Consider the following 230,686-nt stretch of genomic DNA (forward strand, 5'->3'; position numbering starts at 1 on the left):
TTTCGTTCCTAATAGTTGAACATTCCAATCAGAAATACCGCCAACTAAACGAACACGATTTAATAAATCCCATGGTAGAAAAACATCTATATCAGTAAAGTTATCAAAACAGACTATTGCAATTCTCATTTTCTAATCCACCCCCTTACTGTTGTTACCAGTGCCAATTAACTTTTCTAATAAAACGATTGCTTTAACATTTGATTCTAATTCCATAAGTAAGTCCCCTTATTTACAAGATGAACTTCTCCTGTTTTATGTTCTATATTAAGTTATAAATCCCTGTATATTCCATGCATTTAAAAGAGTTGTTAGCAATTTTTTAACTCACCCAAACATATAAATCAATTAAAATTCCTGCTTGGTTTCTACCGATTCGTTCTACAGAACCCACATTTTTAGCAATAACTCGTAAGGTATTTGGAAATGAGACTCTTTAACTTTCTCAAGCAAGTTGGTGTAATTCATCACATACAGAAATAGAAATAAAAGCGTCATCAGAACAGTAGTCCTGCTCCACTGGTTAAATAGAGGAGAGGTGATAATATCCGTTTACATGTATATTTTATTAAATAAAAGATTATACACTTATAAAATATGTGGCATTGAAATATCCTATACATGCCTTAAATTCTGTTGTATAGAGAGATAAAAGGATTTTTTAAGATAAAAATAGAAATCTATATAAAAATATATACAAATGGTAGGGATATTATGAAAATTGGTAAGTTTGGAGAAGTAAATAACATAAGTATTGATACAATTAGACATTATATGGATCTCGGCCTCCTTATTCCTGAAAGAAAGGGAGGGCATTATTTTTTTGATGAGTATTGTCAAACAGATTTAGAACTTATATTACATTACAAAGATCTAGGATTTAGCTTGAATGAAATTAAAGAACTATTTTTTTATAAAAATTTAGCGAAATCTATGAATTACGAAAATGATACTTTTTACCAATCTTTATTTAAATTGAAATATGACAAGATGGAACAGGAAATAGAGCTTTTGGAGAAGAGACGTGATAAATTAAAGGAAGTGTTACAAGATTTATTATTAACAAATGAAACTTCAAATTCAATTATAGGGATAGATTTAAGCGTACTTCAGTTACTTACATGTTCTAAGTGTAGCAAAAAACTAATACTTCAAGATGGAATTATTACTAACAATCAAATTACTGAAGGGAAGCTAATTTGTAATTGCGGTGAAGAATATATTATTACTTCGGGAATTATAACTGCGGGTAAATCATTTAAAGCAAATGAGCGAACGTCACTTGAAGATACTATTTCGGATTATATTCATGAAACTGATAATGCGTATTTGGAAAATATGCATAGAGAAGGACAATGGGCGAAAAAAAAACTAATACATTTAAATTTAAATAATAAATTAATAATGGATATAGGATCGGGACTTGGGTTCTTTTTGAGAAACATTTATGAAGAACTACCCGAAGATTGCCTATATATTGCAGTGGATCGAGATTTAAATAAACTTTTATTTTTAAAAGATGTATTAGCGAGAAGAAATCCGAAAAGAAACATTCTCTTTATCTGTGCTGATTTTTTGAATATCCCTATTCAGAATCAATCAGTTGATATTGTAATTGATCATTCTGGTACGAGCAATTATAGTTTTGAGCATGAGAATTTTTTACTTCAAGAATTAAATCCGCTTTTTAAAACGGATTGTTATTTATTAAGTTTATTTATTTTATTTAAAAATTTCAGCTCAAATAGCCAAATTACAAATAACTTTCGAGCAAATTTTACACTTTCAAAAGTAACGAAAGAAATCCAAAATCTACAGTTTCAATCCATTGATGAAAGTACTTCAATTTATTTGAAACGAGGAGGAAAGTACGAGGATTTCTTTGTTCAAGGAGAAGAAATTTATACATATTCATTTTTCGGAAAAAGATGGGGTTAACCCCATCTTTTATTTATTTTCCCTTAAAACTTTTCAAATAGTACATATTGCTATTGGGTTGACCCAAGAACTTACAATGTACGTAACACAAAATTAGGCAGGGGGAAAAGTGATGGAAAGTTTACGATTACATATAGAAAATAAAAAAAGAAACCAAGAACTAAGAAATATTTGTTTATATTCAATTGCAAAAACAGTATCAATATTCGGTAGCTCTATGTATAGTTTCGCATTAGGATTATATGTTTTACAAATAACTGGGTCTGCGTTGAATTTCGCGATTACGCTCATATTAGGAACGATTCCAATGATTGTTATGAATCCATTTGCCGGTGTCATTGCTGATAAGGTTGATAAAAAGAAACTGGTTGTTTGTATGGATTTACTAAGTGGATGCTTATTAATAACTGTTTATATATTAAGCAACTATTATGGATTAAACTTATTCATTATTTATACTACAACATTTCTTATAACGGTATTTACAACCTTTTTTGGAATTGGATTAGAAGCCGCAAAACCAAATATCGTCTCTAAAGAGAGGCTTATGAGTATTAATTCTTTAAGTAAAATTATCGATTCTGTATCTCTAATTCTTGGCCCCATGTTAGGTGGTATCGTTTTTTCAGTATTTGATATTAAAACTTTTATAATTATAAACGGTATTTCATTTATTCTTTCAGGGGTAGCATTACTATTTATTCAATTTAAACTGTTCGAATACAATATAAATGAGGAAATTTCAAAAAGAGGAGTTAATTTTATTAAAGATATAAAAGAGGGGTTTTCTTACTTACTTGAAAAGGAAAGCTTAAAGAATACGTTTCATATTTTAATTTCGTTTAATTTCTTCTTAGGATTTGCTGTAACGGTTCCATTGCCATACATTATTAACACAGTACTCAATCTAAGTTCTAAGCAATTTGGTATCATTCAAGGGACTTTTCCGGTAGGGATGATACTTGGTGCAATTGTAGTAAAAAAGATAACTGATTGTTTTTCTTACTCCTATCTTTTGAAAAAGCTAAGTACTATGTTGTCAGTTATTATGATTCTTTCAGGGATTCCAGTGTTATTCAAAAGTATTGAAGTGAATGATTTTGTATTCGTTATTACGTATTGTGTTGTTATGATCTTTTTAGGGCTTATTATAGCGCTGATTGATATTCCTTTAATTTATTTTATGCAAAAAGAGATTCCTGATGAATATAGGGGAAGAGTGCTTAGTATTGGATTAAGCTTAGGGAAAATGATGCAACCAATAGCACTCGCAATATCAGGTCTATTATTAAATTATATCCCAGCTTGCATCATTCCAATTGTAGGTGGAATCTTATATTTAATAGTAATTAAAGTTTCATCAAATCGTTTCATATTAGAAGTCCATTCGAAAGATTATAGTGCTTAGTAGATTCTTAGATTATTTATAGAATAGATACTGCTACATCTTGCAAGCTAAGAAAAGCAAATACTATAAAATGAAAAAATGGACTGATTTCCTATGGACAATGTTGAAGAGATTACATATTCGCTTTAGGGGGCCAAATATAATAAGAAAATTTAGCTTTATGGATTGACCTTCCACTTACAGGAAGCAGTATATTTAAAATAATTAATAAGAGGAGGTGAGTGGTATGCTTTCAATTGGGGAGTTCTCAAAAATATCGCATCTTACAATGAAGACGCTGCGCTACTATGATGAAATTGAGCTTTTAAAACCTGATTTCATAGATGCTAAGAATGGCTATCGCTACTATAATATTTCCCAATTAGAAAAAGCTTTATTGATTACACGCTTGAAAACTTATTTATTTTCGCTGGAAGAAATTAAGGATATTTTAGCAAATTGGGAGAATACTGAGTTGCTTAATTCTAAAATGAAAGCCAAACAAGAAATACTAACACAACAGATTACATTTTATTCTTCTTTATTAAAAAAATTAAAGTTTGATATTCAACAATTAGATGAAGAGGAAAGTATCATGGATTACTTAAATCATATTGAGATTAATCTTGTAAATCACTTAACCTATCATATAGTATCTCAGCGAAAACGAATAAATATCGCGGATTTCCTAACACACTTTAATGGGTTGTTTAGTAAAATTTTATTTGAAAATTTATCGCCTATTGCAAAACCACTTGCTATATTCCATAGTTCGGAATATACACCTGAAAATTATGATGTAGAAATTGCGATTCCTCTTGCCGAGGCCACAAATAAAACAAAAGTGTTTCATCCCGGCCTTTGCGCAATGGCTATGCTTAATGGATCTTACAATGAATTGCCTTCTATTCATACAAAGCTACATGTTTGGGTTAAAGAAAATAACTATAAACTGAATGGCGCTCCGTTTGAAGTTTATAAAACGAATCCTTATAGCACATCAGAGGAGAATAATCTCATAGAAGTATATTTCCCTATAAAATGAGTAAAGGAAGGGGCGTATAACAATGTATGGTATAAACCGGCCGACGATAAAAGAAAAGATTTTAATTGTAGTTGCTGAGATTATATACTTATTCATTGCATATTATTTACTTTTCATTATTTATTTCAAACCAGGTATTTCAATAGGGCTTTTTATCGCTTTAATTATTACCGCTTTACGATTAACAGCTATGATGTTTATATGGTTGCCTAGAGGTATTGCATGGCAAGAAGCCATTATGAACAGTATTGCTTTTGGAATATATTATTTAGGTTTTCCAATCTTAATGATTACTAGTAATCAGGATCCAAACTTAACATTACTTATAATAGGCTGGATATTGTTTTTAGGAGGAAGTATGTTAAACACAGTTTCGGAATTACTTAGAAAACCTTTTAAAGACGACCCTATAAATCAAGGTAAGCTGTACACAGGGGGGTTATTTAAATATGCGATTCATATTAATTACCTCGGGGATTGTGTTTGGGTGTTAGGCTTAGCGTTAATCTCTAGTAATATGTATAGTTTATTTATCCCGCTAGGCCTATTTTTAGTATTTGTTTTTAATTATATTCCAAAATCTGATGATTACTTACAAAACAAGTACAGAGAACAATTTACATTGTATAAACGGAAAACAAAAAAACTAATACCGTTTATTTGGTAAATCAGTTTCATAAATTATAAAAAGCGCAGGATGTGGATCCTGCGCTTTTCTATCGTATTTCAGCTGTTTTTCTAATAACAATCTTATCGATATCATCTTCTTCATCACCGATAAATAAACCGCGTTCTTTTAAATACGCCTCAAAATATAAATCTGCTTCTGCACGTTCATCATATGGTTTTACAGATAGAACGAAACCTAATTTATTTTGTTCCTCTAAATGAGAAGTGGAGATGTAGGCCGGTACATTGTGGCGTAAAAAGAGTTCTTTAACCGGAATAATCATATCTTTCATTAATTTCGTTAACATACCCATTTCAAACTCGAAATTAAAGCGATCTATGCTACATAAATCAGCGAATACTACACCGATAAAACCTGTATTAAATACTTCTTGATATTCTACTTCTTCGTTACCGTAAAAATTCTTTTCGATTAAATAATTTATAAAGTAAGCAACACCGTCACTTTGTTCAAATGGTTTCGTTGAAAGAACAAAGCCGATTTTCTTTTGTTTATGTAAATACACACATGACATATATGCTGAAATGTTATGTTCTTTAAATAGAGAACTTGTTGCTCCAGAAAGGCCATCAAGTACGTGATGAACAATTTGAAGTTTTTTACGAGCGAAATAATAGGATTTCTTTTGTAACTCCAATGTATCAATAAAGACAGAGCCGATAAAGCCTGTATTTGAAATGATAGGTGTTTGCTTTTTTCTTCCTCTGCGCTTTGCTTGAGCCATTGTAAAAATCATCCCTTCATGTACAATTAAAATAAAAAAGAACGTTTGTTCGTATATTTATATTTTACTATTAAAACGCTCTAAAGTAAAGGGTTTTTGACGAAAAAACAACAAAAAAGACACCTGTAAAAGGTGTCTTAAACGCTGTAGGGAAGAGGATTCGTCCATACAATTTATATTATGATACAGAAACAATCTCTTCTGTATCTTCTACATCTAAATGACAGTCCATAGTACGAACATCTTGATCTTCATGACTTCCGAAATAAATAGTAATTTTCATATGTATCGCTCCTTTATTCTAGGAATACCTAAAATAATTACTAGTAATGTTAATATTTATTATATACCACTTTTTTCATTCCGACAACGTTATATCGTTTTTAATTCTATTAGGGCAAAAAGAGTGATGTATAGAGCTATTTTTATAGAAATAGGTACATTTCTTATATGTTATATTTAATATTGAAGGAATCGAATACGAATTTTTATGAAAGGAGCAAAATGAATGAGTTATAAACAGTTATTAATAGATAATTTTACATATAAAACGTCATATATTGCGCGGGAGTTACATGGAATGCATGTAAAAGAAACGAAGGACTATATTGCTATCGACTGTGGTTTACCTGCAGATACGTTTAATATCATTACTTTACTAAACAATGATTTAACGGAAGGCATTGAGAAACTATATAAAGTGGTAAACAACTATAATCAAAAGAAACTTCCAATGAGTGTTTGGTTTTGGAATGATAGGCATGAGCAGACTATAAAAAGCGAATTAATAAAACTTGGCTTAAAAGAAGCAGAACAAAATATCGCGATGGTAGCAGACTTAAAAACAATTCATCCAACAATAAACATGCCAGTAGGTTTTACGATACAAATAGCATCTTCGGCAGGACAAATCAAAAAGTTTGGGGAAACATTAGCTAATCTATTTGGTACATCAGAGGAAGGTAGACATGTACAAGCATTCTACTATCAAACTGCTTCTTTCGACTTATGGAATAGTGAAAATATGAAATTGTACATAGGACTTTATAAAGGTGAAGTTGTATCGGTTGGTTCACTCGTATGTACAAAAGAAAGTATTGGTATTTATGATATAGCAACTAAAGAAGAAATGAGAGGAAAAGGATTTGGCTCGACTATGTTTAATTACTTACTGCAAGAAGCAAAAGAATTGAAAGTTGCTCAATGCGTATTACAGGCTTCACCTGATGGGATTAATATTTATAAAAAGGCTGGTTTCCAATCTGTTGGAAAAATGTCTGTTTATGAAAATCGACATTTAATTGAATAAATCATCCAAATTAAACTACTTTCATGTAGGAGTTAATACATCATTATGAAAAAGATATATATCGTTACAATCATTTGCACTTTTATCGTAATAGGTACTTTCGTTTTTCATAAAGTAAATGAACTTAAGTACACGAAAGCTATTAATCAATCCAATCATATAAAAAACATTGCACATAGAGGCGCTTCTGCGTATGCGCCAGAACATACATTACCAGCTTATACATTAGGACAACAATTAAAAGGAGATTATATAGAAATTGATCTTCAAATGACAAAAGACGGACATTTAGTAGCTATGCATGATGAAACAGTAAATCGCACTACAAATGGTACGGGGCTAGTTAAGGAACATACATTAGAAGAAATAAAGCAACTAAATGCAGGTTCTTTTTTCAATGAAAAGCATCCAAATTTAGCAAAGAAAGAATTTGAAGATGTTAACGTTCCAACACTAGAAGAAATTATTGAAACGTTCGGGCATAATGCTAATTATTACATTGAAACAAAATCGCCAGATGAATATCCCGGTATGGAAGAAAAGCTATTAGAAATTATAAAGCACTACGAAATAAGTGATAACGTTATTATTCAATCATTTAGTGAAGAAAGTCTGCAAAAAATTCATAGTTTAGATGTTAATATACCTCTAGTACAATTACTACCTTACAAAAAGGCAGTTCAATTAACTGAATTAGAGATAAAAAAGTATAAAACATACTGCATCGGTCTTGGGATGAACTATAAATATATTGATTCAGCTTATGTAAAGAGAATAAAGAAACACGGATTAGAAGTTCATCCATTTACTGTAGATAATGAAAAAGATATGAAAAAGTTACTTTTATGGGGCGTTGACGGGATGTTTACGAATTATCCGGATCGTTTACATTCGTTATTACAATCTTAAACTATAATGGTGTAATTATCACTGAACCAATAAAACAAGTACCCATAAGAATACAAAGATAGTTCGTGATCCAAATGGTAACATCATTGAATACATAGAGCCGATATTGAAATGAAATCCGAAAAAGAATCCAATATTTTTATTGGATTCTTTTTATTTAGCTCTAAGTGACTAACTTAAAGCAATTCGATTTTGAATTTATTAATAAAATATTACATTGAGTATGATTTTTCGTAATAATCATCAGAAAGTAACCAAATTGTAATGAATTTTAACTACGCTTTTTATATTTTTTTGATACACTGGCTACGAGAGGAATACCGATTAATGTAGGCAAAAACCAAAACCATATAGGTGGCAGTAAATTAATTAAGGGGATATGAATACCGACGTTTACTAAAAGTGCGGTTACCGCACCTATATAAGAACCTAACATACCTCTAATATGATGATGGAGCCAATTTTTCCAACGTTTTTTTCGTGCCAGGTAGCCATAAATCGCAAATGCATAAGATAAAATTGCTACATAAAATAAATATGCGATTTTATCCCAGTTAATAATGGATAATATAATTGCAGTAAGGGTGATCACAACATAGGATGCATGATATATTTCGCCCCATTCCGTATGTTTTCCTTTCTTTTTTTGAGCAATCATTGCTACAATACCGGTGATTAAGCATATTGTTCCAAATAATATGTGGATGGTTAAAAGAACGTTGAAAATGCTCATAATAATTCCTCCTTTTTTATTTTTATAGTATTGCAGTATAGGAGAAAAGTTGAAACATATTGTTTATTCGCCTTAATATATTGAATTAAAGGTATTTCTAGAACAAATTTAAACGGACAAATTTTTCTTGAATTTTGTGAGTCACGTATTACGTGAAATGAAGGAGAGACTACCATGTTTACATCTATTACATATTTACAATCTGGGAATGAGAAGCAACAAAAAGTATATGATGTTTTGAATAAACTAAACATTATGGAGGATTTAGCTTTGTATAGTCCGGTTCTTTGCGGGACAATTCCTATTAGAATTGATACTCTTCAATCTGACTTAGATATAGTAATGGAAGTACATAACTTTAATGTTTTTGAACAGGAAATGAGATCTTTATATGGCTCTTATGAAGGATTCAATATAAAAAAGAAAAAAATTAAAAATACCGAAACGATAAAAGTAAAATTTGAATTTGAAGGTTTTGAATTTGAATTATTTGCTCAGCCTAAGCCAGTACGTAACCAAAATGCATATAGACATATGATCGTAGAGCACATGTTATTAATGCAGCACCCCCATATAAGGGAAGAAATTCTTCGCTTAAAAGAGAACGGTTTAAAAACAGAACCTGCTTTTGCTCAAGTATTAAATATGGACGGAGATCCTTATGACGAACTTATTTTGTTAGGGCAGGAAATGAGATTGTGGTAAATGCGATACACAAAAACTCCTCTATAAAAAATGAGGAGTTTTTGTTATGTCATTAACTTACGGATTAATTCACTCAACAATTTAACCCCAGTAGTGATTTGTTCTGGAGAAGCATATCCATATGATAATCGAATGTGTCGATCTGATTCTTCTTCATAAATACGTCCTGGGTTTAAAAGAATTCCTTTTGAAAGTGCCTCTGAAAATAATTTCTTCATCGGAATGCTAGGTACAAGCTTTAGCCATATAAAGAATCCGCCGTTAGGAATATCCCAAGTGGCAATATCTGCGCAATACTGATTTAAAGCTTGTATCATGATTTGTCTTCGTTCTTTTAATTGAATTCTTACGTTTGCAACATGCTCTTCATAAAAACCTTTATTTATCCATTCAGCAGCAACTCTCTGGGATAACGAACTCGATCCATAGTCTGTTTGCATTTTTATATCTGACAATCTATCAATTACAGGTTCTGGTCCAATAATCCATCCAATTCTAAGTCCAGGAGTAAGTGTTTTAGAGAGATTACCAACATATAATACATGTCCATGTTTATCTATCGACTTTAAAGGAGCTGGAGGTTGTTTATCAATCCATAACTCGCGGTAAATATCATCTTCAATAATAGGTAACTGTTCCTTTTCACATATTTTTAATATTTCTTTTCTTCGTTCTTGAGACAGTAATATCCCTGTTGGATTTTGAAAACAAGGGATAGAATATAAAATATTTTTCTTTTGACTGTATTTAATGCGTTTTAATAATTCGTTAGGTAAAATCCCGTGATGATCCATGGATATACCAGATAGATTTATATTTGCTGATTGAAATACATGAAGTGAATATAAATAAGAAGGCTGTTCAAGTAAAACGGTTGATTCTCTATGCAATAGACCAATTGATATTAATTGGAGTGCTTGTAATGCACCAGAGACGATTAATATAGAACTGGCTGATGTATGTATTCCAAATGATTTTACGTAGTTACTTATTGCTTCACGTAACGGTAAAAAACCTTTTTGTTCTTCGTATCCAAAATACTCTAAATCCTCACATACGTTTTTCATAATGGACTGCATAGTTTCTAGTGGGAAAAGTTGAGGCGCAAGTTCACCTTTACTAAGATGGATAAGTTTTTTATTTGCTTCTGCTTCATTGATTTCTCGTACCATTAATTTGCTTGGTTTATGAATACCAGCCTTTACATACTCACTCCAATCAGGCGGGGGATTCGTCGCTAATAATGACCATGTATTATTCGTTACAATTGTTCCTGCTCCAATTTTCCCTTGAATCAATCCATCTGCCATAAGTTCATCTAGCGCAGTTATTACAGTACTTCGATTTACATGAAATAATTTGGCTAGCTGCCGTTGACTAGGAATCTTACTTCCAATAGGCCATTCTCCATTTTCAATTTTTTCTTTCATATAGTCTACTATCTGCCGATATTTGGGCAGTTTTTTATTCGTTGTCATAAAAAAACTCCCTCGTTCACTTTAAAAATGCCAAGTGGTTGGTTTTTACGATAAATAACTGGTTGAAGACATTGTATCAACTATTAAATATGATGAAAAGAAATAATTGGTAATTTGAAAGTGGTTGGTTTATTAGGGAGGGAGAGATAACATGCATAATAAAAAATGGGATTTACGCATCATATGTGCTCACGCTTTTACGATTCTAATATGGGGAACCGCTTTTCCGGCAATTCGTATGGGGCTCGAATCGTATACACCTGAGCATCTTACTTTACTACGTTTATTACTTGCTTCATTTATACTTCTGTTGTTTTCTTTTATTTACAAGTTACGGCTACCGGATTTAAAGGATATCCCAGCAATTTTTATATTTGGTGCTTTAGGATTTACTTTTTATCATATTGCATTAAACTATGGCGAAAAAACAGTCAATGCTGGATCTGCAAGTTTAATTGTTTCAGTCACACCTATAGTAACGGCTATTTTTGCATCTGTTTTTTTGAATGAAAAAATGAAATTAAATGGTTGGATCGGTGGTGTAATTAGTTTTATAGGAATTTCTTTCATATCATTCAGTCAAGGAGATGCTATTCAATTGAATAGTGGAGGATTATTTATATTAGTAGCAGCCGTTTCAGAAAGTCTATTTTTCGTTTTCCAAACTTCTTACTTAAAAAAGTACGGCTTCTTGCCATTTACCATATATACAATTTTATCTAGTACTGTATGCATGCTTATTTTCTTACCCGGAGTTTATCAAAAAATACTAGCAGCTCCTCTTGAAGTTAACTTGAGCGTTATATATTTAGGTGTCTTTCCAACAGTACTCCCGTATATAGCATTGGCCTATATTATATCTCGTGCTGGTGCTTCTGAAGCAACAAGTTCTCTATATTTAACACCAATAACTGCGTGTTTCATTGCTTGGATATGGTTAGGAGAAGTGCCAACTTTAGTTTCGATAATTGGCGGAGGAATTACTATACTTGGAATTGTGATTGCTCATATACCAATATTAAGAAAAGAAAAACATAGGAATTTAGCAAATAATCAATCCGTATAATGTAATTCAATAATGATTTTATGATACTTTTTTATATAGTTTCTTTCTTATGTTGATAAATATAATATTTTGTATTTCAGTTAAATATTGTATGTTACATTTTATGTAGTAAGCATTTTAAAAGGAGCTGACAACATAATGAATGGAAAAAGAAAAATTTTCACATGTATTTCTATTGTAGGAATCGGACTAGCTAGTTTTTAATTCTAGTTTCGCAGCAAGTGTAACGGACAATTCAATACAAAATTCTATTCCTGTAGTTAATCAACAAGTAGCTGCTGCAAAGGAAATGAAACCATTTCCCCAGCAAGTTAATTATGCAGGTGTTATAAAACCGAATCATGTTACACAGGAAAGTTTAAATGCTTCTGTAAGAAGTTACTACGATAATTGGAAAAAGAAATATTTGAAAAATGATTTATCTTCTTTACCTGGTGGTTATTACGTAAAAGGAGAGATTACAGGTGATGCGGATGGGTTTAAGCCACTTGGAACTTCAGAAGGTCAAGGGTATGGGATGATAATTACAGTATTAATGGCTGGTTATGATTCGAATGCTCAAAAAATCTATGACGGTTTATTTAAAACAGCAAGAACTTTTAAAAGCTCTCAAAATCCTAATTTAATGGGATGGGTTGTCGCAGATAGTAAAAAAGCACAAGGTCATTTTGATTCTGCTACTGATGGGGATTTAGATATTGCGTATTCTCTTCTTCTTGCTCATAAGCAGTGGGGATCTAATGGAACAGTTAATTATTTGAAAGAAGCACAAGACATGATTACAAAAGGTATTAAAGCTAGTAATGTTACAAATAATAACCGACTAAATTTAGGAGATTGGGATTCTAAAAGTTCACTTGATACGAGACCATCTGATTGGATGATGTCACATCTTAGAGCTTTTTATGAATTTACAGGTGATAAAACTTGGCTTACTGTTATTAATAATTTGTACGATGTTTATACGCAATTTAGTAATAAGTACTCTCCAAATACAGGGCTTATTTCAGATTTTGTTGTAAAAAACCCACCACAACCCGCACCTAAAGATTTCTTAGATGAGTCAGAATACACAAATGCATATTATTACAATGCAAGTCGGGTACCATTGAGAATTGTAATGGACTATGCGATGTACGGCGAGAAAAGAAGTAAAGTCATTTCTGATAAAGTCTCTTCATGGATTCAAAATAAAACGAATGGAAATCCTTCAAAAATTGTGGATGGTTATCAATTAAACGGATCCAATATTGGTAGTTATCCAACTGCTGTATTTGTTTCACCGTTTATTGCTGCAAGTATAACGAGTAGCAATAATCAAAAGTGGGTAAATAGCGGTTGGGATTGGATGAGGAATAAGAGAGAAAGCTATTTTAGTGATAGTTATAATTTATTAACTATGTTATTTATTACAGGAAATTGGTGGAAACCTGTACCTGATGATAAAAAAATACAAAATCAAATAAATGATGCAATTTATGAAGGAAACGATAATTAATTAAATTTGAGAATGGTTACTTAAGAAAGGAATTAGCATACGCTAGTTCCTTTTTAATGTTTTGTAAAACATTATCCATTCTAAAATTCGCATAGATATACCTGCTTTTTTCATATACATAGTTATTGATGACTCTATGTTTTTATGAGGGGAGAGTATTTCTTGGAAAAAGTATTATTTTTCGGAGACCCAGGTATTGATGACTCATTTGCCATTATGTATGGTTTACTGCATCCCGAAATTGAAATTGTAGGTATTGTAACTGGATACGGAAATGTTGAGCATATACATGCTGCACATAATGCAGCGTATATTTTACAGTTAGCAAATAGACAAGACATTCCTGTCATTAGTGGTGCAACAAAACCACTTACAGAAGAAATTACTACGTACTACCCTGAAATTCACGGGGCAGAAGGATTAGGGCCCATCCATGTTCCAGAAAGCGTATTATCTATTCCAATATACAATTTTGGTAGTATCGCTGCGATTCTTGTAAAGTACGGAAAAGATTTAACGATTGTCGATGTAGGAAGATCTACCTCGTTAGCAATTGCTTTTAATTTATGGAGTGACTTAATGCTAAATGTAAAAGGAATCTATTTCATGGGTGGCGTCTTTTTAGAAGTAGGAAATGTAACACCATTAGCGGAGGCAAACGTGTATGGAGATCCGATAGCAAGTAAAATTGTTTTCCATCAAGCAAAGAATTTATTAATATTCCCTTTAAATGTAACAAACAAAGCTGTGTTAACACCAAATGTATTTAACTATATTCAAGCTAATACAAAGAATCCATTTCATATGATAATGAAACCCATGTATGATTACTATCTATCCGCATACCAAAAGCTTAATCCATCTATCGAAGGACCTTTGCTACATGATGTGGTTGCAATAAGTGGATTAGTAAATCCAAGTTTTTTTGAATTTGTGCATCGTACAGTGAATGTAGATACATACGGAGATACGAAAGGACAAACATTTGCTGATTTTCGCCCTAACTCTAAATCTGAAGGAGCCCGTATAGCTTTAGAAATAGATGCAGAAAAATTCATTCAAGATTTTATAAAAATTATGTTATAAGTTGCTTTCGAAAAAGGGAATTATTTCAATGCGTTGAATATAAAAATACATCCTCTAGATAAGGGAGCTTACAATATTGAATGTCCAGTTAAAGGTTGTTACGAGAGACAATTGGGAAGATGCATTAAAGTTACAAGTTAAAGAAGATCAAAGAAAATTTGTCCCCGCTGTAGCAGTTTCACTTGCTAAAGTATATATAAAACCAGATGGTGACAATGTAGAGTACATACCATTTGCTATATACGATGGTGAGCTTATGGTTGGTTTTGTTATGCATGCTGTTGTAATAGAGACATCGGATATGTATTGGATTAACGGATTTATTATTGATCAATCGCAGCAAGGTAATGGTTATGGAAAAGCAGCATTACAAGAAAGTATTGATATAATAAAAAATACTTTTAAATCGTGTAAAGAAATAAGATTAACCGTACATAAAGATAATCTCTCTGCAAAGAAATTATATGAACGATATGGTTTCCAATCATTAGGACAGGAGTATGATGGTGAGCAAGTGTATCGTTTATTTGTTTAACTATTATGAAGTATAGGCGTGAAATTTGAACAAGTATAGATTGAATGACTAGGAGGAATATCAATTGAAAAGTAAATTCCACCATATTGTACGAGCAGTCGTGATAAAAGATGAAAAAGTATTAGTCGCTGAATATATTGGCCATCATTATTTCTTGCCAGGGGGGCATGTTGAAATTGGTGAATCAGCAGAGAATGCATTAATACGAGAACTAAAAGAAGAACTTGGAGTAAACTGCAGTATAAAACGATTTTTAGGAGTTATAGAAAATCAGTGGCAAGACCGAGAAGTTCTTCATTATGAAATCAATCACATTTTTGAAGTAGATTCGCAGGAGTTACATATTGATTTCATACCAAAATCTAAAGAATCTCATTTAGCGTTTCATTGGATAGATTACAATCAAGAAGTTTTAAATACGTATAAAATTATGCCAGTGCCTTCAGTTAAAGAATTACTAGAAAGAAAATTAAGTGAAGAACTAGTAAACTGTTGGATTAGCAATTTTTAAACGCCTCTATCAATTGTAAATACGTCCACCGAAAGGAAAGGAAGAAAATAGGCTAAAAAACAAGGTACATCACCTAGTGTAAGTTCATATTTTGTTGATGTACGCATTTAGTCTATAGTCTTATTTCTACTTTGTTTGCAAAAATATATAAACTGTAACATTTGGACGGAATTTATTTTTATAAATGGAGGGTTTCGTAATGAATGAGTTTCAACATGAACTACAATCATTAAATCTTAATGATTATCAATCTGGTAATGTTGTGTATTGGGATCAACTGCAACAAAATCAATATCCATACTATTACATTCAAGACGATGCGCGTCGTTGTGGCGGGTGCGGAGGTTGTGGTGGACGCTGTGGTGGATGTGGCGGCGGAAGATGTGGAGGTTGTGGTGGACGTTGTGTAGGCTGCGCTGGATGTTTCGGTTGTTTTAACTGCTGGAACTGGTGGATCATTTAAGTATAATAAACCAATAATATTTTACATGAAAGAAAGGTGTAGATATTATTTTATACTTTTCTTTCATGTTGTAATTTTTTATTCGTGTTAAGGGGGATTTATTTGTATACATACGATAAACTGATTTCTTGGGTAGAGAATATAAAGGAAGAAAATCATAGTTCTGCAACAGCAATGTGCATAATGAAAGATAACAAAATCGTACTAGAGCATTATAGTGGTTATCATTCAAATACATCTACAAGTAACAAAGTAACAGCATCCTCACAATTCAACGTTGCTTCTGCGAGAAAAAGCTATTTAGGTTTAATGGTAGCATATGCGCTTTACGAGGGGAAAATAAATTCTATTGATGATGAAGCGATAAAATATTTTAAAGACTTTGACCCTGTATTACTTGGTAAAACAACGATAAGACATTTAGTAACTCATTCGCATGGTTTAACAGAAACTGATGACGGGACAATTTTTCGTGAATTTGAACCTGGACAAGCTTGGGCTTATAGAGATATTAATGTAAGAATGATGACAAGTCTTATTTATCAGCTATATAACAAAAGTTTCCCTGAATTGTTAAAGAAGCGTGTATTTGATCTAGCTAACTTCAAAGAAACAGGTTGGAGAATTCAGCAAGATGAAAATTTAGTTAAAGTTGTTAATAATCCAAGTGAAGACGCGATTAGTGAAATTGGTACAGTAGATGACGGTACTGAAAAAAATCTCTTTGTCTCAGCTAGAGAATTTGCGCAGTGGGGCAATTTGCATTTAAATCAAGGTATGATAAACGAAAAACAAATTGTTCCAAAAGAAGTTATAAGAATTGCTACGAATTTGCAAAGTCCAATATTTGTAAACAAAGAACTACCACAAAATGGGTTGTTTTGGTTCGTCCAAAATGAACCTGCGCTTTTAAGTGAACTTGGTGAACGAGTTCCAATAGGATCTTATCAAATATTAGGAATTACTGGACCGACTCTTTTAGTCATACCCGAATATAATGTAGTTGTTGCGAAAATGTACAATAAAAGATACAACTACGGCGGTGATAATTATTTATATTATTTACGTGAATTTAGCAATTTAGTCGCTGATACATTTCGTAACAGTAATAGGGCATAATTACTCCTATAATGAAAAGGAGTGAAAGAAAATGAAAGATAAAATAAATAAAAACAAAAAGCAAAACATTAAAGATGTAAATACAGAACAAAATGCAATTTATAGCGATCCAAAGGACGCAGCTAATATGCAGACGGTACCTCAGCCGAAGGATTTTGATGAAATCGAATATTAATTTTTGTCCATCCGACTATATGATGAATGAAAAATACATCTTAAGTCCCATCACATGACAGAAGTCTTTTGATATCCTATATACATAAGCATTTGAAAATGTCTTATCTTAACAAAGCTTTCTTTAAGTAAATCTAATATAACCTGCAAAAAGGCACTTCATTATGAAGTGTCTTTTTGTGTGCATGAACTTAATTTCCATTTTCCGCACAGTATCTTGCATTTCATGATGGTTATACTAACTGTGAAAATTCATGTCAAGATAAAAGAAGGGGACAGTTAGTATGAAACAAACTTCTATAAATCCGTTACTAATTGTTCTAGGTACAATCATTGTTCAAATTGGCCTTGGAACAATTTATACATGGAGTTTATTTAATCAGCCCCTTGTTAGTAAGTTTGGATGGAACCTCAATTCCGTAGCGATAACTTTCTCTATAACAAGCTTTTCTTTATCATTTTCAACCCTATTTGCCGGAAAGTTGCAGCGGAAATTAGGCCTTCGAAAACTCATTGCTACTGCAGGGATTGTTCTGGGGCTCGGCTTAATACTTAGTTCACAAGTTTCTTCCTTACCATTACTATACTTATTAGCTGGTGTCGTTGTTGGTTATGCAGATGGAACTGCTTATATTACATCATTATCTAATTTAATAAAATGGTTTCCAAATCGGAAAGGCCTTATTTCTGGTATATCTGTTTCTGCATACGGAATGGGTAGCTTAATCTTTAGATATATAAACGGAAGTCTTATCGATAGTCTTGGCGTATCACAGGCATTTTTATATTGGGGTATCATTGTTTTACTTTTAGTATTAACCGGATCGTTCTTCTTACGTGAAGCAATAGTAAATAACACCCTAACAGAGACATTACACAATGACTACACGCCACGTGAAATGATACGAACGAAACAAGTATATCTCTTATTTTTCATGTTATTTACATCGTGTATGGGTGGTCTGTATTTAATCGGTATGGTAAAAGATATTGGAGTACAGCTCGTTGGACTTAGCGCAGCAACTGCTGCTAACGCCGTTGCAATGATTGCAATTTTTAATACAGTAGGTAGAATCGTTCTTGGAACGTTATCAGATAAAATTGGTCGAATGAAAATTGTCTCTGCAACGTTTATTATTATTGGATTGTCAGTCTTTACATTAAGTTTCATTCCACTAAATTACGGAATTTATTTCGCTTGTGTAGCCAGCGTAGCCTTTTGTTTTGGTGGTAATATTACAATATTCCCAGCCATTGTTGGGGACTACTTCGGTTTAAAAAACCATAGTACAAATTACGGGATTGTATATCAAGGATTCGGATTTGGTGCGCTTGCAGGATCATTCATTGGGGCGATACTTGGGGGATTTCAACCGACCTTTATTACAATCGGTGTTCTATCTGTTATCTCTTTCGTTATTTCAATATTAATTCGTCCTCCAAAAGCAGAGAAGAAAAAAGACACACAACATGTATATCGGAAAGTAGCTTAATTCTAAAAAGAGTCCTCATGCTAGGGCTCTTTTTTTGTTATGAATTAGAAGGACTGCTAATGCAAGAAAAGATAGAATTGGAATAGCAGTGACGGGAAAATATTTTTTTATAGCGAATATATCTAAAATAGGAATCTAAATGTAGGCATTCAGATGAAGGGGGAATTCTTATGAATTCATTTGTAAATAACACGTTTTATGAAATAAGAGAAAATCTATTCGAGGAAATTGTGATATTGAATGATGCTCAATTCAATAGTAAACCAGACAAGAATAAATGGAGTATAGCGCAAGTATGTCATCACTTAGTTTTATTGGATGGAGTGGTTATAAAGGTCATTACATCTGGATTGAAAAAGATTGATAGCACTCTAAAAGAGCGTCGGGAAATTCATTCTATATTACAAGATAGATCGATAAAATTTACAGCACCAGAAATGATTGAACCAAGTTCAGAACCGTTTAAAGTGCAGCAAATGATCGATATGTTAAACGAATCAAGGAAAGAATTGATGCGTTTCCTTAGTACAATAGAAGATGAATCTATATTAACGAATAAATCGGTGATGCATCCAGCTCTTGGAGAATTACTTCTTGATCAGTGGATAGAACTAATCTATTTGCATGAACAGCGCCATATAGAACAAATCAAAGAAATAAAATCACTTTGTGAAATCGGGAAGTAAAATCTTTTGTTCATTAACAAAAAATACTGGTCTCATATGTATGTATTTGAAATGAGTGGTAAAGCACAAAATAAAATACAAAAACAATTGATCTAAAGGAAGATTAATTTGGAATCCGATTTGTTGTATATGTTTAACCCCGTCTCAAAATAAGGGCGGGGATTTTATTAGTTTTGGGGTTATTCTGCCATTTTCATTCTAAAAGTTCCAAAACGTGCTTTGCGTCATTTTCCTGTAATATATTCTTCTTTAATACATGTGAATTCATTTTTTATTAACTCTCAAATAGTGGTAAAAGCAAAACTCAATTAATTTATATATATTAAAACGGGTAAATGGTAGAATGAACAGAAGACAGAAAATTCCTTTTATTAAAACGGAGGAGATAAGCATGAAAAAAGTAAATGTTACTTATGCACTTTTATACGATACAACAAACGAAAAGATCTTAATGGTAAAAAACAAAGGTAAAAACGGTTCTTATTACACGCTACCAGGTGGCGCAGTTAAATTTGGGGAAACGTTAGAAGAGGCAGTAATTCGGGAAGTGAAAGAAGAAACCGGACTACATATATGTGTAAAGGGTATTTGTTCTATTAGCGAAGCTTTCTTTGAAGAGAGAGGTCATCATGCAATTTTCTTTAATTTTTTAGGTGAAATAATCGGGGGAGAGACATATATATCAAGACCAAAAGAAATCGAAGAGATTACTTGGATGGAATTACATATAGCAGCACCGTATTTACGTATACCAGAAGATTTGCTAAATATGTTAAAAAAGAAAGAAACGGTACCTTACGTTTTTAACGGAACTATCGTTCATCAATCTTCATAAACATATCATTTCTTTTTAGGCGGGGGAAAAAATGGAGTTCATCGTTAATCACAAACATTTCACACAAGCACTTTCAGAAGTAAGTAAAGCTATATCTACCAAATCTATAATTCCTATATTATCTGGTATAAAAATAATTGCAGATCAATCTGGAATTACTTTAATCGCAAGTAACTCGAATATTTTCATCGAAAAATTTATACCAAGTTCCATAGAAGACGAACAAATTACGACTATCTTAAAAGCAGGAACTATTGTTGTACCTGCAAAATACTTTATTGAAATTATAAAGAAAATGCCAAGTGATATAGTAATAAAAAGTAAGAATGAGCAAACAATTACCATACAATCAGAAGAAATTACTTTAAACTTAAATGGCTTTCCAGCAAATGAATTTCCTAACGTACCACTAATAGACGATCACGCAGAAATAAAAATAGAAACAAATCAATTGATGGATGCGTTTAAACAAACAGTCTTTGCAGTAGCTAAAAATGAATCTCGACCCGTTCTTACTGGCGTACATATAGAGTTAGATCACAACAAATTAATTTGCGCTGCAACTGATTCAAATAGACTTGCTATACGTGAAACTACTATTTCTACAGATATGAAAGCAAATTGTATCGTACCAAGTGCAACTATTAGTGAACTTCTAAAATTAATGGGTAGTAATTCAGAATTCGTATACATCTATCTTTCAGAAAGTCACATTATTTTTACATTCGGTACAACTACATTATATTCAAGATTAATTGAAGGGAAATATCCTAATATATCTAGCTTAATTCCAAATGACTTTCAAACAGTCATTAACATAGATAGACAAAGGATTTTACAAGGGATAGATCGATCAAGCTTATTAGCAAGCGAATGGGCAAATAACAATGTCAACTTAGAAATCATAAACGAATCCACAATTAAAATTTATTCTAACGCTTCTCAAATTGGAAAAATATCCGAGAAGCAACAAATTGATGCGATTCAAGGTGAAAAACAATTAAATATATCTTTCGATGGACGATTTATGATAGACGCTTTAAGGGCAATAAAAGAAGAAACGGTTACTTTAAGTTTCAGCGGTTCTATGAGACCGATATTAATTGAAGCAGGGACGCAATCTGCAGCATTACATCTTATATCTCCAGTAAGAGCTTATTAATAACAAAGGAAGGAATTACATTATGTACAAGCACACTTTATGTTTTATAAAGCGAAATGAAGAGATACTTATGTTAAATAGAGAATATGACCCTGTAAAAGGATTATGGAATGGGGTAGGAGGAAAGATAGAAAAGGGAGAAACACCTTTAGAAAATGCAATTCGTGAAATAAAAGAAGAAACTAATATAAAAGTTTCGCATGATCAAATTCAATTTAAAGGCATTATTAAGTGGGATGATTCTTCATATTCTGGCGGTATGTATGTTTATCTAATAGAGCTATTTAATGAATTTACATATCACACTCCCAAAAAAGTCACAGAAGGAATTCTAGATTGGAAAGAGATTTCTTGGATTCTAAGTGACTATAATTACGGCGTAGGAGAGATGATACCTAATTTTTTATCTGAAATACTTCACAATGAATTAATATTAGAGCACAACTTTGTCTTATCTAATCATAAATTAATAGATTATAGGAATAAAGAATTAGCTATGCAGGACAGTTCTATAGATAATATAATTCGATTGTAAAGAGCAGGAATGCACCTCTGTACGAACAAGTAAAGTTTCAGATAGTAAGAAGGCAAACATAGTGAAATAAACATAAATACAGAAAAAGAGCGAATCACTTATAAGAAGGTTCGCTCTTTTTTATTTATAATTAAATTTCTTTCCACCAAGCTGATGATGGATAGTCTGTAGATTTTAACGTAATCGATTCACCAATTTGCGGCGTTGCGATTTTAACTCCTAAACGCTTAGCTTCTTTCGTAACTCGTTCAATTGGATCACTCCAGTCATGTAATGCTAATGTAAAAGCACCCCAATGAATTGGAAGACTCCTTTCACGTCAATATGAGCTTGTACCGTCTCTTCTGGTAACATATGAATAGCAGACCACCTCGAATCATATTGTCCGCATTCCATTAACGTAAGATCGAATGGACCGTATTTATCACCAATCTCCTTAAAGTGAGGAGCATAACCGCTATCACCACTAAAGAAAACTTTAGTCTCTTGACCAAGAATAAGCCATGAACACCATAACGAACAATCTCTATCTGTCATACTTCGTCCAGAGAAATGCCTTGCAGGAGCACATACTAACTTAATATTATCAAATATAATTTCATCCCACCAATTATGCTCACTAATTTTACTAGGTGAAACACCCCATTTAATAAGATATTGTGCAACGCCAGTCGGAACATAGAAGTGCTTTGCACGATTTTTTAACAGCATAATACTCTTGTAATTCAAATGGTCGTAGTGATTATGAGAAATGATAATCGCATCTATTTCTTGAAAATCTTCACGTTCTAAAGAAAAAGCACCACTATAACGTTTACTATTAAACACAGGAAATGGGGAAGAGGCATCTCCAAACATAGGGTCTAATAACAATTTTTTACCTGCTATTTTTAAAAGAGAAGCAGAGTGCCCAAACCATGTCACACTCTCTAAAGTCTCATTATTTTTATCTGATAAAACAATAGGTAAATTCTTTAATGGACGCAGCTTTGATTTCATTTTAAAGTAATCAGTCATTAAACCTATAATATCTTTCGGTTTAAAACTTACATCAGTATGAATTTGATTTATATATTTCTTTTTCATTTGTTCTCCTTTTTACGTTTAACAATATACGTATGTTGTTATTGTAGCTAATTGTAGTTTAAACGAAATCATTTTACCTTTCACCTTAAATGCAGTACATTTCATAAATTCGTCAAATTATTTTTTATATATAAAATATAAACCATACAGCAGCAGATAAAACCAATATAAAGTAAATGTAAATTGTTTTATTTTAGTAAATTCCTTCTTATACGCAACAAAGAACGTACGTTTCGTTGTATGTTATTGAAGTAAATACGACTTAAAAGGAAGGAGAGTTAATAAATGCATGCAGATAGAAGTTACGTCAAGTATGAAACTTATACAGTAAGCTTTGTAGGAGGATCATATAATTTTATGAATTCTTTAAATCAGGTACTACAAAATCACAATTTACCAACCGATTTACTAAATCTAAATAAACATTATCGTGTCATTTTAACCGGGAGAAAATCAATACAACTATTTTCAAATTGGATTTATAATGACAAAGATATTTATTTGCATAGAAAATATGAAGAATTTCAGAAAGAAAGTCTAAGTCTAGATCAATTAAAAGATCGAAAACTAAAAAGAACTCGAGCTGCTGTTAAGCAGAGAAAACAAAATTTCCTTAAGGAATATATGAAAAATAAATGTATCGCTAAAACTTGTTCCAATTTAAAAATAAAGGAACCAGCTTTTAAAAGTTGGTTAAAAAATGATAATCAATTTAAAAAAGACTACGAAAGGATTCATTCATTATAAAAATGCAAGAAACCTTAGTATATCTATGCTAAGGTTTTTAATTTGAGATTCTTAGAAGATAATTATTTTCGCTTATAGAACTTAATAAATACATAGATTTTACAATAAATTTACTAGTAAGGGAGGGAATATGAAATGCTCACTAATAATAGTCCAGAGAATATATTACATACAGCTTATGAAGCAAAAATGATTTCGTCTGGAGATAATTCGCCATCTATAAAAATAAAAAGGACGAAACTTCAATATTTATTTATAATGTTTCATCTTGGTTTTGATTCAAATGTTATAAAAACGATGCTAAGTTGGACGAATGGGGAATTTGAAGAGCACGTTAATTCATTAGAATTAGAGGGGCTGTTGAAAAAAACAGGAGGGAGGTACTATCCAACATGTATGGTTATAACAGCTTGTGAAGGAAAAAACCTTTATAACCTTTGTGAACCTCTAATTAAACCAACACTTAAGATCATTGAAAATTATTCAAGTCAAATTGAAGCTATTTCAAAAAGAATCGATACATTTAATCATGTATCTAAAGAATCGTATAGTCTTTTACTGTATAGTGGTGTGTTATTAGATTTTGGACAAATAAATTACATTGAAGAAAACTATTTAAAAAAGAAACGACCTTTAAGAAATAAGAAACGATATTATTATGCAATTCAAGAACAAGAACTAACAGATAAAGAAGCTTTCGGGATGTATGGTAATACGTATTTAAATTTAGGAGAAGTTCAAATTGGTCTTTATGGAAATTCTCGATATTCAACATTAAATTTAATAACAGCAGATAACGAAACATTTGAAGAATATTTTCAAAACACTAATACTGATATTCATTATAAGAAAAAGCAATTAGTAAAAGGTTTCGTAGCAGCAGATAGACAAATAGATTTACATTTAAACATAGTTTACGAAAAATTAGGCTTATATCAAAATTCACAACCTGTTATCCCTGTATTTAAATCAACAGACTTATCTATACTTAACGAAATTGCAAACACAATCAGTAAAGATTTAGTCTTATTGTTTAAAGAAAACGATAAGCCTTTAAAAGAATACTTTGTGAGCAGCAGATACTCAAAAGAAATAACTTATGAAGAGTTTTTTATCTGGTGGTATCACTTTTTCTATACAAAAGTAACTGAAGAATTAATAAAACAAGGTGTAATTATAACAAGCGCACAAGAAAATCAAACGTACATAATTCATTAATAACTTTAAATTAAAGTATTAATATACTTTTACAAATGTAGCAGCTAAATGGATACATAATTATTAGTAAATAGAGGATAATCTGAAATTAAAATCTAATATAAAGAAAATGAAATATTTAAAGGGGAGAAGAGCCGTGCAAAAGAAATTTATCAATCCAGAAACGATGCCACCAACTTTTGGATACTCACATGTAGTCGAAGTTACAAACGCTAAACGAACAATTTACATATCTGGACAAGTAGCGATTAACACTGATGGTCAAATAGTTGGCGTTGGTGATTTAGCTACACAAACGCGACTAGTTTTCGAAAATATTAAAAGTGCATTAGAAACTTCGGAGTTGAAATTTAATGATATAGTAAAATTAACATTTTTCTTAACAGATATTTCTCAAATGGCCATTGTCAGAGATATTCGAGATCAATACATTGATACTAACAATCCACCAGCAAGTTCAGCTGTAGAAGTTAGAAAGTTAATTAACGATAACTTATTAATTGAAATCGAAGCAATTGCTGTAGCAAACTAAATTTAAAAGTTTATTCGAAATTAATATCAATACAATTCGTTTAATGTGTTCATTTCAAACGAATTGTATTTTTTATTGTCTTAAATATAATTATCAATACAATCCGTCACACAGTATTAATTCAAAGAGAAAGGGGAAGCATAACAACCTATACTAATATTTAATAAGTTTATTATTTTTAATTAGTTAACATAATATATATTATAGGTAGTTATAGAAACAAAGCAATCTCAGGTATCAAAAACCAAGTAAACTATACTTAATGAGACGAAACAGAGATTTTTAGTGAGATTTACACAAAATCTTATCTAAATGAATTTCTACAGTTTTTATCGTTTATTTTGTTATAAATCCATTACAGCAAATCTTAATCGTTTATTGATTGAGATTTAACGAATCAAAAACATTTTTTTGATCAACAAGAAATTTTTATGAGGAAAAAATATTTTTTATACAAAACATAAAGTAATAATTTTATTTTATGTTTTACTGTATGAATTTATTGCTATTTACACACGTTTTACAACTTTACATTATTTGTTGTCATTTCTGTTATTTACGCTTGACTTTCATTGCACTCATCGTTCTTCATTCTAGTTAACATAACGTTTATTTTTAACATAAAAAAATCTCCCTCACCTTCAGGAAGATTTTTTAGCTTGCTAGTAGTTTATTTATATATTTTTAATAACAATCCCAATTGTAAATAACATTGGAAAAATCTAGATTTAATAAATCGTCTTTCTTTATAAAGAAATTAGCAACACCAGAATCTCCCCACATAATATTTAATGAATCGTCTGTATCGATTTGCAGTAATAATATGTTATGTTGCTGGTATTTTTCTTCCCATTCCCTTGGATCTGTCTGTGTGAAAAATGGATAACCACCAATTTTATGTCCTTGATCTTTACATAAATCATCATACAGTTCGCCTAATGCTGTATTATTTTCTTCATCAACAATTTCTTCCCAATCAATCTCCTCACTAAAAATCTTTTCAAATCGATAATCCCTTGATGTTACTGGTTGATAATCCAATTCAAACTTTAATTTTGCTGCTTCGGGTATGATAAAGTCCTCTAATTCTAAAGTGTTTAAATAACTAAAATCAGTAATTACCTTATTTAAATCTTCTATAATTGTAGAATGATAAATAATTCGAAAGTCTTTTTGGATTGTTGGATGATCAAAATCTGCTCCGAAAAGCTCATTGTCAGCACTTACGAAAAACTGTAACATTCCCTTTTGAGGCATATATTCAACATGCGGCATTTCTTCAAAGTTTAGCTGTGCAAGTAACATCATAGGTTGTCTATTTGAATCTTTAGGATGCTCTTGATCTATAGGTAAATACGGATAACCACCAAACTTACTCTCAAAAAGCGTTGTCTCTGCTTTCGCTCCAGACACGTTAATATACGGTTTCACACTTTCTTCTAAAATACTACGATACTGCTCTAGTTCTTTCGGAATTTGGAGTTGATATGTATTCTTCATTACATTTGCCTCCCTTTAATAATGAATTAAAAATGCCTTACTTAATTATATAGCAAGAGATAGCTTCATTGAAAATTGTTAAAAGTCCGTTTTTACCCTCGTTTTTTGCGCACTTGGTGGACAAAGTAGATTATGTTCTAATACCTTTTTATTAATAGTTCGAATTAAATCCGCTGCTTCTGCAGTATTTGTATTTTCTTTTAGCTTTTCTTTTAAATCATCAATTTCCGTTGAAAGCTCAATCCACCTAGGTAACACATGATTATTCTTTAACGTTCTATACAATTGCTTTTCAGGATTGTACGAAAGATCTTTATCAAGATTAAGAGGTTTCCCTTTACCAGGCAAATTATCAAATGACCCTTTCTTTTCTGCCTCTTTAACAATAGAACTAATATGATCCTCATACGTATAGGACCAAACTTTCTCATCTTTTACTAAAATCTCTTGCTTTTTTAGTTTTTTATCTAGTTCTTCTTGATTCATAGAATTTCTCTCCTTTTTATTTTATAGTGTTGTTTTTGTAAGTTTTAATGCTTTCAACCCATCAAATAACTTTTCTCGCCACCAAACACCGTCATGACCGCCTTGGAACTCTTCATAAGTAATTTGGTATTCCTTTTCTTTTAAAGCCTTATACAGGCGTCTATTAGCCGTTAAAAGAGGTTTGTTTTCAAGTTCTCCTGCTGCTATATAAAAATGATGTTGAGTCGCATTTGAATCTATAGATGAAATTTGATTTTCAATCCAAGGAATTTCATTTTCATATCCATCCTTTTTCCAATGAACGGATCCAGACATTGACAACACATTCCCGAAAATATGTGGATTTTGAACTGCTGCATAACAAGCCGCTAAGCCACCAAGACTGAATCCAGCAATAGTTGTATGTTTCGCTTCTTGATGCACACGATACTTCGCCTGAATCCATGGAAGTAATTCCTCCTTTAAAAATGAATTCATTTTATCGTTATAAGTTAGCTCTTCTAGCCGATCAACTGGTTCTATAGCAACAGCAATACAAGATGGGATTTCTTTTTTGTACATTAAATAATTAAGTGTTTTTGCGATTGAAAGGTTATTAATGAATGAATTCCCATCAAATACAATGAGAAGCTCTTGAAGGTGTGAAGTGTGAGAATAATCATGAGGCGTATAAATGTGAATTTTACGTGTGTTATTTAAAATCGAACTATGAAAAGAATATGTTTTAATTCTCCCAGATGGATAATGATTTGAAGGAAAACGACTGCTATACTGCACGTCCATACCTATTTTTAACACAGACGCTTTATTGGCACCTTCTCCAAATGTATTTTCATTAAATTGGTCTAGTCGATACTGTTCACTACGCTTTATCCAATCATTTTCGAAAAAATCATTTACTGTAAAATAATAAGTTGAAATAAAACTCTTATTCGTCCTAAACGTAACATACCAAATATCTGTCTGTAACAATCGTTGTAATTGATTTACAGACAGATCCCAGAATACATAAACGTTTTCAGTATTTTGATCTCCTAACCATATATACGTTATAAGCTTATACTGATCATCTATAGGACATTGTTCTATTAGTGGCGTAGCATTTAACTTTATCTCATACAAAAAAGTATACAAAGCTTTCTCGTTTCTATTCTTTAATTGATTAGTAAGCTCCTCTAACTTAGGACTAATTATTGAAGTCACCCATCTTCCTCCCTTGTATTTCTTTCTTTTTACTAAACTGCTTTTATAAAATTAGGATTCGGATGTTATGTATTTAGATAAGTTATTTATTAGAAAGTTTATCAATTGCTTGAATAGAAAGTTCCAACGCTTTTATTCTTCTTGTTAAAAGTGTTCTTTGCGGACTACCAGCTTTAGACTTATCATAGGCTCTCTCAATTGATGGAAGCAAACCAGCAAGGATGTAACGAGCTTCTGCTAGCTCTTCTTGGCTATACTGATGACTTTCTTGATTCCAAACGTTTTCTAGCACTGCTAACCCTACACAAACAGCTTTAAGTCGTTTTTTCACTAATGTAGTATTTGCACCTTTTTGAGTCATCTGTAATCGTGCATTTTCAAGTTTACGGATTGTTGACTGTAAAGACTTTATTGATTCTACTTTATCTACATTTGATACGTTTTCCATATTAAGCCTGTCCCTTCTTCGTTTCTAAATTAGTTTTCTTGATATTTGATAATACCATTAAGAAGCGAATTTTACTCAAAATTTTTGAGTTGGACATGAATTGAAAGGAAAACAGCTAACAAACTTCTATCTCCTCCCTCACACATATTCTATATGTACTTCTTTTTTCTCGTTAAAATACCTACATGGACAAGTTGTTAATATTGTATATTTTATGAACAAAAAACGTACAAGCAGCATAGCTTGTACGTTTTTATTTTTATTCAGTAAGATAATATAGTAATGTTTTCGGGTTTTCTCATAATTCATGAAATCTCTATACAAAACGGAATACTTCACAATTTCTGTTTCTATAGAACGATATTGCGGAAACCATTCAAAAAACGATTTCCTTAACCATTTTATTTGCTGAAACGTAATGTTTTGTTCGTTTCCATTTAGTACAGAGCTTAAAGTGCCTGCTGTATGCATCCGATAATGATTAAAATCAGCGTTTATACAGTCATCTTCGGTAAATTTAGTTTTTAAATCTCGCTGCAATTTTCCACCCCTTTATTTCCCTATCCAATTTAATAAGTTTTCATAATGATATTGAGCATCTGTATAGCCAAGATTATATAAATTAACGAGCTTTTCTTTATTTCTCTCTATACCGCTTATAGGAAGTTGTACACTTGGTTGAATGACATAAAAGTTATCTTTTTGTTCTAAATGATTCATATAAGATATCGTCTCATTATAAAAACGATAATGTTCTACTAAAGATTCTGCGATATTCGGATATTTTCTATATAGAATTTTAGCCAGTCCAGAAAATTTATTCCGCTGCTTTTCGTATCCTTCTGGCTTTGTCATAATTACAACGTTCTTTTGGTAACCATCAGCTTGAGCTTTTAAAACCGGTATAGGATCTATAATTCCTCCATCTAGCAATTTTCGATTATCGTATTCTACAGCAGGTGCTATAAACGGTACAGAACTTGAGGCACGAATGATTTTTAAAATATCATTTCTGTGTTCTGTTTTATTATAATAAATAGCCTGTCCTGATTCGCAATCAGTCGTCCCTATGACAAACTGTTCATTTGAGTTTAAGAAAGTTTGAAAATCAAATGGTACAATTTTATTAGGTACTTCATCAAATAAAAAATCCATTCCGAATAATTCACGTTTTCGAATCAAATTTCGATAAGATATATAACGGTGATCTGCTACTAGCTCTGTATTTACTTTTTTATTTCTCCCTTTTTGACGTGATAAATAAGTTGCTCCCATACAAGCTCCCGCCGATACGCCGACTACATAAGGAAAGAATAAGTTCTTTTCCATAAAATATTCGAGTACGCCTGCAGTATACAAACCTTTCATTCCTCCACCTTCTAATACTAAACCGATATTCTTCATGCTATATCCCTCTGCTTCTTTTTTCTTAATTACATATTAGCACAAGATTTTAAGACTAGATAATATAAATGAATTGCAGAAATAACCAGAAACTACTAAAGTAATGTCATAATATCTTTGTGAGTAACATGTTACAATATAAGTAATTCGTTCCACATATATTAAAGGAGGAATTTAATATGGGTTTATTTAGCGGTATTTTAGGAAATGCATCAAATACGAGTTCTGAAAGTGTAGAACGTGATTTAGAGAAGATTATGCTAGACGATGAAAAAGTAGAGCATGCTTATAAATTAATTCGTGATCTAATCGTATTTACCAATCGTCGTCTTATTTTAGTAGATAAACAAGGAGTAACTGGAAAAAAAACAGAATACCATTCTATTCCTTATAAAAGTATTACACAATATAGCATCGAAACGGCAGGGCATTTTGATTTAGATGCAGAACTTAAAATTTGGGTGTCTAGTATGGAGGATCCAATTACGAAAGAATTTAAAGGTGACGATAGTATTTTAAGCATTCAAAAAGCGTTAGTGACATATACGACAAAGTAGTGGGTTATTGTATTTTTATTCATTTTAGAAATTACTAACCCGAGTATTTTGGAAGAAAATACATTATTTTTGTATATTTAATCTAAAATAACATAAAAAGGTAAAGCGTATTTCAAATGCTTTACCTTTCTTTTTTGTAAAAAACAAGTGTAGTTTTATCATTTAATTTCTTTATTACTTCTGTTCTTTTATACCCCATTTTTTCGTATAGAAAACAATTTTTTTCTTCTTCTAAAATCGTAGCAAGTTCAAAAGTCCGTGCTTCTGGATACTTCTCTTCAATTAAAATAAGTACCTTCTGAGCGATTCCTTTCCCTTGATAGATTGGATGAATGAACATTGGACTAATCCAAAATTTATTAGGTATTTCTTTTTTGGATATGCATATCGCTCCAACAAGGTTCGAATCAAATATAATCTTATAAAAGGTATTACTAGGATTCTTTATCCTTAAAATGGTTTTTTCAATAGATTCATTTGCTGGGTTTGTTTCATAGTCTTTATATTTATTTAATAAAGGGCTAAATGAGTCTATTTGTATTTGAAATACAGCTGCTGCATCATTTGTTGTCGCCTTCTCTAAAGTGATCTCCATGTTACCAATTTAGTCGATTTCTTAATGAAGTTATATGAGCTGTATGATGACGTCCGTGCCATGCATATAGTCCTATTGCAGGAGCAAGTTTTGTTTCGCCAGTATCTGGATGGTTAAATGTCTTTTCTAGATCTTCAAGTTCTAGAGAATATAAAAGGTTAGCCCATCTTTTATGTAATGAATCTAACATTACTAGTGAAACATCTACTGGTAATTTAGAATCAGGTAGTTCTGCCCACTTCTCTTCTTTATATGGTTTAATCGTTGGATTCTTTTCTGTTAGTGCTAATTTAAAGCGTATGTAGCTGTTCATATGGCTATCAACAACGTGATGGACTACTTGACGAACTGTCCATCCACCAACTCGATATGGTGTGTCTAACTGCTTCTGATCTAAATCTTTAATTGCCTTTGTTAGTTCATTAGGTAAATCTTCAATTTCTTGAATCCATGTATCAATCATATCTTCAGTTATAGGACGTTTGTATGTAAATTGGCCAATTGGATAACGTAAATCATTCATGTATAAGTCCCCCTTATTATAAGCGCGAAGTATTTCTCCATATATAATGTACAAACTTCACATGTTCCCCGTTTAATTCTACAGAATTTGTATCTGCTTCGTTTTGATAAGAAAATCCGCTTTTTTCTAGTACAATTTGTGATGCGAGATTATTAGTAGTTGTTTTAGCAAGAACCTCATTAATTTCATTATTTTTCGCCACATCTAAAACTAATTTTACAGCTGCTGTTGCAACTCCTTTTTTAGTAAACTTTTCTCCGACTCGATAACCTAACGAACTGCTTCGATTTTCCGTATCTATATCTACTAAATTTATTCGTCCTACAATTTCATTTTCTTCATTACGAATTAAATAAAAATAAGAATCTCCATCCGCTTGTTCTATTAATAAATCGTCTAGTAGCTTTTGGAAATATTCAAAATTGAAATATTGCGATCCACGATTTGGTACCATTGTTTCAAAAAAAGATTTATTCGTAAGTTCAAACGTAAATAAATCTTTAGCATCGTGTTTCTTTAATTGTTCTATGTATATTTTCATCTCGCTTACTCCTTCTATATCTACTAACTGTTATATATTCTTTTTTAATCAACTATTTTCCTGCTATTTCATTCGCTTCAGTAACACAGCGAGTAGCACTTTCGGATGAAATAGGTGTAATGGACTGCGAATTAAATTCATCACTCTTACTAATCGAATATAAACGTCAGAATCAGTTGCAGATAGTTGATATATTTGTTTCGTATACCATAGCTGAAATTTTTGCTTTATCGATAATTCTCTTTTTAGCTGAGGATGACGTGATATTTCCGTTGTAGTCATTTCCCAAGGAGTTTGTATGATATGAGCAGTCCTTTTATAAAACTGCTGAGTAAATGCTTTATCAAGTTTTTGTCTCCGTTGTAAAAGCAAATGTAATTGGTGAGCTTCCATAGCAGCAACTGAAACACCTTGCCCGAATACAGGATCAAAACGACAATGTGCATCCCCAACTACTAACAGTCTTTCGGGTAGATCATTCACTAAATCAAATCGCCGACGTACTTGATAAGGAATTTTGTACGTTTTGATATCTGAAATGGCTTCTGCTTTATTTAGAAAATCTGTAACATTAGAGATTGATAGGTTTTCAGCAAAATTATAAAAATCTTCATCAGTTTGTGGTGCTTTCTCATTTGCATACCCGCTGAAAGTAACAAAATAACGATGATCCTCGATTGTTTGAATAAGAACACCATACGGATTTCCAGGAAAACTTGGAGACATTAGCATATTACAACAGTCAAATTTCTCATTTTCTTTGAGTTTAAACATTCTAGTTGCGTAAAATAAATCAATACGCACTTTCTCTTCTTGCACTTCGATATTGTGTTCGCGTAACCACGCTATACTTTTTGAACCAAATCCACTCGCATCAACGACAAAATCTGCTTGGATTTCTTCTTGCGAGCTAGTTTCTAAACATTTAACTTTTACTCCACATACTTTGTTGAGTTTTCTATCTACTAATAACCCTTCAACCAATGTTCTATATTTAGTGGTAACATTTGAAATATCATCAATTCTTTTTTGGATATGCCATTCAAGCAAAAACCTACTTTGTTGAATCATATGTACTTTTCCTATGAATTGCTGTTTCCATAAACCAAATTGATGCCATTTTATATCACGAGTAAAGTTATTTACGATACTACCTGCTTCAATTAGTTCATTAGTGATAGCAGGAAACAATTCCTCAATTGCTTTTTCTCCACCTTTTAATAACACATGAGGATGACTACTTTGCGGAACTCTTTTTCTCGAAGCCTTTCCATCCCATCTTTCACCAGCTTCTATAATGATTACTTCTTTAAAAGTAGTTGATAATGCTTTTGCTGCGAGCTTTCCTGCTATACTTCCGCCAATAACGATAGCCTTATTAAACATAGTTTCCTCCTTAATGAAAAAAGATCCTGCTTTGTATGAATGAAACAGGATCTAAACGAAGAATTACGAAATTAAAACACATGAGTAAATTGCAATGTTAAAATTAAAATACCTACCCCCCATACGTAATACGCGAAAACTTTTAGGGAGTGACGTTTTAAATATTGAATCATCCACGAAACAGCTATGTAACCAAAAAACGCTGCTGATAACGTGCCGACAATTAAAGATGTACTGGAAATAGATTCTGCTTTCCCTTGATAAACATCTGCTAATTGCAAAATGATAGCTCCGACAATGGCTGGAGTTGATAATAAAAAAGAAAAGTAAGCAGCCGTTTCACGGTCTAGCTTCCTCCATAATGCAGCGACGATTGTCATACCGGAACGGGAAATTGCCGGAAAAATAGCAGCCGCTTGAAATGAACCGATGATAAACGCATCTTTATATGTAATGTCATCCATTTTTTTACGACCATTTTTTTGTTTATCGGCCATGTAGAGAAAGAAACCTGTCACTAAAAACTCCCATCCAATCGTAATACCTGTTTTTGAAATATCCTCAAAGAAGTCTTTAAATAACAATCCGATTACAACTGCGGGTATCGTCCCAACAATAAGTAGTAGCATTAGTTTCGAAAATGGATTTTTAATTAAGTATATAAATTCTTTTTTGTAATAAATAAACACTGCAAGTAAAGTCCCGATATGCAGCATCGTATCTAAAAACAATCCAGCTTCATCTAATTGAAACAAATGTCTTCCTAAATAAAGATGTCCTGTACTACTAATCGGTAAAAACTCTGTTAAACCTTGTATGATCCCTAATATAAAAGCTTCTAACCAATTCATGATGGTCCCCTTTCTCGTTTGCTTGTACCAATATATGAAGGTTCAATTTTCGATATGAAAAAAACTATTTTTCTCTATGAATTTACTTCTATTTCATGGATATATATGTAAAAAGGAGTAAGGAGGGTTACTATGTGGCAACATACGAAATTGGGTAATGTATTACTGTGGGCAGGGCCTATCCTTGTGTTTATAGGGTTATGTATGACAAATGTTATTTCAGATATTCCTTTTTTTGAAGGAAAACATAAAACGCTTGGAATTATAATTTTATTTATAGGGCTTTTCTGTTTAATTGCTGCTAATCATTTTAAAAAAGGAGAAAGAAACGAGGAATGAAACACAAAAAAACAATCCCAGTATATGTGCTAGGATTGTTTTTTTGTTACTTATTTATAGAACACTTTATCAACGTTATATTTTGCTTTATATTCATTAATAATGTATGTTTCGTAAATTTCTCTTTCTGTTGGATCTTCTACGATACATGCATCAATGCGGTATACTTCATCACGGTGATTTTTAATTGGTGAAACATTGTCTTCAAAATGCTTTTTAATACGTTGTCTAATTTTACGAGCTTTACCAACGAAAAGAAGTTCGTCATTAATATTGTAAAACATAAAAATGCCGCCTTTATCTCTAGGGAACAAGTGGAAATCGATAAAACCGTTAATTGGAGTAATTATTGGCTCGTCTCCTTTAATAACTTGTTTACGTTCAGTAATTGAAACATCAGCTTCAGGAATATTAATTTTAATCAAGTTCATTCACGTCCTCTTTTATTATAAAGATAAATAATAGCATACAAATGTAAGAAAAGCTACGTTCAGAGGCATATTTCATTTTATAATTCAAATATTATAGGTGTATCATGTAAACTCTTCTTCCAAATCATATGATCACTTGATTCTCCCCAATACTCCTTCAGTACATAACTAGGTTCTCCAAACTTCTTCGTCCATATACTTTGCGCTTTTTTATATCCACTATCTAAACAGTATTCTGTTATTCCTCTGCTAAGTAATGTAATATACATTGCGTTTAGTAATACATTTCCTATACCCTTTCGTTGATATTCAGGTAGTACAAATACGGTTCCTATTTCATATAAATCTTTAAGAACACCACCTGTGCAACTATGAATCAATGTACTTGCTGGACCGATTTCAATTGTTCCAATGATTTTATCGTTACTTGTATCAATCGCTAATAAAAAGTAACGACTTTCTCCATTACTCTCCAAATCGTTTTTCAAATATTGATTTTTCGTATGTATTTCATTTTCTATGTCATCCAATAATTGTGATAACCCTTCATTTTTAAATGTATGAGTAATAACAAGACGAAAAAATAAATTTAGTTCATCTAAATCATCTGAATTTGGCCTTCTAATTTTAACGTTATACACGACTTAAATCTCCAATCTTTGAAAATATATGAGAAATTGTTATGACCATGCTTTATATACTCTATTCAATATTATTCTACACAGGCCTGCATAGATCCAACAATATAGAAAGCTCAGTATAAATATCGATAAAATAACTTTTATATCCAAAGTTGTATGAATAGTAGGACCTAATATAGGGAATCGAAAGACATCAAGTACAATCATAATACCTAGAAGTAGACATATTGCTGAAAAGGAAACAATCAAAATCCTCCTCTTGAATTGTATAAAAGAAACCCCTAGCGCTATACCTAATAAACCTGTAGTAAAAGGAAAGACAATTAATTCACTTGGCTCAATAATAAATAATAGGAGGATAGTAAGAATATAAGAAAGTAGTCCCGCACGAATAGAATAACAAATAGCTAGAAAAATCGGTAACGTCGCAAAAGGACTAATAAATAACCCGATACCAGGGATTAAGTTCCCCGCAGATTGAAAAATAGCAGCAAGTGAACCGAGTAATGCTGTAATGACTAACCTCTTTGCCGGAGTCATCTTACTTTTGTGAACAAAATCCGTATCATGCGTAATCATCGGTTGATACCAATAGTTTCTAAAGTGATTCATCAAAATCCCCCTAAAGATATATAATTTATCACTTTCTATTTTTATTCATACGCTTTTTGTTTATTTGTTACCTTCTTCAAGGAATCCATTACTATACAATAGATTATTGTATTAAGAATAAATTTGAGAGCGTACATCATATTAAGGAACGATTTCAAAAATAGTACCTTTGTTAAAGTCAGTTACTTTCATAGAACCATACACCCCTAAATATAATTTAGTTTGATCTAAGTTTGTTCCTAAACTCATAAAATAAGCTGCTTGCTCACCAAAATCATAATGAGTTTCAATAACTTGAAAATCATTACGTGTCCCATCTATACGAGCTTTAGAATAAGCTAATGCACCCTTTACCGGAGACTGAGATTCCTCTTTCTTAGCAAGATCAGTAAACACGATACTACCCGTTAAACTAGGTATTGTAGTTCCCATATATGGCTGGACTCCTGTAAGTGAAGTTCCTCCAAATTTATCTGGTCTGGAATCTTTATGAAAATAACTAATTAGAGGTTGTATGCGATTCACTGATGTTTCTATAGTTTCATTATAATAAGCCATTGTTCTCTCATCTAAAGTAGGATTCTCAGAACAGTGCCTTATAAAAGAAGTAGGTAATTCTCCTTCCCATCCTCTCCAACCAAAATTAATAAATCCATATTGATCGGGAGTATCTCTCATTAAATGGCTTTGAACAAGTTCGGTAACTGGTATTGGTTTATATTGAACAAAAGAAAAAATAGACTCTACAATATCCTGTCCGACATTTCCGGCATATTTGATATATTGATTATAAAACCTTTGAAATGAAATACCTGTAATATTACGAACGCCTTTTGCCATTACAGTAAGTGTTTCTTGTATAGATAAAGGAAGTTCATTAAAGCGTGTAACTACTGGAGGATTGTTTATGGACGTATTTCTACTTACATCGATTTCAATTATTTTACCAGCTATTTCTAAATCATCTTGGCTTAAATTAAATGGATCATAGCCTGAACCGCCATCTCCATTTGTAAAAACAAGTTTTCCTGTCTCTGGAGAAAAATTTAAAGTATTTACTCCATTATGATTAAAAAATGGACGTTTTATATGGAGTAATGTTCTACGTTTTTGAGGTTGAGCGTTTGCGTGTAAAATCCATTCTTCAATTGTATCAATATGATCATATTGAGTATCTCTATTTAGCCACTGTAAGTTTAAAGTTTTCAGGTCACAAGGATTCGGTTTAAATTGTTCAGAAAGCGCACCTGGACCTTGGGTTCCAGCTACTGAATAATGAAGATAAAATAAACCGTTTTGATAAAATTGTGGATGAAACGCAAATCCTAGCAATCCCCGCTCATCATAGCCACTACTAGAAACACCTTCTTCAGATGTGCCTAATGTAATTATCAGATGACGAATATTTAAAAATGTTTTTATGACTCCATCTCCTATGTAGAAAATCTCTCCTAATTGGGTTGCAATAAATAGCCTTTCAGTCGATTCGCCTGGAAGAATGGCTGTTTTTATTACAGTAGGTAAATTTAAGTTATGAACGATGGGCCGTAAACGAACCTTAACTTTTGTCAATTCACTGTACACCCCTTTTTATTCTTTTTAATAGAAGAATATGATTAGAGTAGTTCAATTAGTATCAAAACTATAGACATGAAAGCGTGATATCTCTGTTCGTGCAAGTCCGTTTACTATTTAGCGTAAATTAACTTACATTCCTTTTTATTACATTTTTTGATATAATATAAGTATAAAATATAAATTAGGGGGACAATTCATGGCAATCTTACTACAAATCTTCGTACCACTTATATGTGCAATATACTTATTTACCCTCTATCGTAATGGAACGTATGGATCAGCTTCATTTCTTTTGGCAGTCCTGATAGGGATTTTCGGTTTAGAAAATATCTTTCAATATGCTAGTTTAACAGATGCTGTTTATCCGTATTGGGGCAGTTTAAAGGCTGTAATCTTAATTTTATCAGTTGTGTTTTTATTCAAAAGAACCCCCACTCCATATAACAATTAACTATAAGGGAAATCGACAGCATTTCGGAGAAAAAACACGTTTAGCAAACTCCGACAAGAAAAAGCAGTTTTTCCCCGTTATGAGTAAACATGTCTATGAACAATAAATTTGTTCTTTAAAAATAAAGAGCCGACATAAAAAACCCTGCATTATTAATGTAGAATAGTGATGTCGGCTCTTTATTCATATTTATTTAAAGCTTTTTTTCGGGAGGGTTATACAATGAGAGCGCCCTATCAAGCATTGATATTTCCTTATATAATAATTGAAGATTCTATTCAATACGCTATTTTTAACCGAAGTGATTATGGTTATTGGCAAGGAATTGCTGGTGGTGGAGAAGATAGTGAGTCTCCTATTGAATCAGCAAAACGAGAAGCGTTTGAAGAGGCTGGTATTTTAAGAGAATATCCCTATATAAAATTAGATTCTGTGTCTTCACTACCAGTAGAGGATGTAGTTGGAGGATTTCTTTGGGGAGAAGATGTTTATGTAATAAAAGAATTTTCTTTTGGAGTTAAAGTTCCTACAAAAAATATTTCCTTATCCAAAGAACACCTCAATTATAAATGGTTATGCTTTGAGCAAGCAATAATGCTTTTGAAATGGGATAGTAACAAAACAGCATTGTGGGAATTAAACAAAAGGTTATTAAAACAATTAAAGTATTAACTAAGAAAATTAGCTATAAATAAAAAAGACTAGGAGTGAATCCTAATCTTTTTTTGTTATTCAATTGCACCAGCAACGTCATAATCGTTTAAATCTAATTCAATTGTTTGGCCAAGTGCTAATTTAGCAAGTTCTGCTCCTAAATATGGACCAGCAGTTAAACCAGAAGCACCTAATCCGTTTGCAACGAGAATGCCTTCAAAGTTAGGTAGTGGTCCGATAACAGGTAAGAATCCTGGAGTAAATGGTCTAAATCCAACTCTCGTTTCAAGCATAGTACTATCTTCTAAACCTGGCGCAACTGTTAATGCTTTATGGAATACTTCATGCAAACCACCTGCTGTTACACGGTGATCAAAACCAATGTCATTCTCATGTGTTGCACCAATTACGACGTGACCATTGTCAAATGTTAAAATGTATTGATCGTTTGGCGGCATAACAACTGGCATATTTTCTGTTGCTGTATTTTCAATTTGCAGGTGAACAATTTGTCCTTTTTGGAATGTAACTAAGAAATTAATTCCTAATGGATTCAAGATTTCATTTGCCCATGCGCCTGCAGTTACAATTACCTTTTCTGCTACAATTGTTTCATCGTTTACTGTAACTCCGGTAATACGATTACCTTCACGAACTAATACAGCATCTCCTTTTATAAAAGTAGCACCATGTTTTTTCGCAGCACTTATTAATGCGTTACGTAATGATCTTCCATTTACTCGTGCAGCACCACTAATGTGAACAGAACTATATTCTTCTGATAATGCTGGGAATAATTTTTTCGTTTCTTCAGCTGATAAGCGAGTGATTTCACCAATCTCTGGTGCATCTTCACGTCGTTTATAAGCTCGTTCTTCCATTTGATCTAGTTTTTTCTCGTCAGTATGTAAACTAATTGCACCTACACGGTTGTAACCTGTATCCGTTTCACCGTCTTCTTCTAATTGTTGGATTAACGAAGAATAGTAACATGCACCGCCTTTAACGATTTTATACCACGCTTTATTACGACGCTGTGAAAGCCAAGGACATACAATACCTGCTGCTGCATCAGTTGCTTGACCTAATTGTTGGCGATCAACGATAATAACATTCGCACCTGCTTTAGCAAGATGATAAGCAGTAGACGCTCCTAAAATTCCAGCTCCAACTACAATATACGATTTCATTTCAAACACCTTTTCTCTTTTGCTAGTTATTTATATATAAGAACAAACTTTAGTATACTGAAGTTTGTTCTTTTTTCAATGTGCTCAATGTAATTAATTGTTGCATCATTGTGACGTTCCTAACCATTATTTTTTCTTCTTACGGAATAATTCGATTGTTTTATAACCTTGTGAAAGGATCTCAATCATTTTCTCCAGACGTTTATCACGTGTTTTTTCTTGTTTTACAGAAAATAAATTACGTGCCCAATCTTTTTGATATCCAGGTGTTAAATTTTGATAAAACTTAAGTTCATTTGGATGATTCGCCAATAGTGCTTCAACATCTTGAATACGATCTGCATAATCTGCAACACATTGACTCATAGCAGGCGTTTTCTTCTCTTTTTTCTTTTCACGCTTTAAACCTACAACAGTAAAGACGTCGTCCATACTAACCATTCGTGCAAATTTAATATCACTCTGTCCTACATACCCATCTTCGCCAACGCTTAATGCAGGAAACATCTCATCACGGTGAATAAACGTACTGTAACGAGAATTACCTTTTTTCGGATATGCGAAGAATATGTAGCCTTTTTCAGTTAGTAATTCTTCATTACTAATAATATAATTCGTTTGTTTCACCATTTCATCAAGTGTTTCTACAAAAACAAAAATGGCATCGTGTGCTTTTGAAAATGCAGTTTCTTTCCCTGTAAAAATAGCATAATCACTAGGTTCATTAATTACGACCATATTTGTATACTTATTAAGTTTCAATTTATCAATAATTGACATAAAAATCTTCCTTTACATTCAAAATTCATTGTTTATACTTTTTCATACTGTTCTAGTGTATTATATCTATTAAGAAAATCAAACTTTAATAGTTGTTTTCAAATTAAAATGTCACTTCATTAGCTTCTACTATTTCTTTATTATTTTCTAAATATAAAAAAGAGACTAGACTCAATTTTAAGCCCAGTCAATATCACTGTGTTTCCCTCTATTCAAAATTGCATTCCTATTTATTAATCCTCTACAATTTCATCACCTCTAACATAAAATTTATACATTCAAAAAGCATATTAGAAGAAAAATTTTTAAATCAAAATTAATAAAATAGCCGATTCTAAATAAGAACCGACTATTTGTTTCATCACAACTCAATAGCAAATAAAGTATTTAAAAGCTCTCTATATTGCTCTTCTGTAATTTCACGTTTCGCTTTTTCACCGTGAATCATTTCAGTTAAACTAGTATTTGTTATAGAGACATGGCCAGAGTCCGACAATTTGACTGCAATTGGTCCTTTATTGAAAATAGATTTCTCATCTTCTATTACTCTTCTTTGAACCTCATTCACTACTGCCTCATCAATGATACGATTATAAAAAGCATGACAAACTTTCCATTCTCCATCAGCATCTATTCTTTCTAAAACGTAATTCCCTTTACTCGTATCTTTTCGTCTCACTCGATACGTACCATTTTTAGAAGAAATAGACTCACCAGTAAAAGGTACAGGGACTAGAGGTACTAATGAAGCAATACCTACATCAATTACGTATCGTACGTTATCATAATTTAGAATAATCGTTATATGTCCATCCTCAAGTGCCCATGTGTTTATATCATTTTTATATACGGTACCTAATGCGAGTTGTACATCATAACCACAATCTTGTAAAAAGTAGTAAAAAAGAGTATTTAATTCATAACAAAGTCCGCCGCGGTATCTAGTTAAAATTTTATCTTGTAAATTTTCCATAGTAATTGCATTCGTATTACGTGATATAACATCTAAATTCTCAAATGGTATAGTGTGTGCAAATGCAAAGAGAATTGTATTTAATTCTTCAAACTTTACTTCAGTACGCTCTGCAAGATTCAATCTTGTAAAAAGCTTATGTTGTAGACTTGTCATAGTCAGCACCCCTTAACATGTATAAGTTAAAATAGTATATGCTGATTGTAAATTTGATGGGGTACTGAAACAATGTACATTTCGTTTAACTGTACCGGTACAAAAAGTCTAGCCCACAAGATTACTTAAGATAAGAAGCTACGAATACAAATTTAATAGTTTGTCTATGGGTAAATTATTATGATCGCTTAAATCAACAAAATACTGAAGCTGCCACATTTGGCTCTTTTTAGCTTGGTTGCTAACAGGGGTTTCCCAGATCGGATAAATCCTCATAGCCATCTTGCCTTTTTGATTTTGTGTTCTCAAGATTTTTTCCTTAAGAAGAATCTCTTTAGGGAAGATAAATTGTCCTAGTTTATTATCATCTATACAAGTGATAACTAATAAGTCAGGAGCAGCGTCATAAGAAAATGCTTGATTTTGCATATTATCATCTTTCTCCCAAAAAGAAACAAATTGCCCAATTTTATTAGGAGTAATTTTTGATACTCTAAAACGGATAGTCTTGCTATTTAAGTGAAACAAACATCCTGCATATTCTGCGTTTTGCTTTTCTTCTTTTAGATTCGTAATCATTAAATTATTTGGTTTGTAAACTATATTGTTTAAATTTCGGATCGTATCATTAAAATTGTTCAAAAAAACTCCCCCTTTATTCATTTCTTAGTTTACCACAAACATCAGTTCTTCTATATCGTATATAATCATGAACTAAGTGAAATGGGGGAATTTAGCAGAATATAATTATTACTTTAATGTACTTAGTTTTTCAATTGCTTGTTGTTCAGTTGGTAAATAAAAAATGTCTTTCCCTTTATTACATTCATAAATAAAATCTTTTAAGCTTTTACTAGTATACATAGAGAAATCTCCAATGATAGCAATCTTTACCTTGTAGTTTATAAACTTTTGAAGGATATCGCCCGCCAGACATGTTTTTAGATCAAAGAAATCTTCACTTATTAAAGATTTATGGATAATAATATGTTTCGCATCTACCTCATATTGAACTGTTGCCATAGTATCTAATGCAGATTGAACATCGGATATTAATACCTTATCATTTCTAATGACCGCAATATTGATTCCATCGATTACTACTTTTTTTATTTCCATAGTCCCACCCCTTTATAATGTACACGGTATGAGTAAAATTATTTTACAAAACTTCATATTAATCATAGATTAAATTAGCCGCAGCTATTAAAATTGCATCTTTTTTTATTGTAAATATAAATTTTCATCTTTCTAATACGGTCAATGAAATTTTTGAATATATATGAAATCGATTTTACTTGTTATAAAAATATTGTGGCGTAACATAACTTAACAAACTATCCAAAGTGTTAATCTCGGCATATGGTTGTATTTTGGTAGTATTCTTGATTTTCTGAGGGTTAAACCACACACCTTTTATATTTGCATTTTGAGGACCAGCAATATCCTTTTCTAAGTCATCTCCAATAAATAATACATCTTTTGGTTGCACATTAAGCTTATTTAATGCTAGTTCAAATATACGTTTATCCGGTTTGCTAAATCCTACTTCTTCAGAAATAATGATCGTATCAAAGTAATCGTTTAAATTCGTGTTAATTATTTTAGCCCTTTGCCTCTGAGTTGAGCCATTTGTTATAATTCCAACTTCAAAGTGCTTCTTTATATGATGTAAGAAATGAATAGTATTTTTGTCTACTGAAAAACATTTAGGGAAATTATTATTCCAAAAATCTTGGATATAATTGCGTGGCAATCTATACTTCGGCGGAAATTCATCAAACAATGATTCTAAAACTATTGTTTTATCACTCGTGCCGTATTCCCTTTTATCATATTCTTTGAATTTCTGTAACATATTGTTTTTAACTACATCATTAACATCCCCATAACACTTCTCTAAAACAAATAAAAACAATTTATCTACTGCCTTATCCCTATCAAGTAACGTGTCATCTAAATCAAACAGCATAGCTTTATAACCCCTCAAATCATTTCACAACCTTTCTAGTATTATGTACATCTCTCCAAGTTCGTACCTTTAAACTTTTGGTTTAGCAAGAGCACTGTTATGTAGTGATTAAAAATTAAACAGAAACTAGACAAAAAATCCAAAGTTTGTGGCACATACTCTAGTGTTACGGTAACTTCTTCTATATTGAAACCCTTTTCCCTCTTCTGGTAAAGAAGCAAAAGTATATTTTCACATAGTTTAAGAAACTATATATATTTCACATTATTATACATTAGCTTTTCGTAAATATTGATCGTTCAGCTTTTTATACGATAAGTTTTTTCAAGCATACAATTATTTCTCCATAACAAAGTAAATGGAGCTAATACGTTAAACATCCTATGAAGTTTCCTACTGTATCTCCACATAAACTCCAGATAGTATGGCTATAATGACTATCAGAGGTGATATTATGAAAAACTATCATATTCTCGTGGTAGAGGACGATCAAGAAATCCAGGAATTAATTAAACAATTTTTAATGACACAACAGTATACAGTGGTAGTCGCTTCAGATGGCCTAGAGGGTATGACACAATTTAATAAGCAATCATTTGATTTAATTCTTCTAGATGTCATGATGCCTAATCTTAATGGGTTTGAAGTTTCTAAAATGATTCGAAGCCAGTCAAACGTACCAATCATTATGCTAACTGCGTTGGAAGAAGAGGAAGATCAAATGAAAGGATTCGATCTTGGGATCGATGATTATATAACAAAACCCTTTTCATTTCATGTTTTGATTAGACGAGTCGAAGCTGTACTTAGAAGAAGTTATGATAAAAATGGCAATAATCATTTAATATTTAAAGAAGTGCGCATTGATGTTGATGCTTATAGAGTATATGTAAATGACGTTGAAGTTTTGTTAACGACAAAAGAGTTTGAAATTCTACAACTACTATTTCAAAATGAGAGAAAAGTACTTACAAGAGAAAATATCGTAGAAAAAGTTTGGGGATACGATTATTTTGGAGAAACACGAATAATTGATACACATATTAAAAACCTTCGTAAAAAACTAGCTATCCCCTACATTAAAACAATAAAGGGTATTGGTTATAAAGTTGATGAATAAAATTTTAAAAATCATGAAGATGAAGCAAATAACTTATAAACTCTTTATGACTACATCTCTCATTTTGTTATCCTTTGCAGTATTGATTTATTTAACTCTATACTTCTTTCTCCCTACGTTTTATGAACAATACAAAACAGATCAACTTCAAACAGGGATAAAAGAAATAATTGATAAATCTAAAGATCTTACGTTTCAAGATGCTATCCCACTTTTTGATGAATACGCAAAAAAAAATAATGCGATGCTTTCGCTTCAAAATAAAGAAGGAGTAATTATTTACTCGCCTTCATTTTCTTTTATTCAAAGTGGTACACAAACGACAGTAGTTACTAAAGCCACACGATTTGAGAATGCAGGTACCATTAGTAATTCATATAACGTTACGGAACCAATTCAATTCCAAGATGGTAGTTTAACCCTTGTAGTGTTCGCAACATTTCAACCGATTGATGAGGCTTCGCAGGTATTAGTGCGCTTTCTCCCCTATATTAGTATCATTGTGCTCGTTATTGGTATAGGGAGTGCTTATTTCTATTCCAGGTTTATTACAAAGCCACTTATTTATATTAATGAGGGTGCACAAAAGATGGCAAATTTAGATTTCTCCGAAAAAATTGAGGTTCGCTCTACAGATGAGTTAGGAGAGTTATCTAATAGTTTGAACGACATGTCTATTAACTTACAACAAGCTATGTTCGATTTAAAAAAAGCAAATGAACAATTAAAAAATGATATTGAAAAAGAAAGAGAAATAGAAACAAAACGCAGAGAGTTTTTTGCGATTGTAGCACATGAATTAAAGTCCCCTCTTACTGTAATGAAAGGGTACTTAGAAGGGATGATATACAATATTGGCCCTTATCAAAATCGTGATCAATATTTAAAGAAAAATCATCAAATTATTGAAAGTATGGAACAATTAGTTCGTGAAATTTTAAGCATGTCTAAGTTAGAACAACACACTTTCAAACTAAAAATAGAAGAAGTTAATCTTTCAAAGTCATTAGGTACAATCACAAAAGATCTCGAATTTTTCGCTTCTCAAAAAAGCATCCAAATAATAAAAGAAATTGACTCTGACTTTTCTATTTATACAGATCGTGTTCTTTTTGAAAAAGCATGTAAAAATATTATCCATAATGCGGTTATGTATTCACCACATAATGAAAAGGTCTATATAAAATTAAGTGAGGATACTAAACAAGGTCAATTCAAAATGCAAATTATAAATACAGGTGTCAATATTAAAAATGAAGATATACAACAAATTTTCAAACCATTTTATCGAATTGAAAAATCAAGGAATCGAAATACTGGAGGAAGTGGTTTGGGGTTATATATTGTTAAACAAATTCTTGAAACACTAGATATAAAATATTCTATAAAAAATACGGAACATAGCGTGGAATTTTGTATGAAAATTCCATTATCAAAACAAAAAACAAACAAACTCCCCTCTTAGTGGGACGAGTTTGTTTGTTTTTTGTAGTAAGTATAAACTTATTAGGAACTATTAGACTAGCTTTTCGTTTTATGACGTATGCTATTTTCTAAATGGCGATCGTGGATAAGGAGCGAACGGAAAAATGAAACGATATCTTCGTTTACGTTTCTCTAATATACAATCATCATAGGCACTCTTCGCAGCCTGAACTTGCTCTTCTTTTGTATTATGGAACAAATGTGTTACTTAGATTGTCTATTACCTATAAAAAGGTATTGTTGGTAGTTCACTCATTTTGTAATGTAAGAAATACAAAATGAATGCTATCCAGTACATTTGTTAATTATATCGGTATGTAAAATACCTAAACAAAATCCATATATTCTTGAAAGAGGTTGAAAATGTATGATAGTTTCAAGGGGATTTTTTCACATCGCACATTATAAAAAGATGCTACCTGTAGTATTACTTTCATGTGCAACGCTTATAGGTTGTTCCAATAGTAATATTCAATCCGAACCACCGAAACAAACAAAACAAGAAAATACAAGTAATCATTCTTTTGTAAATCTGGAAAAAGAATATGATGCTAAACTTGGTATTTATGCATTGAACACAGGTACGAATCAAACTGTTACTTATCGTTCAGATGAACGGTTTGCATACGCATCTACTCACAAAGCCCTTGCTGTGGGAGTACTGTTACAAAAGAACTCAATAGAAGATTTAAATCAAAGAATTAAGTATACTAGCAAAGATCTTGTTAATTACAATCCAATTACAGAAAAATATGTAGATTCAGGTATGACTCTGAAGGAGCTTGCAGATGCTTCCATTCGATATAGTGATAATACTGCGCTAAATCTTATTCTTAAACAATTAGGTGGGCCCAGTGAATTCAAAAAATCACTGAGAGAAATAGGAGATACGGTTACAAATCCTGAACGTTTTGAACCAGAATTAAACGAAGTGCAGCCAGGAGACACTCGTGATACTAGTAGCCCAAAGGCATTAGCTACTAGTCTTCAAACTTACGCGCTAGGTGATATCCTTCCAATTGAGAAAAGGGATTTTTTAATAGATTTGATGAAAAGAAATACTACGGGGGACAACTTAATTCGTGCTGGGGTTCCAAAAGAATGGGAAGTAGCCGATAAAACCGGCTCTGGCTCTTATGGAACTCGAAATGATATCGCGATCATTTGGCCACCAAATAAAAAACCGATTATTCTTACGATACTTTCTAATCATGCTGAAGAGGATGCGAAATATGATGATAAACTTATTGCAGATGCAACTAAAATAGTGTTAGATTCTTTACAAGTAACGAATAAATCAAAGGAATGAGTTTAAACTGTGCCTATTTTATGGCACATATAGGTTGAAAGATTTGTACGTATCTAAACGCCAAGAAGTGTAAGCGTGTTTTTAGGAAACGAAGGAGGCAAAAGCCTCCTTCTAATCTAATCGAACCCTCATCCCGCCACATCGGAGTGGTCTTTCACGTTCAAATCTCCTATTTAGAGTTAATATTATACGTTTCCTCTCACCTTCAACCATTCTACTGCTCAATCATATTGCGCGAATTTTTAGACTTTCCGTTTGTAGCTATATTAATCGAGACATTTAAATCTAATTCTTTATTTTGAAGGGATATCCCCCCTTTTTTTGTGTGTTTTTTCCATAATTTATAATTTTGCCGATATAAGGAATGTGATAACTGATACGTGTCAATCCCTCTTTCAATTCCTTTTCGGTACGTTTTTTTTACTTCTTTCTCAACTTGGTTCTCTGCAATTTTCTTAATATCATTTACAGGCATAGAGTTTATTAATTGAAAAATATCAGCATCGAAATGGATGTTCATAAGCATGCGCAACTTTCCATTTTTCACAAAATGTTTTGTATCTATCTTCGGATTTTTCAATACTATATGTCCAATAATTTTCTCATTAAATTTTAATAGTAATGGAGCTCGTTTCGTATTTTCATCCGTCCAGCGAATCCCAGCAATATCATGGCTGTTTAAATCATTTATATAGGATTCATCACTTATAAAACCATAACCACTAAATTTTAACATCGGAAATGATGTATGTCCTTTTTTCCAATATGTTTTAGTCGTAGCTAAGAATGGAATGCGCGTTGTCATCCCCGGTTCATAATAATTTCTCTGGAATTTATATAAAGGTAAAGGATCTATTATTGTATATTGCTTAGTTATCTCTTGTGGTAAATTAATGATTGTATATAATTGAGAAATATTTAAAATATTATTGTTCGCTAATATATTTTCTAAAGGTTCCTTAGTCCCAAATACCCACATTGTATCTCGAAATTGAAAAAAACGAGAGAAAAAATCATTAAATTGATTTAGGTCACCATGTTTTAGAAATCTTTCCGTTACAACAATTGTTTTGAGGTGCTCCCATGAAATTTCTTGTTGAGCACCTTTATAAAAATCAAATGCTGCCTCATCTAAAATGGGTCCTTTTCCCTTTCCAATATAAGCCTGGCTATAATTACGGGTAGTACTCCCTTCTTGTTTAGCTATGTTAGAAAAATTAATAAATTGCGGACGGATGATATAATTATTATCTTTAAAATCGATACCTAGACTATTTATATATAAAACATGATGCAATTCTCTTTGATCCCAACACCCTGTTAGAAACGTACACATTATAAAAAGAAATATCACTATTCTTTTATTTTTCTTCATTGGTACTCTCTCTTTTCCTTGTATTATCTTGCGTATGCAACTCTTTAGGTCTTTTTTTCATATACGTAAAAGGAATTCTAAATGTGGCTGCTAGCATACTTTTAAATACAGGGGGTGAATATGGTGTAAAGAATGGAACTCCAAAAGAGCGTAAATTTACTACATGTATCACCATTACAAGGACACAAAAGATAAATCCTACTATGCCTAATAAAGAAGAAACTACGAATACTGTATATCGTAATATACTTATTATTCCTGTGACTGACTGATTAGTTAAGGCAAATGTCGAAACAACTGAAATTGCTATTATAATGACCATAGATGCTGAAACAATTCCAGCACTAATGGCGGCTTGTCCAATAATCAATCCCCCTACCACAGATAATGTTTGACCAAATACCGCAGGAACACGCAATCCTGCTTGCCTCAAAACTTCAAATAAGGTCATCATTATTAGCCCTTCTAAAGGAGCAGGAAAAGGAATCCCTTCTCTTGATAAGCTTAATGTAGCTAACAACGTATAGGGAATCTGATCTGGATGATATGTAATTAATGCTATCCAAATTCCTGGAAGAAATATAGAAATTGCTATCCCCAAAAGACTTACAAGCCGTACAAAGCTACCGAATATATAGAAAAAATCTTGATCTTCAGATGTATTCACAAAAAAAGGAAATGTAACTGGAGCAATAGTGGCTGTCGGTGACCCTTCGACTAATAAAATAAAACGCCCATACAACAAACAATTCACAGCATAATCAGGACGTCCTGTATATTCAACTAAAGGAAATACACTAAATTGATTGTTTGTAATTAATTCTTCAATCTGTGCACTTGAAACAATCCCATCTATTTTAATTTGCCTTAATTTTAATCGAACTTGATTAATGATATCTCGGGATGCAATATCTTTTAAATACAAGAGGGCTACTTTAGTTTGTGTTCTTTCGCCAATAATAAATTCTTCATAACTAAGAGAACTCGTTTTTAGTCTTTTTCTAATTAATCCTATATTTATATTTAATTCTTCAACAAATCCATCACGCCCACCACGAATGGTCATCTCTGTATTTGTTTGTTCAACTGATCTTGTAGGTATTTGAGAAATATCAATTATATATCCTTGTTTAAATTCTTCAAAAATAATGAGGAGGTTACCTTCAAAAATAATCTGAGAGATAGTTTCATTCGAATTTACTATATCTAATTTCTTTACTGATAACTGGGGAATTAATGATGAAAGGTTAAATTTCTACCGATACTATTACTTAAAAGCCCTTTGCAAACCTGAGACGATGTGGCTTGTTTTAATTTTGTATTGTCAATTAAGGTTTGACAATACAAAAACAATACTGACCTCGTTTTTTCTTCCTCATCCAATTCACGCTTTATTATTTTTACATCGTTGCATGCTTCAAACCACTCTAGTATTACCTTCTCGTTTAATTCTACTCGTTTGTTCATCTACGTTGTCTCCTTCAAACTCAGCAACCTTATGTAAAATATATTCTCATACTCTTTCAAGAGCTTTTTTTAAATTTAACAACCCATACAAACACTATTAGTAATATAGAAAACAAAAATAATCCTAATGCTGAAACTGGCAAAACAATTTGAGATACAAACCAATAGAAACTAGAGTCACTGATGGGTAGTATACTTATTAATAAAATACATGAAAGTGTTGCAAACATAACCCCATTTCTTGTTTTCCGATTTGTAATTGATAACAAATCTGGAATAAGAAAAATAACAAGTGATAGACGAATAAAGATTCCTACAAGCCACTGATACACGGAGAGAAAGTCTAAATTTTCAATATACCTTCCAATTGACACAAGTCTCCATTCTTCAAATGCTGGATATCGTTGATTTGCTGCTACGAAAGGACCAAATTCTATTATAGCTGCCATAACTGGTCCTATTGTGATACCAATAATAACAATACCCAAAGCAATCAATTGATATAATTTTACTTTTGAACAAATATGATGTTGTAAAAAAAGAATAAAAATTAACTCTAGAAATCCTGCTGCAGGATAAATCATCCCTTTAAATACTGGCTTCATTCCATTTTCCATCATTGGCTGAAGTAAAGAATAATCTTTATGTGGTGCATTTGCAAACATTACAAAAAAACCAAGTAAAAATACAATAGGCAACAAAACACCTGTTGTAAGTGCAATAGATTGAATTCCTCTTGTAGCATTATAAAGACAAATCATTGAAAAAAGTATTCCTAAGACAAAGTGAGGTGTTTCTGGTAAATAAAAAGAGAAAAAGGTTAATGTTTCTTTTAGTGCAACAACACCAATTGTTATTAAATAAAGTGCAACTATGAATACGATTGGATATACACTGAATTTCCCGAAATTATTTTTTAGCCATAAAAACAAATGTTCATTTTTTATGTTTTTATAAATGATGAATATTATTGAAATCCAAAGCAAGTATAGGATACTTACTAATATGATAGAAATCCATGAATCTCTACCTGATGTATCTAATAACATAGGAATCATAATGACATGATTAATTATCCCAATACTGCCAATGAGTATCATAGAAACTTGAAATAAAGTAATTGTTTGCTTAGTCATACTTACCACCATATTTTGTAATGAAGAAATATTACATAGTATAACTGATACATTACTTCTTTATTCCAAATAGTTAGCGCTTAGAGACATGGACAATTAAACTTCTTTATTTATAAAATCTTTCACATTAGATGTAAGGTAGTTCCTTCTATTCTGTACATAATTTCTTCAGGCAGATATACTATAAACACAATAGTTCTAGAAAGGTGATGATGTTATGTATGAACAACAAAATAATAGGGATAGAGATCAAAAAATGATGTTGTCTATGCAAGGAGTTCCCACAAATAAAATTAACATGAATCAATTACCTAAATGGATTAGAATTTTTGGCTATTGTGCGTTTGGTTGGATGATAGTATTTAGTTTAATTATGATTGTAGGTTTAATTCTGCAATAACTATACAGATACACAGTAAAACGGAACAGTATTTAGATCATATATCTAGGTACTGTCCCGTTTTTTATATGTAATTCATCAATGATATAGGTAACCAATTATAACAAAAAGAACCTGTAGAATATTCTACAAGTTCTTTTTCAAATATTGTTAAAAAAGGAACAACAAACTATCTTAACATTCAATACAGGGAGACCATTTTGATTATGGCTTGATTTTATTATAAATCAAATATAAGCTTTTGAAAGAAGTTGTTTTTGAAAATTATGTGAATTGGAAAACTACGATGTTTATATTAGATTTCATTTACGACCAACTTTTTCTTATTTAAATAGACTGCACGATCTGATTTTTTAGCAACTTCCTGTGAATGCGTCACAACAATAATACATTTATTCTCTTTATGTGCAAGTTCTTGAAACAGTTCTATAATATCCATTGCCGTTTCTTCGTCAAGGTTTCCTGTCGGCTCATCAGCAATTAGTAAATCAACATTACAAGATAACGCTCGAGCAATTGCTACACGCTGTTGTTGTCCGCCACTTAGTTGCAGAACATTACGTTTCGCTTCTACTTCTGTAAGCCCTACCTTCTTTAATAATTCTAAAGCCCTTGCCGTTTTATTTTGTACTTTAACACCTGTAATTTCCATTGCGGTTAAGACATTTTGAAGAGCAGTCATATAGGTAATCAAGTTATAAGACTGGAAAATGACAGATACATATTGATTACGATATCGATCCAAACCAATTTTTCTAATATCCTTGCCATTATACAGTACATAACCATTTTTGGGGACATCTAGTCCACAACCTAAGCTTAGAGTTGTGGTTTTACCAGATCCAGATGGCCCTAAAATCGTATAGAAATGCCCTTTTTGAAAAGAAAAATTAACATTATCTAGTATCGCTACATTTTTCCCATTACTTTCATAATAATAATCCAAATTTTTAAACTGTAAAATCGTTTCCATATTAAGCCTCCTTATTCATCTTTTAAAAGAATTTGTTTTGGGTTTAAGCGTAGAATAGATAATGCCGGAAGAAGCGTTGCTATTATAGCAATAGCTAGTCCAATTCCACCCATTTTCCCTACATCTTCTCCTGTTACACTTACATCAATTTTATCAATTGGATCTTCTTTTTGATTTTGTAGAGTACCACCAGGTCCAGCCATCATTACAGTACCATTTTGCGAGGTGTCTGTTTCTTCGCTTGCAGTAGCAATTTCACTCGAAAGTAAATTATCCCCTATATATTGAGAAACTTTAGCTCCAGTTGTTATGGATAATCCAAATGCTAAAATAGCGACACAGACTACTTCTACTACGAATTGCGCCATCAGTTTCCACTTTTTCTCTCCAATGGACAACAGAATCCCCATTTCCTTACGACGCCCTTTAATTGATAGCATAATGATTAATCCTAAAATGATCGCACCTGCAATCGATACAATATAAATAATCATTTGAGAAGTCGAAGAGATATTTTCGATAGGACCAATCAATTGCTTGTACAATGAATCATGCGCATCTAATTTATAATAATTAAAATCAATATTAGATTTTTTTGCTTCTTTTTTAAATGCATCAATGTATTGTGGATCATTCAAGAAATACACGACTTGAACACTACTTATACCTTGATCTATTTCTAATTTTTTCATAGTTGAATGCGGCATATATAGTTTATTAGCTGGGTCCATTATAGGCGGAGCCTGTTGCCCCATTGCTTGCTCATTCGTTTCGTAAATACCGATAATCTCAACATCAAGGGTTTCCTTCTTATCCCCGGATTGCACTTTAATTTTGTCTCCTACTTTCAAATTGTTTAATTCCGCTAATCGTTTTTCCATTAAAGCTACATTCTGATCTTTCATCTGTTCTGTAATTGGTTTTCCATCAATGATTTTACTTTTTCCGTTTTTAAAGCTTTCTTGTAATGCTGTCTTGCGAACTCCTTCAATCATAAAAGAAGCATTCATATCTATTTCTGTACCAGAGCTTGAACCGCCTCGTACAGCTGCCATTCCCACTTTACCTTTTCCTTCTTCTTCTCCTTCTTCTTCTCCTTCTGAAGCTCCTACTAGTTTAAGCCCATCAGAAATTCCGAAAGTACTGCCTATGTAATTATAGTCTTTTACATATTTTGACTTTGCTAATTGATCTGTTTCTTTTGTATCGAGTTGCGGCGGACTTGGCATTTCTCCAGTTTCACGAGCTCGCTGACCTAGTTTGTCAAAATCAAGACCTAAAGTAACATCTGCGCCCAGTTTTTTTCTTGCAGCATCCGCTGCTTTTTTTGATGCATTTTGGATTGTGAATCCTGAAAGAACCAAATTTGTAACAATTAGAAAAACTGCCATCAAAATTAATGATGTTCCTATCCTTTTTTTCATACTGAGAATTGCTCGTTTCATAAAATTCATTTTCTCTTACCTCCTTGATAACTTGTATTCTATATAGGTTATCTAGAGTCTATATGGAGCTAATCGGTAGTTTATCTAGAGATATAAGGAGTTTATGTGTAGTTATTCATTTACCTGTTCAAGAAAAGCTAGAACACAAATTCAAAAACGCAATCGTTCTTGAATATTGGTAAGGAATTATTCCGTTTAAGGAATTTATAGAGTGAAGGTTATAGTTAAGATTAATTTCATGTATGTAACATAAAAATATATTTAATGTATAATTTTTATGCAATAAATATAGAGAACTTATTTAAATATCTATATGGGAGATTGTTAAAGCATGGAAATCACGTCGTATTAAAAGGTGCACCTTTTAATACGAAAATAAGCAAGTTGATGTTCTCTTATATCGGGTAGTACCACATCGCTATCAAGCTAAGGGAATCAATAGGGGGCAATTGATTCATGAGTTCTTCCATATCTAATTGAATATAGAGTGTTCCTTTCTTCACGGTCCCGTTTCGAAAATACTCTGGCTCATCATTCTTACGATAAATTCGAGAATTTAATTTCAAACGTGATACATAGTAAGCTCCTTTATCATGGATCTTCTGTAAGTCATGTAAGTCAAAATAGCCTAAATCTCTTATATACAAGTCTTTTGGTTGAATGATTTTCAGGCTGTTTGAACCAAAGGTTTTATCATTTTCTCTTCTTTCTCCTACATAAACGTACAGGAACTTCCCACTCAATAAGTCATACTCCAATTGAATTTTGACACCGGCCGTATGACTACTACCATCTGAACCTTGATAATATGAAGAAAACTTATCTGGAAGCTGAAATGTTGTAGAATCTAGAATTCGAATGCGCTTAAATATCGTGGTATATTGATGGGTTATGTCTTGTGTTGAATGAATTCTTTGGGTTAGAAGGTTAGCTAGAACTTGTTCAAGAAACTTTACTGCGGAAGCATTAAATCGTTGGTTAGCGTGAGTGATGTACTCTTGCTAAAGCTCTCAGAAAAATTTCAGCTTGAGGTTTTTAATCCCTTCTTGTTCTGACATTAAAATGATATCCATGTACTTATCAATTCCTAGAGCGCGGATATTCAGCAGTTGGAATTCATAAATTCAAAGGATTTAGTGTGCAATTTTAATTATGCTTATTAAACTAACGGGGGCTTTAATTGAGCAGGAAACTAAAAACTTTTGACTTTCGCTTTCGATAGTTATGTAAATAAGCTGTCCAGATGGGCAGCTTATTGTATGCTTTTACTTAGCGTGATTTTTTCCGAAATGCTGGCGGTACCCAAATATTATTTAACATGGTAAAATAATATTTGGATGGGAGTCCAATACATATTATTAAAATTAAAGTGGTTCAAGTCGGAGGAAGGCACCTTTGGGTGTCTTTTTTTATAGAACGAAAAAAAGAGATTCCCTTATGAGATTAAGGTTCCTCCTTTTTCCTAGCTACCAATAATAGGACTTTATGTTAACCTTACATGAATATCTGTACATCACTATTTTTTATGATTTTACTTTTTGATTTAAAGATACCACCATTTTTTTCTCACCTACATACCAATAAACATATTTTTACTATTAGGACCCCAATTCTCTCCCATAAAACCTGACATTCCCTCTAAGTTAACGAAGCACGGAAGCACAGTATACATTACCCCCTGCATTGCATTAACTCTAAATGTTATAACAAATCTCATTTTTGAATTATCAACGGTTGTTATCATTCCCATATCTGGACGTATAGCATTTTCTGCCGTAAGTGCCTCTTTCATTCCTACACTAGCAATACTGGCAGGACCCATATTACTCCTAATCCAATAATTCGAGACATTTGTAGCAGATGCCAAATCCGTTGGTTTATCATAAGTCATTAAAATTTGAGTAGGAGAAATTTGTCTAGCCTCAAGAAGTATTGGGTGAGCCACCATTTGGCGAGGATAGTAAGTAAACATATTATTCCTCCATTGTTTTTTGTAATAGATAAATTACCTAGATAATATATGCAGCATTCTGACGCTGGTGCATTATGCGATAGCATCTATTCGCTATCAATCTAAGGTTTTGAAGTCCCTCCTAAACGAAAATTTTCTTCCTCTACAGGTAGTTACTTTGAGTAAGTTAACTCATTTTTTGTGTTGAGGAAATTCAATTTCTTAATTTTATCTTGATAGTAATATGTGCATTATCGCGTATAGAACGGTACCTTTTATAAATCTTCTATCGTAATATTAGCTCCATATTCTTTATAAAAATTTAAAATTGCAGATGAATTCACCCCAAAATCTAATAGATTTTCTGGAAAGTAAATTTCAGAATTCAGAGCCACAATATCAGATGGTTGTAAAATATGCTCTGCTTGGACAGCTGCTCCTAAAGCAGTAAGATGTGTCTGTCCTAACGGATCTGATATGTTCACACATCGTCTATGTAATACACCGGTATCATCATAACCATTAAGGTGGATAACTATGTTATGTGCACTTCCCTTTCCGGGTTTATATAGAATATTTTTCCGTAATCTGGTAAATTTTTCTCCGCTAATTATTTTCCAAATTCCTGTATTCACCAGAGAAACCAATCCATATGTTGATAGTTTACTATCAAAAGCAATACGAAAGTTAACTGAAACAGCATGAATTGATCCTGGCAGAGTTACATGATCAGGAGTATCCAAACGATAACATTTTGTTATATAACCGTTGGAAAAGCGGATTTTGATAGGATCTGTCATCGGATAAGCCTGCCGCATTCCCTCACGAGTTTTGACTTCAAACGGAATAGTTAACCGATCCATATATGCTGTTGAATTTGGTCCTGCTTTGTCTTGAAGAGAATATAGTGCGTTAATATCAACTGTAATCTCTTGAAGATCTTTTGAATAAATTTTAGAAAAAAGGGCTGCTGTCCCCCCCATCCACCCCGAAGCTAATACAACAGGAGATTGAACTTCAACATTTTTCAATCGAGCAATAGAACTTTGAAAACGTTCAGTCCAACGAGTAATGTCAACCAATGGAATTCTTTTTTGGACTGCGGATAGAAGTAATCTATCTTGAGGGTCATTAACCGCATTAACAATTAATGTGGGATGATCATCCAAATTTCTTAAAGGATCATCTGTTGTATTGTCCACCTTAACTATTTTTACTCTTTCAGATTCAAAAGGTAGCGCCTTCCCTAAAGTTCTTCCTCCTAATCTAATTTCCAAATCAGGATGTCGGTTATGTAAAATTTGAGCAATTTGGCTACCAACAACCCCATATCCACCAACAATTAATACGGTTTTCTTGTTCATTTGAAACCTCCATTTTAATTAGCATTAACTCATAAGTTTAAATGATTAAAAACTTAAACATTTGAACATAAAAGACATTAAAAAAGGGACAAAACGTGCCCCTAAACTATAAATGTGTATCTAATTCTTACATTCATCTTCGACTAAAGAAACAAGTTCTTTTAAAAGTTTTATTGTTTCATTAAATTCAAGACAATAATACATTTCAGTGCCTTTTTTCTGAACTTGAAGCAACCCTGATTGTTTCAAGATTTTTAGATGATGCGATACAGTAGGTCTTGACATAGGAATATGATCTGCAATTTGCGTTACATTCAAGCTATCTTTATCAATTAAAAGTGATACAATTTGCTGACGTGTTGGATCTCCTAGCCCTTGAAAACATGGTCTTAAACTTTCTAAAAGATGCATTACTTTATCATTACAGTTCATTTTACTCACATTTCCTTTTGTTGAAGAATTTAATCATTTAAACACATTATAAATCACACTATTATCTAATGCAATAAATTCATCAATAAACCTTAATTGCTAGTAGAAGTCCACCCCCGTCACTATCAAGCTAATATTTTAAAATGTCCCAAAATGAAAATTTTATTATTTTATGGTTATTTATAAGAATTCAACTCATTTTCTTCTTTTTGAGGAACTAGCAATTTTTTAATTTGATGGGCATGGGGTAGTACCAACAAAACGCGAATTTCGTACGCTAAGATTTTTTACCATAAAGATTGTTGATAACTTGTACGTATCAGTAATTAAATAAAAAGAGCATGTATTAAAAAGATGATAATAACATGCTCTAAACTTATCTATTTATTTTAATTTCTTAAAGATGTCTACAAGTAATATTGAAATATCTTATGTGTTAAAAAGTGTTACCTGTGGTAATTCAAAAGACTCGCCCGACCAAAAAATTATTTTGTCACTTGAATGTACTACCCATTCCTTTTCGTCTTCATGGATGCAAATAAGTGCATTGAATGTCTCGGCCCATTCAGCTTCTGGAAAATAGTAATGAGGATGAAAAAGAGCTATACTCAAAATCCCTTTGATTTGTTTTTCGATGGTAAAACATGTTCCTCTATTCTTTCATATTGAGTAAGTAATTGCCTAATAAAAGATAATTTCGGTACTAACCAATACGAAAATACCGTTGAAATACATCCTATTAAAGCCCCTACTGCAACATCAAAAGGATAATGAACCCCTACCAAAATACGAGAGACCGCTACACAAAATGCAAGTATAAGCCATAACTATCCCGTTTTTTTACGAACAAGCCAAAACGAAAAGCAAATCGAAAAAAAGAGAATCGTATGGTTACTAGGAAATGAATTATCTACAGTATGGTCGACAAGTTTATTCACATCAGGCAATACTGCAAACGGTTGATAATTCAAATGAAATTTCCCTGCTATTTTTCCAATCACCTCAGCAATCGCAAAAGCAACCATCGCTTGAATAACCATCATTCTAATTTTTCTGGACCCAGTAAACCAATAAGCTACAATAATTAAAGCAAAAATATATACCATATATTCTGCCAAACATACCATGGTTGAGTTTAGGAATGAATATTGTTTACCTAAATCATTAATTGCTCGAAAAATATCAATATTGAATTGAGAAAAAGACATTTCAAATCCCTCCCCTTTTTAGTAAGGTGTTTTACTGATTGCTATATACTTTCATTACATGAATAGTGTTGGTTATAGTATCCATGTAAAAATATCAACCTCTTATGACACCGTTTTCTTCTTTTTCACTTTAATAAAAAAAGAAAAAGGAAAACATCGAACTTTCTTACAAACATTCATGCATTCTTACAGTTTTGTCATTTTCTTGTCATTTTTTAAATAGATTCATTATCTTGCCCGTTGCTATTTTCAAAAGCTCTTATATCTACAATTATGGAAACTATAATTTCACACAAAAAAGAGAAGAACCTTGGTAAGTTCTTCTCTTTTTTGTTTATTAAATTGTAATATAATTACAGTATGTGAAATTATATTATTTAAATTGTAAAAGCGAAGTGAAAATAACCTTCTCTCCACTTTTGGCATTTATTTAATTGGTTTCTCTGTTTTTAAAACGAATGAACTTAACGCAGGAACTTTAATTTTATTATCATGGACAACGTATAGTGGTTTACTACCTGACTGTTTACCATCTACTAACACTTTCCAAGGACCTTTCGATGGAAGTGTTATGTCAACCGCTTCTCTATTTGCATTGTGAGCCACCATAAAGTATTCGTTTTTATTCCCCTCTATTGTATAAGCTACCGTGTTTTTCGGGGCATCAATAAATGATACATGTGTTTTTATTTGCTCTGCAGTTGTCATTCGAAAAGCTGAGTACTTCTTCCGTAAATCTATTAATCCCTTCATATAATTTACTTCATTATTAAATGACGCACGGCGCAACCAGTCCATTTGATTAATTGAATCGGGAGATTTGTAACTGTTATGATCACCATACTTCGTGCGCATAAACTCTTGCCCTGCATGTATGAATGGAATACCTTGTGATGTTAATAAAATTGAAGAAGACAATTTGTGCATTTGTTTTCGCACTTCTTCACTGTCACCCGGATTAGTCAACTCAAGTTTATCCCATAATGTATGATTATCATGTGCTTCCACATAAGTTAGCACCTGCTCCGGATCTTGATAAGTAGACGAATTTGTATCGTAGTCAATGCCTGCTGTAATGCCTTTTTTAATACGGTCTTCTATGTTTTCCTTTCCATTTACAAAACCATTTTCTTTCTCTTCAAATACACTACCTTTCAATCCATCACGTATATTATCGTTAAAATGAGCAATCCCTTTCATTTTCTCCGCGTTTTTTTGATTGGCTTTCAACTCAGCTGCAAGAGGTGTATTTAAATCCCAACCTTCTCCATGCAGTATAATAGAAGGGTCAATTTGATTAACAGCTTTACGTATTTCATTCATCGTTTCATAATCATGAATGCCCATTAAATCAAAACGGAATCCATCTAAATTGTATTCTTTTGCCCAGTATGTGACAGAATCAACCATAAACTTCCTCATCATTTTTCGTTCTGAGGCAGTATCATTTCCTACTCCAGTTCCATTTGCAAATGTTCCGTCTTCATTATAACGATAATAATAACCTGGAACTAACTTATGAAAATTAGATTCAGTAGCACTATACATATGGTTATAAACTACATCCATAACAACACGAAGATTATTATCGTGTAGTGTTTGAATCATTTGCTTTAATTCAGTTATTCGAACAGTTGGCTCATAAGGGTTTGTAGAATAGGATCCCTCTGGAACGTTGAAGTTTTTCGGGTCATATCCCCAGTTATATTGTGGTTCGTTTAAATTCTCTTCATTTACTGAAGCATAATCAAATATCGGTAAAAGCTGAACGTGCGTAACACCAAGATCTTTCATATGATCAAGTCCTGTTTTCACACCTTCAGGTCCTCTTGTTCCTTTTTCTGTTACTCCTAAATATTTCCCTTTTTGCTTAATACCACTTTCAGGTTGGATGGAAAGGTCGCGTACATGCAATTCATAAATAATAGCATCTTCCGGATTTTTAAATTTTGGCTTTTTATTTGCTTTCCATTTTTTCGGATTTGTTTCTTCTAAATCAACAACTGCACCTTTATCTCCATTTACAGAAGCAGCACGTGCATACGGATCAACGGCTTCAGTCCACTTATCACCAATTTTTACCTTATACGTATAAAAGAGCCCTTTTTGGTTCCCTTTAAGTTCTGCTTTCCAAGTGCCCTTTTCACCTTGTTGCATGTTTATTTCAGTCCCTATTTTATCGTTCCATTTTTTATATGTAACTAACTTTGCTTCACTCGCAGTAGGAGCCCATACACGGAACTTTGTTTGTTGCGGGGTATAAATATTACCTAAATCGTTACCACTATAATAAAATAATTTATCAAACTCTTCGCTACGAATGACTTTACCGATTTCAGTATTCGCATAAGCTAAGTTTTCTATTTTAACTTTGTATGTCTGTTTTAAATCAATTTTCTGCTCCGTAATTATTTTCACCCTATTAGTAATATCTCCACCATTTTTATCAAAAGGATTAATTTCTTTAATTTTAATGCCCTCAATTTCAATTTTCTGTTCCTTACTGTTAAACGGAACATTAGTCGTTACTGTTATTTCATTAAAACTATCAATAGTAGCTTTTTGAATTGCGAGATCCGAAGAAGGCTTAGAGTCATATACTTTTTCATCACCCGAAAGAATCCACACTTCAGAACGACCGTCCTTTATATTTTCAATCCAACGATCTCCACCATCTTTTTCCCTCATTCGTACGAATGATAAATCCTACACGATTATAGTCACCATCTACTTTAATCTTAGCGTACTTTCCAAATTCATCTTCACCAGTAAATTCATATGATTTACCATTTGCATTTTCTCCCCACATCCAAAGGTTCCAGTCTTTTGTATTTCCAGATTGCTCTTTGTAATGAATGATAACTTCAGTTGTTTTCGAATTTGAAACTGCCTTTACACTTTGAAAAGAGAAAACAGATGTTAACATAACGATTATAGTAAGTAATAAAACTGATTTGTTAATTAATCTTTTTGTCATTTGCACCACATACACCCTTTCTTTAAATAGTATGAGCGATTTATTATGCTCGTCTAAATTACACTGCTTAAATTAATCTAGAAATCTCTTTTACTTCACCCCCATATTGGCTATTTTTATGTATGTATTTCAATGATCTTTTAATACGAAAACGTTTGCATTAATGTTTAAAAAAATAGATTTGATTATGTCTTCATATATTTGTAATTAGTAAAAGATCAGGGAAATCATTTTAAAGCAATCGTTTGTTATCGCTTTCATTCTATAGTACTTCCCATTAAGAGGTCAATATATTATTAATTTTCTGTTTTTATATGCTGTAAACCTTATTTATTTGTCGCAACTTCTTAAAGATAAAGCGCCTAATTATTGCTAAGTAAGTTTATTTTCAGCAATACATTGCTATGTAAAAAAACAGCTAATATCCTTAAAATGATATTAGCTGTTTTTCATAATGTAATAATATATGAATGATAACTATATTTCTAACTTACTTAATTTTTGCTGCATCAAATGCTTTTTGTACTGCTTGAACCTCAGCTGTATTCGCACCATATTTATTAGTTGCCACTCGAATACATGCTGATCTCAATTCTTTGAAATTAGAAGTCATGTTTAACTCATCTGTATTTGCGTAATAGAAGATATCAAACATTTTATCTTCACCAATTCCTTTAACAGTTACACCGTTATGAGTTCCGCCTTTTGCAATAAGATACGCGACTTTATTAATAATGCTTGAATTAAAATGAACCCCACCTTGATCCCATCCATTAAAATCGTTAAATTCACTGTAATCATCTGGATAAGGTACTCCAAGTGAAGATGGAACAGAAGCTGGGTTTTCCATATCACGGAAGACAGATCCAGTTTGTTCTCCCATCGTCCAGTTAAAGCTTCCATTATTTACGTATTTCTCAATAGATGTTCCCATAATATCAGATAGTGCCTCATTAATCGCACCAGATTCACCGTAATATTCAAGATTAGATTCACTAGAAGTAACAGCATGTGTAAATTCATGCCCAGCTACGTCATATGCTTTGACGATAGGATCTCCATATACAAGCATACTACCATTATTAGCACTTAACGCATTCTGCCAATTCTTCGGATCATTCGTATCTCCAGAATCCCAAGCATGTACAACTGAAACTACCTTTTGTCCCTTATTATCAAAGCTATTACGATTGTATTTATCTTTATAAAAATCAAAAACTTTTGTTGCTAAGTAATGAGCACTTACTGCTTTTGGATCGTTAAATGTTGTTGAAGTACTAGTTGCTAATGTACCAGGATAATAGCTTTCTTCTTTAGTAATATCTCTGTAATTCACATCATATGTTTCAATTCCTTGCCCTCTTGTATAATCAGCAAGAGCATATTTACCATTACTTTGTTTAGAAATACCAAATGAACGAGAGATCCCTAAATCATCTTTTCCAGTGCCCGTTAATGATGTCAGACTGCTTTTTTTACTTTTCTTTAAGGCTCCAACTAGTTTATCGCTTGCTTTCAAGTTAGACTCTTGCACCATATTTTTTAACATATCACCATTTTGTGCATTTACTAAATATGTTCCAGACACATAGTTTGGTGTTGCAGCTTCAAATGTAACCTGGTATGCATTACTAGCTTGTCCATTATTTTCATCAACAAAAATAACTTCCTTAACTTCTGGCTCAGAAATAAACTTGATATCGTTTCCATATTTCGTATAAATATATTGTTTTGCTTCATCTTTTGATAGATTAATAGGTTTTTTCAATTCTTCTTGTTTTAAGTTTTGCGCGCTATCGCCTGAAACACTTTTAATAACACCCTTATTATCTACGTGTGCAGTTAATTGATGTCCATATACTTCTTTTCCTTCGTATGTTTGCTGCATACGTATAAGTGTAGTTCCATCATACGAACCACGTTTTTGAAGGACTTTATAATCTACTCCTGCTTCTCCATTGACTTGTTTTTGGGACAGAGCTTGTTCTGCTTTCTCCTTAAGGGCATCCTTTACTACATTTTCTGGTTCTTTTTGTGACGGTTGTGTAAGTTCACCCGAACGGAACGATTCCTCCTGAATTTGAACTTGTAGTTGATCTGTTTCCTCTGCATGACCTACCCCATATGGTGCCACAACTGTTAAAGCTAATCCTGTTGTTAATGCTACTTTAGTTAATGTCTTTTTGTTTTTCATTATTTCACCTCGTATAATTTTTGAAATAGAAAGCTTGTACAAAGTAAACTGTCTATTACTGTCGAAAAAAAGAGAAAATACACAATTTATGTAACATTATGCAAAATTACATAAATTAAGGATGATGCTATAAATAAAGAACAACTCATATAAATGCATTAATTTCAATAAAAAAAGAGCTCCCTAAGGCGCTCATCCAATTGATTAGTTGCCAATTATCTATATTTCATTCTAATAAAAGTACACTTACATCTAAATAACAACATAAAAACCCACTCTTTACTTTTTTAAGAGTGGGTTTCATGCTATTAAAATAACAATTACTATAAGAAACTTTATAATTTATATTTTTCTAGTAATCCTACTAAGTTTTTTGTAGAATTCACCTTTTGTCTTTATATGATTAAACTGATTTGGATTAATATTTGCTTTTTGTGAGAGTAATATAATCTCTTCTTTTGAAATTGAGTCTTTAGTATTTATAGATGCTATATTTGTGTATTTTCCGTCTTCTGTTTTTGGAATTTCTAAAATCCCTTTATTCACAAGATCAACTACCGCCTTATGCTCTGAAGAATGTATATCTACACCAGTAATTTTCCAATTACGCATAACTTTTGGCGTGTATACACCGTTCTTTACCTCTTTTAAATATGTAATAGCGAGGTTACGAATGGTTCCACCTGTTTCTCCGAATGCATTCTCTTGTTTAGATGACCAAGTTTGTTCAAATTTACGTCCCTCTAAAGCTCCCCCTTTTGCCTGAAGAGCCTCCATTCTATATGCATTCATTCCCAGCGTCATAACATCGCTCATTTTGATTGGTTTGTTTGTACGAATAGAACGTAAATTTGTTATTCTACTTCCATATGGTTTTGTTAAGTCAATTTCGTATTTTACGCCTCCAAAGAAATCGTTCGTACTGTATTTAGACGCACGACGGGTTTTATCAAAGCTAACTGTTACATCTCCAGGACGAGATGAGTTAAAGTACCCCGCTGCCCATTCCATATAGTCTTTTAAGTCTTTCCCAGTTACCTTATATACCGTAATTTCACCCAAAGCATATTGATAATTATATGCAATATCTTTTTTCTTAATAGGACCTACATCCAAACGGGCATTATCATTATCAATTTGATGGGCTACTACATCTGCTTTGCTGTAGTAGAGCATGACTTCATGAAAGAAATCTGATAAAGGTGTCTCTTGAATCTGCACACTCGGAATACCCTTTATTTCATTTTCAGGAACAAGGTTTCTACCCTTTAATTGAGCGACTACAACATTTGCATCTCCCCTCGCATACTCATGAAAAGGTGTCAGTGTGTCTTCAAGTGTAGGATCAGATACTACTGTAGTTCCATCAGTATTCTTTACAGGTATAGCGGTAGCAGTTTTATCTTTTAGAACAAGCTTTCCATCTTGCTTTGTAAAATTAAGATCAATACGTGAGATATGTGTTCCATATTTATCTGGTTCTGTAATAATGACACCATTTACAACTTCTTTTTTAACAAGCTTATGCATATGAGCTGCAAAAATAGCGCTTAGTTCCGGACAAGCATTCGCAATATCTTGAACCCCAGTACCAGGGATTCCATTCTCATTTTCTAGTCCCATATGCATAACCCCTACCATTACATCTACTTTACCTTCTAACTCTTTAATGGCCTTCTTTGTCTCTTCTACTGGATTTTTCACCACTAAACCATCCAAATGATCTGTCCCTTTTTCAAAATCACTAATCATTGGTGTATTCATACCAATAATCCCGACTTTAATTCCACCTTTTTCAACAATTGTATATGCAGGAAGAAAACGCTCTCCATTTTCCTTGTAAATATTTCCTGCTAACGTCTTTCCCTTATATTGCTCACTTACTTTTTTCAATGTATCTAATCCAAAGTTAAATTCATGATTTCCAAATGCCCAAGCATCATATCCCATTGCATTCATCGCTACCATCATTGGCGATTGCGGTTGATCATTGAATAATTCTACTGAGTTTCCTTGAATTGTATCCCCGGCATCTACTAATATGGTATTTGGATTTTCTTGACGTACCTTCTTTATAACCGTATAAAGCTGCGTTAAACTTCCACTCATATTTGCTCCATCAAGCGCATAATCCCAAGGCATAAATCTACCATGAATATCTGCCGTACCTAACAATGTAATATTAACATCAGATTCTTCAGCCTTAGCAAGAGCTGGTTTGACCGTTACTGTTGTTACAAAAAGCATAAAAATAATAAAATAGCATACATAGTTCTTCCATTTCATTTTTTGCATAATATCAATATTTCTCCCCTTTTGCACTGTCTTAAAGTTGCTTGAACTTTAAAAATGTAACTTATTATTCGGAAAAATTCAACTACACAAGATAATTTTGGAGGTGGTTCTGCTGCTGCAAAAATAAAGGGAATAAAATGCATGCACTTTTGACTTGCTGTTTAACACCTTCTATATACTGCAACAACTGCTTTCTTAGATTTCTATAATCTTCTGATTCCAAATGTCAACGGACCAAATCAACCTGTCAAACATCATTAAACGATGCATTCGTAGTAACACTATATATTTTTAAAAATCATGTTATTAAGCGTTGTCGCATTCAATCGAACATTACATAAATGTAAAAAATCATCCTATTCATCCATTTTTCATGCATATGTATGTACATTTGTTAATTTATTCGATATATTATGTGTATTGAATGATTATGAAAAGTTTATTGGTCGCTAAAAAAACCTTATATTTTTATATCCGAGAAAACTACAAAATGTATGTAAATCCATTTGTCAAATGAATTTAATGCGGAAGGAGGTTTGTGGTTACTTCATCGGGATATAATAATCAGTTTTAAACTGATAAAAATATAGGAGGCGACAAAATGTTTCGTACGATTTCAAATTTCATGAGAGTAGCTGAGATAAGAAGGAAAATCCTTTTTACATTAGCGATGTTAATCGTTTTTCGAATTGGCACGTTTATTCCAGTTCCTCATACTAACGCAGAGGTATTAAAAGTACAAGATCAAGCTAACGTTTTAGGTATGCTAAACGTATTTGGCGGAGGAGCACTGCAACACTTCTCAATCTTTGCTGTAGGTATTACACCTTATATTACCGCTTCCATCATAGTACAATTACTACAAATGGATGTTATACCTAAATTTTCGGAATGGGCAAAGCAAGGAGAAATGGGCCGTAAGAAATCAGCTCAATTCACTCGATACTTTACAATCATTCTCGCATTCATACAGGCCATTGGGATGTCTTATGGCTTTAATAATATAGCAGGTGGACAATTAATAACAGATCAAAGCTGGACTACATACTTATTTATTGCGACAGTTTTAACTGCAGGTACTGCATTTTTACTTTGGTTAGGTGAACAAATTACTGCTAACGGAGTAGGTAATGGTATTTCGATGATTATCTTCGCAGGACTTGTTGCAGCGATCCCAAATGTTGCAAACCAAATTTATTTGCAACAATTTCAAAATGCAGGCGATCAATTATTCATGCACATCATAAAGATGGTTTTAATTGGTCTCGTAATTTTAGCGATAGTTGTTGGTGTTATTTACATTCAACAAGCTGTGCGTAAAATACCGATTCAATATGCAAAAGCTGTTTCAGGAAACAATCAATATCAAGGAGCAAAAAACACTCATTTACCTCTTAAAGTAAATAGTGCTGGTGTAATTCCAGTCATCTTTGCTTCCGCATTTTTAATGACGCCGCGTACAATTGCGCAGCTCTTCCCTGATTCAAGTGTATCAAAATGGTTAGTTGCAAATCTTGATTTTGCACATCCAATTGGAATGACCCTTTATGTCGGTCTTATCGTTGCTTTCACATACTTCTACGCATTTATTCAAGTAAATCCAGAACAAATGGCTGAGAATTTGAAAAAGCAAAATGGATATGTGCCTGGTATTCGTCCTGGTAAATCAACAGAACAATATGTAACTAAAATTTTATATCGTTTAACATTTATCGGTGCAATTTTCTTAGGTGCAATTTCAATTTTACCGCTCGTATTCACGAAAATTGCTACATTACCACCTTCTGCACAAATTGGTGGTACAAGCTTACTTATCATCGTCGGTGTAGCACTTGAAACGATGAAGACATTAGAAAGTCAGCTCGTGAAACGTCATTATAAAGGGTTTATAAAAAAAGTAAATTAAGTAAAAAAACACAGTTGGTTATTTTTCCAACTGTGTTTTTGATTCTTCTACCTCTAATTTTCCCACTAATGTATCAATCACTTTTTCTAAGTTCACTATTTTTTCTTCTAATGCTTGAATGCGTTTTTCGCTATCTTCTACATTATTATATTTTAACTCATCATTGGACGATTTGAACTGCTCCCATAATTCGAAAATAGTATTTTCGGTAGGTGATTTTGATTTTTCATCATTACTGGTTGCATCTTTATTTGCTTCTAATTCAAATTGAAGTTCATATGTATTTCCAGTTAACTCTTTAGCTATTTGTGAAATTAAATTTTTATAAGACTTTTCAACCCATTCTTGTTGAAATTCGTTTTCAAAATAAATGGTCAATAAATTTTCATTTATTCTGGCTGTCGTTCCTTTCATCCACGTTTCATAGGAAGGTCTTGAAATTGTTAATTGGATTTTATCTTTTATTTCATCCCAAATCGTGTTGGATTCCTCTTGGCCAGAAGTGAGTGGATTATTTTGCATGTTATGAATCTGTGCTATAGAAGTGGCTTTTGATTCTATTTCGAACCAAATTTGATATTCTTCATTAGTAAGATTCTGTACGGTACTTGAAATTATATTTTTATACTCCCCTTCAAGCAAATCACGATGAAACGCATCCTCACAAAAGATTATTAATGTATTATCTTCTATAGTAGCATTTGTATTTCTAATCCGTTTCATAAATGTTTTCTCAGCTACTTTTGGCCTTAATGCTTTCTTTACTTCATCCCAGCTATTAAGCCTTTCTTTTTGAACATCTTTCAACTTAGATGGTTCGCCATTACATAAATCAAACTGAATTTCAAATGTCGTATTAAACATTTCTCTTAATGTATGAAATACTAATTCTTTGTAATGAGATTCTAACCAGTCACGTGCAAATTCATTCGGACAATAAATTGTTAATATATCATCATCTAAATTAACAGTAGTATTAGTAAACCAAGTTTCATATGATGGTTTTGAAATTTGTGGTCGAATTTTTTCCTTTACTTCAGTCCAATTCATTTTCATAATAACTCCCCTCTTTTTACCGTTATCTTTCATATAGCTTAATAATATTACGCCTTTCCAATAAATAAAGTCAATCCGTATCGTTAATAAAATTCAAGCAGCCCTGTATATAACAGGGCTGCTTCTTTATACAACTACATTTCCTTCTCAAATAATCTTCCTTGTTTGAAATAAGTCCGGAGTGTGGAGCGATTAGCTAAAAATACACCAGCCAAAATGAAACAAGCACCTATTCCCATTGTAGGGTTTAAAGGTTCTCCTAATATGATGTATCCTACTATAATAGCAATTAACGGCGATACATATAACCACGTTGATGGGAATACAGGATTCGTTTTTGATAAGAGCCAGTAATATAATCCATGCCCACCAATTGATCCGATAAAGATGAGATATAAAATAGGCCACTGTACACTCCATGAAGCTAATACAGTTACATTCGGTTGTTCTACTATGACGGATACAATTAGTAATAAAACTCCTCCGTAAAACATTTGAATACCATTAATGAGAAATGGTGATACACTTTGTAAATCCGAAAGTATTTCTTTTGAGCGAATAGAGCCTATTCCGTAAAATAACTCTCCTATTATTAAAACAACACAAGCGATACTCCATACGAAACTTATTTCTTGATGCATTCCTGGTAAAGAAACAAAAACAACACCTATTAGTGCAATAATTAAAGCGAAAAGTTGCTCCTTTTGTAATTTTGTCTTATTTCTCTTTGCTTGTAATAACAAGATCATCATCGGTCCTGTAGCAGAAAGCACAGCAGCTAATCCCGAAGAAATATATTGTTCTGCCCAGTACAGTGATGCGAATGTCATAAACGTTAAACAAAAACCAGCATACATAATACGTTTCGAAAATACATGTGGCATAATTTCTTTTCGCTTTAACTTAAATATAATCATCAGAATTACGCCTGCTAAAAAGAAACGAATGCCTGCTGAAAATAACGGGGGCGCTCCTGCTTCAATTCCAATTTTTATCGTTAAAAATGTTGTTCCGAAAATAATACATACTAAAATATAATTGAAAATGACCATTTTTCTTCCTCCTTTTTACTCTTACCATGAGTATAGAAGGTATAGTGTATAACAGTGTATCTATGTATATAACAGTTGCCTAAAATCGTAGTTGATTCTCTTTACATTTTTCGCTTTAATTAAATAAAAACGAAAAAGGTGAAACCATGAAAATTGTCCTTCGTAAAGAATCCAACATACCGTATTACAAGCAAATATATATGCAGATCGTTGAAAGAGTACAAAGTGGCATGCTTTCACATGGTGACTCACTTCCATCTTTACGTTCTATGGCCGAAGATTTACAGATTAGCCTATTAACTGTTCGTAAGGCATATAAGCAATTAGAAAAGAAAGAATATATACGCATTGAGCAAGGAAAAGGTGCTTATATACATAAACATGGAAGGAAAGATTTCAAACCAATTCCGTATAAATGGCAACAAACGAAAACGATTAATGTTATACGATCTCAATATGCAATGAATCAGCACCGAAAATATTACGATTTTTCACAAGCGATTTTGTATCCTCGCTTATTGCCAAATCCATTCTTAGCAGATGAAATGCATAAAATACTGAATAAAGACCAGATGATCTTAGCAACTTATGGACCAGTACAGGGTGATTATGAACTGCGAGTTGAAATAGCAAATTACTTACATGAACACCAGAAATTAGTGACAGACCCATCTCAATTATTAATTACAAGCGGTGCACAACAAGGAATTGATTTAATTGCTCAAACATTATTAAAACCTGGTGATATTGTATTAGTGGAAAGTCCGTGTTACAGTGCCGCACTTGATATTTTCATCAATAAAGGCGTTCAAATTATACCAGTTTCTCTTGATAATCATGGAATTCGATCCGATTTAGTGGATGATATTTGTCAAAGTAAAAATCCCGTATTATTGTATACGAATCCAACTTTTCAGAACCCAACAGGTACAGTAATGAGTAAAGAACGGAGAATGGAACTTATAGAACTAGCGGAACTGTATGAGTTTTTCATAATTGAAGATGATTCTTTCGGAGAGATATATTTTGAGGATGCTATTGTGCCCCCTCCAATCAAAAACTTTGATATAAATGGTCATGTAATATATATAAAAGGATTTAGTAAAACGTTAGCACCAGGATTGCGTATCGCAGCACTTATTGCAGATGGTCCTATTTTTGAATGGTTATTTGCTGTAAAAGGTTCAATGGATATCGGTAGCCCTTTATTAACACAAAAAGCACTTCTACCGTTTTTACGTGCAGAACGTATGAAAAACCATTTAGAAAAATTACGTACGGCTTTACAAATTAGACGTGATATAACGATTGATATGTTATCACCACTTAAAGAAATTAGATTTCAAATACCAAATGGTGGCTTTAATTTATGGATTACACTTCCTGATTCGATAGATCCCTTTACCTTATTACAAAAAGCAAATGAAGTAGATGTCTCTTTTTTACCAGGAACAGCTTGTCTATTAAATCCCGAAATAAATAATCACCAATTAAGGATTAGCTATTCTATGTTAAATGAAAAAGAGATGTTAATTGGTTTAGAGAAATTACATGATACAATACAAAACTATAAACTATAAACTATAGAAGCATGTGTCCACTATCTGTAAGCTAAAAAGTAAATACCCCAAAATATTTTTATTTTGGGGTATTTACTTTTTAAAGGCTACTTAATCATTGTTATTCCACTTTCATTACAATCTTACCTCTAACATGTTGACCTTCACTCAAAATATGAGCTTCTCTAACCCCTGCTTCATTAAACGGAACAACTTTATTTATGATTGGTTTTATTTTTTCATGTACAATTAAATCTGATAATTCTTCTAGTTGCTTTCCATTTGGTTTTAGCCATAAGAAACCTGATTTTATCCCTTTTACTTTTTGGAGTGGTTCATGAACAATCGAAACGAAAACACCACCAGATTTTATAATTTGAAAACTTTTTTCCTGTACTTCGCCACCTATTGTATCTAACACAATATCAAAATTTGATAGTAATTCTTCAAATTTATCCTTTTTATAATCAATAACGAGATCCGCTCCTAGAGACTTTAAAAACTCTTCATTCTTACTACTTGCAGTTGTCGCAACAAAAGCTCCAAATGATTTTGCGATTTGGATTGCTAAACTACCAACTCCGCCAGCTCCAGCATGAATAAGTACTCGGTCATGTTCTTTTATTTTTGCGTAATCTACAAGGCTTTGCCACGCTGTAAGTCCTGCAAGAGGAATCGAAGCTGCCTCTTCGAAACTTAGATTTGTAGGCATATAGGATACTAAATCCGATTTTACTGTAATGAATTCAGCATAAGAGCCCTGTCCTATATTTTCAGGTTTCGTATACACCTTATCTCCTATTTTGAAACACTCTACCTCTTCACCAACTTCTTCAATAATTCCAGCTACATCTAACCCTAAAATGATTGGAAATGAAAATCTTAACTGTTGTTGTAAGTCTCCTTTTCTTATTTTCCAATCAACAGGGTTAATAGATGTTGCGAGAATGCGTATTAATACCTCGTTATCTTTAACAACCGGTTTTAAAACTTGTCTTTCTTTTAATTCTTCAACACTACCATATTGATCTATAACAATTGCTTTCATTTCCATTCCTCCTTGCTATTTATTTTAATAACATACAAATATTTCTCAAAATTTTTTGCCTTGAATTATCATAAGCTTATTTTTGGGGGTAATTATGTAAGAAGCAATATGAATTCCAAAAGAAACGTACACTCACCTTAGAATCATTCAAAACTGTATTTTCAATTACATTCAAAAGAAATGGGGAGAACTTATGACTGAAAAGATATTTAAAATAAACGGGATTGATATATGTACAGAAAGCTTTGGAAATCCTAAAAACCCTGCTATTTTATTAATTATGGGTGCTACTTGTTCAATGGTTTATTGGGATGAAGAGTTTTGTGAACAGTTGGCTAACACGGGGAAATTTGTTATTCGTTTTGATAACCGGGATGTGGGACGCTCTGTTACATATGAACCTGGAACTTCCAATTATACAGTTACAAATATGGCTGAAGATGCAATTGGGGTACTAGATGCTTATCAAATTGATAAAGCGCATCTATTTGGTATGTCATTAGGTGGTATGATCGCTCAAATTGCTGCTGTAAAACATCCCGAAAGAATTTTAACGTTAACATTACTGGCTACAAGTGTAATAGGATCTGACGATAACACGCGTGATTTACCTCCGATGGATGAAAGAATTTTAACGCATCACGCAAATGGCACGCATTTAGATTGGACAAATGAAAATGTTGTAGCAGAATATTTAGTTTCAGGATCTCGCTTATTATGTGGATCCAAACGAACATTTGATGAAAAAAGGGTCTTTAAACAAGTAAAACAAGAAATAGAACGAGCTAGCAATTTATTAAGTATGTTTAATCACGCTTTACTTCAAGGTGATGATGCATATGAATGTGTGCTTCACTCCATACAAGCACCTACATTAGTCATTCACGGAACAGACGATACAGCACTCCCTTTTGAACATGCTCTCGCACTTATTGATGAAATTCCTAACTCAGTCCTATTAAAACTTGAAGGCGCAGGACATGAAAATCATCCCGATGACTGGGTAGACATAATTCATGCTGTTACTAAACATACATCTAAAATATAGATAAATAACGAAAAGAAGGGCACACAACAATTTGTGCCCTTCTTTTCGTTATATTAAAAAAAGCCCATCACTGTATCCGTATGTATAGTGATGGGCAATACTTATTTTTTCTATGTTTAAAAAAATGGACAATCTAATTGATCAACAGACTCCCATGATTTTTTTTTTATATTGTCAGTGGATTTATTAGCTTCAAGTGGCACGTTTTTAAAAGGGTTTACTTCAACCTTTAATATGGAAGATGGCTCTACGTACAATGAGAAAACATGACTACTAGGTATAGCTTTTGACACATCAATATCTCCTACTTGTTTAAAGAGCTGCTGCGCTGCAAAGAAAAAGAAATTGGTTGGGTTTGATTGTTTATTTAGCCATGCAAGCATTTCAGGTGATACTGACTTATGAATATTGATTTTTACTCGATCACCACGTTTATATCGCCTAGATCGCATGCTTCCACCAACTAACTTATCGTTAAGTTTGTAAACCCTAACTCTTTTTGCTTATGCTCTCTATATTTTGGCGAACAAGTGTAAACTAATAATCCGCGTGCATTTGTAAATAATGGATTATCTACAAAGATTACATTTTTTAGTCGTCCTTTTTGTTTTAAAATCATTTTTAAACTGTTTTTTATAATTACTGCGCCCCCGCCATATATAAATACGTATGGATCGTCTTTCATATCATCAATTTTGTTTATGATATCCGTTGCGACACGCGCTGCTAAACCTAATAATGCTGGTTGTGATTCCTCAACTAATAACGCATTTCTTGGGTGCTTTTCACTTAAATAAATTTGGTTAAACTCTGTAATGCTATCAATCGTTTTTGTTGGATACTTTCGGTTCCATCTCGTAATAATTTGTAGCAACGTTTCTTTCACACCATATGATAAACCTTTACTTAGTTGTGGTCTAAAGTTTACGCCTAGTGAAACTACTTCTTCTGTCGTCCCAGCACCAATATCAAAAGATAATAATGTTTTATCAACAAAATCAATTTCTGAAACTTGATTTTGTTCACATTCTATTTTATGTTTCACAACATTTCCTTCTTCATCGTATACAATACCCCACGTCCCAGAAGCGCCTTCAGGTAGGCATTTACAAAACTCGATAGATACATTAATCGTAACATCACGTCCGTTTGGATAATGGAACACAACTTTATGATTGCCCATATAACGTTTCGCATTTTCCGCAGCTATTTCTTGTGTAATAAGCTGCATAGGAAGAGCAACAGATAAATCGTAACGAATATTAATATGACTAGAAGTTGGGCTTTGACGCATAGCACTTACCGCTAAACCAGATAGAATTGTAATAACCATTAACTCATCAGTTGACTTATTTGATTTCTTCTCAACCTCAGTACCTTTTAATTGATCTTGAATGACTTTTTCTCCAACGATATACCGCACGTTATTTAACATTAGTGATGGAGAACTAATGGTCACATCAATGTGATTTTCTAACTCAGATAATGAAACATCACTCTCATCTAACAATCCTGTAGGCTCTCCTATATATAAAGAATATATACTCGGAATAAAAATAGGGTCTTGCCCTTTCACCATTAACTTCAAACCGTTATTTCCTGCATCAGCACCAGCTTTTAAAAGAATAGACATAACTACCCCCTAAATTAATCTGACATCCCTTCCAAATATATGCGAGCCCATTCTTTTACATTCAAATGTAATGTAATTTTTTATTAATCTTAAAAACAAAATCTCATATTCTAGCCTATATGTAAAAAGTATTTGACATGCAAGTTTTCCAATTTTATACTATGAATGTAAAGAGTTTTTTACAAATATGGAGGTGTCATTTCTAAATTGAAGCATAAAAAATTTATTTTCATGATTATCGTTTTATCATTAATTGGAGTCCTCATACATGGTGCATATAAATATGTAACAGAAGGTTCGATTCTAGGAGGAACAATATTCGCTTTTTCGTTAATGCTTGGTAATTTAATTAATCAAATTACTTGGGGAGATCCAAATGGAGTATCGGAAGAAAGCCAAGACGAAATGGGACAGCAAATCAAATATAAAAGCTTTAAAATTGCTTATTTTGCACTTATTTGTTTTATGTTTCTAATTTTAATATTTTCAGAAGGATTTGCATTCCTATTACTTGATGAAATAAAGAATCTTCCTCTCTTTATCGCACTTTGTTCTTCATTCTTTATTTATCCTATTGTCGAATTTATAGTCGGAAAACAATATAAATAAAAAGATGAGATTTTCTATATACAGAAAATCTCATCTTTTTATATTTACATACCCTCAATTATCGCTTTTAATTTATTCACAGTCCGCCAATTCCTGACTGTAGCTGGTGTATGTAACTTCTGAAACTGGTTCATTAATTTAGAATTCCGAATGCTATTTTTGAAAAACAAATAAACCACCTTCTCATCTATATAACAATCCTCCATTTCACTTTTATACATAAGTAATTGCTTACTTTCATCTGCAGTAAGTGAATTAGCTAAAAAAGCAACATGTATATTTTCTCTTTCTAGTAATGCATCCGTCTCATAAGGAACATTGTTTATAATATTTATAAACTCTTCATTTGTCTTTAGAATAACTGGAACATCAAAATCGAAAACGTTTTTAATTTCAGATTGTATTCGTTCCTTTAGAAATGTTATATCTTCCTCAGATTTGAACACGATATTACCGCTTTGAATATATGTTTTTACTTGTTTTAACCCTATGGATTCAAACATTTCTTTTAAATCGGCCATTTTAATTATCTTATGCCCGCCTACATTGATTCCTCTTAGTAATGCAATATAAATTGCCATATCAATCCTCCACATTTAAATGAACCGAACAATTGAGTTGATTTTCACCCTCATATTTCTCGGATATTTGTTTTAATTCCTCTAACATATCATGTATAGATAATACCTCAAATATTATTATAGATTCGCTTGAAAAGTGATGATGATATTGATTTGGTTTACAATGTCCTCCATCATTTTTATAATCCCAAAATTTTTTGTCTAATTCATCAATCAGTTTAAAATGTTCTTCATCTATTTCATTACAATGATTTCTTAATATAGAAATTATAGAATGAATCGTTCGCTGTAATATCTCTTTTTCATTTTGTGACCAGTTACATGTTTCAATTGATGCTCGAGCTAAATTATCTATATGATAAATAATTTGCTGTAATAACTGAAGTTGCTTTTGTACAAGTAAAAAGCTTCTCATTTCTTTTTTTGTATGTCGATGATATTTCCAATCTTTTTGCTCATATTGAACAAATTGTACCGCTTTATGTAATGATAAATTCAATTTAGATAGATTATGAGTTGTCTCTTTCGTTATAACCTTCCCTTCAATTAATGCATTAAGCCATTCCTCCATAATATTTGCCGTTTTAACAAATAGTTCCTCTGTACATCCCGAAATGGTTTTAACGTAGTGTGGTGGCAAAATGAAAAAATTCACTAAAGTAGATACTATAATACCAGTAGATGTAGTAGCTAATCGAATTAAAAATGCAGTGAAATAATGATCTGCCGTAATAGGGATCATTGCAACAGCAGTTAATGTTGCGACTAACGTTCCCGCATGTAAATTTAGTTTTTGACATGTAACGATTGTAAACATCGCTGCTAACGCATAAGAAAGAGCCTGATGACCTAGGAAAAATGTGAAAGTCATTGCATACGCCGATCCAATTGTTGAAGCTGGAAAACGAACTAGGCCTTTTTTTATAGAATCCGTTGCAGTTGGCTCAATCGTTACAATAGCCGTGATGACAGCAAAAATAGTGGGTATATTGAAAAATTCGCAAACTAGAACTGTAAGAAAAACTGCTATTCCGGTTTTTATCACCCTTCCTCCAACAATATTCCATTTTCTAACTTGTTTCATTTTGTATTTCCTTCATTTCTATTTCATTTATATATACTCTACATTATATATCGTACTAAATAAAAAAACTTACTACTTTGTTATGCAAGAGTAAGTTTTTCTTATCGTTATTTCATGATAGGTAAATGCATTATAATTTGTTGACCAATTGGTCCCATTCTTCTAAAGCCTTTATCTTGGAAGCCGACTTTTTCATATAAATTTTGTGCAGGAATATTTTTTTCATTCACAGCAAGTACAACTTCATTTTTTATCGGAAAATAACGTTGTACAAACTCTTGTAATAGTGCCAATGACTTTTTAGCATATCCTTTTCTTTGTCTATCGTGATTTATAGAAAAAGATGTTAAAAGTAAAGCATCCTGATTGTCTGTGAACTCCTGTACTCTATCTCCTGTTTGCAATGCAAAAAGGCCAACAGGTACCCCATTATAATCTAAAATAACAATGACATTTTTTGTACGATCACTTTTTGCCTTCTCCAATAATTCACCTGGATCCGATGTGAATTGAACTTGTTCACTTGGTAAAGTAAATGTTTGTATAACTTCTTTATATTTTTCCCTATACGGAACTAATTGAATTTCCCCTGTATGTATGTTCATGCTAAACTCTCCCATTTTTAACTTATTAACTTAGCCCTTGCTGAGCTTTTGAATGCACTTTTCCATCTAAAAAGGTAATTTCAACTAATGAAGTTGGATTGCTTCCCTTCCATGAAAAAATTTGCTTAATTTGTGTAGAATCTTCTACACCTTCTTCTATAAGTAAATTACCATCAAAACCAATTAAATCTTTCACTTCGGTATAAGTCATTCCTTCATTTATATTGGAGAAATGATTTATATTTATAGACTCTAGCTGCTGTCTTTCCATCACAGTAGAAGAAGTTGCCGTTTGTTTTTTCACTTCTTTCTTCTGTTCACACGCTGTCATACTGAAACCTAAGCATAAACTACATACTATTAATGCGCTTTTTTTCATCATAACAGTTGTCCCTCCCATCATAATTAAACCATATATTCCCTTAAAAATAAACTGAATATTAAATATTATATTGAAAAATCCCCGTACAATTAAGCACGGGGTTAATTTTATTTATTCAAATGATTATTTGATTGGTCATTCTGTTCTTTTCTTAGTTCTTGTTCTTCATCTTTTGGTAATTGTTTATCATTATCTTTAATTGGATTCGTTTCTCGATTTTCAATCATGTCGTTTGGAACCTGTGGCATTACTCGGCCAACAATTGCTGCTAACTCATCAAGTATACCTTCACCTGTTTTTCCTTTTTTAATTTGCTTTCCAATTTGTTTGAGTCGTTCATACGTATCAACATCCGCTACAACGACTGCATTAGCACCATCCGGATCGTTTTTTAAACTTTCTGCTACAGAGTATTTAATGGACTCCACGCGAGTTCGATCGAGTTTCGCTTTTACATCAATACCTACAATAGCATATTTCCCCACAACTACCGCTGTTGCATCATTTACACCTGGCACACTTGCGGCTAAAGATGCTAAATGGTCCGCCGCTTTTTCATTTGGCTTATTTGGTTTGTTTGTATAATTAACATTTTTCGTCGAAACATTTTTTTGCTCTGGTTTTTCGTTTGGATTGTCCTTTTTTCCAATACTGCATCCTGTTATAAAAAAGCAAAGCATCAACATATATATTAGGATCTTCATTATTCTCACCACTTTACTATTAAAGTTTAATCATAAATTTTTTCAACAGCTTGCATTTTCTTCACTTTTTCCTCTGCCCCGCTATTTGCATTAATGAAAATTTGGTACGTATCTTTCCCTAAAGTACCTACAAATTCATAGCAAAGTACTTCATTATGCAAATCATTTACTACGACAGCTTTACGTTCTTCCATAACTTTAACATCTGGATTGATTTTCTTTCTTGCTTCTGCTGCAGTTAGCTTTGCTGAGGGAACTGTTCGTTTTTGGTGTGATGCTAAATATTCTTTTGCGGAAAACCCAACGATGGAACCGTCATCTAAAGCAATTTTCATTTGGATTGCTTCTGGATAAATTCGTATGCCATTCTCATTTACTACATACGTAAATACACCAACATTATCATATTGCGAGCTATCATAAAGCTCCATATTATTAAACTTATGGTCCTTTAAAAATGTCAAACCTTTACTTCCAGCATCGTTTAAACTAATTTTCTGCTCTTTAATTTCTCGATTATTCATTACCCAAATTGGATATCCACCTTTTCCAGTAATATCCATATGAAACTCGTTATTCGTTGCTTTATCTTTAATTTTCACACTATAGAAAGATTCTTTCGCACCTTTTCCGCTTTTCTCAACATCTACTTTTTCATTTCCTTTTAAGTTCAAAAACGATTTTGCAATTTTCGCTGCTTCATCTTTAGAGATTGCTTTCCCTTCTGCTTCAAATCCGCCTTTTTTATTTTTTTGTGCACTAGTAAAGGTCGGTCCGAAGTTTGTAGATGAATACGATGTTACGTTTTTCTCTACTGTTTTTAATCCGTCAATAATTGTATTGTCTGCAGGATCACGATTTGATGCGAGTGCCATCTCAACATCCATCCATCGTAAATTATTTTTCAAAACAAGATGTTGTACTTTTCGTAACTCATCTTGTATATTTCCTGCATTTGAATATAAAGTTTCCAACGTTTTGTATTCTTGATCATTTAACGGTTCTTTTTCTAAATCACGAATGGCTGCACGATAACTAAAATCGCCGATATTTGCTAAAAATTCTTCTGTTTTATTAAATGGCATTAATGTTAAAGGCAATTGTCCTACATCCGAACGCGCTTCAGATGTTAAACGCCATACGTCTGCTAATGCTGGTGATAAAGATGCACGTGAATTCATCGCAAGCGTTGTTCCAATTTTATCGTGCAACAAATCAACCTCGTACGCCAAATCATGAAATGCACGTTGATAGCTATTTTCTGCTCGAATTAATACTGCATTCTTCTCTTGATGCTCTTTATAGCCCCAGTATCCTGTTCCAACTACTCCGACTGTTAATAATACGATTATAATACCTCGTAACATAGTTCCACCTCCGCTCTATTTACAGAAAATATGTTTCCCGATTTTTTTAATTTGTGGACGAGTCCAAATCCATTTACTTGTTGCGGTATCCGGATTGAAATAATACAATGCGTTTCCTGTTGGGTCCCATCCATTAATTGCATCTAATACAGCTTTTTTCGCTGTTTCATTTGGTGTTAAATATATTTGTCCGTCTGCTACTGCTGTAAATGCTCTTGGCTCAAAGATTACACCCGAAACGGTATTTGGGAACGATGCACTTGTAACACGATTCAAAATAACCGCAGCTACTGCAACTTGCCCTAAGTACGGCTCACCACGAGATTCTCCATATACTGCGTTTGCCATGAGCTGAATATCATTTTGAGAATAACCATTTGGAACATTTGTCCCTTTATTTTGAGGTGGTTTATTTTCTTGTGCAGTACCACCACTATTTCCTTTATTTGTTGTCGTTCCTTTATTAGCAGTTGACTTATCATATTTCGTTGCCTTCACGAGCATTTGCTTCGTTTTAGTTCCAGCTAAACCATCAACAGGTAATCCGAATTTCTCTTGAAAATTTCGAAGTGCCCAGTATGTACCCCATCCGAAAACACCATCCACTTTTCCCGTATAAAATCCGTTATATTTCAAACGAGATTGCAGTTCAATGACATCTTCGCCAGATGCTCCTCTTTGAATGACTTGATTAGAAAAAGCTTCAACATTTTTTAGTTGTATACTACTTACCATCAAAGATAGTCCTATGAATGCAAGTAAAACTGCTATTTTAAAAATAGCTTTTTGACGCATATTGTTCCCTCCTTAATTACGGAAATGATTTCTTGGTTATGTTTTGTAAAAGCCTCGCTTTTATGTAAAGAAGACAAAAAAATCCAAACTCATATCGTTGAAAAAATATGTAAACAATATATAAAAAGAATAAAAGGAGTTCATCATGAAGAAATTGTTAAAGCGTATCGCAATCGTCGTTATGTTCATAACAACATGTTCAAATGTATATACTGGCCCATCAATTGTTCATGCGCAACCTCCGTATGCCAAATGGGGGAAACTTGCTGTAGAAAAGACGAAAGAACAATATCCAAAAGCTGAGATTATTGATTATCTTCATATCGGTAGAAAACCAAAAACTGTTCAAATAACAGTCGAAAAATTTAAATTGTGGCTTCGTGAAGATGGAAAAGAATATGGTGTTTTTGTTGATGTAGAATTTGAAACGAAGACGGAGAAATTTATAAAGTTGTCGTTTCAGAAGACGAGTAGATAAAATGAAACCCCCACTGTTTAACATATGAACAGTGGGGGTTTCTTTCATTTTTAAAATTCTTCCCTAAATTTTCGATTCCCTAAAAATCTTACCAATATACAAATAGCGCCAATTACAACCGCTATCCCTATACTGTATAAAAGTACGCTACCATATTCCCCTATTCTCGGATCTAAAAACGGATAAGGATACCAATTCACAATCGGGCCACGTATTAAGCTGTACACAACGTAAAAAAACGGGAATAAGAGCCAACTCACAGCTTGTTTCCAAGTGATTTTCTTACTAGGTGGATTTAAAATCCAATCTAAAAGCATTGCAATTGGCATGATATAATGTAGCACCGTATTTACCCATGGTATTGCGGTTTGAAGTGATTCTTCTAATCCTCTTAATAACAAAAAATAAATGAGTCCTGTCGTAAGTATATATACAGTTGCCGCGCCACGAAGTATACCAAACTGCTCTGATCGACCAAATGTAGCAGTTCCTATACTACTAAGAAGGAGAATAACTGCTACTAAGATGTTACTTTCAATCGTGAAAAAGCTAAAAAAATTAACTGGATTGAATGGTTTCACTTGTGATCGTATTATAAATTGCGTAATAATCGCGCTACATGCTAAAAGACTTAAACATAGTCTAAATAAAGATAATGTTTTTACACCTTTCATACATTCTCTCCTCTTCTTATTTAAACTTATCATTCTCCTGTACATGCTCAATAAATAATTTCAATGGAACGAGTCCGCGTTTTGGCATATGACTACTTATTACAGCAACAAGCTCTAACTGCGGAATGATAACGATGTATTGTCCGCCGTATCCCATAGCGAAATATATATAATACGGTATGTGAAATCTTTCGTTATTCAATACCCACCAGTGATATCCATACGCCCCAACATGTTCATACGTTTCAAATAGAGCTGTACTTGATTCTTCTAACCATTTCGAGGATACAATTTCATTACCCTGCCAATATCCATTCTGCAAACATAATATTCCGAGCTTTAATAAATCTTTAGACTTCATTTTCATACCGAATCCGCCGACATGTATTCCTTGGGGATCTTGTTGCCACTCATACTCGGTAATTTCTAACGGATCAAATAAGTAGTTTTTCGCAAACTGCTCTGTCGACATTCCAGTAGCCTTTTGGATAATGTAGCTAAGCAAATGCGAAGAACCTGAGTTATAATTCATTTTTGTAGCCGGTTCTTCAATTATTGGTTTTTCTGATATGTACTGCACCCAGTTTTCCGATTCTACAAAATCATTTGGGAACACTACTCCATTTCCAAACTCTTTCCAATCCTCACCTGTAGTCATCGTTAATAAATGATACAGAGTCAAATCCTGCTTTTCCTCAGATACATTTTCAATCCACTCTGTAATCGGTGTATGTATATCATTTATATAGTCTTTATCGATTGCAATACCAATTAATATAGATACAATGCTTTTTGTAATCGAATTTACTTTAAATAGATTATTTTTACATTCTAACGTTTTATAATACTCAGTTGTTAACTCACCTTTTTGATAAACAAGAAATGTATTTACTTTTTTCTTTTCAAATTTATTTTCTAGTTGCTTGAAATCCAAAACTTTACCTCCAAATTAAATCATTACTTGATTTATTATATCTTGTAACTTCAATTAAAACATACTTGTGTTCAAATAAAAAACAAACCTGCCAGTAATGAACTGACAGGTTTGTTTTTATAATTTCGTGCGAACATTCCAAAGCTCTGGGAAGAATCGTTGATCAAGTACTCGCTTTAAATAAGATACACCAGAAGAGCCGCCTGTTCCCATTTTATGTCCGATAATGCGTTCTACTGTTTTCATATGACGGAAACGCCATTGTTGCAACCAATCTTCAATATCGATTAATTTTTCAGCGAGTTGATATAAATTCCAATATTTTTTCACATCCGCATACACTTCAATCCAAGCTGCTTCTACTGTTGCATCTTCTTCATAAGGCTGCGTAATATCACGATTTAATACATCTTTATGTATCGGGAATCCTTCTTTTACAAGAGCTTGAATTGCGACATCATACAAACTTGGTGTATGTAGCGCTGTATGAAGGCGACCGTGTAATTCTGGATCTTTTTCATAAATTTTTAATGCGTGAGGCGTTTTATAGCCAAGTGCATACTCAATCATACGATATTGATACGATTGAAAACCAGAAGCTTGACCGAGTGAATCACGAAACTCAATGTACTCTGATGGCGTTAATGTCGCAAGAATATCCCAAGATTGAATAATTTGCGACTGAATTTTTGATACACGTGCTAACATTTTAAAAGCTGGTTGTAGTTTATCTTGTTTAATAGATTCGATTGCTGCGTTTAACTCATGTAAAATAAGCTTCATCCAAAGTTCACTTGCTTGGTGAATCACGATGAATAACATTTCATCATGATGGTCTGATAATCTCTTTTGAGAAGAGAGTAAACTATCTAATTGTAAATACTCCCCGTATGTCATATTCTCTTTAAAGTCCGTATGAATCCCTTTTTCCATAATTACCTTTTCGTTTTCTTTCATATTAACCAAACGCCCCTTTTATATAATTCTACTTATATTGGTCTAATAACTGCTCGAACTGGACTTCCATCTGCTTCTGTTAAGGCAAGTGGTAATGCGATTAATTCATAATCACCGTCTGCTACATGATCTAGTACGACATTTTCTAAAATGTGTATGCCATGTTTAAACAATTGATGATGCGCTGCTAATTCTTTATCATCTAATGGATCTACTGATGGTACATCTACCCCGATTAAACGAATACCTTTCTCTGAAAGAAATGGTGCGATATCAGCACGTAAATGCGGTATTATATCTGGGAATTCATTCGTTTTACTATGTGAAGATGTGCGTAACAATAATCTTTCTACGCCTTCTAAATGAAAGTTTTCTAATTCCTTTTTCCCAATGCTTTCAAGATTAGAAACATCTATGATGCGCGCTGGACCAACATAAACTTGAACATCTAAATCTATTACTTTCTTTCCATCATTATCAAAATGAAACGGTGCGTCAATATGAGTACCTGTATGAATACTCATCGTTAACTTTCCGACATTTACTGACCCACTTTCTTCTTTTGACCATGAAACTTCATACGAAAATGGTGTATCCCCTGGCCAAGTGGCAATATCATTATTTAGCGGTTGTGAAATATCAATCCACTCTGATGATTTCATGTTTATGCCACAACCTCTCGCTTATTTTCAAACTGCTTATATTCTTCATCTTTCATAATTCTCTTTAAAATTTGAACAGAATTCCATACTTCCTCGTATGTGTTATATAAAGCAACTGGCGCGAGTCTTACTCCATTAGGTGCACGGAAATCAGGGATAACTCCATTCGCTTTTAACGCTTTACATATGCGTGCTGCTTCTGCATGCTCTAAATAAATGTGTCCACCTCGTTTTTCATCCTCTAATGGATTGCCAATTGTAAATCCAAAATCTTTTAATTCATGATCAATTAAATCTAGCATGTATCTTGTAATATGTAGCGATTTTTCACGTAAACGTTCTATACCAGCATCTTTAAATATTTCAAGAGAACCAATTAACGGCGCAGTACTTAATACGTGCGGTGTACCAATTTGATAAGCACCTGCATGATCAGCAGCTGTTAATGTATGTTCCATATCAAACTGTTTATCTTTTCTAGAACTAAACCAACCTGATAATCCTGGAAGTCTATTAAAATGCTTTTTATGTACATAAAGCCCCGCAACACCACCAGGTCCTGCATTTAAATATTTATAATTACACCAAATAGCGAAATCAACATCCCATTCTTTGAAATAATGCGGAATAGAACCGATTGAATGACATAAATCGAATCCGATATGAATACCACGCTTATGCGCTTCCGCTGTTAAACGTTTCATATCAAGAATTTGGCCGCTTCTATATAGTACAGAAGGCAATAAAATTAACGAGATATCATCTGTCATTGCGTGAATAATATCATCTTCAGAAAGTGTCCTACCATCCCGGCTCTTTACTCGTACTAAATGCTCTTCTGGATCTAATCCTTTTAAACGAATTTGACTTTGAAGTGCATATATATCTGACGGGAATGTTAATTCATCAGCAAGAATTTTTGTACGTATTCCTTTCGGCTCATAAAATGTCGCAATCACTTGGTGTATATTTGTCGTAGTGGAACCGGTTACAATAGTTTCTTCTGGTAAAGCTCCAATAAGAGGTGCAGTCAACTCACCTAATTTCTCCGAGAGGAAAAACCACGGATGCTCTCCTTCAGTCCAGCCGTCAATGCCATACTCCTTCCATGAATCTAGTAAAGTAAGTAATGACTTCTCTGCCCTTTTTGAAAGCAGACCTAATGAGTTTCCATCTAAATATATCGTTCCTTGTTTTTTATAGAATTCAGTTTGAAAATCTTTCAGTTCATCATGTTTATCACATTCAAGCGCATATTCATAAGTTGGTTGAAATGGTTCTTTATACATGGTGTCACCTTCTTTTAATTTTCTTTTTATTCTAACTAATTGAAATATATCACCTTAGTTGATATGACGTCAATGATATTATGTCAGTTGACTTTATATGTGAATTTCTTTTACAATACAGTTATATTTTCAGATATTTCAGTATAAAGAGGTGATTCTTTGAAAAATAGTACTCTTTCAACAAGAAAACACCGCTCCTTAGAAACTAAGAAGAAACTATTACACGCTGGTTACACGATTTTTATACATAACGGATTTCAAAAAACGACAATTACACAAATTATTAAACACGCAGAAACTGGTTATGGAACGGCATATGTATACTTTAAAAACAAAGATGATCTCCTCATTGTTTTAATGGAAGATGTCATGATTCAATTTTATGATATTGCTGAGCGCTCCTTTTCGCCTCAAACGAAAGAAGAAGCACGTATAATGATTCAAAATCAAGTTAGAGCATTCCTACAATTAGCAGAGAAAGAACGAGCTATATTGCAAGTTGTACAAGAAGCAATTGGATTATCAAAAGAGATACGTCAAAAATGGAATGAGATACGGGAACGCTTTATAAACAATATTACGCAAGATATTACATACTCTCAAGAAAATGGATTAGCACAGCCTGAATTGAATGAAGAAATTGTAGCGCGTGCTTGGTTCGCGATGAATGAGATGTTTCTTTGGACGATTGTGAAAAATAATAATAATTTAGAGTTAGAAGAAATAGTACATACATTGACCGAAATGTATACGACGGGATTATATAAATAGCACACCTTCAATAAATAAGGTGTGCTATTTTACATCTATAAAAATATTTTATCTGGGTACGGTAACGCTAGTGGTGGCTTTTCAGATAAAGAGAAATATTGTAGTTTTAAAGATTCACCATCTATCAATTTTAGATCGCCGCTTATCCACTTCATGAATCATTTCAAGTAAGTAATGTAAGAGAAACTTTTACTTATGAAGTCTCAAATAATAGTATTGAAATTACTAGAGATCCAGGTCCAGCAAAAATTCTAAATACAGAGCCAATACATTTATTAAGTATGAAAAAACTCATTACTAATTCTAATGATTGGCGTACATCTCCTGTATTAAAGAAAATTCAAATCTTCGGTTATATCGATGGCATTCCAACTTCTATTCATGATAATGTTTTAAAACGATATTTCCAAGGTAAGAAAAGAGAACGTAACCTTACCTCTTCTGAACTTGCTTATTGGATGACAGAAAGATTTTGTATTGATAGAAAGATGTACCAAACAGCTATTACAATTTTTAATGAGCGAACTTCAAAAAAATAACCTGTTACTCAACATATTAAGTAACAGGTTATTTTAAATATTTTATTACCGATACAATGATACAAATTAGCGATGTAAGTAAAAGCAATAGTCCCATATTCTTATTCTCTTTTTCATCTTTCTTAATGTTTTGTATCCCCATACCAGCAAGCATAAAGTCTAATAATAATTGCAAAATAAGCATACTTTGCTTCGAATCATCATTCCAACTGTAAATAGAATAGCCCATTACAATAATAGCGAGTATGAATGTGGTAATTCTAATCATAAAAACACCCCCTATTTAATTCAATTGTTTTAACCTACTTACAATTCCAACAATAAACTTATACTCAGCTCTACTTTTCCTTACTTTTTTAAAGCCTTCTTTCGTATCAAAAATTAAACACGTTTTCCGAAACCACATTCGTACATATAAAGACTCAAAATAAATAGGTTTTATAATTCCTCTTTCTTCAAATTCAGTTCCATCTTTATTTTCGGTTTCTGTTCGAACAAACCACTTATTTCCGATGCCAATTTCAATATACTTCACATAAGTCCTCCTTCCGGAAATTAATTTCTAACTATTCTATTATTTCCCCGGTAAGCGCATATTCCGACAGAACATGAGCCCACAAAGAAAAAGTAGATTACAAAAATCTACTTTATAGCTTATATTTTTGCATTCGTTTATAAAATGTACTTCGAGGTACATCTAAAAGTTTTGCAGCTAACGAAACATTTCCATTCGTCTTTTCTAGCGCTTCAATCATACTATCACGCTGTATTTTTTCACGGAAATTTAATGTATGCTCCGTTTTGTTTTCTACTTGCAATGCAAGTTGCTGTTGATTTCCCATCATAGTTTGTAATAAAAAAGAGATTTGTTTTTCGCATATTTCCCGTCCTTGCGACAAAATGTAAATACGTTCTAATACATTTAATAATTCCCGAATATTTCCGGGCCATGCATGTTGTGAAAATTGATTACAAATGCTCTTTGGAAATACAACATTCCAATCTTTTTGTTCACAAAAATGTTGTATGAAGTACGGAATATCCTCTTTTCTTTCCATTAACGATGGAACATATAGCGGATAAACATGTAAACGATAATATAAATCTTGACGGAAATTCCCTTCTTCTACTAATCGCAGTAAATCTTTATGTGTCGCAGTAATAATACGAATATTTACTGGTACCTCTTTTGAACTGCCAATTGGAGTTACTGTTCGCTCTTGTAAAACACGCAATAATGCTACTTGCATCTTTGGCGGCACTTCACCAATTTCATCTAAAAATATTGTTCCTCCGTCTGCTTGTTCGAATTTCCCTTTATACCCTTGGCGCCGCGCACCTGTAAACGCACCTTCAGCATAACCGAATAATTCACTTTCCATTAATTCTTTTGGTAATGAACCGCAGTTAACAGCTATAAAAGGGCCATTTTTTCTTGGACTATTTTCATGAATCGCTCTCGCAACATATTCTTTCCCTACACCTGTTTCACCACAAACATATACACTAGCATCAGTTGGTGATACAAGCTTAATTTCTTCTAAAGTATGTTGAAATGCACTGCTCGTCCCAATAACTCCAGGGAAAGTAATTCCGTTTATAAATGAGGAAGTATAGAGTGCATTTTCTTGTTTATTTTCCTTTAAATAAATACATTTCCCAATCATTCTGTTATTACTGTATACTGGTACTTCTAACTTAGATTTCAATCCATTGTGCATTAAATCTTCAAGTTTCATTCGTGACCAATTACATACTCGTTCACGAATTCTCTTGCTCGCAGAAACGATAATATCACGATGATTACAAATAACAACTTGTTCATCACTGTCAATTACATCTAAAAAACGATGGATTAAATGAAGTTCATTTTGATGCACTCGAATACTACATTCACGTTCAATCGCATGTGCAATCGAAGTTACCATCCCGAGCATATATGGATGAGAAAACTCAATCGGACAGGAGAAATCTAGAACCCCTATTAATTTCCCATCATCATTATGAATGGGAGCGGCCGCACAACTCCAGCTATGAGATGCGACAGAATAATGCTCTGTACCACTTATCATAATAGCCTCTTCAATCTGTAACGCGGTTCCTATCGCATTTGTACCAACAGCTGCTTCCGTCCATTTCACACCTTCAATGAAGTTAATATGTTTCGCTCGTTTTAACGTTTGTTGATTTCCACTTAGCGATAGAACGTAACCGTCTGGATCAATTAATAATGCCATCATTTGCAGTTCGTCAATAGTTTTCCTCATATTTTGTAATTGAGGTATTGCTATATCAAGGAAGATTTCACTCTTTTTCTTTTGATCGTGAAAAATATTAGAAGACAAAATTTTCTGACCTTTATTCATATGAGGGTTCACATTTGCTTGTTTACATCGATGCCATGACTCTGAAATTCTTTCGTTTATACGGTTCGAATCAAGGACACCTTCATCAACAAACTTTTTCCATGTATGTAAGTAAAACGGTGAAGCTAACATCGTATCATCTCCCTATTCATTGTTTTGGAGATCTGTAAAAACATACTTTTATTATAAAACTGAATAAAAGCGTTTTCAACAAAACTAGAAAGACGACACAAATATGTTAATAATTAGAATATATTAATGAACTTCTTTATTCTTTTTTAGTAGAACTATATTTTGTATAATGGACGCAAAGAAAATACATAACCAAAACCACTTTTGTGGAGTGCCGTTTATAAAGAAAACTGTCACCGCTATTGCAAATAAAATGGTAGACGCTAAACTAAAATATAATTTTGTTTTAATTCTCATAATCTCTCACTCCTCTATCACTTTACAGTACATACTAACTCTTCATTTTTTAACTCTACTATGTACTTCTGTAAAACATATTCTTTCCCGCCATGTTTTTCATACCAATCCTGTATTCTTTTAACATGCATCTCGTCACTTCTAATTTTTGATTCAATTTCTTTATACTGTTCATAACTATCATATTCCCATATTGCGAATATTTCTGTTGTACCATCATTATTATCTTTCATCCAGCGTCCTATTAGTCTGGAACCATGCTTTAACTGATTAGGTAAGTTCGTGTTAGTAAAATGCTCATTAAATATTTCTACAAATTTATTCTCTACTATATAGTACTTTCTTCTGTAAAACATTCCACTACACCTCTTTTATGAAATGTATGAATAAATCTTCCCATTACTACCGTATTATAATACTTCCCATCACAGCCTTTTATCATTTTTCAAAACACCTTCTACTTCAAAACCTAATCTTTTATAAAGTTGAATGGCTTTTTCGTTTGTCCCTAACACTTGTAATGATATCTTTTTTACTTCATTTTCATCAGCCCACTGAATACATTGTTGCAAAAGACTCTTGCCCATTCCATATCCCCAAAACTCTCTTAAAATACAAACGCCAAACTCTACTTTATGGGATAATCTTTTCAAATTTGACCCTTCACATCTTGAAAATCCAACGATTCGATTGTGCACTTCTGCAACTAAAAACAGATTCTTTGTCTCTTCACTATCTGTTTTTATTATTTTTTGAAACCCTATCTTATCTATAAATCCCTCTCCAGCTTCTCTATCCATATTTTCAGTTTCGCCATCGATCTGAACTCTAATCTTCGATAATTGCTCAGCATCCGTTTCAGCTGCAGAACGAATTGTATAAGCTAATCCATTTATATGAAACTCTTGTCCTTTTATAATCATTTCAAACTCCTTTTAAATGCAGTCTATTGATGCGATTACAATTTCTTTACCTTGTTTCTCAAATTCTTGAATCGTTTCTTTACTAGCCTCTTCATCTGTTATTATAAGATCAATTTCTCTCAGTGACTCTCCTTTTATAAAGCAGTCTATTCCGAGTTTAGTATGAGGCGCTAAACAAATGTTTCTTCTAGCAATCTTACTTACTGTTTTACTAAAATAAGCAACTTCCGGCGTTGCAGTACTTATACCATTCAATGAAATGCCGCCACTTGTAGAAAAATACAGATCAATTGAGAATTGACTTATCAATTCTGAGGCAAGTGTATCTGTCATATTTCCTGATGGTTTCACCTTTCCTCCAATTAAATACGTATCAATATTCTTATATTCCCGTAACGTACTAGCAATTTCTATAGAATTTGTAACAACTGTAAATGATGTTTCAGGTAAATACTTTAACATCGTATAATGAATAGATGCCCCGCCAATAAAAACGGAATCTCCTTCTTGTATGAATGATGCAGCAACTTTCGCAATCGCTCCTTCATCTAGTGAACTATCACGATAACGTTTTGATGGTTCGGCAGCTAAATTCCTTACTCTAGCAAGTTCGATTGCACCTCCATGTGTTCTTTTTAACAAGCCATCCTTCTCCATAATAGACAAATCTCTTCTTATAGAATCAATAGACATATCGAAACTTTCCGCAAGATCTTTAGCAATTACCCTTCCATCTTTCTTAAGTAACTCTAAAATTTTCTCTCTACGCTCTTCAGTAAACATGTTCACACCACCGTTATTGAAGATTCAAAAAATTAATCTGTATTTTTATTATATGCATGCTTTTTCTGTTTTACAATATTTTCAATTCTTATTCTTTCAGCTTTGTACAGGTTTTCTCCTTCTTTCTATCCCATTACATTCAACACCGAATAAATATATATTTGTATATTCTATTAAAATACTTTCATTTACCTCCTTGTTGTTGTAAAATTATTCCTATGTTTTACTTTTTAACACAGAAAGGAATTACTATGAAATCTATAATTAAAGTAACTTGTACAGCATTATTATTTACAGGGCTGATGGCAGGATGTAATGGGAATACTGCACCAAAACAAGAAAAGAGCGCTCTTGAAAAGAATGCAATGCACTATGGGGAAATATTTAAAAACGAATACTATAGAGCAACTGTTGAAAATGCTAAATTCGAAAAAATAGACAAAGAGTGGCGCCTCACAGCTCGCGTTACTATAAATAACGCTCGTGTTGACGGACAAACGATAGATCTTTCAGAAATAAAATATTTCATAAAAGATGACAAAACGGGTGAAAAATACGAAGGTGAAGTTATACAAAATGAAAATGCTAAAAAGGTTCCATCTGAATTCTCTTTAACTACCGACATTGAATTTAATATGAAAACTTCACCAAAAGATTTAAATAATATGTATTTATATATAGATAGCAAAGCTGCGCCGTTAACAGATACATATTGGAAACTTGATAATTTAGCATCTAAATAAAAAACAGTCATATAAGACTGTTTTTTATTTATAAAGTTATAAAGTTTACTAGTTACTTTTCTCAAGAAATACATCTTTTGCACAAATCGTCACTTCTTCAAATGGGCAATCAAATAAAACACCCAATTCAAAACCTTCATTAGTAAGATCTATTTCATGACATAACCACCAAGCACCTTCAAAATTTTCTGGGATAGAACATTTCGAAACTCCTGTAAAAGTTACTTGAAGTTTATCAAATCCACTAAAAGTACCACTGCAATCTAAAGTTATAATTAGCGTATCTTTTGATCTTCTCTCTACTGATTCGACTACACTGTCATGTAGTGAGTATTCATGTAACTGAATAACATGTGTTGGGAGTTTTTTCTTAATCGAATGGAAGTGCTCTAAGTAGAATCGTTCTAAATGAGCCCTTCTTTTCTCACAATCCTCTATCCATTCTTTCATAAGCTTTTTCAATTCACTAGAAGGATATTCTGAATTAATTGTGGTGCTATGAATAAATGGATGTATGGATTCAGGAAGGAATTTTAATAAATCTGTTTTCCTTTCCTTTATTTCATCTATTAAACTTTGTATATCCATTTCTAACCATTCTTTTATAGACTCTATAAAACTTACAAATTCTATAATTTGTATTTCTTTATACCAATCTTTATTGAAATACTTCAATGGCTTTCCTCCTAAAACATTTTAACATCCAGCAAAAGCGATATATCTATTTATTATATCATTCCAATAACTATTTTTTCTAAAGAAAAAATGCAAAACTGTAAATATTCCGCCTTTTATTTCTAAAACTTCAGAATATTTACAATAATGAGTAATTAGAATACATTTTACTAGTACAAAGATTCACCTGTACAAAAATCTAAACAAAAAGGGATGGTTATATGTTGAAGAAATTAGTAGCAGGTACATTAGTAGCGGGATTTGCATTAACTGGAGGACTAGGAGTAGCAAGTGCTGAAGAAAAAGGTAACACAATTAAGTCTTTTGATTATTTAAAAGTGGATGAACAGAATGTTAATTCATTTACAAAATTAAGTGATCAGGATAAGAAAGACATCCAAATTACTATGGTATTACCAGAGCAAAATGAAAATGGAGATTGGCTAGCTTATGGTTTTACTAGCCGTGATACATTAGATGCTTATATTGAAAAGGATAAAAAAGTAATTAAAAATAAAATTAATCCTTTAGGTAGCGGCGCTGGTAGTACTGATTTTTATGAACATAAAGATAAAGGTGGTCAATATATTTACTGGAGTAGCGGTTTTAAAAATTTACCATCTAGCTGGAACGACAGAATTTCCTCTGTAAGTACAGCATCACCTTCTGCAAGTTATTCGACGACACTTTGGGAGCATACTTCTACACAAGGATATGGAAAAGGTGTTGTATTTAAACACGCTGATTGGTACGGTAAAACTGCTAATTTAGCTGCTGATTGGAACGATATTACTTCAGCGATTGACGTAAAAAAATAATAGGATATTCAATTTCTTCTGTAAAAATTCAAACCACTATTCTCTCATTCATTTAGAGAATAGTGGTTTATTATAATTCCATTTAAGCATGTACAGCATGTCCTACCGCTTGCAATAACGCTTCGTGAATTGCTTCAGATAAAGTTGGATGCGCTGCAATATAATCTCTCATAATATCAGCGGTAACTTCCGTATGAATCATTACAGTTCCTTGTCCGATTAGTTCGGTTGCATGAGGACCGATAATAGAAATCCCTACAATTTCTTGATATTTAGGTTCAACAATGACTTTTACTTTACCCGTTTGTTCTCCCATAATAAGCGCTTTTCCGTTTGCTGTAAAAGGAAATTCTCCAATTTGTATGTCACCGTACTGCTCTCTTGCATCTTTTTCGTTTAAACCAACGCTTGCAATTTCTGGTGCTGTATAAATACAGCGCGGTACAGCATGGTAGTTTACTTTTACAGCTTCTCCACTCGTGTGTAATGCTGCTGTCGTTCCTTCGTGGAAGGCTACGTGAGCAAGCTGGATTCCACCAATCACATCACCTGCTGCGTAAATATGTGATACATTGGTTTGCATATGTTCATTCACAGAAATCCCTTTATTTGAATATTGAATGCCTGCTTTTTCTAAATCTAATTGTTGTACACGTGGTTTTCGGCCGACAGAAACGAGAACAAATTCTGGATTAACTTCTTGGATACTTCCTTCATATTCAAATGAAGCTTGCTTTTTATAATTATTTAATCCTTTTAAAGCTGCTCCTGTAAATATTTCTACACCATCTTTTTCTAGTTTCTCTCTTAAAATATGTGCGATATCTTCGTCTTCACCAGGTAATAATTGCGGTGCCATTTCAACAATCATAACCTTTGTTCCAAGACGACTATAAATACTAGCAAACTCGCAACCTATTACACCACCGCCAACAATTAATAATGATTTTGGTATTTCTTCTAGAGACATCGCATGGCTACTATTTAAAATCCACTTCCCATCAAATGGAGCAAAAGATAATGCAGTCGGTTCTGAACCTGCCGCAATAATGAACTGTTCTCCATCTACTACAGTCTCTTTATCACCGTGTGTAACTCTCACTCGGTGATCCGTTTCAAATCTCGCTTTACCTTGTATAACTTTTATTTTATTTTTCTTCATTAAATATTGAATTCCTTGGACGAGCTGCGTTACGATTTGTGATTTCCGCACCTGTATTTGCTTCCAATCAACTGAAATACTTCCTTCGTTAAGCGTAACTCCATAATGATTCGCTTTTCTCACAATATCATGCACTTCTGCACTTTCTAACAATGATTTCGTAGGCATACAACCGACATTTAAACAAGTACCGCCAAGATCAGCTTCATCAATAAGAGTGACATCTTTTCCATTTTGAGCCGCGGTAATTGCCGCTACATAACCAGCTGGGCCGCCTCCAATAACAACTAATTTACTCATTCTCTCACCTTCTCTTTATAAAAGAATTGTTACAGGTTCTTCTAAATAACGTTTAATTGTCTGTAAAAATGCAGCTGCTGGTGCACCATCTAATACACGATGATCAAATGTTAAACTTAAAGGTAACATACTTCCTTTTCTTAATTTTTTTCCTTTATATACAGGAACATGTTCAATAGCACCTATGCCTAAAATACCAGCTTCAGGTGTATTTAGTACCGGTGTAAAATATTCAATCCCAAAGCTACCTAAATTACTAATTGTAAATGTTGTCCCTTGCATATCATCACTATTTAAACTGCCTGTTCGTGCCTTTTGAGCCGCATTCTTAATTTCTTTAGACAACTCTACTAAAGATAGATTATTAGCAAAGCGAATAGCTGGAACGACTAACCCTTTTTCTAATGCGACTGCCATGCCTAAATGAACATGTTCAAATTGATGAATTGCATCATCTATATAAGCGCTGTTCATTTCTTTATGCTCCCCAAGCGCCAATACAACAGCACGAGAAACAAAATCCGTAATGGTTAGTTTGTTATCGTATCGTTTTTGTACAACTTCCGCTATTTCTTTATGTAAAGCAACTAAATCTGTAACATCTACTTTCATCGTTAATGTCAATTGCGCACTATTTTGTAAGCTTGCATGCATACGGTTTGCGATTGCTTTCCGAATACCAGTAACAGGAATTACTTTACTGTTTTCTTTTTCTTGTTCAAGTACTTCTGGAACGTTCACTCTTATTTCAAGTGCTTTTAATACATCTGCCTTGGTAATTCTTCCACCAGGACCTGTACCAACTAATGCCTTGATATCAAGATTTTCAGTTATTGCAATTTTTTTCGCTACCGGAGATATTTTGATTCTTTGCTTCGCCACTTCTTTCGCGTAGGGTTCTGGATGTTGTACATTTTGTACTTCTATATTAGATGTTTTTTCTTCTACAACATGTATACTTTCATGAACGTCTACTTTTTCATTCGGTTTACCGATGTAGCAAATTACAGTGCCAGGTGGAACTCCTTCATCTTCACTTACAGCTATATCAAGTACAGTTCCATCAGCTGGTGCTTCTATTTCCGTTTCAATTTTTTCTGAGTTAATACTAGCAATTAGTTCACCTTTTGCTACATTATCGCCTGTTTTAATATTCCAGTTTGTAATAATACCTTCTTTCATCGCCATCCCTAACTTCGGCATTACAACTTCTACAGCCATATTTCTCTCTCCCTTCTCATCGTTTCATTACACATGTAATAAAGATTGGTTTCCGATCATTTCTGATACAGTTTCAATTACTTTCTCTGGCGTTGGTAAATATAACTTTTCGAGTGGTGGTGAGAATGGAACTGGTGTATGTGGTGCTGTTATTCGTTTAATAGGTGCATCTAATAAATCAAATCCTTTATCCGCTACGATTGCTGCGATATCAGTTGCTATGCTACATCTTGGGTTTGCTTCATCAATAACGATAAGACGATTTGTTTTCTCAACAGATGATAAAATTGTATCTTCATCTAGTGGTGATAAAGAACGCGGATCAATAACTTCTACTTCAAGTCCCTTTTTTGATAATTGTTCAGCAGCTGCAAGAGCGGTATGAACCTGTTTTCCAATTGCGACAATTGTTACATCAGAACCTTCACGTTTCATATCTGCTTTACCTAAAGGAATTGTATAATACCCTTCTGGCACTTCACCTTTCATGTTGTATAGTGTTTTATCTTCAAAGAAAATTACTGGGTCGTCATCTTCAATTGCCGCTAACAATAAGCCTTTTGCGTCATACGGAGTAGAAGGAACGACAACTTTTATACCTGGAATGCTCGTAAATAATGCGTATAAACTTTGTGAATGCTGAGCTGCTGCGCTAAAACCAGCGCCATGCATTGTACGTACTGTAACGGGTACTTTCGCTTTACCACCGAACATATAGCGGAACTTTGCACCTTGGTTTAATACTTGATCAAGACAACTACCGATAAAATCATTAAACATTAATTCAGCTATTGGACGTAAACCTGTTGCCGCCGCTGCCATCGCCGCTCCCATATAACCCGCTTCTGAAATTGGCGTATCTAAAATACGATTTCGGCCAAATTCTTGTACAAGTCCTTTCGTCACGCCAAGTACACCGCCCCATGCTTCATCATCTTGCAAATGATCAACTTGCGCACCACCTGCAACATCTTCTCCGATTAAAATTACATTTTCATCACGACGCATTGATATTTTCATCGCTTCATTAATTGCAGTTGACATACTTACTGTTCTAGTCATTATTTTTCACCCTCCTCTTATTTGTAAGAAACGTATACATCTTTTAATAATTCTGCATCCTCTGGATATGGACTATTTTCACTAAATTCAATTGATTTTTGTACTGCTTCATCTACTGCCTTTTCCATATCTACAAGTTCAGTTTCTGTTAATAATCCTTCATGAATTAAATGCTTACGGAAATGCACAATTGCATCTTTTTCATTTAAATGCTCTTCTTTTTCTTCTGAAGTTTTATATGTTTGCGCTTCACCTTCAAAATGACCGTAGTTACGATATGTCATGCATTCAATAATCGTTGGCCCACCGCCATTACGCGCACGTTCTATCGCTTCTTCCGCGGCTTTATATACTACAAGTAGATCTTTCCCATCCACTTGAACACCTGGAATATTGTAAGCTTTCGCTCGATCTGCAATGGAATCACAACTTGAAGCATATTCAAATGTCGTTGCTTCACCGTAACCGTTATTTTCAGCGATAAAAATAACTGGTAACTTCCAAATCGCCGCTAAGTTAAGCCCTTCATGAAAGGTCCCTTCATTATTCGCACCGTCACCGAAGAAGCAAACACTTACATCTTTTGTTCCTTTATATTTAGCTGTTAATGCTGAACCGCAAGCAAGTGGGAAACCGCCGCCTACAATTCCATTCGCACCAAGCATTCCTTTATCTAAATCGGCAATATGCATGGATCCGCCTTTACCTTTACATAAACCTGTCGCTTTCCCGAAAAGTTCAGCCATCATACCATTTAAATCACAACCTTTTGCGATACAATGCCCATGACCTCTATGTGTACTTGTAATACTGTCACTATCTGTTAAGTGGGCACATACACCAACTGCTACCGCTTCCTCACCTGCGTATAAATGAACGAAACCTGGCAGAACGCCTTGCGCGAATAATTCATGTACCTTATCTTCAAACTTACGAATCTCTAACATTTTTTCATACATCCAATGAGCTTGTTCTTTCGTAATTTCATTCCCTTTACTTTCAGTTGTTTTTAACATGTCCAGCCCTCCTATTTTCTTGTTCATCTTTTATATTGCAAATACTGTGCCAAATTCTAAACCTTGATTTCATCGATTTTCTCTTTTCTTTCAAAATAAAAAAGTGGACAAAATGAGACATATGTCTCGTTTTGTCCACTTTTGTTCACCTAATTTGAGAATTATTATGTTATTCATTATCAAAACTCTTCTGTAACTTCCGGATGTAAATAATTTGACCAATATGATACGCATTATGAGTTGTTACATTTGCTAGCACTTCCCACCACTTTGCAGAAACAGGAAATCCAACTACATCACTTTCAACCTTTTCTTCATTTATAAGCTTTTGCCATTGTAATAGTTTCTCTAGTAGTTTTTCTCTTAACTCATCGAAAGATTGATTATCTGAAAGCATAAAACTTTTGTTATTATCACCAATAGCGGGCACGGCATTCACATTCGATTCTTTGTACCTAGTTTGCCACGTTGAGTTCCAATACAATAAATGTTGTACAATTTCAGCTATACTATTACTCTCTTCATTCGGTTTCCAGAAAGCTTCTCTCTCAGATAGATCTTTCACTGCATCTGAAAATGGAATATACCAACTCGGATCATTCGCATTTGCTAATAACTGATCTGCTAATACGTCTTTAACATGGAACACGTTGCTTCCCCCCGTTAAAAAGATTCATTTCATGACAATACTCACTTCTCTATATACGCTGAGTTTGCAACATTCCCTCTTTTTAGTGTCAATGCCATACAAATACACATAAAGAAACCGAAAGCACCTAATCCATACGCTGCTGTATAACCAATTTCCCCAATAATCCATCCCGCAAGTCCTGGTCCAATCATTTGTCCAACTGCATAAAAAACAGATATAAAACTAATTGCCATTGATACATACTTTTGGGATACTTGCTTTGATGCTGCAACTTGTATTAATAAAAGGATACCACCGAGGCTAGAACCCCAAATAATTGCTGATATAATAAATCCAGTTATATTTCCAAATATAATTGGAATCATATCACCTATTACAGCTAATAAAAGTGCAATACTTAATGCCTTCTTTATACCAATCCGATCCGAAATCAATCCCCAGACAGGAGCTCCTGCGATTGAAAACATACCAGCAATTGCATAAATGCTTCCTGACATTGATGCCGAGATACCACTATCAATCATAAAACTAGTTTGATATAAATTCGGAATTAAGTAAACAATGCCCACAATAAAATACATCCATGCAATAACATATAGTTCTTTTGTTTTCCATAAAAACGATTTATGATTCCTTTTTTCCTCATCTTCGGTTACATCAGGATTTTTCAAAATAATTGAAGCGATACATACTACGATACATGTAATAACCCCAAACAAAAACCATACACCACGCCAACTATACTCAGGAAATGCACGTACTATATAAGGAACAATTATTCCACTAAATAGCATACCTATTCCAGCACCGCTTAATAACAGCCCCATTACAGTTCCTCTTTTGCCTGGAAACCACCCTACCGTTATTGACATGAGTGGCGTATATACTAAAGCACTACCAGCTCCAGCACATAGCATACAAATAGCGACTAGCCAAATTGAATAAACAAAAGATAATCCCAATAAGCTTACAACAACAAGCCAACTCCCTATTAATAAAACGGATTTTGCGCCAAAACGGATAGTAAATATTCCAGATGTTCCTACAGTTAATAAATAGCCTAAAAAAAGTATAGTTCCTAACATACCTGATTGAGATGTAGATAAGTGAAGTCCCTCTTGCATAAATGGCAATATAATTCCATATGTCATACGTGCAAAACCGGTTGTTGTTATAATAAGGAACATTCCTATTAATACAAATACCCAAAAGTGATGTTCATTCCGTTCATTCATTTAAATTCCTCCATAAATAGTTAATTACAATTGGATGTTGATTGTAATTATACTGACCGTTACAAAATACAACTACCAAATAACGGAGGAGTTTACGGTATAGCGGATTTTTAATATATACGTAAAATTTCAGAAGGTTTTATCCCATATTTCTTTTTAAAGGACTCTGAAAAGTGACTAATATTTTTGTACCCAACGGCGATTGCCGTTTCAGTTACATTACTAGTTCCAGAACGTAATAAAAACATTGCCCGTTCCATTCGCTGTTCCCTTAAATATGCAAATGCAGATGTACCAAATAACTCTTTAAATCCCAGTTTTAATTTATAATCATTTAACTCTACTAACTTAGCTAGTTCTAATAATGATGGTGGTAATTCCATCCGCTGCACTAATATTTCTTCAGCATGTTTTATTTTATTTATATCACTTTTTGATAAAACTCTTCTTTTTATTTCATTACGATTTTTTAACAAAAACCTACCAAAATGTATGGAGAGTAATTCAAGCACTTTACTTTCCATTTCTAGTTGATATATACGATCTTGATGTGGAAAATCTATCATTTTTGAAATAATATTAGCTGATAGAGAATCAATTGGACTTTGCAACTTTTTAAATGAGTTATTACCTAATATAGCGTGAAAATTAAGCATTCCTTCATCCGTATAATCCAACATAAAATGATTAAATAATGGTACAGGGATTCCAATAGCTAATGAATATAGAGGCTTCTCTTTTTCATATTCAAATAACACTTCAAAATCATTCATAAAATATAAATAGCTATTTCCAGTCTTTAATTCATACGAAGAATGACCTACTTGCACCTCCGCAAAACCTTGCAAACAAAAATTAAGTTCCACCATTGCTGCATCTGATGCAAACTGAATATGGTGATTATTATGGAATTGAAAGTTTGATAATACAATTTCCATTCCAGAAAACGACGTCCATCTTCGTACCTCTCCTTTACCTAATATATTTGGTACATACATATGTTTCTCATCTTCCATGTGTAATCCATGAAAATATTTATGAAAAATATCATGAAAACCGTTAGTCCTCATGAAATCCACACTCCTTTTATAAATAAACCATTAATTAATTGATAATGTTTTTCAATTATAACAAATAGCTTTAATAAATAGCTATTCGCTATACAATTCGTTATGATAAAAGAAAAAGAAAGCGAGTAAAAAATGAATAAAAAAATCGCTGTTATTACTGGGGCTTCAAGTGGATTCGGACTTTTAACAACACTTGAGCTTGCGAAAAAAGACTATTTAGTTATCGCTACAATGCGAAACATTAATAAGCAAAAAGATTTAATATCTCAAGCTACTAAACTCAACTTACAACAAAATATAAAAATTCAACAATTAGATGTAACCGATCGAAACTCTATACATAACTTTCAATTATTTTTAAAAGGAATAAACAAAGTAGACCTTCTCATTAATAATGCAGGATATGCAACTGGAGGCTTTGTAGAAGAAATCCCAGTGGAGGAATACCGTAAACAATTTGAAACGAATTTTTTTGGCGCCATATCAATCACTCAACTTGTCTTACCATATATGAGAAAGCAGAAAGGTGGAAAAATCATTAATATAAGCAGTATTAGTGGCCAAGTTGGATTTCCTGGTTTATCCCCTTATGTATCTTCAAAATATGCATTAGAAGGCTGGAGTGAATCGCTTCGCTTAGAAGTAAAACCTTTCGGAATAGACGTTGCCTTACTTGAACCTGGTTCTTATAACACGAACATATGGGAAGTTGGTAAACAATTAGCTGAAAACCAATCTGATACAACCTCTCCTTACAAAGAATATATGGATAAAATTCAAAAACATATTAATAGCGGAAGCGATACATTAGGAAACCCGATAGATGTTGCTAATAAAATTGTAGAAATTGCTGAATCTAAGCGTACGAATTTACGATATCCAATTGGAAAAGGTGTAAAATTTATGATCTTTGCGAAGAAGATTCTTCCTTCGAGATTGTGGGAATATCTTGTTTTGAGAAGCTTTAAGAAGATGTAATAGACTTTTTTAAACCATTTTGAAAGAGGTGCTAAACAAATGCTAGGTTTCCCGTACAGGAAAGTGTTTTTAGTTCCGTGGACTGAAGGATGGCGAATTGAGTTTATAAAAGAGAAACAATTCATTGAGGAACAAATTGGCGAACATATTTTAGCGATACACCATATTGGTAGTACTTCTATTCCACATTTAAGCGCAAAGCCAATTATTGATATTGCAATCGAACTAAAAGATTATAAGGACGGTTTAAAATGTATTAAAGAGTTAGAACTACTAAATTATAAATATAGAAAAGATGTACTGCCTGAAAGATACTATTTTAATAAAGGCGAGCCAAGAACTCATCAAATTCATATGTATGAACAAGGGAATACATATTTAATAGAACAATTACAATTCAGAGATTACTTAATAGAAAATAAAACTTCTCGTCTACAATATGAACAGTTAAAAATTCAACTTTCACAAGCTAATCCTAATGATAAACATCAATATGCAGAGGATAAAACAAATTTCGTTACATCCATATTAGCCAAAATAAATGATGAATTTAAATAAGAAACCATTTAGTAGGAAATGGTTTCTTATTTATTAGTTATCTCATGATTTTCATCTCCGTATATCTCTTGCATTTTATGTAGCAGTTGGAACGAAATAAAATAGTATTGAGAGCATCAATATAAAAGCAACCATTCCCATTATCGAAAGTATATATTCTTTTGATTCTCTATCATATTTCCATTCCATCCATGCTCTTAAAGTACATGATATCCCTAAATAAGTGAACATGACATAAGCCATGTTAGAGTTTTCAAATTTAAACATATAATAACAACTGCCTATTACATAAATAATAATAAGTCCTATTTCTAATTTTACATGTAAACTATTCACATGCTTATATCCAAAGAAACCTCTTTTCTCCATATTCAATTTTCTTCTTAAAAACTGTTCTAAAAAGTAACCACCTATACCCAGTCCAATAATAATAATCAAGATTGTAGAGGTACCCATTGTTATCCCCCTCCCATTGCTTTATTTGTTTTTAGAAATAAAGTGGACTATATTTCGGTTATTCTCTTCTAAATAACTTACAATTCCTTCAGGATATGTTGGTTTCTCCTTCAATTCGTCTAGACTTTTCCAAATTAATATAATATCTTCATGTTCTTTATGTCTTATTTCATTTGTAATTATCTCTTCAACCGTTCCCCAATGTATTAATGTGCAATGATGTCCTTTTTCGTTGTTTCACTCAAAAATATGCTCATTTACAACGGCTAATTCTTGAACATCAATCTTCAAATCGTATTCTTCCATTAATTCTCGTATTATTGCTTCTTTTGCTGTTTCTCCAAATTCAATAGAACCGCCTGGAAAACGATAAAATGATTCATTTTCATCGCATTGAACGAGCACTTTAGAGTTATCCCCATCATAAATAATGAATCCTACACGCAATACAGTTCTTTTTATTACATTCCTCTTTTACATTTTTTATTAACAACATATTAATCAAAGGAAGAAATATATTATTATCCCCGTTATTAGTAACGCTGCAACTGCAAATAATGAAATCAAGAACTCCCGCGATTCCTTATCATACTTCCACTCCATATATGATTGAAATCCATATAACGTAATAAGAAATAAAAGTGGTACATACCCCATAAGTATACGGCTTGGAAGAAAAGCGCTAATAGCAATAACAACTATATAAGAGAAAATAATAATTCTACTTCCCCATTTATGTGTTTTATTCACATATTGATTATCCCATCCCTTTTGTTTCGGGATGTTTAACCTTTTTCTTGCTATTTTTTCAAAAACGAATATAGATATTATCCATAAAATTAATAGAGTTACTTTGGTAATTGACAGAAAACCCTCTCCTTTTATTTTTTTACTTTCATTTTCTCCGGCTGATCACTTGGGTACGTAGCGTGCATTTTGTTTTCAACGTCCCAACTAATAATTGTCGCACTATCGCGTCCGAATTGATGATGAACATGCTCTAATACATGATGAACAATTTCTTCAAGTTTTATATTATTTCTATTCATATCATTATAAAGATTTGATGGAGTTTCATATCGACGTTCCCCACATTCTAATACCCCATCTGTCACCATTACAATTCGATTATTGCCACTACGCAATTCACGAACTCCTGACGAATAGCACGGAACGGGTAAATCAAATGTGTTAACATTACCAATCCACTCATAAAAATGACGTTGATTCAAAGTATATTGTCCTAGTTTATATAACTCATCATGAAATACATAAACTAAACAATCGCCAATAGATAGCCACCATATGTAATTTTCTTTTCTTACACATAGTAAGCAAGCTGTTTCACCTTTTACTCTTTTGCACTTTTCTTTAAATGATTGTGATTGAAAAATTGTGAGTATATGATTTTCAACAGATCGAAAAACTGTTTCAATTGGTTCTTTCATAATCGTGTTGATATTTTCATATTCTTTTTCGATTGTATTTACTACTAAATCAACACTTTCTGCACTATTATGTCCGTCTAATATAACCGCAAATTCCCAATCACCATTCGACCAAACTAACGCACCATCTTCGTTCTTTTTTGCTCCGGCGCTTATATTCCCGCCATATTTACCGAGCATGATGTCACCATATTGTTTTACTGAAATTTCGTCTAAACACATTTCCCTATTTCCAATCCATGAATTATGTCTATTATTTGTTTTATGCATACTCATTCACCATATACTTTCGTATTCTTTCGCATAGTTTTTTGATTTTCTCTGCGTCTCCATATGGCGCACCAGTCCATTTCGCTACTTCAGTTGGTGACCAAAACTCTTTAGGTGTATTTGGATACCGCGGTATGATGTGCATATGCATATGTGGTACACCATTCCCTGAAACAAAAGTGTAAATATGCTCTGCACCTTCATTTTCCTTTAGTGCTTTACTTACTCTACTTGTTATTAGCCCGAACGCTTTCGCTTCTTCATCTGTTAGTTCAGCAAGGCCAGGTACATGTCTTTTTATATCTATCATTACATAACCAAGGTATGTTTCTTCGCTATCCCAATGGACATGTCCAACGTAAACGAGTTCATCTTCATAAATAGCTCCACCTGGAACTGTAATGTTTCCTTTATGTTTTTTGCAAATAAAGCAGTTTCGTTCTACTTGATTGTTTGTTGACATATTTATCACCATCCTTTTTATATATAATATCATAAAAAAAGGAAAAACAGGATTTATATTCCGAAAATTCATTCTTTTAACGAGGCGATTTTTTAAATAAATTTACAACTCATTATTTCTTCAAAAACGCAATCCCAATTACAATTCCTATCACAATTCCGATTACTAAATTATTAGTAAAATACCATTGAAACACACCGATTACAATCCCTATACCGATACCTATTGCCAAGGCATCATTTCTTTTATTATTTTTAGCCAAAATTGCATCTCCTCCCATCTTTTCTCCCTAAATAACATACATTTACTTGAATGTATTAATATATTCACTATCTCACTTGAATATTTCAAAAAATGTACTTTAACTTCACATATAATATTTTTCATTTTCTGTACATACTCCTTTTATAATGAAAAAATTCAAGTAACCATTGAATATATATAGGCATTTACTATAAGAAAGCTTCTTAATTTATTAAAGGAGGAATGATTTAAATGCATCCTCATTGGAATCCAAATATAAATCAACAATATGTGTATTCCCCCCATCCAGTAAGAAATACAATGCATCCTGATTCACAATATATGATGCAGCGTATTGCAAGTCTTGAAAGTCAGTTAGCGAAACTAATCTCATTAATAGAAGAAAATAATCAATTAATAAAATCAATGGAACAACAGCAAAACCAAGTTTGTGCACCAGCTGGCGGTTCTGTTATTGTTCGTATGTAATCTTTTCAAACAAAAAAACACACTTTGTATAATAAAGTGTGTTTTCTTTTTATCTTCTTTTTTGATGAAATCCTTGTGTAATACGGTCTAATATAATCGCAATGACAACAATAGCTAGTCCGGCTTCAAATCCCATTCCGATATTTACTTGTGTTACAGAGCGGTATACATCAACCCCAAGACCTGGTGCTCCTACAAGAGATGCTGTTACTACCATAGATAAAGAAAGCATAATACTTTGGTTCACTCCAGCCATGATCGTTCCAGTTGCGAGTGGTAATTGTACTTTAAATAGTTTTTGTGATGCTGTGGATCCAAATGCATTCGCTGCTTCAATTAAATCTTCTGGAACTTGTCTAATCCCTAGGTCTGTAAAGCGAATTGTCGGCGGCATTGCAAAGATTACCGATGCAATAATCCCAGGCACTACACCTACTCCAAAAAATGTAATCGCAGGAATAAGATATACAAAAGCCGGCATTGTTTGCATAAAATCTAATGTCGGTTTTAAAAATTTTGAAAAACGTTCATTTTGAGAAGCTAAAATTCCGATTGGGATTCCTACAATGATTGAAATAATAACAGATGTAAGGACGAGTGCTAATGTTTGCATCGTTTGTGCCCAGTAGTTAATATTTAAAATAAATAATAATCCGATGAGCGTAAAAATGACTAAAGATACTTTCCTCGTTGTGTACCAAATGAGGAAACATAAGATAATAATCATCAATACGGCAGGTATTATTGTTAAAAAATTAGTGAGTAAATCAACGAATCCGCCAATAATATAAGAGAATCCTCGGAATAAGCCTTCAAAGTGCTCATATAAACTTGCAACAAATGAATCGACCCATTCGCCTAATGGGATACGTGGTATACTACTCATCGTCTTTCACCTCTTCCTCAATATTACCTGCAAGAGCTTGAATGACACTTTCGCGTTTAATAATTCCTCTTAGCCTTTTCTTCTCATCAATTACTGGTAACGGATATTTCATCTCCGCCATTTTTGCATACGTTTCTTCCAGTAAAGTATCTAAATACACGTGTGGAATATCATTAAGTAATAAATCGGCAATTGGCCACTGTTTTTGAACGGCTTTACTTGCATCATCCGCAGTTAATATACCTAAAAACTCATACTTTTTATTAACAACATATACAGTTGAAACGCCGGCGTTCCTCATAATTTGAAGTGCTACACGAGGTCCACGATCAATTAATAATGTCTCTGGTCGTTTTAATATAGATTCCGCCGTAATTACTTTTCCTAAATTTACGTCCGCCACGAATTTCTCTACAAATTCATTCGCAGGACTCATCATAATTTCTTCCGGCGTTCCAATTTGGACAACCTCTCCATCTTTCATTAATGCAATTCGATCGCCAATTCGAAGCGCTTCATCTAAATCATGCGTAATAAAAATAATTGTTTTTTCCATTTTATCTTGTAACTCTAACAGCTCATCTTGCATTTCTTTTCGTATCAGTGGATCTAACGCACTAAATGACTCATCCATCAATAAAACATCTGGGTCATTCGTTAGTGCCCTTGCGATTCCAACGCGCTGCTGCATACCACCACTAAGTTGACTTGGATAATTATCTTTATGATGATCGAGTCCTACTAACTGTAGCGATTCTAACGCTTTTTTCTCTCGCTCTTCAACTGGAACTCCCTGAATTTCTAACCCGTACGCAACGTTTTGTATCACTGTACGGTGAGGAAATAAAGCGAACTTCTGAAATACCATACTCATTTTCGTTCTTCTTACTCTCCGTAACTCTTCTTTTCCCATCGTTGCGATATCTTCACCATCTATGTATATATGACCTGCGGTTGGTTTAATCAGTTGATTTAACATACGAACTAGTGTAGATTTCCCGCTACCAGACAAACCCATAATAACGAAAATTTCTCCAGAGTATACTTCAAACGTTGCTTTTTTTACACCAACGTTCATTCCTGTCTCTTTTAAAATTTCCGATTTACTTTTTCCTTCTTTTAATAAGGTAAGCGCTTTTTGCGGATGTTTCCCGAATACTTTTGTTACGTTTTCAACACGCACCTTTGTATTATCCATGTCACTACTCCTTTTCTACCCATCTATTCACATAGTGTTGCGATTTTGCAAAGAAATATTACATAAAAATGACATTCATAAGATTTCTTTAAAATTCTCGTTTCCGTTCATAATAAGAATGCTTACTTATACATTTATTTAAAAAGGCAAACGTTCCTTAGGAGGTTTTCAATGAGAAAGAAAATATGGCTTATATGCCTTGCATTATTTATTACTATGATTTTTACCTCGTGTAATGCAACAAATGCAAATTCGAAAGGAAAAATTAAACTAGGTGTAACAAGTTGGAAAGAAAATATTGCAACGGCAAACATGTGGAAAGTTTTATTAGAACAAAAAGGTTACAAAGTTGAGCTTATGTACTTAGAAAAAGCGGCAATTTGGACTGGTGTCGCTCGTGGTGATGTTGATGCTAATTTAGAAGTGTGGCTACCCGTTACGGATAAACCACTAAATAATCGTTATAAAGATGATATTGTCTTAAAATCAAAATGGTATGAAGGAACTGGACTTGGCCTCGTCGTCCCTTCTTATATGAAAAATATTAACAGTATTGAGGATTTAAATGCGCATAAAGATGAGCTAGATAACAAAATTGTCGGAATCGAACCTGGCAGCAGTCTTATGAATTTAACAAATAAAGCAATGAAGGAATATGATATTAAACTAAAACTTGTCCAGTCTTCTGAAGCTGCGATGATGAGTGAACTAAAGAAAGCATATACGAAAAAGAAACCAATCGCTGTCACGCTTTGGAATCCGCATTGGGGCTTTTCGGAATTTGACTTAAAATATTTAAAAGACCCTAAGAAAGTATATGGTGAAAAAGATGACATTTATTACTCTGTTCGTAAAGATTTCGAAAAAGATCATCCGGATATCATAAAATATTTTGACAAATGGAAAATGAATGATGAACAACTTGGTACATTAATGATCGAGTTAAATAAAACGAAAGATCCCGAAGAAGCGGCGCGAAAATGGATTAAAAAGAATCAATCGTTAGTTGATGAATGGATTAAAGATTAAAAAAAAACAGGCCAGAGAATTAGCATATTCTCTAGCCTGTTTTATGTTATTTTTTCTCAACGACCCCATCAACAATCCCATATTCTTTAGCTTCCTCTGCTGTCATAAAATAATCTCTTTCCGTATCATGTGCTATTTTTTCGATTGGCTGTCCTGTTCTGTCAGCAATAATTTTATTAATGTCATGCTTTAATTTCAATATTCTTTTTGCTGTAATTTCGATTTCTGTTGCTTGCCCTTTTACACCGCCAAGTGGCTGATGAATCATGATTTCACTATTAGGAAGCGCAAATCTTTTTCCTTTTGCGCCAGCTAATAGTAAAAGGGCACCAAATGATGCTGCTAAGCCCATACAAAGCGTTTGCACATCCGGTTTAATAAGATTCATTGTATCTAATATTGCAAATCCCGCTGTCGTTGAGCCGCCAGGACTATTAATATACAGGAATATATCTTTCTCCGCGTCTTCCGCTTCTAAAAATAATAATTGCGCTACTACACTGCTCGCAACCTGATCATTAATCTCTGAACCGATTATAATAATACGGTCTTTTAATAACCTTGAATATATATCATAGGAACGCTCTCCTAATTTCGTTTGTTCTACTACATATGGAATTGCATTCATTTTAAATCCCTCCAATAATTGTTATGCCGCGCAAAGCATACAACTGTAGGAAGAAGGGTTTTTCGCATTAAATAATAAGACTGGCTGTTTAGATGGTAACTTAGTAAAATCTATTGTTGGAAGAAGCTTAGTTAACAATTCCGGCCTTTCTTCACGAATAGACGTTACTACAACTTCAATATCCTCTGTGAATTCGACTATCTCAATCCCTTCTTCACTTACAGTTTTCAGCCTATTTCTACTCCGAAATAAAGAAGCTTTCACTGCACCTTCCGATACGGAACATACTTTAGCAATATCAGCGATACTATACTGAAAAACATCCTTTAATAATAAAATTGTGGATTGTTGTACATTTAGTGACGCTAATACTTTCCCTACCATTTCATGCAAATCTGCAATGTTTTCTTGTGGTTCTTCAAAAGTAATTTGTTCCTTTATTTTTTCATGAACTGATTTTGATTTCATCTGATCTATCCAACGGTTTCGAGCTATTTTATATACAAGCGTCATACAAATATCTTTATTACTATATTTTTGAAGAACTTTGCAAATTGTTTCTTGGGCAAGATCTTCGCCGTCCCATTTATTTTTCGTTAAAAATGTACAATACCTTTTCAACTCACCATATTGCTCAATTAAAAAGTTTATATTTGAATGATTCATATCGATATGATTTTTAAAAATACGAGTTACTTTTGTGCACAAAATAACCACTCCTTTTCAGCGCTTACTTAATAAACGATTGATGAAACGAAAAAGTTACGGGGCATTAAAAAAATAATGTTTATGTTCAAGAATTCGCGGTCATAAATATGTTATGTACAATTTTACGTGAGGAGGAACAAATTTGCCAAAATTAACAATTGAAGGTGCAGGAACTTTTGATGTAAAAGAAGGCACAAAGTTAGTATTAGCGATTGAAGACAACGGTATAAACATACTCCATCGTTGCGGCGGAAAAGCACGTTGCACAACTTGTAGAGTAGAAATTATAGCGGGTGATTTTTGTGAAGCGAGTGCGAATGAAAAAAATGCGATGACGGAAAAAGGGATTGAGGATCATTTACGATTATCTTGTCAAATGCGTGTACATAAAGATTTAGTCGTTCGTCCGGTACTTACAGTTGAGAATTCAGGTCTTGATGCTGGACCACGTCCGGCGGAATAAAGCGATGAATCTAAAACAACTCGCAGGTGAATATGCTGCCAACTTTGTAAAAGATGGCATGACAGTTGGGCTTGGCACAGGTTCTACTGTATATTGGACGATACAAAAATTAGGTAAGCGTGTAAAAGAAGGATTATCATTTCAAGCTGTACCGACATCAAAAGAAACGGAAGCTTTAGCTAAACAACTATCAATTCCATTAATCTCCTTAAATGAAATTGATATACTCGATCTCACAATTGATGGAGCAGATGAAATTGATTCAAATTTACAACTTATAAAAGGTGGTGGTGGCGCATTACTTCGCGAGAAAATTGTTGCCACTTCATCCAAGGAACTAATTATAATTGCTGATGAATCGAAGCTAGTAACACATTTAGGTACTTTTCCATTACCTGTTGAAATCATACCTTTTTCATGGAAACAAACCGAAAGTAAAATCCAATCTTTAGGATGGCAAACAACATTACGCTTAAAAAATAATGAAACGTTTATAACCGATAATAATAACATGATTGTCGATTGTATATTCCCTAATCATATACTTACTCCTTCCGATTTACACAAACAATTAAAAATGATTACCGGTGTAGTTGAAACCGGATTGTTTGTTAATATGACTAGTAAGGCGATTATTGGAACAAAAAATGGTATTAAGGAATTATAATGAAAGCTGACTCTTACAGTCAGCTTTTTATATTTTCTCTTTATTACGTAACATTATGATATACTATGAAAACAAAAGCACTTCACACTAGAAAGGACTGAACAAATTGCAATCCAAACTTATAACAGAACTTACAGATTTAGAAACTGCCTTTCACATTCGAAAAGAAGTATTTGTAAAAGAACAAAATGTCCCTCTTGAAGATGAATTCGATATGTTTGATGAAATCGGAGAGAACTGTATACATATTTTAGTTTATTATAATGAAATTCCTGTAGGTACAGGTCGTATACGATTTGTTGACAGCGCAGGAAAATTAGAACGCATTTGTATTTTAAAAGACTATCGAAAATATGGATTAGGAAAAGTAATCATTCAAGCCTTGGAAGAAATTGCTCGCAACAAAGATGCTACAAAAGTAAAATTACATGGTCAAACACAAGCTGAGGGATTTTATAAAAAACTAGGTTATCAAACTTCTTCTGATGTATTTATGGAAGATGGTATTCCACACATACTTATGACGAAAATGTTATCATTATAAAAAGGGCGGTATATGAAACTACTTTCTGTATTCATATACTACCCTTTTTTATTAATAGAAAAGTGAATTTTCAAGATTTCCTTTTGCATCAAAGCCCATTATCTATTAGTTCATACCTGGGTAAAGCTTATACTGTTTTCCATAATGATAAGGCATAAATCCAGTTTGGATCCCCATTTCCTTTATAACTCTGGACTGCTTCATAAATTTTTCCCTCGTGTAGAACTCTATCGCCCTTTTCATATGCTTTCTTTGCATCCCACGCTTCATATGAAACGCTTTCAGTTTTTGTAGTAATTGTGAATATATCACTCTGTACAGATTCATTTTCAGCTACATCAACAGCTTTCACTACATATTTATAAGTAGTATTAGGGAGTAAATTTTTATCCATATAAGAAGTCGTATTGGATGTTGCAATCTTTTTCATTAATCCTTCTGTTTCTCTATAAATATCGTAATGGTCTACACCAATATTATCGTCAGAAGGACTCCACATTAGATCCACACTTGACGCTGTTGTTCCCATACTATGTAATCCTTTTGGTTGTGTTGGTGCTTCTGTATCAGGAGCCTCAACTGTTGTTTTCACTGTAAGCGCTGTACTTTCTTTCGATACATTGCCAGCTACATCAATTGCTTTTACAGTATAAGAATATTCTGTACTTGGTTGTAATTTCTTATCAATAAAATGAGTGCCTGGTACTGTATCAATCATCTCTCCGTTACGGAAGATTTGATATCCTTTTACCCCTACATTATCCGTAGAAGCATTCCATGCTAGTTCTATACTATTCGCTGTTACTTTTTGTGCCTGAATTCCATTTGGAATACTTGGAGCTTCTGTATCTGGTTTTACATCATTGATGAGATTAACATCAATGACATTATAGAATGCATTTGCTGTATCAGCTACATCCCATACTGCTAAAATCACATGATACCCACTTCTATCAGTAGGTACATTAATTTTGTGAGTTAAATGATTTGAGGCTGCAGAGCCATCATGTTGTACAGTTCCAATTGGTTCAAAATCTGCTCTTGTGAGCGCTTTATTTGGATTCCATCCTTTTTTGGTAATATAGTAATGCCATTTGCTCGTTAAGTGAGGCGCTGTATACTTCCAAGTAAATGTATTTTCTCCACCAGTGATTGTATTTTTAAACCAACGATTGGCTGTTTGTTGATCTAAAATACCACCAAATTTACCACCTGCAGAAGCAATTTGCCCATCAACTGGGCCACCTTGCGGGAAACCTTTTGGAGCTTCTAAACTTTGTGGTTCATACATAACGCTTCCGCAGTTTACATTTAGTGCACCATAGGTTGGACTACATAAAGCAGATCGGCTGCCAGGCTTTTCAACAAAACCGTGCGCGTATGCGTTTTGAGGAATAAGTGTCGTGCCAATAATTCCAGCTGTTAATGCAACAGCTCCTAGACTTTTTTTGTTCATTTTCATGTTTTGTAGTTGTTTTATAAATCGATTATTCATGTTCCTGTCCCCTTCTTGTTATACTTCGTAGTGTAATGTGGGCTTTGATGTAAAAGAATAACAAGAGACAATCTTATTTCGTGTATGCGTAAATATGCATACACCGTCGTAAAGAAACATTTCATTTCTTGTGATATATTTCACTTACCGAATATATCATGACATAGAAATCACCTAAACGTGTGCAGAAGTTGTGCAGAAACAGTGAAATTACTACTAAAACGTAAAACTACATCCTAAATTTATAAAGTAAAAGTAAGCAATAGAAATTGCAGTACTTGTAATGGAAAATTTTAGGTATATATATATATATATATATATATGAATTGCACCAAGTCGTCTTGAAACCCTTCATCGTTAACTTAAAACGCATGGCAATGTGAAATCACATTATTTTAAAACAACGTGCCATCTCCATTTTCCATATATCTTTCTATCAATACTTTGAAATTACTTATCAGTTGTAAACATTTCCGAATCCGTCAATATAGTTTCATAAAACTTATCATATTCTTCACAGTATTGGATTTTTAATTTTTCTATTAAACTTGTATCTGGTGAAATAATGTCAATAACGTCTGTACTTATATACAATAAATAAGTATCGTTATAAAAAGAAATATACGCTTGCTGACCACCATTAACGGCATACTTGCAATACTTATATACTTCATCTTCATGTACACCTTTAATCGTAGTAAATATGATTGTACTTTCAAGATCATCAACGTCTACTTTCGTTTCTGCCCAATTCTTAATCTTCATGAACCTTCCAATTTTTGTTTTCTCATTTATTCTCTTACTTTTACCATATGTTATGTAACCGGAAATAAATGAAACATCAATTGTATCAGGACTTTTAAAAAGTTCAGTCAAAATCCCTCTTAACCCTCTCAAATTACCCTCAAATAATTCTATATCGAATCTAATTCTATTTTTCGCCTCCACTTGAAAAAATGGTGTAGCTGTCATGTCAGAAAAATTTACATCTAGTATTTTCATTCTTTCCATTTCATCAATTCCTCGCTTCATATAACATAAAAGTGTCTATATCATTTAATATAGACACCCTTTCACATGTATAGTTTTAATAACAGCCTGTAAATTTAAAAATTTCATCAACTGCTTGCTTATACCCACCTGATTTTCGAAAAGACTCCTTCAAATTCAAAGCAGCTTCTTTATATGAAGATTTATTTAATACAAGTTCTACACTTTCACGAAGTTGTTCCTCAGTTAATTCTTTCATCGACAACTTAACCCCAGCTCCGAGATTCTCTACTTGCTTGGCGATAACTGGCTGATCTGCACTTTGCGGAATTACAATAAGCGGAATCCCGTTATATAGTCCTTCATGTGTACTGTTCATCCCGCCGTGTGTAATAAATAACTTTGTATATGTAAGTAGTTTTGTTTGTGGTACATAATTTTTCACAATGAAGTTTTTAGGAATATTACCTAAATCACTTATTTTCGTTTTATTACCAATTGACATAACAATAGTATGATCACTATTCTCGAACGCCTTCATACATAGTTTATAAAAATCAAGCGCTTCATTAAAAACAGTACCTAGTGAAATGTAAATCGCGCTGTTTTCTTCAATTGAAGTGTAATCAAAACCTTCATTTTTCACTTGTGTAGAGATAGATGGACCCACAAATTTGAATGTTTCATTAAATGTACCCCCAAAAGGTTGGAACTCCTTAATTGTATACACAATAGTGAGTGGTGCTGGGTTACAAAAAACTTCGTACGGTGAGTTTATTTCAACACTATATTTTTCTGCAATTCCTTTTGTTAAGGTTTGAAAATCATTATGTATTCTATCTTGAATTTCCAGTGGGATATTTTTAGACATGTGGTCTAACATTTGTTCAAATGATTTTTCATCCTGTGCAAAGGATGTACAAGAATTTATTGCTGGAAGCTTTAAAATTTGAGCAATTATACGACCGCAGCCAAACATCGAATCGTGAATGATGTAATCAAAATGTTCGCCTTCAATTTGATCAAGAACACCTGGTATAATAACATCTGCTGTATATAAAAGACCATTTATTCTTTCTGGTAAATAATTTCGGCCACCAGAGAGAAAAGCTTTTATAAATTTTTGATCATCAATTGTCCGTACCGTCGCACCTGTCTTCTCAATTCGCTCTCTGAAAGCTTCTATTGAAAAATAAACGATCTCTTCACCGCGTGAAACTAATTCTTCTACAACTTGCAACGTTGGATTTATATGACCTTCTGATCCTGTATTAATGAATAACACACGTGCCACTTTAAACACTCCTTACGTCAAATCTTTTCTATACTGTTAAGAATATGGTTACTCTCCAAAATCTTTGTTATATATAACATGCTTTTATTAAATTGATCTTGCAAGCCTAAACCCAAGATCATCTATATGAAATGTTGGATGGCTACGCCGGCGACAAGTCGCACCGCAACCTCTAGCTGCTTCAGCCCAGCTACCACCTCGAAAAATTCGGTATGATCCATATACCTTTTCATCATACAAATCATAGCACCATTCCCAAACGTTTCCTAACATATCATACAGTCCCCATGCATTCGGTTCTTTTTTTCCGACCTCATGAATATGTCCATCTGAATTTTCATTATACCAGGCAATCTCTTTCAGTTCTCCATATATGTATCCAGTAGTTCCTGCTTTACATGCATACTGCCACTCTGCTTCTGAAGGTAATCGGTAGCCAGTTGAATCTAAATTACAACTAACAATTTGACCACCGTCACTAATAGAATAATATTCTTTTAATCCCGCTTTTTTTGAAAGTAAATTACAAATCATAATGGCATCATTCCATGAGATATTTACAGCTGGTTTATTTTTATCTTTCAATAAACTTGGTTTATTATCCACAATAGCATCATATAATTCCATCGTTACAACATACTTTGCAAGAAGAAACGGTTTAACTTGAACTTGCCATTGTTTTTTTATTCGATCATCTCTTAATTCTACTTTTCCTGCTGGAATTTTCACCATATTAGAATCAACCGGGCCAATGAATCTATTCAATCCTATCCCCCCATGTTACTTCTTTTTATAATTTAACTATCTATGGTATCGTACTTCTCTAAAAATTGTCTTACTTCATTTGAAGATTTTAAAATAATAACCTCTTTTTCCTTACTCAATTGATTTAGCCTTTTTAAAATTGAAGGCCGTTTTGTTTTAGGATATTCCCATATCCATTTAAAAAATTGCAAATCAAATCTTTCTTCACATCCAGCACCCATATCCGGTCTTGTTTTATTCCGATATTGTACAATCCTTTTAAAAGCACGATAAACACATATTGTTCTATGAATATCAAGTAAGATAATTGTATCAGCTGCGTTCATTCTTATGTCCATTGTCCCGCCATAATTCCCATCAATAATCCACTCATCTTCTTTAACTAATTCATTTTGAACCTTTCTTTGCTCTTCTTTCGGTACACCTTCCCAATTCGGTTTCCAAAAAAGTGCATCAAGATGATGCACTTTAATATTTAGTTTATTTCCTAGCTGTTTTGCTAATGTAGATTTTCCTGAACCACCAGAACCTATTAATATAATTTTTTTCATAAATACCCCTTTTTACATCTTTTATTCCTTCCTTAACATAAACTCACAAAACATTCCAATTCCAACACCAATTGTATAAGCAACTAAATCACTCCACAAAAACCCGTAACCTAATACGAGTCCACCTAAAGTCGTTGCACGAATGCTATCTATCCATTCAGCATGATACAATTGGCTCACTTCAATCCCGTAGCAAAATAGCAAACTAATAAAAGCTAATTTCTTCGTTTCTGTTTTAGGAAATAAAAATCCAAATCCAGTAAAAATCATCAATGCCCATAAAGCGTCGCCTAAGTACTCGTTTAATAAATGAGGTAACGCAAAAGCTAACTTTCTTGAGCTAAGACCTAAAATAATTACAACGATAGTAAACAGTGCATATAATAATCTATTTCGTTTCGTATTCATATCAAAATCTCCTAATATGTAATTTAAAACTGTAAATAGCTAGTAAAATATAATTATTTTACTAGCTATTTTTTAATGGCTTTCATAATAAGAAAATGTGGATTTGTATTTAAATAATGATATGACTTTTCGTTTACTTCTTTCATCTTTTCAACAGGCCTCGGTTCTACCATTTTATCTAGCACAAAATAATTTGTTGTTTCATTAATTACATCTTGGAGTGACCTTCTAAAAAAGCTAACTTCTATTGTAATAGTTGGTTTAACCCAAGTATCTACTAATAATTGTTTTTCGAAATAATTTTCACTAGTAAACTTTGTAAAATCCATAAAGGGATGATGAATGGAGTATATAAATTCTCCACCCGGCTTCAATACGCGACGAAACTCCTGAAATACTATATTCCAATTTTCCAAGTAATGAAGCGTTAACGAACTTACAATAACATCAAAAGTATTATCTTCAAATGGCAATACTTCTTGCAAGTCATGACAAAGAAACGTTGCTTTATCGCCTGTACTTTCCTTTGCAGCTTTTACCATTTCAGAACTTACGTCAATTGCAGTAACATATGCTCCACTTTTTACAAATTGAGAAGTATACCATCCAGCTGCACATCCAGCATCTAGTATACTCTTTCCTCCTAATTTCTTTGGAATTATCTCCATCATCGCTGGTCTTTCATAATAGCTATTATATGGATTTGCCACATCTACATTTTCTTTATATGTACTTGCTAATTTATCATATGTATCTTTGATCGTGTCTTTCAATATATCCACCCCTCATACATATTAATCTAATAATTCTTGCTGTTTTTTCTTTGTAAATGACTGTAGAACTAAATCATATGACCAATCAATCATCTTATGAATTTGCTCCTGCTCTACATCCTTATGTATATAAACTGTATTCCAATGTTTTTTATTCATATGATAGCCTGGAATGATTGCATCTGGATAATCGTCTCTTATTCTTATTGCAAGTTCTGGATCACATTTTAATGTAATTGCCGCTTTTTCTCCTTCTTCATGGCTTACTATCGCAAATATTTTATTGTTGAGCCTCATACATGTTGCATTCCAACCATCTGGTGAATCTTCTGTCGCTTTTCTTTTCGATAAACAATATATTCTTGTTGCATTCATTCTAATTCACACCTCTTATTCTTTCCCTATTTGATTACGATGCATCACAATTTGCTTCGTCGTTTGAAATTGCTGTTCACCGTCAACTACCCCACTGAGATAAAGCATTTCAGTGGGGGCTTGAGTTAGAACGCTAGGTCTTTTCGTCTATCACTAGACAGTTGACTCTCTAGCATTCATGCCACCTTATGGTAACACCCCAATTATGTTTTTGGTTGGTACTAGCAACGAACGATTGTTTTCCCACTCGCACCACTCTTTCGAAAAAGAGCAGTTCTTCCTTTTGGAAGAAGCCACCACTCAGATGAATCCGGCGTGTGCTACAAGCCCCGACAAGTCGAGTACACATGGATGGTTGACGCACCCACTAAGCTATGCACGAAGCAACAGCCTTACGTTTTTGTACTTCTAATAGAATCGGCGTTTTCACTTTGAGATTGACATCCAATTCTACAACTTTTGATTTTTCCAATGTATTCAGCGCACCATTAATATCAGCGTGAATACATTTCCCTGATTTACTTTGGTACAGACCACGAGTGATTCGTTTGCCACTAAAGCGATAATGGGTCCTATCATCCTTAGACCAAACCGGAACCGGATCTTTATCCAGAAAACTAGCTTTAGAAGTATAGCTTTCTTCTTGTTTTAAAAATCGGATGCCTTCTTTTACACATTTATTCTCAATTGCCGCGATCAGTTTATGAAATGGGATTTGAACAAATTGTTGATTATTCTTTTTGCCCATATCAGATTTTTGTTTCCAACCAGCGTTATACCCTACGACAACCGTATCTATGTTACATGCTTTCACTTTTTTAAATAACAGGCCTACAGTTTGTGAAATATAACCGTTTATTTGTCTTTCCCGTTTATGCCAAAGTGCAGCCATTTGATTCGTTACAACACGTTTTGAAATTCCATTTTCTACATTTTTCCGCCCTAGATTACGTATCATTTTGTTGAAGTACTGGTTAATGGATTTTAATTTTTTTCCATCAATTAAGAATGTATCACCTGTATTTGTTGCACAACTTACTAATCTATCTACACCTAAATCGCAACTCAAAGCGTTACTAGTAGTCGTGGGTTGTTTCTTCATTTGAGAAACGTGCATTTCATATGTGTAATGCACCTCAAAGAACCGACCTTTTTGCTTCGGTACAATCTCAATGTAGGAGATTTTTTTATTTCTCAAGTTTTTAGGCATACGTATTTGAATGGAACCGAATTTTTTCCTGAATGCAACACTCATCGGAATCATCCAATACCCGTTATCATCCACTTTTGGAACTTGATAGATTTCAATGATTCGTTTGTCCGTTGAGCGAGAATAATTTGGAAACTTAGGACGACCTGTGAACTTCTCAGGATTTTCCTTCCACTGTTCCATTGCTTTAAAAAAGCTTTTTACTTCTGCATTTAAGGCTCTACGAATCGCTTGAGCAGAGTTTGATTGAATGCCCGAGTAGTTTATATCGGTTTGCATGGCAGTGTCCACTTCTTTTACAGTAGCCATCTTGTTATGATTCAAATAACTTTGTTTAATCGTGTACAATCCAATATTTCGCAATGCTTTTGAACTATGTGACATGCGTTGCAGTAAACGAAATTCTTTTGCAGTAAGGCAAGCTCGTCCAATATTTTGTTTCTGCGTGAATCGTTGTATGGTTTCTCTTTTCTTTTGTTTACGTAATACTTTCACTGCTTTCTTTCTAGTCATTGTTTTCACCACCTTTCTTAAAGAATTAACTTATTAATTCCTTTTGGTGCAAGTAACCGAATGATTATGATTATCCAATTTCGTTATCTTATGATATATTCCCTCCTTATCTAATGGCAGATTGTATCGTAAGACAAAAAGAAACAAATATTTCCCCTGGGAACATTGTTATGAACGCAATTCATCACCACCTGAATTGTTGGGTTTCACCCGTAGCACAAATCATATGGAATCTTCTTGCCGAAAAGGATAAAACGATAGAATCCAGCTTGTTATGAAAACCTACATAAGATTAATTTATAATATCGATTTTACAATTGCAATCGTTACTCTTCTTTTCACATTCTTTATATTAAATATACAGAATAAAAGAAAACCAGTGAATAAAATAACAAAAGCATTTCTCACATACTATTTAACTATTAAAGCTTGAATTTATTTCAAGAACTGGTAAAGTTAATTAGGTAAAAAATACATAAAGTGAGGCGATTTTTTGAAAAAGTTTAGTTTTTTACTAACAGCATTTGTCATAATCTTATCGTTATGCATCCCTAGTTTTACAAGTGCTAAAGCTTTTCCAGATGTCCAATCTAATCATTGGGCAATTAAAGAAATTAACTATTTATCGGATAAAGGTATTATTAATGGTACTCCAGAAGGATATTTTAAGCCAGGCGATCATGTAACGCGTGGGCAAATGGCTTTAATGCTAGATTTATCCTTAAAATTAGAAAAACCATCTAGTTATAATCATATTTTTTCTGATGTAACTAAAGGTATCTATTATTACGATTCTGTACATAAGTTAGCACACAACAATATTGTACAACGTGAAAAAAATTACTTCCCGGATCGTTCATTATCTCGTGCAGAAATGGCAGTAGTTCTTGTTAAAACTTTTGATTTGAAACCTACAGGTGCCGATGTCAATTTCCCTGATGTTCCATCTAATCACTGGGGATACAATTATGTCAAAATTTTAGCTCAAAATAATATCACTGCTGGATTTCCTGATGGTACATTTGGCCCCGATGTCAAAGTAACTCGTGAGCAATTCGCTGCATTCTTAGCTCGTGTATTAGAACCAAATTTCCGTCCAGCTCTTCCTAAACCTAAAGGTAACGTAGAGATTCATTATATTGATGTCGGACAAGGTGATGCTACTTTTATTAAGTCCCCAAGTGGAGAAACTATCCTTATTGACGCTGGTAATAACGGAAAAGGTAAAGTAGTAGCAAACTATCTAAAAGGATTAGGATATCAAACTATTGATTATATGATCGCTACTCATCCTGATGCTGATCATGTAGGTGGATTAGATGAAGTCCTATATTCTATGAATGTAAAAAACGTTTACGCCCCTAAAGTAAGTCATACGACACAAACGTTTAAAGACTTCCTAACTGCAGTAGCTAACAAAGGATTAACAATTAAAGAGGCGAAATCTGGAGTAACTTTACCAATCAACGGTTTAAACTCACAATTTTTAGCTCCCGTTAAAGAATATAGTAACGATCTAAATGAGTGGAGTGCGGTATTAAAAATAACACACGGTAGCAAATCCTTCTTATTCACAGGTGATGCTGAATCTAAAAGTGAGAAAGATATGGTTGCAACACATGGTTCTAACCTAAAATCAGATGTATTAAAACCAGGTCATCACGGAAGTAAGACTTCTTCTTCTCAGCCATTTTTAGATGCAGTGAAACCAAGTATCGCTGTGATTAGTGCAGGTGCAGGTAACCGCTATGGCCATCCTACGCAGGAAACTTTAGCAAAGTTAAATGCAATGTCTGTTAAGGTATATAGAACAGATTTAAATGGTACTGTAGTTATTAATAGTGATGGTTCAAATATTTCTGTAAGAACGGAGAGATAATTATGAAAAAGGGTATTATTGACCGTTTTGAAGGCGAACTAGCAGTTATTGAAGTGAATAACGTAACAATTGATGTACCTAAATCCAAACTCCCTTCCACTGCAAAAGAAGGTGATGTTCTTATAATCAAGGATGATAAGTATACAATTGATAAGGACGAAACAGATAAAAGAAGACGTGAAATCCAAGATTTAATGAATAAGCTATTTGAATAGAAAAAAAGAGCCCTCCAACAGGACGGCTCTTTTTTTGCACAAATAGTAGCTTTTTATTATTTAACTTCATACCACCAACCTTTCCGATCAAGCCAACCTTTCATACCGTTTAATTGCGCATCGCTAGTTGGATCAGAAATAAAATACGTTAAGCCATCTGATTGTAAAATGAAAGTCGCAGTCATTTTTACTGATGTTAAAGCCGTCATAGCTTCAGGAGCCTCATATGGTGAAAAGGCACCCGATTGGATAACATTTTGTTTAGAGACTTGAGCTTGTACATTTTCTTGTTTAGGTACTGCTCCAGTAAACCAGGAAAGTGGCTTATTTCCTATCAATTGGTTTAAATCACATTTACCGATACCAGGTACATTACCAGTCTCAGTGTATTGCCAAATATCACAAGGATATGCTGGTTTATTGCCGCCATATCGAGGAATCCATACAAAATCACTTTTTACGTTCGCCATACCGAAAGGCTCATATACATGATGACCAACATATAAACCAACTTTCTTAGCACCTAATCGACGTAATTCATCAATAAAAGTTTGTGCACCGGCCCTCATATCATCCATTGTTTTTACTTCTACATCAGCCACCCAAACTGTAGCGCTCTTATCACCACGATTCCAAAAATCTTGTGCTTCCTTCTTCGCATCAGCAATTGAAATAAAGCGACAGAATGCATAGTTACCAAATGGAATATTTCTAGTTTTCATTGCTTGGACATAATTTTTATATAAAGGATCTACATAATTTGATCCATCTTGTACCCTAGCGATTACGAAATCTAGTTGTGGACCGGCTACATCCCAGTTAATGTTACCGTTCCATTTTGAAATATCTACAATATAACCCATTGCTTAACACCTCCTTTATTAGTATTATATTCAGAGCTCGTCTTATTGCTCTTCTGCTCCTATGAATTCAACAGCTCTTGTTAGAAAGAAAACTATACTACAAGTGTCTTCTACAAAGACAGTAACTCATTTTCAATAAAAAAGAAAATCATAGTTATACGAATCGTACTATTTGTTCCCAACAGTGCATCAGCTTGAGTAGTTGCTATAAACAAAAAAATAGCATCACCTTGTTTGGTGATGCCTTTAACATCCAATTTCCTTCTAGAACACGGAAACTAACTATAACCTCTTCTCTAAAAAGTGTTGACTATGTCCTTTAGGATGATCTTCAACAACACCATATTCTCGGTAGCCATGCTTTTTATAAAAATCTGGCGCTTGAAAACTAAATGAATCTAATAATATTAATCTACACCCTTTTTCCTTCGCAATGTCTTCGATTTTATGTAACAATTGACTGCCATAACCATCATGACGAACTGTTTCATCAACCCATAAAAAATCTATATGAAGATGATAAAAATACATCGTTCCTGTTACTCCACCAAATATTTTTCCATCCTCACCTTTTACTACGAAACTTACTTGCTCCATCGGCTGTTTTGCTTCATCTGTTAAAATCGACATGTTATATTGAATTACTTTATTTTTTATGTATTCTCCTTCAGCTCTAGTACCATTCTCTATGCGTTTCATATATTTCTTCCTTTCAACTTAGTAAGCTACCTTTAATTTTTACTTTTCCTTTTTAAAATACTAATAAACACGAATCCACCATAAGTAACAAAGCATGAAAAACCAATTATCCCTGGCACAGAGACATAACCTGTTCTTATATAACTAATAACGGCAAAACAAGCGATAGATAATAAAATAGATGGCCAAAATATAAGAGCTGTTTTTCTTCGTCTCTCTTTCGATGTACTTTCTTTCTCTTCAGAAACACGTGTGCCAAAAAGCAATACAATACAAATAAGTATCGCTGCAAAGTAAATCGTATCTATTGACAGAGTATGATCGTAAATCGCGATTCCAACTTCCAAAGCGATAATTGTTAAAATTAATATAATGATTGTTGATGTCTTTAAGTTTCTTTTCAACCTCTCACCCCTTGCCACTTTTACTGCTGATGCTAAAGGAACATGCAGTTCATTATTATAGGAGTAATTATATTATCATATTTTTTTGAGTACACAACCACTCCAAGTTGACCACATTGTATTTCTTTCATTTTTTTATATCATCGTTTGCATATTCATACCTGTTTTTATATTGTTTTATCGTCTTCTCAAAATTCGATATAGAATATAAAAAACCTTTTTTGTTACATGATATTTATGCATACAATAAAAAAGATAGCATGAAATTTCCTCATGCTACCTTTATAAAATAAATATTACGCATAACGCAAACACCTACTCTTCCGTAGGCTTTTTAGGACCATTAAGCTCCAATTGATAAAAAGCTAAATCTAACCACCTATTAAACTTATAACCGGCCTTCTTTATTGTCCCCGCATGAACAAATCCATAGTTTTCATGTAAGGCAATGCTTTTCTCATTTTCTGCATCAATTCCAGCAATTAAGGTCATATATTCCCTTTCTTTTGCAACTGTGATTAATGCCTTCATTAAAGAAGTTCCTATCTTATTTTTTCTATATTCCTTATGAACATACACAGAATGCTCAATTGAATATTTATAGGCAGGCCAAGCTCTAAACGGCCCGAATGTCGCAAATCCTACTACTTTATTATCTAGTTCGTATACAAAAATCGGATAGCCATCAGCCTTTTTTTGTTCATACCAATCTATTCTATTTTCAAGGGTTACAGGTTTATACGTATATACGGCTGTTGTATACAGTATGGCATCATTATAAATATCTAAAATATATGTTATATCTTTTTCCGTTGCTTCCCTTATCATAGTTTTCTTCCTTTCATATACGTTATCTTTTTTTACTACCTATTCGTTACACGAACACTAGCTTTTCGGAAGCCATCATAAATGTTTAATGCAGCAGATACTATATAAATAAGAATACCTCCACCAATTAACCACTTTTTAATTTCCTCTGGAGAAGTAGTAAACACATTTGCCATATACGAAATAAATCCTTCGTTAAATAAATGCGGATTTACTACAATTACAATGAATACTATTGTTCCAGCTATTTGGAGTATAGCATTCCCAATTGCCAACTTTTTCGTCCATTGTCCTTGTACTAACTTATAAAGAGATATACCTACTTCAAACACGATCATAATTACAACGATTGGCCAATACTGAAGTAACACATCTTGATTAAAAGTTGGCGCGACAAACTTCAATCCGCTTTCTGTACCATGATATACACCTACAAGATGATTCGCATAAAAGTACAGTGTGGCCCATATTGCAGTCCACATCAAACCTCCAAAAACTTCAAACTTTGAGATTGATTTTTTCTTTGGAATATACGAAGTATTTTTCAGATCATCAGGCGTCCATTTTTTTAAACTTGTCGTCAACGGTTGGGTTCCTTTGTCTTTATCTGTTCTTTCTAAAATTGCAAATACAAGTGTCAACCAGAAAAATACATGGAGGCCTACTTCGACAATTTCCCCAATTCCTTTACCTATCAAATTTAAAATAACATTTAATACCGCTTGCTCACCATTATATCCTACAAAATTTTCTGCAACCATTGCAATGAGTGCGATTACAGCTGCAATTGGTATAATCATTTTTAATAACGTCGTATATACATCAAAATAACGTGGTCCAATTAAATGCATCGGTCTATCCAAATACCCATTAGCCAATGAAACTGGGCTTCCCAATTTTTCAAGGACACTCTTTACATCTTCCTCATTATACTCATCAGGTAACATATCCTCGATAGTTGACCGTAGTTCAAGAATAATATCTTCACGATTTTTTTCAGGTAATCTCTTCGCTACTTCCTCGACATACATATCAATCAAGTTCATTCTTGTCCTCCTCCTTTAATAGGTTATAAAGTTCTTTCGAATCCTTTATCCATTCCTTTTTTAACTGCAAAAATATCTCTAATCCATATTCACTTAAAACGTAATACTTACGAGGTCTACTCTCCGTTTTATCCCAACTACTCGTCACTAGCTCTTGCTTTTCTAATCGGCGAAGTAGTGGATATAAAGTACTTTGATCGATTGTGATCCCTGATTGCTCCAATAATTGGACAAGTGAATACCCATACTGCGGTGTTCTTAACTGGCTTAAAACCGCTAATGTTAATGTACCTCTTCTTAATTCAGTAATTAACGAATTTAATAAAGCATCCATTCACTCACCTCATTTCCATTACTATGTGTCATACAGTATATGTTTTATACTATGTATCGTACAGTATTAGTGTGATAAAAACAATGCGTATTTACAAAAAATAGATAATAAAAAAGCACAAACTATAGAATTTGTGCTTTTTTTGTTAATTTAAACGGCTATTACAATCTTAATTTTGTACCTCTAATAATATAAACTCTCCTTTTTCTTTAGTAAATGGGGTAACATCTACAATTGCCGCAATATGAATTACTCCATATACATGCGGATATTCTTGACCGTTAGAAGCAAGTTCATATTTTATTTCTGCTTTTATTAAGGATGTATCGATTGTCAGTAATAAAACATCTTCTTCATGATTAAAATGTTTTTCAGCAACTTTTAAAGCTTGCTGTAAAAATGAACAATGAATAAATCCCTCTTCTTTAAGTGAAGCTTCATTAATTCCTCCATCAACCTTTGCGATTTCCCAATTTCTTTTTGTTATTACTTTTGTTATCATAGTTACCCTCTCTCCATGTCTTTATATAGAAAAACAAGAGGTTCTTCTTTTTGTTACTAGAAAATCCTCTTGCATGTAATATTTATTTTAATCCGTTAATTAAAGGTGATACTTCTCCGCTATGGAAAATCCATAAATCATGAAGTGACCTTGTACATCCGACATATAGTAACTTCGCATCATGTTTCGTATTTTTATAGTGTTCTTCATCAACATCGATTAATAGAACAGCATCAAATTCTAACCCTTTTGCCAAGTATACAGGTACTACTGAAATACCACCTTCATATTTACTTTGATCTGCTTCAATGACGTTTACAGCTAATCCTGCATTTGTTAATTTCTCATATAAATCGCGGCATTCATCGTCTGTTCTTCCTATTACCGCAATTGTTTTCACATCTTCATTTTGTAGATGTTTTAACGTCTTCATAATCTCATTAAATTGATCTTCTGCATGGATTACTTTAACATCTTCACCGCTACGAAAAACTGGTGTTGCAAGCCCCACTGGAATCTCTGCATTTTTAATTATCTCGTTCGCAAATTCTATAATTTCTTTTGTAGAACGATAACTTCTCGTCAGTTCATAATAACCTGTTTCTTGGAACACTTCCTTAAAAGCACCCCAATCTTCAATCCCTTGATAATCATAAATTGCTTGAGATAAATCACCTAATATAGTGAAAGAATTACCTAGTGTAATTTCTTTTAATACATACACTTGGAATGGTGAGAAATCTTGTGCTTCATCAATAACGACGTGATGGAATTTCTGTCCGATTTCAATACCTGTTATGCGGTGATGTATGTAAATTAAAGCTGGTAAATCTTCTACATACACTTCTTTTTTACGACAACTCTTTTCAGTTTCTTTCACAAGTTCTTCAGGCAATACTTCGAGTATTTCTTTACTTTTCAATATTGAACTATATAGTGAAAGTGGGCTCATTTTCGGCCAAAACTTCATATAAGTGTTCAATCTCTTTGTCGCTTCTTTTTTTAATAATTTCTTCTCGTTTGTTTCTCCATACTTTTTCAGCTCAATTTCAATCCAGCGCTTCATTCGGCCGACTAATCTTTCTCTTCTTTTCTTTAATGGATAATGTTTATATTCCACTTGCATCCATTTTTTTATGTCTTCCACTGGAATAATACCTTTTTCCCATGCCTCAAAATCACTTGTTGGTACTAATTCTTTTTCAAATTGAACCATTCTCTCTTCAATGAACGACTTAAATTCCAGCGTACCTTTCAATTTACCGAGCATAACCTTTCTTTCATCGCGATTAATTGAAAAGGCTTCTTTCAACTTTTCTTCTGTCTGCTTCAGTTTCACCGAATCATCTAACATACGTAATGCCCAATCTGGAAATGTTGTTTGACTAATATTCCCTACACCTAATTCAGGTAGTACACTCGAAATATAGTCTAAAAACAGACTATTCGGAGCGAATACAATCATTCTCTCAGCTTCTAGCTGTTCACGATATTCATAAATTAAAAAAGCAAGGCGATGTAAAGCGATCGTTGTTTTTCCGCTTCCTGCAACCCCTTGAATAAGTAATGGTAAGTTTCTTTCCGCACGAATAATATCATTTTGTTCCGATTGTATCGTTGAAACAATATCTTTCAATTTGTTATCTTTATTCTCACCTAATCGATATAGAAGAAAATCATCGGCATGCGATACATCTTCATTTCCTTTCACGTATGTATCAACAACACGTTCTAGTTCTCTTTTTCGGATAGAAATGTTTCGCTTTAAATACACATCACCTTCTACTAATCCGTCTGGCGATTGATAAAACGCTAATTCGTCACCACCGGTAAACGAATAAAACATACTTGCGACAGGTGCCCGCCAATCTATTACAATTGGTTTCATCGTATCTTTATGTGAAACACCTACTTTACCGATGTAGATCGGCATAACTTCTTCCTTGCCATCCTCTTGAAAGTCTAGTCTCCCAAAGTATGGCTCATGCACTCCAATACGTAAGTTTTGTCTATTAGATTCTCTCATACTTTCTAGAATTTGTTCTTTAAAATCTTCCCCATAATAAACTGGAATTTTTTCAAGTTTTTCTAATTGATCATCCATCGTACATAATGTATCTTTCATTTTTTGTAACTCTTCTTCAAAAATGCTGTTCATTTGATGATTCCCTCCTGTCCGTTCTAATTTTTCAGTCGAGATACAATTGTATTAAAAATCCATTCGTAAAGTCAATAGTTTGTTTTAGAATTTTCCGAAATAAGAAAAAATATACCTTTTTATCTAAAATTTTGAATAATCCTTAAAACAATGTGTTCTCTCTCTTTATTTTCTTCACTTCATAGATTGCTTACAAAATACCTAAATGGCACTGTATATAAAAATAATCATTCTAGTTATCTGAATCATTCCACTGACGACTTATTTCTAGGCCATAATCCATATCGTAAACTTCTTTTATAGCTTTAACTTTTTCAAGACTTGCATCGCTAAACACAGGTTTATTTTCAAAAGAATGTAGAACGATTCTTTCAAGAAGAACGCCTAGCGAAATGTCATGATATTCTGCCATTGCTTTCAAAACCTTTACCATTCTTTTTTCCATCCTAATACCAGTTTGCACACGTTCAACTTTAATTTTTGTATTTTTTTCATTTATTTGTTCATTATTTTGTTTCATAATTCCACACCCTTAACGCAAGTATTACATTGTTACCTTGATAACAATGTATCATTATAACACCGATACTAGTATTGTCAATTGTGACATTTTATTATTGGTTACACATAGTATTCTCGTCCTAATACTATTATCAAGATAATGTAAATTTGTATCCACATAACAATAAAACGCTATCCTTTTTATAGAAATATATATAAAGGATAGCGTTTTTAATATAAATTTATCGATTTTTAATGAACTAGTATTAGTTTCCAAATAAATCACAACCGTATGTGCCGCCTAATAATTTGAAGTGATTAGTTAAAAAGATTTGATCCGTTTTACAAACAAGTAAACCTATGTGTTTGGTTTTGCCAAAACATAGCTCATAGTTCATTCATCCAACCTTTCAGTCGATTAGAAGCTAACAAATATATTTATATGAGTACGGAAGCACTCAACCAACAATGAACACCAAATATTCCCCTCATACACATAAACTTAGCTTAATGTGTATGAGGGATAAGCTCTATCTTTTCTTTAATTTTTTTTTACTTTTATACGATACGATAAGCACTCATGCAAAGAAGCTTGCTCTTTATATAGCGATTTTTCAAAATCATATGCTCCGCCTGAGAAGAACCCTACAATACTTAATCCAGCTTCAGCACATAGATTGCTAATCTCATCTACCGTATAACATCGTAAAGACTGTGTAACTATATCGTTGGGATTATTCGGATGCCACCAATGATCTAACATTCTTTCATTTATACTATCATATTCGTATTTTCGCATAGCTGCACTTAAGGTCATTTCTTGTCCACTTGCTTTTTTCCAATACAATGGTTGATACATATCAATAAGTGCACATCCATCATCCTTCATCCAATTTTTAATGCGTTTTAATAGAATCAATTGTTCATCATCTGTTCCTACACCAAATCCATCTAAATAACTAACAACATCAAACTTTTCTTCAAAATTAATTTTATAAAAATCAGCGCAATGAATATCTATATCATTAGTAGAATGTTTTTTTGCAAACATAACTAACTCTGGTACAAGCTCAACAGTAGTCATTTTTACATCTAACTTAGCCATCGCCCTTGCGAATCCACCATTTCCTGCACCTAGTTCCAACATCGACTGAAATGGATATCCAACTTGTTCTTTAACTTCTTTAGCAACTTGCTCTAACCAGCTTTCTGTATTGATATCGTAATTGGATAGTTTGAATTGTTTTTCGTAAAATTCTCTCACATCTAATTCGTTCATTATTATTCTCCTCCTGCAATAGATTTTTCTTCTACAGGTGAAAAACTAAATCTCTGACACCCATGAAAAAATCCATTCTAATTTACCTATATTTACAATTTATCAAAATAATAAGAATTTTGAAAGTACCAATATAAAAAGCAGATAATGGATGATTCCACTATCTGCTCTTCCGCTACTTTTATTTACCTTTTTGATACATCACCCAATCACCAGAAATGATAACTTTTTTTAGCATCTCTTTATCTTGAGCAACATACACAAATGCACGTATTTCTCTATCACCTAAATAAATCGTTTCGGTGATTCGGTCATATAAATCACTTTCTGCATTACCTGTATATTCTTCAAGTTCATCTAATTTTTGCAGAACAACCTCATTTACTTCATAAACTTCTCCGTATACTTTGTCCTCATTTGAACAAATCATTGCCGGATACCCCTCGTTTGTATCAAATAATTTACCATACGTCCATGCTCCGTCTGCGATGCATATTGCACCTTGCATAAAATGAGCATTCATTTGCTCTTTTCTTAACGTGCCATACACGAAAACGTGATGCATATATCCATATCCCCTTTATATGTCTCTACTTTCTAATTTGTAAATAAGCACGAATCATAAAGTAACTCACTTCATTTGGAAGTTGTTCCTTTATCGATTTCAAACCACCTTCTGCATTTTGCACAGCAGTTTCAATCAGTTGTTCGTATTCTGCAGGAACAAAACTGTTCCAGTCTACTTCCATTCCATCTTCAAAGCAACGAATTAAATGATTTTCAATCGTTTGTCTTGATAAGCCACGTTCTTTCGCAATTTCATCTAGGTCAATAGCTTGTTTATACATTTCATACGTTTCTAAATGAGAATTCGCTGAAGCTTTCCCAGACTTTTTCCGCTCTGTCACTACTTCTGTTTTAATGGTTTCAGCATAGTTTGGATTTTCCTCAATAAAGTGCTGAACTGCTTGTAAGAAGTGCGAACCATACTTCACAAGTTTATGTTCGCCAATCCCTTTTACAGTTAAAAGTTCAGAGTCACTTTGCGGCATTTTCGCACACATGTCTTTCAACGTTTGGTCAGAGAAAATAACGAATGGAGGGACACCTTCTCCTTGCGCAATTTCTTTACGTACTTCACGAAGTACTTCAAATAAAGGATGATCTTGAACAATTTGTCTTGTCTCTACTCGTTCTTTACGTAAAACCTTCTCTTTACCAATTAACACTTCTTTCCCTTTTTCCGTTACTTTTAGTGTCGGATACGTACCGTGTTCAACTGCGATTAACTCATCTGAAATTAAAAACTCAATAAATTCACTGACTTCTTTTAAGCTACGATTTGATAGTAATCCGTATGTTGGTAAAGTATGAAAATTAAATTCAATAACTTTCTTATTTTTCGAACCAGTTAAAACTTGTGCAATCATTTGTTTTCCAAATCGCTGGTTCGTTCGAATCATGCAAGATAGAACCATTTGTGATTCTCTCGTCACATCGATACTTTCGCGGTCGTCCGTACAATTACCGCAACGGCCACAATCTTCTTTCGGCTCTTCTCCAAAGTATTGCAAAATAAATGATTGTAAACATTGTTCTGTATGACAATAGTCAGTCATATTTTGCAGCTTTTCAAGTTCATTTGAAAAACGAGACTCCCCTGTCGATTGATCAATTAAAAAGCGCTGTACTTGCACATCTTGAGAAGAATATAGCAATATACATGCACTATCTAATCCATCACGTCCGGCACGTCCTGCTTCTTGGTAATAACTTTCCATATTTTTTGGCAGTTGATAATGGATAACGTATCGGATATTCGATTTATCAATCCCCATCCCGAATGCAGATGTCGCTACCATTACACTCACTTCATCACGTAAAAAGAGTTCTTGCTGCTCATTTCGATCGTTATCACTCATACCAGCATGGTATTTTGAAACAGAAACTCCCGCTTTTATTAAATCTTCATACAACTGATCAACTACTTTTCTTGTAGCTGCATATATAATCCCAGATTCCTTTTGATTTTGACGAATATAATCCGCTAAATATACATTACGATCTTGTCCTTTAATAACAGAAAATGATAAGTTCTCACGCTCAAACGTTGTCATAATCGTATTTTCTTGATTAATTCCAAGCGTGTTGCAAATATCTTCACGAACTTGTGGTGTTGCCGTAGCAGTTAACGCTAATACGAGCGGCTTTTCTGGAAGATAATCTAATATGCGATGTATATGTAAATAACTTGGACGGAAATCATGTCCCCACTGCGAAATACAGTGTGCCTCATCAATTGCAATCATCGGGATTTTCATATCGATAAGTTGATCAACAAACTCCATTGAATCAAGTCGCTCCGGCGCCACATAAAGTAACTTATAGTGTCCTTGTTTCGCTAATTGAATTCGTTGATTCGCTTCTGTAATAGAAATAGAACTATTAATATAAGTAGCTGAAATACCGTTTTGTACTAATGTATCTACTTGGTCTTTCATAAGTGAAATCAAAGGTGAAATAACTAACGTCGTTCCTTCGAATACTAATGCGGGAATTTGATAACAAATTGACTTACCACCGCCCGTAGGCATAATACACACTGTATCTTTCCCATCTAATACATTTTTAATTGTTTCATCTTGTCCTCTTCGGAATGACGAATAACCGAAATAAGACGCTAAAAGTTCTTGTGCTTTTGTAAACAAAAAAGAGTCACCTGCTTTTCTATATCTTTCATCTATTCCTATTATATCATCACTTAAGCGTCTTGAAAGTGATGAATACATGACTAACAGCTTGCTTTTTCATTATTTTATGCTTCTCTACGTTTTAAAGGTTGTTTAGCAATAGTGTTTTAATGGCTATTTATGTTGATAAATTTTAAAACATAAATAAAGCACATATAAAATAAATATACATTTTATTACTCTTCCTTGAATACTACTAATCTTATACATATGAATTCAGGAGGTTACTATATGAAGCAGCAAAATATTAGTTCCATCAAGCAGAAAATACTACCGAACCAACTCCAATTCTCAAATAATGATGCGTGGAAATATGAATCGTATTATAAATGCCAGCCATTATTTTCTTATAGAAAACTTTTTCATTTTCTTTCTCAACTTTTTAAACGTTAATACGTGTGCGAAATGTATCATTCATAATAAATTTCTCAATATATACCTTATAGACTTACTATACTACAGCTGTTATCATATGAAATATTCTGCTTTTATAAACCCCTTTAGTTGACCTGTTTATAAAAGCAAGTCTTTTTTGATTATTATATAATTCAGTGCACTTATATATATGTTTGCATATTTTTTCTCCATTTTATAACCATACTCGACTCACAACAAATGATGATAATAACAAGAAATGAAATATAAGTTCTTAACATTTATTAAAGTAATTCTTTTTTTCTCAATACACAAAACGATTTTCACTTGTTACTATAAAGGTACTCCAGATGAGTTTTTGCTCATCAACATTATCTAGTTAATGGGATCTGCCGCGGGAAGCAGATCCCATTGACTTTATTAAAGGTCTACTTTCATTTGGACACATTTACCAGGTTTTTTTAATAGCATTTTATGATAACATTACGTAGTCGAGTCCGACATCTCGGCAATACCCTTTCGAGGCTCTGCAACTTCCCTTGCAGAGCCTCGTTTACTTTATATTCATTTTATTTATATATACCACAATAAAATTCTTCATCATTTTCCATATCAATTTCTGAAATTAATCTAGGACACGTAACTAAAAATAATTTTCCATCATACTTTGAGTTATACATGTTCAAAGGAGTGTTACCGTTTATGTATACTTATTGGCAATCGTATTACTCCCCCTATCATAACCCTTATGTACACTTTGATGCATCTGTACGTTATTACCGAATTAGTAAAAACGAGAACTTTTTAAAAGGTTATATGCGTTCTTTATGGGAACAACATGTCGCTTGGACGAGATTAGCTATTATAAGCATTGTCTTTAATTTACCAGACGTTAACGTTACAGTTGGGCGTCTTCTTCAAAATGCAACACATATGGGACTATCACTCGAACCATTCTATGGTGAGGATGCTGTAAAAAAATATAGTGCATTAATTAAAGACCACTTAGTCATTGCAGCGGATCTTGTTAAAGCCGCAAAAGCTGGTGATCAAAATGCAGCTGCCGCTATAGAGAAAAAATGGTACGCTAACGGTGATGAAATTGTAGCATTTCTTACTAGCATCAACCCATATATAGAAAAAGAAGAATTTAGAAAAATGTTTTATGAACATTTAGCATTAACAAAAGCAGAAGCACTTGCCTTTTTAAATAAAGATTATGAAGCAGGAGTAAAATTGTACGATAAAATTGAAAAAGAAGCATTAGAAATGGCCGATATGATAACAAACGCAATCGTAAAACAATTCCCGCAAGTTTTTCAATAACAATAAGCCGATTTGAAAAAACAAATCGGCTTATTAAGCTTTCTATCAATGATATTTCACGCCCCCTCTTTACATTTAACGTATATCGATATATTTTATTAATATCCGTTTTTTATAGGAGGAAATAGTTTGATTAACGCCATTGGTCTCGTATTTATCCTTACAAATAAGCACGAGAAAAAGAAGAAGGTATATCTGAATGAAAAATTTGCATTAATAGACATTATTGATTCTAAGGAAGTAATTGATGATGAAGGAAACTCATTAGTAGAACTAACATGTAAATATAGTATATATTTAGATGAAAAATACTACTGTAAATCTCTTGATGATTATACTGGACAAGTATTCCCATTCTTAAGCGCTAAAATAGGAAAAGGACTTCTCAGAAACTTGAATTACTACTTCTCTTACGTAGATGCCTATGATAAAAAACCACCCGTTAAAGAAATTAGACCACTTATGAAACAAGTAACGAACAGATAGTGAAAAATACGCAAAAAGAAAGCATCTAACTTCAGATGCTTTCTTTTTTGAATCAAGGAGTCGTTAAGTTCTATCTTTCTTCTAAAAATATGTATCTAGGCATAACTTAAATTAAAAACAATGGAGGATTAAATTGAATGAAATACTCAGAAACAATTGTTAGTAAACGACTTCGAACACTTAAAATATGTAGTATGTTTATCATGCTAGTTTTAATTGCATGGCTTGGATATACAAAATTACTTTACGAGAATGGATTTCTTCAAGAAAAGAAAAATTCAGTTGAAGTAATGAATACTAGTATTACAGGTGAAATTGAACAGAATTTCCATGTAAACTTACAAGGTTATCGTAAAACAGACATTGATACTATTATAGATACAAGTAAAACCGATCCGAGCGAACTATCATTAATCGAGCTAATTAATACATCTTGTTCACGAGATTGCATAGGTGAACCATTGACATATGTGAACGCAAACAATGGATATATTTTTTATAAGGAGTCTACTGGAACTTATGTAGCTATAAAAATTAAAAAGCGAGATTCTTGGAAAATTGAAAGAAAATTAGTTCAGGATGGAATGTAAAAGGCTCATATAAAAAAGAGTACTTACTTTTAAGTACTCTTTCAAAAAAATTACCACTTCCGGCATTTATCGTCATCATTGTCACGTTTATGATTGCAACGGCAATCATCACAATCACAATGACGTTTTCGTTTACAACCACAATCATCACAATCTCTACGTCTGCATCTTCCAAACATTAGATCATCCCAAAATCTATTACAATCCCGGAACTGTCTACAACGACAATTGTTTCCCATGAATATGACTCTCCCTTCAATAGTATTCATCATATTCTATGTTTAAAAGTATAAAAAGGCTTGTTTACTTGTCTATATTCTACGTATTATAAGTAGTATTTTAGTATCCTTAATAATTCTTCCTTACATATTCAACCGATATACAACATAGAAAAAAGCCCAATATTTGGGCTTTACATTCCTGTATATTTTCTTTCTTCTCTCTCACAATAGTATGTAACTGCTATGTTCACTAAAAATGCAACAAAAGCAAGGGTGCTCGTTGTTAAGAATATGTATTCTAATATTGATAAATTATTAAAATCAATAAATAATAACACTAGACCAATACAAACAAAACTAGATACATTACTTTTGAAAACCTTCTTCACTCTTAATCGCCTCCATCTTCATACCTTAATTATACATTCGTTACCTATATGCAAAGCTGGCTATAATAAATTCCCTATAATTCCTTCCCTTCTCCCACAGCCCCTTTCAATCTCTGCAACATATACCCAATTCCTTTACACCCAGCTAATGGGTACGTAATGATTTCTTCTGGATATAATTGTGTCACTACTTTCTTATGCTTCTTGCCTGCAAGTAAAACAATTTCATCAAACTGAAGCAAATCTTTTTCAATCAATTGTTGTTTTAATTGTTCCATACTAATAATTTCATCGCTCTTTGAATCAAAGGCAAGATCATAGTTTTCTAGTACAATATCATTTGGTCTTAAAAATCCATGCTTCGCTGATAATATAACCCAATTCTCGAAAAACATAGTTGCATACGCCTGACATGCTCTTCCGAACGGGCTAATGTATACATCTTTCGCCTCCATCGGTCCGTAATCCGGATACTTATCCCAAATCTTCTTTTTTCCACATGGAATTATGCATAACCTTTTCATTTATATTTCTTACCTCACTTCTAACTTTTTAAATATAAAAATATAGAACCCTCTACTTCTTCATACTCAGCTTCTATATCTCCAATTCCCACTACGTTCCAACCATTATTTGTTTCTATCGGCTTTTCATTCATTATAATATGGACTTGTGTTATATTTTTAAAATCTTCTTCAAAAGATGATAAAACAGGCTGATTTATCATATATGTTTTATTACGTATACTTACACTTAAAAAAGTCTTATGTAATGCTTTATTTCCGTTTAAATTTACATTCATGGGATTAAACGAATTTAATTTTATATTGCCTATAATATATAGATGATACCCTTTCCACTCATAAAAGTGGTTGAAATCCTTGTTTTTTTCGTTTTGTACAAAATGAAAGATTTGCTTCGTTTCTTTACTTATTGCAATTTCATTATTTAAACTTAAATCCACATTTACATTTTGTTTTAAAAAAACATATAACGATTTATCACCATTAAAGAAGCTTGTTTTCCATTCAGGGAGGATTTCATCTAATAATAAGCATAAAAGCATTCCTGAGCTATAGCAGCTCTTCCTAATGTTATAATTAGCTTCATATGCATCTAAAATAAGTCCGCTATATTTTCGTAATGTTTTACTTTCATCATTTTTACATACTGCAATATAAGCATTCATTTCAACATACCAAGCAGGTCCCTCTATACTTTCAACCATACATTCATAAGTTATAAACTCTTCTTTTATAAAACGAGCTCTTTGCTCCCTTAGTTCAATAAATTGTTTAATATAATTATTTCTCTCAGCTTGTGAATTACAATGAACAGCATCATATAAACAAATTCGCTCTCTATTTCGTAATTCTATATTTTCTTCTGTTATAGGATATTGAAATCCTAAAGACTCATTTGGAAATCTTCTTTCTTTATTTAAATATTGATAGCAATGATAAAGTTCATGCACCACAATCGCAAGTAAACTTTCATAGTCTTTATACCTATCCATATTCACGATTGCAGTTGGATAATCTTTGAATAAAATACATGTATCACCTTTAAATTGTTCATCCCACTTTAATACGGTATACTCATCTTTCAAAAATAGAGGATGATGAAATACATACACATGCTCATCATTATATAATGCAAATGCAGTCCCCATAAAACCAGGCCATAGTTCATACAATAAATCCATATGTATATCTTGCTTTATTTTATTTAATACATTGTCCATTATATCCCCACCTATATCATTCTACATATATCACTTCTACTCCATTTAAAAATAACCCTTTTATTTAAATAATTGTAAAAAACATATCCCTTATCCCAAAGTATAATGTATTATATAAATATATGTGTATTGATGTTATTAAAAGGAGGTGAACATATGAAGAATCTTCTCCCTGCACTAGTGCTCTATATTATTGTTTGCATAATCGCTATGCTTGCTCCAGCGTCTCAAGGCTATAATCATGTTGGCTGGACGTTGTTTGTTGCACAAGCATATGCCATACCTATCTTCCTAATTACAGCTATTATTACATTTTATATAAACAAGAAAAAATCTACGAATAAACAGTTATAAGGATAGCTAATGCTATCCTTTATTTTAATTCATTAATCAGATCAAAAATTACACTTGCAGTATTTTCTATCCTTTCTTCCGAAAAATCAAACGTGACACCTGTTTTTTCATATATTACTTGTATAGGTAAATTCCAATCTGCACTCGCACCTTCTTTAAAGAAAACAATCGCTTTTTCTGGATTTTCCTGATAAATTTGAAACACTTGCATTGCTCCTATTTGTGCAATTGCGTATTCAATTTGATAAAAAGGAAACTGAACATAGTGAAATGACTCTAACCAGCTTACACCGATTTCATTCTCTAATCCCGTAATATCGACTGATGAATATTGATACCTTTTGCATATTTCAGCGTATTTCTTATCACGTTCTTCTGGTGTATGGTTTGGATTCGTATAGAGCCAGTGCTGGAATACATCTCCTGCAACTGACGACATTAACAAAGACAAAGCGCGATATAATTGTACTCGCTGCACTTCTTTATATTCATCCTCGTGCTTATAAAAGATATTCAGCTTATCCATTACTAGCAACTCAAGACTGAGGGAATAAAGCTCAGCCACTTCTTCACGAAGATATCTTTCCTGCATGCTACTATCATTGTTAAATTGTTTATAAAAATGAAATGCATGTCCCACTTCATGTATGAGTGCATTAATTGCATAAAATGATGGACTGAAATTAGAATACACAAAAACCTCTTTACTATGAGGCAAGGTAAAACAAGCAGCTCCTGGTGCTTTATTTTCACGTTCTTCTACGTCAATGAATTCCGCTTTCCTTAAATGTATAAATTTCTCATGAAAATATAAATCTGTCTTCCGAAACATTTCTTCCACCCCATCCAATAAATCAATGACATTTTGAAACGGGGCTTTTGGTAAATTACATGGAGTAAGGTCCCAAGGGCGATACGTTTTTACACCGAGATTCTTTTTAGAAAGACTTCCTAACTGTTTCCAAATCGGTACAACATACTTTTCTATAGATTCATGAAGCTTATAACACTCTTCAATATTGTAATCTCTGTTTTTTTGTTTAAAAGCATATTCACTATAATTATGAAATCCTGCATGTAATGCGATCTCATTCCGCAATTGTACGAGTTCATTCATAATACAATCTATTTTTATTTTCACTACACTTCTTGCTTCACATAAAGCATACCAAGCTTTTTTGCGAATAGCTCTATTAGGGTTATCTAGCTTTGCTTTTACGTATGCATATGTCTTTTGCTCTCCTTCCCAATTAATAGATATGTTTGACATTATTTCTCTATATTTCGTAATAAGCTCTTGCTCTTTAACGGAAAGAGTAATGTTCTTTTCATTAAACATTTTACTCTTCACAAATCTTACTTTTTTCATAAATCCATATTTCTGCTCATCTAATAAGTCTGAAAACGGACACTCTCTAAATTTCTGGTCAAATTTTGCATTGTATCTTTTTAAAAGTGGTTGAATTGTATTTTGATTATACATATGTAAATCACGTATATTTCTGTCATTTGTATCTCTATACATGGCGATTAAACTACTGGTTATCTCCTCTTCTACTTCAGCGTTTACACGCAATTCCTCCAAAAGCCAACGCTCTAACTCTGAAACAGAAGTAATATTTCGCTCTAAAAGTGACTGTAATTTACTTTCCAAATCATTAAACATACACAATCCTCCCGTTTTTAAATTTCAATTTTCTGTTTTTTAGAGATAAAAAAGGACAAGTAGCCAATCTGACTACTTGTCCTTTTTGTTTATCTGTACTCAATACAATTAAGCTTGAAATGTTTCTGTTAATACTGGTACGATTTGTTTTTTACGAGATACAACACCTTTTAAAGTAGCAGTGTTGTTTTGTAGAGATACGTTGTATGCTTTCTCAACAATGTTTGATGCTTTACCGATCGCAAGACCGACAGAATCGTTAGTTAAGATATCAGTTACAACGAATAAGAATAGGTCTAAACCTTTTTCTTCTACTACTGCAGAAATAACTTTTTCAAGTTCCGCTTGGTGTACAAGAACGTCGTTTGTATCAACAGCGTTTACTTGTGCGATTTCAACTTTCGCATTACCCATTTGGAATTCTTTAGCGTCAAGAGAGATTAATTGCTCCATTGTTTTTCCGCTTAAGTCAGCACCAGCTTTTAACATTTCTAAGCCGTAGCTATCAGCATCTACACCAGCGATTTCTGCTAATTCACGAGCTGCTGCTACGTCTTGCTCTGTGCAAGTTGGAGATTTGAATAGTAAAGAATCTGAAATGATTGCAGATAACATTAAACCTGCAACTTCTTTACGAATTGTTACGCCGTTTTCTTTGTACATTTTGTTTAAGATTGTAGCTGTACAACCAACTGGCTCACAACGGTAGTAAATAGGATCGCTTGTTTCAAAGTTAGCAATACGGTGATGGTCAATAACTTCTAACACACGAACAGATTCGATATCGTTAGCACTTTGTTGACGCTCGTTATGATCAACTAAAATAACGTTGTCCACTTCGCTTGCAACTGTCTCAACAAAACGCGGTCCTTCTACTTTAAAATAGTCTAACGCAAATTGAGTTTCACCGCTGATTTCGCCTAAACGTACAGGCTCAGCATTCATTCCTAATTCTTTTTTCAATTCTGCATATGCAATTGCAGAACAAATTGCATCTGTATCTGGGTTTTTATGCCCGAAAACTAGTACTTTTTCCATGTTTTCCACCTCTTCATGAAAAGGATATCTTAAAGAAGCAAATATGACAATATTTAAAGCCCATTTTTTTATAAATAATTGCACTTTCTACTATATTTTTCATCGTTTTTCGTAAAAAAGATCATCTAAAATGAATTAGATGATCAAAATGTATTTTTTATTTAAAATAGTGTAGGAACTTGCACTACATGATTTAGCGCAAAATTCGATGCGAAACCGTTATTTACAAGGTTAACATCTATAACTTGATAAAACGCATTCCCCGTATCTGCAATTTCCCATACAGCTAAAATAAGGTGATAGCCATTTCTATCAGTAGGCACATTTGCTTCATGTGTTACGGAAGTTCCTGGTCTTGTTCCCCCATCATTTTTCACATAAAACGGTACTAAATCTAAATCAGACCTTGTTAAAGGCTTATTTGGATTCCAATCTTTTTTCGTAATATAGTATTTCCATTCTTTCGTACTATGAGGTGCGGTTAGTTTCCACTTAAATGTATTCGTCCCGCCGTTTAACGTAACTTTCTTCCACCTATCAACTGTTTGAACGTCTAAAGCAGGAAAATGGCCAGCTCCTGCAATTTGTCCATCAGAAGGTCCTAATTGTGGGAATCCACCTATTCCTTCTACACTTTGCGGCTCGTATTGAATCGGACCGCAATTTACATTTACCCCTTGCTTACATAAATAAGAGCGGCTCGCTGGTGATTCAACATATCCATGAGCGGAAGCTTTTTCTGAAAAACCGAAAGTTAACAATCCCGTAAGTAATATACCACCACTTAATATAACTTTCTTCACCTTCTGTAAACCTTTCGTTTTCATCCCGTCATCCCCTTTCCCATAATAAAACGAAAATAACTATAGTTGCCTAGTCATCTTCTCTACATTCATTATAAGTCGAGGTACGTAACTAAAAGAACCCTTTAAAAACTTTCTCAAATTCATTGAGTACATTAAATAAATATTATTGATACATTCAAATAACACCGCTATAAAAATATAGGCGGTGTTAAAAATCGGAGTTTATTATTTTTAGCATAATAGCTTTTTATCATAACTTATAAAACTTTATAATAAAGAACTGTGGCGTCTAAATCACCACTCGGAGAAATTGCGTATTCTGGTATTTTTCCAGCTTCTTTATAGTCTAAAGATTTATACAATCTATTGGAAGGGTCTCCTTCTCTCGTATCTAGTACTAAAAGAGACCTATTTTCTTGTTTTGCTCGCTCCTCTGCTTTTTGCATAAGTAAACGTCCAATACCATTACGTCTAAATTTTGGCTGAGTCATTAACTTACAAATTTCAGCTCTATGAACCCCATTAGGCTTTGTAACTAAATGTAATTGAATACTCCCTGCGATTTCATTATTTATTTTAGCAACATACAAGATCACTTCTGGTGCTAATACAGTTTCCCAATACTGCGCTGATTCTTTTTGTTCTAGTGGAGGTAAAAAACCAATTGACGCCCCATCATCTACAACCGTTTTCAAAAGTGTAGAAAGCTCCTCCACATCATTTTTTATTTGCTTAATCTCTTCCATTACTACATTTTGCATTACTAATCCCCCTTTTGTTTCATTGTACCAAGTTTTAAGGAAGGAAAAACGAATTACTAAGATGAAATTATGTAAGATACAATTTTTTAGAGAAAGGATACATATATGAAGTATATATTAGATAGGACATACGCAAGAGAATTACTCGAGTGGGCAAATGAACAAAACCCCGGTCCGTGGTTCGAACATTCACGTAATGTTGCCCTTGCAACTGAAAAAATAGTTGTGGAACTTATTAATAATGGACATGATGACCTAAATGCTGACATAGCATATAATGCTGCTCTTCTGCATGATATAGGAAGATATAAAGGTTTTACTAAATCTGTTATTCATTCCTATGATGGTTATATGTATATGAATGATTTAGGGTATACAGGAAACGCGATTATTTGCGTGACACATTCATTCCCGTGCAAAAATGAGCATTTAGAAATAGCAGCGGAGTGGAGCCTTGTTCCTGATTATATGGAAAGCCGATTAATTGAAATATTAAATGAAAATAGCGACTACGACTTATACAATAAGATCATTACCCTTTGTGACGCACTTGCTGATGCAGAAGGCTTTACTACTCTTGAAAAAAGATTAATTTCAGTTGGTTTACGACATGGAACAACCTCTCATTCCTCTTTACATTGGAAAGGTTTCTACACAATTAAAAATGAATTAGAATCTTTAATTGGTAAAAGTATATACAGAGTTCTTCCTGACGTAGAGAAATCGATTTATAAAAATATGGAATATTAAATTACATTGAACTTAAAAACGATGAAAAGTGGAGGGATTAACCATTAGTAAAATAGGTTTTGACTTAATAAATCATGAGGACAACTTTGATCATGGCTATGGAGATATCGAAGAAATATCTATGAGGTGTAAATTTTCTAACTGCTCTCATACAAATGAACCACAATGCGCAATTAAAAAAGCTATTTCTGACGGAATTCTTACAGAAGATATAATGAATAGTTATTATAGAGATACGAACGAATTCGAATATGTATCTAATCAAAAGAATAAAACAAAGGCCATTGACTATATGAAACAGTTAAAACTATTTCGAAAAGATTAGCATACAATAAAAAGTCTCCCCTTTTCATTTTAAGGTGAGACTTTTTATGTTTAAAAATTAAAATTTTGCTGCACAGCCTTACAGTAATGCCGTTAAATAGAATTCCTCACTTAAAAGATTGAATTTTCAGTTTTTTAACTTTACAATTTCAGACTATCATCCACTGTTACTTTCTCAGTAGAGTCTTTTCTTGCAACCTCTTTACTTCTTTCTTCCCAAAATGTTAATCCTTCAATTCCTACATTTTTAGGATCAAACACTGGATCTTTCCCTTCTTTTTTCTGCGCTTCATAATCTTTTAACACTTTTAATGCGATTTTACTTAATAGTAGAATCGCGATTAGATTTAACCATGCCATACTACCAATTCCTAAATCACCAAGATTCCATAAAAGCGACGCTGATTCTACGCTACCGATGTAAACCATAATTAAAAATCCAATTTTTAAAACTGGTTTTAACCAGCTATGTTTCAGCTCACGATCTAAATAAGTAAGTGTCGTTTCAGCGATATAGTAGTATGCAAGTAACGTTGTAAATGCGAAGAAGAAGATTGCAATTGAAATGAATAATGGACCAAACCCTGTCATAACAGTTTCAACTGCTTGTTGTGTATAGATCGGACCTGCATCAACATTCCCTATGTTTTTTACAATAGCGTTTTTCCCTTCAGGTATAACATTATACATACCTGTTATTAAAATCATAAGAGCTGTCGCTGTACAAACAACAATTGTATCGATATAAACAGAAAATGCTTGAACTAACCCTTGTTTTGCAGGATGAGATACTTCAGCTGCAGCGGAGCTATATGTCGCTTCTCCTACACCTGCAACATTTGAAAATACAGCGCGCTTTACGCCCCATGCGATTGCTGCACCGACGATTCCGCCAAACATTTCATTTACACCAAAAGCACTAGAGAAAATTAAAGCGAACATACTTGGAATTTCTGTTACATTCGCAATTAATACGATACATGTAACAATTACATAGCCAATTGCCATAAATGGAACAAGCATTTGCGAAACGCCAGCAATTCTCTTTATGCCGCCAAAAATGATCGCTGCTAATAATACGACTAACAATATACCAGTTATATATTTGCTAATGCCATTAGAGTTTTCAAAACCAACTGCGATACTACTAGATTGAATGCCTGGTAGTAAAACACCATATGAAAGTGTTACAACGACCGCTACAATGACTGCAAACCATTTCATTTTCAGGCCTTTTTCAATGAAATATGGTGTACCACCGCGGTATTCATTCCCGACTTTACTTTTATATACTTGAGATAATGTTGATTCCACAAATGCACTCGCTGCTCCTAAAAGTGCCATTACCCACATCCAAAATACAGCTCCAGGTCCGCCAAAAGCGATGGCTGTCGCGACCCCTGCAATATTACCTATTCCGACCCTACCTGATAAGGCTAAACAAAATGCTTGAAAGGATGAAATTCCCGTCTCCGAGCTCTTCCCTTCAAATAATAGTTTAATCATCTCTTTAAAATAACGAATTTGTAGAAAACGAGTGGCAATTGTAAAATACACACCTGCCCCTAATGCGAAAACAACTAACCCAATACTCCATACTTGACCTACTAACCACTCTACTAATTGCTCCATCCAAATCCCCCTTATCATTCTTTTGGAAATTATTTTATATATAAGAAAACGGACAACTATTATTAAACCTTACAGTTGTCCGCCTATCTCATTATTTCATCCCTCTATTTATTAACAGTTAGATTCTCTATTACTTTATATTTACCCAAACGCTTTTCACTTCTGTGTAATTATCAAGCGCATATGAACCTAGCTCACGACCGATACCAGATTGTTTAAAACCACCAAATGGTGCAGCTGCATTTTCTAAGTTATAATCATTAATCCATACTGTTCCTGCCTTTAATTTATTGGCAACTTGATGACCTGTTTTAATATTTTGTGTCCATACGCCTGCAGCGAGTCCGTATGAAGAGCGATTTGCTCTTTCGATGACCTCTTCTGTTGAATCAAACGGAAGTACAACGACAACCGGTCCAAATATTTCTTCTTTCACAATTGTCATATCGTCAGTAACATTTGTGAATACCGTTGGCTGTACAAAATAACCTTTTTCAAATGCACGCTCACCACCAGCCGCAACAGTAGCACCTTCTGCTTTTCCTTGTTCAATGTAATTTAGCACACGCTCTTGTTGTTTTTTAGATACGAGTGGACCCATTTCAGTTTCCGCCTCCATACCCGCTCCAAGCTTCACTTCATTTGCCATTTTTACAAGTTCATTTACGACTGTTTCATAATGCTTTCGATGAACGAAGACTCGAGATCCTGCGCTACAATTTTGTCCGTGATTATACATAATACCTTGGAACGCACCGTTAATTGCTTCTTCTAAGTCAGCGTCTTCTAAAATGATGTTTGGTGACTTACCACCAAGTTCTAACGTTACATGTTTAATTGTTTCTGCAGATTGTCGCATAATATATTTCCCTGTAACTGTTGAACCTGTGAAAGCTACTTTATCAATATCATGATGGTTTACAATTGCCGCTCCTGCTTCTTGGCCGAAACCTGGCACAAAGTTTACAACACCATTTGGAAAACCAGCCTCTTTAAAAAGCTTCGCTGTATACAGTAAAGATAAAGGTGTTTGCTCTGCTGGTTTTAATACAATCGTACAACCTGTTGCAAGTGCCGCTCCCATTTTCCAAGAAGACATTACAAGTGGAAAATTCCACGGAATAATTTGACCTACAACGCCAACCGGTTCATGGCGTGTGTAATTTAAGTAATCTTTTGAAATCGGAATTGTTTGCCCGATAATTTTTGTAGCCCATCCCGCGTAATAGCGATAATTTTCTACAGTCGCTGCAATATCATCATCAAGTGCTACTTGATACGGTTTTCCATTATCTAAAGCTTCTAGCTGTGCTAATTCTTCTCTATGCTCTTCAATTAAATCTGCTAATTTATAAATAAGATGCGCTCTTTCAGCAGTAGTCATTTCCGCCCAAGGGCCGGTTTCAAAAGCAAGTCTTGCCGCTTTTACCGCAACATCGATATCTTCCTCTTGCGCTTCACATACGACAGCCAGAACATCTTCTGTTGCTGGATTGTACGTTTCGAACGTCTTTCCACTTATTGAAGGAACAAATTCACCATTAATAAACATTTTAACTTCTTCATTTAAAAACGCTTTCACTTTTGGTTTCAGTTCAATGTTTGTCGTTAACATATATGCTCTCCTCCTTATTTAAACAGCTGCATGAGCTGCGATTTTTGAAATAATCGTTTGAAGTTTTTGATCTTCTTCTTCTGTTAATCCTAATCTTGGATAGCGAGAAGGTCCTCCAGCTTGCCCGTGTAATTCCATTGAACGTTTAACGATTTGTACATATTTTCCTGATCCTTCAAGAAACTCACAAAGAGGTAAAATCGCATCGTTTATTTCCCAAGCTTTTTCTAATTCACCATTTTGGAAATGCTCATACATTTTCGTAACAAGTCCCGGTACGATATTTCCTGCTACTGAAACCCATCCCGTCGCACCAACTAAATAAGATTCCATAACTAAATCTTCAGATCCACAGAAAACTTGAAAAGCACCTTCGCCTTGTCTTACTAAATCTCTTGCTTTTCGAATATCTCCGCTAGATTCTTTAATATGTGTAACATTTTCACATTCTTTTCCAATACGTAACATGAGGTCTGTACTCATATCAACACCAGATGTAAACGGATTATTGTATAACATAATTGGTATATTTACAGCGTTTGAGATTTCTTTAAAATGAAAATAAATTTCTTCTTCTTTCGGTTTACAATAGTATGAGTTAATAATTAATGCGCAATCCGCTCCGTGCGCTTCTGCATGTTTCGTATATTCAATCGTTTCTTTCGTCGTTTCTGCTGCAGTCCCAACAATAACCGGAATACGGCCATTAACTTCTTTTAATACTGTTTCTACCATTTTAAATCGTTCTTCTTTTGATAAACTAACAAACTCTCCTGTACTTCCATTAATAATAATCCCAGCTACTTTTTGCTCAATAAAGTAGTTTACGTTTTGTTTTACACCGTTCCAATTAATTTCTTGAAACTCATCCATCGGTGTGATTAATACTGGAAATGCTCCTTTAATATTTTTCATATTTATCTCTCCCTTTACTATTTTATTTTAATAAAAATCCTGTCGGAAACGGATCTGTAGAGTCTAATAGAAACGTCTGCATACCTGTAATAAATCCTCTACTTTCAAAACGGAAAATGTAACCTGTTTCTTCCTTCTTCACTTTTTCAACTGTTATAAAACTATTAAATATACTTTCATTTATAAAAGGTTTATCCGCCATATAATTATTTTTAAATAACGCATGAACATAAGACACAATAGTAGAAACAAAACCTGGCGAACGAACGATAAAGTTATCTTCATGAAATGTAATCGACTTTATATGGTTCTTTTCTTTTTCCCCGGAATCTACTAAAATAAGTCTTTTTATAAATGACTGCTTTTGTATAGCTTGTAGTGTAGCCCCTCCCCATTTTTTTAATTTAGAGATGTTTTCAATACTAATTTCTGGCGAATACAAATCCTTTTCTACAACTGCATATACTTTATCTGCCTGAATGAGAGAGTAACTTATATTACCAACTTGTAAATTTTGCTCAATCATATAACATAATTTACTTTCAAATGAAACAGATACAACTTCATCATTCTCTACACACGCATGGACTGAAAATATGCCAGATAACGTTTCGATTTTGTATTGATTCGTCTCTCTCTTTTTTAAATACCCGCTTTCTAATAACATCGTTATGACTGCGACAATGCCTCCATAATGAAGCGGAATGGCTCCTTTATGATTAAAAAATAATACAGCTGCATCGACTTCCGTATGAATAGAAGGAACGACAATACATCCATTTAAACCGATAAAACCGCGTGGTTCATTTAATAAAAGCTTCATTTCTTCTGCTAATTCACCTGAAAATTGTTCATTTAAATGTTCTAAACTGTAGTAGTATTTGCATGGTACATCTTTCATTACACGAAATGCTTCACCATTTACATGTACGTCTACTGCTGTATACATTTTTTGAATGTTCATTTTACATCCTCCGTTTCATGTTCCATCGGCGGAATTAGCAAAAAGCCTTCTCTAAGTGGATCCTTTTCATTGTAAAAAAATCTATGCATCCCCATAAGCCAAGCTGAGCCTGTAATTTTCGTTACGACAGCTTCCATATTTTCAACATTTGTCGTATTTATGACGCATCCTTTAAATAGAGAGCCAACGATACTCTCGTGAACAAACTCTTCATTAATCTCAATTTTTTGATTAGCGTATAATACCGCTAACTTCGCTGATGTTCCTGTACCACATGGAGAACGATCAATTCCTCCTGGTGGAACGACAACTGTATTTTTCACATGCGCACTTTCATGAGTAGGACTTGTATAAAATTCAACATGGGTTAATCCTCTAATAAACGAATGCTGCGGATGAATGATTTCAAATTTCTCATTAATGATATTTCTAATATGAATTGCCTTATCGATGATTGTAGATCCGTTTTCTGGTACTAACTCTAAATCTACTGACTTTGCATCGATAATGGCATAAAAATTTCCTCCATAAGCAATATCAGCCTCTACAGTTCCAATTCCTTCGACTTGTACAGTAATATGTTTCAGTAAAAAAGCTGGTATGTTACAGAAAGAGACTTCTTTCGCTTTTCCATCTTGAACAAAAATATCAACTTCAACTAAGCCAGCTGGCGTGTCTAACTTTAATGAGGTAATCGGTTCAACTACCGGAATTAAACCTGATTCAATTAAAGCTGTACATACACCAATTGTATCGTGACCACACATCGGTAAATATCCACCTGTCTCTATGTAAATAACACCAATATCTGCTTCAGGATGACATGGATCTGTTAATAGTGCTCCTGACATTACATCATGACCACGCGGTTCATTCATTAACAATTTGCGAATCCAGTCATATTCCTTTTTCATATGTAACATCTTCTCTGCCATCGTCTCTCCAATTAACTGAGGCAGTCCGCTAATCAATGTTCTCGTTGGATTCCCACCCGTATGTGTATCAATCGTCGTAAAGACTCTTTGTGACCTCATCCGTTTAACACCCTTTCTGTAAAACGACTCAAACGAAGTGGTTCAATAGGAATGATTGTTTCCTTTTCGTTTAATAACTCTTCAATCACTTTCCCAGTAACTGCGGCAAGACTAATGCCATCCCCTTCATGCCCTGCTGCTATAAAGTAGTTCGGGATATGTTCCACACGTGAAATGATCGGCAAATGATCTTCTGTCCACGGACGTAATCCAGCATATGAACGAATCACCATCATATCCGCCATTTTCGGATAAAAACGAATTGCTCTGTTCGCAATACATTTAATAACCTCGTTATTTATCCTCGTATGAAAACCTACAAACTCTCTACTACTACCAATTAAAAAATTTTGGCTTTCTGTCGGCTCAAATACAAGAGCTACCCCATATTTTTCAGTTAAAGCATCCACTTTTCGTTTTCCACCAAATTTAGAAATTAAATAACCAAATTCCATTACTTTACGACAGCCAACGTGTTGTTGCCTTGAAGCTACAATAATATGCCCTTTTCTCGGCTCAATTGGTATATTTACATCCAACATTTGTCCGATTTTCGGAGCCCACACACCAGTTGCGTTCACCACTTGCTTCGCAGTAAACGTCCCACTTGTTGTTTCAACAATAAAAGAACCGCCTACATCTCTTTTCATTTCTTTTACTTCCGTATGATTAAAAGCTTTCGTACCAAATTTCTTCGATTCTGCAAGAAGTGAAAAAGCAAGAAGATATGGATTTACAGTCGAATCTGTTGCGCATTCTAACCCGCCTAATAAATCATCTGCGAAAAATGGTGATTCTTCTCTTATATCTTGCCTATCAAGCATTCGAAACGGTAATCCAGCTTTCTTTTGACGATTCACCCATTGCTGTGCTGCTTCCATTTCTTCGTCTGACTCACATACGAGAATACTTCCTGGCGCCCTATATTCAAACGAGTGCTCTAACTCTTCACTTAAATCAGTTACTAATTTTTGACTTACTAACGACATTTGACTATCAAAACCTGGGTCTTTATCAATAGCCAAAATATTCCCGTCACACCGTGAAGACGTCCCACTGACAAATTCCCCTTTTTCAATGATTGTCACGTCTCTTCCGTATTTTGAAGTGTAATAAGCGATAGAACAGCCTATAATACCACCGCCTATTATTAAAACGTCACAGTGCCTCACGTAGCACCCCTCCCTTCTTTTTGATCCCTCACTTTCTTTTATGCAATTGACGTGCCAGCTTTACATATATACAATTTTTATAAATAATATTTTTATTTGTAAAAATATTTTAAATTTATCGTAAATAGGTGTATTATTTTTTTATCACTGTCAAAATTTTTATACATAACAGGAGGACAATATGGTATTCTCATTTCCCACAATAAAAGAATTTCTAAAAACTTTATCAATTGATCATACATACAGCTTGCAACATATTGAGCAAGTTAACGAAAAGTATTATTACCGCTCTTCTACTAAAGAAGAATATAACTGCGCAGCAATATATGAAAATGACTCATTCACTGCTTTAATTGACGCATTTTCTAATGAAATGGCCGTTATCGTAATGAACGAAAATAAAGAGCCTATATGCTGTATAACGGCTCAGCAAATCATTCCGTTTCTTGTTAAGTCTTACTATGAACTACAATCTTTTTATAACGCCGTAATACAAACAACTGATTCTTCCGTTACAGTCATCGATGATAAAGAACGTGTTCGTACTTGGACAGATGGCGCCGAAAAGATTTTTTCAGTCAAACATAATGAAATTATTGGGCAACCTATCACTCGTTTTTTTGACTATAAAGACTTGGAAATTTTGCAATCATTACATGACGGAAAAAGCATAATCGCTCAGTTCCATCAGCCTCGTCCAGATTTGTTCGTATTAATTAACTCAAATCCAGTGTATTGTAACGATGAAATTATTGGAGCAGTCGTTTCAGAAACTGATGTTACAAATCAAGTTGCTTTAAATGAAAAACTATTTAATATGTCACATGAAATGCACCGATTAGAACTAGAGGTAGCAAAATATAAAGATGAATCAGATCCTTTCCTTGCAATGAATGGAAAAAGTCCTGTTATACAAAGAACAATACAATTAGCTCGAAAGGTTTGTTCAGTGAAATCAACTGTTTTAATACTCGGCGAAAGTGGTGTTGGAAAAGAAGTATTTGCGAAAGCGATACATGAAGCAAGCGAGGCCGCTAAGGCACCTTTCATTTCAATTAACTGCGGCGCCATTCCAGAAGCATTATTCGAAAGTGAATTATTCGGGTATGAACGCGGGGCGTTTTCTGGTGCAAGTAGTAAAGGAAAAAAGGGTAAAATAGAGCTCGCGCAAGGCGGTACATTATTCCTTGATGAAATAGGAGAAATGCCGCTCGATATGCAAGTAAAGCTTTTACGTGTACTACAAGAACGAAAATATTACCGAGTTGGTGGAGAAAAAGAGATTAATATCGATTTCCGCATTATCGCTGCTACAAATCGTGATTTACAAGAAGAAATGAGAAAAGGCACGTTCCGAGAAGATTTATACTATCGCCTCAATGTAGTTAGCTTACATATTCCACCGCTGCGCGAAAGACGCGAAGATATTATTGAATTAACCTATTCTTTTTTAAACGATTTTTCAATCAACTATAACAGACCAATTCGTGACTTACCTTCAAGTATTATGCATGAACTACTTCATTACAATTGGCCAGGTAATATTCGCGAGCTTCGTAACGTTGTTGAAAGACTCGTCGTATTTGCGACTGACGGTATTATAAAACAAGAATATTTACCATTTCATACAACTGAAACGGTAGACAATCATACGACTCATTCCCTATTGCTCAGCAACAATCATACAATCCTCTCTTTGCAAGAAGAGATGGAAGAGCATGAGAAAAAAGTCATCGAGAGGGCTTTACACATTTTAAATGGGAATAAATTAGAATGTGCGAAACAGCTCGGTGTTACGAGGGCCACCTTATATAACCGTTTAAAAAAACTTGGGTTACAATAAACCTCCCCTCCTCTATATTGGCATAGTTTTTGCATTATATAATTTATGCAAATCGAACTAGAGGAGGAATACATATGACGAATAAAGATCAATTAATTGTTTGTCGATGTGAAGAAGTTACATACGGTCAACTTCAATCGACTATTGCTGAATATAAATGCTCGGCAAGAGAATTAAAACTAAGAACACGTGCTGGCATGGGATTTTGCGGTGGCCGCACATGTAGAATGATGATAGATCGAATGATTGAAAGTGCAAATCCCGGCGTAACTACTAATGAAATCCCATTAAAATATCAACCACCAGTGCGTGCAGTTACTTTTGGATCGGTAGGTGAAAGTAAATGAGTAGAATTACACATCACCCTATTTTAGGGAGTTTAAATAGTAGTAAGCGCATCACTTTCCAATTTAACGGTCAACAATATGAAGCCTATGAACATGAAACGATTGCAGCCGCTTTACTTGCAAATGGAATAAGAACATTAAGAGTGCATGAAGATAGCGGGACACCACGAGGTATTTACTGCAATATTGGACATTGTTCTGAATGCCGCGTCAATGTAAATAGTCAAATGAACGTACGAGCATGCTTAACTGTTGTAGAAGATAATATGGTTGTGGAAAGTGGAAAACAGCACCCAAATATCGTGAGAGAGATGGTGAAAAAGCGATGAACGATGTCATTATTATCGGAGCTGGACCAGCGGGATTATCAGCCTCTATCTCTTGTGCTCGTTTTGGACTAAATGTACTTGTTATCGATGAATTTATGAAGCCTGGCGGAAGATTATTAGGACAATTACACCAAGAGCCTACTGGAGAATGGTGGAACGGAATAGAAGAATCGAAGCGACTTCGTGAAGAAGCAGAGTCACTTTCAGTTAATATTCGATGCGGTATTTCCGTCTATAATTTAGATAAAGATGAAAGTTCTTGGTACGTACATACGAATATCGGTACGTTAGACGCACCGTTCGTATTACTCGCTACTGGCGCTGCTGAGTACTCTATCCCCCTCCCTGGTTGGACACTTCCTGGAGTCATGTCGATTGGGGCAGCACAAGTCATGACGAATGTACATCGCGTTCAAGTAGGAAAAAAAGGAATCATTATTGGCGCTAACATTTTGTCATTCGCTATCTTAAATGAATTACAATTAGCCGGCATTAAAGTTGAACATATCGTACTTCCTGAAAAAAGTGAATTAAGTCAAAAGGCTGGTGAACCAGAAGAAGTTTTAAATTCTCTATTACATGCTGCACACCTTGCCCCATCGCCTTTATTACGTATAGGTAGTAAATTGATGAAATATAATTGGGCTAAACAAGCTGGATTAAGCTTCTATCCAAACAGCGGAATGAAAATAAACGGTACACCTCTTCACCTTCGAAAAGCAGCTCTTGAAATTATCGGAACAGATCAAGTTGAAGGTGTACGCGTTGCTAATCTTGATACGAAAGGAAACATCATTACTGAATCGGAACAAATATATGAAGCAGACTTCGTTTGTATTGCAGGCGGCTTATACCCTCTTGCTGAGCTAGCCGCTATAGCTGGCTGTCCTTTCCGTTACATCCCGGAATTAGGCGGGCACGTTCCTCTCCATTCTGAAACAATGGAAACCCCTCTGCCTGGTTTATTTGTAGCCGGTAATATAACTGGCATTGAAAGCGGGAAAATTGCAATGGCACAAGGAACTGTTGCTGGATATTCAATTGTAAAACAAGCAAATAAAAGATCCTATTCGGTTGAACAACTGTTGCAGCAGGCAATCCAACATGTACATGCCGTACGTCAACAAGCTACTATTCAATTTAACCCGATGATTGATGTCGGTAGACACAAAATGAATGAAATTTGGCGTGATTATTCCCTTGCATATGCACATACTAAAAAGAGCTGCTGAGATTACTCTCAACAGCTCTTTTTCCTACTCATTTGAGTTATTAAATTTCGCTAATGCGTAAATGCCTTCTTCATCATCTAATTCAAGCTGCAATCTTGCTGCAAATGAATTGACATTATATTCTCTGTCAAGCAATAAGCGTAGTGCTTCGATTAAGTTCGCTTGAATCAAAATTTGCTGGCGGCCATTTACCTCTACTTCAGCAGAGAAGCCATAGTCATCGTCGTACATTAGTTCAACTAAAACTTCTTCTGGACCAACTTGTCTTTTTTCAGCGATATATACGCAAAGCGCATTGATAAGTTCTTGTTCAGAAATTTTTATTGTTTCCATGCTACTTCATCTGCCTTTTTCTTACGTTGATCTTTGAAGTATTTAAATGCACGAACTGCTAACATTACGATACCAGCCATTACTAACATATTTACCATAAACGCTAATACAGAACCAAGAGCTCCCATATTTGCAAATAAGCTACCCATTAGTAAACCACCAAGACCACCTAGTAATAAACCTTTCATAAAGCTTCCTTTATTACTTTTTGGTGCTGTGTTTGTTGCTTTTGTTTTTGAATCTGGAGTCGTTTTTTGAGAATTTACATTTGAATCTTTTTTGTTTAAATCAACTTTTGATTTTTGACCTGAACTTGGTGTAAATGATTTTTTACCAGATTTGTAACTTTTCGCTGCCGCATGATCTACGAACATAAAGCTACTAGCCCCAAAAATCACCATGAATGCTGTCATTACTGCTACAAGTTTTTTCAACATATTATATCCATTCTCCTTTTATATAGATATATGTGAAATCTACCTTTCTAGTAAATTCAGAATGATAGATTTGTTTTTAAGAACATTTAAAGGTTCTTATGAACTCATTATATGAACTTTTGTCGAAATATGCAAGTATTATTTACTTCCAACAGTTTAGTGACAAAGGAAAAATTAAGCAAAACTGAATTGACTTTAAATGAAACAAAACATATTATAAGTTCATAAGAACTTTTTATTATTTTGGAGGTGAAAAGATGGAAACATTTCATCTCACACGAAACGAAATGGCAACCCTCCTTCTATCATTAAGAGGATGGAATACGAAAAAGCCTCTCGGTATTTTACAAGAAGCTTGGGCAAAGTCACATAAAAAAGATATTGAAAGCGGACAAAGCGTAACTGCTTTTATTACTACCGCACTTTCACCTATTTTCGAAAAACTGATTAAAATTGACGATACTGACGTCGGTTTTTCTTTAAATGAAATTGTCGCGCTCGGCAATCAGATCGAAAACACGAGTTTCTCTGTAACTGCTATGCAAAACTGGGTGAAACGAGATATAAAAGAAATGATTGGCTCTCCTCAAAAAGGGAAAAAATATTCAATTGAACAAGCAGCCTTACTATTCATTGTCGAAGATTTAAAAACAGCACTTGATTTTGAATCCATTCGTAAGTTATTACGCCTAATCGTTAATGACCCAGCCGATCGAAGTGATGATTTAATCAATCCTGTTCATTTATATGTAGCATATTCTTCTCTATTTGAAGAGCTTAACCAAGGGAACTGCCTACAACTAAATGCAACAGATACAGTTCATACAATTGAAAATATCGTAAAAGAAAAAGCTGATAAAATCGCAAGTCAATTCGATCAAATTAATAATGAACAACGCGAAGCAATTCGTAACGCCATTATTATTGCAACATTATCTGTGCATACCGCTTATGTACAAATGTTAGCGAAACGATACGTAACAGCAACGTTATTTTTACAAAATTTAGATGTGAAACCGTAAAAAAGGTTGTTATTTTTAAAAATCAAAACAAGCATACCCCTGACGTGTATTGAGTACAGGGGTATGCTTGTTTTGTTAGGTATTAATTACGAAAAAATATAATCACCTATTATAAATACTTAAATGGCCATTTCATTCTATTAAGTTTCGAACAGATTTTCTCGATAAATTTAATTCCTTCATCTTTGTAATTCTTTATAAATTTCAATTTGAGCTTTTGAACTATTAGCAAAATTTAACCAGCACTGCTTCACATTGCTTTTATTATCATTTACCAAAAGTTCAACAATATCTAAATGTGAAACATTAGTTGTTATCGGTTTATTTATACCATTAACTTTAGCACCTGATATATACTTAGCAATCTCAGGATTTAATGCAAAAGCAAAATCAATTACAGTAGCACCTTGCGGTAAGTTCATGGAATCTAACTTAGGAGTAAATACAACAATGTTATCTTGGAATAGTTCAAATGATATTAAATCATAAAATTCAATTGCATCTTGAGTTACTAAATCATTTGTCTTAATAAAATGATCCATCAATTTATGAATTATATTTTGCATATCTTTATCAGTTATACTTTTTGTAAGAATATGAAATACCCCTTTATGTCGTATCTCCTGATTTATTTTTGTTTCAATACATATCACTATTTCATGGTTATTGATCATCACTTTGGTCTTTAAGTATTGGTTTAATCCCTCACTTTCAATTGCTATATTATCTTCAAACTGATAAGGAATTGGTTTGTATAGTTGATGTATAACCCCTAATATTTTATAACAGTCTAAATTATTTGAGGTCGTGATAATTATTTTTGAAACTGCTGTAATCTCTTGACTATCTTGGAGACGGGAATAAGCTGTATAAATAGGACTTACTTCATATTCCACTTCAAACATTAAAGATGGATTTAGAAAATTATTTATATCTTGCATTATATTTTGAGACAAACTCTCTAATAACTTAACATAATTTTGTAAAAGTATTTTCATTCCTTTATATTTAGAATGATTAAGATACAAAAAACCTAACTCTTCTAATTCGTGCTGAATATGTAGTAGCCCTAGCCTTTTACAAATCGGAGCGAAAATTTTGAGTGTTTCATTTGCATAAGGAACTTGTTTCTTTACAGCTTTCACCTGTAAAGTTCTCATGTTATGGAGACGATCTATCACTTTTATAATAGCTACTCGTATATCTTCTTGTGTAGCTAACAATAACTTCTTTAAATTTATTGCTTCATACTCTTCTTTATTAGGGATTTGCTTTTTATCAATTTTAGTTAACCCTTCTACAATATCAGCCACTTTTCCACCGAATATATCATGTATATACTCAATTGTATAATCTGTATCTTCCACCACATCATGTAGTAATGCTGCAACTAAAGTTATAATATCTGCCTTACACTCTAACAAAATTTCTGTAACTGCAAATGGATGAGTAATATACGGCTCACCCGAAACGCGAAATTGTCCTTCATGAGCTTTCTCGGAAACTAATATAGCTTTAAATAATTCTTCTAATTCTGCTTTATGTAGATATGAGGCCTTTTCTAATAATTCCTTTTTCATATTTTCACCTTCATCATGTTAATTTTCTATAAAATTTTATTACCATTATAATTCGTTATTTGAAAGTGAAGTACCTGTCTAAGTGATAAGAGAATATTTATGTTTTTATTCTCCTTGAATTATTTTTAAATTTTTGAATCTATAAGCCAGCCTTTGAAATACTTTTGTTTCTATCCACCGAAGCATATCTCTATCCCAAATAAAAAATGGTCCATAAATTTGATTCGTTTTATGCATACATTCCCCTTCTCATTTTATAAATTAAAAGCCCCTATCATTTAAGGGGGGGTTCAATCTATTATCATCTTTATTCTCATTTACAAATGAGAAATTTTTAATAATCTTTTCATTATCTCTTCATGAAAACCGGGCTTATATGCTTTACTATAATACGTATGAGAGACACAAAAGAATTGAAATAGCAATCACCTATATAAATAAGGTATAATCTACATATGGTGAACCTTTTATATAGTTAAATAAAGGGGCATATATTCAAAAATTCATAAATTAGAAGGTGCAACAATGGTAAGTAGTTTTATTCACTCAGTTTTAACGTTTTTTGAAGGATTAGGTTATTGGGGCATTATGCTTGGACTTATGATTGAAATTATTCCAAGTGAAATTGTCCTTGCTTATGCAGGTTACTTAGTATTCAACGGTAGTATCTCATTTATAGGCGCAGTTGTATTTGGTACAATTGGCGGTGTTATTGCCCAAATCTTTATTTATTGGATTGGACGATACGGTGGGCGACCTATACTAGAACGTTACGGAAAATATATTTTCATTCATAAAAAACAAATAGATGCAGCTGAAAATTGGTTTAATCGTTACGGAACTGGCGTAATTTTTACAGCACGCTTTATTCCAGTAGTACGCCATGCAATTTCAATTCCTGCTGGTATTACAAAAATGTCATTCCTACGTTTCACTACATTAACAGCACTCGCAATCATCCCTTGGTCTATCATTTTCATTTACTTAGGTGAAAAATTAGGTGAAAATTGGGAGAATATTAACGATGTTGCGGGACCGTATGTGAAATCTTTTGCAATTGGTGGCGTCGTACTTATTCTTTTATACTTCGTTATAAAAAAATGGACAAAAAAGCGTAAAAATCTTGCGTAAAAATATAAATAAAAACCGCTATACATTCATTCAGAATTATAGCGGTTTTTATTTTACTACTGACTATCCTTTAGAAATTACATTCAAATCCTTTCATCTAATATTTACGTGGATAAGCAACAATTCACTCACTCATTTCGTATGTTATCTCAAAAAGGAGTGATTTTACTATGCATTGGCAGCAAAAGCTACCGTACTTAATTGGACGCCCGATAGGCATTTCCTTTATCAATGGGCAAGGTACTTCTGGTGTATTATGTTCAGTACATGATGGTCAATTATATGTGTATGAATACCTTTACCAAGCTCAGTTCGCAATGAAACATTATGATTTTAGACAAATTCAAGATATACATGCCTTTCCGAATTGTCCACATCAAAATCCTCTATACTAAAAAAAGGAACAGCTTATAGCCGTTCCTTTTTATTCGTTTTTATTTCTCAGCATAAAAGTTTTGCACTGCTTCATCAAAGTAAATCCAGCCTTTCCAACCTAAATGAATTGTATCCTTTAAGAAATACTTATCATATTCATGGCCAGAGAAATCGACTACTGGATATCCTGCTTTCTCAACTTGTTCCCGAACTTTTTTATAATACACTTCTCGGCGTTCTTTAGGGAAACCAGCGTAATCATACCATGGTCCATTTACAGGTACAGAAATAAAGAGCGGCTTAACATTTTTCTCTTTAAAAATATTTAAAACAATTTGTAAGTCATCATATTCTGGTGATTCTTCATACGATTCATTTGCTCTAAAGTTTTTTAAACCTTTTAGTTTTTTCTTAAAATTATTCTTATGATAATACGGATTTTCAATTCCGAATGTGTTTGTAGTAGATTCCGCTTTCCCTTCTTCCTCCGCATGTTTACGTGCATCTACCCAAGAAATTGAACGTAGTCCCATATTTGTTTTTTCTTTCATCGGCTCAATCTTAAATAAGGAGTTAAATAAATCTCTATGATCTAAAATATTTCGATGCATATAAGCGATTGGTTTGACTAAACCTGCTTTTATGTTATGTTTCGTATCGTTATATACAATTCCTTCCAAAGAATTTTTTAATATATCATCTTCTTGAACAACTTTATAATCTAATAGTCGTTTCGCGATTTGTTTCTTCATTTCAAATTTTATTTCATCATTAAAAATAAAATGATATGCTTGTTGTTTGGAGAAATTGTTTGTAAAATCCCCCTGTGATACCCCAGTCTTTGTAAACCATTGTGGCGAAAGAACAAAGACGACTTTTTTCCCTTCCAACTCATCCAATGTTGACGTCATATTTAAAATGTGAGCCAAACTTTGTGTACCACCAGTTCCAATTAAAAATGGTGTAAAACCTGCCGGATTTACTTTGAAATAATTAGACGGATGATATGCATCCATTCGTAAAAATTCAGATGAACCATACATCGGTAAATACTGCGAATTCTCTAACATTTTTTGCTGTAAGAAAACACTTTGTAATTTTTCTTTTTGTAAGGAAGTTGCCGCATCTTCTACCTTCTTATCACTAATAAGTGATACTAAACTTTTCGATGGGATGAGTATGATAATGAAAAAAAGCACACACGCTAAAATTATAGGTCCAAAAGCATGCTTCATTTTCATCGTCTCTTCCTCTTTCTATCGCTATTAAATTGTAACCCTTGTTTTTGACACGTCATCTTTTTCTCCTTTTTCTCTATACATGTTCCATTCTATTTATCTATTATATACATGTATGTATTTCTTTCCTTGTTCTATTAAGTACTATATAAATAGTTCAAGAAAATGTTTCCATAGAAACACGTTAATTATACAAGATTCTACATACATTTCACACTGGAATTTTACTAATAATTTTATTTTTAAGACATGAAAAAATATATAAAATGTCTATAATCCATCAGGTGATATATTTTACATTATGTAAAGTATATTTTCCTCATTTCTCGTACCATTTTATAATACTTGTATATATGGCGCTAGCAGAAAAGAAGGATAGTCTTTTCCCTACTCTTCTTCGTTTGTCTTTGCAGTACTTGATCTTATTAATTATCATATTCAGCTTTCTTATGATAATCTCTTTGATATTCGTTATCTACTAAATACTAAGAAATTTAAACAAGCGTGTATTAGCAAAGATCTCAATCATTTTGACCACAGTAGAAAGGAGACGCTATAGCATCTCCTTTGTGTTACTATCCTTTTGAATTCAGTATCATATAGTAGTAGATAAATCGAATTTAGAAAAAACTATCTAATATACATAGAACCAGGTACAGACATTAAATAATAGAAAAAGACTCCGATTATTCCACTAGTAAAAATAATAAATCCCATATTGCGTATGCCTTTAATTTTTGACTGTAAACCTATAACCCCTGATAGTAGACCCGTTAAAGAAAATAGGATCCAGTATAGTTCGGTTGGGATATCAAGATATTGACTCCCCTCAACGCCAAGCCCCCAAAAAATATAAGGCAGTACGACAAAGGAAACACTGAGTAATCCCATAATACTCACGAGTAGTTTATGATATTTGGCCCCTGTTATTATTAAGTAAATCCCACCCGCAAATCCGCATAATACGAGATAAGGTGAGTATAGAATCCAAAGAAGACTTAAGATGAGCATATGTAAATTCCTCCTATTTATTTTGGGTCATTGTAGTCTATTGATTTTCTGAATCTGCTGCTAATTTTTCAAGGTGACCAAGTGATTCTTCTAAATCAAACGAGTTAAACCAACGATAATCTTGTTTATCTAAAATACGATAATGCTGACTAATTAGATTTTGTTGTAAACGAAAGTTCCCTTTTTCTTGAATCTGTTTCCACCAGACTTTTCCTCCCAGTGTTTTCTGTTTGGCGTTGTTCATGCTTTTATGTGCTATAGTTGCAATGACTACTAATGGATCATCTCCTAGACTAGACTGTAAAACTTCGCTGTCCCTAAACAATGCACAAATTGCTACGGTATTGGTCCATCCTGCATTTGTTCGTCCCTTCTCAATTTGAACAAGCGTTTTTTTTGAAATACCAAGAACTTCAGCCATTTTTTCCTGTGTGTATCCTTTTTCCGTACGAATTAACTTTATTCTTGTTGATATGAGTTCGATTGTAAGCTCTTTATTCAATTCTCTCACCCCTGAAAAGTAACTTATGTATTATTTAGTGTAATTTTACACTATTCCTATTTTGTTATCAACCCATTTTTTTACGTTCACTTTTGTTATTTTAATACAATAAAATAAATCCTCATGAACAATCTTTTTTGTACCTATTACTTTCTTTTCTTCTAACATAAGCATCCTGCCCCTTCAATCGCTTTTTACAGACTGGTAAATTATAACTTGGACTATTCATTTAACTTTAAATAAAAAAACAGACTGTCACACATGTGCAGTCTGTTTTTTTATACTTTTATTTTTGTACATCTGCCCATTTTAAACTTGTAGCTGGACCGAATTGATGTACATATAAATCTTTCACATATGGCCTTTGTAAGTATGATAATCCACGCTGGAATACCGGTACAATTACTGCGTCATCCAGTAACATTTTTTCAGCATCTTGCATTGCTTTCCAACGAGCTGTTTCATCATTGCCTAATTCTGTTTTAATCTTCTTAATTAACGCATCATATTCTGGATTTGCATATTCTGTATTATTCACACTGCTTCCAGAAAGGAATACTTCTAAGTAAGTCATTGGATCTGGATAATCCGGTAACCAGCGTGATAATGACATTTCATATTCTTTCTTTTTCTCTAGCGCTAGTTTTTGCGTATGTGGTTGTAATTTCACATTTACCTTTAATCCTGGTAAGTTTTTCTCCAGCTCTTCTTTAATATATTCTCCTACTTTTTTGAAGTTTTCTAAGTCATAGTTTAATAACTCAAGCGTCACTTCATTTGTACCTGTCTCTTGCTTCGCCTTTTCCCAATATTCTTTCGCCTGTTTTACATCAGTCTTATTAAATTCACCTGTCGTACTTCTAAAATCTTTTTTATCTGGCCCCTTTAAGAATCCTTTTGGTACGTAATAGTTTGCAGCAACCGAACCATCATTTAAAAATGAAGTCGCAAGACCTTTCTTATCAAACACTGTACTTAGCGCAAGCCTTGCGTTTTTATTTTTAAGAATTGGTACATTTTCATTGAATCGGAAGAAGTACATAACCGGATCTGTATATTGTTTTAACTCTTTATTATTTTTATATTTATCTACGAATTCTGTTGAAATGACCGCTCTATCAACTTTATCTGTTTCATATAAATTTACCGCAGTTGAAATTTCTTTAACAATTTGATAGTTTACTTCATCTAACTTCACTTCTTTTTTACCCCAATACTTATCGTTTTTCTTCATTGTAAAACTCGCTTCATGCTTCCACTCAGATAATGTAAATGGCCCATTATATACCGCTTTATTTGCTTCTAATCCGTATTTATCGCCTTGTTCTTTCGCATATTTTTCGTTAATTGGATAGAAAGATGGTAAAATAAGTAGTTTCGTAAAATACGGTACAGGATGTTCTAGCTCTACGACGAATGTTTTATCATCCTTCGCTTTCACGCCTAATTCATCTAGACCTAGTTGTTTTTTATTTATCTTCTCAGCATTTTTTACATCGTACGCAATGTATGCATATTGAGAAGCGGTATCTGGATTAATCAATTGCTTCCAAGCGTATACGTAATCATGAGCGGTTACTGGATCCCCGTTAGACCATTTCGCATCACGCAATTGGAATGTATATGTCTTTCCATCTTTACTCACTTCATATTTTTGTGCACCGGCTTCAATTACTTCATCATTTTTCGATAGACGGAATAGTCCTTCCATTACGTTATTTAAAACGTTAAACGAGACCGCATCTGTTACTTTCCCTGAATTTAACGACGGAATTTCACCAGTTTCTAGTAACTGTAATACTTTCTTCTCATCTTTCGGCTTTGTTGCAGTTTTTTCTTTTGCGCAACCAACTAAAAATGAAGAGACTAATAGAGTACTAACTAATGAGTAACGAACAACTTTTTTCATTTAAAAACCCCCCTCTTTTTTTAAGGTAAGTAACGACGAGCTCCAGCGTATTCTTCTATATAACCTGGTGTATTTAGCGGTATAATCTCTACCGATCTTTCAGCTCTCGGTGAGTGAATCATATTTCCATCACCAATATACATAGCAACATGGTGAACACTACCTTTTCCTTGATTATGTGCAAAGAAGATTAAATCGCCTTTTTGTAAATTTTCTTTATCAACTGCAACTCCATTTCTCGATTGCGGACCAGAATCTCGCGGAATAGTAATACCGTGTGACTTATAAATTGTATGTGTAAATCCAGAGCAATCAAATCCAAAACCACTTGTACCAGCCCATATATACGGTAATCCTAAAAACATTTTTCCAGTGTTTATTAAATCATCAGCCGCCGGAGTTGGAATATCATTTTGCGAACGGTAAACCGTCCCATCATTTTTTCGTAGCCAAGCTTTCTGTCCGTTTGGTAACAACACGCGGTATGAAATTGTATCTTCACTAAGTAGCGGCAGCCGCGTATTATAACTCACTTCAAGCGATTTATGTTTTTCAGAAGGATTAATATACAAAATGGCTGTCGGTTTCGTTACTAAAACGAAAGGGTCGTTTGTTTTATCTGCAAATTCTTGATTATATGTTAATTGTTTTTCAGGCATCCAACCTGGATAACCTTCTTCATTTCGTGGTGTTGGCTGGCCATGGACTAGCACTTTCACCCAGTCACCTTTTTTATCAACAACCGTTACTTCTTGACCTAATAACGCTTGCGTTTCTAATTTATTTGCATTTGTTAACCAAAGTTTCTCATCAAGCGTCATTGATTTTGTCCACTTCCACAAATCAGCTGGATTTGTAGCACTCGGTGCATCAATTGGCCGTAATGAATCAGGTGCAGTCCAAAGTGTTGCGGCAGATACATCGATAAACGCTTTACTATCTTTCTTCTCTTCAGCATGTGCTGATGTGAACGATGAAAATATAAATAAAGTTGTTAAAAATACAGTTCCTACTTTTTTCATAAATATCCCCCTTAAAAGATAGTTTACTAGTCTCTTCTCCTAAGATTTACTATTCACTGTCGATTGAAGGTTTACCTTTGATCCAGAATACGTCATTCCTTCTGGTTCTTCCATTAACCAAAGTGGTGCATCTAGATCGAAGTAATAAATATTAGGATGTGCAGCAGCTAAATGGGCTACAGCACTAACAGAAAGTGAAGATTCCATCATACTACCGACCATACATTTTACACCTGCTGTTTCGGCGATATCTGCAATACGCCACGCTTCACGTATGCCACCACACTTCATTAATTTAATGTTTAGCAAGTCTGCATATCCTCCTTGAACGATTTTCAATGCATCACTCGCTGAAAATATACTTTCATCTGCCATAATGGGCGTTTGTACATGATCTTTGACATACTTTAGCCCATCCCAATCTTTCGCATGAACAGGTTGTTCAATAAATTCGATGTTTAAATTACGATGTTCCATCTCTTTAATGATCGTAACCGCTTCTTTTGGATTCCACCCTTGATTTGCATCTAATCGTAACGTCGTATTTTTTGGTACACTATTTCGAATTGCTTCAATACGTTCTAAATCTAAATGAGCAGATTTTCCCACTTTAATTTTTAAAGTTTGAAATCCTTTTTCTACATGTTGCTTTGCCTCTTTTGCCATAATAAAAGGCTCATCTACACTCACCGTAATATCTGTATGAATTTCTTTCTTCCCGCCTAATAATGCGTAAAGTGGAACGTTTTGATATTGACAATATACATCATATAAAGCGATATCTATCGCCGCTTTCGCACTTGGATTTCCAATACAACTCATTTGAATGCGCTGCAGTAACTGCTGAAACTGAATGATCTCTTGACCAATTAAACAGGAACGCATCGGCCCTAAAATTGCTGCTTCAATCCCGTTAGCGAAATCCCCCGTAATAACTGGTGTTGCGGCTGCAGCCCCCTTGCCAACAATTCCTTCATCCGTATGAATATATACATCTATACTTTCTATTTCGGTTACGGTACGAAGCGCCGTTTTAAACGGTGTATGAAGATTTACACGTCTACGATTTACTTTTACATCGGTAATTTTCATATTGTTCATCCTTTCGTTGTCTGACAAAGTGGAACCTTAATTCCCAAAAAATGATTAATTTTTTGGGAACAATAAATCTCCTCTTTCGCTTACTTTTCATGTAGGAAGTTAATGTGAAATAAAAAATCCAGCCATAAGAAGATTCTTATGGCTGGATTTTGTCTAGGAATGGGTAGACAAAGCAGCGATTTGATTATATTTTTTCTGTGCATCTTTTAATGCTACAAGTAGTGCTTTTTGAGACGAACCAAAGTATCTATTTTTTATTTCTGTTACCAATAGTGGATCATTAATATTTTTATGTAGAAACAAATATTTAACAAATTGTGATGTTAATGCAATTGTCGCTGAGCAATCTGCATCTACAATTTCCCCTGTTTCCTTAACAAGTACAAATGCTACAAAAAAACTTTTGAACTTTTCGGTAATAGGATTATTTTGGGGTGCTTTCGCATCCCCTATGACATAAATTGTATTTGAAGCGTACACAGCTATCTTCCTTTCTACTACGGGATAACGGTTTTCTTAATAGTCGTATGAGCGATAAACTCAACGTTGATTAAGAAATGTATCCGCTTACCTTGTATTATAATACAATTGACAGAATTTTAACAACATTTATTACGGTATATATTCCATAATTATGAAAACAGTTCAAACTCTTCATTTTTACAATATGTGATTGTTTCTTGTACCATGCCATCCATACATGAAAAAACAGCTAGCAATCGCTAACTGTTCTATTACATTACTTCGGCAAAACAAATATTGTTTCATTTGACTTTGAAAATTGATATTCTTTTCTCGCAAACTTCAAAATTTCTTCCTCGTCGTCTGTTAAATTTTCTATGTTAGTCTTTAAAGAAGCTTGATTTTTCTTTAAAGAAACCAATTGCTTTTTTTGATTCGTTATTGTATCTTTTTTTTCTACAATTATTTCTTGTTGTTTCGTTAAAATAAATTGAACGTACAAAGTAGCCGCCGCAATAAATATAAACATGAATATAAATCGCCTTAGTTTTTTCTTATTAATTGCTCGATTCTCATTAGACTGTGATAGTTGTTCTTGTATATTAGGAACATTTATTCGCTTGAGTTTCCTCATTATGAAATCCCCCTAACACATATATTTTCACTACCATCGGCATGATCTCTTACTAACTTTAATTCTATTCTTATAAAATAAGCTCCTTCACAAAAATATCTCACAAATTAACCAATTAAAGATAGCATTCGACGACATTTCCATATTTACATTGAATTTTTTTATGTATGCTGCCATAAAATAGTAGTTTCTGTTATTCTTTTTCTACTATTGTAGAAGAGTTTTTTTACACACAAATTTCTCCTTATTTCAACATACTTACAAGGAGAAAAAAGATGCATTGTCGTACATTCGATAAAACCAGAATAACTGTTTAAGAGCTTAGGTTTAGAGCATAGATCATAACCTATATACACTCAAAATAAGAAAAAAGCCCAAATTGGACTTTTTTAATTTTGTAAATCAATATCATATTCCATACTTTTCGCTGTTTCCTCAGCAATCTCCACACCAAACAAATTCTTCACAATATGAAATGACATGTTAATACCAGCTGAAATCCCTGCCGATGTAATGATGTGCCCTTCATCTACAAATTTCACATTCTCCATTACTTCTACATTCGGAAAATCTTTTTTGAAAGTTTGAATACTAGCCCAATGTGTTGTTGCTTGTAACCCTTCCAGTAAACCAGCTTTCGCGAGTAATAGTGCTCCAGTACAAACTGAAGTCATTAGCTTTACTTCTTTCATTTGCTGTCGAACCCAATTTATTATAGTTTCATTTTTCACTTCATTTTCCCTAACGCCTTTACCACCTGGTATGATTAAAATATCAACTGGTGGTAAATCTTCAATACTATAATCCGGCTTTACCTTTAATCCGTTTCTTGCTGTAATCATTTCTCCATTTTGGCTAACTGTATACACAGTAAATGGTTTTTCTTCATGTACTTCAGTTACAGAAAAAACTTCAAATGGCCCTGCAAAGTCTAACACTTCTACATCATCAAATAAAAATATACCTACACTCCATTTATTCATCATACGTTCGCTCCCTGGTGCAAATGATCTAAAAGGTGCTCATGTCCTTTTTCTAATGCAATATCATATGCTGTTTTTCCATCATTTTTCTTAATCGTTTTATTAGCTCCATTTTTAAGAAGCAATACAATAATTTCTTCATTTCCTAATAATGCTGCTTCGTGGAGACCCGTCCAACCGCCGCTTTGTATAACATTTACATCCGACCCTTTTTCAATTAAGAAAGCAACCAGTTCACTTTGCTTATTCGCGATGGCAGCTTGCAAAGGTGTGTTTTCATTTTCGTTTTTTGCTCTACTATGTATATCTGCTCCACTTTCTAAAAGAAAACTTGCTAACTCTTTTTGCCCAAAATAAGCCGCTAAATGAAGTAAAGTCCAGCCATCGTCACTAAATTCGTTAACTGCACTTGGATTCGTCTTTATAGAATCCACTATTTTTTCCTTATTACCACTTATGGCAGCTTGTGCTATTGATTGTAAAATCTTCATAATAATCTCCCACCTATCAAATTTTAAAAGTAATCTCTTTAGTATGTTCTATTAATTATTATATTTTCCTGTCAAAACAACAGTTTACATAATAATATTATCTATCCAACCCTATCTTTTATTTTAAATATTAAAATTTTCTGTTAAAATAACATTAATCATGTTTAATATGGAGGAGAAATTATGTTACAAGTAATGCCTTTACATAGTGAAGACTATGATTTAATTAAAGCCGCTGAAAAAGTGATTGAAAAAAACTATAAATATGGTCGTCATCATATCGGTTCAGCAGTAAGAACTAAAACAGGTAATGTTTATGCAGCAGTGCATGTTGAAGCGAATGTTGGAAGAATAACAGTATGTGGTGAAGCAATGGCAATCGGAAAATCTATTTCCGAAGGTGATCATGAATTTGATACCATTGTAGCAGTTGCTCACCCACACCCTCATGAAGATATAGAAAAATGTTGGGTTGTTGCTCCGTGTGGAATGTGTCGAGAATTGATAAGTGATTACGGAAAAAATACGAATGTTATACTTTCTTATAATGGTGAACTTGTAAAATGTAACGTAATGGAATTATTACCTGAAAAGTATACAAGCGAAGTAGAATAAGCATTCATACTCTCAACATATCAAATAATATTATTCCAATAAAAAACAATCCATTTTTAAAACGGATTGTTTTTTTATTTCTTTTTTATGCAGTTTATTTTTCTATTTTTAACAACAATAGAATTACCATTAATAAAAATGAAATCTAAATATTTAAGCGTGCATTGTAGATTGTTTTTCATTTGAAAACAAAAACGATATTTTTCCTTACATTTGAAAAAGTTAGTATAAACTCTCTAAAATCAGTACTCTTATCATACCAATCTATAACAATTTTGTCGTCTTCCCTTACCGGTTTCCTTTAACACATATGATTTTAAAACGAGCGCTGTTAATGAATCTGTTAATGTTTTATATGATAAATTAGATAATGCTAATAGATCGTTCGTATATAACATTCTATGCTTCTCTAATAATAATAGTACTAATCGTTCAGACGGTTTTAATGCTTCGTCACTTTCTAGTATAAAGTCTATATTTTTCATTTCTCTAATTATTACTCCTTATATAAAAAAATACTTACGCAGCTAATTTAATATAAAAATAATACACAACTAAACTTGAGGTATATTAAAATAACATCGTTTTAAAACACTATTATACTATAACATAGAAAAAGCATTTCCCGAAATAAGAAATGCTTTTTTAAATTGCTTATATGTTTCTTCCGAACCTACAATATATCTTAAACTCTTACCCGTACAATTCCCTCCTAATTTCTCTGGTCATCTAAAATTATTTATAACAAATCAAGTCCTTCTAAAATGATTTAAATAAATAAAAACGGATAGTCATACATGCTCTAAACATGAATGACTATCCGTTTTCCAGCTTCTTCTCAAATACATGTACTACCTTAAATATTTCTTGCAATATGTGGCTTACTGTAGTGACTTGTTCCACCGCCGCCTACTACTACTTTACCGCCTTTTTCGAAAATTAATAATTTACTTGAAGCATCTGCAAGAAGTACTATTACTTCAGCATTATTACTTGTTGCTACATAAATTACATAACCACTTTTTGATATACATGTTTCCCAATTTGCATCAAATTCAGATCTTACTACACGATTTGAATACACTTGATTTTCAATTCTTCCTTGTTCTACGTTTTCCAAATTTATCCCCCCTACTGCTCTAAAATATCATTTATAGTAAAATAACAGCCCTATTTAAAATAATGACTGACTTTAACATAAATAGTATATGTAATTAGTAGAAAAATGCTTGGACAATGCATATATAATAACCCACAAGGAAATCACAACTAAAACAAGGGAGTCGATATTATATCGACTCCCTTGTTTTCATACATAGTTTTTTATTTTTCGTTTCGCACAGCTTCAAAAGTAAACATTTGATTTGCATTTGACGGTTCTTTTCCATAAACATAGTCAGCGGAGCAAGTAATGTTAGAGAAACCTATACTTTCTAACAGAAGTTTAAACTCGTCTATTCCATACCAGCGCATCGCAAAGCGTTGTAGTTCTGTTTGTACTAACTGTCCTTTACTCCATTTTTCAATTTTTAAATATGATAGAGTAACTTGGTTCAGCCAATCTATTTCAATTGATTTATTTTCTAATGTAATTCCTTCTCCGCTCGGCAAAGAAAAAGTCGATGTATGAATCTCCCCAGTCTTCCAGTTATACGGAAGCATAACATCTACGATTAATCGCCCGCCTGGATTAAGATGTTCATAAAAACATTTCAATGCGTTTATAGAATCCGTACGATTTTCAATTAAACAAAAAGATCCAGTTGGAATGATAATTGCTTCATATTTATGTGGCAGTGAAAATTGTTGTAAGCTTCCTTCATATAAATTAGGATGTAAGCTTCTCTCTTTACATCGTATGCGGCACGATTCTAGCATTTCAGGTGAATAGTCAACCCCATCAACTGTAAAACCAGCTTCAAGAAGCGGGATGATGACGCGCCCTGATCCTACTGCTGCTTCGAGAATTCTTCCGGTGCAATTTTTTAAACGTTTTTCGTAATACTCAATATCACCATTTAAAGAATAACCGACAGGCTTTGTGTAATCATACAGTTCCGTGCAAAGTGTACTATAAAAACTAAACATTTATTTTCTCCTCCGTTTTTTACGTATGGAAGATTTTCATTCAATTAATCTTCCTGTACCTTTATTTTTAATAAAAATTCGAAAGAGCTGACTGTCATAATATATCACTCGCTTTCCATACAATATAATCCTATTGTATAATATTCCCTTCGAAACGAAAATGAAAAAATGAAAATTCAGACTTTTATTAAAAGGAGGATATAATGAATTCATTAATTATATTTCTTTTACTTCTTATTGCTTTTAATGCTTTAATTTTCTTTATAGCAAAGAAATATAGGCAAATATGGAAAATTACCAGTGGCATTTTCATTCTTTCTTCCCCCATCGTTTTCTTCGCCACTTTGCATGTAATTGGCGAAAAAGTTGGAGATGGATTCGCTGGAGGTGCTGCTGGGTTAACCTTTAGTGGACTCTTAATCCTAAATGCGATTGTTTTTTATATCATAAGTATTTTTGTTTCTGCTAATAAAAATTCATAATAAACTCCCCCTTTCCAAATGTAAAGAGCTTACTATGCAGTAAGCTCTTTATCCTTAACTATTTATTTCACAATTGGCAATGTCACTTCACTTAATTTCACTGTAAGATTCGTGCCTGCTTTCGGTCTAATTGTATAATCATAGTCACTTGCGATTACAACGACCCCTATTTGATGCCCTGCTTTAAATACATAATCATCTGGCTGCATATCCCAGGTAAATGTATAATCTTTACCCGGTTGAATTGCTGTTGAATTTTCTATACTCTTTAAGTTTTGCGGATCCATCCAGCCTCTCGTTACGATTTCTGGCTTCGTTCCTCCATAATCAACAAGTAATGCTGTTAAATTTGATACAGATCGATCAATATTCCCTGTAATTGAAATCTTTGTTGTACCACTTATACGCGTATCTTTTTGCAGTACAGGCATTGTATACACTAATCGATTTGCTACTTCTAATTCTGGGTTTGCTACTAATTGGTTTGATTTCATTTTTGCATCATCTACGAATGAGAAAACTTTATTTACAGAGCCCATACTTAATGGCAAATTAACTGCTTTATTACTTAAATACATACGAACTTTTGACGGGACAGCTGCTGGATCCGGCCAGTTTTTTAATTTTTCCCACGTTTTATTTTCACGTTGTACATCAACCATTGGTTCATTCATAATGCCATTTTCAATTCCATATAACCAATAATCGAACCATTTATTTTGTGTTCTTTGCCAATCATTCGTTGATGTTCCACCATGTCCACCTTGATGTAACCACATTTTACGAGGAACATCATTCTCTCCAAGCGCATCCCACCATTGCGCAAATTGCTTCGTCTTTACATTCCAATCATTTAAACCATGAACAACAAATACACTCGCTTTTACGTTTTTAGCATCTTTTACATAATTACGTTTATCCCAAAAATCATTATAATTACCCGTTTTTCGGTCTTGTCCAGCTGTTAACTCTTTTATTACTTGTCCGCAAACTTCAGGATTTTCTCTTGTTAGTACTGCTTCTGCCATATTATCTATATCTTCTCCTTGGTATCCACCTGGTGCAATGACTGCACCGTTTGCACGATAATAATCATACCAACTACTGATTGCTGCGATTGGAATAATTGTTTTTAAACCTTCAACACCAGTCGTCGCAACGGCATTCGGTAACGTACCATTATAAGAAACTCCTGTCATACCTACATTTCCTGTAGACCAATCAGCCTTAACTTCCTCACCATTTTCTGTATATGCTTTCGCACGTCCATTTACCCAATCAATGACAGACTTCGTTCCTAGTATTTCTTGCTCATCCCCAGTAGTTGGACATCCATCTGATTTCCCAGTTCCGATACTTTCACCTAAAATGACTGCATAGCCTCTTGGCACATAATAATTTCCGTATGAACCCAGATTAACAGCTCCATACGGTTTCCCTTCATACGCATACAATTCTTCATCTACATTATATACAGGAACATCTTTTAAGCCAGATCGATATGGACTCATTTCATAAATAACGGGAACTTTCACATTCGAATCGGTTTTTGGACGCATAACTTTTACCGATACACGATCCTTTTTTCCATCTCGATCACTATCAACTTCTGTTTCTACAAATAAATTTTCAATAATTGCTTCATCAAGCGAATAAATCGGTTTTGTCATCCCGTTTTCTAATTCAATTTTTGTGTTTGATTGTAACACTTCTGAAACTTTTCCATTTAACTTTACGTCATTCTCATTTATGTAGTTTGTTTCTTTATTGTCTGCATACGCAGTCATGCTAGAAACTCCTGATGTAATTGATAAAGATAATATTGCTGATAGTGTAGCTATTTTCTTTTTCCCCATGCCCTTTCCTCCCCATATATTTCTCCTTTTACTATACAATAAAATTACTGAAAATTCAGTTTATATTTTATACAATAACTTGAGAAATTTGTATAACACTCTTCAACGAGCTTTCAAGGTTATATATTTTGACTTACTACTCACATATAATCAATAAAAAAGCATCGCCTATTAATAGGCGATGCTTCTAATAGTATTGAATTATTCATTCTTCATATGAATATAAAATTGTATCTCTCCCTCTATAGTAGAGACTCCATAGTCAAAACCATGTCTTTCTAAAATACTTTTCACGATTGCTAAGCCCAGTCCTGTACCTGAATGTTCTTTACTACGAGAAGAGTCTAAGACATAAAAAGGTTCCCAAATTTTATCGATATCTTTCATTTGCTCAGCATTCATACCATTTTGAACTTGAAAATATACAATTTCATTTCGATCTTCTAATGTGATTTTTATATTTTGGTTTGCTGTATACTTTATTGCATTAGATATTAAATTTTGAAACACCATTCTCATTTTATTTACATCTGCATAAATAATTGCATTACCAACATTATAATTCACTTGTAAATTGATTTCTTTCGACTCTAGCTCAATCTTATGCTTATCTAATATACTTTGGACTAGTGATACAATAGGAAATTCTTCTTTTTGCAGCACATCTCTTTCCATTTTAGAAAATCGTAATAATTCTTCAATTAAATTTGATATTTGATCTGTTTGTTTAATAATAGTATCCACGTACGTACCATCATCTAAACCATCTTTTATTCCCATAGAATATGCTTTCACTAACGCGATTGGTGTTTTTAATTCATGCGTCACATCACCCATAAATCGTTTTAAATGTTCATTACGATCTGTTAAATCTTCATGTGCTTCATGTAGTTTTTCACTCATGATATTAATACTATTAGCTAAGTCTCCTATTTCATCATTTGTTTTCACTTTCGCTCGTTCAAATTTCAGACGTGAAATATCTTCTGCAACATCACTTAATTCTTTCAATGGTCTGGTGATTGTTTTTGAAAGTATCCATACAAGTACGATAATGAGAAAAATTGTAATACCTAATATGTATAAATAAAATGCGTTTAGCGTTTTTAGCACTTCATTTGAATGTGCGATAGAAACCCCTACCAAAATTAACATATCGTCTTTCGCAATAAATTTCACAAAAAAACTAGATTTCATCTTTTCTTGATCATATATTTTATTCGACTGGCCGAAATTCTTTACTTTCATTATTTCTTTTTTTGTAATCCAAAGTTTATTAAGAGCAACTCTCTTTTTTGTAAGTTGCATACGTAACTCATCATTAATATGATCTTCTGAATCTTTTATGGATGTATACGCAATCGTAACATTCCCCTCATTTTCAATGCTAGAAATTGCTTCATCTAGTTGTTCACTCGGTATGGACTGTATTTGTGCTGTAATACCTTCTAAACTTTCTCGCGTTTTGTAAATATTATATTTCGGTAATAAGTAGTTAATTAATAATAAAGAAATCGTAAAAATAAGAATTACAGTTAAAGAAATGCTGAGAAATAGCTTTTTTCCAAGTTTATTCACTCTGTTCCTCCAAACTATATCCTAGCCCGCGATGCGTCTTTATTATATTTTCCTACTTTTTTACGTAACCTTCTTACATGTGTATCAACTGTTCGTTCTTCTCCAAAATAGTCAAATCCCCATACGATATCTAACAATTTTTTACGAGTCAGAATCATGCCTTTATGATTTAAAAAACACTTTATTAATTCTAGCTCTGTTTTTGTAATATCTAACTCTTTGTCATTTTTATAAACTTTATTTTTAGTAAAATCTATTTTCAAATCTTGAACTTGAATGACATCATCATGCTGTATAAGCTTTTTCGCTCGAGTAATGAGTACGCCTGGATGAAATGGCTTTTTTACGTACTCATCTGCACCACTTTGAAGCGCTGCTAATTCATCTTCACTTTCACTTTTCGCCGTAAGCATTAATACTTTTACGCTTGAATTATTTTTTATTTCCTGGCAAACAGTAATACCACTATGTTTTGGCATCATCCAATCTAAAATCGCTAAATCTATTTTCTCATCATAAAATATTTGAAGTGCTTCCTCTCCATCTTTCGCTAATAAAACTTCGAAGCCTTCTTTCTCAAAATAAGCTTTTAAAATCCTTAACATATCCTGTTCATCATCTGCGATTAATACTTTCATGAATTATCCTCCATTGCTTTTAAACAAAAATCAATTGTATTATACAACTTCTTTGTTACATGTATGTGACAGAAAAATATTTGAACCTTTTAAGGGTATTGTAAAAACGAGGTGTTGTATTATGATTAAAAAAATCGGGGTCATTACTCTTCTTTGTTTCTTATTATCGACAAATGTGTTCGCAAATACAAATCAACAAATTGAAGTATTTGATTGTCACAAAGAAATGGTCGTTCAAAAACAATCTTTAGATCCAGCTATTCAAAAAGAAGCTGTTCAATATGCTAAATCCATTACTGGCCCGTTCAAAAACTTAAATGTCGTTCCAAAAGATGGTCACATGATAAAAATCCCTTTATCTAAACCAGTTTCTATTACAAATCAATGGTTACATACAACAATTGATGAAATATTAATCCTTCTACCCCTTAATCAAAAACCTTATATTATGCTTTACGATGATGAAAATAATCCACATTTCTATTATGTAAAAGGTGATCCGAAGGGATTATTGAAAGAAATGAATGTTAAATTATAATGTAAGAAAGATCCCATAAATATCATTTGTGGGATCTTTCTTATTATGTTAGCAACTACATTTTCATTTAAAAAATGAATAACCTGTCTTTTATGATGATTATCATGCTCTATAATTTCTTTAATAATATATATAAGAGAATACGGCGTTCCAGTATGAGGACAGTGTGATACTCCATTGGCTTTTAAAGGTTTCTTTAGTTTTTCATCATGCAGTAATCTAAGTTCCTTTACGAGTAACTCTCTTTTAGCTTTTGCTTCTTCAAGAAGTTTCACCTTAGATATACCGGATTTGGCATAACTAGATGCTAGTTTATTATATGTATCAAAATCCGGGAACTCCATTCCCTTTCCATCTCTCACTGATGATAATGTCTCACGTAATAGATAGTCATCCCAGTTCATAATATGAGATACGATTTCGCCAACAGTCCATTTCCCCTCTGATATTGGTGCCACCCACAATTCCTCTTTCATACCTTTCAATGTATGTATCCAAATTGAATATTCATTGAAATCATTAATAATTTTATTTTCTCCCATCATCCAATTCCCCATTCTAATATTAGATTCATATAAATTATAACATCAATCTACACTAGACAGAACAAAAGTTCTATTAGAGTGGTAAATAATAATTTATTACATCCTTTTATATAAGTTCAAATAATGGCTTGCTCCTACATATTCTGTCCCTTTCACAAATCCACTCGAAGTATAAAATTTGTCACCCTGTTCTGTATCTGTATGTAAGACAACAATATTAAAATGTTTTTTAGCTTCGCTTAAAATTCGCACCAACAGTAACCTCCCTAATCCTTTCCTTCGGTATTCTTTTGCAATATAAAATCTCCTTACCCTACCAATCTTATTTTTTTCTGTATACGGATCCTGATTTAGCCCTCCTATTCCAATTAACTTTTCCCCCTGAAAAATACCATATAAACATTCTCCAGTTTTATTAAATGTGTTTATTTTATTTTCATAATCACTTATTAGTTTTACTAGGAAATTAAATCCTTCGTCTTTGCTTTCTTGAACAAGATAATCGTGTTCGTATATCATTAAATCTTTAATTTGTTGAATATGTATATCTTTCAAGTAAATTCCCCCTTAATTTAAAAATACATAAAAATGCTCAAGAATCATTTATTCTGAGCATTTTTATGATTATTACTTTATACAATTCTTAGTATGTGTATTCTTCACTTCAGATTTAAATCGATAATATAGTTCTTTAAGTCTTATTGAACTAAAGCAGTTGTTTACTTAAGTGAATACATTTACATTTATAGTGTCTCTCAAATATAATATCCATTTATAAATTCATCATTCTACTCTAACATGTTCAAGCTAAGTTATAATTTGTTAATCTATATGCTTGTGTAACCACAGTTCAAAAATCTTTAACTGTTCTTCAGTATGAAAATAATGTTCACCTGTCTCCATGATTTCTAATTCACAACGATATTTTTTTGTAAAATAGTTTATAGTTTCAAATTCACATAACTCATCCTTAGCTCCATACATAATATATGTATCTGTATTCCATGTACTAATAGGATGCTCTTTTACATAGCATAAATAATCCCAATATAACTTTTGACCAATCGGTGTCTCTATAATCATTTCTTCTTGCAAAAGCTCTGGTGTTATATTAAACCATTTCATCATATTTTCAATAATTCGTTCCATATTAACTACTGGTGATAAAAATAACGCCTTTTCTATCACATCATTTTGATAAGATAAAAGGCTAAAATACGCTCCCATACTACATGCAAACACACTTACTTCTTTCCAATGTTCTTTTGCGTAATCCATAATTATAGATAATTCCCTAACACAAAACTGTACTTTGCAAGGAGTATTTTCATTTTTTCTTTCTCCATGCTCAGGTAAATCAAAGCTTAATACTTGATAACCTTTTTGATTAGCTTCTTCAGCTAATATTTGAATAACTTCATCTTGCTTATTTGACATATTTCCATGTACTGCAATAAAAATTTTTTCACTTTTATCTCCCCATAAAACCGCGGGAATATCACCAATTTTAAAATTATCTTTAAGCATATTTCCTCCGTAAAATAATATATATAGAAATTAGCAAAAAACTACACACACTTTATAATCCTCTACTCACTTTTCAAGAAATTAAACTATTACTAATTCATCACAAATGAATTGAAATCTCAATCTACCTCTGAATAACAGTGTCTATTTTGAATAAAAAAATCTTTCTATTTTCCATTTCTTCAGAAACTACAAGTTCTTATTTTAATTCCTTAATGAGCTAATCTACTTTGTTAGTGGAAGAAGGATTTTTAAATAATTATATTATTTTTCAAATGATTTTATTATAAATTAAACACCTTTATTATCTCTGCACAGCAGGCAATATCTCCTTCAACTCCAGTAAATCATCTATTACCATATCAGCCTGAGCAAGTTCATCTACTTGTGCAAAATCAAAATTGCATCCAATCGCAATCAAGCCGTTATCTTTCGCTGCGTTTATATCAGATAACCGGTCCCCAACTACAGCTGCTTCTTTTATATCATATTTGTTTAAAATATTTTTTACTAAGTCGCTTTTATTAAGTGAGTTTATTTGTTCAATACTAAATGTTTCCGTAACCCATTGGTCTAAATCATAATAAGATACGATTGCTCGTAAATATTCAGTTAAACCATTGCTAGCAATATAAATTGAACAATTATTTTCTTTTATATATGTGAAAATTTCTTTTACATTTGGGTATAATGCACCTTTTCCACTCTTAATGTTTTCAATTAATCTTTCTAAAAAATATGCATCGGTTTGTTCTCTTACTTCAAGAGAATGATTTGGTAATAAAGCTTCCCAAACTTTCGGTAAAGGCACACCCATGATTTCACGGTACTTATCAATGGGTGTTATCGTATCCCATAATTGTAATGAACGTAAATGATCAAATGTATCATCTAGCGATAATTCTAAAATTTTGTCTGTTTGAAATAACGTACCGTCCATATCAAAAATTAATGCTTGTAACATTTCATTCTCTCCTTTTGAACTATAAGTATTACTCGATATATTTTTCAGCATCTCAACGATAATTTCTGAACAATAATTTGCGGCAGTTTTCGCGAAGTCATCATACGAAATTTGAGCTTCATCATCTGCACTGTCAGAAATACATCTTATAACGAGAAACGGTACATTATTTATGTACGCAACATGTCCAATTGCTGCACCTTCCATTTCTGTACAATGTGGTGCATAATCGTCTATTAATTCCGCTTTTAGTTTTGAATCCTCAACAAAACATTCACCGCTGACGATTCTTCCTTCATGAATCTCCATATGTAAACTACTACTATTGCATGCAATACGTGCTAACTCTATTAATTCCTTACTTGCGACAAATTCTTCTTGGAACGGGAATAAATTTTTCATTTGAGTTTTACTTACATCATGATGGGTAACATTCGTTGAAATAACGATATCACCAACTTTTACATCTGGGTGTAACCCGCCAGCAACACCTGTATTAATGATAGCATCTACACCAAATTTATGAATTAACGTTTGCGTACATGCAGCTGCATTTACTTTCCCTACACCAGAACGTGTAATAATTACTTCTGTTCCCATGAATTCGCCAATGTAAAAAGGCATCCCCGCAATTGTTTGTTCTTCTTCTATAGCTAGTTTTTCTAAAAGTAAGTCTATTTCAATTTGCATTGCTCCGATAATGCCGATTTTGTTCATGTATGTAGTCCCCTTTTTCACTCTAAATACCCCTCAAATATTCATCAATATCTTTAGAAATTTGTTTAAAAGCTTTATCCCAGAATGCATAGCTTGTTATATCTATTTCAAAATATTTTTTCATAAGCTCTTCCACTGGAGCTTTTCCTGTATCTCGTAAAAACTCTTTATATTTCGGATGGAAAGTACTTTTACTTTCTTGAGCCATCTCTAATAAACTAAAACTAGCTAAATAACCAAATGTGTACGGATAATTGTAAAAAGGAACATCAGCTATATAAAACTGAACATATTTCATCCAAACAAACGGCTGATATTCTGATAATGCATTCCCGTATGCTTTTTCTTGCGCTGCTATAGATAATTTTTCGATTTCATCAGCACTTAAAGAACCTTCTTTACACTTTTCATAAAAATTCTTCTCAAATTGAAACGATGCTCGTATTGCCATTACATAATTAAAACAGTTTCTTATTTTCCAACTAAGCAATGACTTTTTCATATCTATACTTTCTGTTGTTTGAATTAGATAGTTTAAGAGTATCATTTCAAAGAAAATAGACGCCGATTCAGCCGTACTCATTGGCAAATAATCATCTAAAAAAGAAGTAGATTGCTCAAAACTCATATTATAAAAATGCCAAGCATGTCCTAGTTCGTGCGCAAGTATCCTTACACTATCAATACTTCCGTCATAACGCATAGATATTCGTGATTCTTTTTCACTGAAAAAAGGAGCGCAAAAGCCACCTGGTGGTTTATTATCTCTCAGTTCCGCATCTATCCATCCACTCTCTATTGCATTCCGTGCAAATTCTGCTAATTCTTCATCAATATCTTTTAATGCATCATATATGTTTTGTACTGCTACTGAAAAAGGGATATTAACCTCATTATTTTCCTTTACAGTCATAAGTTCATGCCATGTAATCGAAGCTTTACCCTTCTTATACACATTTAAAGCACTTACTAATGTATCAAGATTTTCTTCTGTCGCATTCCACATTTGTAATAATACAGTTTCAGAAATACCATTCGCATGAAGGGACCCTGCTAAAATCTCTCTATCTTCTAATTCATTACTCTTTGTATTGCGTAATCTCCCAATTTGATTTAAGACAGTAGCGAAGATTTCTTTTTCCTTATGTAAGGCACTTGTTAATAACTCGAATACTTCTAATCTTTCCTTTTCATTATCACTATTCATTGCAATATTATTTGCTTGGCCAAATGATAATTGTTTATTATTGTGCTCTATTTCTATCTTATCCCTTAATTGTATGTACATATTTTCCCATGCATGCAGTTCATCTTTTAATAACTTAGTATTATCGGAAGTTTCCACTTCACTTTGTTGTATTACTTGCTGTACTTCACTTTTCAGTTCCTTTACCTTCACAGTCAATATAGTATTGTTAGATAAAATACTTTCTTCAGCCGATCGACAATACAAATAGTATTCTGCTTTTTCAATAGCTTGTATAAGTTTTGAAAGAATCTCTCTATCTTTTGTTACAAAATATTGTTCTTTCAACCCCAATAGTGGGGTTAGAATATCCTCCATCGGATACAATCGATCTAAATTCCACCTAGCAATTTCTTGCATGTTTATAGCCGCCTCCTATTTTTACAAATAGTTACAGATATTTCTCCCAACACAATTATATATGAAATGATAAAATTTTAATATCTTTAAATATTTAGATTTTTATAAACACATTTTTATTTATACTCCCTGCTACTGAAACGCAAATAGCATAAACAGATGAATGGTATTGCTACTGGAAAAAGTATTAATTTCTAATAAAAGGAAGTCTTACCATATCAAACAATAATAATAGAATGGCAATAAAAAAGGTTATCCAAAAAGTATAGAATATACTTTTTGGATAACCTTTTACAATTTATAAGAATTTTTGACTAAACTTCTTTATAAATCCATTTTATTTTCAACTGATATTTTATAAAATTTCGCAGATAATTTATAAGAGCGATTTTCATTATAAAAGTTACCTAGTTCATAGGATAGTTCAGCAACTAAGCGATGTTGTTTTTTTTCTAATCCCACTTCAATTGCTTTTTGCATATTTTTCTCATATTCATAATAATCCCCACGTATTTTGAATACTTTAGCTTTCAAACCATATAGTTGGACAAATGCAATTGGCACATCATAAATCGATAAAAAATGAAATGCTTCATTCATAGCCTTATTAACATTTTTCCAATCTTTAAGTTCTATGTAAATCTCCAACATGTTTCGTAACGCATATACTTTTTGATCTTTCTGTGATAAAAATTCACTTAATTCCAAAGTTTTTTCGTAGTATTTAATAGCATTCGTATAGTCTTTCAAACCTTGATAAATTTTACCGTAATCATATGAAATGATAGGTAAATACTTTGAATCACCATTAGTATCCAAACTATTTTCTACTTGCTGTAAAATTTCAAGTGCCTTTTCATATAACTCATCCATAATATACAATATTGCAAGCATTAAAAGTGTATTTATTACGTTTTTCTGCATACCATTTTTTCTGTATATGTTGTAAGCTTTTAAGGCATACAAACGACTAATACTTTTATCTTTATAAAGCTCCTTATATACATGACATAAATTATAGTATATATGACCATGTTGTTCAGTTTCTTCTGCACCAAGTAAACTCTCAGCCTGTACATAAATATCATGAGCAGCACTGTAGTCTTGTTTATTATAAAAATATAAACCTCGAGCTTTTAAATAATAAATATAATCTTCAGGATCTTGCATTTCGACCTGACTTGGTATCATTTGCGAAGCTTGATCTATAAGCGACTTCACATATAACACGTTTTTTTGTCGGGCATGATAGTATATAAGTACACCATATCCCTTTAGTAATAAAGGGATTGAATCTACTTCACGAACGTATAATTCTAACAAAGATAAGTCAGCTTCTGTAATACTTTTATCTTTTTTATACTTATTACATATTTTAAAAATAGTAAGCTGTATCTCCTCGTAATTTCCATTTATAAGATAATCGCTCTTAAATTCTAACTTCTTAGAAACCTTTTTTATAAAAGAAGATGACGGTTTTATTTTTCCACTCTCTATTCTACTTAAATATGTTATTGAACATATTCCTGATACGAGCTCCCCCTGAGTTAATCCTTTATGCATTCGAACATGGCGAATACGTTCCCCTATTTCCATCTTTCTACTCTCCCTGCTTAACCATTTCATGCTTTTTACTAAATAAGCCATTATGTATTGCTTAATCTTTCATATTAAGAAAATGTATAATTTCACAAATGTAAAAAAATGTATCACACATTTTAATTTTACATTCATACTATGATTATTTCTAGATGGCTTGTTAAATTTTATGGTTAAAATTTGGGGTTTTCGTCCATTTTTTTCATGTGATTTTACTACTTGTTATTAACAAACACAGCATCATATACTTGAATTACGATAAACTTAATGAAAAGGATTTAACTACATGTAAACTATCATTCTTCATTTAGATAGTTATAGTTCATTACATTTACCTAGTACATAGAAGATATCTATTTTAATCCAAAAAATTAAATAAATTTAATAGATGAATTATTAATATCAAATCCTAAAAATTAGTTTGTCGAATTGTTTAATAAAAACGAAAGGATGATATACATGTTTGTAAGACTTAAAGATGAATCTTCACGAAAAATAGTAAGATATGTTGGAGGCGCTGCTTTACTTTTAATAATCGCTTCTTTCATTTATCAGTGGAAAAATGACTTAGTAATTGATCAAACTGAAAGATTCGGCTTTGGACTAGCGATTATCACTTTCCTATCTACCTTCTTACCTTTTAAAGAGAAAGTTAATAAATAATTACATATAAATTAGATTAAAAAAGGATTGATCAAAAGATCAATCCTTTACTCTACTTCATTTAAGAAGAACAATGTTAACGCGCCAGGTCCTGTATGCGCACCGATTGCTGCTCCAATTGTATTCACAATAAATACTTCACAGCCAAATCTCTCCGTAATTAATGCCTTTAATGCTTCGGCTGTTTCTAAGTCGTCGCCGTGTGTCATACCGATTGTTTGACCTTTTAGGTCTTTTCCGCGCTCTTCCATAATATCAACAATTCGGCTTAATACTTTCTTTTTCCCTCTTACCTTTTCAAGTGGTACAAGTTTTCCTTCATCCACATTTAAAATTGGCTTAATGTTTAGTAAACCACCGATAAAACCAGCTACTTTACTTAAACGTCCACCTTTCACGAGGTACTGTAAGTCAGCTACAGTGAAGATGTGTTCCATATGGTTCATTAGAAAATCAACACGTTTTAAAATATCTTCTTTTGATGCGCCGTCTTTCGCCATTTTAGCAGCTTCTAATACGACAAGCCCTTGGCCAAGCGAAGCACATTTCGTATCAATAATTTCTAAATCTAAATCAGCATATGTTTCTTTTACTTCTTCTTTAATAACAACTGACGATTGATATGTACCGGACAGTTCAGATGAAAAAGCTAAATATATACAAGGATTACCTTCTTTTGCATAAGAAACAAATTTTTCTTGGAAAGTTTCAAGTGAAGGCAATGACGTTCTATAAACTGCGCCTTCTCTCATGTTTTGCAATAATGTAACTGACTCTAATGTAACTCCATCTAAATACTCTGTTTCTGCTTCATCATATACACGGAGTGGAATTAAATCAATATCATATGCTTGCAGCAATTCTACCGGTAAATCCGCCGCACTATCCGTAATGATTTTAACACCCATTTTTAAACCTCTATTCTGTTATAAATATAAAAAATATAAAATAAAAATAGTACTTTTAAATTATATACGTAAAACTTAAATGAAGAAAGGAAAAGACTTTATATTGTATGCACTATTCTTCAAAACTTGAACTGTTATTAAAAATCATCTAACTTTAACCGCTTTACATTCTGTATAATACAAATATATCGAATTTTCCAAAGGAGTGATTCAAATGAGTATTCGGTTAGCCACCTCTAATGATTTAGAATGGGTTAATAATCAATATAAATCGATAGAGTTTGTACCAAGTGATTTAAAAAGAGATAAAGTTGCAATCATTACATACGACAATGAGTATGCAGGTGTTGGGCGATTAGTCCAAGTAGATGAAGATACTATAGAAATGGGCGGGATTTTTATTCTCCCTCAATTTAGAGGCCTACAATTAGCTGGGGAACTTGTTTCATTTTTAGTAGAAACTGCTAAGAAATTGCAAGTACAAAATATATATTGTCTTCCTTTTGAGGAATTAAAAAAGTTTTATAAGAAATATGGCTATACTGAGGTCGATACTACGAAAGAAGTTGTTCATCCCATTATTCTAAAAAAATATAATTGGTGTTTGAATCATTATGATAAGCATGTTTTATTATGTAAGTTGTAAATGTGCTTAAAGAGAGCATATATAAAAATATAAATTACTTCCTATTAATTATATACTTTCCGACTTAAATAATAACCGTACTTTATTTGGTCACCATCAGCTTCTACAAGATATACAATTACTACATACGCTTCCTTTTACCTCTAGTCTTACTTTTGTGTCAAAGATTATTTTGTTTAAAATTACCTTAAATCGTATTCCAACAAACTAATCAAAAGGAAAACTCCTATATAATACAATTAAGTAATTAAAAGGATCATTATTCATGATAGATGTAGTAAGACTCGTTATCTTTATTGTAGTTGCAATTGGTGCCATTATTAACATTTACTTAGAATTTAATAAACCTAAAAAAAGTATATTCTCAATCGTTTTTTTATCAGTACTCTTAATCGGAGCCTCAGGATTAATTAAAGATATTTTATCTAAACTTTTATAGTTGCTTGATTAAAAATCACTGTGTCGTCAATAATGTACATAACATGATTGTATTTCTCCATTCCCCCTTGGAGAGGAGCAGTTAGCTTTTGCTAGCTGCTCTTTTATTTAAAACGAATTCATCTATTATCCACAAAATATGTATCATACGCCTTATCAAAAACGTATCCTAACTTTTCTGCTAGTTTAGCAGACGTAGTATTTGCTGCATCCCAGTTTGGATATATACCTTTTTCTAAACAATCCAAGATTAATGCCGCACTAACTATAGTTGCCAACCCTTTTCTTCTATGATTATGATCAGTCGCCACTTCGATTTCAATCCCATTATCATAAATGCTGTATGATGATGCACCGCATACAACTTCACTTTTGTATAAAATACTATACCCTATACCTCGTTTTAAATAATCTTCTACCGTTTGAAATTGACTTGTAAAATCTTCAGAGACCTTATGTAATGTAGGGTTATTTACGATATGTTCATCTATTCTTCCTAACTCGTATCCTTTTGGAAGCGCTGATATAAAAGATTGTAATTTTGAAGGATTAAAAACTTCCGCATTACGTTTGAATTTATACCGTAAAAACTTATCTATTTTTCTTTCGTAAAATGTTTCTAAACGCTTTTTCCACTCTTCACTATTTACGATTACTAACATTCTATCAGGAATGTTACGCAGTAATTCTTCTGTTTCTTTCACATTTGAATCCCCAGCGTAAAATGTGAAAATCCCTACGGTAACTTGCGCTACTGTTGGATTTTCAAGATCATTTACCCAAGCAGTACCCATATGTCCTTGTAAATAAGAAAGTAAAACAACATTATTGAAACCTTCGAACATAGTAACTAATTTTTCTCTCGTATGTATATTCGCTTCATATATCATTCAAATTCCTTCTTTCGTTAGAATCAATGTACCCCTACTTTTTCATAAGTCTGTTTATTCTACATATAAGCAAACGTTTACTAAACTCTATATAAATATAAATTTATTATAACATCTAATGAATAGTAATTGACTGTCCTGTATAAAGGTTAACAGTTACTATACTTAATCATAATTTACAATCTATAATCTTTTATTATGTAACAACCCTCAACATTAGTTTGAGGGCTCATTTAAATACATATGTTATGACTCATTCTTATAAATATATGATTCTGTTACTCCATTGTTATATACTTTCGTTAATTTAACAACTGAATTATACGTATTATTTTCACTCATTATCATCTTTTTCATCTCTTCTATTTCCGTATTACCAGTCCCACTCTCTATTTTTAAACAGTTTGAAATGGAAAGATATCCGCTTGATGCCAAAATAAAAATATACGTAACATCAGGGAAATTAATAAATAGCAATCCGTAGTTTAAAGGATCTCCAGCTGGATGCGATAAAAGGAGTCGAAAACTTAACAGCTCAGGAACTTGAACGAAATCTTTAGAAACAATCGCCTCACCTACTATGGTAATTTGCTTGACGACATTCCCAAGTTCATCTGTAAATTCAGTACATCTAGGTGGATTAATTGTTGTTGCTTGTAAAGATATATTTAATTCAGGATTATTAAAATCGAAAAAGAGCGTACTTCCCTCTGTTAAACATTGCGGACACACAATTCCTAATAAGCTAAAGTCCTCTTCGATATATTTAACTTTCGTTTTACAACTACACACTTTTCCTATTCGAATTGCATCAATTCTCGGACAATCTATAAAGATAACCTCATCGCCCTCTTGTACGAATGATACAATTCCTTTCCTCTCATTAAATGAAAGGAAATAGGATACAACAATTTCATTTCCGGCTATTACGATACTCTCAACTTTAGTAAATGGTTCTAGACTTTGTAAAAATTCACATATGCTTTTTTGGCAGCATCGACGATTTCGTTTCGGCTCACAACCCACTTACACTCCATCCCTTCCCTATATGTTTTTATCTAATACATATAATATGAGCGGAATGTGAGAAAAGCTTGGACAATATAACTTTACATAGGAATATAGTTGCCTAATCATAGAATTAATAATAAAATTACGCCAATAATGAGTAATAACACATAAATTTCCCTATAAATACATATAACAATTTCATCTTTCATGAAAAAAACGTTATAATGAGGTGTAGCCTCTACGATTACGTTATAAAGGAGATTAAAACAATGGCTAAAATTAAAGTATACCAAGCAAAAGAAGAAAATATGGAAACAGTAAAAAACATCATTGATGTTGAGGAACAAAACCCAACTGCTGAAAACTTACAAAGTCTATACGCATGTGTATTAGAAACTGAAGATATGGCATTGCCTGAATCATACATTGAAGAAGATATCTTAATTGATTCTATGGAAGTTATGGTTAACGCTTCTCAAAGCAAGCTAAGAGACTTAGGTACATATGATGTAATCGAAGTTCAAAACAAAGGTAAGAAAACACAAATTTTATTATTAGCAGACGAAGAATACGAAATTATCGAAGGCTAATCCCGTACATACGAAAAAGCTCCCTTCCAATTGGAAAGGAGCTTTTTCATTACGCTTTTGATGTTTCGCTCTTATTATTCTTTTGTTGTTTCTTAATTACCATACGTTCATTTCCCATAAAGAAAATAAATACGAATGCTAAACCAGCTGGTACCAATGCCCACATAAATGTTTGAACAATTGAACTAGATAGAGCGTCAATAATTTTATCTAATATTTGCGTTGGAATTTGAGATCTCGCTGATTCTGATAGAATAGCTCTTGAATCTCCTAAAGCGTTTGTATTCATTCCTCCGTTCATACCTTTAAATGCTTCTTCTAATTGATCTTGGAAACCGGTTCTTTGAATCATTCCGAAGATTGTAATACCTAGTGTCATTCCTAATGAACGAATAAAGTTACTTGTTGAAGTCGCAGAGCCGCGCTGTTCCATACCGAAGTTGTGAATAGCTGCCATACTTAGTACAGAGAATGAGAAACCTACTCCGAATCCGATAATAATCATATAAACCGTTAATAATGCACGACTTGTTTCTGGCGTTAACGTGCTTAATAAGAAGAGTCCAATTAGCATAATAACCGCAGAAATGATCATAATGTTTCGGTAGCTAAGCTTCGTCGTTAAAAATCCACCTAACTGGGCTGTTACGACTGATCCTAACATCATCGGTAAAAGTAATAATCCTGAGTTTGTTGCGGTACCACCGTATACACCTTGAATAAATAACGGAATGTACACAGTTGCTGACATAAACGCAGCTCCGTAACATAATGCAATAATCGTACTCATTCCGAATAAACGTTGTTTAAACATTTCAAATGAAATGATCGGTTCTTCCACTTTACGTTCAATAAAAATGAATGCAATAATTAAAATAGCGAATCCGCCAAATAAACTTAAAATAAAGTTAGAATCCCAATCATACTTTTGTCCACCTAGTTCGAGCGCAAACATTAACGAAACTACTGCACCAACTAAAGTAATTGCCCCAAGCCAATCAATTTTTTGTTTTCTATGAACTCGTGATTCTTTATAAAAGAATGTAATAAAAATAAGTGCTAAAATGCCAAGTGGTAAGTTAATATAAAATACCCAGTGCCAACTAATGTAATCTGTAATATACGCACCAAGTAACGGCCCGAAAATACTTGATAAACCAAATACCGCTCCGAATAAACCACCCATTTTCCCGCGCTTTTCAGGAGGGAAAATATCAAAAACGATAGTAAACGCGATCGGCACTAATGCCCCGCCGCCAATACCTTGAATCGCACGATAAATACCTAACTGTGTAATATTTTCAGCAGTACCACAAAGTGCCGAACCAATCATAAAGACGATTAAACCAAAAATAAAAAATCTCTTTCTACCATACATATCTGATAGTTTACCGAATATCGGCATACCTGCCATTTCTGCGACCATATAGGCAGAAACGACCCATACAAAGTTTTCAAGGCCTCCTAAGTCACCAACAATCGTGCCCATCGCTGTTACGACAATGGTATTATCCATTGATGCCATTAAAATACCTAGCAATAAGCCCGCCACAACAAAGCCGAGCTTATTATTCTTCTCAACCATAACCTTGCTCTCCCTCGTACTACTTATATTTGTTTATGTTCTTTTACAACTGCATTACCTTTTTGGTTAAAACTAGTATGATATTCTACAACACTAATTTCACATCCTGGACCAATGGTAACGTTGTTTCCTCTTACTACTTCAGCAATCGTATGCTCTAAATATATCTCATCCCCTTCAATGATAGACGTTTGGAGGCTTCCTGCGTGACTTGTAAATGGAATGAATCTCGCTTTTTTACGAACGTAAATCTTCTTACCACCAATTTCTCTCACTTTACTTCCTTCATAACGAAGTGAAATTTCAATATTTTCAGCATTAAGTAATCCATCACTTTCAAGGCCACCCGTTAGTGATAATTCCTCTACTTCAATATCTCCTTTCACATTTAAAGCACCTTTCACATCTACGAAATCACCAGTAAACTTCCCTTTAACTTCTATCATACCTCTTACTTTCGTTTTTTCAATATGAGCATCACTATTCATTTGTGTATTTCCATATACTTTTACATATTCCGCAGTTACATTTCCTTGTACTTCACTATCGCCATACACAACATAATCTTTTACTTTCATATTACCTTGTACATCACTCGTTCCGTACGTTTTAAATTCATTACAACTCATATCATTAGAAATCGTTCCTTCGCCGCGTATCTTCACTTTGTTATAATCCCCGCCTGCTGAACTACCAGAACCATTGACCGTAAGGCTATGTTGATGTTCCATATTATTTTCTCCCTCCCATTAAACCTGCTTAATCTCTTTTACATTTGCGCTTTTATCGACAGTAAGAACACCCGTATATTCAATGAGTTCAATCTCACAGTTCGCTCCTACTCTCACATTGTTTCCTCTTACCGTTCTTATGTGAGCATAATCAATATCAATATTGTCACCTTCTAATAGTTCAGCCTCTAACTGCATACCAAATACTGATTTAAAAAGTCTACTAAAAGTACTTAGTCTATGTTTTACTTTAATCGTTTGACCGCCAATTTCTTTCGCTCGACATGTACCGTGAATATTAATATTGATTTCATCGGCGCTTAATAATCCACCAATTGTAAATTGTCCTTCTGAAGAAAAAGTATCTACTTCACAATTACCGTCAATTGTCGCTTGACCATTGACTTTAAATTCTTCACCAGTGACATTTCCACCTATCGTACCTTTTCCTGCAATTTTTAAACTGTTCGCCTTCACATCTTGCGTAATTGTTGCCTTCCCATCAATTCGCATCGTTTCCGCAATAACTGTACCATCAACTTTACCTGATCCACTAATTCTTGCATTGCTACTTTTCAAATTTCCAGTAACGGCACCGTAACCGTTACATTCAAACTGGTCACAATCAATATTTCCATTAACTGTCCCTTTTCCATTTAATTGCACTTTATGAAACTCGCCGCCATTCGATGAACCGTAACCATTTATAATCAAATTATCTGTACGCATACTTTCTCCTCCACTACAACAGTTTCGTTTTTAATGCTTCGGTATATTTCATAATCGCTTCGCGTAAAACAATTTTGGTTCCTTTTTCAAAAATTAAATCATCCACGTTTGAAACTAAGAAACATGTAGAAATCCCTAACTTTCGAACGATGATTAAATCACAAGTTTTATGCTTAATCGCTTCATAATTTTCACGTAAAACTTGTAAGACCATTTTTCCTTCTTCTAAACTAATCTCTCCTGATTGTAGTAATTCTTCTAACATATACACATAAAGAATATCTACAAATTGAAACTCTGTTGTTTTATTCGTTTGTTCTATGAAGAATTGTAAAACTGGCTCTGATGCAATCCCTTTACGTAAGACGTCTTCCTTTGTTAAAAGGATTTCTCTTACACTCGGTGAAAACATATTCGCTAGTTCATCAAGAGATAAATCTTCTTTCATCGTTTGGATTTTATCAATACGCTCTAATATCTTTTCTTTCGGAAAAAATGTCTCTTGACCTGTGAATGTTGACTTTCGTACAAACCAATCTTCCGGTATTAAATTTTTTCTTTTCCACCTATATAACTGTCCGTATGAAATACCAGTTAGTTCTAATAAATCTTTTTTTGAAATTAAATCTGTACTCAACTGTATAACACTCCTTCCTGATAACAATGTAACATAACACTGTTACGCTGTAAATAGACTTTTATCACAAGTAGCGTAACAATGTGTAAAACAACCATATTTCACACAAAAAAAGAGTTCTCACGCATCCTATAAAATGCGTAAAAACCCTTATATATCAACATGTAAACCATATTTCATAAAAATCAATCCACCCTTGTGAATTAATCATTATATTTTGTACTTTTTCGTGAGAAGTTACTTGTTGTTTGTTCCGGTATAAAGGAATAATATGAATGTGACGTAACAAAGTGTTCTCAATATCGCGTAACAATGTAACTCTTTTTTCTACTCGTTCTTGTTTAAAATACGGGGACAACGTTTGATGAAAGTCCATGCTGCTTTGTCCATGAATAAAGCTATTTTTTGTAAGGAACATATATAGCAGACTATCTTCAATTCGTTCGCTAATAGTTGCACTATCATGCATCATATCAGCCCTTTGTATCGTACTTATTTCTAACAGATCTTCTATTTCAAGAAAATTAGTTTCTACACGAATCCCGTACTTCGCACACTCTTTTTGTATCCATTGTGTATCTTCAACGTGATCTCGTCCTGTAAATGTGTAGAGTTGTAGCACTTCATTATGATACGTACTCCTTTTAATTAACCTTTCGATATCTTCCTCAATCTCTACTATGCTTTCATTCGCCAATATTAGTTTCTTTGCCACTTCTCCACGTTCTCCGCCGAGTTCTTGAACAATTTTATCGCCATGAATAATTTTATGTAGCGCTTTTCGAAACAACTCATCTTGCATTGGTCCTTCTTTTACAAGATTGCACGTTACATATGTCACGTTCGATTCAAGCCGAGACAGCTCTTTATTGGGCTTTTCTTTATCTTTATACTGTGCCTTTACTAACACGTCATACGTATTTACATTTTTCTCTACATTCATTAGTTCAATTCGGTCAAGAAAAGGTCTTTCACGATAATATAAATCATGCACTTCTAATACGAATAACTGTGCATTTTTCTCACGTAATATAAAAGGACCTGTACCAATAAAGCTTCCTGCTTCATCTTCATTTACGATAGAACACTGTTCTGCACTTAGCATATGTAAAAACACACCATTTTCTGTATGTAATTGAATTTCAACAACAAATTCATCCACTGCACGGAAACTATCAACATGTTGTAACATCCATGCATGTGGGTTGTTTTCTGCTTTCATAAATCGATTCAATGAATGTATAACATGTTGTGCAGTAAGTCGTTTTCCATTATGAAGATAAACGCTTTTTCTTAAATAAAATGTCCAAACCTTTTCAGCAGCATTATATTGCCAGTGAAAAGCAAGTCTAGGTTCTATAGAATTTGTTTCCTCATTAACATATACGAGTGTATCAAAAATATGTTTAACCATATGACATTCTGAGCGCATTGTAGCGTAAACCGGATCTAAAGCGATGTCCAAGTTCATTTGTACTTGCAAACGAAGTACATCTTTTCTTCCTTCAAGTGTCCGTTCTATTTGATGACCAAATATGGAATCTACCCAAGCTTCATACTCTTTCTTTACTAATGGAAATTGTGAGCTGTAGCGTTCCACAAATGAAATTCCACTTTTCACATCCCCTTTTTTCGTTAGTTCTTTTCCTCTTTCTAAAATTAGTGGAATTGGTTGCTTTTGAAATATTAATTTAGAGCGATTCCCTCTCCCGCGCCCTGGAAACCAAGTGATCCAATGTAACTCTTCTAATTTTTTTATAATTAATTTACTATTACGCTCCGTACAAAATAATGTTTTTGCTATCATTTGTACTGTTACTTCTAATTGTTCTCTTTCTTGCCTCTCTTTACCATAGGCACACCATAGTTCAATATATTGATCTAAAATAAACATCATATTCCCCCTAAAAGGTGAAAAATACTCCCTATTCTTTTTACCCTTTTTCCAATTCTCCTTTCATCTTATCATTTCAATATAGAAAGGAGGAAATAATATTGAATCATCTCTTATTACGTTACAATAAACCAATCATCATTAGACTGTGCGGTGAATTATTAACTCGAACAACAGAATCAATGTTAGCTATCATTATGATTATTTATGTTAATAAGATGCTAAACGGCAATATTATGATGACTATGCTTATTTTCGGGTTACAACCGCTTTCGGACATTATATTTACACTTATTGCTGGAAGAGTGACTGATAAATATGGGCGTAAGAAAATTATGTTACTCGGCTTATTGCTACAAAGTGTTGCAATCGGCAGCTTCATCTTTGCTCAATCCGTTTTTATATTTGCTTTGTTATATGTCATAAATGGGGTTGGCCGTTCCTTATATATTCCTGCTCAACGTGCACAAATAGCTGATTTAACAAAACAAAATCAGCAAGCAGAAATCTTCTCTCTTCTGCAAACGATGGGAGCAATAGGTACCCTAATCGGCCCTTTAATCGGTACTATTTTTTATAAGACTCACCCTGAATATGTATTTACAGTGCAAAGCATTGTACTTATAGTATATGCAGTCGTTGTTTGGACGCAGCTTCCAGAAACCGCTCCGGCAATGGCGACACCAACGCAAAAGCTTGAAGTATCATCTCCAAAACATTTTGTACACAAACATTACGCCGTATTTGGACTTATGGTTTCTACACTTCCTATTAGCTTTTTTTATGCACAAACTGAGACGAATTATCTTATTTTCGTGAAACATACTTTTCCGGATTTCGAACTCATACTCGTTTTTATTTCAACATGCAAAGCTATTATGGAAATCTTTCTGCAAGTTTTCCTCGTGAAATGGTCTGAACGATTTTCCATGGCGAAAATCATCATTATTTCTTATGCCTGCTATACAGTAGCTGCACTTGGCTACGGGCTTTCAGCAACAATCACGTCACTATTTTTTACATTACTCTTTTTAGTCATTGGTGGAAGTATTGCTTTAAACCATTTACTTCGATTCGTTTCAGAAATCGCTCCTTCAGATAAACGTGGATTGTATTTTTCAATTTACGGCTTACATTGGGATGTATCTCGAACGTGCGGTCCTGTACTTGGTGCGGTTTTATTAAGCAAACTAAACGGCAGTATGCTATTTTATATTTGTGCTTGTTTCTTAATAATTGGGGGCATTATTCAAGCTCTTTTTGTTCAAAATTTAGAACGTAATAAAATAAATAAAGACATTTCAGAGCATACTCCTCATGTTTTATAGGCTGCTTTCCTCATCCTTTTAATAGTAAAAAGAAGGCTATCACAAAAGTCTTGATGACCTTTGGTGATAGCCTTCTTTATTACCCTGCCATTTTATTTATACTATCCTCTGGCGAAAATACCGAAATATGATTTACCTTACCAGTCGATTTTGGAATGATAAATTTTAACTCAAACTGATTGTTTACTTTATATACATATATTTTATCTTCACCATTTACTTTAACTGAGTTTGGTTTTCCTAATGCCTTTTCAATTTCTTGTAATGTAATTAACTTTAGCTCTGCATGATAGGAGCGTACATCAAAAACTTGTGATCCTTTATTAAAACCGAACGAAACATTTTTATTTGTAAAGGTAGCGTACATTCCGTTTCCTGCTTGGTCCGTTTTATCAGCTTTCCCCCACGCTTTTTCTATTTCTTCAATATCTCCTGTATGAGCTGCGAACGGAACATTAGGTACTTTTCCTTCTTTCGCTAGTTCAAACAAATTTTTAACGTGGTTAATTGATTTTTGATTTATTACTGTATCTTTCGTGCTTGAATCTGTCTTTGGTTTTGCTGATCCTTCATTATTTGATTTTGCATCATGTTCTTTCTTTTTTTCAGCAGAATTATTCTGTTCGTTTTTACTATTTTCCGTTGTTGGGTCTGTATCCTTTTTTTCGTCCGTCCCTTTACATGCTACTAATGTAAAAATGCATGTAAAAGCGAGAAATAACATACCTATCTTTACATACACTTTCATACATTTCAGCCCCCTATCATAATCTTATTCATTTCGATAACCAATTCATTACATCTCTTTTCAAATTGTGTTTGTTCCAAAAAGTAAATACTTCACTCTCTCCCGATGCTTGTGCAACGTATTCTACAAAAGCTGTTCCTAAAAAATAACTAAGTCGGTTGTATCCAAAATATTGTCCGCCAGATAACCGAAACCACTCTTTCTCTTTTTCAAACGTCCACCCTTCTATATAATCATCCAAAAAACGTTTCTTTATATGTTCTTCATTTTCTATATAATATTGCAACCAACGTCCACCCTCATTGTCATATGAGTAATACACTGATTCATTTAAACCTTTCATAATTTGTTTTGATAAATACGTTGCAACACCTTCGCGATACAGATTAACTGTCGCATCAGCCCAATCGGCTTTCCCCCAGTCCATTCCATCATTTTGTAACATAACATTATGATATATATGTCCAATTTCGTGAGCGACAATAACACGAAGGTGATTTAAATCAGGAGATAATTTTTCTGCTGCGAAAAACAAGTCTCCAATAATTTCTCTTTCTACAAAAGCATTAGAGCCAAAGCCTCCAACAAATATATGGAATTTCATATTTACATCAAAGTTATATTTATAAAGATATTCGTTCGTTATCTCATGAATAATAGCCGGTAATACTTCTGCAATGATACGAATATCTTTTATTTTTTCGGGGTATTGTTTAATAGCATTAGAAAGACGTTCTCTCGTTTTAGGACAATGATACTTAAAGTATTCTTCAAATATCTCTGGATGCGAAGTAAAGTATTGATTAAGAACTTCTAATTCTACATCGTCACTTTCCCACAATTTCAAAAAACTTGGAATTGTATTATTTATCATTTTTCCCATCTCCTTAATATATCCCTTCTCGCCATTTACACTGTAATCCTTCTTTAAAAGTAGAAAAAGCAACAAAGAAGATTCATCCTTCTTTGTTGCTTTTTTGTTTAGTCAAACCATCTATCACCATCAGAAATCCATTTACCATTATGTAAATCATAACATTCATCATAATAATGAAAAAAGCTGCCCAAAAAGGGCAGCTTTACATATGTATTTTTACACTTCGATTGACTTACCGTCTTCAACAATATGATAAAGTAAGTGAGCTAAATGATGAATTGGGCCATATTCTTCCTCTTCCTCATCCGTTTCGCCTTGGAATTCAAGATCGTTTAAGTATAGTGCTAAAAATTGATAGTATAATTTTAAATCAAATCCGTAGCACGCAGTTGGCTCTTCATGATCTCCTTCATATTGTAGCATTAAGTATTGATCATTTCCTTCTGCATCTTCTGCGTCAAAGAATACGAAGAATCCAACGTTTGTATCTAAATCAAATAGATGACGAGTACCTTTTTCTGTTGCTTTATTGAAGTCCTCTTCACTTAATTTATGTACTGTTGTCGCTTTTGCATTATCTTCTTGATGGAAATTTACTGTAAATGTTTTCAATGTTGACACCTCCTGATTGTATAATACTAGCATAACATATAAAAAGGACTGCTTACAAATGTAAACAGTCCTTACATTCATTTTCGCATTGCTCGTAATAAGAAACTTACAATAAAGATTAAAATAACCGCACCAATTAAGGCTGGAATAATTGCAAACCCGCCTATTACAGGGCCAAAACTACCAAGTAATTTCGTACCAATCCAAGAACCGATAATACCAGCAATAATATTACCAATTACGCCACCCGGTACGTCCTTTCCAGTAATTAAGCTTGCAAACCATCCTAATATACCACCAACGATTAAAGACCAAATCATATGATAACCTCCTTTAAATTTCACAGATCAAAATATAATTAGAAACAATTGCTTACCATTAGTTATGTTACATTTTTCATTAGTTATTCATACAGGGTAACTATTAGATTATTTTAAAATAATGAACGACCAGCTTTTTCTACTTATAGTTGATGCCTTTCATATTTCACACATTAGGGACAGTCAGGTTTTAATATTGTTCGCATAAACTCTTCTTTAAAAGCTGGATAGTTAAAACCAACTGCAATTTTTTGAATAGGTCTATTATCAAACATTGTCGGTTCAGCTATTTTTCTAAAGTCTGCCACACTTTGTCCTCTTGTTACGTCATTTGTCGTACTAATCCAAACTGCAGATTTTTTATATTCAAAAATATCGTCATTTATAAAAGAAATAAACGGAAGTAAATCGTGAATCGGACTTCCAGCAATACCCGGGTATTCTTTTTTATAAAAGTTTTCATAATAAAAATCAATCATGGGTTTAATAAGCTTCGCTTGCCCTGTTCCTTCTTTATTAATTATATCCACCATTTCAGGAGTAATGAGGGCTCCTTGCGTTACATTTAACGGATAAATAGTCGCATTCTTTGCGTACTTCATCACAATATTTGCGGCAATTGGATCTCCATAAAAATTAGCTTCTGATACAGGAGTAACGTTACCCGGAAATAAAAAAGCACCGCCCATAATATAATACGAACATACCTTATCCATTACATTTGGATATAATAAAAATAACGTTGCCAATGTTGTTAATCGTCCTGTCGCTACGATAATAACATCTTCTGGACAAGGTTCAATTAATTTAATTAATTCACAAAAGTTTTCCCGTTTACAAATCCTCATATCAGGTGGAATAATTGGTCCTAAACCGTGATCCCCATGAATTTCAGGAAAGAACAAAGGCTCTTCAGCTGTCATCGGTCTTGCTGCACCCTCAATGATTTTTACTTCTGTAGCATAGTATCTTTCTAAAAAATACACATTTTCCGTTACGATTTCTCGCGATACATTCCCATATTCAGCAACAATACCTATAATATCTAATTTACATGTTTTATTTGCATAAATTAACGCCACAGCATCGTCGATACCAAAGTCTCCAAAAAAGATGATTTTCTTATTAACTATACTCACCCCTCTTCAGCATAATCTACTATTATTATTATGTGAAAAAGACAAGGCTGTGAAACGGTGCAAACTAAAAAAGCCGCCTATTTATTGGCGACTTCAATCTTTTTATAAGACAAATATGCTAGTACATTTTTACTTGAATCATATTTTGGATTATTCCCTTTTCTCGGTTCTCTCGTATGTGTTTTTTCAAATCCAGGAATATCCGGCATTTTCTCCATAAATTCAAGCATTTCTTCTTCAGTTCCTTCAATACGTACGCGAATCATTATTACATTTCCTCAATTCTCATTTTCTCTGTTACTAAGTATACCGTACTTTGAAAAGACTGCAAGAAATTTATCTTTTTAATGTCGCGCTTTTTTTACATATAAACAACGCCATTTCGGTATAAAACGACTTGATTTTATTATTTTCATATTGAATGTTGAAGAATTCTTGCATTTCAACTGATGTTTTCATCATACATTCTGTTAACTTCACACGCTTTTGCAAAGGTACATTCATCATATCGCACCACCAATCAAAATCAAATTTCTTGTCAAAAGTAAGACATGACTGCATTTGCAAACCATTTTTTTCTAACAAAGTAATCCATTCTGTTTTTTTCAGCGCTCGTTCATGACTCGGATCCCGCTTTTTTTCTATAAAATTATAAAATGTATCGTATTCATTATTTTCTGGTGAAACATTATCTATTAAAATAAACAATCCATTATGTTCTAACGTACGATTTACTTCATATATAAACTGAGCTGGATTCGTAAAATGATGTGCTGCAATTCGGCACGTAATCGTATCAAAAGAACTATCGGAAAACGGTAAAATTTCAGCGTTTCCAGCGACAAAAGATACATTTTCATGTCCATTACTTTTTATAAAGTTTTTCGCATTCTCTAACATTTTTTCTGTTAAGTCTAAAGCAACTACTTCTTGGAACAATGGAGCTAATGCATTCGCAACATGTCCTCCGCCAGTAGCAATATCAAGAAGACGTTTATTATGACGAGACTCCACTTGTTGAACTACATATTGTAAATCCGGTCCTTTTGCATGAATTTTACTTTTTACATACTTTTCCGCATTATTACCAAACTGTTGTTTTACAAGCTCTTCTTTATTCATTTTATCATCTTCTTTCTATTGTTATTTACATATAGGATTCATGTAATAATTAAAGTTCTCTTTTTGTATTTTCAAATCCTCTTTTCAGCTTACTTCTTATCATATTGTCCTATCATCAACATAATATAGATTTTGCGTTTTATTGCTAAACAAAAAAGGCTACGGGAACTTGTCCCCTAGCCTGACTAAATATTTATTACATTTTTACTTTTTCATATACATCTATATAATATAAATCCTCTTTCAACTTCCTAATAACGTCTACTTCGTTATAAGTAGCCTCACGAGCATGTAAACCAGATTGATCCATGCCAATCCATATCCATCCAGGTGTATGATATAGAACATCTATGTTAAAATACTCTAATTTAGTAAGCTCCGATTTTATAAATTTATCTTTATTCGCGATTTGTTTATCTATTAAACCATATTCTTTTCCATTTTCCAATAGCGATATAATTTTCCCTACAATCGGATGTTCACGGACAATAAAGTGATATTCCTTTTCCTCCACATTCGCCACAATCAAACGAGAATCAGATAAATCAGACCCTAAATTCGACATCTTTATTTATTCACCTCCTTTATGGGTTTCACAAACATAATAACAAATGAATATTCAAATAAAATTAATGTAATGTAAAAAATAAAAAACTGACTCCTTTTTAGAAATCAGTCTTTATATTTGGATCATCTGTATACTTTTACAAACTATTATAATGTTTCTTTTTCCTCATCATTCCCGGAAACTAAATTCCCAATAGCATCAGCTGTTACTTCTACTACAAATTCACAAATACCTGCTACTACTTCTCCGATTACTTCATCCATCTTTTTACCCCCTTATTTTATGTAACTTATTTGTAGTATAGAAGAGATTGATGAATGTAAACTATCGAAAAAGGTGACATAAACCTTACAGAATTGTAAGCTCTTTCATCCCTTTACTTACCCCTTTGAAACTCCAAGTATTTTTAGCAGACATATAGGCCATCATAATATGAAGCAAGTAATAATCAAGTGTCAGGAGGCGTTTAATATGTATTACGTAAAATTAATTAAAGGTCAATCTTTCTACGCTTTTGATCATCGTTTCTTAGTGTCTGAAGAAGAAAAGGTTTCAGAGAAAATCTATAATTACTTACGACGTAATGAATTTTTTGAAGTACGTAAAGAAGAATATTCTGCTTAATTACAAAAAGCATTAAGAAAAACATCATCTTATTGTGATATATTCTTGATGCTTTTATGTAAATTACTTCTTTTCAACAATTGTTGTGTACTCTATTAAAATATTCTAGTATTTGTCCAAGCTAATTCATCACTGCTTTCATATTTTAGTATATGAGGAGGTGACGAACATGACTCATATCATTGATTACCAAGCTACTCAACCTATTAGTAAAACTGGTGAAACAACTTTTGCAATTCCAGCTTCTCCAGATAGAGCAATTCTTGCAAAAATCAAATTAAAAATTTCAAGAAGAGACGCACGTAATAATCGTGTGGAATTAATTGCTACAGTTGGAGTTGAAGGTATAACTGAGATTTCACAAGTATTATTTCGAATTTTCCGTGATAACGTTGAAATTTTCAATACACAAGTAGGTATTGAATCAACAGATTCTGAACAATTCTACGCTCAAACATTTCAAGCTATAGATCAAGATTTAAACTGCGGAACTCATGTATATTCATTAACTGTAGAAAACCTTACTAGTGGTGCAAGTGCAGAAGTTGTTGGTCCTCTATCTTTTAGCGCTTTAGCTATTGGACAAGAGCGTAAATGTTGCTAAAAGAAATTAATGTTTAATTTTGTACTTGAGAAAAGCAAGACGTAGTTATACGTTCTTGCTTTTTTATATTTATCCTTACTCTCTATTAGCTTTAATCATAATTTTTTTACGTTTTGATTCACTTATTTCATCAATTAACACATCAAATTTTTGACAAATCAAAAAGATTGAATTCCACTCATGAAACACGTAATATAGACTCTGACTCTAAAAAAGTTCGTTATAAATAATACATAAAATAAGGAGGTTTTATATACGAGTTTTTCATTTTAAAAGACGGAGAGGTTTTATATTATGTGGCGTAATAAAAATGTTTGGATCGTTTTAATTGGGGAGTTTATTGCTGGTCTAGGGTTATGGCTTGGTATTCTTGGCAACCTTGAATTTATGCAAAAATATGTCCCTTCTGATTTCATGAAATCAGTTATATTATTTATCGGACTATTAGCCGGTGTTTTAGTTGGTCCTATGGCTGGTCGCATAATTGATCAGTATGAAAAGAAAAAAGTTCTTCTTTACGCTGGATTCGGTCGAGTTTTAAGTGTTATTTTCATGTTTTTCGCTATCCAATTTGAAAGTATCGCATTTATGATTGCATTTATGGTTGCTCTTCAAATTTCAGCAGCATTTTACTTTCCTGCATTACAATCTGTAATTCCACTCATCGTACGTGAGCATGAGTTATTACAAATGAACGGTGTACATATGAACGTTGGTACAATCGCTCGTATTGCGGGTACTTCACTAGGTGGAATTCTTTTAGTTGTAATGAGTTTACAGTATATGTATGCCTTCTCAATGGCAGCGTACGCTTTATTATTCCTCTCAACTTTCTTCCTACAATTCGAAGATAAGAAATCAACAACACCAAGTAAACAAGCTACAAAAGATAATAGCTTTATGGAAGTATTTCGTATTTTAAAAGGAATTCCTATTGCTTTTACAGCACTTATATTAAGTATTATCCCTCTATTATTTATAGCCGGATTTAATTTAATGGTAATCAACATTAGTGAAATGCAACATGATCCAACGATTAAAGGCTTTATTTATACAATTGAAGGTGTCGCATTTATGTTAGGGGCCTTCGTTATTAAACGTTTATCTGACCATTTCAAACCTGAAAAATTATTATATTTCTTCGCAGTTTGTACCGCTTTTGCACACCTTTCCTTGTTCTTTAGCGATATAAAATGGATGTCACTTACATCATTTGGTTTGTTTGGTTTTAGTGTCGGTTGCTTCTTCCCTATTATGTCGACAATTTTCCAAACGAAAGTGGAAAAAAGCTATCACGGCCGTCTTTTCTCATTCCGTAATATGTTTGAGAGAGTTATGTTCCAAATCGTTTTACTCGGTACTGGTTTCTTCTTAGATACGATTGGTTTACAGTACATGGTCTTAATTTTCGGTGTCATTTCATTATTAATTATTTTCATTTCATTATCTAAACAGAAACAATACGAAAAACAGCCTTCGCAATCTGCGAATTTATAACATAAACAAAAAGCATGGATTTAGTAGTATTAGATGAATCCATGCTTTTTGTTATATATAATTTAACACGTTTACTGAAATGATTTAAAGGAGTACCCATTTTGCTTTCGAATATAATATATAAATAAGGTATATAGGAGGCGCAAAATGTCTGATGGCATCCAGTTATTTATTATCCTTTTTGTTGTATTAGTTATGTTTAGCATCATAAACTTTTTAGCGATTTCCCTATCTCAACATAGCTTTAAAAGGAGAGTTCTGGCAGGCTTCATATTTTTACTGCTAACGCCTATTATTTTTTTGACAACTACGGCACTCACTTCTATATTCGATAAAACTGGTTTTGGAGCAATTAACCTAACTTCTTCCATTGTAAATGTGTATATTTTAAACGGCATTGTCATTCTTCTTTCCGCTTCATTTATTCTCAAAAAACAAAATATAAGATAGCACACTAGGCATGTATCTGTATTACATTAGATTCATGCCTTTTTATTTTAAAAACCTTACCTTCCCCCCAATTTTTATATGAAATTAAATAATTCTTTATAAAAATTTAAACTTTATTTATTACAATATACCTATCGAATTCGCACGTTTATTAAAAATGAAAAGAAAGGAGTACAAAATGAAAAAGGTTCTATTAATTATTCCATTATTCATCATACTACTTAGCGGATGTAGTAATAATGATATATACGGTTCTTGGGAAGTTGTTGACAACAAAAATGGTCTTTGCCCTGCATCTTATAAATTTGAAACAGTTGTAAAAGAAGAAAAGAAAGAAAAAATTGTTCAAAACTTAGTAGAGATGCAAACATCAAAGGAAAAAGAAGATTTATACAAAGGCTCATTTGTAAAGGATTCTAATGCGTATCACATTGATTATGGTAACTCATTTACATCGGATCAAACTATACAAGTTGTCGATGGCAAATTAAACGTATACTTTTATGCAGTTGAAAAATTATGTACATATAAGAAGAAATGATTACCCTTCATTTAAAACGCAGAAAATATTTTCTGCGTTTTTTTATCCTCCCTCTAAATTTGTCAATCGTTTTAATTTTCATAAAAAAATGATAAAATGTAACCATGTGTTTTCAGAATAATTAAAAACGCAGAAAGAAAACACTGTTTTTAGGAGGGGTTTTGATGACTTACACGTTAGCAACTAGAATGAAAGCATTCCAATCTTCTATATTTAGTGAATTAGGGGCCTATAAAAAAGAAAAAATTGCAGCAGGTCACAAAATGATTGATTTAAGTATCGGGAATCCTGATATGCCGCCTGCTGACTTTGTAAGAGAAGAAATGGTACATACAGCAAGTGAAAAAGAAAGCTATGGATACACATTAAGTGGTATTCAAGAATTTCACGAAGCTGTAACTGAATATTACAACAACACTCATAACGTTATTTTAAATGCCGATAAAGAAGTTTTATTATTAATGGGTTCACAAGACGGACTCGTTCATTTACCTATGGTTTATGCGAATCCGGGAGATATTATATTAGTTCCTGATCCAGGATATACAGCTTATGAAACAGGTATTCAAATGGCTGGTGCAACATCTTATTACATGCCATTAAAGAAAGAGAATGAATTCTTACCTAACTTAGAGCTAATTCCTGAAGAAATTGCCGATAAAGCGAAGATGATGATTTTAAACTTCCCAGGGAATCCAGTTCCGGCAATGGCTCATGAAGATTTCTTTAAAGAGGTAATTGCATTCGCGAAAAAGCATCACATTATTGTTGTCCATGATTTTGCTTATGCTGAGTTTTATTTTGATGGTAATAAACCAATTAGCTTCCTCTCTGTACCTGGGGCTAAAGAAGTTGGCGTAGAAATCAACTCTTTGTCAAAAAGCTATAGTTTAGCAGGTAGCCGTATTGGTTATATGATTGGTAATGAAGAAATTGTTCGTGCACTTACGCAGTTTAAATCAAATACAGATTACGGAGTGTTTTTACCAATTCAAAAAGCAGCATCAGCTGCACTAAGAAATGGCGCTTCGTTTTGCGAGAAAAATCGCGGTATTTATCAAGAACGTAGAGATACTTTAGTTGATGGATTCCGAACATTTGGTTGGAATGTTGATAAACCAGCTGGTAGTATGTTCGTCTGGGCCGAAATTCCGAAAGGCTGGACTTCTATAGATTTCGCTTATGCATTAATGGATCGTGCGAATGTCGTTGTTACACCAGGTCATGCATTTGGGCCTCACGGAGAAGGCTTTGTACGTATTGCACTCGTTCAAGATAAAGATGTGTTACAACAAGTTGTTGAAAACATTAGAAATAGTGGTATTTTTTCTCTTGAAAAAGTAAATGAATTAGTTAAAAATTAATGGTAACTCCCCTGCTTAACTGTAGCAGGGGTATTATTCATTGGAGGTACTCTCATATGCACATTAAAGACACTCTTCCTCATCGTTATCCATTTTTAATGATTGATAAAGTAACAAATGTAAAACTTGGTGAATCTGTTACAGGATATAAACTCATTACGAATAATGAATGGTTTATAAATGATAGTCAAAAACATATGCCTCATATGCTAATTGTAGAAGCACTTGCTCAGGTTAGTGCATTTGTACATCCAAATGACTCTGAAGGTCTAGGGTTCCTCTCCTCATTAGATGGGGTTGAATTCCATGGAAACGCATATCCCGGTGATAAACTTGATTTATATTATGAATTAACTCGCAATCGTCGAGGTTTTATTCTCGGTAAAGGTACTGCAACTGTTAATAATCAGCCGATTGTAACTGTGGAAAAGCTATTAATATATCAAGCAGATTAGAGACGATTTAATCCGCGGGGTATCTACCTCCTACAAATTCGTCTCACCAACATGAATAGAGTAAACAAATCACTTGGTTAGGAGCAAGAAAATGGAAAGTACTATCGGTATCGATGCTGGAGGAACATTAACGAAAATTGCTTATTTGAACGAACAAAAGCAATTAGCTTTTGAAAAATTTTATTCAAATGAACAAGATAAAATAATAGATTGGCTTAAGAAAAACACTCGTATAAAACAAATATGTATTACAGGTGGTAAAGCAAAACAATTACAGCAACTACTTTCACACTCATATAAAATAGTAGAACGAAACGAATTTGAAGCTACTCTAGTAGGTGTCCAATACATATTAAAAGAAGAAAAATATGATATAAATAACTTTATATTAACAAATATCGGTACAGGTACTTCCATTCATTACGTTTATAACGACAAATATGTTCGAGCTGGTGGTACCGGTGTTGGCGGTGGTACTATTATGGGGCTTTCAAAATTATTAACAAATATAGATCATTTTGAAGATGTGATTCCTTTAACAAAATTAGGTTCTAGAAAAGCACTAGATATTACGGTTGGAGATATTTATGATGGCATTCTCTCTCCTATTGATAATAGCTTAACTGCAAGTAATTTCGGCAAAGCTACTAAAACAGATTCAAATTTTAGCAGCTCTGATATACTAGCAACTGTGCAAGGACTTGTCGGTGAAGTCGTTACTGCATTAAGCCTACAATTTGCCGAAACAAAAAACATTGACCATATTATTTATATTGGTTCGACTCTATGTAATAACGTACACCTTCAAAATATTATTAGTAACTACACAAAATATCAAAATAAAACACCAATCTTTTTACGCGATGGTGGTAATAGCGGTGCGATTGGTGCTCTACTTTACATTACGAATAAAAAAAGCTGACGCTTGTCAGCTTTTTTGCAACGGTACTTCAAATTCAATAATTGATTCCCCGTTCTCTCCAATTCGCTCTACACTAATTCTATCAACTACACATTGTAACTTTTCAGGGAAACTATGAATATCCTTAGCTACTTTAGCAGCTAACTCAGCACTTTCTTTTCTCCCGACTGTTACATGCGGTATGTACGGAATATCTTCTTTCAAAAATGGTATTAAAGGTCCTGTATATAGCCTATCATGTAGTTCTTCTATTTGTTCTTTCCCTCCCTCAACTTCTAAAAACAAATAGTTTCCTACACTAGTAATATGATTTGCAAACTCAATTTCGATTTTTCCTACCCCTTTTGATAAATTCAAAATATGAGATTTTAATTCATCACTTGAAATATTACTCTTAAATGGAAATACGATTGTTATATGCGGTGGAATTAATCCAAATAAAGGATCATGTTTATGTCTAATGTTCTCTATTTTATCGATGGAAATATTATTTAGAAAAACTAAAATTGTACGCATTTTTATCCCCTCAACTTTTCCTCATTATAATATGTATCATATTCAATAACAGCCTGCCCTTCAACAACTTGTTTTGCTTACATGTAAAAATAAAAAAACTTCTCAAATGAGAAGTTTTCATATAGTGTGATTATTATTTTCCCGCCAAACTTTCCTAAACTTTATATAACAGGCAATTCTCCAAGGAATAATATACGATACTGCAACAACATAAAATAATAAACCTATTGTTTGCTGATCTAAGTCAACAATATATTGTCTTGAACCGTATCTCAAAACGACAAGTGCAATAAAAGTAATTAAAAAGGCAGCACTTTTTTTCGTGTAAATATTCCCATCATCTCTCCGCTCATAATTTGTTAAAACTATAAGCGGTACAGCGAAAAGTACACCAATAAATACCGCTATAACTACTTGTAATATAGCTGGATGCACGGGACCCAAAAACCATACAATACCTGGTGTTAAAAATAGTAATGGCCATAAAATACGTTTTCCCGATCCCTTTATTGGCTTATGCATAGAACGATATCGACGCCAAAATATTAGTAGTGCAATGCATAAAAAGACTGTAATGAGTGAAGATGTGTCTCCCATTTGTTTTTCCTACTCTCCTCAAATATATACTTAATTATATTTTAAATTGTTTGCTCAAATGATACCTTTCGAATAAATATACCGCTAGTCACGACATAGACGATAGTTAATATAATTGAAATGACAATAAAGTATGGGATATCTATTAAAGATAGATTAGATGTAGAATTTAAATCCTGTATTCCTACTTCTGCATAAAGCACACTATTCAATGATATAAAAAATGTTCCACCAATCATAAGACCAATCCACTTAAAACGTTTCTTAATCACTACTACTACTTGAAAGAAAGTTGCTATTGTAACATACAATAATAGTTGTACAATAAACTGTTTAACTGATTGTTCTCCTAAACTAATATTTACTGTACTATACAATGTATTTTTCAAAAAAATCACTTGAAGGAATGAGAAAACCACAGCTTGTAATAAGATATAGAAAACTGATCCAATGAAAAACTGTAATCTCGTTACTCCAAATGAAACTGCTAAACGAAACACATCATCCTGTATGATAAAAGTACTTACTACTATAAACAGTGTAATTGCAATCGAAGGATTATTTAATATATGTTGTAAAAATCCTTCTCTTATTTCTCTCAAATCCATTACACTTGTAATTCCTTTTATAAGTAATGCTGTAATCCAAAATATTAAAATTGCTTTGTAATGAAAATTTATATGTAACTTCAACTGCTTCATTAAAATCGTCATTTTATTTCACCACCAGTTATGTGAATAAATAGTTTTTGTAATGTAATTCTATCAATCAGTAACCCTTCTTTTTCAAGAGAATAATAATCTTCATTAGAAAGCTCTTCCCATAAAACAACAATCCCCTTATTTCCATAAACTTCTCGATTTATAACTTTTTTATTGATTGAAAACTCATCCACTTTATCTTTTTTCCCTGAAATAATATGACTTTGTTGTAATAAATTCTCCACAGATGATTGAACAATCAGTCTTCCTTCTTTTATGATAATTACCTCTTCGATAACATGAGTTACTTCTTCTACTAAATGTGTTGATAATATAATTGTTCTTGGATACTCACCGTAATCTTCTAATAGTAAACTATAAAACAACTCACGATGCGCTGCGTCTAAACCTGTAGTTGGTTCATCAAAAATAGTAATTGGTGCTCTACTTGCTAACCCTTGAATAATTCCGACGACTGTTTGCATACCGTGTGATAGTTTATGGTATTTCACTGTCATATTAAGCTGAAATTTATCAGCAAGTTCTTCAGCGTATTTTCCATCCCAGTTTTTATAAAACAGGCTGCACATCTTAAAAATTTCTTTTACTTTAAAACTTAAACGAGCTTCTTCTTTCACTCTAACAAAACAAATATTTTGCATCGCTTTACTATTTTCAAATACATTTTCACCAAATATTAATACACTTCCACTACTTGAAGTTATTTGTCCTGCTAGTAAATTTAATAGTGTCGTTTTTCCTGCTCCATTCCTCCCAAGCAAACCATATATTTTATGCTCTTCCAATGAAAGTGTTACTTCATTTACAGCTATTTTCTTTTTATATTTTTTCGTTATATCTTTCGTCTCAAGTGCAATCATCCCTCTTTCCCCTCCTTCGTAATTTTTTGAATCATATCCATCAATTCATCTTTTGATATTTCTAACACTTTCGCTTCTTCCCACACTTTAGGTAAATATTCGGTCATAAAAGTCTTTTGTCTTTTTTTAAGTACGACTTCTTTCGCTCCCTTTGCAACAAACATCCCGATCCCTCTCTTTTTATATAAAATCCCTTCATCCACTAATACATTTACCCCTTTAGCTGCAGTAGCTGGATTAATTTGTAGCATCTTCGCAAATTGATTTGTCGATGGAACTTGTTCTTCTTCAAGTAATATGTCTTTTAAAATATCAGATTCAATCGTTTCTGCAATTTGTAAGTATATTAATTTATTTTGCTCCAGAGTAGGTTTCACAATTTCACCACCTTAGGTTCTTAGGTTCATTACTTATGTAATTAACCATATCACATAAAAATATTTATTTCCATAAATTTCTTTTACAAAAAAAAGAGAGTCATTTATTTAAAAATGACTCTCTTTCTAAAAGTTCAAAGTTTCAACTCTTGTTCTCAAATTCTTTTCATTTATACCATTTTGACAAAAGTTAAATTGTTGTCCTTTTATTGACTTTGTACGATCTACTATTTGCCCTAAATGATAACTTGTGTGCCCCACTAAATGTAATAAACCATGAAGTTCAATATGTCTTTTTTCTTCCCATGATTGTATATATGCTTTTCCCCATTCATCAAATACTTTTTCAACGTACTGTAGCAAAACTTCAGAACTTTGTCTTTTTACTGGAAAATACTCTTCAATTCCCTTTTCAAAAACTATATTGGGATTTTTATAACGACTAGTATTTCTATAAATATGTTCACAAATATGCAATACACTTCCACCAATTGAATTAACAGAGTTCCCTTGCTTCCACAAATCTTCTTCACTAACGAGGCTAATTGCTTGTATTAACTTAGGTAAATAATGACCCTTCATTCTATGATAAGAAATTTTGTATACAATCTCCATCTTTGTCCCTCCAATTATTTCACTGGATATTTAACAAATAAAGATTTCCGAAAATCTTTATCATTTATAAGCATTGTAATTTTTTCATTATTATCGTTAAGGAACTTTACTACTTTCTTTTTATCCCATATACCATTTTCTTTTGGAAAATCATCAAATTTTACATACAGGATTGATAGTATCTCTTCTCTTTTTATCGTGAAATTTTTATTTTCTACTTGAAACTCGTAACTTTTCGCATTTGGTACTAAAATCGCTAAATAAATAACGTTAAAGAGAAAATTCTTCTTCATCGTATCCTTACCATCAAACCAATACGTCTCAACCATGTCTTCTGTAAGGGTTCCATTCCCTTTTGCACCATAGTTCACCTTTATGCTTTCATTCTCCAAACTTATACTTTGAAATGTTTCACCACCGGGTAAATGATTAACAATTGCAACCACATCTGAATTATTACCAACGTATGTCCCCGAATATTTCTTAAAATCAACCGGTTCAACATCAGATATTTCTTTTATTCTTTCTCCGCTAGAACAAGCAGTAATAAATAAAAAAATTGTTAGCATAACAACCACATTACGATGCATATATTTCATTTAGCATCCCCCATTTTTATCGATATTTCGTTAACTACAATACATCTACTCAAAACCCTTTAAAACATACGCATTTTAATCAAAATTAAAAATTTTCAATTTTTATGTTTACAATTATCCATTAATTGTATATACTTACTAACGTAAGAAAAAATTCTAAAAGGAGGTCGAATAAAATGATGAAATTACAATTACATGCTTTAACTTTAGCGTTAACTGCACCTTTGTTTTTCGGACAATTAAATATGAATTCGACCACCCTAATGGAGAATTGAAAATCGCACTTTATTTCTATTAATTCATAAATTCGCCACAGGAGGTCGTATACTTTCCTGTGGCTTTTTCACGCCTAGCCATAGGAGAACTATATCTTCCTGTGGCTTTTTTGTGCGATTTTTTAGCCTCTTATATTATTTTTTAAAGAAAGGAGCAACATTCGATGACTATTAGCGTATTGTTTTTAAGTATTACGATTCAAAGAAATACAATTTCCAAAGATGAAATTTTTCATAATGAACAAATTGAAAAAGCTATGAATGATGTTAAGGAGCGCCAAGCACTTTATTGTGATCACCTGTAATTCCTTTTCGGAAGGAGGAATTCATTTATGACCTTTCATATTTTCTTTTTTACAACTGTACTTCAGAAAGACACTTTATCTGAAGAAGAAATCATTCGTAAACAACAATTAAAACAACTGACTGATAAAATGACTGACATTAAAAGTTCATACTATACGCAAATGTATTAAAAATATATTTTTAAGGAGCAATATCCGAATGAAATTTAAAGCATTCTTTTTAACTATCACTATTCAAAAACGTAAGCTTTCTCAGAAAGAAATTTTGCGGGAACAACACATTCAAACTATTATGGACGAAGTGAAAGAGCATCAAGCTTCTTATTACAGCCGTCTTTTCTAATTAACTTTTAAAGGGGTAATATGTAATGAAATTTAAAGCATTCTTTTTAACTATCACTATTCAAAAACGTAAGCTTTCTCAGAAAGAAATTTTGCGAGAACAACACATTCAAACTATTATGAACGAAGTAAAAGAGCGTCAAGCCTCTTATTACAGCCGTCTTTTCTAATTAACTTTTAAAGGGGTAATATGTAATGAAATTTAAAGCATTCTTTTTAACTATCACTATTCAAAAACGTAAGCTTTCTCAGAAAGAAATTTTACGTGAACAACACATTCAAACTATTATGGGCGAAGTGAAAGAGCGTCAAGCTTTTTATTACAGCCGTCTTTTCTAAATAATTTATAAAGGAGCAAAAAACTAATGAAATTTAAAGTATTCTTTTTAACCATTACGATTCAGAAAACTAAGTTTTCAGACAGTGAGATATTGCATGATCAACAAATTAATAAAGCTATGGAAGATGTAAAAGAACGTCAAAGTCACTACTGTAGCCATCTATAATTCCTTTCGAAAGGAGGAATGTATTATGAAGTTTCACCTTTTCTTTTTAACAATCACAATTCAGAAAGAAACCCTTTCTGAAACTGAATTAAAGCAAGAACAACAATATAAACAGATTATGGACGAAATTCGAGATCGTAGAAGCAAATACTATTCTCACCTATAAACCTTTAAAATATAAAAATTGAAAGGAGTCGATTATGATGTTGATAGCACGTTCTAAAGAAATGATTTGGATAATTCAGAGGGATTCCACATAGTTTTATAGACATTATATCACACAAGTATATGTCTATATTTGATATGTAATAAATATATAATAAAACTACATTTTCACACTTTTGACATTGAGTAATAAACAAAAGATACACCACTTAAAAAGCGGTGTATCTTTCTCAACATATACTATTTCCGATTACTTCGTTTCGTCTTAAACAATCTCACTAAGTTCGATACAACTGTTTTTGTTACTGCATAAACTGGCACTGCTAAAATCATTCCGATAATTCCCGCAAAGTTACCTACCCCTAAAATTAAAATAATAATTGTTAGCGGGTGGATATTCAGTTTCGAACTCATAATACGCGGTGAAATGATGTTACTTTCAAACTGTTGTACAATTGTTACGATAATAATTACGTACAACGCTTGCATCGGAGATACGAACAGACCTACAATAACAGCTGGTGCTGCACCGATAAATGGACCTAAGTTAGGAATGATATTTGTAAATGCTGCTATAATTCCTAAAACGAAAGCGTACGGTAAATCGATAATTAAATAACCGATAAAAGTAAAAGCACCTACAAATATACAAACGAGCGCTTGTCCTTGAATATATGCAGATAATGTTTCGTTCGTTTCCTTAATAATACGAAGTCCTTCTTCACGGTAAGACTCAGGTAATAAACTAACTGCTTTCCCTGGAAACGCATGTCCATCTTTAAACATATAAAATAAAATGAACGGTACTGTAAAGATAACTAATGCGACGTTCGTTATAATACCAAATAAAGCCGTTGCACTCGACGTAATTGTGTTTGGTATATCCTTTAAGTATTCAATTGCATTTTTTTCAATTGTTTCAATGGAAACATAGTTTTGTGTAGATAACCATTCAAACAATCTATGATGGGATAAATCTTGTATGTATACTTTTCCCTCTTTTATATAACTTGGCATATTTTTTACTAAATCCATTAGCTGTTGTGAGATCGTTGGAACAACTACCCCAACTCCAACCGCAGTTAATGTTATAATAAAAAGATATAACAGTAATATCGCTAAATTTCTAGGTACTTTTTTCTCCTCCAAAAAGACTAATACAGGATTAAATATAAAGTATAAAAATAACGCGATTAAGATTGGGAAAAACAATGTTGATATGAAGATACCAATCGGTTGAAATAGAAACGATATTTTTGTGCAAATAAATATGATCGCTACAACCATTAGCACTTCTAATGTCCAAAAGTGCACTTTCGATTTCAAAAAACATCCTCCTTTAAACTAGCACTTCTCTTCATTGTACCAAAATAAGCAACAATTTCACATAATATTTTCCTTTACAATATTCCAAAATACCAATAAATACACTACAATAAGAATACATACAAATTTGTAGGTAAAGGTGATAAAAATGACACAATGCATCATTTGCAGAAAAGATACGAAAGAACTTAGTGAACAATATGTCATCCCAGAAATATTATGTGGATATTATTTCACAAACTCATTTTGTGATACTTGTCATGAACAGATGACAACAAATATTGATCGTCCTTTAATTCGGCATAAATTAAGTCAATTTAAGATTGAGCAAATGAAAAGACAGATTGACTCCCCCCTCTATACGAATGAGCATGGTGAGGAACTTGCAGCGGCTGAGACAGATGTTGTAGAAGTAAGTGATGAAATACTTTATTCCAATGCATTAATTATGAAACTATGTAAAAAGCACGATATTTCACTACATAATGAAATTTGGAAAGAAGAACGTGTAACGAAAGTAGCTAGCTCTATTCAACGTGAATTACTTTTAGATAACCGCAAATACAAGATGAGCGTATTAAAAATGGCTTATACTTTCGCTGTACAAGCTGTTGATGGCTATTTTGAAGATCCAGATGCGATTGATATTTCTAATATTTTATCAAATGCCGACTTCATGGAATTAAAAGAAAAGAGCATTGTACGCGATTTAAGCAAAAGTTCTTTATGGAATACATTAAATACAAATAGTGAAAACCATTACTTTATTTTATTAAGTGATAAAGATGGCCTGTTCTGCTTCATTCGTCTATTTGATATCTTTGATGTTGTCGTTCATTTATCAGAAAAAAGATATGAACTTTCATCACCCATTGTCGGTGTAAATAATGTAAATAAGCAGGAATTTTATATCCAAACTTTAAAACAGTATATGGATGGGCTATTTAAAGAAACAACCCCTTCGATTTAATTGAAATCAGAACATACGGTCTCCTTTCTTGATGAAAAGACACTGTGTTATAATGAGTATGAAAAGAACAATACAATCACATAAACTAATTATTAATTGTATATAAATAAAAAAGACTAGTGTGCGGCTACACACTAGTCCACGTAACCTAGCAGATTGGATTGTTCATTTATCCTATTTGTTTCTTACAAACAAAACAACCCACATTCTATTGGCATAGGTGGGTTGTTATTTTTTGAGCTTGTCTATTAAAACGACGACGAACGTTAACAATGCAACGAGAAACAGTCCACCTTGCAATAACAACGCTATTTCACTCACTTATTATCACCCCCCTCCTACTCGGAGAAGTGATAATTGAACAACCAACCGTACCTTAAGTTACTATTTAATTTTACCATATTTTCTAATAGTTTACGATGAAAACCCGCAAGTGATTTACTTGCGAGTTTTTTTATTTCTCATTATTTTTTTAGTGCAAATGCATCAGCTATCATTTCGCCAACAATTTTCTTTTCTTGCTCCTTTTCTTCTTTCAATAAAGGAAATAACAGTTCTGCCACTTCATATGCTTCTTCTAAATGAGGATATCCTGATAAAACAAACGTATCAATTCCTAACGCTTCATATTCTTTTATTCTTTCTGCTACTGTATACGGATCCCCAACAAGCGCAGTACCTGCACCACCTCTTACAAGCCCGATGCCAGCCCATAAGTTAGGACTTATCTCTAACGACTCCCTCGTACCTTTATTTAAATGAGTCATTCGTTTTTGACCAACTGAATCATATCTTGCAAATGTCTTTTGAGCAAGCTCAATTGTTTCGTTATCTACATATTGAATTAAACGTTCTGCCTCTTCCCATGCTTCTTCTTCTGTCTCTCTTACAATTACATGTAACCTGATGCCGAATCGCACCTTACGCCCCTTCCCTTCCGCAAGTTTTTTTACTTCATCTATTTTTTCTTTCACTTGCGCTGGCGGCTCTCCCCACGTTAAATATACATTACTATGTTCAGCCGCCACTTCTTTACCTGCAGCAGACGATCCGCCAAAATAAATTGGTGGATACGGTGTTTGAACCGGAGGAAATACAACTTTACTATCCGTAACTTTAATATGCTTTCCTTCTAAAGAGATCGTTTCACCTTGTAAGGTCGATTTCCAAACTTTTAAAAATTCATCCGCTGCTTCATATCTTTCATCATGTTCCAGATATAATCCATCGCCTTGCAATTCAACAGGATCTCCTCCAGCTACTACATTAATAAGTAACCTCCCATCTGAAATTCTATCAAATGTTGATGCCATCCTCGCTGCAACTGTCGGTGACATAAGTCCTGGTCTAACTGCTACTAAAAATTTTAATTTCTCTGTTTCGGCTGCAAGTGCAGATGCTAATACCCATGGATCTTCACACCCTTGACCAGTTGGAAGTAACACACCTGTATATCCTAAGTAATCAGCTGCCTGTGCAACTTGCTTATAATAACCATATTCAGCTGCCCTTCCTCTTTTTGTCGTCCCTAAATATCGACCATCTCCATAAGCTGGAATAAACCATAACAATTCCATATCTTTACACACCCCTTATTTATATTAAAGCGTATACTAAAATACTCTATATAAATTACCCCTAATAATTTATATGTTAATTCCCTGTCTCTCCTTTAAAATTATCTCGCCATCTTAAGAATTTCACTTCTAGTAAACGTACGAGTGAATCAGAAAACTTCCCAACGAATGCAAAGATAATAATACCGACAAATACAATATCTGTATTTGAAAATTGCCTTGCATCCATAATCATATAGCCAATACCTTCTGTAGATCCCATAAGTTCTGCTACTACTAAACTCACCCATGCAACTCCTAAGGACAATCTTGCACCGAGTAATAGGTTCGGCAATGCTGATGGTAAAATTAATTTCGTAATTAATTTTCTTCTACTAAACTCTAACACTCTCGCAACATCAAATAACTTTGAATCTACACCTCGTATTCCTAAAAACGCGTTAACGTATAAAGGAAAAAATGCACCATCTGCAATTAATAACACTTTCGATGTTTCGCCAAAGCCGAACCATAATACGAAAAGCGGTGCCACAGCTAAATGAGGTACAGTTCGTAACATTTGTACTGACGGATCTAAATATTGCTCACTTCTCGTTGAAAATCCAACAATCGTTCCTAAAATAATTCCTAAACTTCCGCCGATAAAGAAACCAGCCGCAGCCCTGAATACACTAATACTTAAATGACCGAATAACTCTCCTGTTTTTATAAGTTCTTGAAAAGCTAGAATTATATGTAATGGCGTCGGTAAAACTGTTTTAGAAACTAAATCGAATACGCCGGCTAACTGCCAAATAATTAATACGATAATCGGTATAGTAATCGCCCTTACTAGCACTTTTACATTCGTCTTTCGCTCTTTCTTTACATTGTTTTTGCCAATCGTTATACTCGCCCTTTTCATAACCGCTTTCGTATTCTCCAATTTATAAAACCTCTTTTCACTTCGCCTTTAATGCTTTTTCTACGAAAGAATTATCTACAACTTTATGTGTCTTTATTTCTTTCTTTATAGAACCGAGCTTAAATTGAAAATCTGCTGTCTTTTGTTGTTCTGCTATTATTTCTTTCGTTACTGGAACTAAAATGGGTTTGTCATGATTAAACACTTCTTTTACAATCTCTGCATCTATCTTCTTGGTTGAAGTATATATTTTTATTGCTTCATCCAAATTTTCATCTTGCCATATGCGTGCTTTTTCATAAATTTTGAGGAATTTCTCAACTAACTCTGGATGTTCTTTCGCAAACTTTGTTCTTGTTATTAAAAACTCTGGTGAAGAAACATTCAATGTGTCACCATCTGCAATCACCTTCGCTTCTTTATTTACCGTATGTAACGATATGAAAGGATCCCAAATTGCCCATGCATCTACTGTTCCTGATTCAAATGCTGGCTGTGCTTCATCTGGTTGTAACTGAATAACATTTACATCTTTTGCATTGATACCTTCCTTATCTAGTGCTCGATACAATAAATTAAAAGCGCTACTTCCTTTTGCAACTGCAATTTTTTTACCTTTTAATTCTTTTACACTCGTAATCTTGCTATCTTTTTGTATAAGAATTCCTGTTCCTTTTGTTGCATAACTTGTATTAGCGATTTCGGTAAATTCAATACCTGCTGCTTGCGCGGAAATAACTGGGGAGTTCCCAACTTCACCAAAGTCTAATCGATTCGATGCGATAGCCTCAAAATAGGGAGGCCCGCTTTGAAACTCCGTCCATTTCACTTTAACCCCTTCTTTTTTAAACTCTTCTTCAAACCATCCTTTTTTCTGTGCGAGTAATAGTGGACTTAATCCTTGCTGTATACCAATTTGTACTGTTATATCTTCCTTCTTACTACTCGCTGTGCTTTTTTCACATCCGAATAAAAATAAAGAAATAGCTAAAGCAAAAGAAAGAACTTTGATTTTCTTATACATATATACTCACTCTTTCTCTATATACTTGTTTGAATTAGTCCCCCGTGTTCAAACTGCTGTAATACTTTCTTTCGAATTTCTTGGAATGACTCCGAAGTTTTACTACGCGGATAAGGTAAATTATTTTCAATCACTTTATGTATTTTTCCAGGCTTTGCACTCATAATAATAATTCGATTCGAAAGATATATGGCTTCGTCTATATCATGTGTAACGAATATCATTGTCGTCTTTTTTTGTTCCCAAATGTTGAGCAGCACTTCTTGCAAATGACTTCGGGTAAACGCATCAAGTGCGCCAAATGGTTCATCAAGCAATAATACATTCGGATCCCTTAGCAATGCTCTTGCAATCGCAACACGTTGTGACATCCCGCCTGATATTTCTTTCGGATATGATTTTTCAAAACCGTCTAACCGGACGATTTCAACCCAGTCTTTCACCTTATCCTTCACATACTTATCTTTTAATGACAAATCAGCTGCAATATTCTCTTCGACTGTTAACCATGGAAACAGACGGTGTTCTTGAAATATAAACCCTTGCTTCTTACTCGGTTTTGTTATGTGCTCCCCATCAATAATGACTTCACCTTCAAAATCGCTGTCTAAACCTGCAATAGTTTTTAATAGTGTGCTTTTTCCGCAACCACTCGGACCAATTACTGTAACAAAATCCCCTTTTTCTAATTGGAAATTAATATCTTCTAATACTTGAACAGTACCAGTTTGTTTCGAAAAATATTTTGATACTCCATCAATTGAAACAGTCATTTTTCCCCCTCCTTGAAATGATTCATTTAAATGAACAGAATCCGTATTTATGCAATAAAAAAACCAAAGGCATTTTATCTAATGATAAAATGCCTTTGGTTTTTCCAATCAGCAATACGTAATGGAATTAAGTACATATTATACAAATATTTCCGATAAGTCAACTCGGTTTTATTAAAACATACGTATGATTTGTTTGAACATCTTGAATGTTGTTTATTTGAAAACTATTTTTTATGGTCCTTAATCCACTGTAGCCAATAAGAAAACTCACATGCCAAATGCATTTGATGCGATTTAATAAGGCTATTAGGACAAAGTGCTGGAAACTCTACAACTAGACTTACTTCTATTCCAGTATCTGTATCTTTGAATTGATGTCGAACTCCACCAATAGTAGTACCGTCTTTCATACGTGCAACACCTGTTGATTGGTATTGATAAGACTTATCTCTAGGTGTCTTCAATCCCGTTTCGTCACCATAAACAATAAAAAATTGAACCGGAAACGGAGAATTACCAGTAGTTTCAATAACCTCTAATTCATTTTCCCCAAAGGGTCTTAGTACATAGTGATCAGGACAAGCTGATAAATTCACTTGATCATTTTCACGTGATTGTTCAAGCATAAAACTATCAATTCCATTTATCGCCTCTTCTGCTGTAATCCCGTATAAATAGATACTTGTTTTTGAAAAACTTCGTCTATCGCCAGATAAAACAGTACAAATACGCATACCCATTTCACTTAATTTAAGTTTAGATTTTAACTTAGCATACATTTCATTGTATGAATAATTTAACTTTAGTTCCGTTAGTTTTTTTATCATAACGTCTGTATCATTTAATTCCGGTTCTTTATGCCCTAATGTATTTAAAACTTTTTTAATACGTTCTCTTTTCCATTTTGTAAGTTGTTCATTCGAAATATTGTTTCCATCGATAATAATTTTCATATACATTCTCCTTCGCTTTGATCGTATCGTAGTGTATTTAATACTAAATTAATCATTTCTTGCTTCGTATCTAGATTCAAATTCACCTCTGAATCAGCAATACTGCTAAGACCGTATAAAATAAATCCTGATGCTAATAATGAGTTATCAGTATTAAAAATCCTAGTTTTCACCCCTTCTTCGATTACTTGTCGAATTAATGGCTGCATTCGCGTAAATAATTTCTGTTCCAGTTGAAAATGTTGTTCCGTCTGAAACGAACTTACATTTTTATAAGGTGCTAATTTTTCGATAAATGTCCAAAATATATTTAGAGAAGCTTTCATCTTTTGCATGACAGACCGTTCATTAGAAATAAGTATTTCTTCGATTAACTCCATATTTTTCACAATAAAGTCATTTAATACTTCATCAACAAAATTCTCTTTAGACTTGAAGTAATAATAAAATAAGCCCGTTGCTACACCAGCATGATTCACAACATCTTTAATGCCAAATCCTTTCATACCATTTTTCATATATAGCTCAAATCCAATATCCATTAATTCTTGCCTTCTTATATCTGGTTCTTTTGATATTCTTTTCATAGGTCATCTCCCATTATGTTTTTTTCACGACTGAATCTGATTCAATCATAATTGACTGAACTTAATTCAGTCAATCTTTTTTAATAAAAATGTAAAATCAGTTTCAAAACTTAGCATACAAATTCGTAAATGTATTGTAATTTTGTTTACTTACTAAATCCCTACAAAAAAAGAGTAACCCCGAGAAATATGCTTCTAACTTTAGATTTATCAAAAAAGTTAGTTCATATAACTTAAGACTACTCAATTTCATTAAGCACATATTTTCTTTTCAAATCGATTAAACTTTATTTTGGCCGCACCATTTCTGTTTCTTCAATCATTTGAGGAAGCGATTTTCGAATTATTTCCTTTAATACATAAAGAGCTTCATTCACATAACCACCCTCAAAACCCTCTAAAGGCTCAGGTAATTCATCTTCATCTAAAATAAAATATTCTCCGCTTGGAAGTACCAAAATATCAATAATTAAGTCTTCAAATGACACTAGTTTGTCTGTAATTTGCGTATTTTTCACAATATTAAAATAAGAACCTAAATACATTCCATTCTTATCTCTCCAAATGTATAAATTGTACGGACGATTTTCCCAGTAGTATGCAATGGTGTAACTTCCTTTTGGGATTGTTAAACTCGCACGATGTGCAGTCATTGTAAATGAATACTGAACCTCATGAAATAACACGATACTTTGCAGCTGCTTTTCAAGTAATAAGCAAGTGTGATCTACTATGGTCGAGTCATACCGGATTTTTCTTTCTACAATTTTACTTTTAAGTGTTAGTAATTTATTCATTCTTTGTTTCCCCTTATGCTATTTCTAGTCTCAATTATATCCGTTTATATAGTGATAAAGAAGTGTTTGATCTCCAGTTACACAATAAAAACTCCCTCTTATTTTAGAAGGAGTTTTTTACTGTCCATGTTTCATATTTTTTCACTTCTAATGGAAGCTCATTTGTTTTCAGCCACTCTACTGCACTACATACAAGCGGAGATGAATTGTCTTCTGTAATGTTTTCGATAGGAATCCATCTAGCTCCTAATGAATCTTGTTCTTCAAATTGCTCCGGTACTACGAATTCACCTTCGCGCCTTTCAACACCGTAGAAAACTGCAATATGATGTACATGTGTGTACTCCTTAAATTTTGATGGAAATTGAAAATCAATTGTACCTATTTGTTTTACTACCGTTACATTTAGCCCAGTCTCCTCTTTAATCTCTCTATGAAGTCCAGCTAATATTGATTCTCTATCTTCTAAACTACCACCAGGCAGATCATACCGATTTCTATATGGCCCTTTAATTTTATCAATTACTAATATGTGATTGTTTTCGATACAAATGCCATACACACCAAACGCACGATGAAAATTAGTAGCATTATCCACGTTTCAACTTCTCTGTGACCATATCATAAAATCTCCGTTCCTCATCAACATTTAAGTGAACACGGCTTACTGTTTTAGAAAATCCATATAACAATTGCGCTTTTACATGCTCTTTTAGTGTTATTTCAAATGTTGGAGGTTCCTTTATAAATTCCATCACAGTTGCGTCAAGGACCTCTTTCTCTTTCTTTAAAGATTCTCCTTTATAAAACACAATTGTATCGATGCGTGCAAATGGTATAATAATTTTCTTTCCTAATCCGATTTGAATAATTATTTGTTCTTCTGTAATGATAATCGGATTTTTACGCATTGCTTGTATTTCAGCTAAAAAATAAAACATTGCATACACGTTTAAAATAAGCAAAATCCATGCTATTACTGGATTCCATTGATGAAGTAAATAATGAAAACCGATACTTTCTATTAAGGTCGCATGGATCATCATGATGTATACACCTATTGCACCAGTCTTTTTGTGATATGAGTATACGCATTCACCTTTTGGTACTTTTTCATGCCACGATAAAAATGCATAATAGATTAACTTACACTCTGTTACAATGATATCTACTAACTTACTTCTTTTCATAGTAGCGTCAAACGCTGCATCAATTGCATAAGAAAATGAAGAATACTCACTTTTATATTCTTTATATCTTTTTATTATGTTAGGAAGCATTCTAACAATTTTATATAGAAGGAATAACTCTAAGCAAACAAATGCAATTTCTCCCGCAACAATAATATAAGAAACATATGAAAAAGATTGTAAATAGTCACTTGGAATAATAAATCTTACAAAAATATAACCAGCTATTACAATAGGAAATATATACGTTAACGAGTATCTTTTTCGAATAATAAAGAAATACGTGATGATTGGAATTACAAACATACAATCTAATAATGACCCGAGAACTACTTCTTTCGGAGCATCTGGTACAATCGGAAGAGCATACAATAAATAGTTTGATAACAAGATGAAAGATATTAGTCCAAACCAAATACCCGTTCGCCTTCGTGATAGTCCGACATTCATACGTTCACCCTCTATTTAAAAACCTCGTCTAAATGGTCTTTATAAAATGAAATGGCACGTTCAAATTCTTTTACTTCCTCTACTTTCAAAACTGTTTCAAGTAATAATTTCATTGCGGATTCATGATCGTTTACGTTATATTTTGCTAATGACAAAAATACTTTTATCGCATCATTATCCGGAAACTGCTGCAAACCTGTTTCTAAAACTGTAATTGCTTTATCATACTCACCTATACAACGATATGTACTGCCTAAACCAATATAAGCACCGCAAAGTGACTCCCCTTCAAGTCCGTTCGCAATTGCTTGTTCATAATAAGGCATAGCTTCCGTTTCAAGCCCCATTACATCATGTATCCAAGCACATTGATAAAGTACTTCTGCATCCCTCGTAAAATTTGTTAATCCGATAAGTATCTCTCTAGACTGTGCATATTTCTTTTCATTTCTAAGTTTTATAGCTTGCTTTAATAAATGTTCCATAGAATCCACTCCTGACCAATTATTCTATGTACCCATCTTGAATGGTTAACGTTTAATATTCGTGTAAAAGTAAAATTCCCATAAATTAAAGTTTCGCTTACCTATATATACTATGCGGATTCACTCTTATCCAAATACTTAAAATTATAAAGCAGTAATGTGATTACATAGTACTTCTAACCTTTTGACAATTTCTTTCGCTGTTTCATCTTTCCCATTACATAACTTCTCTTTACCGTCTTGTCCAATTACGTAGTGTACCGCTCCGCGCGAATATAAAGAATGTGGTGAATTTGCAATCATTACGTTTGCTTTTGCTTCTGCCATTCTATTTTTCGCTCTTTTAAACAGTTCTTCTTCATTTATATCGCTTTCAAGTTTAAAGCCAACGAGTACCGTTTCTGAATCCCACTCTTTTATTTGTTTTAATACTTTTGGAGCCTTTTGAAAATGAATAATTGGCGCTATATCACTTGAAATTTTCCCATTCATATCAAGAGTATTTCCATCTTGATCACAAATTTTGTCTACAATCCAATCTGATCCAGCCGCTGCCATAATAACCGCATCGATTTTTTCATATGTAATAATACTTTTCATTTTATCTTGTAAATCAACAATTCCTTCAAATGGGTGTAATTCTAATTGATTATTTATATCTTTTGGTTTCTCGGCAAAATAACCGTGTAAATATATAACATGTGCCCCTTTACTTATAAGCTCTTCGGCAATTATTCTTCCAATAGTTCCTTTTGCCATATTCGTATGACCACGCACTTGGTCCCATTTTTCTAAACAACCACCACTCGTAATTAATACCTTTTTCCCCTTCATTGTAACCATCCCTTACTGATTTTTCTTACGAAACCATTCTGTTCCAAAGTCAACGATATCTCGTTGTTTCATAAGTCGGCACGTTGCATTTCCTATTTTTCCATTTGTTACAGTTCCCTTTTGTTCAAACTCGACACCGATTTCTACAAACTTATCAGAATCGTAATCCATATCAAAAAACTCTTTCCATACTCTTTCCCCATTTTCTATAATAGGTGCCCCCACGTTTATTAACTCACATACACCAGTACGTACTTCAGATAAATGTACAGACGTATTGGAATCATATCCAACACCAATTAATAATACGTATCCGTCTAAATCGTATATTTTTCTTAATGGAGATTCCTCTCCTAAACTCATTGATAGTGACTGATTCATCGTTATTTCTTCTGCCTGCTTTCCCCATGCAGCAAAACTTCCTAATGGATGGTTGCTGCGTACTACATTCGGATATGTACGAAAACATTCAACTACTTTTCCCATTGCCCTTGTTGGTGTTATATGTGGCTCAAATGCCGGGACGTTATCCCGAATGATTTGCCACCATTCTTCTGGTACAGGTGGTCTTGACCAATGTTTCGGATCAGATAAATCCGAAGATTGCGTTGGCATAATAATTGTACCCTCTTCCGTAATCACTTTCATTAACGCCTCTACTACAGCAACTGCTCCGCCAGATATCCAGCCAATAGAACTTAATGAAGAATGAACGATTATTGTCATTCCTTTTTGGACTCCTAATGCTTTTAGATCTCTTATAATCGTTTCAATGGTATTCGGAGATTGTGTACTTGCTACTATTTCATTCATTTTCATAACGGTTCCCCCACTAACCCTATATATTTAAACTTAAACATAAATATATATTATCATATTTTTCTCAATTTTTAACTTAATCATTTTTTCATATTTATAAAATATCGAACTATAAAAACAAATTGATTTTTAAAATATATAGCACGAGGCTTTAGCATATCCTAAAAATATATAGATTTTATCAATCAACAAAATATTTTTCAATTTTTA

Annotated in this window: 253 protein-coding genes and 16 pseudogenes (1 of these 269 only partly in view); 86 read left to right on the plus strand and 183 right to left on the minus strand. The window is 33.0% G+C overall.

Features of this window, described 5'->3' with window-relative positions:
* Positions 1-129 carry the 5' portion of a DJ-1/PfpI family protein gene (locus KZZ19_RS12880; RefSeq protein WP_088096513.1) on the minus strand. Its footprint begins 444 nt before the window's first position, so 129 of the gene's 573 nt are visible here — the first part of the coding sequence; the start codon lies at positions 127-129; its stop codon lies off the left edge, out of view.
* A gap of 585 nt (positions 130-714) precedes the next feature.
* Here KZZ19_RS12880 and KZZ19_RS12885 point away from each other — a divergent pair.
* The 4 genes from KZZ19_RS12885 to KZZ19_RS12900 all read left to right on the plus strand — a co-directional run bounded on the left by KZZ19_RS12885 (position 715) and on the right by KZZ19_RS12900 (position 5,037).
* Complete coding sequence (locus KZZ19_RS12885) at positions 715-1,938, plus strand: MerR family transcriptional regulator (protein WP_237980448.1); 1,224 nt, start codon at positions 715-717, stop codon at positions 1,936-1,938.
* Between the two features lie 112 nt (positions 1,939-2,050).
* The gene (locus KZZ19_RS12890; RefSeq protein WP_237980447.1) at positions 2,051-3,346 is read left to right on the plus strand and encodes an MFS transporter; all 1,296 of its coding nucleotides are present in this window, start codon (positions 2,051-2,053) and stop codon (positions 3,344-3,346) included.
* A gap of 226 nt (positions 3,347-3,572) precedes the next feature.
* On the plus strand, positions 3,573-4,370 hold the full coding sequence (locus KZZ19_RS12895; RefSeq protein ID WP_237980445.1) for a MerR family transcriptional regulator: 798 nt from the start codon (positions 3,573-3,575) through the stop codon (positions 4,368-4,370).
* Positions 4,371-4,392: 22 nt separating this feature from the next.
* Positions 4,393-5,037, plus strand: a complete 645-nt coding sequence (locus KZZ19_RS12900; protein WP_098342114.1) for a DUF1295 domain-containing protein — start codon at positions 4,393-4,395, stop codon at positions 5,035-5,037.
* A 49-nt stretch (positions 5,038-5,086) separates the two neighbouring features.
* Here KZZ19_RS12900 and KZZ19_RS12905 read toward each other — a convergent pair whose 3' ends face one another.
* The gene (locus KZZ19_RS12905; RefSeq protein ID WP_237980443.1) at positions 5,087-5,785 is read right to left on the minus strand and encodes a hypothetical protein; all 699 of its coding nucleotides are present in this window, start codon (positions 5,783-5,785) and stop codon (positions 5,087-5,089) included.
* Between the two features lie 508 nt (positions 5,786-6,293).
* On the opposite strand from KZZ19_RS12905, the gene KZZ19_RS12910 reads away from it, so the two are divergent.
* Positions 6,294-7,094, plus strand: a complete 801-nt coding sequence (locus KZZ19_RS12910; RefSeq protein ID WP_237980441.1) for a GNAT family N-acetyltransferase — start codon at positions 6,294-6,296, stop codon at positions 7,092-7,094.
* A gap of 45 nt (positions 7,095-7,139) precedes the next feature.
* Positions 7,140-8,003 (plus strand): glycerophosphodiester phosphodiesterase, encoded by an 864-nt coding sequence (locus tag KZZ19_RS12915; RefSeq protein ID WP_088096519.1) that lies wholly within the window; start codon positions 7,140-7,142, stop codon positions 8,001-8,003.
* A gap of 271 nt (positions 8,004-8,274) precedes the next feature.
* Here the strand turns inward: KZZ19_RS12915 and KZZ19_RS12920 are convergent, their stop codons facing one another.
* Positions 8,275-8,736 (minus strand): DUF2306 domain-containing protein, encoded by a 462-nt coding sequence (locus KZZ19_RS12920; RefSeq protein WP_088096520.1) that lies wholly within the window; start codon positions 8,734-8,736, stop codon positions 8,275-8,277.
* Positions 8,737-8,910: 174 nt separating this feature from the next.
* On the opposite strand from KZZ19_RS12920, the gene KZZ19_RS12925 reads away from it, so the two are divergent.
* Positions 8,911-9,441, plus strand: coding sequence for a DUF4269 domain-containing protein (locus KZZ19_RS12925; protein WP_088096521.1), 531 nt, complete (start codon positions 8,911-8,913; stop codon positions 9,439-9,441).
* 44 nt (positions 9,442-9,485) lie between these two features.
* Here the strand turns inward: KZZ19_RS12925 and KZZ19_RS12930 are convergent, their stop codons facing one another.
* Complete coding sequence (locus tag KZZ19_RS12930) at positions 9,486-10,919, minus strand: PLP-dependent aminotransferase family protein (protein ID WP_237980439.1); 1,434 nt, start codon at positions 10,917-10,919, stop codon at positions 9,486-9,488.
* A 151-nt stretch (positions 10,920-11,070) separates the two neighbouring features.
* On the opposite strand from KZZ19_RS12930, the gene KZZ19_RS12935 reads away from it, so the two are divergent.
* The 13 genes and pseudogenes from KZZ19_RS12935 (at position 11,071) to KZZ19_RS12995 (ending at position 22,082) form a co-directional block, all read left to right on the plus strand.
* Complete coding sequence (locus tag KZZ19_RS12935) at positions 11,071-11,985, plus strand: DMT family transporter (protein ID WP_237980437.1); 915 nt, start codon at positions 11,071-11,073, stop codon at positions 11,983-11,985.
* A gap of 138 nt (positions 11,986-12,123) precedes the next feature.
* A pseudogene (locus KZZ19_RS12940) lies at positions 12,124-13,483 on the plus strand (glycosyl hydrolase family 8).
* 162 nt (positions 13,484-13,645) lie between these two features.
* Positions 13,646-14,569 (plus strand): nucleoside hydrolase, encoded by a 924-nt coding sequence (locus KZZ19_RS12945; RefSeq protein WP_016081396.1) that lies wholly within the window; start codon positions 13,646-13,648, stop codon positions 14,567-14,569.
* Between the two features lie 76 nt (positions 14,570-14,645).
* Positions 14,646-15,104: a GNAT family N-acetyltransferase gene (locus KZZ19_RS12950; protein WP_016081395.1), complete on the plus strand. Its 459-nt coding sequence runs from the start codon at positions 14,646-14,648 to the stop codon at positions 15,102-15,104.
* A 64-nt stretch (positions 15,105-15,168) separates the two neighbouring features.
* Positions 15,169-15,615, plus strand: coding sequence for an NUDIX domain-containing protein (locus KZZ19_RS12955; RefSeq protein WP_237980435.1), 447 nt, complete (start codon positions 15,169-15,171; stop codon positions 15,613-15,615).
* A gap of 199 nt (positions 15,616-15,814) precedes the next feature.
* Positions 15,815-16,078 carry a heterocycloanthracin/sonorensin family bacteriocin gene (locus KZZ19_RS12960; protein WP_098342109.1) on the plus strand — a complete coding sequence of 88 codons (264 nt, stop codon included), beginning with the start codon at positions 15,815-15,817 and terminating at the stop codon, positions 16,076-16,078.
* Positions 16,079-16,180: 102 nt separating this feature from the next.
* Positions 16,181-17,197 carry a serine hydrolase domain-containing protein gene (locus KZZ19_RS12965; protein ID WP_237980433.1) on the plus strand — a complete coding sequence of 339 codons (1,017 nt, stop codon included), beginning with the start codon at positions 16,181-16,183 and terminating at the stop codon, positions 17,195-17,197.
* A 31-nt stretch (positions 17,198-17,228) separates the two neighbouring features.
* On the plus strand, positions 17,229-17,372 hold the full coding sequence (locus tag KZZ19_RS12970) for a hypothetical protein (protein WP_000653324.1): 144 nt from the start codon (positions 17,229-17,231) through the stop codon (positions 17,370-17,372).
* 283 nt (positions 17,373-17,655) lie between these two features.
* Entirely contained in the window at positions 17,656-18,864 is a 1,209-nt protein-coding gene (locus KZZ19_RS12975; RefSeq protein ID WP_088096529.1) for an L-lactate MFS transporter, read from the plus strand.
* A 170-nt stretch (positions 18,865-19,034) separates the two neighbouring features.
* A complete protein-coding gene (locus tag KZZ19_RS12980) occupies positions 19,035-19,550 on the plus strand; it encodes a DinB family protein (protein ID WP_088096530.1) in 516 nt (171 codons plus the stop codon).
* Positions 19,551-19,941: 391 nt separating this feature from the next.
* Positions 19,942-20,385, plus strand: a complete 444-nt coding sequence (locus KZZ19_RS12985; protein ID WP_237980431.1) for an NUDIX hydrolase — start codon at positions 19,942-19,944, stop codon at positions 20,383-20,385.
* A 31-nt stretch (positions 20,386-20,416) separates the two neighbouring features.
* Complete coding sequence (gene dnaN, locus KZZ19_RS12990; RefSeq protein ID WP_237980429.1) at positions 20,417-21,547, plus strand: DNA polymerase III subunit beta; 1,131 nt, start codon at positions 20,417-20,419, stop codon at positions 21,545-21,547.
* A 22-nt stretch (positions 21,548-21,569) separates the two neighbouring features.
* Complete coding sequence (locus KZZ19_RS12995) at positions 21,570-22,082, plus strand: NUDIX hydrolase (protein ID WP_237980427.1); 513 nt, start codon at positions 21,570-21,572, stop codon at positions 22,080-22,082.
* A 130-nt stretch (positions 22,083-22,212) separates the two neighbouring features.
* On the opposite strand, the pseudogene KZZ19_RS13000 reads toward KZZ19_RS12995, so the two are convergent.
* A pseudogene (locus tag KZZ19_RS13000) lies at positions 22,213-23,168 on the minus strand (MBL fold metallo-hydrolase).
* Positions 23,169-23,471: 303 nt separating this feature from the next.
* Between KZZ19_RS13000 and KZZ19_RS13005 the strand changes: the two are divergent.
* The 3 genes and pseudogenes from KZZ19_RS13005 to KZZ19_RS13015 all read left to right on the plus strand — a co-directional run.
* Positions 23,472-23,915 (plus strand): annotated as a pseudogene (locus KZZ19_RS13005) (endonuclease); the annotation flags it as partial.
* 135 nt (positions 23,916-24,050) lie between these two features.
* Complete coding sequence (locus KZZ19_RS13010) at positions 24,051-25,133, plus strand: hypothetical protein (RefSeq protein ID WP_237980423.1); 1,083 nt, start codon at positions 24,051-24,053, stop codon at positions 25,131-25,133.
* Between the two features lie 136 nt (positions 25,134-25,269).
* A complete protein-coding gene (locus KZZ19_RS13015) occupies positions 25,270-25,665 on the plus strand; it encodes a RidA family protein (protein WP_237980421.1) in 396 nt (131 codons plus the stop codon).
* Between the two features lie 684 nt (positions 25,666-26,349).
* Here the strand turns inward: KZZ19_RS13015 and KZZ19_RS13020 are convergent.
* The 6 genes and pseudogenes from KZZ19_RS13020 to KZZ19_RS13045 all read right to left on the minus strand — a co-directional run bounded on the left by KZZ19_RS13020 (position 26,350) and on the right by KZZ19_RS13045 (position 30,706).
* Positions 26,350-27,165 carry a YwqG family protein gene (locus KZZ19_RS13020; protein ID WP_237980420.1) on the minus strand — a complete coding sequence of 272 codons (816 nt, stop codon included), beginning with the start codon at positions 27,163-27,165 and terminating at the stop codon, positions 26,350-26,352.
* 78 nt (positions 27,166-27,243) lie between these two features.
* Positions 27,244-27,651: a DUF1992 domain-containing protein gene (locus KZZ19_RS13025; RefSeq protein ID WP_237980418.1), complete on the minus strand. Its 408-nt coding sequence runs from the start codon at positions 27,649-27,651 to the stop codon at positions 27,244-27,246.
* Positions 27,652-27,672: 21 nt separating this feature from the next.
* Positions 27,673-28,854, minus strand: a complete 1,182-nt coding sequence (locus KZZ19_RS13030) for an alpha/beta hydrolase-fold protein (protein ID WP_237980416.1) — start codon at positions 28,852-28,854, stop codon at positions 27,673-27,675.
* An 82-nt stretch (positions 28,855-28,936) separates the two neighbouring features.
* Positions 28,937-29,302, minus strand: a complete 366-nt coding sequence (locus KZZ19_RS13035) for a hypothetical protein (RefSeq protein ID WP_237980415.1) — start codon at positions 29,300-29,302, stop codon at positions 28,937-28,939.
* 259 nt (positions 29,303-29,561) lie between these two features.
* Positions 29,562-29,845, minus strand: a pseudogene (locus KZZ19_RS13040) (YxiJ-like family protein); the annotation flags it as partial.
* A gap of 9 nt (positions 29,846-29,854) precedes the next feature.
* A complete protein-coding gene (locus KZZ19_RS13045) occupies positions 29,855-30,706 on the minus strand; it encodes a patatin-like phospholipase family protein (RefSeq protein ID WP_237980414.1) in 852 nt (283 codons plus the stop codon).
* Between the two features lie 179 nt (positions 30,707-30,885).
* On the opposite strand from KZZ19_RS13045, the gene KZZ19_RS13050 reads away from it, so the two are divergent.
* Positions 30,886-31,263, plus strand: coding sequence for a PH domain-containing protein (locus tag KZZ19_RS13050; protein ID WP_000522474.1), 378 nt, complete (start codon positions 30,886-30,888; stop codon positions 31,261-31,263).
* 121 nt (positions 31,264-31,384) lie between these two features.
* Here KZZ19_RS13050 and KZZ19_RS13055 read toward each other — a convergent pair.
* From KZZ19_RS13055 to KZZ19_RS13075, 5 genes and pseudogenes are all read right to left on the minus strand, one after another.
* Positions 31,385-31,858 (minus strand): annotated as a pseudogene (locus KZZ19_RS13055) (GNAT family N-acetyltransferase); the annotation flags it as partial.
* Position 31,859: 1 nt separating this feature from the next.
* On the minus strand, positions 31,860-32,381 hold the full coding sequence (locus tag KZZ19_RS13060; RefSeq protein ID WP_237980413.1) for a YfiT family bacillithiol transferase: 522 nt from the start codon (positions 32,379-32,381) through the stop codon (positions 31,860-31,862).
* A 16-nt stretch (positions 32,382-32,397) separates the two neighbouring features.
* Positions 32,398-32,922, minus strand: coding sequence for a GNAT family N-acetyltransferase (locus KZZ19_RS13065; protein ID WP_237980412.1), 525 nt, complete (start codon positions 32,920-32,922; stop codon positions 32,398-32,400).
* Between the two features lie 63 nt (positions 32,923-32,985).
* Positions 32,986-34,308, minus strand: coding sequence for an FAD-dependent oxidoreductase (locus tag KZZ19_RS13070; RefSeq protein WP_237980411.1), 1,323 nt, complete (start codon positions 34,306-34,308; stop codon positions 32,986-32,988).
* A 71-nt stretch (positions 34,309-34,379) separates the two neighbouring features.
* The gene (locus tag KZZ19_RS13075; protein WP_098342103.1) at positions 34,380-35,159 is read right to left on the minus strand and encodes an undecaprenyl-diphosphate phosphatase; all 780 of its coding nucleotides are present in this window, start codon (positions 35,157-35,159) and stop codon (positions 34,380-34,382) included.
* 132 nt (positions 35,160-35,291) lie between these two features.
* Between KZZ19_RS13075 and KZZ19_RS13080 the strand changes: the two genes are divergently transcribed.
* Complete coding sequence (locus tag KZZ19_RS13080; RefSeq protein ID WP_088096547.1) at positions 35,292-35,498, plus strand: hypothetical protein; 207 nt, start codon at positions 35,292-35,294, stop codon at positions 35,496-35,498.
* A 50-nt stretch (positions 35,499-35,548) separates the two neighbouring features.
* On the opposite strand, the gene KZZ19_RS13085 is transcribed toward KZZ19_RS13080, so the two are convergent.
* From KZZ19_RS13085 to KZZ19_RS13100, 4 genes are all read right to left on the minus strand, one after another.
* Positions 35,549-35,929 (minus strand): nucleotide excision repair endonuclease, encoded by a 381-nt coding sequence (locus tag KZZ19_RS13085; protein WP_001048941.1) that lies wholly within the window; start codon positions 35,927-35,929, stop codon positions 35,549-35,551.
* Positions 35,930-36,006: 77 nt separating this feature from the next.
* Complete coding sequence (locus KZZ19_RS13090; RefSeq protein WP_237980410.1) at positions 36,007-36,570, minus strand: GNAT family N-acetyltransferase; 564 nt, start codon at positions 36,568-36,570, stop codon at positions 36,007-36,009.
* A 39-nt stretch (positions 36,571-36,609) separates the two neighbouring features.
* Positions 36,610-37,182, minus strand: coding sequence for a hypothetical protein (locus tag KZZ19_RS13095; RefSeq protein ID WP_237980409.1), 573 nt, complete (start codon positions 37,180-37,182; stop codon positions 36,610-36,612).
* Between the two features lie 141 nt (positions 37,183-37,323).
* Positions 37,324-38,754: a PQQ-dependent sugar dehydrogenase gene (locus tag KZZ19_RS13100; protein ID WP_237980408.1), complete on the minus strand. Its 1,431-nt coding sequence runs from the start codon at positions 38,752-38,754 to the stop codon at positions 37,324-37,326.
* 202 nt (positions 38,755-38,956) lie between these two features.
* Between KZZ19_RS13100 and KZZ19_RS13105 the strand changes: the two genes are divergently transcribed.
* Positions 38,957-39,211, plus strand: a complete 255-nt coding sequence (locus tag KZZ19_RS13105; RefSeq protein ID WP_237980407.1) for a hypothetical protein — start codon at positions 38,957-38,959, stop codon at positions 39,209-39,211.
* A 222-nt stretch (positions 39,212-39,433) separates the two neighbouring features.
* Positions 39,434-39,883 carry an NUDIX hydrolase gene (locus KZZ19_RS13110; RefSeq protein WP_237980406.1) on the plus strand — a complete coding sequence of 150 codons (450 nt, stop codon included), beginning with the start codon at positions 39,434-39,436 and terminating at the stop codon, positions 39,881-39,883.
* Between the two features lie 56 nt (positions 39,884-39,939).
* Here KZZ19_RS13110 and KZZ19_RS13115 read toward each other — a convergent pair whose 3' ends face one another.
* The 6 genes from KZZ19_RS13115 to KZZ19_RS13140 all read right to left on the minus strand — a co-directional run bounded on the left by KZZ19_RS13115 (position 39,940) and on the right by KZZ19_RS13140 (position 44,936).
* Positions 39,940-41,055, minus strand: a complete 1,116-nt coding sequence (locus KZZ19_RS13115) for an NAD(P)/FAD-dependent oxidoreductase (protein WP_237980404.1) — start codon at positions 41,053-41,055, stop codon at positions 39,940-39,942.
* Positions 41,056-41,181: 126 nt separating this feature from the next.
* Positions 41,182-41,835: a YdeI/OmpD-associated family protein gene (locus tag KZZ19_RS13120; protein ID WP_237980402.1), complete on the minus strand. Its 654-nt coding sequence runs from the start codon at positions 41,833-41,835 to the stop codon at positions 41,182-41,184.
* Between the two features lie 361 nt (positions 41,836-42,196).
* A complete protein-coding gene (locus tag KZZ19_RS13125) occupies positions 42,197-42,964 on the minus strand; it encodes an arylamine N-acetyltransferase family protein (protein ID WP_237980400.1) in 768 nt (255 codons plus the stop codon).
* A 138-nt stretch (positions 42,965-43,102) separates the two neighbouring features.
* Positions 43,103-43,627 (minus strand): MepB family protein, encoded by a 525-nt coding sequence (locus tag KZZ19_RS13130; protein ID WP_088096556.1) that lies wholly within the window; start codon positions 43,625-43,627, stop codon positions 43,103-43,105.
* A gap of 87 nt (positions 43,628-43,714) precedes the next feature.
* Entirely contained in the window at positions 43,715-44,083 is a 369-nt protein-coding gene (locus tag KZZ19_RS13135) for a DUF4180 domain-containing protein (RefSeq protein WP_088096557.1), read from the minus strand.
* A gap of 175 nt (positions 44,084-44,258) precedes the next feature.
* Positions 44,259-44,936, minus strand: coding sequence for an HAD family hydrolase (locus tag KZZ19_RS13140; protein WP_237980399.1), 678 nt, complete (start codon positions 44,934-44,936; stop codon positions 44,259-44,261).
* A 454-nt stretch (positions 44,937-45,390) separates the two neighbouring features.
* On the opposite strand from KZZ19_RS13140, the gene KZZ19_RS13145 reads away from it, so the two are divergent.
* The 3 genes from KZZ19_RS13145 to bla all read left to right on the plus strand — a co-directional run bounded on the left by KZZ19_RS13145 (position 45,391) and on the right by bla (position 48,850).
* Entirely contained in the window at positions 45,391-46,056 is a 666-nt protein-coding gene (locus KZZ19_RS13145; RefSeq protein ID WP_088096559.1) for a response regulator transcription factor, read from the plus strand.
* Entirely contained in the window at positions 46,049-47,521 is a 1,473-nt protein-coding gene (locus tag KZZ19_RS13150) for a sensor histidine kinase (RefSeq protein ID WP_237980397.1), read from the plus strand. Before KZZ19_RS13145 ends, KZZ19_RS13150 begins: the two co-directional genes overlap by 8 nt.
* A gap of 387 nt (positions 47,522-47,908) precedes the next feature.
* Positions 47,909-48,850, plus strand: coding sequence for a class A beta-lactamase (gene bla / locus KZZ19_RS13155; protein ID WP_237980395.1), 942 nt, complete (start codon positions 47,909-47,911; stop codon positions 48,848-48,850).
* A gap of 214 nt (positions 48,851-49,064) precedes the next feature.
* Here bla and KZZ19_RS13160 read toward each other — a convergent pair whose 3' ends face one another.
* The 3 genes and pseudogenes from KZZ19_RS13160 to KZZ19_RS13170 form a co-directional block, all read right to left on the minus strand.
* A complete protein-coding gene (locus tag KZZ19_RS13160) occupies positions 49,065-50,225 on the minus strand; it encodes a Ger(x)C family spore germination protein (protein WP_237980394.1) in 1,161 nt (386 codons plus the stop codon).
* Positions 50,212-51,692: pseudogene (locus KZZ19_RS13165) on the minus strand (spore germination protein). The gene KZZ19_RS13160 and the pseudogene KZZ19_RS13165 overlap by 14 nt, the downstream one beginning before the upstream one ends.
* Before the next feature lie 56 nt (positions 51,693-51,748).
* A complete protein-coding gene (locus KZZ19_RS13170) occupies positions 51,749-52,828 on the minus strand; it encodes an endospore germination permease (RefSeq protein ID WP_237980390.1) in 1,080 nt (359 codons plus the stop codon).
* 217 nt (positions 52,829-53,045) lie between these two features.
* Between KZZ19_RS13170 and KZZ19_RS13175 the strand changes: the two genes are divergently transcribed.
* Complete coding sequence (locus tag KZZ19_RS13175; RefSeq protein ID WP_088096562.1) at positions 53,046-53,228, plus strand: hypothetical protein; 183 nt, start codon at positions 53,046-53,048, stop codon at positions 53,226-53,228.
* A gap of 295 nt (positions 53,229-53,523) precedes the next feature.
* Here KZZ19_RS13175 and KZZ19_RS13180 read toward each other — a convergent pair whose 3' ends face one another.
* The 11 genes and pseudogenes from KZZ19_RS13180 to KZZ19_RS13230 form a co-directional block, all read right to left on the minus strand.
* Positions 53,524-54,201, minus strand: a complete 678-nt coding sequence (locus KZZ19_RS13180) for an ABC transporter ATP-binding protein (protein ID WP_088096563.1) — start codon at positions 54,199-54,201, stop codon at positions 53,524-53,526.
* An 11-nt stretch (positions 54,202-54,212) separates the two neighbouring features.
* The gene (locus KZZ19_RS13185; protein ID WP_237980388.1) at positions 54,213-55,655 is read right to left on the minus strand and encodes an ABC transporter permease; all 1,443 of its coding nucleotides are present in this window, start codon (positions 55,653-55,655) and stop codon (positions 54,213-54,215) included.
* Between the two features lie 431 nt (positions 55,656-56,086).
* Positions 56,087-56,626, minus strand: a pseudogene (locus tag KZZ19_RS13190) (IS4 family transposase); the annotation flags it as partial.
* A 13-nt stretch (positions 56,627-56,639) separates the two neighbouring features.
* Positions 56,640-56,764: pseudogene (locus KZZ19_RS13195) on the minus strand (HAD family hydrolase); the annotation flags it as partial.
* Between the two features lie 452 nt (positions 56,765-57,216).
* Positions 57,217-57,618 (minus strand): hypothetical protein, encoded by a 402-nt coding sequence (locus KZZ19_RS13200; protein ID WP_237980386.1) that lies wholly within the window; start codon positions 57,616-57,618, stop codon positions 57,217-57,219.
* A 254-nt stretch (positions 57,619-57,872) separates the two neighbouring features.
* Positions 57,873-58,961 (minus strand): saccharopine dehydrogenase, encoded by a 1,089-nt coding sequence (locus KZZ19_RS13205; protein WP_237980384.1) that lies wholly within the window; start codon positions 58,959-58,961, stop codon positions 57,873-57,875.
* A gap of 120 nt (positions 58,962-59,081) precedes the next feature.
* Positions 59,082-59,393 carry an ArsR/SmtB family transcription factor gene (locus KZZ19_RS13210; protein ID WP_088096567.1) on the minus strand — a complete coding sequence of 104 codons (312 nt, stop codon included), beginning with the start codon at positions 59,391-59,393 and terminating at the stop codon, positions 59,082-59,084.
* 608 nt (positions 59,394-60,001) lie between these two features.
* Positions 60,002-60,601: pseudogene (locus tag KZZ19_RS13215) on the minus strand (undecaprenyl-diphosphatase).
* Positions 60,602-61,027: 426 nt separating this feature from the next.
* Positions 61,028-63,584 (minus strand): annotated as a pseudogene (gene pulA, locus KZZ19_RS13220) (type I pullulanase).
* Positions 63,585-64,068: 484 nt separating this feature from the next.
* On the minus strand, positions 64,069-65,772 hold the full coding sequence (locus KZZ19_RS13225; protein ID WP_226545286.1) for a M4 family metallopeptidase: 1,704 nt from the start codon (positions 65,770-65,772) through the stop codon (positions 64,069-64,071).
* A gap of 342 nt (positions 65,773-66,114) precedes the next feature.
* Positions 66,115-68,067 carry a bifunctional metallophosphatase/5'-nucleotidase gene (locus KZZ19_RS13230; protein ID WP_237980380.1) on the minus strand — a complete coding sequence of 651 codons (1,953 nt, stop codon included), beginning with the start codon at positions 68,065-68,067 and terminating at the stop codon, positions 66,115-66,117.
* 601 nt (positions 68,068-68,668) lie between these two features.
* On the opposite strand from KZZ19_RS13230, the gene secY reads away from it, so the two are divergent.
* The gene (gene secY / locus KZZ19_RS13235) at positions 68,669-69,973 is read left to right on the plus strand and encodes a preprotein translocase subunit SecY (protein WP_088096575.1); all 1,305 of its coding nucleotides are present in this window, start codon (positions 68,669-68,671) and stop codon (positions 69,971-69,973) included.
* Positions 69,974-69,991: 18 nt separating this feature from the next.
* Here secY and KZZ19_RS13240 read toward each other — a convergent pair whose 3' ends face one another.
* Both KZZ19_RS13240 and KZZ19_RS13245 read right to left on the minus strand, forming a co-directional pair.
* Positions 69,992-71,029, minus strand: a complete 1,038-nt coding sequence (locus tag KZZ19_RS13240) for a DnaA N-terminal domain-containing protein (protein WP_237980378.1) — start codon at positions 71,027-71,029, stop codon at positions 69,992-69,994.
* Positions 71,030-71,163: 134 nt separating this feature from the next.
* Positions 71,164-72,081 (minus strand): DMT family transporter, encoded by a 918-nt coding sequence (locus KZZ19_RS13245; RefSeq protein WP_237980376.1) that lies wholly within the window; start codon positions 72,079-72,081, stop codon positions 71,164-71,166.
* A gap of 146 nt (positions 72,082-72,227) precedes the next feature.
* Here KZZ19_RS13245 and KZZ19_RS13250 point away from each other — a divergent pair, with 146 nt between their 5' ends.
* Complete coding sequence (locus KZZ19_RS13250) at positions 72,228-73,661, plus strand: PLP-dependent aminotransferase family protein (protein WP_237980374.1); 1,434 nt, start codon at positions 72,228-72,230, stop codon at positions 73,659-73,661.
* 100 nt (positions 73,662-73,761) lie between these two features.
* Here the strand turns inward: KZZ19_RS13250 and KZZ19_RS13255 are convergent, their stop codons facing one another.
* Positions 73,762-74,688 carry an NADP-dependent oxidoreductase gene (locus KZZ19_RS13255; RefSeq protein ID WP_237980372.1) on the minus strand — a complete coding sequence of 309 codons (927 nt, stop codon included), beginning with the start codon at positions 74,686-74,688 and terminating at the stop codon, positions 73,762-73,764.
* A gap of 193 nt (positions 74,689-74,881) precedes the next feature.
* On the opposite strand from KZZ19_RS13255, the gene KZZ19_RS13260 reads away from it, so the two are divergent.
* Positions 74,882-75,736, plus strand: coding sequence for an alpha/beta fold hydrolase (locus KZZ19_RS13260; protein WP_237980370.1), 855 nt, complete (start codon positions 74,882-74,884; stop codon positions 75,734-75,736).
* A gap of 116 nt (positions 75,737-75,852) precedes the next feature.
* Here KZZ19_RS13260 and KZZ19_RS13265 read toward each other — a convergent pair whose 3' ends face one another.
* Complete coding sequence (locus KZZ19_RS13265; protein WP_088096581.1) at positions 75,853-76,188, minus strand: hypothetical protein; 336 nt, start codon at positions 76,186-76,188, stop codon at positions 75,853-75,855.
* Positions 76,189-76,199: 11 nt separating this feature from the next.
* On the minus strand, positions 76,200-77,369 hold the full coding sequence (locus KZZ19_RS13270; RefSeq protein ID WP_088096582.1) for a ParM/StbA family protein: 1,170 nt from the start codon (positions 77,367-77,369) through the stop codon (positions 76,200-76,202).
* 207 nt (positions 77,370-77,576) lie between these two features.
* On the opposite strand from KZZ19_RS13270, the gene KZZ19_RS13275 reads away from it, so the two are divergent.
* Positions 77,577-77,978 (plus strand): hypothetical protein, encoded by a 402-nt coding sequence (locus KZZ19_RS13275; protein WP_098342083.1) that lies wholly within the window; start codon positions 77,577-77,579, stop codon positions 77,976-77,978.
* Between the two features lie 44 nt (positions 77,979-78,022).
* On the opposite strand, the gene KZZ19_RS13280 is transcribed toward KZZ19_RS13275, so the two are convergent.
* The 7 genes from KZZ19_RS13280 to sleB all read right to left on the minus strand — a co-directional run bounded on the left by KZZ19_RS13280 (position 78,023) and on the right by sleB (position 83,496).
* Positions 78,023-78,559, minus strand: coding sequence for a DUF1697 domain-containing protein (locus KZZ19_RS13280; RefSeq protein ID WP_088096584.1), 537 nt, complete (start codon positions 78,557-78,559; stop codon positions 78,023-78,025).
* Between the two features lies 1 nt (position 78,560).
* The gene (locus KZZ19_RS13285; protein ID WP_237980368.1) at positions 78,561-79,643 is read right to left on the minus strand and encodes an aromatic acid exporter family protein; all 1,083 of its coding nucleotides are present in this window, start codon (positions 79,641-79,643) and stop codon (positions 78,561-78,563) included.
* 107 nt (positions 79,644-79,750) lie between these two features.
* Positions 79,751-80,248 (minus strand): GNAT family N-acetyltransferase, encoded by a 498-nt coding sequence (locus KZZ19_RS13290; protein WP_088096586.1) that lies wholly within the window; start codon positions 80,246-80,248, stop codon positions 79,751-79,753.
* A 25-nt stretch (positions 80,249-80,273) separates the two neighbouring features.
* Positions 80,274-80,630: a hypothetical protein gene (locus tag KZZ19_RS13295; protein ID WP_088096587.1), complete on the minus strand. Its 357-nt coding sequence runs from the start codon at positions 80,628-80,630 to the stop codon at positions 80,274-80,276.
* 107 nt (positions 80,631-80,737) lie between these two features.
* Positions 80,738-81,334 (minus strand): YhcN/YlaJ family sporulation lipoprotein, encoded by a 597-nt coding sequence (locus KZZ19_RS13300; protein WP_048547299.1) that lies wholly within the window; start codon positions 81,332-81,334, stop codon positions 80,738-80,740.
* Between the two features lie 26 nt (positions 81,335-81,360).
* Complete coding sequence (ypeB, locus tag KZZ19_RS13305) at positions 81,361-82,701, minus strand: germination protein YpeB (protein ID WP_088096589.1); 1,341 nt, start codon at positions 82,699-82,701, stop codon at positions 81,361-81,363.
* A gap of 15 nt (positions 82,702-82,716) precedes the next feature.
* Positions 82,717-83,496: a spore cortex-lytic enzyme gene (sleB, locus tag KZZ19_RS13310; protein ID WP_088096590.1), complete on the minus strand. Its 780-nt coding sequence runs from the start codon at positions 83,494-83,496 to the stop codon at positions 82,717-82,719.
* A 145-nt stretch (positions 83,497-83,641) separates the two neighbouring features.
* Between sleB and KZZ19_RS13315 the strand changes: the two genes are divergently transcribed.
* Complete coding sequence (locus tag KZZ19_RS13315) at positions 83,642-83,974, plus strand: DUF3889 domain-containing protein (protein ID WP_088096591.1); 333 nt, start codon at positions 83,642-83,644, stop codon at positions 83,972-83,974.
* Between the two features lie 50 nt (positions 83,975-84,024).
* Here the strand turns inward: KZZ19_RS13315 and KZZ19_RS13320 are convergent, their stop codons facing one another.
* The 5 genes from KZZ19_RS13320 to kynU form a co-directional block, all read right to left on the minus strand.
* On the minus strand, positions 84,025-84,648 hold the full coding sequence (locus KZZ19_RS13320) for a Pr6Pr family membrane protein (protein WP_237980366.1): 624 nt from the start codon (positions 84,646-84,648) through the stop codon (positions 84,025-84,027).
* Positions 84,649-84,664: 16 nt separating this feature from the next.
* A complete protein-coding gene (locus KZZ19_RS13325; RefSeq protein ID WP_237980364.1) occupies positions 84,665-85,582 on the minus strand; it encodes a serine hydrolase domain-containing protein in 918 nt (305 codons plus the stop codon).
* Positions 85,583-85,699: 117 nt separating this feature from the next.
* Positions 85,700-86,539, minus strand: coding sequence for a tryptophan 2,3-dioxygenase (gene kynA / locus KZZ19_RS13330; protein ID WP_088096594.1), 840 nt, complete (start codon positions 86,537-86,539; stop codon positions 85,700-85,702).
* A 32-nt stretch (positions 86,540-86,571) separates the two neighbouring features.
* Positions 86,572-87,201 (minus strand): arylformamidase, encoded by a 630-nt coding sequence (gene kynB / locus KZZ19_RS13335; RefSeq protein WP_088096595.1) that lies wholly within the window; start codon positions 87,199-87,201, stop codon positions 86,572-86,574.
* 2 nt (positions 87,202-87,203) lie between these two features.
* Entirely contained in the window at positions 87,204-88,490 is a 1,287-nt protein-coding gene (gene kynU, locus KZZ19_RS13340; RefSeq protein WP_088096596.1) for a kynureninase, read from the minus strand.
* Between the two features lie 159 nt (positions 88,491-88,649).
* On the opposite strand from kynU, the gene KZZ19_RS13345 reads away from it, so the two are divergent.
* Positions 88,650-89,261, plus strand: coding sequence for a TetR/AcrR family transcriptional regulator (locus KZZ19_RS13345; RefSeq protein WP_088096597.1), 612 nt, complete (start codon positions 88,650-88,652; stop codon positions 89,259-89,261).
* Positions 89,262-89,296: 35 nt separating this feature from the next.
* Here KZZ19_RS13345 and KZZ19_RS13350 read toward each other — a convergent pair.
* A pseudogene (locus KZZ19_RS13350) lies at positions 89,297-89,404 on the minus strand (NUDIX hydrolase); the annotation flags it as partial.
* On the opposite strand from KZZ19_RS13350, the pseudogene KZZ19_RS13355 reads away from it, so the two are divergent.
* Positions 89,402-89,800 (plus strand): annotated as a pseudogene (locus KZZ19_RS13355) (hypothetical protein); the annotation flags it as partial. The pseudogenes KZZ19_RS13350 and KZZ19_RS13355 overlap by 3 nt on opposite strands.
* Positions 89,801-89,828: 28 nt before the next feature.
* On the opposite strand, the gene KZZ19_RS13360 reads toward KZZ19_RS13355, so the two are convergent.
* The 7 genes and pseudogenes from KZZ19_RS13360 to KZZ19_RS13390 form a co-directional block, all read right to left on the minus strand.
* Positions 89,829-90,068: a DUF3953 domain-containing protein gene (locus tag KZZ19_RS13360; protein WP_237980362.1), complete on the minus strand. Its 240-nt coding sequence runs from the start codon at positions 90,066-90,068 to the stop codon at positions 89,829-89,831.
* Positions 90,069-90,083: 15 nt separating this feature from the next.
* Positions 90,084-90,335, minus strand: coding sequence for a DUF3977 family protein (locus KZZ19_RS13365; RefSeq protein WP_237980360.1), 252 nt, complete (start codon positions 90,333-90,335; stop codon positions 90,084-90,086).
* A gap of 112 nt (positions 90,336-90,447) precedes the next feature.
* On the minus strand, positions 90,448-92,298 hold the full coding sequence (locus tag KZZ19_RS13370; RefSeq protein ID WP_237980358.1) for a sigma-54-dependent Fis family transcriptional regulator: 1,851 nt from the start codon (positions 92,296-92,298) through the stop codon (positions 90,448-90,450).
* Between the two features lie 123 nt (positions 92,299-92,421).
* Positions 92,422-92,595, minus strand: coding sequence for a hypothetical protein (locus tag KZZ19_RS13375; RefSeq protein ID WP_088096601.1), 174 nt, complete (start codon positions 92,593-92,595; stop codon positions 92,422-92,424).
* 17 nt (positions 92,596-92,612) lie between these two features.
* Complete coding sequence (locus KZZ19_RS13380) at positions 92,613-92,951, minus strand: NIPSNAP family protein (RefSeq protein WP_088096602.1); 339 nt, start codon at positions 92,949-92,951, stop codon at positions 92,613-92,615.
* Positions 92,924-93,518, minus strand: a pseudogene (locus KZZ19_RS13385) (GNAT family N-acetyltransferase). Before KZZ19_RS13385 ends, KZZ19_RS13380 begins: the two are co-directional and overlap by 28 nt.
* Positions 93,519-93,530: 12 nt before the next feature.
* Complete coding sequence (locus KZZ19_RS13390) at positions 93,531-94,301, minus strand: DeoR/GlpR family DNA-binding transcription regulator (protein ID WP_237980356.1); 771 nt, start codon at positions 94,299-94,301, stop codon at positions 93,531-93,533.
* A 251-nt stretch (positions 94,302-94,552) separates the two neighbouring features.
* On the opposite strand from KZZ19_RS13390, the gene KZZ19_RS13395 reads away from it, so the two are divergent.
* Complete coding sequence (locus KZZ19_RS13395) at positions 94,553-95,044, plus strand: hypothetical protein (RefSeq protein ID WP_088096606.1); 492 nt, start codon at positions 94,553-94,555, stop codon at positions 95,042-95,044.
* 48 nt (positions 95,045-95,092) lie between these two features.
* Here the strand turns inward: KZZ19_RS13395 and KZZ19_RS13400 are convergent, their stop codons facing one another.
* The gene (locus KZZ19_RS13400) at positions 95,093-95,719 is read right to left on the minus strand and encodes a DUF4085 family protein (RefSeq protein ID WP_088096607.1); all 627 of its coding nucleotides are present in this window, start codon (positions 95,717-95,719) and stop codon (positions 95,093-95,095) included.
* Positions 95,720-95,940: 221 nt separating this feature from the next.
* Here KZZ19_RS13400 and KZZ19_RS13405 point away from each other — a divergent pair, with 221 nt between their 5' ends.
* A complete protein-coding gene (locus KZZ19_RS13405; RefSeq protein WP_088083806.1) occupies positions 95,941-96,537 on the plus strand; it encodes a hypothetical protein in 597 nt (198 codons plus the stop codon).
* Positions 96,538-96,619: 82 nt separating this feature from the next.
* Here KZZ19_RS13405 and lpdA read toward each other — a convergent pair whose 3' ends face one another.
* From lpdA to KZZ19_RS13440, 7 genes are all read right to left on the minus strand, one after another.
* Positions 96,620-97,999: a dihydrolipoyl dehydrogenase gene (gene lpdA, locus KZZ19_RS13410; protein WP_237980354.1), complete on the minus strand. Its 1,380-nt coding sequence runs from the start codon at positions 97,997-97,999 to the stop codon at positions 96,620-96,622.
* Positions 98,000-98,014: 15 nt separating this feature from the next.
* Positions 98,015-99,220: a dihydrolipoamide acetyltransferase family protein gene (locus KZZ19_RS13415; protein WP_237980352.1), complete on the minus strand. Its 1,206-nt coding sequence runs from the start codon at positions 99,218-99,220 to the stop codon at positions 98,015-98,017.
* A gap of 27 nt (positions 99,221-99,247) precedes the next feature.
* Positions 99,248-100,282 (minus strand): acetoin:2,6-dichlorophenolindophenol oxidoreductase subunit beta, encoded by a 1,035-nt coding sequence (acoB, locus tag KZZ19_RS13420; protein WP_237980351.1) that lies wholly within the window; start codon positions 100,280-100,282, stop codon positions 99,248-99,250.
* Positions 100,283-100,299: 17 nt separating this feature from the next.
* Positions 100,300-101,298 carry an acetoin:2,6-dichlorophenolindophenol oxidoreductase subunit alpha gene (gene acoA / locus KZZ19_RS13425; protein ID WP_237980350.1) on the minus strand — a complete coding sequence of 333 codons (999 nt, stop codon included), beginning with the start codon at positions 101,296-101,298 and terminating at the stop codon, positions 100,300-100,302.
* 169 nt (positions 101,299-101,467) lie between these two features.
* On the minus strand, positions 101,468-101,947 hold the full coding sequence (locus KZZ19_RS13430; RefSeq protein WP_237980347.1) for a DinB family protein: 480 nt from the start codon (positions 101,945-101,947) through the stop codon (positions 101,468-101,470).
* A gap of 41 nt (positions 101,948-101,988) precedes the next feature.
* Positions 101,989-103,185, minus strand: coding sequence for an MFS transporter (locus KZZ19_RS13435; protein ID WP_237980345.1), 1,197 nt, complete (start codon positions 103,183-103,185; stop codon positions 101,989-101,991).
* 110 nt (positions 103,186-103,295) lie between these two features.
* A complete protein-coding gene (locus KZZ19_RS13440) occupies positions 103,296-104,255 on the minus strand; it encodes a helix-turn-helix transcriptional regulator (RefSeq protein ID WP_237980343.1) in 960 nt (319 codons plus the stop codon).
* Between the two features lie 132 nt (positions 104,256-104,387).
* Between KZZ19_RS13440 and KZZ19_RS13445 the strand changes: the two genes are divergently transcribed.
* Positions 104,388-105,233 carry an oxidoreductase gene (locus tag KZZ19_RS13445; RefSeq protein WP_237980341.1) on the plus strand — a complete coding sequence of 282 codons (846 nt, stop codon included), beginning with the start codon at positions 104,388-104,390 and terminating at the stop codon, positions 105,231-105,233.
* Positions 105,234-105,272: 39 nt separating this feature from the next.
* Positions 105,273-105,791, plus strand: a complete 519-nt coding sequence (locus tag KZZ19_RS13450) for a GrpB family protein (RefSeq protein ID WP_237980339.1) — start codon at positions 105,273-105,275, stop codon at positions 105,789-105,791.
* 75 nt (positions 105,792-105,866) lie between these two features.
* Here KZZ19_RS13450 and KZZ19_RS13455 read toward each other — a convergent pair whose 3' ends face one another.
* The 6 genes and pseudogenes from KZZ19_RS13455 to KZZ19_RS13480 all read right to left on the minus strand — a co-directional run bounded on the left by KZZ19_RS13455 (position 105,867) and on the right by KZZ19_RS13480 (position 108,708).
* Positions 105,867-106,247, minus strand: coding sequence for a DUF4181 domain-containing protein (locus KZZ19_RS13455; RefSeq protein ID WP_237980337.1), 381 nt, complete (start codon positions 106,245-106,247; stop codon positions 105,867-105,869).
* A 21-nt stretch (positions 106,248-106,268) separates the two neighbouring features.
* Positions 106,269-106,709 (minus strand): annotated as a pseudogene (locus KZZ19_RS13460) (NUDIX domain-containing protein).
* A 39-nt stretch (positions 106,710-106,748) separates the two neighbouring features.
* Positions 106,749-107,108 (minus strand): DUF4181 domain-containing protein, encoded by a 360-nt coding sequence (locus KZZ19_RS13465; protein WP_237980494.1) that lies wholly within the window; start codon positions 107,106-107,108, stop codon positions 106,749-106,751.
* A gap of 20 nt (positions 107,109-107,128) precedes the next feature.
* Entirely contained in the window at positions 107,129-107,965 is an 837-nt protein-coding gene (locus KZZ19_RS13470; RefSeq protein WP_237980335.1) for a PP2C family serine/threonine-protein phosphatase, read from the minus strand.
* Positions 107,958-108,500, minus strand: coding sequence for an HIT family protein (locus tag KZZ19_RS13475; RefSeq protein WP_237980333.1), 543 nt, complete (start codon positions 108,498-108,500; stop codon positions 107,958-107,960). Before KZZ19_RS13475 ends, KZZ19_RS13470 begins: the two co-directional genes overlap by 8 nt.
* A gap of 40 nt (positions 108,501-108,540) precedes the next feature.
* Positions 108,541-108,708 (minus strand): septum formation initiator, encoded by a 168-nt coding sequence (locus KZZ19_RS13480; RefSeq protein WP_237980331.1) that lies wholly within the window; start codon positions 108,706-108,708, stop codon positions 108,541-108,543.
* A gap of 215 nt (positions 108,709-108,923) precedes the next feature.
* Here KZZ19_RS13480 and KZZ19_RS13485 point away from each other — a divergent pair, with 215 nt between their 5' ends.
* Positions 108,924-109,160, plus strand: a complete 237-nt coding sequence (locus tag KZZ19_RS13485) for a hypothetical protein (RefSeq protein WP_237980329.1) — start codon at positions 108,924-108,926, stop codon at positions 109,158-109,160.
* 49 nt (positions 109,161-109,209) lie between these two features.
* Here the strand turns inward: KZZ19_RS13485 and KZZ19_RS13490 are convergent, their stop codons facing one another.
* Together KZZ19_RS13490 and KZZ19_RS13495 are read right to left on the minus strand one after the other, a co-directional pair.
* Positions 109,210-110,046: an ABC transporter permease gene (locus KZZ19_RS13490; protein WP_237980327.1), complete on the minus strand. Its 837-nt coding sequence runs from the start codon at positions 110,044-110,046 to the stop codon at positions 109,210-109,212.
* Complete coding sequence (locus tag KZZ19_RS13495; protein ID WP_088096620.1) at positions 110,039-111,244, minus strand: quaternary amine ABC transporter ATP-binding protein; 1,206 nt, start codon at positions 111,242-111,244, stop codon at positions 110,039-110,041. The genes KZZ19_RS13490 and KZZ19_RS13495 overlap by 8 nt, the downstream gene beginning before the upstream one ends.
* Before the next feature lie 171 nt (positions 111,245-111,415).
* Between KZZ19_RS13495 and KZZ19_RS13500 the strand changes: the two genes are divergently transcribed.
* Positions 111,416-112,273, plus strand: a complete 858-nt coding sequence (locus tag KZZ19_RS13500) for a glycine betaine ABC transporter substrate-binding protein (RefSeq protein WP_237980325.1) — start codon at positions 111,416-111,418, stop codon at positions 112,271-112,273.
* A gap of 46 nt (positions 112,274-112,319) precedes the next feature.
* On the opposite strand, the gene clpP is transcribed toward KZZ19_RS13500, so the two are convergent.
* A complete protein-coding gene (gene clpP, locus KZZ19_RS13505; RefSeq protein WP_001992188.1) occupies positions 112,320-112,901 on the minus strand; it encodes an ATP-dependent Clp endopeptidase proteolytic subunit ClpP in 582 nt (193 codons plus the stop codon).
* Between the two features lie 21 nt (positions 112,902-112,922).
* Positions 112,923-113,609 (minus strand): RNA polymerase subunit sigma-70, encoded by a 687-nt coding sequence (locus tag KZZ19_RS13510; protein WP_237980323.1) that lies wholly within the window; start codon positions 113,607-113,609, stop codon positions 112,923-112,925.
* Positions 113,610-113,751: 142 nt separating this feature from the next.
* Here KZZ19_RS13510 and KZZ19_RS13515 point away from each other — a divergent pair, with 142 nt between their 5' ends.
* From KZZ19_RS13515 to KZZ19_RS13525, 3 genes are all read left to right on the plus strand, one after another.
* The gene (locus KZZ19_RS13515; RefSeq protein ID WP_088096624.1) at positions 113,752-114,072 is read left to right on the plus strand and encodes a 2Fe-2S iron-sulfur cluster-binding protein; all 321 of its coding nucleotides are present in this window, start codon (positions 113,752-113,754) and stop codon (positions 114,070-114,072) included.
* Positions 114,073-114,076: 4 nt separating this feature from the next.
* On the plus strand, positions 114,077-114,739 hold the full coding sequence (rpiA, locus tag KZZ19_RS13520; protein WP_237980322.1) for a ribose 5-phosphate isomerase A: 663 nt from the start codon (positions 114,077-114,079) through the stop codon (positions 114,737-114,739).
* A gap of 106 nt (positions 114,740-114,845) precedes the next feature.
* Entirely contained in the window at positions 114,846-115,283 is a 438-nt protein-coding gene (locus tag KZZ19_RS13525) for a GNAT family N-acetyltransferase (protein WP_237980320.1), read from the plus strand.
* Between the two features lie 127 nt (positions 115,284-115,410).
* On the opposite strand, the gene KZZ19_RS13530 is transcribed toward KZZ19_RS13525, so the two are convergent.
* The 9 genes from KZZ19_RS13530 to KZZ19_RS13570 all read right to left on the minus strand — a co-directional run bounded on the left by KZZ19_RS13530 (position 115,411) and on the right by KZZ19_RS13570 (position 123,657).
* A complete protein-coding gene (locus KZZ19_RS13530; protein ID WP_237980318.1) occupies positions 115,411-116,778 on the minus strand; it encodes a lytic polysaccharide monooxygenase in 1,368 nt (455 codons plus the stop codon).
* 450 nt (positions 116,779-117,228) lie between these two features.
* The gene (locus KZZ19_RS13535) at positions 117,229-117,789 is read right to left on the minus strand and encodes a phosphatase (protein ID WP_237980317.1); all 561 of its coding nucleotides are present in this window, start codon (positions 117,787-117,789) and stop codon (positions 117,229-117,231) included.
* A gap of 76 nt (positions 117,790-117,865) precedes the next feature.
* The gene (locus tag KZZ19_RS13540) at positions 117,866-119,062 is read right to left on the minus strand and encodes a macrolide family glycosyltransferase (RefSeq protein ID WP_237980315.1); all 1,197 of its coding nucleotides are present in this window, start codon (positions 119,060-119,062) and stop codon (positions 117,866-117,868) included.
* 87 nt (positions 119,063-119,149) lie between these two features.
* Complete coding sequence (locus KZZ19_RS13545; RefSeq protein WP_088096936.1) at positions 119,150-119,794, minus strand: formylglycine-generating enzyme family protein; 645 nt, start codon at positions 119,792-119,794, stop codon at positions 119,150-119,152.
* 65 nt (positions 119,795-119,859) lie between these two features.
* Complete coding sequence (locus tag KZZ19_RS13550) at positions 119,860-120,378, minus strand: DNA topology modulation protein (RefSeq protein ID WP_098342065.1); 519 nt, start codon at positions 120,376-120,378, stop codon at positions 119,860-119,862.
* Positions 120,379-120,399: 21 nt separating this feature from the next.
* Positions 120,400-120,786 carry a DUF2809 domain-containing protein gene (locus KZZ19_RS13555; RefSeq protein ID WP_237980313.1) on the minus strand — a complete coding sequence of 129 codons (387 nt, stop codon included), beginning with the start codon at positions 120,784-120,786 and terminating at the stop codon, positions 120,400-120,402.
* Between the two features lie 65 nt (positions 120,787-120,851).
* A complete protein-coding gene (locus KZZ19_RS13560; RefSeq protein WP_237980311.1) occupies positions 120,852-121,559 on the minus strand; it encodes a class I SAM-dependent methyltransferase in 708 nt (235 codons plus the stop codon).
* A 21-nt stretch (positions 121,560-121,580) separates the two neighbouring features.
* A complete protein-coding gene (locus KZZ19_RS13565; RefSeq protein ID WP_237980309.1) occupies positions 121,581-121,934 on the minus strand; it encodes an MmcQ/YjbR family DNA-binding protein in 354 nt (117 codons plus the stop codon).
* A gap of 367 nt (positions 121,935-122,301) precedes the next feature.
* Positions 122,302-123,657 (minus strand): RNA-guided endonuclease TnpB family protein, encoded by a 1,356-nt coding sequence (locus tag KZZ19_RS13570; protein WP_237980307.1) that lies wholly within the window; start codon positions 123,655-123,657, stop codon positions 122,302-122,304.
* Between the two features lie 493 nt (positions 123,658-124,150).
* On the opposite strand from KZZ19_RS13570, the gene KZZ19_RS13575 reads away from it, so the two are divergent.
* A complete protein-coding gene (locus KZZ19_RS13575; protein WP_237980306.1) occupies positions 124,151-125,536 on the plus strand; it encodes an S-layer homology domain-containing protein in 1,386 nt (461 codons plus the stop codon).
* Positions 125,537-125,538: 2 nt separating this feature from the next.
* The gene (locus KZZ19_RS13580; protein WP_237980304.1) at positions 125,539-125,751 is read left to right on the plus strand and encodes a DUF3006 domain-containing protein; all 213 of its coding nucleotides are present in this window, start codon (positions 125,539-125,541) and stop codon (positions 125,749-125,751) included.
* A 56-nt stretch (positions 125,752-125,807) separates the two neighbouring features.
* On the opposite strand, the gene KZZ19_RS13585 is transcribed toward KZZ19_RS13580, so the two are convergent.
* The 13 genes from KZZ19_RS13585 to recQ all read right to left on the minus strand — a co-directional run bounded on the left by KZZ19_RS13585 (position 125,808) and on the right by recQ (position 137,073).
* Positions 125,808-126,614 (minus strand): GH25 family lysozyme, encoded by an 807-nt coding sequence (locus KZZ19_RS13585; protein ID WP_237980302.1) that lies wholly within the window; start codon positions 126,612-126,614, stop codon positions 125,808-125,810.
* 110 nt (positions 126,615-126,724) lie between these two features.
* Positions 126,725-126,871 (minus strand): phage holin family protein, encoded by a 147-nt coding sequence (locus tag KZZ19_RS31180; protein WP_432442715.1) that lies wholly within the window; start codon positions 126,869-126,871, stop codon positions 126,725-126,727.
* A gap of 25 nt (positions 126,872-126,896) precedes the next feature.
* On the minus strand, positions 126,897-127,313 hold the full coding sequence (locus tag KZZ19_RS13590) for a GNAT family N-acetyltransferase (RefSeq protein WP_237980299.1): 417 nt from the start codon (positions 127,311-127,313) through the stop codon (positions 126,897-126,899).
* Between the two features lie 32 nt (positions 127,314-127,345).
* Complete coding sequence (locus KZZ19_RS13595) at positions 127,346-127,717, minus strand: hypothetical protein (RefSeq protein WP_016087548.1); 372 nt, start codon at positions 127,715-127,717, stop codon at positions 127,346-127,348.
* A gap of 315 nt (positions 127,718-128,032) precedes the next feature.
* Positions 128,033-128,545 (minus strand): GNAT family N-acetyltransferase, encoded by a 513-nt coding sequence (locus tag KZZ19_RS13600; protein ID WP_088096637.1) that lies wholly within the window; start codon positions 128,543-128,545, stop codon positions 128,033-128,035.
* Between the two features lie 35 nt (positions 128,546-128,580).
* Positions 128,581-129,591 carry an HAAS signaling domain-containing protein gene (locus KZZ19_RS13605; protein ID WP_098342060.1) on the minus strand — a complete coding sequence of 337 codons (1,011 nt, stop codon included), beginning with the start codon at positions 129,589-129,591 and terminating at the stop codon, positions 128,581-128,583.
* The gene (locus tag KZZ19_RS13610) at positions 129,578-129,925 is read right to left on the minus strand and encodes a PadR family transcriptional regulator (protein ID WP_060486712.1); all 348 of its coding nucleotides are present in this window, start codon (positions 129,923-129,925) and stop codon (positions 129,578-129,580) included. The genes KZZ19_RS13605 and KZZ19_RS13610 overlap by 14 nt, the downstream gene beginning before the upstream one ends.
* A gap of 169 nt (positions 129,926-130,094) precedes the next feature.
* Positions 130,095-130,427 carry a DUF952 domain-containing protein gene (locus tag KZZ19_RS13615; protein WP_237980297.1) on the minus strand — a complete coding sequence of 111 codons (333 nt, stop codon included), beginning with the start codon at positions 130,425-130,427 and terminating at the stop codon, positions 130,095-130,097.
* A gap of 82 nt (positions 130,428-130,509) precedes the next feature.
* Entirely contained in the window at positions 130,510-132,585 is a 2,076-nt protein-coding gene (locus KZZ19_RS13620) for a HelD family protein (RefSeq protein ID WP_237980295.1), read from the minus strand.
* Positions 132,586-132,817: 232 nt separating this feature from the next.
* Positions 132,818-133,105, minus strand: a complete 288-nt coding sequence (locus tag KZZ19_RS13625; protein WP_070143359.1) for a hypothetical protein — start codon at positions 133,103-133,105, stop codon at positions 132,818-132,820.
* A 522-nt stretch (positions 133,106-133,627) separates the two neighbouring features.
* Entirely contained in the window at positions 133,628-134,365 is a 738-nt protein-coding gene (locus KZZ19_RS13630) for a class I SAM-dependent methyltransferase (RefSeq protein ID WP_237980293.1), read from the minus strand.
* A gap of 181 nt (positions 134,366-134,546) precedes the next feature.
* Positions 134,547-134,930, minus strand: coding sequence for a gamma-glutamylcyclotransferase family protein (locus tag KZZ19_RS13635; RefSeq protein ID WP_237980291.1), 384 nt, complete (start codon positions 134,928-134,930; stop codon positions 134,547-134,549).
* A gap of 25 nt (positions 134,931-134,955) precedes the next feature.
* Positions 134,956-137,073 (minus strand): DNA helicase RecQ, encoded by a 2,118-nt coding sequence (recQ, locus tag KZZ19_RS13640; protein ID WP_237980290.1) that lies wholly within the window; start codon positions 137,071-137,073, stop codon positions 134,956-134,958.
* Between the two features lie 273 nt (positions 137,074-137,346).
* Here recQ and KZZ19_RS13645 point away from each other — a divergent pair, with 273 nt between their 5' ends.
* From KZZ19_RS13645 to KZZ19_RS13660, 4 genes are all read left to right on the plus strand, one after another.
* Positions 137,347-137,508: a hypothetical protein gene (locus tag KZZ19_RS13645; protein ID WP_237980288.1), complete on the plus strand. Its 162-nt coding sequence runs from the start codon at positions 137,347-137,349 to the stop codon at positions 137,506-137,508.
* Positions 137,509-138,192: 684 nt separating this feature from the next.
* Entirely contained in the window at positions 138,193-138,816 is a 624-nt protein-coding gene (locus KZZ19_RS13650) for an acetylglutamate kinase (RefSeq protein ID WP_237980286.1), read from the plus strand.
* Positions 138,817-138,945: 129 nt separating this feature from the next.
* The gene (locus KZZ19_RS13655) at positions 138,946-139,302 is read left to right on the plus strand and encodes a hypothetical protein (protein WP_000606238.1); all 357 of its coding nucleotides are present in this window, start codon (positions 138,946-138,948) and stop codon (positions 139,300-139,302) included.
* A 137-nt stretch (positions 139,303-139,439) separates the two neighbouring features.
* Positions 139,440-139,892, plus strand: coding sequence for a hypothetical protein (locus KZZ19_RS13660; protein WP_237980284.1), 453 nt, complete (start codon positions 139,440-139,442; stop codon positions 139,890-139,892).
* 50 nt (positions 139,893-139,942) lie between these two features.
* Here the strand turns inward: KZZ19_RS13660 and KZZ19_RS13665 are convergent, their stop codons facing one another.
* From KZZ19_RS13665 to KZZ19_RS13680, 4 genes are all read right to left on the minus strand, one after another.
* On the minus strand, positions 139,943-140,131 hold the full coding sequence (locus tag KZZ19_RS13665) for a hypothetical protein (RefSeq protein WP_237980282.1): 189 nt from the start codon (positions 140,129-140,131) through the stop codon (positions 139,943-139,945).
* Between the two features lie 173 nt (positions 140,132-140,304).
* Positions 140,305-140,502 (minus strand): hypothetical protein, encoded by a 198-nt coding sequence (locus KZZ19_RS13670; RefSeq protein ID WP_237980280.1) that lies wholly within the window; start codon positions 140,500-140,502, stop codon positions 140,305-140,307.
* A gap of 74 nt (positions 140,503-140,576) precedes the next feature.
* A complete protein-coding gene (locus KZZ19_RS13675) occupies positions 140,577-141,026 on the minus strand; it encodes a DUF6884 domain-containing protein (protein WP_088096647.1) in 450 nt (149 codons plus the stop codon).
* Positions 141,027-141,046: 20 nt separating this feature from the next.
* Entirely contained in the window at positions 141,047-142,246 is a 1,200-nt protein-coding gene (locus KZZ19_RS13680) for a peptide ABC transporter permease (RefSeq protein WP_237980278.1), read from the minus strand.
* 156 nt (positions 142,247-142,402) lie between these two features.
* On the opposite strand from KZZ19_RS13680, the gene KZZ19_RS13685 reads away from it, so the two are divergent.
* On the plus strand, positions 142,403-142,600 hold the full coding sequence (locus KZZ19_RS13685) for a DUF4017 family protein (protein WP_088096649.1): 198 nt from the start codon (positions 142,403-142,405) through the stop codon (positions 142,598-142,600).
* Between the two features lie 19 nt (positions 142,601-142,619).
* Here KZZ19_RS13685 and KZZ19_RS13690 read toward each other — a convergent pair whose 3' ends face one another.
* The 4 genes from KZZ19_RS13690 to KZZ19_RS13705 form a co-directional block, all read right to left on the minus strand.
* Positions 142,620-144,266 (minus strand): M3 family oligoendopeptidase, encoded by a 1,647-nt coding sequence (locus KZZ19_RS13690; RefSeq protein WP_237980276.1) that lies wholly within the window; start codon positions 144,264-144,266, stop codon positions 142,620-142,622.
* A gap of 108 nt (positions 144,267-144,374) precedes the next feature.
* The gene (ppaC, locus tag KZZ19_RS13695; RefSeq protein ID WP_237980274.1) at positions 144,375-145,304 is read right to left on the minus strand and encodes a manganese-dependent inorganic pyrophosphatase; all 930 of its coding nucleotides are present in this window, start codon (positions 145,302-145,304) and stop codon (positions 144,375-144,377) included.
* Between the two features lie 161 nt (positions 145,305-145,465).
* Positions 145,466-146,131, minus strand: coding sequence for a lytic polysaccharide monooxygenase (locus KZZ19_RS13700; protein WP_088096652.1), 666 nt, complete (start codon positions 146,129-146,131; stop codon positions 145,466-145,468).
* A gap of 236 nt (positions 146,132-146,367) precedes the next feature.
* Complete coding sequence (locus KZZ19_RS13705) at positions 146,368-146,871, minus strand: GNAT family N-acetyltransferase (protein WP_237980272.1); 504 nt, start codon at positions 146,869-146,871, stop codon at positions 146,368-146,370.
* Between the two features lie 105 nt (positions 146,872-146,976).
* On the opposite strand from KZZ19_RS13705, the gene KZZ19_RS13710 reads away from it, so the two are divergent.
* Positions 146,977-147,621 carry an HD domain-containing protein gene (locus KZZ19_RS13710; RefSeq protein ID WP_088096654.1) on the plus strand — a complete coding sequence of 215 codons (645 nt, stop codon included), beginning with the start codon at positions 146,977-146,979 and terminating at the stop codon, positions 147,619-147,621.
* Between the two features lie 28 nt (positions 147,622-147,649).
* Complete coding sequence (locus tag KZZ19_RS13715) at positions 147,650-147,946, plus strand: hypothetical protein (RefSeq protein ID WP_098342051.1); 297 nt, start codon at positions 147,650-147,652, stop codon at positions 147,944-147,946.
* A 140-nt stretch (positions 147,947-148,086) separates the two neighbouring features.
* Here the strand turns inward: KZZ19_RS13715 and KZZ19_RS13720 are convergent, their stop codons facing one another.
* From KZZ19_RS13720 to KZZ19_RS13745, 6 genes are all read right to left on the minus strand, one after another.
* The gene (locus KZZ19_RS13720; RefSeq protein ID WP_237980269.1) at positions 148,087-149,577 is read right to left on the minus strand and encodes an alanine/glycine:cation symporter family protein; all 1,491 of its coding nucleotides are present in this window, start codon (positions 149,575-149,577) and stop codon (positions 148,087-148,089) included.
* 130 nt (positions 149,578-149,707) lie between these two features.
* A complete protein-coding gene (locus KZZ19_RS13725) occupies positions 149,708-151,192 on the minus strand; it encodes an aldehyde dehydrogenase family protein (RefSeq protein WP_237980267.1) in 1,485 nt (494 codons plus the stop codon).
* 18 nt (positions 151,193-151,210) lie between these two features.
* Entirely contained in the window at positions 151,211-152,107 is an 897-nt protein-coding gene (dapA, locus tag KZZ19_RS13730) for a 4-hydroxy-tetrahydrodipicolinate synthase (protein WP_088096658.1), read from the minus strand.
* A gap of 22 nt (positions 152,108-152,129) precedes the next feature.
* A complete protein-coding gene (locus KZZ19_RS13735; protein ID WP_237980265.1) occupies positions 152,130-153,071 on the minus strand; it encodes a proline racemase family protein in 942 nt (313 codons plus the stop codon).
* Positions 153,068-154,105: a proline racemase family protein gene (locus KZZ19_RS13740; protein WP_237980264.1), complete on the minus strand. Its 1,038-nt coding sequence runs from the start codon at positions 154,103-154,105 to the stop codon at positions 153,068-153,070. The genes KZZ19_RS13735 and KZZ19_RS13740 overlap by 4 nt, the downstream gene beginning before the upstream one ends.
* Entirely contained in the window at positions 154,102-155,277 is a 1,176-nt protein-coding gene (locus KZZ19_RS13745) for an NAD(P)/FAD-dependent oxidoreductase (protein WP_088096661.1), read from the minus strand. The genes KZZ19_RS13740 and KZZ19_RS13745 overlap by 4 nt, the downstream gene beginning before the upstream one ends.
* Positions 155,278-155,458: 181 nt before the next feature.
* Here KZZ19_RS13745 and KZZ19_RS13750 point away from each other — a divergent pair, with 181 nt between their 5' ends.
* The 4 genes from KZZ19_RS13750 (at position 155,459) to KZZ19_RS13765 (ending at position 159,028) form a co-directional block, all read left to right on the plus strand.
* Entirely contained in the window at positions 155,459-157,120 is a 1,662-nt protein-coding gene (locus KZZ19_RS13750) for a sigma-54 interaction domain-containing protein (protein WP_237980262.1), read from the plus strand.
* A 74-nt stretch (positions 157,121-157,194) separates the two neighbouring features.
* Positions 157,195-157,467 (plus strand): (2Fe-2S)-binding protein, encoded by a 273-nt coding sequence (locus KZZ19_RS13755; RefSeq protein ID WP_088096663.1) that lies wholly within the window; start codon positions 157,195-157,197, stop codon positions 157,465-157,467.
* A complete protein-coding gene (locus tag KZZ19_RS13760; RefSeq protein ID WP_088096664.1) occupies positions 157,464-157,796 on the plus strand; it encodes a (2Fe-2S)-binding protein in 333 nt (110 codons plus the stop codon). The genes KZZ19_RS13755 and KZZ19_RS13760 overlap by 4 nt, the downstream gene beginning before the upstream one ends.
* Positions 157,793-159,028: an NAD(P)/FAD-dependent oxidoreductase gene (locus tag KZZ19_RS13765; protein WP_237980260.1), complete on the plus strand. Its 1,236-nt coding sequence runs from the start codon at positions 157,793-157,795 to the stop codon at positions 159,026-159,028. Before KZZ19_RS13760 ends, KZZ19_RS13765 begins: the two co-directional genes overlap by 4 nt.
* Positions 159,029-159,052: 24 nt before the next feature.
* Here KZZ19_RS13765 and KZZ19_RS13770 read toward each other — a convergent pair whose 3' ends face one another.
* Positions 159,053-159,361: a YxcD family protein gene (locus KZZ19_RS13770; protein WP_088096666.1), complete on the minus strand. Its 309-nt coding sequence runs from the start codon at positions 159,359-159,361 to the stop codon at positions 159,053-159,055.
* Positions 159,349-159,798, minus strand: coding sequence for a hypothetical protein (locus KZZ19_RS13775; RefSeq protein ID WP_000914478.1), 450 nt, complete (start codon positions 159,796-159,798; stop codon positions 159,349-159,351). The genes KZZ19_RS13770 and KZZ19_RS13775 overlap by 13 nt, the downstream gene beginning before the upstream one ends.
* A gap of 257 nt (positions 159,799-160,055) precedes the next feature.
* On the opposite strand from KZZ19_RS13775, the gene KZZ19_RS13780 reads away from it, so the two are divergent.
* Complete coding sequence (locus tag KZZ19_RS13780) at positions 160,056-160,820, plus strand: DUF1836 domain-containing protein (RefSeq protein ID WP_088096667.1); 765 nt, start codon at positions 160,056-160,058, stop codon at positions 160,818-160,820.
* A 179-nt stretch (positions 160,821-160,999) separates the two neighbouring features.
* On the opposite strand, the gene KZZ19_RS13785 is transcribed toward KZZ19_RS13780, so the two are convergent.
* Positions 161,000-162,400, minus strand: coding sequence for an HD domain-containing protein (locus KZZ19_RS13785; RefSeq protein WP_237980258.1), 1,401 nt, complete (start codon positions 162,398-162,400; stop codon positions 161,000-161,002).
* Between the two features lie 105 nt (positions 162,401-162,505).
* Positions 162,506-162,637, minus strand: coding sequence for a hypothetical protein (locus KZZ19_RS13790; RefSeq protein WP_255260244.1), 132 nt, complete (start codon positions 162,635-162,637; stop codon positions 162,506-162,508).
* A gap of 288 nt (positions 162,638-162,925) precedes the next feature.
* Between KZZ19_RS13790 and KZZ19_RS13795 the strand changes: the two genes are divergently transcribed.
* Positions 162,926-163,531 carry a DedA family protein gene (locus KZZ19_RS13795; RefSeq protein ID WP_088096669.1) on the plus strand — a complete coding sequence of 202 codons (606 nt, stop codon included), beginning with the start codon at positions 162,926-162,928 and terminating at the stop codon, positions 163,529-163,531.
* 170 nt (positions 163,532-163,701) lie between these two features.
* Positions 163,702-163,926 (plus strand): hypothetical protein, encoded by a 225-nt coding sequence (locus KZZ19_RS13800; protein WP_237980256.1) that lies wholly within the window; start codon positions 163,702-163,704, stop codon positions 163,924-163,926.
* A gap of 39 nt (positions 163,927-163,965) precedes the next feature.
* Here the strand turns inward: KZZ19_RS13800 and dltD are convergent, their stop codons facing one another.
* The 11 genes from dltD to KZZ19_RS13855 form a co-directional block, all read right to left on the minus strand.
* Positions 163,966-165,147, minus strand: coding sequence for a D-alanyl-lipoteichoic acid biosynthesis protein DltD (gene dltD, locus KZZ19_RS13805; protein WP_088096671.1), 1,182 nt, complete (start codon positions 165,145-165,147; stop codon positions 163,966-163,968).
* A 627-nt stretch (positions 165,148-165,774) separates the two neighbouring features.
* Positions 165,775-166,155 (minus strand): hypothetical protein, encoded by a 381-nt coding sequence (locus tag KZZ19_RS13810; protein ID WP_002120023.1) that lies wholly within the window; start codon positions 166,153-166,155, stop codon positions 165,775-165,777.
* Between the two features lie 37 nt (positions 166,156-166,192).
* Positions 166,193-166,657: a helix-turn-helix transcriptional regulator gene (locus KZZ19_RS13815; RefSeq protein WP_237980254.1), complete on the minus strand. Its 465-nt coding sequence runs from the start codon at positions 166,655-166,657 to the stop codon at positions 166,193-166,195.
* Between the two features lie 45 nt (positions 166,658-166,702).
* Positions 166,703-166,825, minus strand: coding sequence for a hypothetical protein (locus tag KZZ19_RS13820; RefSeq protein WP_265413020.1), 123 nt, complete (start codon positions 166,823-166,825; stop codon positions 166,703-166,705).
* A 118-nt stretch (positions 166,826-166,943) separates the two neighbouring features.
* Positions 166,944-168,566 (minus strand): peptide ABC transporter substrate-binding protein, encoded by a 1,623-nt coding sequence (locus KZZ19_RS13825; protein ID WP_237980253.1) that lies wholly within the window; start codon positions 168,564-168,566, stop codon positions 166,944-166,946.
* 20 nt (positions 168,567-168,586) lie between these two features.
* Positions 168,587-169,588, minus strand: a complete 1,002-nt coding sequence (locus KZZ19_RS13830; protein WP_237980251.1) for a C40 family peptidase — start codon at positions 169,586-169,588, stop codon at positions 168,587-168,589.
* Positions 169,589-169,627: 39 nt separating this feature from the next.
* Positions 169,628-170,689 carry a dipeptide epimerase gene (locus tag KZZ19_RS13835; RefSeq protein ID WP_237980249.1) on the minus strand — a complete coding sequence of 354 codons (1,062 nt, stop codon included), beginning with the start codon at positions 170,687-170,689 and terminating at the stop codon, positions 169,628-169,630.
* Positions 170,690-170,842: 153 nt separating this feature from the next.
* The gene (locus tag KZZ19_RS13840; RefSeq protein WP_088096676.1) at positions 170,843-171,169 is read right to left on the minus strand and encodes a DUF3870 domain-containing protein; all 327 of its coding nucleotides are present in this window, start codon (positions 171,167-171,169) and stop codon (positions 170,843-170,845) included.
* A 259-nt stretch (positions 171,170-171,428) separates the two neighbouring features.
* Positions 171,429-171,785, minus strand: coding sequence for an FtsB family cell division protein (locus KZZ19_RS13845; protein ID WP_088096677.1), 357 nt, complete (start codon positions 171,783-171,785; stop codon positions 171,429-171,431).
* A 389-nt stretch (positions 171,786-172,174) separates the two neighbouring features.
* Positions 172,175-172,771: a DJ-1/PfpI family protein gene (locus tag KZZ19_RS13850; RefSeq protein ID WP_237980247.1), complete on the minus strand. Its 597-nt coding sequence runs from the start codon at positions 172,769-172,771 to the stop codon at positions 172,175-172,177.
* Complete coding sequence (locus tag KZZ19_RS13855) at positions 172,768-173,259, minus strand: ankyrin repeat domain-containing protein (RefSeq protein ID WP_237980245.1); 492 nt, start codon at positions 173,257-173,259, stop codon at positions 172,768-172,770. Before KZZ19_RS13855 ends, KZZ19_RS13850 begins: the two co-directional genes overlap by 4 nt.
* 183 nt (positions 173,260-173,442) lie before the next feature.
* On the opposite strand from KZZ19_RS13855, the gene KZZ19_RS13860 reads away from it, so the two are divergent.
* Positions 173,443-173,874 carry a cytidine deaminase gene (locus tag KZZ19_RS13860; RefSeq protein WP_088096680.1) on the plus strand — a complete coding sequence of 144 codons (432 nt, stop codon included), beginning with the start codon at positions 173,443-173,445 and terminating at the stop codon, positions 173,872-173,874.
* 254 nt (positions 173,875-174,128) lie between these two features.
* On the opposite strand, the gene KZZ19_RS13865 is transcribed toward KZZ19_RS13860, so the two are convergent.
* From KZZ19_RS13865 to KZZ19_RS13875, 3 genes are all read right to left on the minus strand, one after another.
* A complete protein-coding gene (locus KZZ19_RS13865) occupies positions 174,129-174,359 on the minus strand; it encodes a hypothetical protein (RefSeq protein ID WP_000789031.1) in 231 nt (76 codons plus the stop codon).
* A gap of 371 nt (positions 174,360-174,730) precedes the next feature.
* A complete protein-coding gene (locus KZZ19_RS13870) occupies positions 174,731-174,994 on the minus strand; it encodes a hypothetical protein (RefSeq protein ID WP_088096681.1) in 264 nt (87 codons plus the stop codon).
* Between the two features lie 203 nt (positions 174,995-175,197).
* Positions 175,198-175,962, minus strand: coding sequence for a class I SAM-dependent methyltransferase (locus KZZ19_RS13875; protein WP_348637992.1), 765 nt, complete (start codon positions 175,960-175,962; stop codon positions 175,198-175,200).
* A 203-nt stretch (positions 175,963-176,165) separates the two neighbouring features.
* Between KZZ19_RS13875 and KZZ19_RS13880 the strand changes: the two genes are divergently transcribed.
* On the plus strand, positions 176,166-176,444 hold the full coding sequence (locus tag KZZ19_RS13880) for a hypothetical protein (protein ID WP_348637993.1): 279 nt from the start codon (positions 176,166-176,168) through the stop codon (positions 176,442-176,444).
* A gap of 62 nt (positions 176,445-176,506) precedes the next feature.
* Here the strand turns inward: KZZ19_RS13880 and KZZ19_RS13885 are convergent, their stop codons facing one another.
* From KZZ19_RS13885 to KZZ19_RS13895, 3 genes and pseudogenes are all read right to left on the minus strand, one after another.
* Complete coding sequence (locus KZZ19_RS13885) at positions 176,507-178,300, minus strand: Xaa-Pro dipeptidyl-peptidase (RefSeq protein ID WP_237980243.1); 1,794 nt, start codon at positions 178,298-178,300, stop codon at positions 176,507-176,509.
* A 201-nt stretch (positions 178,301-178,501) separates the two neighbouring features.
* A complete protein-coding gene (locus tag KZZ19_RS13890; RefSeq protein WP_088096685.1) occupies positions 178,502-179,878 on the minus strand; it encodes a sensor histidine kinase in 1,377 nt (458 codons plus the stop codon).
* Positions 179,871-180,516, minus strand: a pseudogene (locus tag KZZ19_RS13895) (response regulator transcription factor). Before KZZ19_RS13895 ends, KZZ19_RS13890 begins: the two are co-directional and overlap by 8 nt.
* A gap of 121 nt (positions 180,517-180,637) precedes the next feature.
* Here KZZ19_RS13895 and KZZ19_RS13900 point away from each other — a divergent pair.
* On the plus strand, positions 180,638-181,054 hold the full coding sequence (locus KZZ19_RS13900) for a hypothetical protein (RefSeq protein ID WP_237980239.1): 417 nt from the start codon (positions 180,638-180,640) through the stop codon (positions 181,052-181,054).
* Positions 181,055-181,101: 47 nt separating this feature from the next.
* On the opposite strand, the pseudogene KZZ19_RS13905 reads toward KZZ19_RS13900, so the two are convergent.
* The 6 genes and pseudogenes from KZZ19_RS13905 to KZZ19_RS13930 all read right to left on the minus strand — a co-directional run.
* A pseudogene (locus KZZ19_RS13905) lies at positions 181,102-181,596 on the minus strand (DinB family protein); the annotation flags it as partial.
* Positions 181,597-181,695: 99 nt separating this feature from the next.
* The gene (locus KZZ19_RS13910; protein WP_088096688.1) at positions 181,696-182,154 is read right to left on the minus strand and encodes a GNAT family N-acetyltransferase; all 459 of its coding nucleotides are present in this window, start codon (positions 182,152-182,154) and stop codon (positions 181,696-181,698) included.
* A gap of 267 nt (positions 182,155-182,421) precedes the next feature.
* Complete coding sequence (locus tag KZZ19_RS13915; RefSeq protein ID WP_237980235.1) at positions 182,422-183,126, minus strand: alpha/beta hydrolase; 705 nt, start codon at positions 183,124-183,126, stop codon at positions 182,422-182,424.
* 304 nt (positions 183,127-183,430) lie between these two features.
* Positions 183,431-184,807: a 5'-methylthioadenosine/adenosylhomocysteine nucleosidase gene (locus tag KZZ19_RS13920; RefSeq protein WP_237980233.1), complete on the minus strand. Its 1,377-nt coding sequence runs from the start codon at positions 184,805-184,807 to the stop codon at positions 183,431-183,433.
* A gap of 22 nt (positions 184,808-184,829) precedes the next feature.
* Positions 184,830-186,413 carry a M3 family metallopeptidase gene (locus KZZ19_RS13925; protein WP_237980231.1) on the minus strand — a complete coding sequence of 528 codons (1,584 nt, stop codon included), beginning with the start codon at positions 186,411-186,413 and terminating at the stop codon, positions 184,830-184,832.
* Positions 186,414-186,737: 324 nt separating this feature from the next.
* Positions 186,738-188,009, minus strand: a complete 1,272-nt coding sequence (locus KZZ19_RS13930) for a helix-turn-helix domain-containing protein (protein ID WP_088096692.1) — start codon at positions 188,007-188,009, stop codon at positions 186,738-186,740.
* A 462-nt stretch (positions 188,010-188,471) separates the two neighbouring features.
* Here KZZ19_RS13930 and KZZ19_RS13935 point away from each other — a divergent pair, with 462 nt between their 5' ends.
* Entirely contained in the window at positions 188,472-188,675 is a 204-nt protein-coding gene (locus KZZ19_RS13935) for a hypothetical protein (RefSeq protein ID WP_000498066.1), read from the plus strand.
* A 47-nt stretch (positions 188,676-188,722) separates the two neighbouring features.
* Here the strand turns inward: KZZ19_RS13935 and KZZ19_RS13940 are convergent, their stop codons facing one another.
* A complete protein-coding gene (locus KZZ19_RS13940) occupies positions 188,723-189,583 on the minus strand; it encodes a DegV family protein (RefSeq protein WP_088096693.1) in 861 nt (286 codons plus the stop codon).
* A gap of 214 nt (positions 189,584-189,797) precedes the next feature.
* Between KZZ19_RS13940 and KZZ19_RS13945 the strand changes: the two genes are divergently transcribed.
* Positions 189,798-190,229 (plus strand): GNAT family N-acetyltransferase, encoded by a 432-nt coding sequence (locus KZZ19_RS13945; RefSeq protein ID WP_237980229.1) that lies wholly within the window; start codon positions 189,798-189,800, stop codon positions 190,227-190,229.
* Positions 190,230-190,786: 557 nt separating this feature from the next.
* Here KZZ19_RS13945 and KZZ19_RS13950 read toward each other — a convergent pair.
* Both KZZ19_RS13950 and KZZ19_RS13955 read right to left on the minus strand, forming a co-directional pair.
* Positions 190,787-191,557, minus strand: coding sequence for a GNAT family N-acetyltransferase (locus KZZ19_RS13950; RefSeq protein ID WP_237980227.1), 771 nt, complete (start codon positions 191,555-191,557; stop codon positions 190,787-190,789).
* A 246-nt stretch (positions 191,558-191,803) separates the two neighbouring features.
* Positions 191,804-192,583: a BC_2878 family exosporium-associated protein gene (locus KZZ19_RS13955; protein ID WP_237980225.1), complete on the minus strand. Its 780-nt coding sequence runs from the start codon at positions 192,581-192,583 to the stop codon at positions 191,804-191,806.
* 254 nt (positions 192,584-192,837) lie between these two features.
* Between KZZ19_RS13955 and KZZ19_RS13960 the strand changes: the two genes are divergently transcribed.
* Positions 192,838-193,158, plus strand: coding sequence for a hypothetical protein (locus KZZ19_RS13960; protein WP_098342034.1), 321 nt, complete (start codon positions 192,838-192,840; stop codon positions 193,156-193,158).
* Between the two features lie 49 nt (positions 193,159-193,207).
* Here KZZ19_RS13960 and KZZ19_RS13965 read toward each other — a convergent pair whose 3' ends face one another.
* The 5 genes from KZZ19_RS13965 to KZZ19_RS13985 all read right to left on the minus strand — a co-directional run bounded on the left by KZZ19_RS13965 (position 193,208) and on the right by KZZ19_RS13985 (position 198,734).
* On the minus strand, positions 193,208-194,743 hold the full coding sequence (locus KZZ19_RS13965) for an MDR family MFS transporter (RefSeq protein WP_237980223.1): 1,536 nt from the start codon (positions 194,741-194,743) through the stop codon (positions 193,208-193,210).
* A 23-nt stretch (positions 194,744-194,766) separates the two neighbouring features.
* Positions 194,767-195,474 (minus strand): cytoplasmic protein, encoded by a 708-nt coding sequence (locus KZZ19_RS13970; protein ID WP_237980222.1) that lies wholly within the window; start codon positions 195,472-195,474, stop codon positions 194,767-194,769.
* An 18-nt stretch (positions 195,475-195,492) separates the two neighbouring features.
* On the minus strand, positions 195,493-196,203 hold the full coding sequence (locus tag KZZ19_RS13975) for a polymer-forming cytoskeletal protein (RefSeq protein ID WP_237980220.1): 711 nt from the start codon (positions 196,201-196,203) through the stop codon (positions 195,493-195,495).
* A gap of 13 nt (positions 196,204-196,216) precedes the next feature.
* Positions 196,217-196,840 (minus strand): YhbD family protein, encoded by a 624-nt coding sequence (locus tag KZZ19_RS13980; protein ID WP_087980731.1) that lies wholly within the window; start codon positions 196,838-196,840, stop codon positions 196,217-196,219.
* A gap of 157 nt (positions 196,841-196,997) precedes the next feature.
* A complete protein-coding gene (locus KZZ19_RS13985) occupies positions 196,998-198,734 on the minus strand; it encodes an SgrR family transcriptional regulator (RefSeq protein ID WP_237980218.1) in 1,737 nt (578 codons plus the stop codon).
* 101 nt (positions 198,735-198,835) lie between these two features.
* On the opposite strand from KZZ19_RS13985, the gene KZZ19_RS13990 reads away from it, so the two are divergent.
* The gene (locus KZZ19_RS13990) at positions 198,836-200,062 is read left to right on the plus strand and encodes an MDR family MFS transporter (protein ID WP_088096702.1); all 1,227 of its coding nucleotides are present in this window, start codon (positions 198,836-198,838) and stop codon (positions 200,060-200,062) included.
* Positions 200,063-200,141: 79 nt separating this feature from the next.
* Here KZZ19_RS13990 and KZZ19_RS13995 read toward each other — a convergent pair whose 3' ends face one another.
* The 8 genes from KZZ19_RS13995 to KZZ19_RS14030 all read right to left on the minus strand — a co-directional run bounded on the left by KZZ19_RS13995 (position 200,142) and on the right by KZZ19_RS14030 (position 205,445).
* Positions 200,142-200,810 (minus strand): YjgB family protein, encoded by a 669-nt coding sequence (locus tag KZZ19_RS13995; RefSeq protein WP_237980216.1) that lies wholly within the window; start codon positions 200,808-200,810, stop codon positions 200,142-200,144.
* A 28-nt stretch (positions 200,811-200,838) separates the two neighbouring features.
* Positions 200,839-201,684, minus strand: coding sequence for an aminopeptidase (locus KZZ19_RS14000; RefSeq protein ID WP_098342031.1), 846 nt, complete (start codon positions 201,682-201,684; stop codon positions 200,839-200,841).
* Positions 201,685-201,903: 219 nt separating this feature from the next.
* Positions 201,904-202,299 carry a hypothetical protein gene (locus tag KZZ19_RS14005; protein WP_000847587.1) on the minus strand — a complete coding sequence of 132 codons (396 nt, stop codon included), beginning with the start codon at positions 202,297-202,299 and terminating at the stop codon, positions 201,904-201,906.
* 77 nt (positions 202,300-202,376) lie between these two features.
* Positions 202,377-202,619: a GlsB/YeaQ/YmgE family stress response membrane protein gene (locus tag KZZ19_RS14010; RefSeq protein WP_016087459.1), complete on the minus strand. Its 243-nt coding sequence runs from the start codon at positions 202,617-202,619 to the stop codon at positions 202,377-202,379.
* Between the two features lie 173 nt (positions 202,620-202,792).
* Entirely contained in the window at positions 202,793-203,758 is a 966-nt protein-coding gene (locus KZZ19_RS14015; protein WP_237980214.1) for a nucleoside hydrolase, read from the minus strand.
* A gap of 77 nt (positions 203,759-203,835) precedes the next feature.
* A complete protein-coding gene (locus tag KZZ19_RS14020; protein WP_000621882.1) occupies positions 203,836-204,024 on the minus strand; it encodes a YvzF family protein in 189 nt (62 codons plus the stop codon).
* 70 nt (positions 204,025-204,094) lie between these two features.
* Entirely contained in the window at positions 204,095-204,880 is a 786-nt protein-coding gene (locus tag KZZ19_RS14025) for a class I SAM-dependent methyltransferase (protein WP_088096707.1), read from the minus strand.
* 196 nt (positions 204,881-205,076) lie between these two features.
* Entirely contained in the window at positions 205,077-205,445 is a 369-nt protein-coding gene (locus KZZ19_RS14030) for a hypothetical protein (RefSeq protein WP_088096708.1), read from the minus strand.
* A gap of 474 nt (positions 205,446-205,919) precedes the next feature.
* On the opposite strand from KZZ19_RS14030, the gene KZZ19_RS14035 reads away from it, so the two are divergent.
* The 8 genes from KZZ19_RS14035 to coaW all read left to right on the plus strand — a co-directional run bounded on the left by KZZ19_RS14035 (position 205,920) and on the right by coaW (position 211,905).
* Positions 205,920-206,072: a YqbF domain-containing protein gene (locus KZZ19_RS14035; protein WP_000291907.1), complete on the plus strand. Its 153-nt coding sequence runs from the start codon at positions 205,920-205,922 to the stop codon at positions 206,070-206,072.
* A gap of 169 nt (positions 206,073-206,241) precedes the next feature.
* Entirely contained in the window at positions 206,242-206,676 is a 435-nt protein-coding gene (gene exsC / locus KZZ19_RS14040; protein WP_088096709.1) for an exosporium protein ExsC, read from the plus strand.
* 294 nt (positions 206,677-206,970) lie between these two features.
* Positions 206,971-208,173, plus strand: coding sequence for an MFS transporter (locus KZZ19_RS14045; RefSeq protein ID WP_088096710.1), 1,203 nt, complete (start codon positions 206,971-206,973; stop codon positions 208,171-208,173).
* Between the two features lie 147 nt (positions 208,174-208,320).
* Positions 208,321-208,623, plus strand: coding sequence for a hypothetical protein (locus KZZ19_RS14050; RefSeq protein ID WP_088096711.1), 303 nt, complete (start codon positions 208,321-208,323; stop codon positions 208,621-208,623).
* A 178-nt stretch (positions 208,624-208,801) separates the two neighbouring features.
* On the plus strand, positions 208,802-209,164 hold the full coding sequence (locus KZZ19_RS14055) for a hypothetical protein (protein WP_088096712.1): 363 nt from the start codon (positions 208,802-208,804) through the stop codon (positions 209,162-209,164).
* A gap of 164 nt (positions 209,165-209,328) precedes the next feature.
* Positions 209,329-210,528: an LL-diaminopimelate aminotransferase gene (locus KZZ19_RS14060; protein WP_237980211.1), complete on the plus strand. Its 1,200-nt coding sequence runs from the start codon at positions 209,329-209,331 to the stop codon at positions 210,526-210,528.
* 56 nt (positions 210,529-210,584) lie between these two features.
* Positions 210,585-210,983, plus strand: a complete 399-nt coding sequence (locus KZZ19_RS14065) for a 3-hydroxyacyl-ACP dehydratase FabZ family protein (RefSeq protein ID WP_098884874.1) — start codon at positions 210,585-210,587, stop codon at positions 210,981-210,983.
* 91 nt (positions 210,984-211,074) lie between these two features.
* A complete protein-coding gene (coaW, locus tag KZZ19_RS14070; protein WP_237980209.1) occupies positions 211,075-211,905 on the plus strand; it encodes a type II pantothenate kinase in 831 nt (276 codons plus the stop codon).
* A 6-nt stretch (positions 211,906-211,911) separates the two neighbouring features.
* On the opposite strand, the gene KZZ19_RS14075 is transcribed toward coaW, so the two are convergent.
* The 7 genes from KZZ19_RS14075 to KZZ19_RS14105 all read right to left on the minus strand — a co-directional run bounded on the left by KZZ19_RS14075 (position 211,912) and on the right by KZZ19_RS14105 (position 216,191).
* Positions 211,912-212,421 (minus strand): 2'-5' RNA ligase family protein, encoded by a 510-nt coding sequence (locus KZZ19_RS14075; RefSeq protein WP_237980207.1) that lies wholly within the window; start codon positions 212,419-212,421, stop codon positions 211,912-211,914.
* A 117-nt stretch (positions 212,422-212,538) separates the two neighbouring features.
* A complete protein-coding gene (locus KZZ19_RS14080) occupies positions 212,539-213,018 on the minus strand; it encodes a CcdC family protein (protein ID WP_237980206.1) in 480 nt (159 codons plus the stop codon).
* Positions 213,019-213,059: 41 nt separating this feature from the next.
* Positions 213,060-213,731, minus strand: a complete 672-nt coding sequence (locus KZZ19_RS14085) for a DUF4052 family protein (RefSeq protein WP_088096718.1) — start codon at positions 213,729-213,731, stop codon at positions 213,060-213,062.
* The gene (locus KZZ19_RS14090; protein WP_237980204.1) at positions 213,728-214,600 is read right to left on the minus strand and encodes an ABC transporter ATP-binding protein; all 873 of its coding nucleotides are present in this window, start codon (positions 214,598-214,600) and stop codon (positions 213,728-213,730) included. Before KZZ19_RS14090 ends, KZZ19_RS14085 begins: the two co-directional genes overlap by 4 nt.
* Positions 214,597-214,977 (minus strand): GntR family transcriptional regulator, encoded by a 381-nt coding sequence (locus tag KZZ19_RS14095; RefSeq protein WP_088096720.1) that lies wholly within the window; start codon positions 214,975-214,977, stop codon positions 214,597-214,599. The genes KZZ19_RS14090 and KZZ19_RS14095 overlap by 4 nt, the downstream gene beginning before the upstream one ends.
* Positions 214,978-215,103: 126 nt before the next feature.
* Complete coding sequence (locus KZZ19_RS14100) at positions 215,104-215,592, minus strand: DinB family protein (protein ID WP_237980202.1); 489 nt, start codon at positions 215,590-215,592, stop codon at positions 215,104-215,106.
* A gap of 14 nt (positions 215,593-215,606) precedes the next feature.
* Positions 215,607-216,191 (minus strand): DUF4825 domain-containing protein, encoded by a 585-nt coding sequence (locus tag KZZ19_RS14105; RefSeq protein WP_237980200.1) that lies wholly within the window; start codon positions 216,189-216,191, stop codon positions 215,607-215,609.
* Between the two features lie 439 nt (positions 216,192-216,630).
* Between KZZ19_RS14105 and KZZ19_RS14110 the strand changes: the two genes are divergently transcribed.
* Genes KZZ19_RS14110 through KZZ19_RS14140 form a run of 7 tightly spaced genes read left to right on the plus strand, consistent with a single transcriptional unit; the run spans position 216,631 to position 217,785 of the window.
* Complete coding sequence (locus KZZ19_RS14110; RefSeq protein ID WP_000156189.1) at positions 216,631-216,771, plus strand: YrzI family small protein; 141 nt, start codon at positions 216,631-216,633, stop codon at positions 216,769-216,771.
* A 27-nt stretch (positions 216,772-216,798) separates the two neighbouring features.
* A complete protein-coding gene (locus KZZ19_RS14115) occupies positions 216,799-216,942 on the plus strand; it encodes a YrzI family small protein (RefSeq protein WP_098342028.1) in 144 nt (47 codons plus the stop codon).
* A gap of 28 nt (positions 216,943-216,970) precedes the next feature.
* The gene (locus KZZ19_RS14120; RefSeq protein ID WP_060631250.1) at positions 216,971-217,114 is read left to right on the plus strand and encodes a YrzI family small protein; all 144 of its coding nucleotides are present in this window, start codon (positions 216,971-216,973) and stop codon (positions 217,112-217,114) included.
* A gap of 25 nt (positions 217,115-217,139) precedes the next feature.
* Positions 217,140-217,283, plus strand: a complete 144-nt coding sequence (locus tag KZZ19_RS14125; protein ID WP_098342027.1) for a YrzI family small protein — start codon at positions 217,140-217,142, stop codon at positions 217,281-217,283.
* Positions 217,284-217,308: 25 nt separating this feature from the next.
* Positions 217,309-217,452, plus strand: a complete 144-nt coding sequence (locus KZZ19_RS14130; protein ID WP_088096724.1) for a YrzI family small protein — start codon at positions 217,309-217,311, stop codon at positions 217,450-217,452.
* 26 nt (positions 217,453-217,478) lie between these two features.
* Positions 217,479-217,619 (plus strand): YrzI family small protein, encoded by a 141-nt coding sequence (locus KZZ19_RS14135; protein ID WP_000669813.1) that lies wholly within the window; start codon positions 217,479-217,481, stop codon positions 217,617-217,619.
* A gap of 25 nt (positions 217,620-217,644) precedes the next feature.
* Positions 217,645-217,785, plus strand: coding sequence for a YrzI family small protein (locus KZZ19_RS14140; RefSeq protein ID WP_087953365.1), 141 nt, complete (start codon positions 217,645-217,647; stop codon positions 217,783-217,785).
* Positions 217,786-218,024: 239 nt separating this feature from the next.
* Here KZZ19_RS14140 and KZZ19_RS14145 read toward each other — a convergent pair whose 3' ends face one another.
* On the minus strand, positions 218,025-219,110 hold the full coding sequence (locus tag KZZ19_RS14145; RefSeq protein WP_088096725.1) for an AI-2E family transporter: 1,086 nt from the start codon (positions 219,108-219,110) through the stop codon (positions 218,025-218,027).
* A 148-nt stretch (positions 219,111-219,258) separates the two neighbouring features.
* Between KZZ19_RS14145 and KZZ19_RS14150 the strand changes: the two genes are divergently transcribed.
* Complete coding sequence (locus KZZ19_RS14150; protein ID WP_237980197.1) at positions 219,259-220,080, plus strand: HNH endonuclease; 822 nt, start codon at positions 219,259-219,261, stop codon at positions 220,078-220,080.
* A 228-nt stretch (positions 220,081-220,308) separates the two neighbouring features.
* On the opposite strand, the gene KZZ19_RS14155 is transcribed toward KZZ19_RS14150, so the two are convergent.
* The 13 genes from KZZ19_RS14155 to KZZ19_RS14215 form a co-directional block, all read right to left on the minus strand.
* Complete coding sequence (locus KZZ19_RS14155; protein WP_001289320.1) at positions 220,309-220,401, minus strand: putative holin-like toxin; 93 nt, start codon at positions 220,399-220,401, stop codon at positions 220,309-220,311.
* Between the two features lie 143 nt (positions 220,402-220,544).
* Complete coding sequence (gene ssuD / locus KZZ19_RS14160) at positions 220,545-221,657, minus strand: FMNH2-dependent alkanesulfonate monooxygenase (protein ID WP_098342025.1); 1,113 nt, start codon at positions 221,655-221,657, stop codon at positions 220,545-220,547.
* 76 nt (positions 221,658-221,733) lie between these two features.
* Positions 221,734-222,582, minus strand: coding sequence for an ABC transporter permease (locus KZZ19_RS14165; RefSeq protein WP_088096728.1), 849 nt, complete (start codon positions 222,580-222,582; stop codon positions 221,734-221,736).
* A 16-nt stretch (positions 222,583-222,598) separates the two neighbouring features.
* Positions 222,599-223,585 carry an aliphatic sulfonate ABC transporter substrate-binding protein gene (locus KZZ19_RS14170; protein WP_348637994.1) on the minus strand — a complete coding sequence of 329 codons (987 nt, stop codon included), beginning with the start codon at positions 223,583-223,585 and terminating at the stop codon, positions 222,599-222,601.
* 17 nt (positions 223,586-223,602) lie between these two features.
* On the minus strand, positions 223,603-224,358 hold the full coding sequence (locus tag KZZ19_RS14175; protein ID WP_237980193.1) for an ABC transporter ATP-binding protein: 756 nt from the start codon (positions 224,356-224,358) through the stop codon (positions 223,603-223,605).
* Between the two features lie 227 nt (positions 224,359-224,585).
* On the minus strand, positions 224,586-225,314 hold the full coding sequence (locus KZZ19_RS14180) for a hypothetical protein (RefSeq protein ID WP_237980191.1): 729 nt from the start codon (positions 225,312-225,314) through the stop codon (positions 224,586-224,588).
* Positions 225,311-225,901: a TetR/AcrR family transcriptional regulator gene (locus tag KZZ19_RS14185; protein WP_237980189.1), complete on the minus strand. Its 591-nt coding sequence runs from the start codon at positions 225,899-225,901 to the stop codon at positions 225,311-225,313. The genes KZZ19_RS14180 and KZZ19_RS14185 overlap by 4 nt, the downstream gene beginning before the upstream one ends.
* A 287-nt stretch (positions 225,902-226,188) precedes the next feature.
* Positions 226,189-226,698 (minus strand): DUF402 domain-containing protein, encoded by a 510-nt coding sequence (locus tag KZZ19_RS14190; protein WP_237980187.1) that lies wholly within the window; start codon positions 226,696-226,698, stop codon positions 226,189-226,191.
* A gap of 103 nt (positions 226,699-226,801) precedes the next feature.
* Complete coding sequence (locus tag KZZ19_RS14195; RefSeq protein ID WP_237980185.1) at positions 226,802-227,296, minus strand: NUDIX hydrolase; 495 nt, start codon at positions 227,294-227,296, stop codon at positions 226,802-226,804.
* Complete coding sequence (locus KZZ19_RS14200; RefSeq protein WP_098342022.1) at positions 227,289-228,338, minus strand: hypothetical protein; 1,050 nt, start codon at positions 228,336-228,338, stop codon at positions 227,289-227,291. Before KZZ19_RS14200 ends, KZZ19_RS14195 begins: the two co-directional genes overlap by 8 nt.
* Before the next feature lie 11 nt (positions 228,339-228,349).
* Positions 228,350-228,823, minus strand: a complete 474-nt coding sequence (locus tag KZZ19_RS14205) for a tetratricopeptide repeat protein (protein ID WP_140392476.1) — start codon at positions 228,821-228,823, stop codon at positions 228,350-228,352.
* 144 nt (positions 228,824-228,967) lie between these two features.
* Positions 228,968-229,657, minus strand: coding sequence for a phosphopantothenoylcysteine decarboxylase (locus KZZ19_RS14210; protein WP_237980183.1), 690 nt, complete (start codon positions 229,655-229,657; stop codon positions 228,968-228,970).
* Between the two features lie 12 nt (positions 229,658-229,669).
* Complete coding sequence (locus KZZ19_RS14215) at positions 229,670-230,470, minus strand: aminoglycoside N(3)-acetyltransferase (protein ID WP_237980492.1); 801 nt, start codon at positions 230,468-230,470, stop codon at positions 229,670-229,672.
* Positions 230,471-230,686 lie beyond the last annotated feature (216 nt).

The organism is Bacillus thuringiensis (genome assembly GCF_022095615.2).
GTDB classification, from domain to species: domain Bacteria; phylum Bacillota; class Bacilli; order Bacillales; family Bacillaceae_G; genus Bacillus_A; species Bacillus_A cereus_AG.

Bases quoted from the DNA above. Each gene is read 5' to 3' on its own strand.
- KZZ19_RS13975 (WP_237980220.1), bottom strand. From the start codon at position 196,203: ATGCGTACAGATAATTTGATTATAAATGGTTACGGTTCATCGAATGGC.
- KZZ19_RS13650 (WP_237980286.1), top strand. From the start codon at position 138,193: ATGTATACTTATTGGCAATCGTATTACTCCCCCTATCATAACCCTTAT.
- KZZ19_RS14060 (WP_237980211.1), top strand. From the start codon at position 209,329: ATGACTTACACGTTAGCAACTAGAATGAAAGCATTCCAATCTTCTATA.
- KZZ19_RS13405 (WP_088083806.1), top strand. From the start codon at position 95,941: ATGTTGAAGAAATTAGTAGCAGGTACATTAGTAGCGGGATTTGCATTA.
- KZZ19_RS13260 (WP_237980370.1), top strand. From the start codon at position 74,882: ATGACTGAAAAGATATTTAAAATAAACGGGATTGATATATGTACAGAA.
- KZZ19_RS13300 (WP_048547299.1), bottom strand. From the start codon at position 81,334: ATGAAGATCCTAATATATATGTTGATGCTTTGCTTTTTTATAACAGGA.
- KZZ19_RS14215 (WP_237980492.1), bottom strand. From the start codon at position 230,470: ATGAATGAAATAGTAGCAAGTACACAATCTCCGAATACCATTGAAACG.
- KZZ19_RS13875 (WP_348637992.1), bottom strand. From the start codon at position 175,962: ATGTTTAGTTTTTATAGTACACTTTGCACGGAACTGTATGATTACACA.
- KZZ19_RS12985 (WP_237980431.1), top strand. From the start codon at position 19,942: ATGAAAAAAGTAAATGTTACTTATGCACTTTTATACGATACAACAAAC.
- KZZ19_RS14065 (WP_098884874.1), top strand. From the start codon at position 210,585: ATGCACATTAAAGACACTCTTCCTCATCGTTATCCATTTTTAATGATT.
- KZZ19_RS13530 (WP_237980318.1), bottom strand. From the start codon at position 116,778: ATGAATAATCGATTTATAAAACAACTACAAAACATGAAAATGAACAAA.
- KZZ19_RS14175 (WP_237980193.1), bottom strand. From the start codon at position 224,358: ATGACTGTTTCAATTGATGGAGTATCAAAATATTTTTCGAAACAAACT.
- KZZ19_RS13125 (WP_237980400.1), bottom strand. From the start codon at position 42,964: ATGACAAGTCTACAACATAAGCTTTTTACAAGATTGAATCTTGCAGAG.
- KZZ19_RS13580 (WP_237980304.1), top strand. From the start codon at position 125,539: ATGAAAAAGGGTATTATTGACCGTTTTGAAGGCGAACTAGCAGTTATT.
- KZZ19_RS14085 (WP_088096718.1), bottom strand. From the start codon at position 213,731: ATGACGATTTTAATGAAGCAGTTGAAGTTACATATAAATTTTCATTAC.
- KZZ19_RS12960 (WP_098342109.1), top strand. From the start codon at position 15,815: ATGAATGAGTTTCAACATGAACTACAATCATTAAATCTTAATGATTAT.
- KZZ19_RS13610 (WP_060486712.1), bottom strand. From the start codon at position 129,925: ATGGATGCTTTATTAAATTCGTTAATTACTGAATTAAGAAGAGGTACA.
- clpP (WP_001992188.1), bottom strand. From the start codon at position 112,901: ATGAATGCAATTCCATATGTAGTAGAACAAACGAAATTAGGAGAGCGT.
- KZZ19_RS13110 (WP_237980406.1), top strand. From the start codon at position 39,434: ATGAGAGCGCCCTATCAAGCATTGATATTTCCTTATATAATAATTGAA.
- KZZ19_RS14075 (WP_237980207.1), bottom strand. From the start codon at position 212,421: ATGCGTACAATTTTAGTTTTTCTAAATAATATTTCCATCGATAAAATA.
- KZZ19_RS14090 (WP_237980204.1), bottom strand. From the start codon at position 214,600: ATGATTGCACTTGAGACGAAAGATATAACGAAAAAATATAAAAAGAAA.
- KZZ19_RS13025 (WP_237980418.1), bottom strand. From the start codon at position 27,651: ATGAATCAAGAAGAACTAGATAAAAAACTAAAAAAGCAAGAGATTTTA.
- KZZ19_RS13765 (WP_237980260.1), top strand. From the start codon at position 157,793: ATGAACGATGTCATTATTATCGGAGCTGGACCAGCGGGATTATCAGCC.
- KZZ19_RS13490 (WP_237980327.1), bottom strand. From the start codon at position 110,046: ATGAGTAGTATACCACGTATCCCATTAGGCGAATGGGTCGATTCATTT.
- KZZ19_RS13930 (WP_088096692.1), bottom strand. From the start codon at position 188,009: ATGGAAATAGGGGAACGTATTCGCCATGTTCGAATGCATAAAGGATTA.
- KZZ19_RS13770 (WP_088096666.1), bottom strand. From the start codon at position 159,361: ATGGAAACAATAAAAATTTCTGAACAAGAACTTATCAATGCGCTTTGC.
- KZZ19_RS13740 (WP_237980264.1), bottom strand. From the start codon at position 154,105: ATGAGGTCACAAAGAGTCTTTACGACGATTGATACACATACGGGTGGG.
- KZZ19_RS13750 (WP_237980262.1), top strand. From the start codon at position 155,459: ATGGTATTCTCATTTCCCACAATAAAAGAATTTCTAAAAACTTTATCA.
- KZZ19_RS13270 (WP_088096582.1), bottom strand. From the start codon at position 77,369: ATGTCTATTCTTTTAAAAGCTGGTGCTGATGCAGGAAATAACGGTTTG.
- KZZ19_RS13205 (WP_237980384.1), bottom strand. From the start codon at position 58,961: ATGAACAAGAAAACCGTATTAATTGTTGGTGGATATGGGGTTGTTGGT.
- KZZ19_RS13065 (WP_237980412.1), bottom strand. From the start codon at position 32,922: ATGAAAATATACATAGAACAATTAAAGAAACACGATGCTAAAGATTTA.
- KZZ19_RS13940 (WP_088096693.1), bottom strand. From the start codon at position 189,583: ATGGGTGTTAAAATCATTACGGATAGTGCGGCGGATTTACCGGTAGAA.
- KZZ19_RS14030 (WP_088096708.1), bottom strand. From the start codon at position 205,445: ATGTCGAATTTAGGGTCTGATTTATCTGATTCTCGTTTGATTGTGGCG.
- KZZ19_RS13825 (WP_237980253.1), bottom strand. From the start codon at position 168,566: ATGAAAAAAGTTGTTCGTTACTCATTAGTTAGTACTCTATTAGTCTCT.
- KZZ19_RS12900 (WP_098342114.1), top strand. From the start codon at position 4,393: ATGTATGGTATAAACCGGCCGACGATAAAAGAAAAGATTTTAATTGTA.
- KZZ19_RS13010 (WP_237980423.1), top strand. From the start codon at position 24,051: ATGCTCACTAATAATAGTCCAGAGAATATATTACATACAGCTTATGAA.
- KZZ19_RS13290 (WP_088096586.1), bottom strand. From the start codon at position 80,248: ATGAACATACATACAGGGGAAATTCAATTAGTTCCGTATAGGGAAAAA.
- KZZ19_RS14050 (WP_088096711.1), top strand. From the start codon at position 208,321: ATGTCTGATGGCATCCAGTTATTTATTATCCTTTTTGTTGTATTAGTT.
- KZZ19_RS12915 (WP_088096519.1), top strand. From the start codon at position 7,140: ATGAAAAAGATATATATCGTTACAATCATTTGCACTTTTATCGTAATA.
- KZZ19_RS12970 (WP_000653324.1), top strand. From the start codon at position 17,229: ATGAAAGATAAAATAAATAAAAACAAAAAGCAAAACATTAAAGATGTA.
- KZZ19_RS14210 (WP_237980183.1), bottom strand. From the start codon at position 229,657: ATGAAGGGGAAAAAGGTATTAATTACGAGTGGTGGTTGTTTAGAAAAA.
- KZZ19_RS13705 (WP_237980272.1), bottom strand. From the start codon at position 146,871: ATGCAAAATGTAGTAATGGAAGAGATTAAGCAAATAAAAAATGATGTG.
- KZZ19_RS13790 (WP_255260244.1), bottom strand. From the start codon at position 162,637: ATGCATAAAACGAATCAAATTTATGGACCATTTTTTATTTGGGATAGA.
- acoA (WP_237980350.1), bottom strand. From the start codon at position 101,298: ATGTTAAAAACAACTGAAAGTAAAGGGAATGAAATTACGAAAGAACAA.
- KZZ19_RS13535 (WP_237980317.1), bottom strand. From the start codon at position 117,789: ATGGAAAGAATGAAAATACTAGATGTAAATTTTTCTGACATGACAGCT.
- dnaN (WP_237980429.1), top strand. From the start codon at position 20,417: ATGGAGTTCATCGTTAATCACAAACATTTCACACAAGCACTTTCAGAA.
- KZZ19_RS12910 (WP_237980441.1), top strand. From the start codon at position 6,294: ATGAGTTATAAACAGTTATTAATAGATAATTTTACATATAAAACGTCA.
- KZZ19_RS13845 (WP_088096677.1), bottom strand. From the start codon at position 171,785: ATGAGGAAACTCAAGCGAATAAATGTTCCTAATATACAAGAACAACTA.
- KZZ19_RS13665 (WP_237980282.1), bottom strand. From the start codon at position 140,131: ATGGGAAACAATTGTCGTTGTAGACAGTTCCGGGATTGTAATAGATTT.
- KZZ19_RS14115 (WP_098342028.1), top strand. From the start codon at position 216,799: ATGACCTTTCATATTTTCTTTTTTACAACTGTACTTCAGAAAGACACT.
- KZZ19_RS13690 (WP_237980276.1), bottom strand. From the start codon at position 144,266: ATGTTTAATGATTTGGAAAGTAAATTACAGTCACTTTTAGAGCGAAAT.
- KZZ19_RS13470 (WP_237980335.1), bottom strand. From the start codon at position 107,965: ATGCATAAAACAAATAATAGACATAATTCATGGATTGGAAATAGGGAA.
- KZZ19_RS13795 (WP_088096669.1), top strand. From the start codon at position 162,926: ATGGTAAGTAGTTTTATTCACTCAGTTTTAACGTTTTTTGAAGGATTA.
- kynU (WP_088096596.1), bottom strand. From the start codon at position 88,490: ATGTATAAAGAACCATTTCAACCAACTTATGAATATGCGCTTGAATGT.
- KZZ19_RS13800 (WP_237980256.1), top strand. From the start codon at position 163,702: ATGCATTGGCAGCAAAAGCTACCGTACTTAATTGGACGCCCGATAGGC.
- KZZ19_RS12905 (WP_237980443.1), bottom strand. From the start codon at position 5,785: ATGGCTCAAGCAAAGCGCAGAGGAAGAAAAAAGCAAACACCTATCATT.
- KZZ19_RS13820 (WP_265413020.1), bottom strand. From the start codon at position 166,825: ATGTTAGAAGAAAAGAAAGTAATAGGTACAAAAAAGATTGTTCATGAG.
- dapA (WP_088096658.1), bottom strand. From the start codon at position 152,107: ATGAAAAATATTAAAGGAGCATTTCCAGTATTAATCACACCGATGGAT.
- KZZ19_RS12895 (WP_237980445.1), top strand. From the start codon at position 3,573: ATGCTTTCAATTGGGGAGTTCTCAAAAATATCGCATCTTACAATGAAG.
- KZZ19_RS13865 (WP_000789031.1), bottom strand. From the start codon at position 174,359: ATGAAAAATATAGACTTTATACTAGAAAGTGACGAAGCATTAAAACCG.
- KZZ19_RS13785 (WP_237980258.1), bottom strand. From the start codon at position 162,400: ATGAAAAAGGAATTATTAGAAAAGGCCTCATATCTACATAAAGCAGAA.
- ppaC (WP_237980274.1), bottom strand. From the start codon at position 145,304: ATGGAAAAAGTACTAGTTTTCGGGCATAAAAACCCAGATACAGATGCA.
- KZZ19_RS13045 (WP_237980414.1), bottom strand. From the start codon at position 30,706: ATGAAGAATATCGGTTTAGTATTAGAAGGTGGAGGAATGAAAGGTTTG.
- KZZ19_RS13085 (WP_001048941.1), bottom strand. From the start codon at position 35,929: ATGAACTTGATTAAAATTAATATTCCTGAAGCTGATGTTTCAATTACT.
- KZZ19_RS13965 (WP_237980223.1), bottom strand. From the start codon at position 194,743: ATGGTTGAGAAGAATAATAAGCTCGGCTTTGTTGTGGCGGGCTTATTG.
- KZZ19_RS13685 (WP_088096649.1), top strand. From the start codon at position 142,403: ATGAAGAATCTTCTCCCTGCACTAGTGCTCTATATTATTGTTTGCATA.
- KZZ19_RS12930 (WP_237980439.1), bottom strand. From the start codon at position 10,919: ATGACAACGAATAAAAAACTGCCCAAATATCGGCAGATAGTAGACTAT.
- KZZ19_RS14130 (WP_088096724.1), top strand. From the start codon at position 217,309: ATGAAATTTAAAGCATTCTTTTTAACTATCACTATTCAAAAACGTAAG.
- KZZ19_RS14180 (WP_237980191.1), bottom strand. From the start codon at position 225,314: ATGAAAATTATTATCGATGGAAACAATATTTCGAATGAACAACTTACA.
- KZZ19_RS13495 (WP_088096620.1), bottom strand. From the start codon at position 111,244: ATGGATAATACAAAGGTGCGTGTTGAAAACGTAACAAAAGTATTCGGG.
- rpiA (WP_237980322.1), top strand. From the start codon at position 114,077: ATGAATCTAAAACAACTCGCAGGTGAATATGCTGCCAACTTTGTAAAA.
- KZZ19_RS13185 (WP_237980388.1), bottom strand. From the start codon at position 55,655: ATGAATTTTATGAAACGAGCAATTCTCAGTATGAAAAAAAGGATAGGA.
- KZZ19_RS13320 (WP_237980366.1), bottom strand. From the start codon at position 84,648: ATGAAAGGTGTAAAAACATTATCTTTATTTAGACTATGTTTAAGTCTT.
- KZZ19_RS13475 (WP_237980333.1), bottom strand. From the start codon at position 108,500: ATGAATTTTCGGAATATAAATCCTGTTTTTCCTTTTTTTATGATATTA.
- KZZ19_RS13565 (WP_237980309.1), bottom strand. From the start codon at position 121,934: ATGAATGCAACAAGAATATATTGTTTATCGAAAAGAAAAGCGACAGAA.
- KZZ19_RS13635 (WP_237980291.1), bottom strand. From the start codon at position 134,930: ATGCATCACGTTTTCGTGTATGGCACGTTAAGAAAAGAGCAAATGAAT.
- KZZ19_RS14020 (WP_000621882.1), bottom strand. From the start codon at position 204,024: ATGATTCGCGTACGTATTGAAGGAACTGAAGAAGAAATGCTTGAATTT.
- KZZ19_RS13590 (WP_237980299.1), bottom strand. From the start codon at position 127,313: ATGAAACGCATAGAGAATGGTACTAGAGCTGAAGGAGAATACATAAAA.
- KZZ19_RS13735 (WP_237980265.1), bottom strand. From the start codon at position 153,071: ATGAACATTCAAAAAATGTATACAGCAGTAGACGTACATGTAAATGGT.
- KZZ19_RS13630 (WP_237980293.1), bottom strand. From the start codon at position 134,365: ATGAACGAATTAGATGTGAGAGAATTTTACGAAAAACAATTCAAACTA.
- KZZ19_RS12980 (WP_088096530.1), top strand. From the start codon at position 19,035: ATGAATTCATTTGTAAATAACACGTTTTATGAAATAAGAGAAAATCTA.
- kynA (WP_088096594.1), bottom strand. From the start codon at position 86,539: ATGAAAGAAAACGAAAAGGTAATTATGGAAAAAGGGATTCATACGGAC.
- KZZ19_RS12925 (WP_088096521.1), top strand. From the start codon at position 8,911: ATGTTTACATCTATTACATATTTACAATCTGGGAATGAGAAGCAACAA.
- KZZ19_RS13230 (WP_237980380.1), bottom strand. From the start codon at position 68,067: ATGCAAAAAATGAAATGGAAGAACTATGTATGCTATTTTATTATTTTT.
- KZZ19_RS13210 (WP_088096567.1), bottom strand. From the start codon at position 59,393: ATGAACTGTAATGATAAAGTAATGCATCTTTTAGAAAGTTTAAGACCA.
- KZZ19_RS14150 (WP_237980197.1), top strand. From the start codon at position 219,259: ATGACACAATGCATCATTTGCAGAAAAGATACGAAAGAACTTAGTGAA.
- KZZ19_RS13035 (WP_237980415.1), bottom strand. From the start codon at position 29,302: ATGGAAAACGTATCAAATGTAGATAAAGTAGAATCAATAAAGTCTTTA.
- KZZ19_RS13545 (WP_088096936.1), bottom strand. From the start codon at position 119,794: ATGGTGAAAATTCCAGCAGGAAAAGTAGAATTAAGAGATGATCGAATA.
- KZZ19_RS13855 (WP_237980245.1), bottom strand. From the start codon at position 173,259: ATGAAGATTTTACAATCAATAGCACAAGCTGCCATAAGTGGTAATAAG.
- KZZ19_RS13240 (WP_237980378.1), bottom strand. From the start codon at position 71,029: ATGAAAATGAATTGGACTGAAGTAAAGGAAAAAATTCGACCACAAATT.
- KZZ19_RS13250 (WP_237980374.1), top strand. From the start codon at position 72,228: ATGAAAATTGTCCTTCGTAAAGAATCCAACATACCGTATTACAAGCAA.
- KZZ19_RS13170 (WP_237980390.1), bottom strand. From the start codon at position 52,828: ATGACTAAGCAAACAATTACTTTATTTCAAGTTTCTATGATACTCATT.
- KZZ19_RS13480 (WP_237980331.1), bottom strand. From the start codon at position 108,708: ATGGGAGGAGATGCAATTTTGGCTAAAAATAATAAAAGAAATGATGCC.
- KZZ19_RS13050 (WP_000522474.1), top strand. From the start codon at position 30,886: ATGGGTTTATTTAGCGGTATTTTAGGAAATGCATCAAATACGAGTTCT.
- KZZ19_RS13775 (WP_000914478.1), bottom strand. From the start codon at position 159,798: ATGTTGAAAAAACTTGTAGCAGTAATGACAGCATTCATGGTGATTTTT.
- KZZ19_RS13375 (WP_088096601.1), bottom strand. From the start codon at position 92,595: ATGAGAATTAAAACAAAATTATATTTTAGTTTAGCGTCTACCATTTTA.
- KZZ19_RS14185 (WP_237980189.1), bottom strand. From the start codon at position 225,901: ATGAAAAGAATATCAAAAGAACCAGATATAAGAAGGCAAGAATTAATG.
- coaW (WP_237980209.1), top strand. From the start codon at position 211,075: ATGGAAAGTACTATCGGTATCGATGCTGGAGGAACATTAACGAAAATT.
- KZZ19_RS13555 (WP_237980313.1), bottom strand. From the start codon at position 120,786: ATGAATACGAAACGAAATAGATTATTATATGCACTGTTTACTATCGTT.
- KZZ19_RS13755 (WP_088096663.1), top strand. From the start codon at position 157,195: ATGACGAATAAAGATCAATTAATTGTTTGTCGATGTGAAGAAGTTACA.
- sleB (WP_088096590.1), bottom strand. From the start codon at position 83,496: ATGCGTCAAAAAGCTATTTTTAAAATAGCAGTTTTACTTGCATTCATA.
- KZZ19_RS13390 (WP_237980356.1), bottom strand. From the start codon at position 94,301: ATGTTTACTGAAGAGCGTAGAGAGAAAATTTTAGAGTTACTTAAGAAA.
- KZZ19_RS13550 (WP_098342065.1), bottom strand. From the start codon at position 120,378: ATGAAAAAAATTATATTAATAGGTTCTGGTGGTTCAGGAAAATCTACA.
- KZZ19_RS12890 (WP_237980447.1), top strand. From the start codon at position 2,051: ATGGAAAGTTTACGATTACATATAGAAAATAAAAAAAGAAACCAAGAA.
- KZZ19_RS13675 (WP_088096647.1), bottom strand. From the start codon at position 141,026: ATGAAAAGGTTATGCATAATTCCATGTGGAAAAAAGAAGATTTGGGAT.
- KZZ19_RS13880 (WP_348637993.1), top strand. From the start codon at position 176,166: ATGAATTCATTAATTATATTTCTTTTACTTCTTATTGCTTTTAATGCT.
- KZZ19_RS13315 (WP_088096591.1), top strand. From the start codon at position 83,642: ATGAAGAAATTGTTAAAGCGTATCGCAATCGTCGTTATGTTCATAACA.
- KZZ19_RS14205 (WP_140392476.1), bottom strand. From the start codon at position 228,823: ATGGAACATTTATTAAAGCAAGCTATAAAACTTAGAAATGAAAAGAAA.
- KZZ19_RS13935 (WP_000498066.1), top strand. From the start codon at position 188,472: ATGTTTGTAAGACTTAAAGATGAATCTTCACGAAAAATAGTAAGATAT.
- KZZ19_RS13710 (WP_088096654.1), top strand. From the start codon at position 146,977: ATGAAGTATATATTAGATAGGACATACGCAAGAGAATTACTCGAGTGG.
- KZZ19_RS13960 (WP_098342034.1), top strand. From the start codon at position 192,838: ATGGCTAAAATTAAAGTATACCAAGCAAAAGAAGAAAATATGGAAACA.
- KZZ19_RS13680 (WP_237980278.1), bottom strand. From the start codon at position 142,246: ATGGACAATGTATTAAATAAAATAAAGCAAGATATACATATGGATTTA.
- KZZ19_RS12920 (WP_088096520.1), bottom strand. From the start codon at position 8,736: ATGAGCATTTTCAACGTTCTTTTAACCATCCACATATTATTTGGAACA.
- KZZ19_RS14055 (WP_088096712.1), top strand. From the start codon at position 208,802: ATGAAAAAGGTTCTATTAATTATTCCATTATTCATCATACTACTTAGC.
- KZZ19_RS14100 (WP_237980202.1), bottom strand. From the start codon at position 215,592: ATGGAGATTGTATACAAAATTTCTTATCATAGAATGAAGGGTCATTAT.
- KZZ19_RS13135 (WP_088096557.1), bottom strand. From the start codon at position 44,083: ATGGAAATAAAAAAAGTAGTAATCGATGGAATCAATATTGCGGTCATT.
- KZZ19_RS13570 (WP_237980307.1), bottom strand. From the start codon at position 123,657: ATGACTAGAAAGAAAGCAGTGAAAGTATTACGTAAACAAAAGAAAAGA.
- dltD (WP_088096671.1), bottom strand. From the start codon at position 165,147: ATGAAAATGAAGCATGCTTTTGGACCTATAATTTTAGCGTGTGTGCTT.
- KZZ19_RS13605 (WP_098342060.1), bottom strand. From the start codon at position 129,591: ATGAACTTGATTGATATGTATGTCGAGGAAGTAGCGAAGAGATTACCT.
- KZZ19_RS14080 (WP_237980206.1), bottom strand. From the start codon at position 213,018: ATGGGAGACACATCTTCACTCATTACAGTCTTTTTATGCATTGCACTA.
- KZZ19_RS13720 (WP_237980269.1), bottom strand. From the start codon at position 149,577: ATGGAGCAATTAGTAGAGTGGTTAGTAGGTCAAGTATGGAGTATTGGG.
- KZZ19_RS13115 (WP_237980404.1), bottom strand. From the start codon at position 41,055: ATGAAATCGTATATTGTAGTTGGAGCTGGAATTTTAGGAGCGTCTACT.
- KZZ19_RS13130 (WP_088096556.1), bottom strand. From the start codon at position 43,627: ATGAATAAAGGGGGAGTTTTTTTGAACAATTTTAATGATACGATCCGA.
- KZZ19_RS14035 (WP_000291907.1), top strand. From the start codon at position 205,920: ATGTATTACGTAAAATTAATTAAAGGTCAATCTTTCTACGCTTTTGAT.
- KZZ19_RS13485 (WP_237980329.1), top strand. From the start codon at position 108,924: ATGCATCCTCATTGGAATCCAAATATAAATCAACAATATGTGTATTCC.
- KZZ19_RS13145 (WP_088096559.1), top strand. From the start codon at position 45,391: ATGAAAAACTATCATATTCTCGTGGTAGAGGACGATCAAGAAATCCAG.
- KZZ19_RS13020 (WP_237980420.1), bottom strand. From the start codon at position 27,165: ATGAAGAATACATATCAACTCCAAATTCCGAAAGAACTAGAGCAGTAT.
- KZZ19_RS13585 (WP_237980302.1), bottom strand. From the start codon at position 126,614: ATGGGTTATATTGTAGATATTTCAAAATGGAACGGTAACATTAACTGG.
- KZZ19_RS13180 (WP_088096563.1), bottom strand. From the start codon at position 54,201: ATGGAAACGATTTTACAGTTTAAAAATTTGGATTATTATTATGAAAGT.
- KZZ19_RS13725 (WP_237980267.1), bottom strand. From the start codon at position 151,192: ATGTTAACGACAAACATTGAACTGAAACCAAAAGTGAAAGCGTTTTTA.
- KZZ19_RS13105 (WP_237980407.1), top strand. From the start codon at position 38,957: ATGGCAATCTTACTACAAATCTTCGTACCACTTATATGTGCAATATAC.
- KZZ19_RS13160 (WP_237980394.1), bottom strand. From the start codon at position 50,225: ATGAAGAAAAATAAAAGAATAGTGATATTTCTTTTTATAATGTGTACG.
- KZZ19_RS13835 (WP_237980249.1), bottom strand. From the start codon at position 170,689: ATGAACAATATGAAAATTACCGATGTAAAAGTAAATCGTAGACGTGTA.
- KZZ19_RS13920 (WP_237980233.1), bottom strand. From the start codon at position 184,807: ATGAACAAAATCGGCATTATCGGAGCAATGCAAATTGAAATAGACTTA.
- KZZ19_RS13060 (WP_237980413.1), bottom strand. From the start codon at position 32,381: ATGAATGATTTACGTTATCCAATTGGCCAATTTACATACAAACGTCCT.
- KZZ19_RS13860 (WP_088096680.1), top strand. From the start codon at position 173,443: ATGTTACAAGTAATGCCTTTACATAGTGAAGACTATGATTTAATTAAA.
- KZZ19_RS13600 (WP_088096637.1), bottom strand. From the start codon at position 128,545: ATGATAAGGGAAGCAACGGAAAAAGATATAACATATATTTTAGATATT.
- acoB (WP_237980351.1), bottom strand. From the start codon at position 100,282: ATGACTAGAACAGTAAGTATGTCAACTGCAATTAATGAAGCGATGAAA.
- KZZ19_RS14190 (WP_237980187.1), bottom strand. From the start codon at position 226,698: ATGAATAAATTACTAACACTTAAAAGTAAAATTGTAGAAAGAAAAATC.
- KZZ19_RS13120 (WP_237980402.1), bottom strand. From the start codon at position 41,835: ATGTCAATTATTGATAAATTGAAACTTAATAAGTATACAAATATGGTC.
- KZZ19_RS13620 (WP_237980295.1), bottom strand. From the start codon at position 132,585: ATGAACAGCATTTTTGAAGAAGAGTTACAAAAAATGAAAGATACATTA.
- KZZ19_RS14010 (WP_016087459.1), bottom strand. From the start codon at position 202,619: ATGATTTGGTCTTTAATCGTTGGTGGTATATTAGGATGGTTTGCAAGC.
- KZZ19_RS13150 (WP_237980397.1), top strand. From the start codon at position 46,049: ATGAATAAAATTTTAAAAATCATGAAGATGAAGCAAATAACTTATAAA.
- KZZ19_RS13075 (WP_098342103.1), bottom strand. From the start codon at position 35,159: ATGAATTGGTTAGAAGCTTTTATATTAGGGATCATACAAGGTTTAACA.
- KZZ19_RS13830 (WP_237980251.1), bottom strand. From the start codon at position 169,588: ATGAAAAAAGTAGGAACTGTATTTTTAACAACTTTATTTATATTTTCA.
- KZZ19_RS13380 (WP_088096602.1), bottom strand. From the start codon at position 92,951: ATGTTTTACAGAAGAAAGTACTATATAGTAGAGAATAAATTTGTAGAA.
- KZZ19_RS13415 (WP_237980352.1), bottom strand. From the start codon at position 99,220: ATGGCTGTAGAAGTTGTAATGCCGAAGTTAGGGATGGCGATGAAAGAA.
- KZZ19_RS13440 (WP_237980343.1), bottom strand. From the start codon at position 104,255: ATGAGGACTAACGGTTTTCATGATATTTTTCATAAATATTTTCATGGA.
- KZZ19_RS13175 (WP_088096562.1), top strand. From the start codon at position 53,046: ATGTATGAACAACAAAATAATAGGGATAGAGATCAAAAAATGATGTTG.
- KZZ19_RS13915 (WP_237980235.1), bottom strand. From the start codon at position 183,126: ATGCTTAAAGATAATTTTAAAATTGGTGATATTCCCGCGGTTTTATGG.
- KZZ19_RS13970 (WP_237980222.1), bottom strand. From the start codon at position 195,474: ATGGAACATCAACATAGCCTTACGGTCAATGGTTCTGGTAGTTCAGCA.
- KZZ19_RS12995 (WP_237980427.1), top strand. From the start codon at position 21,570: ATGTACAAGCACACTTTATGTTTTATAAAGCGAAATGAAGAGATACTT.
- KZZ19_RS13945 (WP_237980229.1), top strand. From the start codon at position 189,798: ATGAGTATTCGGTTAGCCACCTCTAATGATTTAGAATGGGTTAATAAT.
- KZZ19_RS13760 (WP_088096664.1), top strand. From the start codon at position 157,464: ATGAGTAGAATTACACATCACCCTATTTTAGGGAGTTTAAATAGTAGT.
- KZZ19_RS13370 (WP_237980358.1), bottom strand. From the start codon at position 92,298: ATGTTAGCTTCACCGTTTTACTTACATACATGGAAAAAGTTTGTTGAT.
- KZZ19_RS13900 (WP_237980239.1), top strand. From the start codon at position 180,638: ATGATTAAAAAAATCGGGGTCATTACTCTTCTTTGTTTCTTATTATCG.
- kynB (WP_088096595.1), bottom strand. From the start codon at position 87,201: ATGAAATCATCAGAGTGGATTGATATTTCACAACCGCTAAATAATGAT.
- KZZ19_RS13985 (WP_237980218.1), bottom strand. From the start codon at position 198,734: ATGTTTATTTTAGATCAATATATTGAACTATGGTGTGCCTATGGTAAA.
- KZZ19_RS13645 (WP_237980288.1), top strand. From the start codon at position 137,347: ATGAAGCAGCAAAATATTAGTTCCATCAAGCAGAAAATACTACCGAAC.
- secY (WP_088096575.1), top strand. From the start codon at position 68,669: ATGTTTCGTACGATTTCAAATTTCATGAGAGTAGCTGAGATAAGAAGG.
- KZZ19_RS13285 (WP_237980368.1), bottom strand. From the start codon at position 79,643: ATGAAACAAGTTAGAAAATGGAATATTGTTGGAGGAAGGGTGATAAAA.
- KZZ19_RS14140 (WP_087953365.1), top strand. From the start codon at position 217,645: ATGAAGTTTCACCTTTTCTTTTTAACAATCACAATTCAGAAAGAAACC.
- KZZ19_RS13615 (WP_237980297.1), bottom strand. From the start codon at position 130,427: ATGATAACAAAAGTAATAACAAAAAGAAATTGGGAAATCGCAAAGGTT.
- KZZ19_RS13360 (WP_237980362.1), bottom strand. From the start codon at position 90,068: ATGATTAGAATTACCACATTCATACTCGCTATTATTGTAATGGGCTAT.
- KZZ19_RS14135 (WP_000669813.1), top strand. From the start codon at position 217,479: ATGAAATTTAAAGTATTCTTTTTAACCATTACGATTCAGAAAACTAAG.
- KZZ19_RS13445 (WP_237980341.1), top strand. From the start codon at position 104,388: ATGAATAAAAAAATCGCTGTTATTACTGGGGCTTCAAGTGGATTCGGA.
- KZZ19_RS14200 (WP_098342022.1), bottom strand. From the start codon at position 228,338: ATGAATGTCGGACTATCACGAAGGCGAACGGGTATTTGGTTTGGACTA.
- KZZ19_RS12885 (WP_237980448.1), top strand. From the start codon at position 715: ATGAAAATTGGTAAGTTTGGAGAAGTAAATAACATAAGTATTGATACA.
- KZZ19_RS14120 (WP_060631250.1), top strand. From the start codon at position 216,971: ATGAAATTTAAAGCATTCTTTTTAACTATCACTATTCAAAAACGTAAG.
- KZZ19_RS13455 (WP_237980337.1), bottom strand. From the start codon at position 106,247: ATGGGTACCTCTACAATCTTGATTATTATTATTGGACTGGGTATAGGT.
- KZZ19_RS13245 (WP_237980376.1), bottom strand. From the start codon at position 72,081: ATGGTCATTTTCAATTATATTTTAGTATGTATTATTTTCGGAACAACA.
- KZZ19_RS13780 (WP_088096667.1), top strand. From the start codon at position 160,056: ATGGAAACATTTCATCTCACACGAAACGAAATGGCAACCCTCCTTCTA.
- KZZ19_RS14170 (WP_348637994.1), bottom strand. From the start codon at position 223,585: ATGTATAAGAAAATCAAAGTTCTTTCTTTTGCTTTAGCTATTTCTTTA.
- exsC (WP_088096709.1), top strand. From the start codon at position 206,242: ATGACTCATATCATTGATTACCAAGCTACTCAACCTATTAGTAAAACT.
- KZZ19_RS13810 (WP_002120023.1), bottom strand. From the start codon at position 166,155: ATGCTCATCTTAAGTCTTCTTTGGATTCTATACTCACCTTATCTCGTA.
- KZZ19_RS13700 (WP_088096652.1), bottom strand. From the start codon at position 146,131: ATGAAAACGAAAGGTTTACAGAAGGTGAAGAAAGTTATATTAAGTGGT.
- KZZ19_RS13950 (WP_237980227.1), bottom strand. From the start codon at position 191,557: ATGATATATGAAGCGAATATACATACGAGAGAAAAATTAGTTACTATG.
- KZZ19_RS13395 (WP_088096606.1), top strand. From the start codon at position 94,553: ATGAAATCTATAATTAAAGTAACTTGTACAGCATTATTATTTACAGGG.
- KZZ19_RS13200 (WP_237980386.1), bottom strand. From the start codon at position 57,618: ATGTTTACTTACTATCCTCGCCAAATGGTGGCTCACCCAATACTTCTT.
- KZZ19_RS13450 (WP_237980339.1), top strand. From the start codon at position 105,273: ATGCTAGGTTTCCCGTACAGGAAAGTGTTTTTAGTTCCGTGGACTGAA.
- ssuD (WP_098342025.1), bottom strand. From the start codon at position 221,657: ATGGAATTGTTATGGTTTATTCCAGCTTATGGAGATGGTCGATATTTA.
- KZZ19_RS13660 (WP_237980284.1), top strand. From the start codon at position 139,440: ATGAAATACTCAGAAACAATTGTTAGTAAACGACTTCGAACACTTAAA.
- KZZ19_RS13435 (WP_237980345.1), bottom strand. From the start codon at position 103,185: ATGAATGAACGGAATGAACATCACTTTTGGGTATTTGTATTAATAGGA.
- KZZ19_RS14105 (WP_237980200.1), bottom strand. From the start codon at position 216,191: ATGAAATATATGCATCGTAATGTGGTTGTTATGCTAACAATTTTTTTA.
- KZZ19_RS13625 (WP_070143359.1), bottom strand. From the start codon at position 133,105: ATGAAACAAAATAATGAACAAATAAATGAAAAAAATACAAAAATTAAA.
- KZZ19_RS13225 (WP_226545286.1), bottom strand. From the start codon at position 65,772: ATGAAAAACAAAAAGACATTAACTAAAGTAGCATTAACAACAGGATTA.
- KZZ19_RS14025 (WP_088096707.1), bottom strand. From the start codon at position 204,880: ATGAATAAAGAAGAGCTTGTAAAACAACAGTTTGGTAATAATGCGGAA.
- KZZ19_RS13140 (WP_237980399.1), bottom strand. From the start codon at position 44,936: ATGCTGTTTGATTTAGATGACACGTTACTTGATAGGGATAAGGCAGTA.
- KZZ19_RS14045 (WP_088096710.1), top strand. From the start codon at position 206,971: ATGTGGCGTAATAAAAATGTTTGGATCGTTTTAATTGGGGAGTTTATT.
- KZZ19_RS13850 (WP_237980247.1), bottom strand. From the start codon at position 172,771: ATGATGAATAAATGGAGTGTAGGTATATTTTTATTTGATGATGTAGAA.
- KZZ19_RS13265 (WP_088096581.1), bottom strand. From the start codon at position 76,188: ATGCGATCTAGGCGATATAAACGTGGTGATCGAGTAAAAATCAATATT.
- KZZ19_RS13925 (WP_237980231.1), bottom strand. From the start codon at position 186,413: ATGCAAGAAATTGCTAGGTGGAATTTAGATCGATTGTATCCGATGGAG.
- KZZ19_RS13095 (WP_237980409.1), bottom strand. From the start codon at position 37,182: ATGAATCACTTTAGAAACTATTGGTATCAACCGATGATTACGCATGAT.
- KZZ19_RS13995 (WP_237980216.1), bottom strand. From the start codon at position 200,810: ATGAAAGTGTATGTAAAGATAGGTATGTTATTTCTCGCTTTTACATGC.
- KZZ19_RS13255 (WP_237980372.1), bottom strand. From the start codon at position 74,688: ATGAAAGCAATTGTTATAGATCAATATGGTAGTGTTGAAGAATTAAAA.
- KZZ19_RS13885 (WP_237980243.1), bottom strand. From the start codon at position 178,300: ATGGGGAAAAAGAAAATAGCTACACTATCAGCAATATTATCTTTATCA.
- KZZ19_RS12975 (WP_088096529.1), top strand. From the start codon at position 17,656: ATGAAACAAACTTCTATAAATCCGTTACTAATTGTTCTAGGTACAATC.
- KZZ19_RS14125 (WP_098342027.1), top strand. From the start codon at position 217,140: ATGAAATTTAAAGCATTCTTTTTAACTATCACTATTCAAAAACGTAAG.
- KZZ19_RS13500 (WP_237980325.1), top strand. From the start codon at position 111,416: ATGAGAAAGAAAATATGGCTTATATGCCTTGCATTATTTATTACTATG.
- KZZ19_RS13080 (WP_088096547.1), top strand. From the start codon at position 35,292: ATGTGGCAACATACGAAATTGGGTAATGTATTACTGTGGGCAGGGCCT.
- KZZ19_RS14000 (WP_098342031.1), bottom strand. From the start codon at position 201,684: ATGATAAATAATACAATTCCAAGTTTTTTGAAATTGTGGGAAAGTGAC.
- ypeB (WP_088096589.1), bottom strand. From the start codon at position 82,701: ATGTTACGAGGTATTATAATCGTATTATTAACAGTCGGAGTAGTTGGA.
- KZZ19_RS12935 (WP_237980437.1), top strand. From the start codon at position 11,071: ATGCATAATAAAAAATGGGATTTACGCATCATATGTGCTCACGCTTTT.
- KZZ19_RS13070 (WP_237980411.1), bottom strand. From the start codon at position 34,308: ATGTTTAATAAGGCTATCGTTATTGGCGGAAGTATAGCAGGAAAGCTC.
- bla (WP_237980395.1), top strand. From the start codon at position 47,909: ATGATAGTTTCAAGGGGATTTTTTCACATCGCACATTATAAAAAGATG.
- KZZ19_RS13295 (WP_088096587.1), bottom strand. From the start codon at position 80,630: ATGATGAAAAAAAGCGCATTAATAGTATGTAGTTTATGCTTAGGTTTC.
- KZZ19_RS14110 (WP_000156189.1), top strand. From the start codon at position 216,631: ATGACTATTAGCGTATTGTTTTTAAGTATTACGATTCAAAGAAATACA.
- lpdA (WP_237980354.1), bottom strand. From the start codon at position 97,999: ATGAGTAAATTAGTTGTTATTGGAGGCGGCCCAGCTGGTTATGTAGCG.
- KZZ19_RS13280 (WP_088096584.1), bottom strand. From the start codon at position 78,559: ATGGCAATTTATATTGCATTACTAAGAGGAATCAATGTAGGCGGGCAT.